Source organism: Iodobacter violaceini (assembly GCF_011601265.1).
In the GTDB taxonomy this organism is placed as follows: domain Bacteria; phylum Pseudomonadota; class Gammaproteobacteria; order Burkholderiales; family Chitinibacteraceae; genus Iodobacter; species Iodobacter violaceini.
Map to the genome: position 1 here is coordinate 1 of NZ_JAAOLX010000004.1, position 230,686 is coordinate 230,686.

The window sequence follows — 230,686 nt, forward strand, 5'->3', positions numbered from 1 at the left end:
ACCATGCAGCCGCAAGGCTTTGAGTTCTGCAGTAATATCACGCATGATGAGCTCCTTCATGTGTCACTGTGTCAGTGCTGGTTGAGGTTGACTCATCCGTCTCGCGCAGTTGGTCATAACGCTCGGTATTGGCTTGTGGTGCTTCGTGTAGCTGCAGCTGGGTTTGTGCCGATTCAGCGGTGGGCGGATCATTCAAGCGCGCGACGATATTCAGAATGTGTTCAATACTGAGCACGCCAGACTCCAACACCAGTTCAACTGCGACCAGCACCGCAACGGGGACTGTCGCTAGCACCTGTGCCATCACTCTGTCACCGCCATCGCGTTTGAGCAGGCCTCGCTTGAGTCGCAACAAGGGGGCGGGCATATCGGCAAAGGGCGCGCCGTTGCGTAATGCCCCAGGTTTACGCGCAATCAACGGAATGTAATGCTGCCAATCAAAGCTCACCTGCTGCTTGCTCGTTAGACGAGCGTGGCTGGCAACGATGTCATCGTTGGCCACAATCACAACCTGTGTTGGATACAGTCGCACACTGACACGATGGCGTGCCCATTCGCATGGCACCGAGTAACGGTTACGGGCAATCGAGACCAAGCAAGTACTGGAAACACGTGCCAGTTGCTCTACGTAGCCATCAAACGGAGTTGGCATCGGCATCATCTCCAACCGTTCTTGCTCCAGCATTTCTGCGATGCTGAGCCCCTTGAACTCTGGATGCGGCAGTTCCGCCCACAACGCTCGGCAACGTTCGCCAAGCCACGCATTCAATGCGTCAAAGGTGCTGAATTTAATGCTTTGGGCTTCAATCCAGATTCGCCGCCGACTGTCCTGAACATTCTTCTCGACGACGCCTTTTTCCCACCCTGAAGCCACATTGCAGAAATCGGGATCGAACAGATAGTGCGCGCACATCACCGCAAAGCGGGCATTGACGAGCCGGCCCTTGCCCTTCAATACCTTGTCGACTGCGGTTTTCATATTGTCGTAAATGCCGCGTCGCGGCACACCACCCAATGCAGCAAATGACCTGGCATGCGCATCGAACAACATTTCATGCCCTTGGCTGGGGTAGGCTACCAACCAGAAGGCACGACTAGCGCAGAGTTTAAGGTGAGCAACCTGAATCTTGCGATAGAGACCGCCAATCACCAGATTCTCTTCGCTCCAATCAAATTGAAACGCCTCACCCAAAGCAAATTGCAATGGCACAAACCCCTGTGGCGTTTTACCGGCTTTGCCTCGCCATTCGCGAATGAAATCCGTCACGCGACTATAGCTACCGGAATAGCCTTCGGCCTGAATCTGCTCGAACAAGGCTTTGCCAGTCCGACGATTGTGCTTGGCACGAAAGGAATCAGCTTTAAGGGCTTGTTCTAAAGTAGCGCAATACGGAGTGAGTTTACCGGGCTTGTGCTGCCGGATGTAACGAGGCTCTGCCTTTGAAGCTGGCTTGCGAACCCAGGTGCGGATGGTGTTGCGTGCCAGACCGGTACGCTTAGAAATTTCGTGCAGCGATAACTTATCGCGAAAATACATCCTGCGGATTTTGCCAATCATTTCCATGGTGATCACCTTTTATCCTCTGCCTAAGAATTAAGCAGAACAAGTAGAACACCTGGGTCAATTTTGGATCGGCACAACTAGCTAAAGTGGGTCAATTTTCGGTCGGCGACAACACATTTTTAATTGCTGTGTTTTTATCCTGGTCGCAAGTTAATTAAACGGACTTAGTTTTACTAACTGTGGTGGCAGTGAATGCCGTTTTTAGTTATTGTGTTGTGCGGTTTTATTTATTCTTTTAGCGGGCTTTCTGTTTTAGTTTTACCGCATATTGATATACGCCTTTTTTAGCCTTAGTGGTTAAGGCCTCTAACCCGTCAGTCAAGCGGGACTGGCCTATATATGGCAGTTGTTTTTGAATCATCACTGGGGGCCAGCCCCTTACTTTTACGTTAGAGGGCAAACCCAGTGGTCTCCACAAGTGACTTTGAGAATATCCAATGGCACGACAACGCCATTCATGGTTTCCGAATACTTGAAGGTGAATCCGGTGCCGAGCTTGTCCTCGATATCGACTTCATCACCGAGTGGCTACCGCCAACCAAAGGCGCATTTGGTTTCAAGGTTTCGCCGTCCGATCTTGTGTTTCACGACGTTTCAGATCTCGTCGTTTCGATCAACTATGCAGCCGCTAGCGCAGCCGTGCAGCCAATGACCATTCACGAAATTCATCGCGAGGTAGTCACTTATCCAAACGGTTACTCCTCGTTCGCATGGAGAATTGAGCTTAATTGGCCGCCTAATAGTTTCCTTACCTTTTGCTCCTGTGGCTTTACTCAATATCAGCGAATGGAACCCGTTACCACTGATGCCCAATATCTATCCCCTGCGGAGAGACATATTGCCCTCTAACCCGGCGCTCAACCGCGCTCCTTTCAGTCGCTGGACGCTGCGCGATAAAGCCGCGCAGCGCCGGTTAGCTCTACGTTAGGTGTAATCATGTGCTACATGACCATTATTAGTACTACGTCAGATCTCGATTTGACAAAATTCAATTCAAGCGACGTTATATTTGACAGTGAATTGCCGGGCGTTCCCGAAGAAAAATTATTAAAATATAGTCACAAATGGTACGTAGGCTCATATCAAGGTTGTAGTTGTGGGTTTAGGCATTTAATGGCCGTAAATTTCCCTGATTTAGGTTTTGCAGCTCCAGAAGAATGGTTTCAAGAGAATAAAGAAGACATAGATGCAACATTAAAACTAATTAAAATCTTTAAAGAAATTATTATTTCTGGTAAGAAGCTAGAGTGTATAGACGCTTGGGCACATAATCCATCTGCGGAGCCATATATTGAAGGAAATGTAGTTGTAAATTTGAATGAAATTCCTGAGCCTTCATTTAGGTTCATTGAAAATTATCACCACGAGTTTATTTGCAACACCTAACAAGTCGCTCAAGCATCGCCACTTCGTGGCTGGACAGTTTTTAAGTCGCAGCTTTGTGGTTTTGCTGCGCAAAAGTATTCCACAAAACTACAACTTTAAAACTGCCGCTTAGCTCGGCGTTAGAGGTAAAGCCTAGGCCTATCAGGTTTTTAGCTTTGGTGTTCTGAGTTGGTTTTTTAGCTGCTTGCTGTAGTTTGTTATTGCTTTTCTCTTTTTAATAGTTTTTTTATTACCGGCTTGGCATTTTTAATTGCTGTGTTTTTATTCAGGTCGCAAGTTAATTAAACGGGCTTGGTTTTACTAACTGCGGTGGCAGTGAATGCCGTTTTTAGTTATTGTGTTGTGCGGTTTTATTTATTTTTTAGCGGGCTTTCTGTTTTAGTTTTACCGCACATTGATATGCGCCCTTTTTAGCCTCAGTGGTTAAGGCCTCTAACCCGTCAGTCAAGCGCTGGCCTATATACGGCAGCTGTTTTTGAACCATCACAGGGGGCCAGCCCCTTACTTTTACGTTAGGGGTCCGATGCTGCCAACCGTCACTCAGCTAACCAGTCTCGATATATATCGAGATGGTGGCTCACTCAGTGTTTCATTCAAGGGTAAAGACCCCGGGATTGAATACACTTTGCTCTTTCCAATTGACCTCAGCCCGGCCTTTGATTCCAACTTGAAGAACCCCTCGTTCAAATCGCCCGTACTTGAGCTTTACAGGGCTGGCCAATATGTCAGCCCCGTAACAGGAATCAGCACTCCGAACACAACGAAAGAAACTACATCTACTGGTTGGGCAGAGGCATGCAAATTACTCGAAGCCATTAGGCCGCACCTATCTGCTTTCCACTCTGAGTATCTTTGGGTGTTTGAAGCAATGGTTTCGGCCTCCTCGTCAGAAGGGAACCTATGCTGACCCCTAACATTCCTGTCAAGGCCGCTCCCTCCGGTCGCTGGACGCTGCGCGATAAAGCGCCGCGCAGCGCCCCTTACCTATAATGTTAGGCCTTTCAGCACATGAAGAAATTCATCGCATCATTAATGGCAACCATAGGCATGTCGTCGGCCTCTCATGCAGCAGAGAAAATTGAAACTGTCGATATAAACAAGATTCGGTACACGATGCCGACAGTGGCGGCGGACGCAATTGACTATGTCATGCCAACAAAAGAGACTTTCGAAGGTGCTCCGCAATTCCATGAGGATGAATGGGCACAGCTAGAGTTCTTCTCCAAAAATAGACTTCCCGAAATTCAGAAAATACTCAAAGAGTACAAAGCCTTTGAGAAGGCCAATAGAACTCAACATGGTTGGCTAAAAATTTATGCTAGAAAAGTCGCTAGGACTCAGTCTGTCTTGGCAGGTATTTCACCAAAGAAACTCAGCTCAGACACTGCGTACAAGTTGCTTCCTGCTCCAATATTAGTCACATCATCAAGACCACTTGGCCAAGTGAAAAATGGCTTCGCTCTTCAACTTGGAGAAAATGCGGAAATCTATGGTCTTACCAGCGACGATGGGATTCCCGTACTAGGTGCACACTTGGCTGGTGCAGACGACATGCTGCTTTCGCGTGCATTTGCATTGCTCAATTCAAAATATGGTCTCATATTGGTAGATTGGCGGCAGCAGTTCGTTATTGTCTCTATCGCCCCTGATGGAAACTTCGATGTTTGGCACCCATGATCTGCCTAACCTTTCGGTCAACGTGACAGCCCAAAGCTGCGCTTTGGGTTCCCTCCGCTGCTTCGCAGCTCCGGCTGCACGTTACCTCCAACGTTAGGACTCCACATGCTCTTCCATCGAAATTCCAAGCCACGCGCCAAGGCGATCCCACTGAGTGAGTGGCAAGACCCAGTCGAAGATGTCGCCATTCTTCTGTCGGAGCGTCGCTGCACCGTCTACTTCACAGTTGGCGAGTCCGAGAAGATCGGAAGGTTGTCGTTTGAGGGAGTCTGGGCCACTCGTTCGGTGAGAACGGAGGTCGCGCCATACGACGACACAGCCTCGGGCTTCTCCTCCTACATCGTCGAAGTCTTCGATTCACCCTGGCCCAATGAAGTCGAGCAGGGCTTCTATACAGAGTCCGCTCGGGCGCGTCTTCACACTGAAAGTCGCCACTTCTTGGTAAAGGGCCACGATGTCTATCATGAGGTTCTCTGCCGAGCCTATGTCGAGGCCTATCTGAGTCCCGGTGAGCCGAGCTTCTCCTATGCAAAGCAATGCCTTGCCAGCGCTGAGCCCTCCGTCAAGGGGACGTCTTGCGGCAAGCCGCAAGCCGCCCCTTACGTCGAACGTTAGGCCTCGCAAAAGGAGCATCCGTGCCCGTACGCTTTCAAGTCGCATCCGATGTGGTCAGAGACGGTCTCGGTCTCGAACTGTTGGCTGAAGACAATCGAGTTCTCGCCGAGGTATTTCGCCACGATGCCAGCCACAGATTGACAGTGACCTGCTTCGAACCAGACATCGAATTTGCTTCGCTCGAGCTTCTGCTTCTGCGAGCGCGTGACGAACTCACCCCCTTCGAAGATGGAACAACCTTTGACCCGCCTAAGCTTGGAGGCCGAAAGCCTTGAACGTCGTACCTACAGCCACTGTCGCTGAGTCAGGAACCAACGCAAAAGTGAATTCCAGCCAGTTTCCGAAAAAGCAAAGCCGCAGTTTTGAAGCAGGCCACGCCATGCAATCTGGTGCCACTGCGAAGGGGCTAAACGCATGTACTGCGCAGCGAGCGAGGCCTAACCCCTCGCCCAAGCGGAGCGCCAACGGCAGGCCACTATGACCTTTTCAATTCGATTATTAGATGAGTCCGAATTGACCCCAACAGGAGAGATATTGGGGGAAATCAGGATTGGTGAGTTTTTAGAGAACTTCCTTGTCACGCCGATACATGGTGAAATCGCAGAGGTTGAAAGCTCTTGGAAAAAAGAGCTTGAGTCGTTGATTAACGGCACTTCTGTAATAGCGCTGCGCACTGACCCAAAAATTGCTTGGCTGGTTTATCGCCACGGTGAAACCTGTACTTTTCAGGAACAACTCCTTCTTCCCGAATTTGGTTATACATCGGCCGATGGCTCAATAATCAAATTGCCCGAATATAATAATCTTACTGAAAATGGAGACAAAATAAGTGAGTGGCATGCGCCTTTATCCGATGTGGTAAGCTTTATTGGCCTAACCCATCATTCAAGCGGGACGCCTAACGGCGCCCCTTAACTCAAACGTCAGGCTCAACGAGCAATGATCAATGTTCCAGAAGAAGTAGAAGCTAAATTCCGTGCGGCCGGCTGGAAGCCAGGAAGGCTCAATCCTGGCTATTTCAGTAATCAAGCGACTAGCAACTCCCATGCTAATGCCGTTCTACAGAAGTTCGGTGGCCTTAATGTCGGCACATGCGGCCCCGGCCATGAAATGGCGACGAGCAACATTCACTTCTTAGCCAGTCCAACTCCAGCCAAATCAATTGCTGTGTCTAAATGGCAAGACCAACTTGGTCCGCTCACTCCAGTAGCGGATGCCCATAATGATCACATGGTCGTTTATGTATCAGAGGCAGGTGAGTATTACTTCTTCACAGACCCAGATGAGAAGCTTTATTTCGCTGGGCTCAACTTCGGTGAGGCTACGTGTAGGCTACTGCTTGGCCGTAGCTTTGGCCCAGAGGTTGAGCCTAACAGATCGTTCAAGACCGACACGCTTTGCGTGCGAACTTAATTTCCACGTTAGGCTGCTTAAGTCGTCACTTTTTATCAATAGAAACGAGGAAGTCATGCGCACACGACTGGAAAAAGGTTTAGGTCTTCAGGTAACAGAAACTTCAGCCGGTATAAATGCACTGATGCGGCTGGCCTTGAAGGGAAAAATCGCCGGAGATACATACTATTTAAAAATGGACAAATTGGCTTTCGACCAGGCTATGAAAGGTGACGAAGGCGAAGATTATTACCAAATGTATGTACAGCAGCGCGCGCTCGGACTTGAAGCTTTTCAGAATGAAGTAATCACCGAACTTGGAGCTTGCTTAGGAACGGGTCTTCACCAAATCGTTCGGTGTCATAACTATGACAGTGGACAGTGGCTGCTCATGCAAGTTGTGAATCATCCAAAATGTGAATTCGCAACCGCGCTGACCATTTATTGGGCTAATCAGCCTAACTACCACTATTTGAAGTACGAAAATCTTGAGCAAGCAAGCCAAGACACCAAAAATCTTTCACGGGAAACCGCCCTGCTGCTCAACCAAATTGAGGTAAAGGCGAAGTTGGGTAAATTTATGCGCAGCATTACTGTTCCTGATCGAAACGATTTAAGTGATTTTCTCGATAGAAAAAATTTTGATTATGCAAATAAACCCTTTATCGAAATCCCAGTTGAGCTGCGAATCTAAAAGGCTATGTCGCCATGCAAGCGTCAACTTTCTGACATAAACTGTCAGCAACCTAGCCCGTCGATCAAGGGGGCTCGCCGCAAGCGGCGAGTCCCTCACCCCAAAGGTCAGGCAGCACACGAAGCTACCGTTTCATATCCACCAGCCAACTGCCCGTCATTCTGAGGTATTAAATCAGCCCCATTTATTGGGGCTGATTTGATTTACCCTGTCGTAACTGAATACGTCTTAAACCGGATCACCCCCCCCCAGCCAGTCGTTCAGTTCCTTCATCCGCTCCTGCAAGGGTTCAATCTCGTTATAGGCAAACACAGTCGCGGCCTTTTCTACATCGCCCAAGCCGCCGGTGCCCCCCCACCAAATAATCGTCGTTTCAAGTAGAATTTTCTCGTAATGAATTTGAGGAAGTTTTACATGAAATCATCTCGTTTTACCGATAGCCAAATCATTCCCATCCTTAAGCAAGCCGAAGGCGGCAGTCCTGTCGCTGAGCTCTGTCGCGAACATAGCTTTAGCTCGGCTACTTTTTACAAATGGCGCGCGAAATTTGGAGCGCTTGATCCGCACCAAGCCTGAGCTACTGGCCGTACCGGAGCATATCAACGAATGCTGGTCGATGGATTTTATGCATGGCCAGTTGGCGGATGGGCGCAGCTACCGTTTATTGAACGTCATCAACGACTTTAATCGTGAGGGTTTGGCAATGGAAATTGATCTGTCCCTACCTGCAGAGCGCGTGGTCCGTGAGTTAGAGCAAATCATTGAATGGCGAGGTAAATCGAAAGCCATTCGTAGCGATAATGCCCCGGAGTACATCAGCGCAACCTTGCTCAATTGGGCGGCCAGGCAAGAAATTCGGCTGGAGCACATCCAACCTGGCAACCCCCAACAGAATGCATATGTTGAACACTACAACCGGACTGTGCGATATGACTGGCTGAATCAATACTAATTTGATTCAATCGCCGAAGTGCAAGAGTTTGGTACGAGTTGGCTGTGGACTTACAACAATGAAAGACCGAATATGGCTTTGGGTGGCATGACGCCGAAACAAAAATTAGCACTTGCGGCAGAGATCTGCTTTTAACCCCGATTAAAAATGGGGGGTACCACTTCATATATATACAATACACTAGATAAAAAAACCTCACCTGAATTGGCGCCTTCTGCCCGTCATTACCTTTAGCATTTCAATTCACGAATGCATTTTTATAAAAAATAAATACCCCATAAATTCCATAAGCACAAAGTGCGTGTCGATGACTTTTTTACAACATATCATTTAAGTATTAGCACGATATTTAAATAACAGTTATTATAAATAATTGTCTTTATAGCTTAATAATTTCACATTCATCTTCACGCATTCTCATTTTATTTTTTCACTCAATATGATTTTTCACGACGTAAAAACCTCTATTCTTACAAACAACAGGAATAAATAATCATGAAAAAATTTGAAGATAAAAATTTAGCCCCCAAGGCTATTCAGGCTAAAGAAAAACCTACAGAATCTAAATACAATGTTGAGAATCAAGCAGGTGTATATTATTTTACTGGGAGCGATTTTAGTGGCTTACAAGAATCCTGGATATCTAACGATACAAGCACTGATCACCTGGATGGCAGGTATAGCGGAGGAAACTCTGATTTTAACCATACCATCTCTTCAATGGTAGTAATGAAAGGAGAATGTCAAACCACTACTGATGCCGGAGGTACAATGACGGGACCTGAAGAGTCTATGTGCTATTACCAAGCAAATAAAGGAGAAAATAATCAAGGCGTATACCCTTCTTTGGGAAATTATAATAACAAATTTACTGCTTTGAGAGTGCAACACCCAGAGATATTACGTCAAACATCTGTACCTTACCTAATTCTTAGAGACGCTACCGGTATGAGTAGTGCTAATGCCAAGATTCTGACTGATAACACGCCGGGCATGGCTCCATTTAAATTACGATTTGCTTTGGTAGTAGGTTCTTCAAGCGGATATTGGGATCTTTTTGAATATGAAAATTATGTAGGCCGCTATATTCGAGTATATGTCAACGGTGGCTCATATAGCCTGGGGGATTACGGCTTTAAAGATGATCAGTTTGATATTCTTTCTGCCAGATATGCTGATATGTTACCACCAGAGGCATGGGTACAATTTAATCCGAAAGATACAGCAACCTACTTTATTGAAAATCAATTAGGCGTAGACACCGACATACAAATAACGACAGAACATGGCACGAGCCATGTGAACATAAAAAACGGTGGCTTACAGGATTTCTCTATAAACAATGACATGCCTGGACAAGGGGCATTTCTTTCATGGGGTGGCTATAAGGTTTCAAAGATTAGCTTGAGCAATGGTGGCAATGGGAACGTAATAAAAATAAATTCAAGCATCAATACGCTGGAATATATATCTTTTGACAATACCCATACCAACATTATAGATTTTGAAAAAAGTGTATTTCTAAATGGCCTCTATGATAAAAATGGTTTAAGTAATCATACGGAAATAGGCGATATTAATCTGGCGCAAGTATTATCCAGCAAATACAACCTCAAGTTGGTCATAAAACCGGCAGAGTAGGAAGCTGAGGCAGGTTGCTGAATATGGGCACCAAAGCCTGAAACAAAACGCATCAAAAAATATTTAAAAATCTACGGAACTTGCCATCCGGCACCAGCGGCGGGGCCAGTACAATCAGGCCCGCGCTGTCCCCGGATAAAGCCGGGTCGTAGCCAAGTCATACAGGCCGGAGGCCAAATGGGCGCGGGGCGATGGCTTTGAAGTCGTCCCATTTCTCCCAGCTATCGACCATGCACTTTTGTAATTCAGATAAGGGAAAGATGCTGGCGCTAGTGCAGCGTTGTGCAATTCGGCAAGACGATTGGATCGCCTTTAACTCTAAATCAACGGCGTCTTTAGCTGAGCGCCCCCTTGCGGCAACTCCCCACTACGCCACTCATCGCGGCTTGTGTAGCATGAGCAACTCCTAAAGCCGGAGTTGATTCAATGAATAAACCATTCATCGCTACACTCATCGTCTTAATGATTGCACCTGCGTGGGCCAGGCAGCCCGTTGCCACGGGTTATGGTGGCGCAGTGGCGACGATTTCCGACCCTGCCAGCCAGGCCGCGATGCGCATCTTAAATGCAGGCGGCAATGCCATTGACGCCGCCGTTGCAGCCGCGGCCACGCTGGGTGTGACCGATCCATTCAGCTGCGGCATTGGCGGCGGTGGCTTTATGCTGATTTATTCTGCCAAAGATAAAAAAATCATCAGCATTGATTCCCGCGAAACGGCACCCGCCTACTTCAATCCACGGGTGTACCAAAAAAATGGCAAAGAAATGGAATGGGATGATGTGGTGCCCACTGGCATTTCTGTGGGTGTACCCGGCACGGTGCGCGGCTGGCATGAGGCGCTGGCGCGTTATGGCACGCTGGATATGGCGAGGGTCTTACAACCCGCCATTCAGGTGGCTGAAACCGGCTTTAAAATCAGCCCTAATTTCTATCGCATTAATCAAATCAATGAAGCCAAATTTGCCCGCTTTAGCTCAACATCGGCACTGTATTTAAAAGACGGTAAAGCCCTGCCTGTCGGCACAAGCTTTCGCAACCCAGATTTAGCCGCCACTTATCGCGCAATCAGCAAAGGCGGCGTAAAAGCTTTTTACGAGGGGCCACTGGCCAGACAAATTGTGCAAGCCGCGAATACGCCGCCCGTGAATTCAGGCGTTTCTGTGATGACGGGGCAAATGACGCTGGCTGATTTAAAAGACTATGAAGTACGGCTGCGCCAACCCATTCATTCCACCTACCGGGGGCTGGATTTATACGGCATGGCCATGCCTTCATCCGGCGGCATAGCTATTGCCGAAGCGCTGAATATCTTAGAAGGCTTTGATCTTAAAACCATACCCAAGGCGCAAGTTGAGCATCTGTATATGGAGGCCGCTAAGCTCGCCTTTGCTGATCGCAACGCCTATGTGGCCGACGGGGAATATACCGATGTGCCTAAGACCGGTCTGCTATCCAAAGCCTATGCGGCAGAACGCGCTAAACTGATCGATCTGAAACAAAGTCACGGCAAAGCCAGTGCAGGCGATCCGTTTTTATTCCAGGACGATCAATCCCGCCCGCTGCGCCCTAAAGCCAGCCTCAGCACCGAGCCAGCCCACACTACACACCTGACAGTCAGCGATAAGGAAGGCAATATCGTTGCCTATACCTTTACCATCGAAGACTGGGGTGGCAGCGGCATTGTGGTGCCAGGCAAAGGATTCTTGCTGAACAATGAAATGACCGACTTTGAGTTCAGCGGCCCGCATCCTAATGTGCCCGAAGCAGGCAAACGCCCGCGCTCCAGCATGTCGCCTACCCTTGCCTTTAAAAATGGCAAGCCAGTATTTAGCATAGGCTCGCCAGGCGGCTCCACCATTATCACCACCGTTTTGCAAACCATCGTCAATCATATCGACCTTGGCATGCCACTGGGTGATGCGCTGGCCGCACCCCGCCTCAGCCAAAGAAATGGCGATAAAACCGAAGTAGAAACGCTGTTGAAATTTACAAGCAGCCCACAAGCCAAGGCGCTGGAGCAATATGGACATCAATGGAGTGAAACCGATGAAATTGGTGCCGCCAACGGCCTGCAGTTTAATAACGACGGCAGCACTACGGCAGTAAGCGAGCCATTGCGTCATGGCGGCGGCAGCGCCATGGTGCAAAAGCCGCAGTGATTTAAATAAACACTTCAGCGTAAAACTAAGGGGGCAAAATCCCGAACCCTTAATCCCCCAAAGAGCACAGAGTTTCACAGAGGAAACAAGAGATTTGCTGCTTTTCTCTGTGATCTCTGTGCTCTCGTTTTACTCTGTGGTTCAGGGGGTCGCTCTCTGGCAAGGCAGATTTTAAGGATGGGCAGAGCCGTTAGGTGATACCCGTCCTGCTGGCCTATAAAAGCTTTACCCTCTTACAGGGGCTGAATATTTAACTTAGCAAATAAATTACGATCACGGCTTACATCAGGATTACCTGTGGTCAGCAATTTATCTCCGTAAAAAATCGAATTAGCCCCGGCCATAAAACACAAAGCCTGCATGGCTTCCGGCATTTGCTGACGGCCTGCTGAAAGGCGCACAAAGGATTTGGGCATGGTAATACGTGCCACGGCGATCATACGCACGAACTCTGTCCAATCAATCGCCTCGCCTTCTTCCAGCGGCGTGCCTTCGATCTTCACCAAATTATTAATCGGCACCGAATCAGGCTGTGGCTCCAGATTAGCCAGCTGAGCGATCAGGCCAACGCGATCCAGCCTTGTTTCACCCAAACCGACAATCCCGCCACTACAGACATTCAAGCCTGCTTTACGCACCTTACCCAGGGTATCCAGGCGATCCTGATAGCTATGGCTGGTCACGATATTGGCGTAATTTTCTGGTGAGGTATCCAGATTGTGGTTGTAATAATCCAAGCCTGAATCACGTAACTCTTCGGCCTGGCCATCTTTCAGCATGCCAAATGTTGCACAGGTTTCTAAGCCCAGTGCTTTCACACCTGCAATCATTTTTTTGACTTCAACTAAATCTTTGGTCTTTGGGCCGCGCCATGCTGCGCCCATACAGAAGCGCGATGCGCCGTTTTCTTTTGCAACCCGCGCCACATCGATCACTTCATCGGCGTTCATCAGCACTTCTTTTTCCAGACCCGTATCGTATCTGGCCGATTGCGAGCAATAACCACAGTCTTCTGAGCAACCACCGGTTTTTACTGAAAGCAAGGTAGAAAGCTGTACCTTATTGGCATCAAAGTGCTGACGATGCACTGTCTGCGCCTGAAAAACCAGATCATTAAAGGGCAAGTCAAAAAGCGCGGCAACCGCCTCTAAAGAGTAAGCACCACTTTCCGGATGCGGCGTTAAGCGTTTAAATTCAATGGGGCGGGCTTGATTTTCTTGAGGCATCGTCATGGGCATAGACATCCAAATGTGGCCCTGGATCCGCACAGGAAGCTGGCAATTTCCAAGGTAAAACGCATAATCAAGCTGTGATTGTCTGAATCGGGCGCCAAGTTGTCAAATTTTATCTTTAATTTTTTGAACAACTGCGCGCCACCCTGCCGCTGCGTGCTTTGTGCGGCCAGCTGTAAAAACAACGCACTTTGCCCTGACTGTCTGCGCCACTTACCCTATTTAACTCAGGCGCTATGCCCTCAGTGTGCCCTGCCTGCCCATGATGGCGGCCTGTGCGCAGCTTGCTTAAATCATCCGCCTGCATTTGATTTTAGCTTTGCAGCTTTTACCTACACAGCCCCGATCACCCAGCTGATTATTGCCGCAAAGTTTTCCGGCCATTGGTCGCTTCTGCCTGCGCTGGGGCAACTGCTGCTGGACCAAGTCTCTGCCGCACCGCGCCCCCATTTTATAATTCCACTCCCTTTGCACCCAAAGCGGCTGTCAGAGCGGGGCTATAACCAGGCATTTGAGCTGGCAAAGCCCATTGCCCGGCAATTACAGCTGGATCTGCGGCCTGAGCTGCTGGAGCGCCGTATCAATACGGAGCATCAGGCCCGTTTGTCACAAGCAGAACGCCATAAAAACATGCAAAAAGCGTTTTATACCCGTCACAATCTGGAGGGAAAACATGTGGTGCTTATTGATGATGTGATGACCTCGGGCTCCAGCCTGCATGCGGCTGCGGCATGTTTAAAAAAGGCAGGCGCTGCCCGCGTGGATAATTGGGTCTTAGCCAGAGCCATCTAAACACCGCCCTGACGCTGATAGCTGCGAATAATTTGGCTCATTTCACCCAAGGCAGAAAGTGTTGCTATGCCTTTATTTATATCCTTGATTAATTTCCGTCCATCATGGTGTGCCTTACTGGCGGCAAAATACAGCAAGTATTTTTCTGTACCTGGCAAAGGCTTAATTTGGTAATCACTCTTTTTTAAATCAAACAAAACCAAATTGGCCAGCCCCTGGAAAACTTCCTGCATATCCACCACCACATCGCAGTGTTTTCTGTCTATTTTCTCCCGATAAATTCTATTCTCTGGCAAATGAATATAAAGTATTGCACCACCATGGATCGCACATGTTTGTAAATGAGCCAGGTCAGCGAATCTATTTACCTGCGGTGTTTTATAACGGCTGCGGGCATACAAACATAAAGGTGTCAGGCGGTGATAATTTTTTGAAAAAATGAATTTTTCCTCACGCTCCGCCGTTTTAAAACCGACATCACCATATCAAAGCGATGATGTGATTTAACCTCATACAATACAACGCGCCCACAGAATCAAAGCAATGGCAGGTGGATTCATCATATTGAAAAATATGATGAATTACGGCGGCAGGAATCCCCCCCCACCTCGGCATGGCTATTTAGCGGATAAGACATGGATGGCCAGTGGCTGCCCCGCCACAAGCCTGAACAGGCATTGCGGCTGCAGAAAAAGAAAAGCCTAAGAAATGTAAAAGCACTAAGAACTTCATACGTCACCACCCATATCAATGAAGCACAGCCTCGCCAGGGCTATTTGCGCATTACTTTACAAAAACAGAGCTGATCTGACACTAATAATAATTGCTTTATATTTAATCCAGCGCATTAAAAACCACCAAAAAAAATTTCAATAAGCAAGACTACTTACGCCACCTGAATTAAGCCGGTTATTAAAATATAAATAATTTTCATTTCAGCATTTTATTCAAAATGAACACTTACTTAGCTATTGCTCTTTAAATAGACAACAATAAGTTCCCTTGCATTTGCGTAAATTGTTACGGGCTTAATCGTGTAATAGTGACATGTTCATTATGGATTTGATCGTTAAAATGACGTCAACATTCAGATGACATGAGGCTGCAGGTGCGCCCTGCCAGCACATGCGCCACAAAGAGGAAAAACTATGCAAAACCAGATCATTAATCCACGTGAAGTTCGTCAGCAGCTCGGCATGAACCAGCAAGAGTTCTGGAGCAAAATCGGCGTAACGCAAAGTGGCGGCTCACGCTACGAAAGCGGCCGCAATATGCCACGTCCGGTTCGTGAGCTGCTGCGCGTTGTTCATGTTGAGCAAATCGATTTAGAACGAATCAACCGCGAAGACTATCAAATCATTCAACACCTGCGCGAAGAACGCGTAGAGCTGTACAACACACTGCGTGCGGCTGCACAAGCTCACAACGAAGAAAAGCCCCGTCAGCACTCTGCCTCAAGCCACCTACAGGCTTAATTTCACTTCCAGCCCAAGCCCAGTGATCCGCTGGGCTAATTCCTGCATCCATACTGCAGGTGCTGCGGCCAGGCGGCCTGCTTCTGCCTGCATTGAAGGCCGCGCCAATCCATAGAGCAACACACCTTCTATTTTTACGCCTGCCGCGATGCTTTCCTGCAAGAAATCCAGATAGCCTTGTAATTGCGCCTCATCCGGCAGAGCGCCATCCATTTCAAACATACAGGTTTGAATCCATGTCGGGCAATGCCTGGCTGCCAGCATTAAACGCCGCGCAACTTGCGTGCGCTTATGCGAAATCTGGTTTACCACCGAAAACCCGTCTTCCGGTGCACGATCCAGCTTAAACCACACCTCCCCACCCGACGCACTCATCAGGCTCAGCGCTTCCTGCACTTGCTTGCGGTCCAGCTGGCTGCCATTGGTAATCAGTACCAGCTTAATTTTGCCGGTCAGATCAAAATCACGAAGAATCGCCATCACCCGCTCTGCGCAGGCTAAAAATTGCAAGCTGCTCGTGGGCTCGCCATTTCCTGAAAACGCCACATCATTCAAGCGCCTGGCCTCAGGCGGGACACGGGTTTGCATAAAATCACCCCGCACAATATCGTGCAGCAGATGGCGCAGCTCGGTCTCCATTAATTCCAAATCCAGCTCAGGCGCGCCACCCCGCTTTAAATCCGGCACCTGGCAGTACACGCAGCGCCAGTTGCAGGCGTTATTCGGGTTGAGATTAATCCCAACAGAAACGCCGCCTGCACGCCGTGAAACCACGGGATACACATAAACACAGCCGGCGCTGTCCCGGCTGTGGTCAATCACTTGTAAAACGGTCTTACTTGTCATTCGCCTTCGCTCTCACTAATAACACAGGCACAGGTGTGGCATGCACAACACCTTCGGCCACGCTGCCCATTAATAAATGAGTCAGCCCGCCATAACCATGTGTACCCATCACAATTAAATCTGCCGGCCAGCTGCTTGCTTCATTCACAATCGCCAGCGCCAAATTGCCGCCCCATGATTCCAGCAGGCTGGTTTCCACATCCAGACCATCCGCCCTTAAGCCTTCAGCCAGCTCGGCCAGTAATTTCTCGCCCGATTGACGCAGGGCATTTTGCAATTGCGGCACATCCAGAAATTCATTTGCACTCCATGCAAATTGAGCCAAATCAACAACATGGATCAATTTGACTTTTGCTCTCTGGTCCCCTGCAAAACGCCGCCCTTCAACAATCGCTGCCGCACTGGTATCACTATTATCGACGGGCACTAAAATACGTTGGTACATGATCAGTCTCCTTATTTAAAAGATACAGATATACATGATTAGTTTAACAGCAAGCCACGGTTGCCTTGCATAAAGCTTCAGCATACACTCGTCCGCATATGTTTAACCGCCCATTTAATAATGCCCAGACTTAAACTCACTTTGCCAGAAGGCACAGATTTTGAAACTCAACTGAATGTACGGGTGACAGATCTTAATTATGGCAATCATCTTGCAAATCAGGCATTACTTGGTATGCTTCACGAAGCAAGGGTTCGTTTTCTCGCATATTTAAACTATACAGAATTAGGCAATGCAACAACGCCTGGTATTATATTGGCGGATGTTGAAATTCAATTTCGGCATGAGGCCTTTTTAGCTGATCAGCTCAATATTGCACTTCGGGTGGATCAACTCAACCGTGTTGGTTTTGATTTGTATTACCGGGTCAGCAATGTGGCTGATCAGACTGAAATTGCGCTTGCCAAAACATCGATTGTTTTTTTTGACTATCACACAACACATAAACGAGCATCCATGCCTGCATCATTTGAACAGGCAATCAATGCAATAAGGGAAAAACATGAAAAAATACGCAAACAACAGCCCTGAAGCAATGGCTCGGGTTTTAGTAATGCAAATGGTCTGTGATGGTAATTTCAATCCGGAAGAGCTGGAAGAATTAGAGCACTTACATGTTTATGAAGCCATTGGCATCAGCCGCAAAGGTTTTATTCAGGTTTTACAAGATTACTGTAATGACATATCCGATGAAGCAGATGAAGATGGCCGAATCAGCCTGATTAATCGTGAGCGAATTGATCTTATTTTAGATAATGTGAGCGATCCCAAAAAACGTTTACATGTTGCAGCTATGGCGCTTGATTTATCTAAATCGGATCAGATTATCAATGATGCTGAGCTTGCTGTATTTGGCCATATGCTCAATCACTGGCACCTTACACTTGATGCATTGCAATCTGCCTTTGAATCATAGGCTGCAAGGTTAGCAATATAATCAACCCCTATTAAGTACAGGCCTGAAAGAAGCCCTTTTCTTTCAGGCATATTTTGCTTTTTATGCATTAAATATTTTTTTGTGAACACAGAGTAATTTCAGCCCGTACGCCGGGATGACAAAAGAATAATAAAAACAAGAAAATGCCCTTTGTTTCTGATGAAACATGGAGAAAAAAAGATGGAATGGATCAATCAAATCCACATATCGCTGGAAAAAGCATTACTTCCTACGCTGGCCAGAAAATTTGCCTTTATTCTGCTCTTTCTCGCCTTCCCCCTCATCATCCTGATCGCCAGCTACTCGGCCGAAGACAGCCTGCGCCAGCTGAGCCAGACGCTACACCTTGCTGCAGCAGACAGCGAAAAGCTGCTCAGCATTATTATCAAGATTCAATTCTGGTGCTGGTTCAGCCTGCTTGCAGCCACCATACTGGCCCTTGTCCAAATCACCTATCTGAAATACTGGATTACACGGCCAATTAATTTAATTGCCAGTGTATTTCGTGATGCCGCCAGTGGAGAAGGCGATTTATCCAAAGATATTCCAGCCATTACTCATGATGAAGTCAGCCAATTGGCACGAAGCTGCAATTTATTTCTGGCTAAACAACGTGACATCATCGCTAATGTACAGGCCATGACCGTAGGCATTGCGCTGGAAGCGGCAAAGTCTATGAAAAACATTAAAGAGTCATCCGTTGCAACCCAACAACAAGACCAGTTGGCTCAAATGGTTTGCGAAGCAAGTAATTCAACCACCACCGGCATTAACCAAATCACCGACCGAACCCAGCATATATCAAAAACCACCTCTGATAATTTGCAATCCGCACGCTTATCCTTTGCTGAATTACAAGACGTCAGCGAAAAAATCAGTACCATTACCCAACGTCTGGCGCTTTTCAGCCAGACTGTCGATAATTTAAATCAGCGCTCTGCCAGTATTAAATCAATTGTTGGCCTGATCAAAGAAATTGCAAACCAGACTAATTTACTGGCACTGAATGCCGCGATTGAAGCTGCCAGAGCAGGCGAACAAGGGCGTGGATTTGCAGTAGTTGCGGATGAAGTGCGTAAACTCTCAGAAAAAGTACGCATTGCCACTGAAGATATTTCGCACAATATCGACAATATGCTGGATCAGGTAGCTGAAACACTGAATGAAACAGAAATGATTAATCAGGACGCAAACAGCACTAAAGACGTCGTGATCAATGCATCTTTGCAATTCTCAAATATGATGGCGGATTTCGAACAAACTTCAGTCACACTCGTTGATATTGCAAGCACACTGGAGCTGTTTACCTCAGCAAATGAGCTGGTCAATTCAAATGTAACCGAAATTCATAAGCTATCCCTTTCTGTGAATGAGCGTATGGGCCATTCTGCCAGCTCATCACAAGATCTGGCGCAGGCAGCAGAGCGTGTTCAATCATTAATTGGCAGCTTTACGGTTGGCAAAGGTGAGCTGGATGCCACAATTCAGCGCGCGGCTCAATTCAGAGATCAAATAGCAAAACATATTGCAGCATTAAAAGAGCGCGGCATAGATGTTTTTGATCAGCGATATCAGGCAATACCCAACACCAACCCTGCTAAATTTAAAACCAGTTATAGCGCATTGTTTAATAATGAGATTCAGGCGCTCTATGATCAGCTGGTCAAAAGCACGCCTGGCGGAAAATTTTCAGTGGCTGTAGATCAAAATGGCTATGCACCTGCGCATAACAGCTGGTGCTCTAAAGCAATGAGTGGTGATTTAGAAACCGACTTAATCAACAGCCGTGATCAGCGAATATTTAACGATGCAGTGAGTTTGCGTGCCGCACGAAACTTGCAGCGCTTCTTTTTACAGACCTATGTGCGTGACACGGGTGAAATTTTAACGGAATTAGATCTACCCATTCATATTAATGGCCAGCACTGGGGCGGACTGCGTCTTGGCTTTGATGCCAGCACAATGCCCAAGGGCTAAAATCACATAAAAAAGCACTGCTGGTTTGTCTTCCCGCCTGGCAAACCAGCCCCTGAAAACGCTTTTCTGCTGATTGAAGACCACTGGATTAACCGGCCATATACAGCAATATGCGCTTACCCGGCCTTGGAAGGCCTCCCTGTTTTAAGCTTTTCCAGCGAATCAAATTGCTTTACCAGGTACTCATCAGGCATCGACACCAAGGCCTGCAAACCCGCCCGCAGCAGCTCACTTTTTTTAACTGCAAGACCTGCATCAAGGCAACGCTGCTTCAGCACCGCCAGCTGAATATATTCAGCCTCTGGAATCGTAAAACTATCACGCACTAACTTAGGTTTTTTCACCTTAGTAAGCTTTGTTTTTTTATGTTCCTGCGACACAGGCTCTGCAGGCAACGCTTCCACAAGCACCACTTGCGCCAGCTCTGGCAAAACTTGTTTTGTTCTTCTGCGGCTTGCCGGTGTATTTCTTACTGCAAGCTTCTCTTGCCCTGCAATAACTTCTTCAGTTATTTCTTTAACTTTACTTGAAGCCATAGTGCGCACTCCCATACAAGGTAAAATCAGTATAAACTATATAAACAATATAAACCGTTGAATTCACACTCAGGTCATTATGCGCAGCATACTTATTGCAAATCCCAAAGGTGGCAGCGGCAAATCCACCCTCTCAACTCATTTGGCAGCATGGTTTGCATGGCAGGAAGAAACAGTCATGCTGGGTGACATTGACAGCCAGCAATCCAGCCGCCACTGGCTGTCGCTGCGACCTCTTGAGTCTCCGCAGATTCTGGGCTGGGATTTGGATGAAGACCAAAAAGCAAGACCGCCCAAAGGCACGGGTATTGCAGTACTGGATTCTCCGGCGGGCTTACACGGCAAGCGTCTGAAACAGGCGCTGATGCGGGTAGATCATGTGGTGATCCCTGTTTTACCTTCTGCTTTTGATCTGTGGGCCAGCGCTGCCTTTTTTGAAGTGCTTGCAGAAATAAAAGCCATACGCCGCGAAGAAATCTCTGTTGCAGTGGTGGGAATGAGAGTGAACCCGCGAACCCAATCTGCCCGGCAGCTTACCGATTTTTTAAAACAATATGATCTGCCCCTGCTCACTTGCATCCGGGAAACACAGCTCTATGTGCAAAGCATTCAGCGCGGGCTGACTCTTTTTGATCTTCCCGCATCCCGCACAAAACAAGACCGCATGCAATGGCAGCCCCTGCTTGATTGGCTGGTCAGCAATAAGCGTCAGCAGCGGCATGCTATCTGATGATCCGCTCTTTCCAGGCAAAAAAATGCCGGCCTTTTCAGGCCGGCATTTTTATCTGCTAAAACTCAGCAATTATTCCGCTGCGGTTTCAACCGGTGCAACAGCAGCTTCAGCAGCCACTGGTGTTTCTTCGTTTGTTACTGCTTTAATCGACAAGCGGATACGGCCACGCTCGTCTTGCTCGATCACTTTAACGCGCACAACCTGGCCTTCTTTCAGGTAGTCGCCCACGTTTTTGATGCGCTCATTGGCGATCTGGCTAATGTGTACCAAGCCATCTTTACCCGGCATGATCGACACAATCGCGCCTACGTTGTTGTCCAGAATCTTAACAACCGGACCTTCGTAGATCTTGCCGATTTCAACTTCAGCAGTGATATCAGCAATACGGCGTTTGGCTTCATCCGCGCCTTCAGCAGAGATAGAGGCGATGGTGATGGTGCCATCTTCCTGGATATCAATCTGAGTGCCGGTTTCTTCTGTCAGCGCACGAATCACCGAACCACCCTTACCGATCACATCACGGATTTTTTCCGGATTGATTTTCATGGTGTAAAGGCGTGGAGCATGCTCACTTACTTCTGTGCGCGCGCCTTCCATTGTGCCTTTCATAATACCAAGGATATGCACACGGCCTTCTTGCGCCTGATCCAGAGCCACTTTCATGATCTCTTTAGTGATACCGTTGATCTTGATGTCCATTTGCAGCGCAGTGATACCGTTTTCAGTACCTGCCACTTTAAAGTCCATATCGCCAAGATGATCTTCATCACCCAGGATATCGGACAATACAGCAAAGCGATTGCCTTCCTTGATCAGACCCATGGCGATACCAGCCACGTGATTTTTCATCGGAACGCCCGCATCCATCAGCGCCAGGCAACCACCACAAACAGAAGCCATTGAGCTTGAGCCGTTTGATTCGGTGATTTCCGAAACAACACGCATCGAGTAGCCAAAGTCTTCAACAGATGGCAGCATCGCAGCCAGTGCACGCTTAGCCAGACGACCGTGACCAATTTCACGGCGCTTTGGTGTACCTACACGACCTGTTTCACCAGTCGAGTACGGTGGGAAGTTGTAATGCAGCATAAAGCGATCCGTGTAAGCACCGGCCAATGCATCAATTTTTTGCTCGTCCAGCTTAGTACCCAGCGTAGCTACTGCAATCGCTTGTGTTTCACCACGGGTAAACAGCACCGAGCCGTGTGTACGTGGTAATACGCCAGTACGAATCGTAATAGGGCGAACTGTACGTGTATCACGGCCATCAATACGTGGGTAGCCATCCAGAATCTGACCGCGAACGATTTCAGCTTCCAGACCCTTGAAAATGCCTTTGATTTCATTTGCAGCCAAAGTACCGGTTTCTTCGGTAATCAGTGCCGCTTTAACCAATGCCCATGTTTCATTGATTTTGATAGTACGCAATTGCTTCTGACGCAATTTGAATGCTTCTGACAGGCCCGCAGCTGCAACAGCGCGAACTTGTGCAATCAGTGCTTCATTGGCAACAGGCTCATCCCATACAAACAATTCCGGATTCGCTTCATCTGCCAGCTCATTAATGGCATTGATCGCCACTTGCATTTGCTCGTGACCAAATACTACCGCGCCCAGCATGATGGATTCAGACAATTCATCAGCTTCAGATTCAACCATCAGCACAGCTTGTGAAGTACCTGCAACCACCAGATCCATCTGGCTGGTTTTCAGCTCAGATAAGGTTGGGCAAAGTACGTATTCACCGTTGATATAAGCCACGCGTGCAGCGCCGATCGGGCCATCAAATGGCACACCAGAGACCGACAAGGCAGCAGAAGCACCCAGCATCGCAACGATGTCTGGATCAACTTCAGGATTAACCGACATCACAGTCGCAATGATCTGGATGTCGTTATAAAAACCTTCAGGGAACAGGGGACGAATCGGACGGTCAATCAGACGACAAGTTAAAATTTCTTTTTCGGAAGGACGGCCTTCGCGTTTAAAGAAACCACCTGGGATGCGACCAGCAGCGTAAGTACGCTCCTGATAATCAACGGTCAGCGGAAAGAAATCCTGACCCGGCTTAACGTCACGTGCGGCTACAACCGTCACGAGAACAACGGTATCGTCCATATTAATCAGAACGGCACCACTAGCCTGACGGGCAATTTCACCGATTTCCATGGTGACATTATGCTTACCGTACTGGAATGATTTCACAATTTTATTGAACACTGACTTTCCTTTTTTCACACTAACGCCTCCAGTCCAAGGCGTGATCGGTTTCCGCTGCAGCTTGACTGACTTGCTGCCGGCTTCGGCACAACCAATAGGCTCAGTAAAAAACACTGGGACTTCTTCAACCCGCCGCCGAAACCGCTGTTTGACAGGTTTGAAGGTTCTTATTTAAAAAAGTGCCACGGTTTCTTGCGTAATAATGACAAGGAAAGTCCGTGGCGCTTCTCTAAAGAATACAAAAACAAAAAAGTCGCAGTCTTGCGACTACGACTTTCTTTATTACTTACGCAGACCGAGTTCAGCGATCAGAGCACGGTAACCTTCAGAGTTAACGCGCTTGAAGTAATCCAGCAGGCGACGACGTGTGCTAACCATCTTGAGCAAACCACGACGTGAGTGGTGATCTTTCTTGTTGGCTTTAAAGTGAGGTGTCAAGTCATTGATACGTGCTGTCAACAATGCAACCTGAACTTCAGGACTACCAGTATCGCCTTCAGTGCGTTGAAACTTCTTAACGATATCTGCTTTTTGAGTAACTGTTACGGACATGCTTACTGCTCCAGTGAGATAAGGCTTCTTTACACATTATAAAGAGCCGTCGAGGAAAACCGAGCCAAAACCCAATCATCCTCCCTTTAATCTGCCTGGTTTTTACAAACCGGACAGAAGTCGTTTAGGCCGCAGCCATGCATGCGGATTCTCAGCCGCAGCGGCCACTTCGCCCAAACCGATGAACCGTGCATTATCCCTGCTTTCGCCTTCGGCGTAAAGACGATACTCACCGGGCAGCAAACCACCCCGCTCTACCGTCATGCCGTGACGAATTTTTTCAAACTCTGCTGCATCGAAAAACAAAGCTGGCAAATCAAGCAGCAGGCAATCGGCAGGCAATAAATATCCATCACGCGCCTCAACCGGCACATGATTATAATCGTCCAGATTAACTGAATTTTCCAATAAAAAACCTGCAGTTCTGGTACGGCGCAAGCCGGTTAAGTAAGCTCCGCACCCCAAAGCCTTACCAATATCTTCCGCCAGAACACGAATATACGTACCCTTGGAGCAGCTCACATCAATCACCAGCACATCACCTTCAATCGAAATAATATCGATGTTGTAAATGGTGATTTGCCGTGATTGCCGCTCAATTTCCACACCATCCCGCGCGTATTCATAGAGGGCCTTGCCCTGGAATTTAAGCGCAGAATACATAGGGGGGGTTTGAGTAACCGGCCCGATAAATGCGTTTACCACCGCACGAATTAAGGCTTCATCGTCTGGTGCATCACCACTTTTGGTGATCTCACCCTCGCCATCCAGCGTGGTTGAAACTTCACCCAGCTTAATCGTGGCGCGGTAACCTTTATCTGCGTCCAGCATACGCTGGGCAAATTTAGTGGCCTCACCAAAACACAAAGGCAATAAACCCGTTGCAAAGGGATCCAGCACGCCGGTGTGGCCGCCTTTTTCTGCCTGCAGCAGCCAGCGTGCTTTTTGTAAGGCGTTATTACTGGAAATCCCAAACGGTTTATCCAGCAATAAAACGCCATCAATCTTTCGTTTAGCCATTATTCCTTGCCAGCAGTTTTTTCATTATCCGCATCAAAGCCATCTTCTTCAGGTGCTTTTGGCAAACTTGAAGCCTGATCGATCAAACGGGATAAATTCATGCCATGCTCAACCGAGTGATCATACTCAAAATGCAGCTCAGGCATTTTGTATAAAGAGATGCCACGGGCCAGCTGGCTGCGCAAAAAGCCTTTTGCGCGCTCAATCAAAGATGCAATGTCTTTACCCTGCTCTTCTGTTCCAAGAAAAGTATAAAAAACATTGGCATGCGAGTAATCACGTGTGACTTCCACATCCGTAATCGTAATTAAGGATGCCTGCGGATGATCCAGCTCCGCGCGGATAATAGTGGCTAAATCACGTTGAATTTGTTGTGCCACGCGATCGGCACGAGTAAATTGTTTGGCCATACATGCCTCAGCAAAGAGTCCAGCCAAAGCTTTGCGCGGGGCTTCAATGGCGCAAACACTTATAGCTACTTAAAAATGGCGAAAGGCGGTTGCCCGCCTTTGCCGTATTCAACCCGTTTTCTATTTATACCGCCACTTCTTCCAATCAGAAAAAGTGGCGTGTATTTTTAGAGTGAGCGGGCGACTTCGATAATTTCGAAGATTTCCAGCTGGTCACCCAGTTGCAGATCATTGTAGTTTTTCAGACTTAAACCACATTCAAAGCCGGCCTTCACTTCCTTAGCATCGTCTTTGTAGCGTTTCAGGCTATCGAGCGTACCCTGATGAACAACCACGTTATTACGCAGCAAGCGAACACCCGCATGGCTGCGGATCAGACCTTCCATCACCAGACAACCCGCAATCGTGCCCACCTTGGAAACAGTAAAGACCTGACGGATCTCAACCATACCAATGATTTGTTCACGTTTTTCCGGAGCCAACATACCTGACAGAGCCAGTTTCACGTCATCAACCACATCGTAAATGATGTTGTAGTAACGGATATCCACGCCTTCTGCTTCGGCAAGCTTACGCGCCGCTGCGTCTGCACGGGAATTGAAACCAACCACCACCGCTTTAGAAGCCAGTGCCAGGTTAATGTCAGATTCACTGATACCACCCACAGCACTGTGCAGAATCTGTACGCGCACTTCGTCTGTAGACAGTTTTTGCAAGCTTTGTGACAACGCTTCGGCAGAACCTTGTACGTCGGCCTTGATGATGACAGGCAGATTGCGAACTTCGCCTTCTGTCATTTGCGCCATCATGTTTTCCAGCTTGGATGCCTGCTGACGAGCCAGCTTCACATCGCGGAACTTACCCTGACGGAACAGCGCAATTTCACGCGCTTTCTTCTCATCAGTCAGCACCATCGCGTCTTCACCTGCTGCTGGCACATCCGACAGACCCAGAATTTCAACCGGAATCGAAGGACCCGCTTCAGTAATAGACTTACCATGCTCATCGATAATCGCACGAACGCGACCTGATACCTGACCAGCAAGAATCACATCACCCTTACGCAAGGTACCAGATTGGATCAGCATAGACGCAACCGGACCACGCCCCTTATCCAGACGCGCTTCGATGATAATCCCTTTCGCAGGAGCATCTTCGGCAGCAGTCAGCTCCAGCACCTCAGCCTGCAGCAAGATAGAGGAAAGCAACTCATCAATGCCCAGACCTTTTTTGGCCGAAACATCAACAAACATTGCATCACCACCCCAGTCTTCCGGCACAACTTCGTGCGTCACCAGCTCCTGGCGGATACGTTCCGGATTAGCTTCAGGCTTATCAATCTTGTTCACTGCAACCACAATCGGCACACCGGCGGCTTTCGCGTGAGCGATCGCTTCAATGGTCTGTGGCATCACGCCATCATCAGCAGCAACGACCAGCACAACGATATCCGTCAGCTTGGCACCACGTGCACGCATCGCGGTAAACGCTTCGTGACCCGGGGTATCAAGGAAGGTGATCATGCCTTTCTCGGTTTGTACATGGTACGCGCCGATATGCTGGGTAATACCACCGGCCTCACCCGACGCCACTTTGGCGGTTCGGATGTAATCCAGCAAGGATGTTTTACCGTGGTCAACGTGACCCATTACTGTTACAACCGGAGCGCGTGGCAAGAGCACGTGCTCTACAACAGCGCCATCACCCAGATAAATTTCCGGGTCATCCAGCTTGGCGGCCATTGGCGTGTGACCCATGTCCTCGACGATAATCATCGCGGTTTCCTGGTCCAGCACCTGGTTAATGGTCACCATCATGCCCATCTTCATCAGGGCCTTAACCACTTCAACCCCCTTCACAGCCATTTTGTGCGCCAGATCGGTCACGGAAATCGTTTCCGGAACCATCACTTCATGCACTACTTTGTCAGTCGGGGCCTGGAAGCCGTGGGCATTATCCGGATTAGCGGCAACCTGACGGCCTTTGCCACCCTTCTTGCTCTTCCAGTCATTACCTGTATCGCCACCACGGCTGCGAATACCTTTCTTACCACGGCCATCACTCCATGGCTCTTTCTTGCCTGGCGCAGCAGCAGGCTTTTTATCGCCTGGTTTTGCTGCAGGAGAAGCACTGCTTGGGCTTGCGGCCGGTTTTGCTTTCGCTGCCGGAGCAGGTGCTGGCGCGGCAACCGGTGCCGGAGCAGGTACTGGGGCAGGAGCCGGTGCAACTGGCTCTGGCGCCTTCATTGGCTCATTGCGCGGCTTACGCAGCTCAACACGCATACCCACACGCGGACGATCCGGATGGCTGGCTTGTGAAGCGCCCGGCGAAGGACGTGTCACTGCTGGCGCAGGTGCAGCAGGCTTAGCAGCGACCGGAGCCGGAGCAGGTTTTGGCGCTGGAGCAGGTGCAGGCTGGGCAGGCTTAGCAGCCGGAGCCGGAGCAGGCTTCGCGACCGGAGCTGGCGCCGGAGCAGGTGCTGCAACAGGAGCCGGAGCCGCAACCGGCGTTTCAGCAGGCGCTTTTCCACCTTGCTTGGCGCGCATTTCTGCAGCCTGGCGGGCAAACAACTCATTCTGACGACGGGCCTGTGCTTCGCGGGATGAGCGCTCAGCATCATCGATCACTTGCCCTGCAGCAGCAGGAGCCGCAACCGGCTCAGCAGCCCGCGGCGCGGCAGCAATCACATCAGCAGCAGCCGATGCTTCAACAACACGCTTTTTACGCACTTCAACAGGAATCGACTTTGCTTTGCCTGTTGAGTCAGTTTTACGAATTTCAGTATTTTGCTTACGGATTACAGTGATTTTTTTATCACCATCACCGCCATGCTTCTTTTTCAGGTGATCGAGCAGACACGCTTTGTCGCTTGCAGTAACCACATCTACTTCACTCGATTTATTCACACCTGCTGCACGGAATTGCTCCAGCAGCTCTTGCGGTGCCATTTTAAGCTCTACCGCAAATTGGTTGACATTGAGTTCACTCATGCATTTCTCTCCCGAGCGTTAGGCGAACCAGTGCTCGCGCGCCTTCATGATCAGTTGCTTAGCAGCTTCTTCATCAATTCCGGTCATTTCTATCAGCTCGTCGACGGCTAGTTCGGCGAGTTCGTCTCGGGTATGAACCTCTTTATCAGCCAGTAAGGCAGCAAGTTCTGGTGTCATTCCCTGAAGGCTTTTAAGGTCTTCTGCCTGATGCTCAAGCTTTTCTTCGCGGGCAATGGCTTGCGTCAGCAAGGCATCACGGGCACGAGTACGCAGCTCATTGACGGCGTCTTCATCGAAGGCCTCAATTTCCAGCATTTCAGCAATCGGCACATAAGCCACTTCTTCTAACGTGGTGAAACCTTCTTCTACAAGAACGTCCGCCACTTCTTCGTCAACACCCAGCACATCAATAAAGAGCTGACGCACATTGGCGAACTCTTCCTGATGTTTTTGCTGTGCCTGGTCAACGGTCATGATATTGATTTTCCAGCCAGTCAGCTCGGCTGCCAATTTCACGTTCTGGCCACCGCGGCCAATGGCCATGGCCAGGTTATCTTCATCCACCACCACATCCATGCTGTGTGTTTCTTCATCAAGCATGATGGAGTTCACTTCAGCCGGAGACAGGGCGTTAATTACAAATTGCGCCGGATCCTGCGACCACAACACAATATCGACGCGCTCACCTGCCAGCTCATTCGTTACTGCATTGACGCGCGTACCACGCACACCAATACAAGTACCCTGAGGATCAACACGTGCATCGTTCGATTTTACCGCTACCTTGGCACGCGCACCCGGATCCCGCGCTACCGCCTTGATTTCAATCAGCTGATTTTCAATCTCAGGCACTTCCATTTCGAAGAGCTTGGTCATGAATTCGCTGGAAATACGCGACAACACCAGTTGCGGGCCACGACCCAGACGATCCACACGCAGCAGGAACGCTTTAACACGATCGCCTACGCGTAAGTTTTCCTTAGGAATCATCTGGTCACGCGGCAACACCGCTTCGAGCTTACCCAGCTCAAGAATGGCACTGCCACGCTCAATCCGTTTGATATTGCCTGAAACAATGAATTCGCTGCGCTGCAGAAAATCATTCAGATTTTGTTCGCGCTCTGCATCACGGATTTTTTGCAAAATCACTTGCTTGGCGGTTTGCGCACCGATGCGACCAAATTCAATCGCCTCAAGCTCTACCATCCATGTTTCGCCCACTTTCAGCTCCGGATCATATTCCGGAACATCAGTAATCGCGATCTGACGGGAAGGCTCTTCGTGATCATTGTCTTCAACCACTGTCCAGCAGCGGAAGCTACGATAATCACCGCTATCACGATCGATATCCACTTGGATATCCACGTCTTCCTCGTAGCGTTTTTTGGTCGCCGAAGCCAGTGCCATTTCCAGGGCACCAAACACGACATCTTTTTCTACGTTCTTTTCACGCGCCAGCGCGTCGACCAGCAACAGAATTTCCCGGCTCATCTCACTACCCCTCCGGCAAACAACCCGAACATTCTAGGCTGATTAGTTCTTAAAACTGCGGCTCCAGCCGCACCTTGTCGATTTGTGATTGCGGCAGGGATAGCTCTTGTCCATCGACTTCTACGCGCACCACATCATTTTCCAGCCCAAGCAAAACACCAACGAGCTTTTTACGTTTATCCGGTAACGGCAAACGCAGCTTCACTTTCACGACCTGCCCGGCAAAGCGAACAAAATCAGCTGCTTTTACAATTGGACGGTCCAGCCCGGGGGACGAAACCTCCAGCCGCTCGTAATTCACGCCTTCAACAATAAAAAGCCGCTCAAGGTGGTGGCTGACTGTAACGCAGTCAGTCACATTGATACCGCCTTCCTTATCTATAAAGACCCGAACCAACCCGTTTCGCGCAAGCTCCAGATCTACGAGTTCGTACCCGAGACCTGGCAGGGTGGTTTCCAGCACGTCCTGCATATTTGCTGCCATACATTCCTTTGCCACTTATCTGGCTAATTCAAAGGCAATATCCGCTTCATCCAGCCAAACATCGCTGTATATCCAATTGCATTTTCGCTGCAAATATCCACAATGACTTAGCCAGCGAATGCCGCCGCATTTTTCTGCAAAGCAGCACCCGGAACACGATACAGGATCGCCACAAACAAAAAATGGGCTGCAAAACTGCGCCCATTTCCTTACCACTTCTCCGGCCTTTTAACCGAAGAAGGCGGGATTGTAACAGAAACAATCATTTAACGAAACAGGGAACATAGATACTTGTTAGCTTGACGCTTGCACACTAGAGTAGTGAAATTTACGTGTAATACAAACCGAGGAAAGATAGATGGATCAAGCATGGTGGGCAAGCTATCAACCGGGTGTCCCCCGGGAAATTGACATGACTGAATTTGCCGCAATTCCCGCGGTGCTTGCTCGCTCAGTTGAGCGGTTTGGAGATCGCCCTGCATTTTTAAACATGGGCAAATCAATCACTTACACTGAGCTGGATCAACAATCCTCGGCATTTGCTGCCTATTTGCAGCACGATTTAAAACTCCCGCGCGGCTCCCGCGTAGCGGTTATGCTGCCTAATCTGCTGCAGTATCCTATCGCGATTTTCGGCATTTTGCGCGCAGGTATGGTGGTGGTGAATGTCAACCCGCTCTATACACCGCGAGAGCTTCAGCATCAGCTGAAAGACTCCGGCGCTGCCGCTATCGTGATCCTGGCTAATTTTGCCCACACGCTGGAAGAAATCCTTGGCAGCACCGATGTAAAACATGTATTGCTGACTGAAATTGGCGACAGGCTCAGCCTGCCCAAACGCCTGCTGGTGAATGCAGTCGTTAAACATATCAAAAAAATGGTACCGGCCTTCAACCTGCCGGGCCACACGCGTTTTAACGATGCAATCAGCGCAGGCAGCAAGAAAAAAGTACAGCCAGTTGATCTGAACCATAGTGACATTGCCTTCTTACAATACACGGGTGGTACAACAGGGGTCGCCAAAGGCGCCATCCTCACCCACGGCAATATTGTCGCAAACATGCAACAAGCCCACGCGTGGATTGCACCTTTAGTGAACGAAGGCACAGAAATGATCGTGACTGCGCTGCCGCTCTATCACATCTTTTCACTCACCGCCAACTGTATGGTGTTCTCTAAAATTGGCGCTACCAACCTGCTGATCACCAATCCCCGTGACATTCCTGGCTTCGTCAAGGAAATCGGCAAATACCCGGTCACCTGCATGACCGGTGTAAATACACTGTTCAATGCACTGCTTAACCACGCCGATTTTGCCAAACTGGATTTTAGCAAATGGAAACTGGCACTCGGCGGCGGCATGGCTGTACAACATGCGGTAGCAGATCGCTGGGTAAAAACCACAGGCGTTCGCCTGATTGAAGCTTATGGCCTGACCGAAACATCCCCCGCAGCCATGATGAATCCGATGAATCTGCCCGAATTTAACGGCATGATCGGCCTGCCGATTCCATCAACCATTGGCGAAGTGCGTAATGAAGAAGGCAAAGCATTACCCCCTGGCGAAGCGGGCGAATTATTTATTCACGGCCCGCAGGTGATGGCCGGCTACTGGCAGCGTCCCGACGAAACAGCCAAAGTGTTAGGCAAAGACGGCTTTGTCAGTACAGGCGATGTGGCCATCATGTCTTCAACCGGTTTTTTCCGCCTGGTTGACCGCAAAAAAGACATGATCCTGGTGTCTGGCTTTAATGTTTACCCCAATGAAATTGAAGATGTGGTTGCCAGCCATCCGGGCGTATTAGAAGTAGCCTGCATCGGCGTGGACGATGAGCGCTCTGGTGAGGCCGTAAAAATCTTTGTAGTAAAGAAAGACCCTAATCTCAGCAAAGACGACATTATTGCCCACTGCAGAAAGAACCTCACCAACTATAAAATACCGCGACAAGTGGAGTTTCGGGACAGCCTGCCCAAGTCAAATGTGGGTAAAATACTGAGACGCGAATTGCGCCCAACTTAAATGAGCTTTTCATGAATCTTTTGCCGTTTTTTAAACTGATGGCGGAGCGTAATGCTTCAGACCTTTTTCTTGCTGCTCAGTCGCCGATTGTGATCAAAATTGATGGCCAGTGTTACCCGGTCAACAATCAGGTTTTAGCCCCTGAGCATGTAAAGCAATTAGCCTATCAGTTAATGACGCCAGAGCGGATTGCCGAGTTTGAAAACACGCTGGAAATGAACTTTGCCTACCCTGTTGCCGGGGTAGGCAGTTTTCGGATTAACATCTTCAGAGCGCGCGGCTCAGTTTCCATGGTGGCGCGTTTTATTCGCAGCAACATCCCCTCTTTTGAAGAATTGCGTGTTCCTCCCATTCTGAAAGATCTGATCATGGAGAAGCACGGCATTATTTTGGTGGTTGGGGCAACCGGCTCGGGCAAGTCATCCACCATGGCCGCCATGCTGAATCATCGCAATGAAAACCATGCAGGCCATATTTTAACGATGGAAGACCCCATCGAGTTTCTGCATAAACACAAAAAATCGCTGGTGAATCAGCGCGAAATTGGGATCGACACCAAGAGTTATCATGAGGCACTGAAAAACGCGATGCGCGAAGCCCCCAATGTGCTGATGATTGGTGAAATCCGTGACCAGGAAACCATGACGCATGCAATGCAATACGCGCAAGCAGGCCATTTGTGCATTTCCACTTTGCACGCTAATAACAGCTACCACTCACTTTCCCGCATCGTCAATTTTTACCCGCAAGAATCACGCGAAGCCCTGCTCTATGATTTATCGTCTTCGCTCAAAGCCATTGTTTCGCAGCGGCTGGTAAAAAACAAAGAAGGCAAGCTGGTTGCTGCGGTTGAGGTGTTGCTCAACACCCCGCGTATTGCAGAACTCATCCGCGCCGGTGAGCTGAGCGATATCAAACAGGCTATGGAACAAAGCCTTTCGGAAGGCTCGCAAACCTTTGAACAAGCCCTTTATAAGCTCTATCGTAATGGCGAAGTTGAGCTGGATGAAGCACTGAAAAGTGCCGATTCGGCCACCAATCTCTCCTGGCTGGTGAACAACGCTCAGCCACTTACCGAGCACCAGAACAGCAAGCCAGACGACAAACCCGATGCCGCACCGGATATGTCTTTTGATATTTCACTGCATTAATCCGAGCCTGCCGCCGGGCATCTGATCCGCGCTGCCGGCACGATCCCTTCCGCTGTATTTCATCCTGCGGGCGATATCACATCGCCCGCACCGCCCCATTGTTGTAAAATCCCCCATCCCATAAGGAAGACAGCAGCAATGAAGCTCTATGGCATCCCCAATTGCGACACCGTTAAAAAAGCAAAAACATGGCTCAGCGGGCAGGGCTATGATTTTGAATGGCATGACTATAAAAAATCAGGCATCAGCGCCCCGCTTTTGGAAACATGGATTGCGCAAGTGGGCTGGGAAACCCTGCTCAACCGCCAGGGTGCCACATGGCGCAAATTAGACGACGCCACCAAGGCTTCAATCGACAATAAAGAGGCCGCAATCGCCTTAATGATAATGCAAACCTCAATCATTAAGCGCCCGGTACTCGACAACAATGGTACGATCACGGTCGGCTTCAAACCCGAAGTCTACGCATCACTTTTTAGAGACTGAACCACAGCAATGAACGACCCCACTCTTGCACTGACCCAACAATTATTACGCCAGGCATCTGTCACTCCAGACGATGCTAACTGCCAGAATATGCTGGCCGCCCGCCTCTCGGCCATCGGCTTTCGTATTGAGCATATGCGTTTTGAAGATGTAGATAATCTGTGGGCGCGCTTTGGCGACAGCGGCCCTGTGCTGGTCTTTGCAGGCCATACCGACGTTGTGCCTACCGGCCCGCTGGAGCGCTGGCACTCCGATCCATTCGCCCCCACCATCCGGGATGGCCATCTGTTTGGCCGTGGCTCAGCCGATATGAAAGCATCGCTTGCTGCTTTTGTAACAGCAAGCGAGCAATTTCTGGCAAAAAACCCCAATCCCAAAGGCTCGATCGCCTTTTTGATTACTTCCGATGAAGAAGGCCCTGCGCATCACGGCACGGTTAAAGTCATCGAGGCGCTGAAAGCACGCGGCGAGAAAATTGATTACTGCATCGTAGGCGAGCCCACGTCTGCCGAAGAATTTGGCGACACCATCAAAAATGGCCGCCGTGGCTCACTCTCCGGCCACCTGATTGTGCACGGCGTACAAGGCCATATTGCCTATCCGCATCTGGCAAAAAACCCAATCCATCTGCTCGCTCCGGCTTTAGCAGAGCTGGCCAGCACGGTTTGGGATACAGGCAATGAATACTTCCCGCCCACCACATGGCAGGTATCCAATATTCATAGTGGCACCGGTGCGACCAATATCATCCCCGGCACTATTGATGCTTTGTTTAACTTCAGATTCAGCACCGCCAGCACGGCCGACTCGCTCAAAGCCACAGTGCATGCCATTTTGGATAAACATCAGCTTGAATATGAAATTGACTGGGCACTCTCCGGCGAGCCATTCCTGACCGACCACGGCCAGCTGATCGACGCCATGCGCGATGCAGTAAGCGAAGTCTGCGGTAAAACCCCCGCCCTTAACACCGTAGGCGGCACATCAGACGGGCGCTTTATTGCTAAATACTGCCCGGAAGTGGTTGAATTTGGGCCGATCAACAAAACCATTCATAAACTGAATGAATGCGTGGCGATTGAAGATTTACCCAAGCTTTCCGCGATTTATGAGAAAGCGTTAGAAAAATTAATTGCTTAATTAAATACGCAATAAGGGCAAGCCCAAAGGCTTGCCCTATTTTCACATCATTGATTTTCAAACAAGGCATCAGCCTTTCAGCTTAATAAAATAGGCCATCACCCGCCAGCTATCATTCTTTTCCCGAAATGGCACAACCGTTTCAATGGCTTTTATTTTATTCTCAAACTGACTTTCATATTGCAAAACAAGGTAATCACCTTCGGGCAAACTGGGCACAGTGCGGGTGAATTCTGCAGACTTAAACCGGCGCGAAACCACCTTACCCAAACGGGCACGCACCGATACAGCCCCCTCCTCCCATTTACGTTTACTCATTGTTTCATGCAAATGATCAGAAAGCTGCTCCCAGCTGCGCGCGTAATCACCTTCATCCTGCAACCCCAGCCAGGACTTAGCCGCCTCATGCGCCTTTGCCACGCTCTCCGCCCGTACGCTGCCTGCAAAACCCAAAGAAATGCCGAACACCAATAAGATTGAAAAAATATACCGCACTGCTCACCTCCACTTCACATCTTTATTTAATATCCGGCCAAGATCAGCGGCTCACCCGCCGCAACATGCCTTCTAATGGCCCCTGCGAAAAAGACTTACGCCAGTAACTTGCAAACACCACTGCCAGCATACAAAACAACAGAGCACTCGATACTGAAAATGCTAAAGATTGATTTTCCAGCATACCCAGAGACTCCAGCAGCCCCATTCCCAAAATGACATGCGCCAGATAAAAAGTCAGCCCCAGCTGGCCCGTATATACAAAGGGCATCAGCCACGATTTTTGCCCAAACTTTTCCCCCATGGCCACGCAAAGCGTAATGATCACAATGGCACTGCCCGATGCACCGATAAAATACACCGGCAAAGGAGGCATAGGCACCGTACTGAAAAAAACCTCATAAGCCGAAGGCATACCCATCAGCAAGGCATAAGGCAGAAACAATACAATCAACTCAGCCAGCACTGCAGCAAATAAACCTAATAAAAACAAACGCTCACGCACAGCAACATGGCCTAAATTTTGCCGGCCGATCACCATACCCAACAATAAAAACCCCAGCCATGGCAAAACAGGATGAAAACCATTAAAAAGCAAATGGCGAATAAAACCGGGGACAGTCCACAAATCAGCATACGACAAGGTTTTCCAATCCCACGCCGTGCTGTAATTCAGCATAACAAACAATGTTGTCGAAATAATTAACAGCAAAACAATCAAAGCCAGGATAGAGCGGCTGGACAGCACCAGGCATAAAGTCCCCGCCAGGATATACATGCCATAATAATGCAAGATATCAGCAGGCCAGATTTCTATATATAAAAGCCCGAGCACAAATAAAAACCCTGCGCGCTTTAACAGCACTTTACGTATACCCGCCAATGCTACTGAATCACCCAAAAACTGCCGGGCAAGCAAAGACAAGCCCACCCCGGCCAAAATAACAAACAAGGCAGAAGCCCGGCCATCAATTACGTTGACGATATTAAGCCAGGCCGCGTTTTCACTGGCATGGGCATGCATGACTATTTTAAAATTAACAATCACCATCCCAAAAATAGCTAAAGCACGGGCCAAATCGAAACCCAGAATTCGTTGTTTCATTTCAACACTCCCGCATCAAAACCATTTGACTCAGAATGAATAACCCACAGCAAGAGAAGCAGAAGGATTCGTTTTTGATTCTGTCAAAGGGCTATTCTCAGCATTCTTCAATAAACGTTTCACACCCACTGATGAAGAAATTCCCCAATTTTTATCGAATTGATGGTTCCATGTCAGAGTTAAGCTGCCTGTATCAAAACCAGCCTCAGGCGAATACATTTTGTAACCAGAGGCCAGGCTTTGCGCTGCGGTTACGCCATAATAGGTTTGCGCATATTTAGCGTCGGCATAATGAGCAAAGGTGCTTATTGAAACTTGATTTGCTTCGGTCGTATAAACAGGCACAGCCAGCGTCACATGATAAGCGTTGCCATTTTCTCTGTGATTAAGCTTTAATTCTGCCCCCAGCGATAAATGCGCCACATCCCATAAATTAACACCCCCCTCTAAATTTAATAGCGCCGAGTTTTTAATATCGCCCATCCCCTTAAATTTACTTTTTGTATCGGAGATATTAGTAATATCATCCCCACGGCTGCCGCCATAAGCCAATGCAATACTGCCATCGAAAATGCCTTTTTCAGCCTGAAAGCCAATACCGCGCATGCCCGCAAAAAAACCATTTGCGGCCTGATAATCCGCATATAAGAGAGGGAATACCTTATTATTTTCTCCCCCCACAAACTCCGGCCCGTATGCCACCCCCACCGCAAGCGTAATTTTGGATTCATCTTTTGGCTGATCTGCCGCATAGAGGGGCGCAACCATGAACAGAGAAACTAAGGTAATAATATGACGCATCATGCCTTCCCGCTTTTTGAAAGTAAGCCATATTAAAGCCTGACTCTGTAAAGTTCCCCTATTAGCTGTCTATAAATTGTCGGTAAATTGTAAATAAGCAAAAGATAAATAAAGATGTATAGAAAGTGTAGATCTTTGCAATGAAGTGTCTTTCCCCAAGCCATCACTGGCAAGCGCTTGTACAATACCGTTGCATAACAAACCAAGGGTAAATAATGTTCAGGTTAATGCTGGTAGAAGATGATACTAAGCTGGCGGCGCTCATTCAGGAGTACCTCAGCAGCTATGAATTTTGTGTAGAGATCATTGGCCGAGGGGATACTGCCCTCGCACACTTCAAAGCAACAGAGCCCGATATTATTGTGCTCGATCTGATGCTGCCAGGCTTAGATGGCATGGTGGTATGCCGACAGATTCGTGAAATCAGCAGCGTGCCTATCTTAATACTGACCGCACGCGAAGACATGTTTGATGAAGTCTCTGGCCTTGAGCAAGGTGCAGATGATTATGTAAACAAGCCGATCCAGCCCCGCATTCTTTTGGCCCGCTTACGCGCACTATTGAGACGCGGCACAGGAAAGCAAAGCAGCTCCAATACCCCGCTCAGCTTTGGTGATCTGGAAATATCCAAGACCGACCGCAGCGTACGCTGGAAAAATGAAAACGCTACTTTAAGTAATTCTGAATTCAAACTATTGCTCTTACTGGCCGAATCCGCTGGCCGTGTTTTATCACGCGATGATATTTTAAAATCCATGCGCGGCATTGAATTTGATGGCATGGACAGAAGTATCGACAATAGTATTTCGCGTTTACGCCGCAAGTTTAATGATCACGATTCAGAAAAAATCAAAACGGTCTGGGGCGAAGGCTATTTATTCAGTCCTTCAGCCTGGGAGTAAGCCTCAATGTGGAGAATTTATTTACGCATCTTTGTATTGATTGCCGTCGTGACCATTTCATTAACGCAAGTGCTCAGCTATTTAACCAATCAGTTTTATGCAGAGCAGCTTGAGCAATATGCGCTTAAAGATGCGGTTGCACAGATTTTTTTGGTTGAGCAATATTTGGACAACAGCCAGGGGCCCCTCTGGTTTACGCGTTTTAAAACGCTGCAGGAAAAAACCAATAATAGCTATGCTCTTCTCCCTCTTGAACGCGCATTGGCCATCATTGCCCCCCACAACAGACAAAGGTTGCTGGAAAAAAAAGTGGTGGTTGACTTTCAAAGTGAAGCTTATTTTCGCCGGGTAGATACAGATAATTCAAAATTTCCTGGCAGCGCCAATCAGGTTATTTACGCCTCAGAAACAAAAGATCAAGACCCGTTAATTGCCAAAATCAAACGATTTCAATACACACTTATTTTTCTTTTATTACTCATCCCTTGTGGAATTTGGTCTTATTTTCACTGGAGAGAATTGCAATCGCTTTCTAAAACGGCTGATGATTTTGGCTCTGGCCTCTTATCCAGCCGCGCAAAGGTCAGAAAAAGCGCCAGCGTTTATCCGCTTGCCCAATGCATGAATTTAATGGCAGAAAGAATTCAGCGCCTGATTGATTCACAGCGTGAATTACTCCACTCCGTTTCCCATGAATTACGAACCCCAATTGCACGGCTGGAGTTTGGCCTTGAGCTGCTTAAAAACGATGCCAATAGCAAGCAGCTGGAGCCACGCTTTGCCTCAATGGAAAATGATTTGCATGAATTAAATGATTTAGTCAGTGAATTATTAAGCCTGGCAAAGATTGAGCAGCAACAGGCCTTGCCCATGCAAAGTGTAAATACAGCGGAAGCCCTGCATCAGGTCATCAATTCATTGAGCCATCTGTTGCAAGAAAAGGAAATGAGCCATTCACTGCATTCAGAAACCAGCACCATATCCGGCGACCCCAAATTGCTGATGCGTGCACTGAGCAATCTGTTACGTAACGCGGCTAAATATGCCCATCAGAAAATCAGAATATCCACGCTCAGCAATGCCAGCGGCGGGGTTGATATTACGATTGAAGACGATGGGCCTGGCGTACCGGAAAATGAGCGCGAACATATATTCGAGCCATTTTATCGTCTGGACAGAAGCCGTGACCGGGCAAGCGGAGGCTTTGGACTGGGATTAGCCATTGCAAAAAAAGCAGTGACTTTACATAAAGGAAGGATTTGGGTTGATCAATCTGATCTGGGCGGCGCACGCTTTACGATCAGCCTGACCAGCCCGGCTTAAACCAAGGCTTAAGCAGCGGCCAGCTGAGGCACCCAGCGGATGGCCTGAGGCACAGGCTGGGTACTGAGTGCATCGGCCATCACCTGTTTGGCGCAGCTGGTGCACTTGCCACAGCAGGTAGCCACCGCAGTTTGTGCCTGTAATTGGGCAAATGTGCGTACACCACCAGCCACTGCTTTGTGGATGGCTTTGTCAGTAACACTATTACAGATGCAGACGTACATGGCAGCTCTCAGACTGATAACTGTTCTCATTATAATTGAAAACCAGCCCTTGCCAAGTGTTAAATAACACCCATTCTCAAAAAAACCGTGCCGTATTCCAGCCCATTGCAAACAACTCACCAGGCAAAGATCTGTGAAAGCAAAACAGCATCTTTACCTTTATATTTCTTTCCTCAATTTTCCTGGTAATAATCCCAAAAAATGTAAGCAAAGAATGCTCACGGAGTATGATTCCGTTCTAACTTATACGCAGCATGTCCGATCACGATGCCAACGCTTGCTTCTTCCCCATTTGCAGCCCATCAAGACGCTTTAAATTTTCCACCCCCTTCCCCGGAACACTCGGCCCGGCGCCTGCATGAAACCCTGTTTACACTTCGCCAGGAAAACGATCCAAACCGGCTAAGCCCAGTGCTGCTGCAATGCTTTGAAGCAGCCCTGCTGCTTTTGCCCAAGCTGGAAAAGCCTGCCTATTCTGATCCGCAAACCCACGCAGCATTACAACTTAGCCAATGCCTGCTGCAGGAGCTGATGCAGGGGTTTATCCGCACGGCCTTACTCAGAAGCAATGAAACCGGCCTTTTCACCAGCAGCCGCCCCAGGCTGGAAGCCTTTGGTCATGCTTTAGACAGTGCATGGCAACTGGCCTGCCTGTACTCGCGCAGCAGAACGCCTTTACCGCCAGGATTTTGGCAAAGATGCCATCAGCTTTTTAGCGATATTCATGCACTGGGCTGGGCAAAACGCAGCCTGAAAAATGGCAGCACGCCGGGCACGCTCTACCGCAAAATCATGCTGCTGGGCATCAGCGCAAGCAATCGTCTGGAGCCCCAAAAAATGGCGATTCTGTTTAAAATTATTGAAGAAGAAGCGCGCTTTCTTGACCTGGTGCAGCGGGATCAGGCCCTCACAGAACAAGGCGCGTTTATTTATCAGACAGACCGTGATGAAGCCCCCCACTTCGCCCAACCCCTGGCAGGCGAAGAACAGCAAGTTTGGTGGACCATCGAAACCCAGGGCATTTTGAAGCAGCTGAGCAGCAGATTGCAGCGGCTGCTGAATCTGAACGAAGACCGCCACCATGAAATCCAGCTGATTGGCCGTTTATTGCAAGAATGGACCGCGCCGCCAAGGCGGCAGCACTTTCGTATCCGCAGGCAAAATGGCGAACAAATTCAGCTGATCAGCCTTTGGGACCGTTGCTGGAATCTTGCCGCAGGCCATATTGATGAAACCGCCCCTGAGCCTGCCCGGCTGAATATTTGCAATATCAGCGCAACAGGCTTGTTGCTGCAGGGCGAATCCACGGATCACCCCTTGCAGGCGGGCGAAATACTGATGCTGCGCCGTGGCGGCCAGCACTGGCAAATTGGGCTGGTGCGCTGGTTAAGCCTGCGTGGCGACGGCTTATCCAGCGAATGCGGTATTGAATTGATTGGCCGATCACCTGAAGCCGTGCAGATTGCCCCCGTCACCAGCCTTGGCACAGATATCCTGACACCGGCGCTCAGCCTTGCCGCAGACCGCCGCCGCGGCCACAGCGGCATGCTGATCCTGGCAGGCAAGCAATACCAGGCCATGCGCATGTTTACCGTGCACGATTCTCGCGGCATATGCAAAGTACGCGCCACCCGCCTTGTGATGCAAACGGCTTATTACCAGTTTATTGAAACCCGGCTGGAGGAAATCAGCCAGAAAGCCGGGCTGGACTGATGAACCGCTTTTAGCCCTAGATGCACCATCGTGCTTTTAAACTTAAAATTGGCTTTGTTACTGTACTTACAGATCAGTAGTAAACCATCAACACTGAATAAATTCACTCGGCCATACGGCACCTGTTGAGAACAACAGCGATAAGAGCAGCAAAACGCCGGTACATCATTGTCTTGTACCGGCTTTTGAGCCAGGCACTCTGAGGTATATCAAGCTCTGCCCTTCATCAAAATGAAATAAAATACAATCACACTCTTACAAAAAACTTTCCCACATTCTTGGTTTGTATTATTATTTCTTACCCATAAATGTTATTCCAATGGGTTTGTTGCCATTTTATGCTTACGACCTCAAGATAAAACGCTGTTTAACTTATCAACTGTATTGTTGATTAAGGCTCCAGAGCGGAAAACTTTGCCATGTGTAATGGTTTTGAAGATCATTTAAAGATCTCATTAGCAATGACTTGCCTTGGTAAATAAAAAAAACATTCCAGCATGCCCGATAAGATTTTCCTGCTTGAATTCTATTCAACAAAAAAACCAATGCGCAGCCACAAACCACATAAATCTATACCCAAGTTGTTAACAATATAATTAAAAAATAACTTAGCCTTCACCAGTTTTGCTGCGGGATTAAAACAACTTAAAGCGTGGCATTTATTTAATTTGGCTGGATAGATATAAGCAGCCTTAACAATCTTTAAAAACACGGGATCAGTATGAAAATAAGTAATTCTTGGTTTTTGGCCCTGCTCAGTGGCATGGTTTTAAGCGCATGTGGCGATGGAGGGAGCGAGCAAGTACCCTCGGCGGCTTCATTGCAGAAATTAGAGATTTCAGGTCAGGCCATAGACCAGCCTCTAGCCAATGCACAAATTATGGCGGAAGTGGGTGGTAATACATTTAAAACACTGGCCGATAACAACGGTAACTTTACTTTGGCAATTCAAACGAGCAATCCACAAGATATGATTGTACTGAGTGCGCAAGGTGTAGGGGCGCAGGCACAAGTAAAATTGGATTCTCTCGTAGGCAGTTTTGCCGATGCGCAAAAAAATGCGGGCAGTGACGGCAAGCTGGAAATCAAGGAGGCCGAGCATGTTCGTATCAGCCATATCAGTACAGCAAAAAATGCTTTGCTACGCCAGCTATTCGCTGGGAAATTACCTGAAACACAAGAAAAATTAAATGAAGGGCTGGCACAATTAGATCCCGAAGCCATTATTCAACAGGCAAGCGCTATTAAACTAATCGCTGATTATGGTGTAAAACTGCCAGAGGGCATTAGTAATACCTTCGAATTACTTAAGAATCCTGAGGCTCTCCTTTCTCTAAAAATGAGTACTAAATGGGAGGAAGCTCAGAAAAATGTAAATGCGGAACAAAACCAATGGCAGACCTTAAATAAAAGCGCTCCCCCCAGCCATCTGCGCCTGGCAAAAGGGAGCCCAACCAATTTGCTCGTATCCGAATTATGGGACTTTAATTTTGAAACAAATGGCAAAGCGCTGGTGCGTGGATTTTATGGTGAGTTTTCCGGAAAATGGTCTCAGCAGGACAATGGTTTAATCAAAATCACCTTTGATCAAGGCTTTGTCGAAGAGAAATCCTTCACTGACTATAAAGATGAAAGCCTTGATATTGAGTGCCGTGCTTTAACAATGACCCTTGCCCTGCCAGCGACTAATTCAAGCTGGGGCAAAATAGAGCGCAAGGGGGATTGCATTTATACATCCAACCCTCATCAATCGAATGAAAAGCTAATTGGCACCGTGGTGAGTGATCATCCAGCGCTGAGCGCGTATTCCGTGGTGCGCCGCTTGCCCGCACAAAGCATTGCCGTGTCTATGGCTGATTTTAAAATTGGCCAGCGCATTGCGGGCATTCCTACGGAATACCCTAATTCACCCCTTAATAGTCTGACGGGTATGGCAACAATCACTTCAGCGCAAAGCCTGAATTTAGATGGCAAGCAACGTGGCATACAGTGGCAGACCGATGGTTCCTGGCTATTAGATACAGAAGATGACAAGCTAAAGCTTAGCTTGCTGGAGCAAGACACAACATTAGGCTGGCAGCGGTGGGCTGTAGAACAGGTAGGCAACAAGGGGCAATTTGTATTAACCACAGTGAAGGCAGATGAGCGTTTTAGCTTCAAAGGAATGGATTTAGCACGCAATTGGGTCTGGCAATTTAATGCAAGCGACTCAACAAACGATAAAATCTATTATCAAATGGCCGCGGATGGCAGCGCGGATTTATATTTAAGAAAGATACTGGATGATGGTAAATCGGGTGATTATCAATTCTGGAACGAAAAGGCCAAATGGAATTATTCAGCAGAGCAAGATCTGATTAGCTGGCAATACAATGATTTTAATTCGTCTTTAAGCGCCAAGCAGCGTACTTTTGCGCCTGTAGCCAAATGGGGAGATTCGATCATCGTATTTTATCGCTTAAATTACCAATTTAAAGGGGATAATATGTATTCCACAATGATAGGCCGATTAATTCGCATGCAAGATACAGGCCCTGCTATTGCTAAGAAAAAACCGGCAGGCGCGCCTTAATCGTTTTACTAAGCAAAGGGGCAGCTCAGGCAATGAGCTGCCCCTTTGCTTTTATAAGGAAGCGAGCAACAGCCTGGTGATGATAGCGCTATGCCTGCCTCACGGGCTTTTTGCACAGGCTGAAAAATTAATCACTTTATGCAAGTCACATCAAAAAAACAACGGGAACGGTCACTTATATGACAACAAAAACGGGCTAACTTACCTGTATAGCTGAACCCTGCAATACTTAACTACAAGGCAAGTTGTCAGACTTGGGCCTACTTCAACAGCACGGACACGGTGGAAATCCCCGCTCAATCGGGTGTAGTATTTTGGCATAAAATAATTCAGGCTGTGCCCGGCAAGGGTTTTACAAGGGGTTCAGCGTTTTTACACACCCAAGGTGGTGGTTTTCCTGCCATTTTAGGGTGTCTTCATCTTGTTAGGCATAAAACATGACTGCTCAGCGCAGAACGGTAGGCGCAGTACACGTGATTCCTCTCGAAGATGGGACCACGGTCCATGCTATTGCTTTACCAGAGGCAGACTTCGCGTTTTTCGACACGCGTGCTGAGCAGCTTGAGAACATTAAGAAAATCTTTGAGTGCCCAATTCTTTTTCGGGTTGCTGTGCATAAGTCAGCATGGTCTCAAGGCCGCTGGCTCAAGGTCGGAAAAGTAGAGGTTCCAGCACAGCTCATGGAACCTGTAGCAACATTCATTCAAGACCCAATCAAACCTGAGAACTTTCAAATCTACCTCAGTGGAAATTTTCGTCCAGCAACAAAGACTGAATGCGTAGGGTTGTCTCGGTGTGCAGTTTGGGAACCCAGCCATGTTGAAGACCGTCTGCGCGATCACTACCAAGGGAGGCCGAACATATGGATCGAACAAATGAGGTTGAAGTAATGCCTAACCTTTCGGTCAAGCGGGACTGCGGAATCGGTGTGGCTGCTTTCCTCAATCGCCTGCGCGCAGCAGCCCCTTACCTCCAACGTTATGTTCCATATTGAGGCCAGCACATGCCCACAGTAACAACAAAAAAATGAAATCGAAGAAAATTTAAAATTATTTGAAGATTACATGTGCGAGGGTACGGATAATGAGCAATTATTCTGCTCGGAACCAATACGAAAGGGAAGTTGCTTTATTGCATATAAAATTGGCGAGGAACTGCGCTTCGCTCCTAGCCGTTATATTGGCTATTCCAAAAACACAATGCAGCTACATAAGCAATGTGAGAAAGATGGAAAAGAAACCAATCCTGCAATTACCAAATTGTTTGGCAAGCTAGCTAAAAACGAAAATCTAGATACAATATATATTGATTACTGCAACAGTTTAGGAACCACACCACACAACAAAAAAAGAAAGTTCTGGCTCTTATCTATTGAAGGCTTTGATTTCAAAAACAACGAGAGAACTGATGAAGGCTTTCCCAAGGGAAAGATAGTCGAAAGAAAACACACCGTCAGGGAGCGCAACTCTGCACTAATTGCACAAGCAAAAGAACAATTTAAAACCAAGAACAGTCGCCTTTTTTGTGAGGCTTGCAATTTTGATTTTGAGAAGACTTATCGTGCTAGAGGGCTTAACTTTATCGAGGCTCACCATATATCCCTGTTAGCGAGATGCTGCCATCTCAAAAAACTAAAATCCCAGATATAGCATATGGTGTGCTCCAACTGCCACAAAACACTACATCGCTCAAGGCCATGGCTCACTATTTCTCAGCTCAAAAAACTCATCAGCAATGAAACATAACAAGTCGCTCAAATCGCTCACTTCGTTCGCTGGGACGGGCTAAAGCCCGCCCCTTAGCTTAATCGTTAAACTCTAAAATCATACAAGGAAATACATATGTTAATTCGTTTAGGAATGATGTTTTTAATTAGCAAGTTGTTACCGATAGGGTCAATGGTTGCATTGATTTTTAGCTCTTTCTTTACTAGCCATTCATATAATTCTGCAAGCGGAAAATATATAGGAACACTAACTCCAATACTTTCTTATCTTCCTGCCTTCCTTATTGCTCATTTCTTTATAAAGCATTTGAAAGCTAACGACAGAATAACAAATGAAATTTCGGGCAATAAATTTATAACAACTGGTCTTGCTATATTATTATTTTTTTATGTGGTGTATTTTTTAGCAACAACAATTCCTGGCGGTGGTCCGGCATTTGCGGTCATACAATTGGGTGGTTTTTTGGTTTATATCTCTCAAGTGTTAATAGTAATTGGTGTTGTTGCCTTTTTATTAGCAGTAGAACCAAAAAAAGTTTAACAAGTCGCTCAAGCATCAGTCGCTACGCTACTTGGACAGTTTTTAAGTCGCAGCTTTGTGGTTTTGCTGCGCAAAAGTATTCCACAAAGCTACAACTTAAAAACTGCCGCTTAGCTCGGCGTTAGGCGCTTACCCAATTTGCCACCGCGCGCGAGAAACAAAAATATGAAATTCAAAAATCGAAACCTTCGTGCAATTGCGGACATGGTTATTGGCGATGCAAAGCACTTTCCTTATCGGTCTAGCTCCTACATCACACAATTCTTCGAAGAGTGCGACTTGGACTTTGCCCATGATGGATCAACCCGCTGGGCATGGACTTCGGACCGTTTGGCTGAACTACGTGACGAGCCACTAGCTGCGCCGAACACCTTGCCTGATCGGTTCATGAACCTCCTGCGTGTGCTCATGCAAAAGTCTGATGCTGAAGACGACGATCCAGGCAGAAAACTCGCGCTTGAATCGCTAAACAAACCTCTCGAAAGAGAAGGGTTTGAAGCGTTTTATGGCGAAGACAACCATCTATATGTAAGACACATCGGCACCAAAACGATTTCAATTGCTAGCAACCCTCATCGGCCCTACACGCCAAATGAGATCAAGCGCAAAGATCAACTAATTGCTTATCTAGATTTGTGTTCGGAAGATGAGCTGATCGAGGAAATTCTGCTCCCACTGTTTAGGCAACTTGGCTATCACCGAATCACGTCAGCTGGACATAAAGATAAGGCACTGGAGTATGGCAAGGATGTCTGGATGCGTTACATTCTTCCGACTCAGCATATTTTGTATTTCGGCCTTCAAGTCAAAAAGGGAAAACTTGACTCTTCGGGAGTGAGCAAAGGATCGAATGCAAACGTAGCAGAAATCCACAATCAAGCGCTAATGATGCTGGGTCACGAGATTTTCGATCCGGAGACAAGCAGAAAAGTCTTGGTTGATCATGCGTTCATCATTGCAGGCGGTGAAATCACAAAGCAAGCAAGAAATTGGCTGGGCGGCAAGCTGGACGCATCTAAGCGTAGCCAAATTCTTTTTATGGATCGCGAGGACATCCTAAACCTGTACGTGGTTAGCAGTCTCCCGCTTCCCAACGGTGCAACGCCAAATGAAGTTAGCTCAAAATTCGATGATGAAGTGCCTTTCTAAAGTGCTCTCATTTTACCAAAGCGCGCCTAACTGGTCGTTCAACACGGGCGCCAACATGGGCCATGCCTTCAGCATTTTCATGGCCCATGTCGGTACCCTTCGCACTTCGTGCTCCGGCGCCGGTTAACTTTGACGTTCGACCTTTACTCCCTCTGGTACGCCAATGACTCCTGAAGAATTTGTCCGGAATTTCAAAGTCGAGAAAGATAGGCTCCTCAACAGCTACATGAGCACCCCACCAACGACCGCCGTCGGTGTGCATATTCAATCCCTGACACTAAGTTCTGAGCACACAAACGTCATGAGGTCACTGCTGGACCAAGCATTGACAGATGCTTTTTACACCATCTTGCTTGGTCTAGATGGCTGCTGTGGAATTGGCGAAGCTATGCAACAAACCTATCAAATTCAATCCGAAGACGGTTCGTCTATTTCCTGTAGTGGAGGTGAAATTGAATCTATGGCTTATGAGTATTTCCAAAAATCGGTCTAACCCGGTAGTCAACCGGGCCGCGTATAAAGCGTGCGCAAGGCCCGGTACTTTTACGTTAGGGATTAGCTAATGAAATCCAAGTGAAGGAACCATGGTGGAAAGTTTGCCAAAAATTGATCGCTCAAAGTGGCATAAACCAACATACCCTGGCCACTATGACGAAAACGCAACTCACTACGAAGGGATTCGGTGCCGTTGCAAAAAATGTGGTATATCGTTTGTATTTTCAGCCGAGTCGCAGAAAAACACCTTTGAGGCCAAGCAGCGATACCCAGGCTGGCTGCCAACACTTTGCCAAACCTGTGGTGAGCAATGGGGATTTCTAAAACAGAACATTCTTACATTTGAGTGCCAGTGGGATTCGCACCGTGCTGATCTGGCATCCGATCAAGAATTTCTAAACAACTGGCTGGCTTCACTTAAAGAAGCACAGGGATACGGAAAAAATGATTTCAATTCCAGAATTCGTATGCTTATCAAGCCATTGTAAATACCTGACTATTCCTTCACCACTGCGGCGGCCCCTCACAGGCCCAGAGCTTGATTTTAACGTTAGCCATATAGATTTACTTTTTCAACCAAGAAAATAAAAATGAAAAAAACACTTTTCGCTCTAATGCTTTGCTTTTCTGGCGCTGTATTTGCAAACTCAGCATGTGATGCGCCAAAAAATGATTTTGATGGCTTATATTGCCTTAACAAGGTTTACCAAGAAGCGGATAAAGAGCTGAACGAAAACTACAAAAAATTGAGTGCCAAACTTGATAGCGCGGGAAAAAAGACACTTAAAACAGGTCAACTTTCTTGGATTGAGGAACGAAACAGCAAATGCTCTAAGAGGGAAGCAACAGGTTTTTTTGTAAACTTAGATTGTGCAACAAGCACAACGATCAGCAGGTCCCAGTTTCTCCAGGACAGAATAAGAGAGTGTTCCAGCTCCGGCTGCCAAAACAGTAAGCTTTAATGAAAATCAGGTTGTACTTTAAATCGTAGACCTAAGCCAGCGCTCGGTCCCATGGCCGGAATGTGCAGCCTTTTTCCAATAGCAGCGCAAGCCAGCTGCTGCGTATACTGTCAGGCATTTAAACTATGACTATTCACCCGTTCCGCACTCCTGCAGATACAGACATTGCGGAGGCAGAACAAAAGCTAAAATTCAAGTTTCCTTCTGCATACATTGAGTTTCTCAAAGGTGGCAGCAACGTTGCGAACGCGAGCTTCGAGCCCGCCGTAATCCTGCCGGGATGCAGTTATCTGGATATATTCGAGATCGCCGAAACTGCCTGGGGACAAATGGGGGTGGCTAAAAAATGGCTACCCTTCATTGAAGATAACAGTGACTATTTCCTTATTTCTCAAACCGGCGAAGTGAAATATTGGTCGCACAACGGAAGCACAAACGAGAAGTGGCCAAATTTCGCCGAGTGGTTTCAACAAGTTTGCGTCGAGCGCCGGTAATACAAACACCCAATCTGGCGCCCCCCAAACTTTATTTGAAACACCAAACGCCTGCCACATCCCCTTTTTCACCAGGCTTACATAAGAGCAAGCACATGAATCTCATTGTTGAGCGTACAGATTCGGCTCCCTGGTTTACCAATATGAACTCTATATTCCGGGCACTGGGATTTGCTGCATCCAACTATGATTGGTTTATCAGTGATATCGAAACCAACTATTACGGCACCGAGTTTACAAGCGAAGACCAGTGGATTTCAGGGGATACGCTGGAATGTTTCATCACCGAAAATAATGTTCAATTCATCTGGGCCGTCTTCAGCGCATTCCCCAAAGAAACGCGGTTTCCTGTTGAAAACCCGCCAAATGCTCTAGACCCAGGCTACTGGAGCGGCACAGAAGTAACGCCGCAGCTTAAAAACGCATTGTTTGAAATTGTTGCATGGGATAGTTCTGCTACGATTTTGATTGGTCTGCCTGACGCGGCAATTGAGAAATTCAGGGCCGCGTTCCCTGATACAAAATCGCTTATTTCTGCAGCAAACCAGGAAAACAGCTAGCGTAGAGACAATGCAGCAGAATTAATCAATATCCCCGCTTATTATTATCTTTAAACCAGACATTTAGTTTGCCCTATGCCCCACCCTTCAGGCGGCGCCCCTTAAGCAGACCTCAGGACTAATTTTAATTATCATGATCAAAGCCATTGCCATTCTCGTTGCCCTCCTCATCTCGCCCTTTTGTGCCGCAGGCAAGCCGGTTGCAGGGCAAGCAACACCCAAGCTTGCGGCAGAGTGGTGGCAGTGGGCAATGTCCACGCCCCGCGACGAAAGCCCGGTTGCAGATCTAAGCGGTGCGAACTGCTCAAAAAATCAAAGTGGAAGCACCTGGTTTCTGGCGGGTGGATTTGGCTCATCAAAGATTCGCAGAACCTGCACCATCCCTGCAGGCAAGACCTTGTTCTTTCCCCTGATCAATATGGTGTACATGCCAGCAAGAGGAGTTAAATCGATTACATGCGAAGATACAAAGGCAGCGGCCGCGCTGAATAATGACACAGCGCTTGATCTGTTTGCTGAACTCGACGGCAAGCCCATCAGCAACCCCAGGCAGTATCGTATCTCATCCCAAACCTGCTTTGATGCATTCGCCCGGCAACCTGCCTCAATGCAGCCCTATAAGGCATTTCCATCGGCGACGGATGGATTCTGGCTATTGTTAAAGCCCTTACCCCCCGGCACACATACTCTGAAATTTGGCGGCAAGTACAACCGCGAATCCGCAGGCTATGGGCGTATGGTGCAAGACATCGAATACGTTCTGCTTGTGCAGTAACTAAACCTTTACCACATCGCCAGCCAGTGACGCCTCTTATCGTCTGCGCCAGGAAAAATAATGAATATCGACTCACTTCCGCTACACGATGCAGTGCTATCTGGCATCAACATCAGCTGGGAAACGGATAAATGCGACTTCCTGGTTTCGCCGGTTGGCGGCGAGGCACACTTGCTTGTTTTTGAGCGTTTTACCAACCTGACGCTCCCCAATAAAAAACACTGGGGCAGATCATGCTCAATCAACACTATTCTAGAAACCAAGCCGGGGACATTCGAGATCGAACTGCAGTCTGGTGACGTGTTGCATATAAAAGCCCGCCACTGGTCATATCGGGCGGAGGCAGGGACGTGATGCCCTGCCCCATCAGCAAAAGCTCGATTTACGGCTTACATAAACTCATAAGTAAGTGAATACATGAACCTGGTCCGAACCAGAAACCTAATTCATAAAGGAATTAACCGTGATGCCCCAATGGAAAGCCTTATTCATGTTCTAGAGTCTGCTATTGAGTTAATTTCCATCCCTGATAATGACTTTCTCTGGTCATCCTGGAGTAATGAACATGAGGCAAAGCAAGACATAATTGATTTAATCTCCATTATTAAAAATGGCGCTTTGCCTGAAAGAGTAAAAATTGCAGTTCTATTTGCCCCAACCGGGCCACTTCAGGAGGTCAGTCTCTGCAGCGGCTGGTCAGAGGCCTTTCTGAATGTTGCGGATAAATATGATGAAGTTGAAGCATTACTCTGGCGAGACTGTTAACAATACAATCCGTATTTGTATACATGCAATAAGAAATACTGAAATAAAATTAAGTTTAATAAGAAAATAAAACATTACACGAGTTTATTTGGTAATAAAAAAGCCCCGGCCAACTTTCTGCCGGGGCTTTATTTAAACGATCATCTGGCTGATTAATCAGCCAAAGCTTCTTCTAATACCTCAATAAAGCGGGCATTTTCTGCTGGCAGGCCAATCGAAACACGCAGGGTGTTGGTCAGGCCGTATGGGGCTAATGGGCGGATGATTACACCGCGTTGGAGCATAAATAAATTAAGCGCTGCGGCATCGCCACAGTGAAAGGCAATAAAATTGGCCTGGCTTGGAATATAGCTAATGCCCAAACGCACAAAGGCTGCCGTTAATTGCGCCATGCCTTCGCTATTTACGCGCAGTGTTTCTTTTAGGAATTCTTCATCATCCAGCGCTGCCGTTGCTGCAGCTTGTGCGAGGCTGTTTACATTAAAAGGCTGGCGCACGCGGTTGATGATGTCTGCAACTTCCGGCGAAGTGAGTGCCATACCCACGCGCAAACCGGCCAAACCAAAGGCTTTAGAGAAAGTACGCACCACGATCAGATTCGGGAAGTCTTTCAGCCAGGCGATTGAATCCGGGCGTTTCTCCGGGGTAAAGAATTCGGTGTAGGCCTCATCCAATACCACCAGCACATTCTTCGGGCAGTTTTGTAAAAACTCAAGCAAATCGCCTGGCCTTGCCATGGTGCCGGTTGGATTATTTGGGTTGGCAATCCAGACCACCTTGGTGCCTGGCTCAATTGCGGCCAGCATGGCGTTTAAATCGTGACCATAATCCAGCGCATTCACCTGAATGCCTTTAGCCCCAACAGCTTGCGTAGCCAGCGGGTAAACAGCAAACGCATATTGCGAATAAACCGCTGAATCGCCCGACGCTAAAAAAGCATGGGCAATCAGTTCCAACACATCATTCGAGCCATTACCTAAAACAATTTGCTCTGCTTTTACATTGTATTTTTTTGCGACTTTACTTTTTAAATCAAAGCCATTGCCATCAGGATAACGGGCTAATTCTGCCAATTCTTTTTCAATTGCGGCCCTGGCCTTGCTGCCCATTCCCAGTGGATTTTCATTGGAGGCCAATTTCACGATATGGTCAGGATTTAATCCCATTTCACGCGCCAATTCAGACACAGGCTTACCTGGCTGATAAGGTGCAATTGAGCGAACATATTCAGGGGCCAGATCTTGCAAACTCATTTGAACATCCTTTTTCAATCCGATTGATCGGGTATAGAGAAAACATCCTGCAAGGCCACTATAAGCGCTTGCAGAGTCATAAAGTGAAGGCAGCCGTCAGGGCGACCACAAGATACTTTCAAAAAATGTAATATGCTAAGCTTTCCACCACTGACCTTCTATTGCCCCTGGTGAATTCATCAGAATATCCAATAAATTGCGTGGATCGGCTGCACATTGCAATTTACTGTATTCTGCCTCTGCTAAAAAGCCCGCTGCCACCGTTTCTTCAAGGAATTTTGTGAGTGAATTGTAATAATTACCGGTATTAAGCAAACCAACAGGCTTGCCATGCAGGCCAATTTGCGACCATGTAAGGATTTCAAACAGCTCATCCAGCGTGCCAAAGCCCCCCGGCATGGCAATAAAGCCTGCCGCCAGCCCGGCCATTTTGGCCTTACGGCTGTGCATGGAATCCACAATATGCAGCTCAGTGCACGACTCCAAAGCCAGCTCGCGCACCGCCATAAACTCCGGAATAACCCCAATCACCTTACCGCCTGCACCCAAACACGCTGTGGCAACCTCGCCCATCAGGCCAACATGCCCCCCACCGTAGACCAGCGTGACCTCGCGCTCGGCCAATACTACGCCCAGCTCCCGTGCCGCAGCCGTAAACTCAGGCTGAATACCGTGCTTTGCACCACAAAAAACGGCAACTGATTTCATTTTTTATCCTTTCAATATTCAACTTCACCACAAAAACAAACCCCATAGAAAAATAAGGAACGCAGTACAACTTTGGATTTTCTCTGTGAAACTCTGGGGCCGAAGTGCTTCTCTGTGGCTCAAGATTTGTGTTTTATCCGTAAAACATGTCTGTGCCAGACAAAACAATGCCGCTCCCCAGAGAGCGGCATTTCGTTTGGCGATAAGCGTTTTAAATCACCGCCACCGGGTAAGACCCCAGCACCTTCACAAAAGCGGCCACATCGGCCAGCTCATTCAGGGCGGCTTGCAGTGGTGCGCCGCTGACATGCCCTTCTACATCCACAAAAAACACATACTCCCAAAGGCCTGCACGGCTTGGGCGGGATTCGAATTTATCCATGGATACGCCGTTTCTGGCTAAAGGCTCAACCAGGGTATGCAATGCGCCGGGACGATTAGGCGCAGAGATCACCAGGGAGGTTTTATCCCGCCCACTTGGTCCCACTTCCTGCATACCCAGCACCAGGAATCGCGTGGTGTTGTTTGGCTCGTCTTCGATATTTTGCGCAAGGCTCAGCAGTGCGTAGTTTTCTGCAGCGGCATCCCCTGCAATGGCCGCTGACGATTCATCCAGGCTGGCTAGACGTGCGGCTTCTGCATTGCTGGATACAGACACCCGCTGCACTTCGGCCGGCAGGTTTTTATTCAGCCATTCATGGCATTGCGACAAGCTTTGCGCGTGGGAGTAGACGCGTTGCAGGCCAGCCTTGCCTTCCACCTTGCGCAGCAAATGGTGGTGAATACGCAGCACTACTTCGCCACAAATTTTTAATGGAGTATTGACCATTAAATCCAGCGTACGGCCCACGGCGCCTTCGGTGGAATTTTCCACCGGAGCAACCACATAATCTGCCGTTTTAGCCTCTACCACGCGGAACGCTTCATCAATCGAGCAGCAAGCCATGGTGTGTGCGGCATGCCCAAACTGCTTGATGGCCGCCGCCTGGCTGAATGTACCCTCAGGCCCCAGGTAGGCAATGGTCAGCGGGCGCTCCAGCGCAAGGCAAGCCGACATAATTTCACGAAACAGCTTGGCCATGGTTTCGCCGCTTAAAGGCCCGCGATTTAAAGCTTTTACCCGCGATAAAACCTGCGCTTCACGCTCGGGGCGATAGACAATCCCGCTGCCTTTAATCTCACCAATGGTGCGGGCATGGCTGGCACGCTGATTTAATAACTGAATAATCTGTTCATCGATGGCATCAATGGCATCACGATGTTGGCTTAGTTGTTCTTCACTCATTGACTTCTCGAATTTGGATAGGTGGTGGGCTGCTTTGCACTCGATACGCTTAAGCACAAACACGGCCACCAAACAGACACTTGATGCGGACAGATCAGGCCATCGCAAAACGGGGTGTTCAACCCGCCCTGCGAAGGCCGTTCTTTCAGGCTATCTAGCCGTGGCTTTTTGCAAAGGTGCGCATGTATTCACACAGCACGCGCACGCCTTCGATCGGCATGGCGTTGTAAATAGAGGCGCGCATGCCGCCTACAGAGCGGTGGCCTTTTAATTGCAACAGGCCAGCGGCCTTAGCACCTGCCAGGAAATCATCGTCTAATTTTTCATTCTTTAAATTAAACGGCACATTCATGCGCGAGCGAAATGGTTTATCAACCGGGCAGTGATAAAAACCATTTGAAGCTTCGATGGTTTCATACAGCAAAGAGGCTTTTTCGATGTTTTTTTGCTCAATCGCAGCAAGGCCGCCCTGATTAAGCAGCCATTTAAACACCAGACCTGCCACGTAAATACCAAATGTAGGCGGCGTGTTGTACATCGATTCGGCATCGGCATGCACGCTGTAATCCATCATAGTGGGGGTATTGCTGCGCGATTTACCCAGCAAATCTTCACGCACAATGGCAATACAGAGGCCGGATGGGCCAATGTTTTTTTGGGCACCTGCGTAAATCAAACCAAATTTAGACACATCAACCGGGCGGGATAAAATATTGGACGACATATCGCAAATCAGCGGCACTTCGCTTTTTGGAATATCGGCAAATTCAACGCCACCGATGGTTTCATTGGCGCAGTAGTGCAAAAGAGATGCTTCTTTGGAACGCTGCCATGTGGATTCGGCAGGCACATAGCTGAAATTGCGATCTTCACTGCTGGCAATCACATTCACTTTGGCAAAGCGCTTCATTTCTTTAATGGCAATTTTGGACCAGTGGCCGGTATTCACCACATCGATCGTGCCATTTTCAGAGAGTAAATTCAGCGGAATCATCGAAAAATGAACATGTGCGCCGCCTTGCAAAAACAGCACTTTATAATTTTTCGGGATATCTAAGAGCTTACGCAGATCTGCCTCTGCCTCATGAATAATCTGCGTAAATTCTTTACCGCGATGGCTCATTTCCATTACACACATGCCCGAGCCGTGCCAGTCGGTCAGCTCTTGCTGTACGGTCAGCAATACTTCACGCGGCAACACCGCGGGGCCGGCAGAAAAATTATAAATCTGAGTCATGGCTAACTTATCCCTTAGGCAAGTAGAAAATGGGCGCGGGCAACCGCCACCGGCTTACTGCGATCTTCCTGCCAGGCTGTCATCAGCACATTAGCAACGCGCTTGCCCTGGCGGATAATTTCACACTGAGCGTATAGCTCTGCCGGACGGCCAGTGCGTAAGTAATCAATCGAAAAATCAACAATCTTAGGCACGCTTTGCGCCTCCGATGCCCACATCACATGCAAAATGGCGGCGGTTTCTAAAAAGCCACCGATCACGCCACCGTGCAGAGCGGGCAAAATGGTATTGCCGATGTTGTGCGTCTGAAATGGCAGAAAGAACAAAGGCTGGCCGTTATCTTCACGGCTTTGAATCCCTAATAATTTGGCATAGGGCACTGCATCAACAGCCATAGCAAGCGAATCAAAACTGGTAATAGGCGGGCTCATACTGCCACCTCGCGCGCGGAATTACGCATAAATGTACCTACGCTATAGGCAATAGGATCGTTGATATCTTCCTGATACGCCGTGGCACGGGTAAAGGCAATCTGCTTAGTGAGTTTATAGCATTCTGCAGTGCAATAAATGGGGAAATCCGGCTTGGCAGGGCGAAGATAATCAAGACGTAAATCTAAGGTGGCGATGGCTTCCAGCTCGGTCAGCATGGTGTAGATAGCGCCAGCGCTGGTGGAATCCACCAGTGAGGTCACCACGCCGCCATGAATGACCCGCGTAGCAGGATTACCAATCAGCTCGTCTTTAAAGGGCAGGCAAACGGTCATGCTGCCGTAATGCGCTTCGCCAAATTTAAAACCCAGCACCTGGCAGTGCGGCAGGGTCATAAACCATTCTGAAATTTGATTAAATAATGCAGGTGATGCAACAGGCGCTTCGCTCATAGACCATCCCTTATTTGAGCAGGGCGGGTGTTTAAAACAAGCACCCGCCCATGCAAACTCCACACACAACACTGGCCTGTCTTGCAGGCCAGTGTTGTTATTGCGATGAGAAAAGCTTACTCAGCCGCTGGCTCGCCGCCTTCTGCAGCACCACCCTCTGCGGCGGGCGCATCGCCCTCAGCAGGAGTTGTATCTGCTGCAGCAACTTCACCTTCAGCAAGTAACTCATCATCTTCCAGCAAATCATCATCTGAATCAGTTTCACACACTTTTTCCAGACCTGACAAATGCTCGCCTTCATCCAGATTAATCAGGCGCACACCCTGAGCCGCGCGGCCTGTTTCACGAATTTCAGCTACTTTGGTACGAATCAGCACGCCACCAGTGGTAATCAGCATCACGTCATCGCTATCTTCAACCAGGGTCGCCGCAACAAGCTTACCGTTACGATCGCCAGTATCAATTGCAATCACGCCCTGTGTACCACGGCTGGTGAGGCGGTAATCGCCGACCGGTGTGCGCTTGCCATAACCGTTTTCGGTTGCAGCCAGCACCTGCTGATCGTCGCGCTCGGCCACCAGCAGGGAGATCACTTTCTGACCTTCCTGCAGCATCATGCCGCGCACGCCGGTAGCTGTACGGCCCATGGCGCGTACGTCACCTTCGTGGAAGCGAACTGATTTACCTGCGTCAGAGAACATCATGATCTGATCGCCACCATGCGTCAGCTCTACGCCAACCAGGTAGTCATCCATATCCAGACCACAAGCAATAATGCCCTTCTTCATCGGACGCGAGAAATGAACCAGTGAAGTCTTTTTCACCGTACCCATCGCTGTGGCCATAAAGACAAACTGATCTTCGGTAAATTCTTTAACCGGCAGAATCGCGCTGATTTTCTCGCCTTCCTGCAGTGGCAAGAGATTTACAATCGGCTTACCACGGCTATTACGGCCACCCTGTGGCACGTTGTAAACTTTCAGCCAGTACACACGGCCATGCGATGAGAAGCACAAGACGTAATCATGGGTGTTAGCCACAAACAGCTTGTCGATGAAATCGTCTTCTTTGGTCGCAGCGGCCTGTTTACCACGGCCACCACGGCGTTGTGAGCGGTATTCATCGGCAGGTGTGGCTTTCATATAACCACTGTGCGTCAGTGTGACCACCATATCTTGCGGCGTGATCAGGTCTTCCAAGCTGAGATCTTCACCGTAAGCAATGATTTCAGACTTACGCACGTCGCCAAATACAGTTTTAACTTCGTTCAGCTCAGTCACGATGATTTCGGAAACGCGCTCTTCACGCGCCAGAATATCGAGTAAATCGAGAATCTTTTCCATTACATCGCGGTATTCGGCAACGATTTTGTCCTGCTCAAGGCCCGTCAGGCGCTGCAGACGCAGCTCCAGAATCGCCTGAGTTTGTACTTCAGACAAGCGATAGCCATTTTGCGGATCAAAGCCAAATTCAGCAGCCAGACCATCCGGGCGCGATGCGCTGACATCGGTGCGGCTGAGCATATCTTCCACCAGCGCTGAGCGCCATGTGCGGCTCATCAGGCTGATTTTGGCTTCTGCAGGCGTTGGCGCGGCTTTAATCAGGGCGATGATTTCATCGACATTGGATAAAGCAACGGCCAGGCCTTCAAGAATATGCCCGCGTTCGCGTGCTTTACGCAGCTCAAACACGGTACGGCGGGTCACCACTTCACGGCGGTGGCGCAGGAAGCATTCCAGCACCTGCTTGATATTCAACAGGCGCGGCTGGCCATCGACCAGTGCCACCATATTGATACCAAAGCTGTCCTGCAGCTGAGTGTGCTTATAGAGATTATTAAGAATAACCTCGGCCACTTCGCTGCGTTTGAGCTCAATCACCACGCGCATACCGGATTTATCCGATTCATCACGGATTTCGGTAATGCCTTCAATGGTTTTTTCCCGCACCAGCTCGGCAATGCGCTCCAGAAGGCGCGCTTTATTAACCTGGTAAGGCAGCTCATCGACGATGATGGCCTGCTTATCGCGGCTGACATCTTCGAAGTGCGTGCGCGCCCGCATAATCACCCGGCCACGGCCGGTACGATAGCCTTCACGCACGCCGTGAATACCATAAATGATACCGGCGGTAGGGAAATCGGGCGCGGGAATGATGTCGATAATCTCGTCAATCGTCAGCTCTGAATTGGCCAGCAAGGCCAGACAGGCATCGATCACTTCGGTGAGATTATGCGGCGGAATATTCGTCGCCATCCCGACGGCAATCCCCGACGAGCCATTAATCAAAAGATTTGGCACGCGGGTAGGCAGAACAGTGGGTTCGAGTTCTTTTTCGTCGTAGTTAGGCGTGAAATCGACGGTTTCTTTATCGATATCAGCCAGCAGCTCGGATGAAATTTTTTCTAAACGACATTCTGTATAACGATAGGCAGCAGCAGAATCCCCATCGATAGAACCAAAGTTACCTTGGCCATCAATGAGTGGGTATCTGAGGGAGAAATCCTGCGCCATCCGCACCAGGGCCTCGTAGGCAGCGGTGTCGCCGTGCGGATGATACTTACCGAGCACGTCACCAATCACGCGGGCACACTTCACATAGGAGCGATTCCAGACGTTATTGCTTTCATGCATTGCAAACAGAATGCGGCGGTGTACCGGCTTTAAGCCATCACGAACATCGGGCAAAGCGCGCCCTACAATTACACTCATCGCGTAATCGAGGTAGGAGCGTCGCATTTCCTCTTCGAGACTTACCGGGATTGTTTCTTTGGCAAAGTTTTCGAGCATCTTAGATAGGGGCCGGGGCGTCATATAATACGCACCACGCGTAAACACTTACGGTGGTGCCGTTGCAATGCCACAACACTTTTGTTGCAGCACGCGCGTTCGATCACTAAGTGTACCACGGGGGCGGAGATGCTCCAATTGAGCTACCCTTAACAGGGCCTCTCCACAACAGAATCAGCCCTTGCGGCAAAAATTACAGCCTTACTATTTGCCGCAAGCATTGTGAAACCATTAGAATGCAGCACGTGTATGGAAAAAAAGCCTTGACGGGTTATCGGGCAGGGCTTATCCAGAACCTACAAGCAATATAAATATCAGCTTGCTAAATGATTCTCTAGGAGATTAAAACTATGCTGTCGATCAAGCAATCCCTGACACGCCTTGCCGTTGTAACTGCTTTAGGTGCCATGAGCACTGCAGCTTTTGCTGGCGTTGAAGCTTACACACAAAATGCAAATACCAATGGTGGCGTTGTTAAAAATGGTATCGGCGAATGCTGGCGCACAGGCACCTGGTCTAAAGAAGCCGCAACTGTTGAAGGTTGTGATGGCTACGTTAAACCAGTTGCTAAAGTAGCTCCAGTTGTTGTTGCTCCAGCAGTTGTGGCTCCTGTAGTTGCTGCTCCAGTGATCAACACTAAGCACTTCACACTGAAATCAGACGTTCTGTTTGACTTCAACAAAGCATCTCTGAAGCCAGCTGGTAAAGACGCTTTGGACAAGCTGTACGAAGAAGTTAAAATGATGGACCCTAAAGACGGTGAAGCACACGTTATTGGTTACACTGACCGTATCGGTTCAGACAAATACAACCAGCCTCTGTCAGAAAAACGTGCTAAATCTGTAGCGGATTACCTTGTATCTAAAGGCGCTCCAGAAGGCAAAGTTAAGTTTGAAGGCCGTGGTAAGGCTGAGCCAGTTACAGGCGACACTTGCGGTAAAATCAAAAAACGCGCTAAGTTGATCGAATGCCTGTCACCTGATCGTCGCGTTGAAATCGACATCAAAGGCACAAAAGAAGTTGTAACTCCAGCTAAGTAATCACTTAGACGGCACAAAAAGCCCCGCCAGTGCGGGGCTTTTTTACTATTTACCTGAGAAAACCAATGCGCAAACTTGCTCTCATTATTTTAGTTGCAGTGACAAGCCAGACTGCCTGGGCTGATGCGGCAGGTGATTTAAAAAACTACCTGAGCAATACCCAGTCCTTACAAGCCAGCTTTAAGCAAACAGTCACCAGCCAGCAGGGCAAAGTGCAGCAAAGCAGCGGAATACTGGCGATTCAAAGGCCGGGTTTATTTCGCTGGGTTTATCAAAAACCCTTTGAACAACTGATTATTGCCGATGGCAAACAGGTCTGGCTGTACGATCCTGACTTAAAACAAGCCACCGTAAAAGACATTGGCAAAGCCTTAGAAAGCAGTCCCGCCGCCCTGCTTGCAGGCAACAATCAATTTGAGCGCAATTATAAATTGCGTACTCTGGCCAGCAGCGAAGGCGTTGATTGGCTGGAAGCCATCCCCAAACAGCCCGATCAATCCTTTGACACCGTAAAACTAGGCTTTACCCAGGGCCAGCTGACACAAATGGAGTTACACGATCACTTTGGGCAAACCACACGTATTTACTTTAGCGCACTTAAAATCAACCCCAAGATTGATGCCGGGCAGTTCCGCTTTAGCCCCCCAAAAGATGCAGATGTAATACGTGAATAAGCACTAAAAACCCCAAGCACCCCAAACCCGCAACACGGACATTCTCTTTTGAGTGATTTATTTGCAAAGCCCGGCCATATTCCGCTTGCCGAGCAATTACGCCCCAAAAATATAGCCGAAGTGGTTGGCCAGAGGCATCTGCTCGCCCCAGGCAAGCCACTCGCTGCGGCCATCTCGGGTGGCAAGCTGCATTCCATGATCTTATGGGGCCCGCCCGGCGTGGGTAAAACCACCCTAGCCCGCCTGCTTTCCAGCGCTTTTGACGTAGAATTCATTGCGCTTTCTGCGGTATTTTCCGGTGTAAAAGACATCCGTGCCGCAATGGAAGAAGCGGAAAACCACCGCAGCATGGGGCGACACACCTTACTGTTCGTCGACGAAGTACACCGCTTTAACAAGGCACAGCAGGACGCTTTCTTACCCTTTGTTGAATCAGGGCTTGTGACTTTTATCGGCGCAACCACTGAAAACCCTTCTTTTGAAGTGAATTCAGCCTTGCTTTCCCGCGCCCAGGTGTACGTTTTAAATGCACTGTCAGAAACCGAGCTGACAGAATTACTGCAACGCGCCTGCCATGAGTGTCTGCCCGAGCTGACATTTGAGCCTTCTGCCATTGACACACTCACTGGCCTTGCCGATGGCGATGCCAGACGCCTGCTTAATCTGACCGAGCAAACAGCCACCGCAGCTCTCGCAGCCAAACGCACGCACATTGACAGTGCATTTTTAAGTGAAACGCTGACACTGAACGCCCGCCGCTTTGATAAGGGCGGCGATTCATTTTATGACCAGATTTCTGCCTTACATAAATCAGTACGCGGATCCAACCCCGATGGCGCGCTTTACTGGCTGACCCGCATGCTCGATGGTGGCGCAGATGCGCGCTATTTATCACGGCGCATTGTGCGCATGGCATGGGAAGACATCGGCCTTGCTGACCCGCGCGCCATGCAAATTTGTAATGATGCAGCAAGCACTTTTGAGCGTTTAGGCAGCCCGGAAGGCGAGCTGGCACTGGCCCAGGCGGTGATTTACCTCGCCATTGCACCTAAATCCAATGCGGGTTATATGGCTTATAAAACGGCCAAAGCCTTTATTGCCAGCGACAAAAGCCGTGAAGTCCCCATACATCTGCGTAACGCCCCCACTAAGCTCATGAAAGAGCTGGGCTATGGCAAACGCTACCGTTACGCTCACGATGAGCCTGAAGCCTATGCAGCTGGCGAAAGCTATTTACCAGAGGGGCTGGAAGATTTGCACTTTTACGAGCCGACCCCACGCGGACTGGAAGGGAAAATTACCGAAAAATTACGCCACCTTGCCGAGCTGGATGCAGCATGGCTAAAGCAAAATCAGTAAACCAAGGTCAAAAAGATCCTGGATCACGGAGAGCACAGAGAAAAATCAAGGCAAGAACACCGGAAAAACCTGGAGAAACGTTTAGTAAGCACTGGAAAAACGGAGTTTCCTGCTTAAACTCACGCTTGATATGCGCGTCTTTCTCCGCAAAATCTATAAAAAATACTGATTCAAGCGTCATCTCCGAATGTTTTTATCGGGGATCCGGCCGCGCAGCCGGATTCCCGCCAAAGGCTTGCGGGAATGACTGCGTTCATAGCAAGAAATCAAGTAAAATTAAACTCTTAAATCGAATAGATTTACACCAGCCTTCGCTCTCTTCTTTCCTCGTTTTTGCCTTTCTCCGAGCTCTCCGTGTCTGCATACCTTAGGTTTGCTCAAGGTTTGCAGATTTTAGGTTTTTAAGAGCTTGCCAGCCGTGTAAACTATCAACCATTCACCTGAAACAAAAAGACGACGATTATGCTCGATATCAACTTACTCCGTACCGACTTAGAAAACGTGGCAGCACGCCTTGCCAGCCGCAAGTTTATTCTTGATGTAAACGCTTTTTCTGCACTGGAAAACGAGCGCAAATCGCTGCAAACCCGCACTCAGGACTTACAAGCCAAGCGTAATGCCAGCTCCAAACTGATTGGCCAGGCCAAAGCAAAAGGCGAAGACGTTTCTGCCATCATGGCCGATGTTGCGCTGCTGGGTGACGAGCTGAAAGCGGCCGAAGCCGCGCTGGCTGTGCTGCAAGACAAAATCAATGACATGCTGCTGTCCATGCCTAATCTGCCGCACGAATCCGTGCCGGTTGGTAAAGACGAAACCGAAAACGAAGAAGTACTGCGCTGGGGCACGCCGCGCGTATTTGATTTTGAAATCAAAGATCACGTCGATCTGGGCGGCCCGCTGGGCCTTGATTTTGAAACCGGCGCAAAATTATCCGGCGCGCGCTTTACCGCTCTAAAAGGTGGCATCGCCCGCCTGCACCGCGCTCTGGCTCAATTTATGCTCAACACCCATACACTGGAGCATGGTTACGAAGAGGTTTACACCCCCTACCTGGTAAACGCCGCCAGCATGATGGGCACTGGGCAATTGCCTAAGTTTGAAGAAGATTTATTCAAAGTAAACCGCCCCGATGCCGAGCCGCTGTACCTGATCCCTACTGCCGAAGTACCGGTCACCAATTTTGTTCGTGACAGCATTGTGAAGCTTGAAGACTTACCAATGAAATTCACCGCTCACACACCCTGCTTTCGCTCCGAAGCCGGTGCCTATGGCCGTGATGTGCGTGGTTTAATTCGCCAGCATCAGTTTGAAAAAGTAGAGCTGGTACAAATTGTTCACCCGGATGAATCGCTCAAAACTCTGGAGATTCTGACTGGCCATGCAGAAGCCATCCTGCAAAAGCTTGAATTACCTTACCGCAAAGTAAACCTCTGTACCGGCGATATGGGCTTTGGCTCGCAAAAAACCTACGACCTGGAAGTATGGCTGCCCGCGCAAAACACTTACCGCGAAATTTCCAGCTGCTCCAGCATGGGCGCCTTCCAGGCCCGCCGTATGCAAGCCCGCTTTAAGAATGAACAAGGCAAAAACGAACTGGTTCACACCTTAAACGGCTCTGGCCTTGCCGTAGGCCGCACACTGGTTGCAGTGCTGGAAAACTACCAGAATGCAGATGGCAGCATCACCATCCCTGCCGTATTACGCCCTTATATGGGTGGACTGGAAGTATTAAAGTAAGCTGTTGCTGTTGTAAATTAAAAAACCTGCCCCTTACAAGGCAGGTTTTTTTATGCACAATGACTTGAAATCCGCTATAGCACGCTCCAGAGCCCCGATATCATTAGCGGTCAAAAGTGGCTTTATTCTTTCAAAATCTGCTTCAGCTAATTCATATATTTTTAAAGCAAGTAAGCGCTGAATAGTATCATCACTAAATCGCTTTTTAATTTCGCATGCAGGATTGCCACCCACAATCGTATAGGGTGCAACATCACGGGTAACGATACTGCCTGCAGCAATAATTGCGCCTTCACCAATTGTTAATCCGGGCATAATCATGGCTCTCATCCCTACCCAGCAACCGTCTTTTAAATGGGTATCTCCCTTACCCTGATAAGACTCAGCAATCGTTTCTATAAAAGGATAAAGACTGAACCAATCCGCACGATGGGTATGATTCCCCCCATTAGAATCACCGCTTCGGCACCAATGCAAACATAATCACCAATAAACAGGCGATCAATTTTCCATAATGGTGTCCATTGCTGGCTAATTTCATCGCCATATAAATAACGCACCACCGACATCTCAAAACTTTTATCCCAGCAATCACTGTAATAGCTGTGCTGTCCTTTAATCAAAATATTAGGATTACTTACACTTTCATGCAGCAGCTCCACTTTTGACCAATGCTTCATTGACTACCTTCTCATTTCATCCTAAGAAAACCGGACACAATAGCCATTCCCAATGTACAGATCAGGGCGAAATAGCAATACCGACCCCTAAGACATTTTGCCGCCTATTGTAATCAAGCAGATTATCGCCATAGCCACTAAAAACTTGCAGATATGCTTTTAAATTACCAGTCAGCGGATATGTCCAGTCCAGCTGTACTGCGCCTTTTCCCGAACGGAAATTCTGGCGCATCAGTGCGCTTAATTCCTGGCCTGAAGCAAATCGATAACGTGCAGTGATATCCCCGTAGCCCATGAAATCCAGCAGATCAGGGTTATCATCGGTTTCTTCCTTCTCTTTAAACCGATACCAAGGGCGAACTTCCAGCGAGAAATTGTCTTTTTCAAAACCAAAGTCAGCGTATGCCCGATTCCAGCTGCGCGATAATGGATTACTGCGGCCATTTGACTGATGTGCCAGCCCCAGATTCAAAAAGCGCCACTTCATTATTCCCAGATCCAGATCTGTGCGAACAGATAAAATACCTTCTGGCTCATAATTTGTTTCACGAAATGGTGCAGAATAATCACTGTTATAAACTTGCCAGTAGCTTTTTTGCGTATATGCAAGCCAGAAATCTGCCCGGTCAGAAAAAATATTTTCCAATGCTTTTACTTTAAAACTTAACTGAAATTTAGCTTCGGCATCATTAACTGCATCCACTCCCGGCGCTAATGGAATTTGCTGCCCGGTTGATGCGGATGAGCTGGGATGCTGATTACGGTTGTCGCTATAACTTATCGGCAGGAAATAATTTGTTCTATATGTACGCAAGGCAAAAGTGCCTTTTTTCTGATCCAATTCCCATTGATCTCCTAAAGCAGAAGACGCTGATTGATTAATATCCGCGAGAGGTAAAAGGCGCGGCTCCGTATTTAATTTTTCAATCGTTTCAGCCCTTTCCCCGGGCGGCTTTGCCGATACACCTGTCTGATCAAGGTTATCGTAACAAGCCAGCCTGGCTTTGGCATCCGCTATAAATTTGCACTGCTGCAACAGGCCAACATCTGCCGTTGCATGAGCCGCCACAACAGCACCAAGAAGCAATATTTTTGAGTACTGCATAAAATGACTTTCCCATGCCAAAAATTCAATCTGTTACATTAAAAAAACAGCTAATTAAAAAAGATAAACGCTGAACAGGATCGATCAGTATTGAAAATGCATAATGCTGCCATTACAGCAGCATTTGCAAAACAATCAAAAAGGGAAATTAATCTTTACCTGAGTGATTTACCGTCAATGCACGTGCTAATAAACCGGCACTTTCACGGCACCATTTATCCATCAGCTTTTCTATTGTTTTAAGCTGCATCGGTTCATCTTTATGTACTGTTTTCGTGCTTTTTCGCAAGTTCACACTACCAGCAAGCAGACTGCCGCTTTGTGAATCTTCTAATTGAGCAATATTGCCAATTTTCATTAGATATGGCTCTTTGCCTGCCGCCAGCCGGGCAAGATTAATCACTGCTTTAGCGGGCAAAACATCAACAACGTCAATGCCGGGGCGCTCCTGAGCCAGGCCTGTTACGGCCACCCGCATTTTAGCCACACCCGGGCCAGCCTCACTGGCCACAGTAATACCAGCCTTACGGAGTTCTTCGGTCATTTTTTTATGAAAATATTCAGCTATTTTATTTTCTTCACTCCCCTGCAACAGCTGCCAGTTACCATCTTCAGAATGCCTCATGAAATACAAAGGCTCAATCAAAACAGCATTGTAATCGGTGAGACTGATCCCAGGCTGCACATACAAACGGCGGGAGGCATCTTTATCTGAGGGTTTAAAAGCAGAAAGCGGAACAGTGAACAGATTATCAGGCTGAATTTCTTCAACAGCAAAAGCAGGCATTGTCAGTGTCACCGCCAATACCAGAGTACTGATTAAATGGTTTTTCATTCATCATCCTTTTTTTTTACAAACATGGCATTACGTATTATGCACAATATTTTCTAAAAAAATAGATAGGATTTACACATTTCATTCGTATATAACTTTCAGCCTGTGATCCGGCACTGAATATCTGATCGTCATCCTCCTTTTCTATGCCTCATTGCAACATCTTTCTGATTTGGCCCATTAAAACAGCAGCCGGCAATTTAAACTATTCTGATAATAATGACCGTCTGAGTTACTCTGTTCAGTCGTAAGATTTTAAGCCAGCCTGAATTAAAAGCTCAAATTCTTCAGGGGGTACAGGTTTAGAGAATAAATAGCCCTGTGCAAAATCACAGCCTGCCCCGATAAGCAGATCACGCTGCTCAATGGTTTCCACCCCTTCTGCAATCACTTTTAATCCCAGCTTATGCGCCATCACAATAATCGCCTCTGTTAATGCCATATCACTTGAGCCGGGAGCTAAATTGCGAATAAAAGACTGATCAATTTTCAAATAATCAATACTGAATTTTTTAAGATACGATAAAGAAGAATAACCCGTACCAAAATCATCAATAGCAATCTGCACCCCCTGACCCCGGAATTTAAGCAGGCTTGCTTTTACCTCTGCATCAGAATCCAGAAGCAGGCTTTCTGTAATTTCAATCACTATCGCCTCACCAGGCAAGCCCTGATCATGTAAATAAGCCAGCCATTGATCGTTGCTATTATTTTTTGCAAATTGAACGGGCGATTGATTAACACTGACTTGAAGGTGGGCCATAAAATGGGTTCGCCAGCGCTTGACCCAAGCTGCTGACTCATTAAATACCCAATCGCCTATTTCGATAATCAGACGGGTTTCTTCTGCAAGCGGAATAAACTCCGCAGGGCTGACCATGCCACGCAGCGGGTGCAACCAGCGAAGCAGCGCTTCTGCTTTGTAAATCTGGCCATTGCTAAGATCAACAATCGCCTGAAAATAAACACGCATTTGCCCGCCAGCTAATGCGCCGCGTAAATCATTAATCAGCCTGATACGCTTTTGCACCTGCTCCTGCAAAGCAGGGGTGAAATAGCTGAAGCGGTTTCGCCCCTCATTTTTAGCCACATACATGGCCTGATCCGCATTTCTGAGCAGCTCATCCACATCCTGAGCATCCCTTGGGTAGAACGTAATGCCAATGCTGCCTGAAATCAGCACCACCTCATTACTCAGGCAAAATGGTTTTGCCAGCTGGCTGAGAATATCCTGCACAATCCGCTCAATGCAGTTGATATCATTCAGCCCGGAAATCAGCACAGTAAACTCATCCCCTCCCAAACGGGCCACTGTATCCACTTCGCGCACACAGCCTGCGATGCGGGCTGCGGCCTCAGTCAGCAGTAAATCGCCGGCGGCATGGCCAAAGGCATCATTCACTTCTTTAAAGTGATCCAGATCGATAAACAGCAGCACTAAGTGATTTCCGCCGCGATTTACTTTTTTTATTTCTTGCAGCAAACGATCATGAAACATACGGCGATTGGGTAAATCGGTAAGCGGATCAAAATTTGCTTGTCGCCAGATCAGTGCTTCTGCCTGTTTACTCTGGGTAATATCAGTCCCCACACCTCGATACCCGGTGAATTGCCCTGACTCATCAAATACCGGCTCCCCACTTACAATCACCGTGCGTACTTCACCGTCTATCCCTAAACGGCGCAGCTCCAGCCCACGGTAAGGCTCATGCCGCTCAAGCATTTGGCGGTGGGTTTCCCAAAAATCTTCTGCCGGCCCCCAGTAGCCCATTTCCCACCTGGTTTTACCAATGGGGTCAGATGGAGAAAAGTACTCAAAATAACGCCCGCCGCCTGTTTGATTGGTAAATCGAAATTCAGCATCCTGCTCCCAATACCAATCAGCCCCCATCTGAGTCAGGCTGCGAAAACGTGATTCACTGTCACGCAAATCAGCATCAGCCTTTTTACGCTCGGTAACGTCCCGCGCCACAACGGCCACCAACACTAAACCATCGGCCATTTGCTGGCTCAGTGAGCCTTCAAGAATTAATCGCTGACCATCTTTGTGCCTGAAAGCAACCTCTGCATCCTGCCCCAGCGTATTCAGATTTGCGAAGCCCAGATTCTTGGCCTGCGTATATTCAGACCACAACATATCGAGCGTCATAGACAGCAGCTCTTCCCGGGTATAAGCCAGCGCCCTGCATGCCCCACCGTTGGCATCTACAATCCGGCCATCATCCTTACGGGCAATCAGAATCAGCTCTTCACAACAATCGAGTAATTCTCTGAAGCGCTCCAGCTCGTAAACATGATCACGCAGCAGGGCATAGTGGTTTTTGCGCAGCGACAGCTTACCCAGACCAATGACCTGATCGCGCATTTTGTCCCAGTCTGGCTCGGTATCAGAGTGCCTGCTCATAGATTACTTCCAGATCACGCACGACAGGTTGTCGCGGATTGGTAACAATACAGGGGTCAGCAAAGGCCTTGCGGGCCAGCTCGCCCAGATCAGACAAGCGCACTTGTTTTTCAGAAAGCGTATGTAAAATGCCCGCAGCAGCCTTAAAGCGCCTTACCTCATCCAGCAAGGCCTGTTTGCGGTTTTTTTCCACCATACCCCGCAGATCCAGCCCCATTACATCACTGACTTTTAAGAAGCGATTGCTCGCCTGCGGGTAGTTATACTCAATCACATGATCCAGCAGCATGGCATTGCACTCACCATGCGCCAGATCAAGAAATCCCCCCATGCTATGCGCCATGGCATGCACCGCCCCAAGGCTGGCATTAGAAAACGCCAGCCCGGCATGCATACTGCCCAGCATCATATTCGAGCGTTTTGCCATATCGGCCGGATCACTTAATACGCCCAGTAAATTGCCGTGAATTAATCGTATCGCTTCAAGCGCGTGCAGATCAGAAACAGGGCCATGCGCCTGTGAAACAAAGGCTTCAACCGCATGCACCAAAGCATCAATTCCGGTACAGGCGGTGAGATATAAATCCATCGTTACCACCGTTTCGGGATCAATCAGAGACACATCAGGTACAGCAGCCTTACTGATAATGGCGATTTTCACTCTTTCTTCTGCATTGGTGATAATCGCAAATTGGGAAACATCCGCCGACGTGCCCGATGTTGTAGGAATACAGATAAGCGGGGGCGGAGGTAAGGCAATCTGATCGATGCCTTCAAACTCCAGAATATGCCGGCGATTCGCCACCACAATGCCAATGCCTTTTGCACAATCGATCACGCTGCCACCGCCCACGCATACAATCACATCACAGCGGTTTTCTATATACACCGCAGCGCCATGCATCACCTCTGCGGCCTTAGGGTTGGGTGTCAGTGCAGAAAAATGCGTAATATGCAAACCGCTTTCCAGCAAAGACTGCTCAACTTCCCCCGCCCAGCCCGCTGCAATCACGCCAGGGTCTGACACCAGCAGCACGTGCCTTGCACCCAGGTTTTGCGCATAGCTGCCTGCCAGCTTGCGGCTGCCCATGCCAAAGACAAATTCTGGCGAGACAAACTTTCTTAAAGATGCAAAGACCCCGGCCATTTTCCCACCCTCCAGACATCCTTGCTTTGCACGGAGACTAACAACAAATCGTCGCAAACCCATGCCGCTGAGGTATGGATGCAGTCTAGCAACACCCACCCTGCTTTGCACTTGTAAGCCGACCGCTTACATTAGCCCAAGACTCGGCTGGCTGGTCAACGAGGCAAATAACAAGGGATATTTCAATGCAGAGACAGATCAAATGCAGGAGAGTTAGGAAGAAATCTGCTTGCTGCTTATGCTGCAGATTTTTATTGCACCAGCCATTAGAAACAGACAATAAATTACTACAGCCTTGCAGTTTATAACACAAAACATGCCATATGTTTTAAAGTACTGCCCATTCTAATAAACACGAGCTGTAAAATGATGATGATTAAGTACGCCACACCCATCCTTGCTCTATTACTCACTGCATGCGGAGGAGATGAAGGCAATACTGATGCAGTGGTGGCAACACCCTCAACAAGTTCGTCCATTGCACAAGTTCTCCTTAATCAATATTCCAGTAATGAGGTAAATTTAAATACCGTATTACAAAGTGAAACACTATACAGCGATTCAGTTCAAATAAGCAGCAATGCAAATGGCAAACAAGAAGCCAGCATTGACCGCTATAACACTATTTCTATTAAAGATAAAACAGTCCAAGAAGAGCAGTTTTATTTCGATTCAAAAACCCAACAATGGTTAAACGCCCCCGTAAAATATAGTGAAGCACTTTACTTAACTGATGGCAAATGGGAAAAACCAGGGAAAGCAAAGGCTATCGCTAAAGGCAATGACATTATTCTTGATTATGGGAACGATATTCAATTTCTAATTAGCGGCACCAGCAAAGATATTAGTAATATTGCAGTTATGGATGTTAATTTGAACAAGAGCAATACTCAAACCGGCTCTGATTATTCATTATTCAAAACACCGGCACCCGCGTTTCCTGCAGGGTCAAAAGCTTACTATGTTGGCTACAGCCCGCTCAAAACGACATATCGCAGCCAATATAGTAATGCCGTCAGCTTTAAATCTATTGATGAATGGGCAGCTTTTTATTCAACAACAAGCAAAAATACACTGGACAGCAATAGCTTGTGCTCTTTCCAGTTTGATCTTACCCGAAAAACTGTAATTTTCAGCAATAATCCTAATGCATCTCAAAAATGCACAGCCAAAGAACAGCCGTATGAAATTCGCACAATCAAGCAACAGCAGCTATTAGTCATGACGCCCGCTCAGACAGACAACAGCAGTCTTCTTCGTAAAGAATTCTATGCCATTTCTAATGGCAATTTATTAGAAGGCGAGGTACTAGAGCCTTTTGAACCAGCAAATGGGACTGTATCCGCCTCTGGCGATTTTAGCCTTGAAGTTAGATTTAATAAAACAGCGATTAACCACCTATTAAAGTATGGTGGTCTTTCTGCCCCGGCACAATTAAAATAAATATTGCATGCTCGGCATGATTTAAAATCATGCTTTGTTTTAGCCCCCCCATCTGCCCGCCATAAAACAGCATTAAGTGTAAGGCAGATGGGGCTCACACTGATTTAAGAAATCAACACAAAAAAACTTCATTACGAATGAAGGTGCAACTCTAGTAACACGTCCTGTTTATCCTGCCAGCCTCAAGGCAGCACCCCCAGCAATGACCAGAGCCTTCTTGCTTCTGCATCGCTGGAGATCAGCTCGGCCAGTAAATCTCTGAGGGGTTTATTGCCCCATTCCACGCTGCGGTAAATCAGATAGGGCACGGGGCTGTGGGGCTCGGTGCGGGCGAGGTAATCGGCGATCAGCTGCAATTGCCGGTAGGCTTCTTCGCGGCTGTTGGGTTGCAAAAAGGGCAGCGGGTCGGGTTTTCTTTCGGCGGCAGGTGCGGGCAAAACCAGATCAGGCGTTGCGGGCAAAGGTTGTGGGTGCATGGTCAGCCACTCTTTCAAAATCATTTCATGCTCTTGCATCAGCAAAAACAAGGGCTGAAAAGTAGGCGCGTCGTGGCCCATTTTTTGATCGCATTCCTGCACCAGCCCGGTGATTTGCGTTAGCCCGTGCAGCACAAAGCCGTGTGCGCTGCGCAGCAGGTTCACATCGGCGGCACGAATAGTGTCGTTGATTTTTTGCTCCAGCTTTTTAGCCGCTTCCACAAGGGGCACAGCTGTTTTGCTGGTGTTTTTCCCCTGATCGAGGCCCAGATGTTTTTGCCATGTGCGCCAGTCGGCCAGGGTAAAGCTGTCTAAATCGCTGCGCTGATCCAGCACAGGCAGCGGCATACGCGATAAGAGCAGGGTGCTGTAAGCATGCACACCCCATGCCAGCGGGCCGGTGCGGTAGCTCATATCGCCATCCTGGGGCAATGGATGCACCGTATCCCAATAGCGCTGACACAGGCCCAGTAATAAACTCAGAGCGGCGCTCAGGCCCTCAATACCCCGCCGGTGTATCCAGGCTTCGCCCAGCCAGACAGCCACGGTCAGGTCTTTGCTGCGGCTTTGCAAAATCTGCCTGCCCAGTTTTTCAACCGTAGCCCAGTCGCCCCGCTTTACTTCTGCCTGCCAGATCCCGGTTGGCAGACTGGTATCGTCTTCCCTTTTGGCTTCGCGCAGTAAATCGTATTCGGCTTCATAGCGAATCGACATACCACAGGGCGCATCCTTCGAAATAGGCTGGAGCAGCGATTCCAGGCTACCCTGCAAACCGCCAGGTTTGATTTCTACACTCATGGTGCCACCAATGATTTATCTGAATCCGGCAGGGTAATTTGTCTGAAAGGCGAAGCCGGTGCTTTAAGGGGCAAGGCCTGAATCAGCTGTGTTGGCAGCAATGACTTGGCCCCCACTGCGCTGATCCCAAAACGTGCAAACATTTGTGCCCGTGGCTTAGCCGGGCCACCCAGCGGCAGGCTGAAAAGCATTGCGGGATAGCTGAACTCTTCCTGCAAAACCATGCCGGAAGGGGCCTGATGGTGGCGCAGAAAATGCAGCAAAGACCATGCGCCGGTATAGCGCCACTCGGCACTTTGATTAAGCACTACTAAAGATGGCTGAGTGTTTTCTTCGATAGGCAATTGCGGGGAATCGGCCGCCCAGCGCAGTGAAAACACGATGGGCTGGCCAAGCAGCCAGCGCTGTTTGGCCCTTTCCCCCAGCGGGAAACGCATGCGCTGCGTACCTACAGTGAGGCCCCATTCGATCACCTGATCGGCGCCCTGCTCTTTATCTTTATCACTGCGCCATTGCACATCAATATCCAAGCCCAGTGGCTGAGGCTGCTCGGCGCTGCCCCGTAATAAAACAGGGCCAAGCAGATCGCGGCTGTGTTGCAGCCCAAGTAAAAATAATCGGGCCGCATCCCGGTTGGGCGATTCATTATCTTCAAGCCCGGCCTGGGCGGCAGGCAGATACAGATCAATTAAACGCAGCAGCGTGCCAACCCGCTCGACATCTGCATCCGGCGCATTGCCATTGGCAGCAAAGGGGAAACGCCCCGCAAGATATTGATTAAAAAACCCTGATAACTGTTGCCAGGCATAGGCGCTGTTTTGTGCCCTTAACCCCATGCAACGCTCATTAGCCATATTGACCAGCTTTTGCGCCCGCTCAAAAAAGTAACCAGGGCCTGCGGGCAGCTCGACCTGACGCAGCACGCCGTAGCAGGTGCTGGCATCCATTTCATTTAAATCTTTGCTGATCAGCTGCGCCAGTAAAGCCGGGCCGCTGTCTGGCGCTTTTTCTTTCATTTTTTTCAGATCAGCCGCCAGCCCTTTCCAGCGCAAAAGAGTCTGCATATCTTTTACGGGCAGGCCCTTTGGATGCGCCGCCAGCCAGTCCAGCACTACGCCCTGATTAATGGCAACGGTGGCCAGCTGCTCCAGCTGCCGGTTGAGATACTGCTGTAATTCCAGTGGGTTATTTGCTTTAAAACCTTTGAAACTGGCATTTTTCTTGCCATCCCACCATGAAAAAGTGGCTTGCTTAGGCTGATAAAGCGCTAACTCCGCCAGCATGCCATCGGCCTGGCGCAAAGAAGTCAGCGCACGCTCGTTCATTTCTTTAATCAATTCAGCCGATAAATCAGCACGGCCCAAATCCAGCAGTGCCGCATTGACTTCAGGGGCGATCCGGATCAGCCCTTCCATGCTGTCCGCCACATTTCTTTGCCCCTGATCATCTGCCCCCCGCCCGCCCATGGTATGCCACATGGCATGGGCCGCACTGCTGCTGGCCAAACCGCCAAGGCCGGCACGATAAGCATCAGGCACTTTGCTCAGGTTTTGGGTCTGGTAATGCTGGCGCTCCTGATAAATCTGTAAAGCCGCAGCCAGCCTTGCCTCGCTCATTTCCCGCAGGCCACCACTCACTAGCAAATGCCCCGCCGTATGCCCCTCCATCACAAAGTTTTGCTGCAGCAAATAGCTGATGGCCGATTGCAATTGCAGTACATCTTCTTTTAAACCCACTTCCCCGCGTGAAGTCAGCGAGGAATCACGATTTGACCAGCGCTCTTTAAATGCTTTTCTCAGCTTAGCCGCGTGCTCTTCAATGGCAGAAACAGCGTCTTTACCAATAAAAGCACTCCCCTTTGCATGATTCAGCATTGCCGAATAGCCCGGCACCAAATCCTGCCCTGATGCACTGCTCCATGCACTGTTTGTGGCGGCAATCAGCTGCTTAAGCAGGGTAATTTGCTGGTTTAACTTGCTTAAATCGGCATAGCTATTGTGCTGGGCACTTTGCAGCTCGGTGAGCTGGGTTTGCACACTGTCGGCAGTTTCAATAAAAGTGGCATCTGCATACAGGCGATTCAGCCAGTGCTGCATTAAGGCATCAAAATTTTGCTTTGTATCTTTCGCCGCAGCTTGCAGCTGTACCGGCTTACCCATCCATTGGGCGTAATGGGCAAGAATGACTTCTGCTTTATGGCGCAGCGGCAGGCGTTCAGGGCGAAAATCGCCGTCCCACAAGCGGTTAGACAGCTCACTCAGCTGGCTGAGCGCATCTGGCCCGCCACGCAGGGCGCGGTTATACGAAATTACATTTTGTTCCACCAGCCTGGCCTGCTGGACTAAATGCTGCGCCGCCACATAGCGGGGCCATGTTTCCGGGCTGGCAGTATCGTCGCCCATTTTTTTGCTATCTGCACCCTCAACTTGTAAAGCCTGTAAATCCGCATGAATTCGCCGCTGTGCAGCAAAAAACCATTCAGTCTGCAATAAGCTGGCCATTTTTTCAGCCAAGGCATGGTCAAAGTTTGAAAACAAAGAGCCTGGAAAAACAATGCTTTCATAATCAAGACGCGGCGCAGCGAGGAGTGCCCGCCATAAAGTCAGTGCTGACTGGCTGTTTGGATCGGATTCGGTTTGCGCCGATCCACTGCTCATTGAGCTTAAAGCCCGGCTCAAGGCCATGGCATCCTGCCGTTCTGACTGCCATACCCAAGCCATCGCCAAAAACCACAGCACACAAAAAGCCAGAGTGGCCAGCCTGGCAAAACGGTGCCAGCGCTGACGCAGCGACATAATCCGCACAATGGGCTGCGCCAAACCGCGCTCAGCGGCCATCCGCTGCCGCAGCAGGCCGGAGCTGAATACGGGGATATCCGGCACTGCGGGCTCAGGCGCAAAAACATCGGCGTCTTCCTGCTGAACTGAATAGCTTGCCGCGCAATACAGCCCGCGCAAAACAGGGGCATCGCCCATGGCATTGCTCTGAAAAGCAGCGTCGGCCAGCGCATGTAAAGCAGCGCGCAGCGCATCAAATTGCCTTGGCAACAAATAGAGCGCATCACTTACGCCACCATTTAAGGTGGCGATCTCACAGATACAATCCCTCAGCTGCCTTTGCACTTGCGTCAGCGCAGCATCTAAATGCTCGCGCTGATAGGCCGCCGTCAGTGGTAATACGGAAGACCAGCCCAAAATGCTGTCTTGCGCCTCATCAGGCAAAGATTCGATCAGCTCGCTCATCCCCGCCACATCCTGCAAGCCGGTAATCAGCCAGTACACGGGCAGTGTTTGCCCCAGCTTTTGCTGTGCATCCTGAAATTGCTTACAGAGCGTCACATCCAGCGGGGTGTCTTTATTCATCAGTTGTTTGGCCGATACGGCCCAAATCACCGCATCCAGCGGCCTTTGCCCGCGCACCCTGAGCAGGGCGCCCAGTAAACGCCGCCATGCAGATAAAGCCGCCAGCGCACCATCGGCCTGCTGATAAATATCGTGCGGCGGCAATAAAACCACCGCATCGCTACTGGAATAAATGCGCCCGAACCAGGCTGATTTCTCAGCACTTTTCAGCTGCCATGCACGGCAAAGCTGCTCGCTGCTGGCCTGATCATCCCCCAGCAGCAGCAGCCACGGCACCTGATAGCGCCCCTCAATGCCTGCCTCTTTTTCCATCAGCCGCACGGCATCAATAAAACCGCGCCCAAGGCGATCGGCCTTATTCCGCCACAGCCACCACAGCAGCAAAACAGCTGCAATAATCAGCAAAATAATCAGCAACTTCACGGCTTGGCCTCGCTGAGCGGCGGGTGTGTTACATCAATTTGCGAATAAATATCCCGCCAAAATAAATGGCTCACCCCAAACATCAGCAGCAATAAAAAAGCCAGCATCAGCGCCAGGCGATAGCCGTCGGGCAGCATTTTTCGCTCGGTCAGCTGCAAAGGCTGCGTCACACTATGCCCGCTTAAAACCTTGCCCAGCAGCGCCACATCGGGCTCTCTCTGGTAAATCTGTGCAAACAGCGAAGTACACCAAGCCTCAAACAGCGCTGGCTCCCGCCGCAAGCGCCCGCGAAACCCCAGCACCAGCGTCATCAGATACACCGCAGCCAGATCACGCTCGCTTGAATCCTGGCGCTCAATTAAATGTTCAATTTCATCGGGCAAGGTTTCACCCGAAGTACGGGTATTAAACAGACGAAACTCTAAAGGAGTGGTTTGCCATGCGGCCTGGCCACTCCATTCGGTAAACAACAGCACTTCGTCGATCAGGGCAACAAAAGCATATTGCACCGCCTGAGCATGCATTTTGTTGGCCGCCCCCGCCTGCGTCATCACCATGCGATAAACCCGCCGCGCTAATACGCTGGTTTCCTCCGCCACACGCAGCAAGAGTTTGTCCACGGGCTCGGCGCTGCTCAATAAGCCGGGGGACAAAAGCAACCATTCCTCCCAAACCTGGCAAAAAGCCTGCTTCAAAGGTAAAGCGGCCTGCTGGCGTGCAAAATCAGTCATGATCCGCCTCATTCAGCACCGGAATATCGTCGCTTGCTTCAGGGACAAACAAGACAATACTTAAAGGCTCAGCTGCCGCATTTTGCGCTGGCACAGCAATGCAAAGCGGCTCGTCAGGATTAAACCACTCGCCAAATTCATACAGGCGGAACAAGCGGGTATCGTCCCCCACGCTGTAGCTCACCTGCTCCTGCCTGTCGAGCGGGCGATAAAGCACGCCGCGCATTCTTTGCCTTTGTAAGGTCTCCAGCTGCGACAAGGATGCAATCACTGCCCTGTCCAGCCATAACCTTGCCGCATCATCGCCTGCGCCACCCGGCATTTGCACGCCAATCACCCACTGGCCGCCCTGGCGTAAAACCGCTGGCGGCCGGATCACAAAGCCTTCTTTTTCTAAGGTAAATTCGCTGCGGCGGTAGCCTGCTTTAATCCGCGTCACCGATTTCATAATGAAACCAATCACATCATCAAAACAGGCCAGCAATTCTTCGTAATTAAAGGCCCGGAAAGCCGGAACACCCGCCTGCGGGTTCAGCGCACAGACTGATCCGGCCACGCCATTTAATATCAGATAGAGAGAAAGCGGATGCGCCACGCGGCTATCGAGGGCGCTTTGCAGCTCGGGCAATCTGGCCCAGAGCGCGGCCAGCTGCCGGTCAATTCTGGCACTGTCGCCCTCGTTATTATCCTGCAGTGCCTGCCTGAGCCTGCCCGCCAAAAAAGCGCACTTACCGCGAATCTCGGTACACAGCGCGGCAATACGTTTACCCAGCAAGGATTCAGGCAAGATCCTGGGCTGGGGTGCAAAATACTCCTTACGGGCAAAGCCGCCCGCGCCTTCTTCTACCCTGAGCAGTGGCAGGCACACGCCATCGGCACGATGCTGCTCATCTAAAATTGCCAGATCGGGCCGCCAGAAAGTCAGCACGGCCGGGGACTCTTTGCTGACTAAATCGGGGATATCCTTGCCATCTTGTGACACATAGCGCCGCCCGCTGGCATCTAGTTCGCCCGCGCGATAAAGCGGTGGCACCACCAGATAAAGTGTGAGCTGATGCTGAGGTGAGGCGGTGACAAGGTCTTGAAAATTGAGCTCCAGCGGCGGATGCACGCCGGGCCGGATACAAAGCCACAGCCCGTCCGGCAGGATGGCTTCCAGCGCCAGCACGCGTAAAGTGCCGCTGATTAAAGCCGCTTCGTCGATCTCCACATTCAACACACCCCAGTAATAAGGCTGCGCCGCGGCAACAAGCTGAGCCGCCAGTATTTCGGCCCGCAAAGACTGCTGTTGAAAATGCTGTGGCAAAAGCTGCATGCCCTCAGACCAGCAAATGGCTTCCGGAATTTGCCCCACGTTATCCCCTGAATGGTGATTTGTTTTTTTCTGGCTAAAACGTCTTCTTACTCAGCTTTGTCGGGCGGATACCCCCCCGCTTCTGGCCACAATCGAAAGATAAATCTGGTTTTACTTAGGGTGCGCAAGTTGTTTTTCTTGCGTAATTCACTTCGAAGTAGTTGTATTTCCTCTCAGCAAACCAGTAAGAAACGTCGTAACAATACTCTTGGCACAGGGCTTAAATATCCCCTTGAAGCACGCCAAAGCGAGGAACAAGCGGGCGGGGTTTCTTTGATGCCTGTTTGAGCGAAGCGAGTTCCGCAGCCGCCGCTCGATTGTCCGCAGATGAGGGGCCTTCGTGCTGATGGGGTCGCCTTCTTTGCTTACTTTCTTGGCGAAGCAAGAAAGTGAGTCCCCGCGGGGATTCCGCACCAAAACACAACGTGCCAAAGGCACTAAAAAGATCTTTTTGTCTTTGCTCAGCACTCAAGGGAGCTCTCCCGCACTTCATCATTTCACTCGAATTTTCTTAAACTTAGTGCCAATTTTTCAGAAATTAGACCTCACTCCCCGCTCACCCAACGCACATCCTGGCTGTCTAAATACAAAATTACATTTTTCTGCTGATCCAGCCTCAGCCGGTGCATGCCGGGGGAGCTGTAGCCTGCATACACCAGCACCACCGATCCGCGCTGGCCTTTTACCGGTGCGTCGCTCACATCCAGCCTCTGGCCTGGCACCAGCTCTTTACTCCACACATACAACGCCAGCGGAAAATCACGCTGTAGCTGGGCGCGCTGCTCAAACCATTGCGCGGCAGGCAGGGCGAGCAATTTTTTAAGCAGCTCTTCGTCATCCACCACCACCAGATCAACCGGGATGGGCGTGTCGTCATTAGCCTGCGAAGCCACAGAAAATGACACGCTGCTCAATTTGATCGTGGGCTTAAACATAGAAAACACAGAGCAAGCCGGCAGGCAAAGACAAAGAAGCAGTCCAAGCACTATACGAAAGAGTGTCAGTAAACTCCGCACAAACACCTCTATGTAACTTACCTAAAATAATTTTTCACGAATGTTTATTATAGAAATAACTTTCTCAAAACTTCCAACTAAATATTTGCAATTACAAGTTTCGTCTTCTAGATTCAACAAACCAACCCATACATTGAGCAGCGCATCTGGCTTAAGCACGCCTCACGGGGAATGCGGGTAAGCCGCCTTCAAAGTGTATAAGTCAAAGCGCCAACCATGAGGTCATCATGTCAGAAAGCACCCAACACAAACTGGATCGCGTTCGCCCTCCACGCGTACAGATTACTTACGACGTTGAAATTGGTAACGCAATTGAGAAAAAAGAACTTCCGCTGGTGGTCGGCATTCTGTCTGACCTCTCCGGTCACCCCAAAGAGGCGCTGCCCAAGCTGAGCGAGCGGCGCTTTATCAATATCGACAGAGATAACTTTATTGAGGTGCTCGAATCCATCAGCCCAAGGCTGGCTATTCAGGTGGACAACACCATTGCCGGGGACGGCAGCAAGCTCAATATCGAGCTGAATTTTTATGAGCCTAAAAGCCTGGACGATAAAAATGCAGCAGTAAAATCGACCGACTTCAATCATTTCGACCCGATCAGCATCGTGAATAAAGTAGCACCGCTGAAAAAGTTGTATGAAGCACGCCAGCGCCTGCGTGATTTATTAGGCAAGCTCGATGGCAATGATGATCTGGATAAATTATTGCAAGACGTGGTTGCCAACACCGAGGGGCTGAAAGAAATTCAATCTGCCCTGCCTGCTACCCCAGAGCCTGCCCCGGCAGCCGCTTGATTGACGGAGAATGACCATGCCAGAAACACAGCCAGCAGCAGCGGCAGGCGGAGCAACTGCCACTTTAGGTTTACTCGATAAAATCATTCAGGATGGCCGGATGGCGCTGGATGAAAGCCAGAAAAGCCATGCCACCGATTTGCTGGGCGAATTTGCCACGCAAGTACTCGATGGTGTGATGAAAATCGATAAAGATACGGTGGCCATGATTAACCAGCGTATCAAAGACATCGACCAGCTGATCAGCACCCAGCTCAACCAGATCATGCATCACGAAGAAGTACAAAAGCTGGAAGCCTCCTGGCGCGGCCTGCACTACCTTGTGATGAACACCGAAACCGGCACACGTCTTAAGCTGCGCCTGATGAATGTATCGCGCAAAGACTTGCAAACCGATTTAGAAAAAGCGGTGGAATTTGATCAAAGCGCCCTGTTTAAACAGATTTACGAAGAAGAATACGGCACCTTTGGCGGCCACCCCTTCAGCGTACTGGTAGGCGACTATAAATTTGGCCGTCATCCGCAGGATATTGCGCTTTTAGAAAAACTATCCAATGTAGCAGCTGCAGCGCATGCCCCCTTTATTGCCGCTGCCGACCCCAAGCTATTTGATATGAGCAGCTTTGCCGATCTGGGCCTGCCACGTGATCTGGCTAAATTATTTGAAAGCAGCGAGCTGATCAAATGGCAAAGCTTCCGGGCCAGCGAAGATTCACGCTATGTATCGCTGGTGCTGCCGCACTTCCTGCTGCGTCTGCCCTACGGCCCCGACACATTGCCCACTGAAGGCATGAATTATGTGGAAGACGTAGACGGCACCAATGCCAAAAAATACCTCTGGGGCAATGCCTCATGGGCGCTGGCACAACGCATTACCAACGCATTTTCGCTGTATGGCTGGTGTGCCGCGATTCGCGGTGTAGAAGGCGGCGGCGCAGTAGCTGGCCTGCCATCGCATACTTTTGCCACGGCATCAGGTGATAAAACACTGAAATGCCCGACCGAAGTGCCGATTACAGACCGGCGCGAAAAAGAGCTGAATGATCTGGGCTTTATTGCGCTCTGCCATAAAAAGAACACTGATCTGGCGGTATTTTTTGGCGGGCAGACCACCAACAAACCCAAGACCTACAACACCCCGCAGGCCAACGCCAATGCCAGCATTTCCGGCATGTTGCCCTATGTGCTGGCCGCATCCCGCTTTGCTCACTACATCAAAGTGATCATGCGGGACAAAATCGGCAGCTTTATGACGCGTGACAATGTTCAAAGCTATCTGAACAACTGGATCGCCGATTACGTGCTGATCAACGACAACGCCCCGCAGGAAATCAAAGCGCAATACCCGCTGCGGGAAGCCCGTGTAGACGTCACTGAAGTCGCAGGCAAACCCGGCTCCTACCGTGCCACTGTCTTTTTGCGCCCGCACTTTCAGCTGGAAGAACTCACCGCATCGATCCGCCTGGTAGCAGAGCTGCCACCGCCTGCGGCTTAAGGTGTTCAGCACCCGGAGCGGGCATATGCCCCTCTGGGAATGGCCTCTCATTTGCAGCTGTTCTGATACTCGCAGGGTGGGCGAAGCCCGCCGGATTCCGGGATAAAAAGCGAGGAACCCGGCAGGGTTCACCCGCCTTGCGATGATTCAACACTTGCAAACGTGTGGCCACATCATGGCAGACACCACATTTAATACGCATAGGCCACTGTGCCCGCGGCAAGCTAAACCACGGCTTGTTCCACCCAAGCCGTCAATCAACACCATCATCACAGGGAGCTTTAAACAATGGATGCCATTATTCTCGACTTGGGTGCTGACATTAAGGGCGAATGTATGCTCGAGGGCTATGTCGACAAAATTGAAGTGATGTCGTACAGCCACAATGTAGCCATGCAAGTCACCAATGACGTCAGCAACTCTGAACGCACCTCTGGCAAACCGCATATCGGCGAGTTTACCGCCACCAAATTTGTCGATGCCTCCACCCCGCTGCTCAATCAATACTGCTGCGCCGGTAAAGACATCCCCGAAGTCAAAATCACCATTGGCCGCAATGCCTCAGATGACAGCGGCAAAATTGTGGCCTTTATTGTTTACACCCTGACCAATGCACTGATTTCCAATGTCAGCGTCAGCGGTGGATCTGGTGGTAAGCCGGTTGAAACGCTTTCTTTGAATTTCACCAAAATCAAGTGGGAGCTCACCACACAAAAAGACAGCGGCGACAAAGAAGGCACTGCTGCCAGCACATGGGACTTAACCTCTAATAAGCTGATTAAGGGTTAATCATTGACTTCCCGCCAGGAAATATCGTCATTGCCGCGTGTATTTGGCGGGAATCCAGCAGCATAGCTGGATCCCCGATAAAAACGCCCGGGGATGACGATTTACCATCCCGGAGAATTATTTCTTTAAGCGCGATTGCACGCTGCATTTGCGCTTAAAGCGATCAAGACCGTTGGCCAGCCATGCAAACCGAAAAATTCAGAGTGCCCTTATTTGAGCGCCTGCAGGATGACGCGCCGCAAAGCGCGGAAATCTCCCCGCACCGCCAGTATGGTAAAGCCGCGGTGATCGCATCGGTGTGCCATGAGCTTTCCCGGATACTCAATACCCGTCGCGAAAGCATGCCAAGGTTGGACGGGCACAGCATTATCGACTACGGCATTGCCGACTGGAGTGGCTTTAAAACGGGCTTTGATGCAGACCGCCGCCAGTTTATCCGCGATATCAAACAAGCCATCGGCGTGTTTGAACCGCGGCTGAAAAACATACAGATCGAGCTATTCAGCACAGATGGCAGAAATACCGCCCTGAGCATCTGCGCCGAATTACGCGGCACACAAAATGAGCGGGCAGTGCTGTGTATAAAGCAAACTGAAGATGGGATCAGTGTTGAGGAAGTAGATGTTTAAACAACTCCGATGCATACAAAAACCCAAATCTTGAACCACAGAGAACACGGAGGACACAGAGTTTCACGGAGAAAAACAACTTCAGAGTTAAATCGTTTGCTTTGAATTCAAACCCTTTGCAAACCCATACATCTGCATTGTTATCTCAACACATAGCACTGGGCTTAAATCTCCCCTTGAAGCACGCCGAAGTGAGGAACAAGCGGGGCGGGGTTTCGGCAAGGGAGCGAGGAACGAGCCAATCCCGCCCGCCGCCGACTCGATTGTCCGCAGCTGAGGGGACTTCGTGCTTCGTGGGGTCGCCTTCTTTGGCTTCGTTTCTTGGCGAAGCAAGAAAGGAAGGCCCCGCGGTGGCTACCGCTCCAAAACGCTGTGCCGAAGGCACTAAAAAAGATCTTTTGTATTTGGTGGTTAAATCGACGGCATACCAACAAGGCCACAATGAGCGATTCAATAGACGATGTTTTGCTTGATTACTACCAGCGTGAGCTGACCTGGCTGCGCCACGCCGGGGCGGATTTTGCTGAGCGGTTTCCTAAGATTGCCCATCGCCTGGAGCTATCCGAATACGAATGCCCGGATCCGCATATTGAGCGCCTGCTCGAAGGATTCGCTTTTTTAAATGCCCGCTTGCAACGCCAGCTGGATGATGATTTTTCCCAGTTAAGCAGTGCATTACTGGAAGAGCTCTACCCCTACGCCATCCGTCCCATGCCGTCCTGCGCCATCGCCTGTTTTCAGGCCGATGCCAGCAAAGGCAATGCGAATGCAGGTTTAGAAGTTAAACGCGGCACTTCGCTGTTTGTAAACCACCAGCGAAGCGAGCAGGAAACCGACAGTATTTACTTCAGAACCACAGCCCCGCTCACCGTTTGGCCTTTGCAAATAGATGACGCGCTGTTGCTGGATGCCGAAGAAGCACAAAAACTCACCGGCCTTGCCAGGGCGCAATCGGCGCTGAAGATCCGTATTCATTGCAATGCTGCGGAAGGCTGGCCAGCGCTCACACTCAGCACGCTAAAAGTGCATTTGGCCGGATCGCCCCTGACGGCTGCTGCGCTTTACGATTTACTCGGCGCACACAGCATCGCCATGTTCAGCTTACTTAAAAATAGAATCGCCCCCATCAAAGGCTTACCTGAAGCCTGTGGTTTTACTGATGATGAGGCACTTTTGCCCAGCGAAAGCGGCGCACTTGCCAGCCACCGCATGCTGCTTGAATATTTTAGTTGCCCAGCCAAGTTTGCTTTTTTTGAGCTGCCGGTCAGCGTACCTGCCGCCACCGGGCAAGATTTAGAAATCATCATCGCCTTTAACACCGCCCCCGCCAGCCGCCTTAGCCTGCAAGCCAGTGATTTGGCCTTGGGCTGCGTGCCAGTGATTAATCTCTTCCCCCGCACCTCTGAGCCTTTACGCCCCAGCGGCAAAACGCGTGAATATCGCATCGTGGCCGACAGCCACCGGGAACACGCCACCGAGATCTATGCCATCGGCCAGGTGCGTGCCAGCAAAGCCTATGGCGCGCAAATTGTGCCGCGCTATTTTGGCCTGAACCATGGCGACGCAAACGGCTGCTTCTGGCACGCCAGACGAGTAGACGGCATAGGCCAGCGGCGCGGCAGCGATATGCTGCTCACTTGGGTGAACGCCCATTTTCTCGCTACTGATCCGCCCGCCCCCACGCTGAGCGCCGAGCTGCTTTGCACGAATCGTTTCCTCGCTGAATCACTGGCAGCAGGCACAGTGCTGGCTTTTGAGCACCCCGGCCCGGTTGCAAAAGTGCGCCTCATGGCCTCGCCCACGCCGCAGCTGCCCCACAGTAGCGCGGCGCAATGGCGTTTGGTTTCACAGCTTTCCTTAAATCATTTGTCACTTATCGAAGGCCCGCAAGCCCTTGCCGCGCTGCGCGAAATATTAAACCTCTACAGCCACAGCGCCGCCACCCGGCAACAAATTGCCGGAATTCGCAACATCCATACCCAGCGCACGGTAGACCGGGTCGGCAAAGAAGCATGGCGCGGCTGGCGCAACGGATTAGAAGTCAGGCTGGAGCTGGACGCCAGCCAGTTTGCCGGCAGCAGCCGGGTCTTATTCTCCGGCGTACTCGCCCAATTCTTCGCCCAATACGCCAGCGTAAACCGCTTTATCCGCACCGTATTAGTAGAAAAAGACCGGGAAATAAAAACATGGCAACCGCTGGTGGGTGATCCCTTAGTTCTGTGAATTTATATGGAAACCCAAATCTTGAACCACGGATTTTCAAGGCAAAACCCAAGTCTTGAACCACAGAGGACACAGAGAACACGGAGTTTCATAGAGAAAAACAAGGAGTTTGAAGCAAACCTTGTTTAAACCTTGTTTCAGTTTGAATGTACACAACGCAATCAAAAAAAAAACGCAAAAACCACGCTCTCAGCACGGGGCTTTTACCCTCCCCCTTGAAGCACGCCGAAGCGAGGAACAAGCGGGGCGGGGTAGTCGTCAATTCGTGTTTGAGCGAAGCGAGTTGAATTGACGCCGCCTCGATTGTCCACAGCGAGGGGATTTCGTGCTTCGTGGGGTCGCCTTCTTTGCGTACTATGATTTCTGGCGAAGCAAGAAAGTGAGTCCCCGCGGGGATGCCGCACCTAAATCAACGTGCCGAAGGCACTAACAACTGAGTTATGTAGCATGCAAAGCAGAAACCAACATGCCCGCTGACACCCTCATCAACGAGCTTTTCGCCGCACCCTATCGCTTTGAGTTTGCTCAGGCGCTGGCGCTGCTGGAAAAATGCTACCCGCGCAAAACGCCGCTGGGTAAGGGGCTGGATCCTCGTCAGGAAACGGTGCGTTTAAGCGGGCCGCTCTACCCGCTGTTTTACCCCAGCGCACTGGCGTCGCTCAGCAAAACAAGCCCTCGCCTTTACTTCAGGGCCAGCACTAAAACTTTCAAACTCAGCCTCAGAAGCAAGCCGGTAAAGCGGCGCTCACACGCCAGCCAGCTGGAATTGCAAGCCTGCCACTTTGGCTTGGGCGGCCCCGATGGCCCGCTGCCTTATGTGTATCAGGAATGGCTGCAAGGGCGGCGCTTACAAAAAGATCATGCACCGGCGGCGTTTTTAGATTTATTTCATCAGCGCATCCTTGGCCAGCTGTATCGGGTGCAGGGCAAGCACCATATTGCCGCGCCTTTTACCGCGCCGGATCGTAGTGCCGTGCAGCCGCTGCTGCGCGCACTGGCAGGCATTCTGCCCAAGCCCTTACATCATCGCCAGGAAATCAGCGATCAGGCCTTACTGGCCCGCGCCCCCATTCTTGCTAATCGCCGCCGCTCGGTAGAGGGCTTTAAAGCGCTGATCGCCAGCTACTGGGGCGACACGCTGACAATCAGGCAATTTGACGGTGCATGGAGCAATCTGCCCGCATCGCACCTTAGCCTGCTGGGGGCAAAGAACAATACGCTGGGGCAAAACGCCGTGGCGGGTAAGCGGATTTGGGACGAGCATGCAGGCATTACGCTCACCCTTGGCCCGCTGTCTTTAGACAAATATCTGGCCTATCTGCCCACCGGCACGCTCTATGGCAAGCTAATGGCACTGGCTGCGTTTTATTTTGGGCCAGAGATGCGTTGCAGGCTGGTATTAAAGCTATCCCCCGATGCCAAAACAGCCAGCGATGGCAGCAAAGAATCCCCCGCCCGCCCGCTGTCCAAAACCGCCACGCCCTTTTTACTCGGCCAGACCACATGGCTGGGCGGCGCAAACAATATCCCCCGGCAATGCCAAATTGCCCCTAAAACGGCAGCCACACTATGAGCCTGGATCTAAGCGCGCTGATTGCCCTGCTGAACACGCCCTGCCGCGAAGCACTGGAGCGCGCCGCTCAGCGCTGCCTGGTGCAAACGCATTTTTATATCGAGATAGAACACTTGCTGCTGGAGCTGATCGACATCGAAGCGGGCGATCTGGCCGCCATCCTGCCGCGCTGCGGCATCAGCCGCGATGCGCTCAGCACCGAGATCAACACTGCGCTGGAGCGCTTTAAACGCGGCAATACCCGCACCCCGGCCTTTGCCACGCATACCGTCAAGCTATTAGAAAGCGCCGTGGTCTACGCCACCGTCAGCCACAATCAGCGGGTGCGATCCGGCATGCTGCTGCTGGCTATTTTAGAAAACGAAGAACTGCGCAGCCTGCTGCTTAATGGCGTTTCATCCTTACTCAGCATTAACCGCGATACCCTGAAGAGCGAGCTGAGCAACTGGAGCGCCACCTCCTGCGAAGCGCCGCCTGCACCCGTCAAAGAAGCCGGGCAGCAACCCGCCACTGCCAACCCGGGCATCAGCCCCAATGCGCCAGAAAACAGTGTGCTCAGCCAGTACACGCAAGATCTGTGCGCCGATGCACGCGCTGGCAAGATTGATCCAATTGTGGGGCGCGATGGTGAAATCCGCCAGGCCATCGATATCCTGCTGCGGCGCAGGCAAAACAACCCCATTTTGGTGGGCGCACCAGGCGTGGGCAAAACCGCCGTGGTAGAAGGCCTGGCGCTCAGAATCGCCGCAGGTGAAGTGCCACCCGCACTAAAAAACGTGGCGCTGCGTGTATTAGATTTAGGCCTGCTGCAAGCCGGGGCCAGCCTGAAAGGCGAATTTGAGCAGCGCTTAAAAAGTGTGATTGAAGCGGTTAAAAATTCTGACATTCCAATCATTTTATTTATTGATGAAGCCCATACGCTGGTCGGGGCAGGCGCAGCCGAAGGGCAAAACGACGCTGCCAATCTGCTCAAACCCGCACTGGCCCGTGGCGAGCTGCGCACCATCGCCGCCACCACATGGCTGGAATACAAAAAATACTTTGAAAAAGACCCCGCACTGGCAAGGCGCTTTCAGCTGGTGCAAGTTGAGGAGCCAGACGAGGCCACCGCCATCGAAATGCTGCGCGGCGTGGCGGCCGAGCTGGAGCAGCACCACGGCGTGTATGTGCTGGACGCCGCCATTTGCGATGCCGTCAAACTATCGCACCGCTATATCACCGGCCGTCAGTTGCCCGACAAAGCCATCAGCGTGCTCGACACCGCCTGCGCCCGCGTGGCGCTGGCCCAGCACGATGTGCCACCGCAGCTGGAAAGCGCCCGCCACCGGCAAAATGCCATTAATGACGAATTGAGCCGCTTGGAGCGAGAGCAACTCACCGGCGCGCCGCACCAAACACGTATCGCCGATTTACAAGCAGAGCATGGGCAGCTCAAAGCGCAGATTCAGGAATTAGAAAACCGCTGGCAGGAAGAAAAAGCCGCCGTGGTAGAGCTGCTCAGCGCCCATGCCGCCTTAATCAAATTATCCAAACAGCAGCCGCGCAGCAGTGATGAAGAAGAGCTATTTGCCGACCTGCCCGCCACCATCAAACGCCTTGAAAGCGGGCTGGACACCATACGCCAGGACGACACTATGGTGCCCGCCCATGTCGATTCGCGCACCGTCGCCGCCGTGATAGCAGGCTGGACCGGCATTCCGGTTGGCAAAATGCTGGCCGACGAAGCTTACGCCATCCGCACCCTGGCCAAGCGTATGGGGCAAAGAATTATCGGCCAGCAAAGTGCGCTCGATACCATCGCCAGCCGCATACAGGCTTACCGCGCGGGCCTGACCGAGCCGAATAAACCGGTAGGCGTATTTCTGCTGCCCGGCCCCACTGGTGTGGGCAAAACCGAAACCGCCTACGCGCTGGCCGATGCGCTTTACGGCGGCGAGCGCAATCTGGTCACCATTAATTTGTCGGAATACCAGGAAGCGCACACCGTCAGCCAGCTAAAAGGCGCACCGCCCGGCTATGTGGGCTATGGCAGCGGCGGCGTGCTCACCGAAGCGGTGCGGCGCAAACCTTACTGCGTGGTCTTGCTGGACGAAATCGAAAAAGCCCACCCCGACGTGCTGGAAGCGTTTTACAACGTATTTGACAAAGGCATGATGGAAGACGGCAGCGGGCTGGTCGTCGATTTCAAAAACACCGTCATCCTGGCCACCAGCAATGTCGGTGCCGAGCTGATTATCGACACCCCCCCGCAAACCTTTGCCACCACCCAATTCGCCGACGATCTGCGCCACACCCTGCTGCAATCTTTCCGCCCCGCCTTTTTAGCCCGCATGACCGTCGTGCCCTACCGCGCACTGGATGACGCAATTCTGGCCCAGATTATAAAAACCAAATTAGAAAAATTAAAACAGCGCTATACGGATGCGACGGGGAAAACATTTGAATTTGAAAGCGGGATTGTGGCGGCGGTATTGGCCAGGTGCAGAGGGGCTGGGGCTAGGGATGTTGATAATGTATTGATGGGGGAAGTGGTAGGTAAATTGGCGGAGTGGGTGCTGGAATAAATTAAAATTGAACAGCACCACCTATTAAAACCTCAATAAAATATAAATGACGACTGTAAGAAGGAAATAAAATGTGCAATGAAAAAGGATGGTCTGTTTCATCAATCCATACAAACATAAAACGTTATGTTTGGTTTACCCCTGATTTATGGGGAAGCTACAAGCAAGGCTTTATGAACCCAAATATCATTACCATACAAGGCTTAAAACATTTAAATTCGGAATTTTTTCCAGGGTTTAGAAATATGTTTTATGCAGGGGTAGGCTATGCTACCCATGGAAAATCCTCGCTAGTACAACAGGGCTGGGGAAATTATTTATCTAAAGTACCATTAATTGGAAGCACCGCAGTAAACAGAATGGGTAATGAGGCAAATAGTCAGGTTTTTTACACTCTAGGGGGAATGTCATCTGCAATCGCTACAAAATTCATTGCCATGAATTTTTTAGGGACCCTGACACGAATTACACTTCAAAGCCGCTCGCCACAGGCTTGTGCAATAATATTACCAACACTAAAAATAATTAATTATTTAAACACAGCAGGTGGCATTGTCGACATGACCCATCAATACTCTGCAATTCGTGAACAAAGAATGGTAAAAAATTTAATTAAAAGCTGCGAAGGTGTAGGAAAAGAAGAACTAGAAAAAATGCTAATAAACGCTGCAAATGGGCTGACAAAACAAGGCCCTGACGAATAAGATATAAACAATAGCACAATTCAATTTAAAGCAACACTCCCTGCGAACGAATAACGATATTTAATAAATTATAGATCTATATACAGGCCCATCTTGTTAATTTAAAAAAATGAGGACAATATGCCATTCTGGGATAATTTACCTTTTTTCTACGGCCCTGCAACACATACCAGCGTAGTACTGGCAGGCGATCTTTTACAACAAAACAATGTGGGGACGTCATATATTGGCCCAAAATATATCTGCGATTACACCAATGGCCATTCCTTTTTTTTAGACAGCAATTTATTTCCCGGATGGCCCGTTGCTCTTGTCTATTGGTTGCCCTGGCAAAATAACACAATTACCGCAGTTAGCTGGTTACAACTGAATACATCAGGATGTAATGCTTTTTTAACTTCAGAATTCTCTGGTTGCCGTTTTGTGATCAATGACTTCGGTTTATCTCATATCGCTCACTGGCAGGCAATAGGCCCATTTGTAGATAATTCAAGTGCAGCAAGAGATTACAAAGAAGCCACCTTACTCGGTCCACCATCAACTCTGCGTCGAAAATTATCATTCACGGGCAGCACTGCACCTGTGGGAGCCACAATGTCTGTATCAAACACCTATGGATGGCATGGACCAAATAGCCGGGCAATTGTTTGTGGATACAAACACTTATTTACAGGAATATGGCACTTCAAAGTACTACGTTACCAAGCGGGAAACCCTGCAGGCGGATTTTGGTCAGATTTATAACAAATTCTCCCATAAAAGGATTGCCATGCCAAAATTAAAACACTACCAAATACAACAGATAATAAATAAAAAATCACAAAGCGATAAAATAGCAGAAACTAAAAACAGGCTAAGGAGCAAACTAGAAACCACACGATTTCCTCGCGCCAATTGCTATGGCTATGCCTTGCATTTAGATTATGTGCTCACCCCCGGGGCAGTCAATAATAATGAAATTGACTGGGATAATATGCATGTTATTGATGCTACTCGTATAAAAGAACTAATGGATGCATGTATTGCGGATGGACTCAGCTCATTAAACATAGGCACATACAAAATAGCCGTATTCATCAATCAATACCAAGCAGGGGGGCTTGATTACCATTTTTATCGTCAAGATCCCGATAGCAGCTGGAGCCATAAACTGGGCAACACAGGCAAAATAATGATGCAATTACCCTGCCCTAAAATCACCAATGCTTGCCTTGTTGGTGTAACGGATCATCTTGGCCACACCATTACTCAGCAAGCATTTTGTGGGTATTTATATATGAACCCAGCAATCAATGCAGAGACATTTGATCTTTAAATCAAAAACCATAGCGACGTGGCACCCCACAAACGACAATTGCAGCCTAATTTAAATAAAACAAATAAAAACGCTTTAAAGACACAAAAAAAATCACACCTCCCTTGATGAGGCTTTACTCATGACCCGCCCCACCGACACCGCCGCTTCCATCTCCCTCTCTGCCTCGGCCCTGGCGGATCTTTACCCCGATGGCGTGTCAGGGGATGAGGGTTTGAATCAGTTAGGGGCCATCACGCTGGCGGGCTATAGCGGCACCACGCTGACGATGGATGCGGCGATTGCTACGCATCTGACGGTTACCCTCAGGCACGATACTAAAACGCGGCCGCTGGATTTATTGTGTGCGGAGATTCGCCAGTTGCCGGGGGACGCAACGGTGGATAAATACAGCCTGACGCTGCGCCCCTGGTTGTGGTGGCTGACGCTGGCGAGTAATAACCGCGTGTTTCAGGCCAAAAGCGTGCCGGATATTGTGAAGGCGGTGTTTGCTGTACATGGCTTTAGTGATTATTCGCTCAAACTCGATGCCACTTATGATCCGCGCGAATACTGCGTGCAATACGGCGAGAGCGATTTTGATTTTGTTTCCCGCCTGATGGAAGACGAAGGGATTTTCTGGTTTTTTACCCATGCAGACGGCAAGCACACGCTGGTGCTGGCCGACAGCAACGACGCCTTCCCCGCCTGCCCCAATGCCAGCACCATTGCCTGGCTGGGGCAGGATATGGGTGGGCGGGAGCTGCACGGCATCCGCAGTGGCGAGCTGTGCCAGCAGGCGGTTTCCACCGCTTACAACACCAGTGATTACGAATTCACCACCGCCAGCACCTCGCTCTATTCGCAAACCAAGGCGGTGGATGGCGCACGCTCGGTGTACGAGCATCCGGGCGGCTATACCGCCAAGGCGAGGGGCGACGCGCTGGGCAAAATTCGCGTGGCCGGTTTACGCAGCCAGGAGACGCGTTTTATTGGCGAGAGCGATTGCCGCTGGCTGATTCCCGGCCACACTTTTACCCTGAGCGGCCACGATAACGCCGCCGCCAATATTGAATGGGTGGTCACCGCCGTTACGCACGAAGCCAATCACCAGCATTATCGCAACCGCTTTAGCGCCATCCCCAAGGCGACCCCATACCATCCGCCAAGGCTCACCCCCAAGCCACGCATGCATACGCAAACCGCGCTGGTGGTGGGCAAATCAGGGGAAGAAATCTGGACCGACGAATATGGCCGCATCAAAATCCAGTTTCCCTGGGATCAGGACGGCAAAAAAGACGAAACCAGCTCCTGCTGGGTGCGGGTGATGCAGGCGTGGAGCGGCAAGGCCTTTGGCGCGCAATTTATTCCGCGCATAGGCCAGGAAGTGGTGGTGACTTTTATTGATGGCGATCCGGACAAGCCGCTGGTCACCGGCTGCGTCTATAACGGCGATAACAGCCTGCCCTACACCCTGCCCGCCAATCAGACGCAATCGGGCATCAAAACCAATTCATCCAAGGGCGGCGGCGGCTTTAACGAGCTGCGTTTTGAAGATAAAAAAGACGCCGAAGAAGTGTTTTTGCAAGCGCAAAAAGACCTTAAAACCAATATTCTGAACGACGCCACCCACACCATCGGCCACGATGAAATCCGCACAGTAAAAAACGACCGAACCCGCACCGTAGAGGAAGGCAACGACAGCACCACCATCAGCAAAGGCAACCGTACGCTCACCGTGAGCAAAGGCGACGAAACCACAGATATCAAAGGCAAACGCAGTGTAAAAGCAGGCGGCGATGAAGCGCGGGAAGTGGGCGGGGATCTCACGCAAAAAGTCACAGGCAATTATTCCATCACTGTAGATGGCAATCTCAGCATCAAAGTCAGCGGCACCATCAGCATAGAAAGCAGCGGCGCCTACACCGCCAAAAGCGACGCGGCCCTCACTAATCAGGCAGGAACCAGCCTCACCAATAAAGCGGGCACAGCACTGACCAATCAGGCAGGCACATCGCTGGATAACAAAGCCGGCACCACCCTGACCAACGACGGCGGCGTCAGCCTGATGAACAAAGGCGGTGCAGAGCAAACGGTGGACGGCGGCGGCATGCTGACGATTAAGGGCGGGCTGGTGAAGATTAATTGATGCTTACTGTGCAACCCTATACGTAACAACCAAGTCGAAAAGATCTTTTTAGTGCCTTCGGCTCGTTAATTTTGGTGCGGCATCCCCGCGGGGGACTCACTTTCTTGGACGGCCAGAAATCCTGGTACGCAAAGAATGCCGCCCCGGCCAGCACGAAAGCCCCACAGCTGCGGACAGTCGGCGGCAGGCGGGATTGGCTCGTGCCTCGCTCCCAAGCGATCCCCCGCCCCGCTTGTTCCTCGCTTCGGCGCGCTTCAAGGGGTCTTTTAAGCCCTATGCCAAGACCGTGCTTATTCCGTTTTTTCGTTGTTTGTTGATGCAAAATCAAATTGTTAGCGCACATGGGAACACCCCGCCGCTTTTAACATTTCACTACACTCAAACCGAGGCCATCATGAGTCAGCCTTTTGAACTGGAACGCGGCAGCAGCACGCTGAGCGGCACGATAAATGAAGGCGCGCTGGACGGGCCTTTTAAGGTGCTGGATGCCAAAAAACCCCTCGCCAGTATGCAATACAAAAATGGCGATCTGCACGGACCGATGCTGATGATGCATCCCAATGGCAAGCCATCTGCACAGCTTCATTATCAAGCAGGCCTCTTACACGGCCCGGCCAAATTCTTCTCGCCGCAAGGCGCATTGCAGCGGGAATGCATCTACCAGCAGGGGCAATTACAGGGTGTGGCTAAGAATTATTTTAATAACGGCAAAGTGGCCCAGCTGGAGCACTACCAGGCAGGGCTGCAACATGGCGAACAGCTGCGTTATCACCCCAATGGGCAAGTAGCCGAGCGCCAGCATTTTAAAAATGGGCTAAGCGATGAAGACGTTCAGCAGTTTGCAAGCGATGGCAAATTACTTGGAGAAGATGGCAAGCCCATCTCTAAAATAAAAACGTGGCTAAAAACATAAGCCTCTTTTATTTAAACAGAGGCCCGGCTAAAACAGCTTTTTAAGCAGCCGGTAATAGCCCACAGGCGCGGCCGATTGGCGGCCTGTGCTGCGCGTTGCGCTGCATTGAATCAGCCACTGGCTTTTTGCGGCAGTCAGTTGCTGATTAATGCCATCAATCACCGCACTGGGATTGGTGACTTTGGCCTTGCTGATCAGCTCAACACTGGTGCACTGGCGCTGCTTTTGCAGCAGCGCACATACGCGTTGCTCGTCTGGGTTGAGATTAAGCAGGCTGAATGGGTTGCTTGTAGACATGGATAAACTGCAGTTTTATAAGCCCGCTATTGTGGCATGGCCGTGCATACTAGGCGATTAAATCCTGCATCTGCCCAGGCATCACAATCTTAATCACCCCGCCCCAGTTACACATCAGCATGCCGCCCGAGTTAAGCGCAGGCATGCTGCCAATCAGCACCGTAGGCGCGCCGCCAGGTATCCACGGCGCGGCAGTCATTGGAATACACGGCATAGGGGTAAGCACCCCCAGCGCGGCCGCTGTTGCCGCTGCCACCATAGGATTGGCCGGGCTCATGCACGTGCCAAATGGCGCAACATTCACAATGGGAATGTAATCCATAATATTGGCAGCAGGCATGCCACCGGCCATGCAGCGGTTCAGCGGCAAAACATTTAAAGTGCCGGGCGCAGCACCAAAGCTGCATTGCAAAGAGGCACCACTGCAAACCTGTGGGCTTCCCATGGTTTCTCCTTATAAGCCAATATCTGCGATGTCCCCGGCAAGGTACTCATCCTGCATAACCTTATTATCGACAAATGAAAGCACAAAGTCAGCTTAAAATATAAAACCCGCCACAAGCAATCGCGTATGGCGGGTTTTATGGGCGCAAAGAGATATAGCTTAATCTGCGCTTAATACACCACGGCGAACCTGATCGTCTTCGATCGATTCAAACAGGGCCTTAAAGTTGCCTTCGCCAAAACCTTCATTACCTTTACGCTGAATAATTTCAAAGAAAATCGGCCCGATCACGGTTTCGGTAAAGATTTGCAGCAGGATACCGCCGCCTTCGGTTGGTGCGCCATCAATCAGGATACGATTTTTACGCAGGCGCTCTAAATCTTCACCATGGCCTGGCAGGCGCGCATCAGTGCGGTCGTAGTAGCTGTCCGGGGTATCAAGGAAACGTGTACCACTGGCTTTTAATGATTCTACTGTGGCAAAAATATCATTGGTGGCAAGCGCAATATGCTGAATGCCTTCGCCCTGATATTGGCGCAAAAATTCTTCAATCTGGCTTTTATCATCAGATGATTCATTAATTGGAATACGAATCTTGCCGCAAGGGCTGGTCATGGCGCGGGAAACCAGGCCAGTCAGTTTGCCTTCAATATCGAAATAACGAATTTCACGGAAATTAGCGATGTTTTCATAAAAGCCTGACCAAACATCCATATTGCCGCGCATCACATTATGGGTAAGGTGATCCACTTCGTATAAACCGACCCCCACCGGATGCTGATCCACACCTTCAAGCGGCACGAAATCAACGTCATAGATATTCTGATCCTGGCCATAGCGATCCACAAAATAAAGAGCCGAACCGCCAATCCCTTCCACCGCCGGGATATTAAGCTCCATAAAACCAATTGGGCGGTTATAAGGTTTAGCACCGTGCTCAATCGCATATTTATAAGCGCGATCAGCATCGGCCACGCGCCAGGCCATAGCACAAGCGGACGGGCCGTGAATGGCGGCAAACTGGCTGGCTGGCTGTGTAGGCTCGCCGTTAACAATGAAATTAATTTCACCCTGGCGGAACAAGCTGGCATTTTTGCTTCTGTGCCGTGCGATTTCCACAAAACCCAGTGAAATAAACAGGGCTTTCAGGTTATCTAACGCTTCCTGAGTATTACCTGTGTATTCCACAAACTCAAAACCATTGGTTTCAAGTGGGTTAATGCTTGGTTTTTCCATTTTCATCTATCTCTCCAGTAGGTGAAACCCAGACATAAAAATGCCGTGATTCAATTTATTAAAAATATCACCACGGCATTGCCATATCGGGTTAATTTAGACCGTGCTTAGCGGTCCATTTTGAAAAATCGTCTTCCAATGCATCAAAGCTTTTAATCACAAACAAATCTTCCTGCATATGCCATATGTCATATGCCGTTTCTGCCACTTTTTCGATATCAAATTCGTGTTTACGGGTTTGATCAGACAAACTGAACATCACTTCTTTGGGAGAGGACGCAATACCCGCACCAAAAATACGCAGCCCGTCTGCTTCTTCGATCAGGCCAAACTCTACGGTGTACCAGTAAAGACGCGGCAACCACATTTTAGCGGGGTGATCCAGCTCAAAAGCACGCACTCCCGCACGGCCAAAGGCTTCAAAAAATGCAGCAAAACGGGGATGAGTCAGCAGCGGCGCGTGCCCCAATAAATCATGGAACATATCCGGTGCAGGGGTATAGCCAATTTCATCCGGCTTACGAATAAAATCGGTAGAAGGAAAAATGCGCTGAGCTAATAACTTAAAAAAATCTTCATCCGGCACAATCCCGGACACACGAGTCAGCTTCCAGCCAGAGAGGGCTTCAATCTTGTCGCTGATTTCCACCAGACTTGGAATACGATCACAGGGAAAGCCAACTTGTTCGATACCATCCAGAAAAGCGTGGCAAAGACGGCCCGGCAATACCGCTTTTTGGTTGGCAATCAGCGTGGCCCAGGTCTGATGCTCAACATCGGTGTATTGCGGTACTGGATAAGAACGAATATCAAGTACAGCGTCTGGCACAGACATTTGCATATCAGATCTGAGGGTTGCTGCTTCATCGGTATACACAAGACTTCTCCTAAATGGTATTTTTCACAGCAACTGTTCTACACTAGCTTTTCATTTTACAAAAAGTGTCGAGCAATTTTGCTTCTAAAATGCCAATAAAATAAATATTTATGCAATTTATCACTAATTAAACATAAAACAAGGGGAGAAAACACCATGGAACTAGATAGGACTGATATTAAAATTCTGAATGAGCTTCAGTTGCATGGCCGTTTAAGCAATGTAGAGCTGGCAGAAATCATCGCTTTGTCTCCTTCACCATGCTTGCGCAGGCTCAAACAACTCGAAGATAGTGGTGTTATTCGCAAATATGTTGCACTTTTGGATCCGCTTTTAATCGGGCTGGGATTGCAGGCATTTATCCGTGTTTCTTTAGAAAAACGCGGGCACAGTCATCTGCAGGAATTCGTGACCGCCATCCAAGAATGGCCGGAAGTGGTGAACTGCTATGCCATGACCGGGGAAATGGATTATCTGCTGCAGGTGTATTTTGAAGACATGACCCACTTTTCAAAATTTGTTATGGGGCAACTGCTGCAGCACCCGGGCATTGCCGATATCAAATCAAGCTTTGTATTAAAAGAATTTAAAAACACCACACACCTGCCTTTAAGTCATCTCAATCCATAAAGGCCAGGGGTGAGGCCACTGCTGCCTCACCCCTTACTCCCCTTCTTTACCCAAATCACTTTAATCACAATGACTGCCGAACTTTCGCTGGCAGAGCCACTCCTAACAAAGCCCCCCCCGAAAATCGCACCTGCCTACACAGGTCTTACAGAAAAAACAAAAATATCCATATTCTAAAACTTACATACTGTCTATTTTCCATCAACAAGCTGATGGAAGTCTTCCTTACCGCTTGCCAGAGCCTGGGTATTTCAGCTATACCAAAGCAGATATTCATATCAAAAGACACAGCGTAATGAGTTCAACAACTCTCTGGCTCATCATGGCAGCGATTCTTGCCGGATTAGAAATGCTGACAGGCACCTTTTACTTACTGGCAGTAGCCACAGGGCTGATCAGCGCGGCCTTAGCCGCATGGCTGGGTTTTGGTTTTGCGGCGCAGGCCAGCAGTGCCGCCCTGATTGGTCTTTTGGCTGTGGCCACACTCAGGCAATGGCACAGCACACGCAAAGCCAGCCCGGAGCAAATCAGCAGTGATATCGGCCAGCTGGTCGAGATTGTGGAATGGCAGGGCGAACGGCGCGCGCGGGTGCGTTACCGCGGCACATTATGGGATGCGGAGCTGGCAGCAGATGCAGACACAGGCTTAAACAATTACACGATTATTGCCACACAGGGCAGCTCTCTTATTCTTAACCACTTACCACTAAGGCACTCCTGATGGAATTCGGATTTCCCTTTTTCTTTTTAATTATTGCAGTCATTTTCATCGCAAAAACATTTAAGGTTGTGCCTCAGCAGCACGCCCTTATTATTGAACGCCTTGGTAAATTTCATTCCGTATTACAACCGGGTTTAAGCTTTATCGTGCCCTTTATCGACAGGGTGGCTTACAACCTTTCCCTGAAAGAAATCCCGCTGGATGTACCCTCCCAGATTTGCATTACACGGGACAATACCCAGCTGCAAGTAGATGGCCTTTTGTATTATCAGGTTACCGACCCCAAGCTGGCTTCCTACGGCACATCAGATTACGTGATGGCCATTATGCAGCTGGCACAAACCACGTTGCGCTCGGTGATCGGCAAGCTGGAGCTGGACAAAACATTTGAAGAGCGGGACGACATCAATGCGGCCGTAGTCAATGCGCTGGATGAGGCCGCACGCAGCTGGGGCGTTAAGGTCTTACGCTATGAGATCAAAGACTTAACACCGCCCAAAGAAATCTTGCACTCCATGCAGCAGCAAATTACCGCCGAGCGCGAAAAGCGCGGCCGGATTGCGCAATCCGAAGGGGTAAAGCAAGAACAAATTAACTTAGCCACCGGCCAGCGCGAGGCATCCATCCAGCGCTCAGAAGGTGAGCGGCAAGCCGCCATTAATGCGTCCGAAGGCGAAAAACAAGCCGCAATCAACAAAGCCGAAGGCGAGGCAGAAGCCTTACGCCTTGTTGCGCGCGCCACAGCCGAAGCAATTCATATGGTGGCTCAAACCATTAAGCAACCGGGCGGACTGGAAGCGGTGAATTTAAAAGTAGCCGAGCAATATGTCGCAGCCTTTGCCAATATTGCAAAAGAAGGCAATACCATGCTGCTGCCCGCCAACGCCAGCGATGTGGCGGGCATGGTGGCCACTGCAATGTCTGTGATTAAACCCCCACAGTCTTAATCCACGTAAGGAAATAGCGCCATGTCAGAACCCAAATACCGCCTCGTTACCCGCAGTGATTTCGATGGTTTAGTCTGCGCGGTGCTATTAACTGAGCTGGATATGATCGACGATATTTTGTTTGTCCACCCCAAAGATATGCAGGACGGCAAGATCGCCATTACCGCCAATGACATCACCACCAATCTGCCCTATGTGGCGGGTGCATATTTATCCTTTGATCACCACCTTTCCGAAACCATTCGTACTGTCGGTGAAAAAAGTAATCATATTATTGATCCCAAAGCCCCCTCTGCCGCCCGTGTGGTTTATGACTATTACGGCGGCAAAGCCGCTTTTCCTAAAATCAGCGACGATATGATGATTGCAGTGGATAAAGCAGATTCAGCCGAATTTACCCGCGAAGAAATCCTGAGTCCCAGAGATTGGGTACTGCTTAATTACCTGATGGATGCGCGCACCGGGCTGGGGCGCTTTAAGAATTTCAGAATATCCAATTATCAGCTGATGATGGATTTAATTAAATACTGCGGCAGCCACGGTATCGAAGATATTCTGGCCCTGCCTGATGTGCAGGAACGCATTGAAGTCTATTTTGAGCACGCACCGCAAGCCAAAGAACAACTCATTAATTGCAGCCGTATTTACGATAATTTAGTGGTGCTTGATTTGCGCAATGAAGAAACAATTTACGCCACCAATCGTTTTATGATTTATGCGCTTTATCCGCAATGCAATATTTCAATTCATATGCTGTGGGGCCTTCACCAGCAAAATACAGTTTATGCCACGGGCAAATCCATTATTAACCGCAGCTCACAAACCAATATTGGCGAGCTGATGCTGGAATACGGTGGTGGCGGACATGAAAATGCCGGCACCTGCCAGGTGGCCAATGAAGATGCCAATAAAGTATTACGTGAATTAGTACTCAAAATTACGGCAGATGGTTGATTGCAGGTAAAATCCATGCCTGCCGGCATGGCAATGACGCTTGAACTTTAAAGATCATTGACGGCTAAGCGCTGCTCAATAGCCCCGCCTAAGGAGCGATACCACTGCCTGCACCTTTTTTTTCAGGCCTTTTGATTGCTGACTAAGCGAAGGTGGTTTTTCACCTTAAACAGAACAAACGCTTCCAGCCAGACCCTTGGAGTAAGTGTGGACATTCCCGGCTACAGTCTGAAAAACACACTGTATCAAGATGTGACAGGAAGCATGGTTCGCGCCGTCCGCGCTGACGGCACGGCCTGCATCCTGCGTATTGCATCACTCCCCAGGGCCAGCATCACCTTAAACAGCGAACGGGAAATACTCGACCAGCTCCAGACCAAACATACGCCGCAGGTGCTTGATTTATTCAAGCATGGTGCATCAATGGTGCTGGTTTTAAGCGATTGCCCGGGCCGCACCCTAGAAGACCTGATCAGCGAATCAGGGCACAGCGCCAGCACCACCCTCCAGCTGGCCATCACCTTAGCCAGAAAACTTCAGCGCACCACCGCCATTGCCCAGGCGCTGGCCGTTTTACACGCCAGCGGCAAACCACACGGCAGGCTCTGGCCGGATCACATCATTATCGCCCCGGATCACAGCATTCGCTTTGTGGGCATGGCCGATGGCGGTGAGACAGACCCGCAAAAACACCGTGCTGCGTATTTTTCTCCTGAGCAAACCGGCCGCCTGCGCTCGGATGTGAATCCGCGCAGCGATTTATACACGCTGGGGGTGATTTGCTACCGGATGTTTACGGGGCAACTGCCGTTTAACAGCAATGACACGCTGTCTTTAATTCACGCTCATCTGGCCAAAATACCCACCGCGCCGAGCGAGATCTCTGATACACCGCAAGCGCTTTCCGCCATCATCATGAAGCTGCTGGAAAAAATCCCCGAAAAGCGCTACCACACCGCTGCGGGCCTTGCGCATGATTTACAGCGCTGTACAGACCGGCTGTCTAACGGGCTGACCGCTGCGTTCCCTCTGGGCGAAGACGATGAGCCAGGCGTACTTCATTCATCCAACACGCTTTATGGCCGGGATTACCAAAGGCTGGGTCTGCTTGATGCCTTTGCCCGCAGCCAGAGCCAGGCCGCTGAAGTGGTACTCATTTCCGGCTATTCCGGCATTGGCAAAAGCTCGCTGGTGCAATCGCTCAGGCCCGACATCATTATGGCGGGCGGCTTTTTTATTGAAGGAAAGTTCGACCAGTATCAGCGCAGCATTCCCTACGCCGCACTATCAAGTGCGTTTGACAAGCTGATCCGCCAGTGGCTGGCCGAGCCCAATACAGATCACTGGAAAAAACGTGTTCTTGCCGCTGTAGGCAGTAACGCACAAATTTTAATTGATGCCATTCCTGCCCTGCAGTGGCTGATCGGGCCACAGCCGCCTGTTGCCGAGCTGGGTCCGGCAGAGCTGCGCCACCGCTACAACAAAACGCTGATCGATTTTATTCAGGGGATATGCCACCGCCAATCACCCCTGGTGTTGTTTTTAGACGATTTACAATGGGCAGACCCGGCCAGTCTGGATTTAATGGGCCAGCTGCTCACCAATATCCACAATAAACACCTGCTGCTGATCGGTGCTTATCGCAATACCGATGTGGTTTCCGGCCACCCTCTGTTGCTGGCGCAGGCCGAGTGGCAAACACAAAATGTACGCAGCACCCTGCTTGAGCTGGCCCCGCTCACGCCAGCACAGGTGAACGATTTTTTAATTGATATCCTGCACACCACCGAGCCTACTTTCTCGCTTGCCAACCTGATCCATAAAAAAACCGGCGGCAATCCTTTTTTTATGGGTAAGCTGCTGCGCACACTGGTTGATGAAGCGTTTATCTACTGGGACAGAGAAACACGGATGTGGGTATGGGATATCAGCCGCCTTGCCACCCACAATGTCGCCGAAAACGTAGTCGATCTTGTGATTGAGCAGCTGCACCGGCTGCCTCACCATGTGCAGGCACTGGCCAGCGCGGCCGCCTGCTTTGGTAATTTATGCAGCCTCAGTGATCTGGCCGCCATTACCGGGCTGACTCAGGCCAAAGCCAATGAAAGCCTGCATGTATTACGCCAGGCCGAGCTGATGACAGAAATCCCGACCGATTCGGGCAAGCCCAGGCAAATCCGTTTTATGCACGACAGAGTGCAACAAGCCGCCTATTCGTTACTCAGCGATACAGAGCAGCAGGAAACCCATTTACGCATTGCCCGCCACCTGGCCAGCAACCGTGTTGGCACACAGTTTCAGGAACAGCTTTTTATTATTGCCCAGCAATTCAGCGCAGGATTAGATCTCTTTTTACAAGCAGGCGATCCGGAGCAAAACCGCTATTTAGCTGATTTATTTTTACAAACGGCCACCAAAGCCATTACTTCTGCCGCCTACGCCAGCGCCAGGCAGTTTACAAATAATGCACAGCGCCTGTTGAATGAAGACGAACATGCAGACTGCGACTACCCGCTGCGGCTGCGCATGCACTACACACAGGCACAAGCGACATTTCTTTCCGGGGATTTAGCTGGCTCAGAAGCCATTATTCTGAAAACCATGCCGCAGCTTCATACAGCCAGAGAAAAAGCAGAGTTTCAGAATCTGTTAATCATCGGCAAAACACTCAGTGCCGATTACCAGGGCGCCATTGAAGCGGGCAAAGAGGCACTGGAATTACTGGGCTTAGTCTGGCCCAATGACCCTGAAGCTGCCTTTCAGGAAATCCTCGCCCAAATCGAAGAAAAAATGAAAGACCGCAGCCCGGCCGATCTGCTGCAATTACCGGTACTCAGTGACCCGACCCAACAGCTTATCCAAAAAACGCTGCTTAATCTGGATACCTCCACCTCTTTTGGCCATCCGCGCTACTACCCCTTTATTATTTCCCGCATGGTGCTTACCGCGCTGGAATATGGCAACTCGATAGAGATTTGCAAGGGCTATGGCACATTTGGTGTATTACTGGGCAGCTTATTTGGCCAGCATCAGCGCGGCTTTGAGTTTGCCAGCCTGGGTTATCAACTGATTAACCCGCTGGATGCGCAGGCGCTTAAATGCAAAACAGGCTGGCCCTATGCCGTAGGCTGCTTACCCTGGGTAAAACCACTACATGATTCACTGCCGCTGATTCAGGACAGCATTAATGCAGGCCTGATGACAGGGGATCAGCAGTTCACCGGTTATCTTTACTGCGCCGATGTGCTGCATCGCTATATCAGCGGTTTGCCTTTGTCTAAATTAAGCGAGCGTATCGGGCAAACATTGCAATCTTCGATCGCCAGTAAAAACCAGTGGGCAATCGACACCCTCAATGCCTTACATTTTTCTGTACTGGCTTTCACTGCCGATACATGGGATGGCAACACACCCAACGAGGCTATTTTTGTACAAGAATGCGAACAAAGAGACAGCCGCTCTTCGCTGTGCTTTTATCATATCTACCGCGCCCAGCGCATGCTGTTTGCCGGGCGTTACGAAGAAGTCATTCAGCATGCCCGCCAGGGGCTGATGCTCAGCCGTTACATCATGGGCTTTATTGCCAATTTTGATGTGCTCTGGTGTCTGGCGATGGGGCTTGCCAATCGCTCGCCCTCTGAAAAAGAGCGGGAAGAAATAGAATTCTGCCGCGAACAGCTGGCGGCATGGAGCCATGATTGCCCTGCCAATTTCTCGCACAAACTGCTTTTGCTTAATGCTCAGATTGCCCAGCTCAATGGCCAGCATGAAGTCGCCCTTGCCTGCTGCCATCAATCGGTGACTGCCGCGCGCAGCCAGGGGTTTACTCAGGATATGGCGCTGGCGGAAATACATGCCTGTAAACTATGGGTTGAGCACGGCTACCCCATTTATGCCACCCACCACCTTAAAAACGCAATTTCCAGCTTGCAGCACTGGGGTGCGCAGGGGCTGGCCAAATCTTTAAGCCACGAATACAGCGCAGTCTGGCAATTTATCCCACCCGAAGAAGACGTATTTCATGGCCGGGCGCTCTCTTCTGCCGGTGTATTAAAAGCATCGCAGGCCATTGCCAGCGAGCTGGCGCTCGACCCGCTGCTGGTGCGCTTAACCGAGCTGATGATCGAAAGCGCCGGTGCCACCATGGGCGCGCTGATTCTGGCAGAAGACGGCCAGCCCCGGCTTAAGACGGTTGGAATTATCGAAAACAACACCATCACCGTACGCCCCAGAAACAGCCACAGTCTGCCGGTTGCGGCCTCTATCCTGCAGTATGTCTGGCGCACCTTAGAAACCGTCGCACTGGATGATGCCGGCCTTGACGAGCGCTTTCAGCGTGATTCCTATGTACATAACACCCGCGTTAAGTCTGTTTTGTGCGGGCCGATTATCAAGCAAGGCGTGCTGCTTGGCGTTTACTACCTTGAAAACCCTCTGGCGGCAGGGACTTTCACCCTGGCGAGGCAGGAAGTCATTCATGCCCTGTCAACGCAAGCCGCTATTTCAATGGAAAATGCGCGCTTGTACGATGAGCTGGAAAGCCGTGTTGAAATTCGCACCCAGGAACTCAGCGCCGTTAACCAGCACTTAGAAAATGAACTAGCAGAAAGAAACCGCATCGAAAAAGCACTCAGAGAGAGCGAATCACGCTTTCGTGCCATTGTTGAAAGCATGCTGACGGGGTATATGAAAACCGAGCTGGCCAGCGGCAAAATTCTCGCCATTAACTCCGCCATGCTGGATATCCTGGGGGTTGGCAGCGCAGAAGCCCTGCTTGGGCAAAGTGCGCTTTGCTTTTTTGAAAACCCTCAGGAACAAAAACAATTACAAGAAATGATACTGAAGCACGAAAGAGTCAGCCGCTACGCCATTAAGATTCGCAATAGCAACGGCCATGTGCTGGATGTGCTGACAACGAGCCGCCTTCTGTACAACACCGAAGGCGAGCCCAGCCATATTGAAGCCACCATGATGGATATCACCGAGCTTAATCACGCCAAAGAAGCGGCCGAAGCGGCCACCAAGGCTAAAAGCGCTTTCCTCGCTAATATGAGCCATGAAATCCGCACGCCGCTCAATGCGATTCATGGCATTGCCCACTTGATGAAGCATACGGATCTGGATGAAAAACAAAGCGATTACCTGACTAAACTGACGCAATCGACCAACACCTTAATTGCGCTCATTGACGATATTCTGGATTTTTCAAAAATAGAGGCAGAGCGCCTTAATTTAGAAAACGAAACTTTTTCCTGCCGCAATATTGTGACTCAGGTCATTTCGCTACTGCGCTTTAGGGCCGAAGAAAAAGGCCTCACTTTACAGCTGATTTTGCCCGGGCAATTTGCCGAGTGGCGCAAGGGCGACGCCTTACGCTTAACCCAAATCCTGATTAATTTACTGGGCAATGCCATTAAATTCACCCAGCAAGGACGCGTACAACTGGAGCTGAGCAGCCTGAGCGAAACACGGCTGCTGTTTACTATCAGCGACCAGGGAATCGGAATGACTGCAGAGCAGATCAGCCGCCTTTTTCAGCCCTTTATTCAGGCAGACAACTCAACAACCCGGCAATTTGGCGGCACGGGGCTGGGATTATCCATCAGCAAAAAATTAGCCAATTTAATGGGCGGGGACATCACGGTAAGCAGCCAGCCTGGCGTTGGCAGCCAGTTCAGCTTTAGCCTGGATCTGGCTGTTGCTGCTGAAACGCCAGAAGCACAAGCCCCGGAAACGCCGGAAAAAGCCTTAAGCTTTGAAGGCAAACATATTCTGGTGGTAGACGATGTGGCCATTAACCGGCTGGTGGCAAGAGAGCTGCTGTCGCTGTTAAAAATCAGCTGCGACGAAGCAAACAACGGGGCAGAGGCGCTGAGTAAACTCAGCAGCCATCACTATGACTTGGTGTTTATGGATTTACAAATGCCTATCATGGACGGGCTGGAAGCCACACGGCAAATGCGTGCAAGGGGCGATTTAACCCCTGTTATTGCACTCACCGCAGATGCACTGGAATCGCATAAAAAAACCTGCGCCGAAGTCGGCATGAACGATCATCTTGCCAAGCCTATCATTCCACTGCAGCTGAACATCCTGCTCAAAAAATGGCTGAGCAATAAGTCCTAGTTTATTAAAAATCACAGCGCACACAAAGTACCCCTTGAGTACTTTAGGTTTTCTATGTGTGCTTTGTGTCTGCAGGCTTAATAGGTAAAGAGACGAACTTAGTGCGCGCAACGCTCCGGCAGGCTGCGGATAGCATCGGCATTCGATGGCGAAAACACCATTTCGGCGGCTTGCGACCAATTCACCCATTTAAAGCGGCGATGTTCGCCTTCAGCCAGCGTCACCGCCATCACAGCAGGTACTTCCAGGCTAAACACATGCTCAGTATTGTGTGTGATACCGGGTGCATAACGGTGACGCCAGATTTCAAAAATCTCGAAATCGTGACTTTGCTGCCAATTACGTAATTTGTATAAAGCCGTATCGATGCCGGTTTCTTCAAAGACTTCACGGCGCGCCGTTTGCTCAAGCGATTCATCCCCCTCGCGGCTGCCTGTAACCGACTGCCATGCCTCATTAAAATCAGTCCGCTCCATAAGCAGCACCTGCAAATCAGGCGTGTGAATCACAATCAGCGCAGACACTGCCTGCTTGTAAGGCCTTACTGAAGTTGGAGTTGTCATAAAAAAATAAAGAGGCCATCAAAGAACAAAGCTTAAACCATGCGGCCGCCCGCTCACAACTTCATTGCATAAAAAACGCAGGCCGCACAGCAAATCGTAAAGACCTGCGGCAGCACCCTTTACTCCTTATTTATTCTTAACTCCCTGCTCATCATCTTTTAAGATATTTTATTTGGAGTTTTCAAAATACCCGGCACAGCATGCAAACCGCATTTGCAGGTATGCCCCAGCATTCTTTCCCATGAGAAAAAACCCTAGTCGCGCTACAATCGCGGCCTGTACAGATTGTTGAGCCACTATGTTTGATGCCCACGCCCTTCGCGCCCAGTTTCCTTTACTGATGCGCGCTCCTGGCTTAATTTACCTCGACAACGCCGCCACCACGCAAAAGCCTCTGGCGGTGCTGGATGCTGAGCGTCATTTTTACGAAACAGCCAATGCGAATGTGCATCGTGGCTCGCACCGCCTCGCCGTAGCCGCCACCGATGCATTTGAAGGCGCACGAGCCAGCGTGGCTCGTTTTATTCATGCGGCTTCCAGCGATGAAATTGTCTTTACCCGCGGTACAACCGAAGCCATCAATTTAGTGGCGCAAAGCTGGGGTGCGGCCAATTTGCACGCTGGTGACGAAATCATCCTTACCACGCTGGAGCACCACGCCAATATTGTGCCATGGCAGATGCTGGCTGCACGGTGTGGTGCCATCATCAGACCCGTGCGTTTACTCAGTGATGGCAGCCTGGATATTGAACACTTTCATACACTGCTTTCAGATAAAACCAGGCTGGTTGGCCTTACTCATATCTCCAACGCCATCGGCAGCGAGCTGCCCGTCGCAGATTTAATTGCCGCAGCGCACCGTTTTGGCGCCAGAGTATTAATCGACGGCGCTCAGGCCGTGGCGCACAAAACCATCGACGTACAAGCACTTGATGCCGATTTTTATGTGTTTTCCAGCCATAAAGTGTACGGCCCCACCGGCATAGGCGCGCTATGGGCCAGAGCCGAAATTTTGGCAGCCATGCCACCATGGCAGGGAGGGGGCGAAATGATAGAGCGCGTTTCTTTTGAAACCACCAGCTATGCCCCGGCCCCCGCCCGTTTTGAAGCCGGCACCCCCGCCATCGCCCAGACCGTTGGCTTTGCCGCCGCGCTGGACTGGCTGCAAGCCCAGGACCGCCCGGCGATCGCCCGGCATGAAGATGCTTTACGCCAGCAGCTGGAGCAAGGACTCGGGCAGATCGGTGGCCTGCGTGTAATTGGCACAGCCACACACAAAGGCCCGGTTGTTTCTGTCGCTTTCAGCGAAGCTCATCCCTATGATGTTGCCCAGTTTCTGGATGCCAGAGAGATTGCGGTACGCGTTGGCAATCACTGCGCCCAGCCCTTACTCAGCAGCCTTGGGCTGCAGGGAACCCTGCGAGCCTCTTTTGCCGCCTATAACACCGCAGACGATGTGACCTCTCTGCTGACAGGCTTAAGCGAAACACTGGCCTTACTGGCTTAAAACAGGACTTTCATGAATAAAGCAGAAATAGAAAGTAAGCTGGCCAGCGCCCATGGCTGGGAAGGAAAAAACCGCCTGCTGGTGCAGCTGGCCCGTGATTTGGCCCCGCTGCCCGCCACAGAATTAAATGATGAAAACCGCATTGTGGGTTGCGAGAGCACCGCATGGCTCAAAATCAGCTGGCAAGGTGAATATATCCAATTGGCAGCAGACAGTGAATCCCGCATTGTAAAAGGCTTACTTGTCTTACTCATGGCGGCTTATCAGGGCAAAACACGTCAGGAAATCAGCGATTTTGACTGTGAAGCCTGGCTGATTGCGCTGGGATTAACCCGTTTTCTCTCTGCATCCCGTGGCAATGGGGTAAAAGCCATAATTGGTAAAATTCACAATGCAATTATTACTGGCCCGCATTGACGCCATTTGTCAGCAAAGTATCCTGTTATCCCTCGTACACAAGGAAGATTTAATGAAAAACTTACGTCAGTTAGTTGCAGCTTTAATCGCCAGCAGTGTAATGGTTATGCCCGCTGTTGCCGCCGAACGTGTACTGACCGTTGGCTCCGATGCTACTTTTGCCCCATTCGAAACCCTGAATAAAAAGCAAGAAGTAGAAGGGTTCGATGCCGATCTGATTCAGGCAGTGGCCAGCAAAGCAGGTGTGCAGATCAAACTGATCAACACCCCATGGGAAGGCTTGTTTGCAGGCCTGAATAATGGCGAACGCGATATCGTGATTGCGGCCGTGACCATTACCCCAGAGCGCCAGAGATCAATGGATTTCACTGCGCCTTACTTTGAAGCCAAGCAACTGATCGTGGTTTCTGCCAAAAGCCCGATTGCAAAATTAGCTGACCTGAAAACCAAGAAAATGGCCGTACAAAACGGCACCACAGGCGATATCGTGGCACAAAAGCATTTTGGTAAAGGCAACACCAATATCCGCCGCTATGAATCCATTGTGCTGGCCTTGCAAGAATTAAAATCCGGCGGTGTAGACGCAGTGATTGGTGATAACAGCGTGGTTAAAAACTACCTGATCAACAACCCTAACTCTGGCTTCAAGCTGATTGACGACGCCAGCTTTGACAAAGAGTTTTACGGCATCGCAGTTAAAAAAGGCAATGCAGCCCTGCTGGCCAAGCTCAATAAAGGCCTGGCAGATGTAAAAGCTGATGGCTCTTACCAAAAGATTTACGCCAAGTATTTCGGCAAGTAATCTGCCTTGCTGCCCATAAAAAAATCGCCTCACGGGGCGATTTTTTTATGGCTGGATGAACACAGATATCACAGAGCAAGCGCCATTTTATAAAAAAATAGCAATGACGCCACAACCATTAAATTTCTTCTTTACCCGATATCCAAATCGACAGCACCAGCCAGATTGTATTTAATACGGCCAGCACAAAGCCGATAAAACCCAATAAAGGTAATCCAAAGATCGTTGGCCCCGCCTGCACCGTCATAACAATCGAAGAGCCAATAATCAAAGCTCCCGTCACAATTCCCATCGTCAGGCGATTGGCGCTGCGGGTAATTTGCTGGCCAAACTGATCCAGCCGCTTTAAATCCAGATCAATACGTAAATTACCCCGCCTTGCCTGCTTAATCAGCTTACCAATATCCCGGGGCAGGCCGCTTAATAATTGCACCGCTTCAAATACGCCCTCTTTACTGCGTTTCATTAGTGATCGCGGGCTGTAGCGCGCCAGAATCACTTCTTTTACAAACGGTGTTAAGTGAGTAACCATTTGAAAATTCGGATCAAGCTGCCTGCCCAACCCTTCAAGGGTAATCAGGGCTTTAAATAAAAGGGTTAAATCTGAAGGCAGGGTAATCTGATGCTCGCGCATCATTTGCACCACATCATTTAATAAATTACCAAAGCGAATATCTTTTAAAGCCAGATTTTCATAATCAAACATAAAGCCGGCAATATCAGCGATGAGTTTTTCTTCATCCACCACCGTATCGCCTGTCCACTCCAGCAGCACATTTAAAATGCCATTCTCATCACGCTGCGCTAATGCCGCCAGTAAATCTACAATCTGATCCCGGCGCGGATGGGGAAGACGCCCCACCATGCCAAAATCTAAAAAGGCGATTTGATTATCCGGCAAATACTTTACATTGCCCGGATGCGGATCCGCATGAAAATAGCCATCAATCAGCACCATTTTAAGCACCGCATCAGCCCCGCGGGATGCCAGAATGCAGCGATCCAGCCCGGCTGCATCCACGCCGGATAAATCATTACCGGCCACGCCACCGATATAACTCTGCACATTCAGGCTTTCTGATGTCCATTCCCAATACACTTTAGGAATGACAATATCCAAATGGGTTTTAAAATTTTGTGCAAAGCGTTCAGAGTTTCTGGCCTCAGTTGAAAAATTTAATTCGCGGCGTAAAGATTTAGAAAACTCTTCAGCAATTTTAACCGGCTGATAGCGGCGCGATTCAGGAAATTCAAATTCCATTAATGAGGCGATATGCCGCAATATGCGTAAATCTGCCTCAATTTTAGGAATAATGCCGGGGCGGCGAATCTTTAACACTACCTCGGTGCCATCAAATAATTTTGCCCTGTGCACTTGCGCAATAGAAGCCGCGCCTGCCGGGAGCGGATCAAGCTCCAGGAAAATACCGGCCGGATCCTGGCCCAGCAAAGTGGTTAATTCAGGCAGAATCAGCGCAAAATCAACCGGCGGCACATTGCTTTGCAATTTTTCAAATTCAGCAATCCATTCCGGCGGAAACATATCCACCCGCGTGGCCAGCACCTGGCCCAGCTTGACAAAAGCAGGCCCAAGCTCTTCAAGCGCACGGCGCACCCGCACAGGAGATTCAAGCAGCTCGGCCTCATGATTACCCGGCAAATGCAGTAAATCGCTGGCACGCTCAAGGCCTTTGGATAAGCCCAGCCTTTGCACCAGATTGCCCAAACCATGCCGCACCAGAACAGCCACAATTTCACGCACCCGAGGCAAATCGCGCATCACGGTAAAGGTTTCTTTCAGCATTTATTTATCCGTAAAAATCATAAAAACAGCCGGGGGCCAAGGAGAGAAACAGCGGAGTATTTCTATCATAAATGCGCATTCAAGTGGGCTTATCTTGCAAATAATATAAGCCAATTAAATACAAACAGAAGAATAATGACAGCCAGGTTAATCTGCATTGCGCATCTAAAACAGAGCCTGGCTAAATTCGCACACAAGTATTCCAATTTTCCTGCCTGAATGAACATGTTAATATTGGCAACTGCTTACAGTTCCTTAAAATTTAATGCTCCAATATGCAATCAGGCAGGGTATTTACCCCTTTGAAATGCCCTCATACGGCACCTGATCCATTGAGCTTAAATAGCGGACTCCCCAACAACCCAAAGCAGGCTAGCCCCTGCACAATCAGAGCCATCATTCCCACATGAAATGGATTAGATTAATCAGCACATTATTCGTGGGCATTTGTGCACTTCCGGCCTATGCCGATGAACTGCCCACCATCGAGGTCGATCCCGCCGTTGAGCAAGCTGCTCCGGCAACGACCACCCCTAACACCCCCCGCTCCCGCAAAGCTAAGTCTGATGTAAAACCCGATTACGCCCCTGCGCAAGACATGCTCTTGCAAGCCATGAGCTTAATTGGCGTGAAATACAAATGGGGAGGCGCCACACCCGAAGCGGGCCTCGATTGCAGTGGCTTTGTGCGCTATGTGTTTCAAAACTCGATGAATATTGCCCTGCCCCACAATGCACTTGGAATGGCGCAATCCGGCTCAAACATCGATAAGGAAGAGCTGAAACCCGGCGATCTCGTGTTTTTTAACACACTGGGCCGCACGTTTTCGCATGTGGGCATTTATATGGGTGACAACCGTTTTATCCACTCACCACGAGCGGGTAAAAGCGTTGAAATCACCAATCTGAATCAAAGCTACTGGAGCTCACGCTTTACCGGAGCCCGCCGCTATGATGGCACAGGCGGCACGCCGGTTAATATGGCGGCGCTGTTAGCCAGTGTCCCTAAAAATACCGGCTCGTCCAAAGTAAGCGCTGCAGCCAGCAGCAAACCGGTATGTAAAACCATTAAGCGCAAAGGCAAAAAACACCAGGTTTGCGAAGCCCCTAAAACAGCCAGGGAAAGCGCAAGCAGCCGCAGCAAAACCAGCAAAGCGGCCACTTATAAAAAGACCAGCAAAACAGTATCTAAGGTCAGCAAAGCAAGCAGAAACACGGCGGCTAAATCAGGCAAAGCTGCACCTAAAGCAAAACACAGCAGCACCAGCAAGAAAAAGCACAAGTAAACCACCCCCTCCCAGCCACACCGCCTGCCGCGGTGTGGCTTTTTGCGCCTGTAGCTGGCTGAACCCAAGCAAGCCTCCCTCTCTTTGCCTTAACGCCACCGCTCTTCTACACTGAATGCTGTCTGCAATTGACAGCATTCACCATGACCACTTCAAAACAAATCCATTGTTTTTTTGACTATTGCACAGGAAACAGCAATGTACTTGCAAGATAAGCAGTCCTATACAGGCTACCCTGCGGCCGAAGTACGCCTGAGCATCAGCACGCCAGCCAGCATGAGATGGACAATTAAACTCCATGTATCCGGCCAGCTCGCTGAAAATCAAAACATTCCGCTCATGATGTTCCACAGAAAAGTCACCCCTCGTGCCCCGCTCCCGAAAATTGAATATACGTCTTCTTATTCATTTCCAAACAATCCCAAAGAAACAGGATCCAGAACATACGAGCTCCCCCACGGGTTTTGGTGTGTAGAAAACAATAGCGGGGTTCCTGTACATATTGAATACAAGCCCCTGTCTGGCACAACTTTTATTGAAGCTTAATCGTCCTGCTCTGGCACCACGACTTACTGAAAATTAAAAACAATGCGAATTTCATTTATTTTGCTGATGGCGCTCACGCTGATCTCCTGCAATAAGAGCCCGGCCCCTTTTGCCAAACCCCATATCAGCAGCCAGAGCACGCCTGCTGCATCGCCCGCCACCGGCAAGAAAACAAAAAAAATCATCCGCCGCGCCGAAGATTGCCTGCATTTTTCAGGCGAATTTGGAGGTAATCAGTCTGAGCGGGATAAAGAGGTAAGCCAGGAAATGGATAAACTCAGATGCGACACAATTGCTGCCGACTTAAATAAACTGAATCAGCGCTTACCCAAAGACTCCCCGCTTGCCCCCAAAGTGAAAGCTCTATTGCGGGAATATCAAAACTAAACAGTTCAATTCAAAAACCCGCTACGGCAGATAAAGTAATTCGCCCATGCAATCCGAATGCATCATGACTAAACTACCTATAAAACAGCACACAACCTTACAAAAAAACAACACAAACAAAAAGGTAAGACCGGATCGATTCGCAGCTTAAGCGGTAAACCGGCAAAACCCTTAGTCTGCTGATGGTGATTTACTCAGAGGTGAACAAAATGAATACGCAATTTTCCACGCCCTTCAGCCCGTCCAGTTGCAAAGACTGCAGAGACGCCAAAAATCTGAGCTTTAAATTCACCATGGCTTTTCAGCCGATTATTGATATACAAACTGGCGCATCTTACGCCTGCGAAACCTTAGTCAGAGGAATCGAAGGCCAGAGTGCTCCATTTATCCTTGAGCAGGTAAACGCAGAAAACATGCCGCTCTTCTTTTAAGAAACTGATTGCTTATGTTGGAAGAAACCATGCCTGAAGCCGCTCGCCGTATTTTTCTTAAAACCAGTTTAGCCGCAGGCTTTGCCCTGGCAGTCAGGCCGGTCGCCGCATCCACTATTCAAACAGACAGCCAGGGTTTACTGGCAGGGCCAGTAAATATCGGGGAGATGCCTGCCTATCGCGCACAGCCAGAGCAGGCCACTCAGGCGCTGCCCACCGTGATTGTGATCCAGGAAATCTTTGGCGTACACGAGCATATTCAGGATCTTTGCAGGCGTTTAGCCAGGCTGGGTTATTTAGCCATTGCACCTGAGCTGTATTACCGCCAGGGCGACCCGCGCCAGTTTACGGATACACAATTACTGGTCAAAGAATTAGTCAGCAAAGTGCCGGATGAGCAGGTATTGGCGGATTTAGACCGCACAGCGGCATGGGCAGTCACGCATGGCGGAGACCCACAACGCCTTGCCGTCACAGGCTTTTGCTGGGGAGGCCGTATTACCTGGCTGTATGCTGCGCACAATCCAAAAATCAAAGCCAGCGTAGCCTGGTATGGGCGGCTGACAGGGCAAACCAGCAGCAGTAATCCGCAGCACCCCATCGATATTGCACAAAAAATAAAGTCCCCGGTTTTAGGCTTATACGCGGGCAAAGATCAGGGCATTTCGCTTGAATCGGTAGAGCAAATGCGCAAGGCGCTGCGCCCGCAGGCCCAGCCTTTTAATATCGTGGTTTACGACAATGCCAGCCATGGCTTTAACGCAGATTACCGCCCCAGCTACCACCCTGCCGCAGCTCAGGATGGCTGGAAAATGATGCTGGATTGGTTTAAACGCTTTGGCGTTTGATGTTTTATCAAAGCCTGCCATTTAAGGGAAGGCGCCCTGCTGCGGCGTGGATTCTTACGTCTGCTTGTCACCCCCTTAAGCCTCATCCCGACTGGATTCATTACCATCCTGTCATTTATTTGTAACACACTGCACGCATATTCTTCTCCATACTCACCACAAATACCTGCAACTACTGAAAGCCAATACGGCTTCAGCTTTAATTTACGGCGGCGTACCGCTCGTCAACAACCGCTGACGGCCTGTCAGGCTTAAGCCATGCACAGTACATCAATTTGCTAAAGGAGCAGTCTTGCGCAAGATTATTGGCCCCCTGTTGGCTGGCATTCTGGGAATAGCCGTTTTACTCGGGCTGTTTTTTTCTGCTCACGATAAGCAAAAAACAGATGGCGCAGCGGCGCAGGCTGGCAAGCTAAGCCTGGCCCGTGGCTTAATTGGCTCTGAAAAAGAGCCGTTCTACCGCGATCCACGGGTGATCCAGGCCTTTGCCCGCTTGGGTTTACAAGTAGAAGTGCAAAAAGCCGGCTCGCGCGAGATGGCCGTGCACCCTGATTTAAAAAGCTTTGATTTTGGCCACCCCGCGGGCAGTCCTGCAGCATTACGCTTAAAGCAAGTGATGAAGGCGCAAAAACTCTACACGCCTTTTTTCACCCCCATGGCCGTAGCCTCATGGCAAAAACTGATTCCCATGCTGGAAAGCAACGGCCTTGTCCAGCGCCGGGATGGGGCTTACTACATTAGTGATATGAAGCGCTTACTGGAGTTTATCAGCGAGGGTAAACGCTGGCGCGAGCTAAAAAACAACACCGCTTACGATAGTGGCCGCTCAATTTTAATTTCTTGCACCGATGTACGTAAGTCTAACTCTGGAGCGATGTATCTGGCGCTGGCAAGCTACTTACTCAATGATAATAATGTGGTGCAATCCGATGCAGAAGTGCAAAAAGTTTTACCCTTAGTCAGCCCGCTGTTTCTTAAGCAAGGGTTTCAGGAATCCAGCTCCGCAGGGCCATTTGATGATTACACCAGTATGGGCATCGGCAAAGCGCCGCTGGTGATGGTGTATGAATCGCAGTTTTTAGAATTCCAATCTAAGCTCCCCCAAGCCAACCCGGACATGCTGCTGCTCTACCCGCAACCCACCGCATTTACCAAGCATGTGCTGGTGCCGTTTACCGAAGCGGGCAATCGGGTGGGTGAGGCGCTGGAGCACGATCCTGAGCTGCAAAAGCTCGCTGCGGAGTATGGCTATCGGGGCAGCGCAATTGCGCATTTTTCCGAGTTTTTAAAGCAGAAAAAGCTCTCCGCACCAACCACGCTTGTCGACGTGATCGACCCGCCCAGCTTTGGAATGCTGGAGCGCATGATTGAAGGCATTGCTCAGCAGTTGAAGTAATCCCAAGCCCAAACACCCAACAGGAGTAAACCATGAGCGATACCCTGCAGCCCCCGGAAGCCCTCGTTCTAACCCCACCAGAAGTAGTGATTGCGGTGCCTGCAGAGCGTGCGCCAGAAATGGCCCCGCTCAGCAGCGAGCTAAAAAGCAAGGTCGAAGAACAAGTCAGCCGCTTTGTCAGTGCACTGGTGGCTGAAGACGTCAGCAGCGATAGCTTTAAGCAAAAGCTCGATGCTGCGTTTCATCTGGGCAGGGAAGAAATATCACAAGCAGCGGGCCTGATGACGGGCCGGTTTATGGATCGCAATCTGGCTGGGGTGGAAGATAGCGCGGCCTTTAAAGCCATTGGTGCATTACGCAGCCAACTGGATGAGCTAAACCCGGGCAAGCAAGGCGATTTATTATCCGAAAATAAAATCCTCGGACTGATCCCCTTTGGTAACAAGCTCAAAGCTTATTTTCGCAAGTTTCAATCCGCAGGCACACAGCTCAATACGGCATTACAGCAGGTGCACGCCGCCCGCGACGATATGCTGAAAGACGCCACAGAGATTGAAACCATCAAGCAAAAGCTGTGGGATGCGATGCAAAAACTAGGCGCAGCGATTCACTTTGCCCGCGAGCTGGATCAACGTCTTGCTGGTGAAGTGGAAAGGCTAAAAACCAGCGATGCCGAGCGCGCCCGTGCGCTTGAGCAAGAAGTGCTGTTTTATGCAAGGCAAAATGTCAGCGATATGCAAACGCAGATGGCCGTTACCGTTAACGGCTATATGGCAATGGAAATCTTAAAAAAGACCGGCCGCGAAATGGCCAATGGCTGCAGCCGCGTGGCCACCACCGGGATGTCGGCACTGGCAGTTGCCACCACGGTGGCCCGCGCGACGGGTAATCAAATTGAAGTGATGAATATGCTGCAAGGCGTATCCGGCACCATTGGCGATTTGATCGAGCAAAGCGGCAAGGCACTCAACACCCATGTGCAAAAAACCGGTGAATTTGCCAGCTCGCCGCTAATAGGCATTGAGCGGATTCAATCTATGTTTGATCAATCCTTTGCCGCGATGGATGCAATGGATAAATTCCGCTCCGAAGCCATCGGCGTGATGGGCAAAAATAATGAGTTAATCCGCCAGCAAATCGAGCGCGCCCAAACCTATGTAGACCGGGCACAGGGTGAAAGCGTGCGCCCATCGCTAAGCAGCAGCACCAGCGATGGGCCGGTAAAGCTTTAACCCATTTGATCGCCAGCTAATGAGCCCCACTATGCGCAAAACATTTGCCCTGCTGCTTGCCTCGCTACTTTTGCTGACTGCTTGCGAAAAAACACCGCAAATGGCCGCCCTTCTCAACGACGATGCACTCACCGTGTTGGCGGGTTCTGAGCTTAAAGATATCGAGCCGCTTTTACCGCAAATTACGGCAGCAACCGGCATCAAACTTAAGTTGAAATACGCGGGTACTTTAGATGCTGTAGAGCAAATCCAATCGGGGGCGGAGTACGATTTTGCCTGGCTGGCCAGCAATAAATATGCATTGCTCACCCCAGCCGCCAAAGCCAGAATTAAGGCCAGCGAGCGCACCATGATTTCGCCGGTGGTGCTTGGACTAAAAACCTATAAAGCCAAAGCGCTTGGCTGGGCCGATCCAGACAAAGCGCCAAGCTGGCGTGATATTGCCGATGCGGCCGGCGCTGGCAAGCTGCATTTTGCGATGAGCAGCCCCGCCAGCTCAAACACCGGTTTTGCTGCTATTTTAGGCTTAGCCTCGGCCGTGGCAGGCAAAGGCGACGCACTAGAGCTAAAAGACATCGATTTTAAAACACTCACCGCCTTTGCTAAGGCACAATCCCTTACCGCCGGATCGTCAGGCTGGCTAGCCGAAGTATATGAAAAAGAAGCTGCCAATCTGGATGGCATCGTAAATTACGCATCGGTATTGCATGGCATGAATAGCCGCTTAAAAGAGCCGCTGACGCTGATTTACCCTAAGGATGGCGTGATCACTGCTGACTATCCTTTTATGCTACTTAAAGAATCACAGCGCGCTGCTTACGATAAACTCGTGGCCTACCTGAAAGGCGCAGAATTTCAGCAGGCCATGAATAAAGCCAGCTATCGTCAGCCGGTGAATGCATCCGTCAAACCTATTATCGCCAGCCAGGATTATTTTGAGCTGGCCTTCCCTGCCAAACTGGAAGTAGTGGATGGCCTGCTCGATGCCTACCTCAACACCCTGCGCCGCCCCGCCGATTCCACCTTTGTGGTGGATGTCAGCGGATCAATGCAAGGCCAGCGAATTGAGCAACTTCGCTACTCGCTGACGGGTTTGGCTGGCAGCGACAGCAGCCTGTCTGGCCGCTATACCAAGCTGCGTGACAGAGAACGCATCGCGCTGCTGCGCTTTTCAGATCATGTAGAAGACCAGCAGCTTTGGTCATTAAGCAGCGATAAAGCCAGCAATGCCAAGCTGCTGCAAGCCTTTAGTGATTACGCCAGCCAGCTGCAAACCACCGGTGGCACCGCTATTTATACCGCTGCTAAAGCCGCGTATGAGGCCGCACTGCTACGCCAGAGCAAAGACCCGGACCGCGTTTATTCCTTACTATTAATGACCGATGGCATCAATAATGACGGCATGACGCTGGAAGAATTCAAACAATGGTTCAGCACGCTGCAGCCCCGGCAACAGCATATTCGCATTTTTGCCGTGCTCTTTGGCGAGGCAAAAAGTGAGGAGCTGGAAGTGCTGACCCAAGCCAGCGGCGGCCGCGTTTTTGACGCCAACAAAGCTGGCCTGCAAGCCGCGTTTAAAGATATTCGGGGCTACCAGTAATGCCGACCCGCCTGATGCTCTTTATTTACAGCAATCGCAATATCACTGGCAGCGTCTGCGCACTCCTGGTGCTGGCGCTGTTTTTTGGCGGGATTATCCACGCGTGGTGGCTGCCGCTCACAATCGGTGCCTATCTGTTTGGCTGGCTGATTCTGCCCCCAAGCCGCCCGCCCATTTTAGAACAGCTTCCCCAAATGCCGGTTGATCAGGCCATAGACGCCATCTGTGCCGATTTTGGCCCACGCCTGCCCGCCGGGCCACGCGACCGCCTTGGCCAGATTCAAGCACTGATACATGAACTGGCACCGCGCTTTGCCAACCCTGCTTTTCCTGCCACCGCCCGTATTGAGCTGGCCAATACCGTGAGCCGTGATTTGCCCGCCACCATCGGCAATTATCTGGCGCTGCCCGCCAGCTTTGCCAAAATGCATACCCTGCGCGATGGCAAAACCGCCCAAACTCTGCTCACCGAGCAATTGGTGTTGCTGCACAATGAGCTGACAGAAATGGCCGCCGATCTATACAGCGAAGACGCCGATAAACTCATCAGCCACGGCGAATACCTGAAACAAAAATTTCTGCCCTATCAGTTTATTGATCACTAAAGCAATATTTCATTTATATTTCTGTAAAATTACAATTTTATGAACTTATCTCTTTAAGCCCTACCGCTTCTTATGATGAAATAAAGGCACAACAACCGCACACGGCCTTTTTCAGGACAACATCATGAGCAAGAAACCAAAATCATCCGCACCCAATGACCCAAGCCGCCGCCGCTTATTGGGCGGGCTGGCCGCAATGGGTGCTGCATATACCCTGCCTGCGATGAGCGATGCCAAATCGCCTCCCGCTCAAAAAACCAGCCTGGCAGGCAAGCAACATTTAAAAGATAAAGTAAAAAATATCGTAGTGATTTATTTAGAAAACCGCAGTTTTAATAATCTTTACGGTAATTTCCCCGGCGTGGCCGCACCTTTAGCCAGCGCACAATACGCGCCCCAGCTGGACAGGGATGGCAAGCCGTTAACGACCCTGCCTAAAATTTGGGGTGGGCTGGTGCAACGCGGGCAGATGGTGGCAGGCAAGCGTTATTTTATAGATGAGCAGCAAATCAGCGGCCTGCCTAATGCACCATTTGCACTCAAAGACGAGGCCGGTGCACTGCTGCCGGAATCGGTGATTACCCGCGATCTGTGCCATTTGTTTTATCACAACCAGATGCAAATCAACGGAGGCAAGAATGATCAGTTTGTCGCTTGGGGCGATTCAGGGGCGCTGGTCATGGGGCATTACAGCGAAGGGGCCAAAAACCTGAATCTATGGCAAATCGCCCGTCAATACACACTATGCGATAACTTTTTTATGGCGGCATTTGGTGGCTCCTACCTGAACCATCAGTTTTTGATTTCTGGCCGCACCCCGGAATTCTTCAATGCAGCACAGAGCCCAGCCAAAGAAAAAATTGCCGTATTAAGCGATGGGCCACAGGGCTTTCAACTGGCGATCAGCCCCAAATCCCCCGCATCTGCCATGGATGGCAAGCCCAAATTTATCAATAGCGGCGCTATTACACCTGATGGCTACGCCGTAAATACCATGGCCCCGCCTTATCAGCCCAGCTATGTGCCCCCTGCGCCTGGCGGTGATCCGCTTCTGGCCGATCCGGCAGACCCAGGCACACTGCCACCGCAAGATTACAACACCATCGGCGATTTACTTTCAGCTAAAAAAGTTAGCTGGGCATGGTATGGCGGCGCATGGCAGGCAACGCTGGATGGTAAAGGCGGCGCAGATGCACCTAATTTCCAATATCACCATCAGCCGTTTAATTACTTCAAGCAATTTGCACCAGGCACCCAAGCACGCAAAACGCATTTATTAGATGCAGGCATGGGCGACAGCCCGATTTCCAACCACTTTATCGCCGCAGCCGTGGCAGGCACACTGCCGCAAGTGGCTTTTTATAAGCCACAGGGTAATTTAAATATGCATGCGGGCTATTCCGATGTGCAATCGGGCGATCAGCACACGGCCAATGTGCTGCAACACTTAATGAGCGGGCCACAGTGGAAAAACATGGTGGTGATCATTACCCATGATGAAAACGGCGGCTGGTGGGATCACGTTGCTCCGCCTGAAGGCGATCGCTGGGGGCCAGGCTCCCGCATCCCCGCCATCATTGTTTCGCCTTTTGCCAAAAAAGGCACGGTGGATCACACCCTCTATGACACCACTTCCATCATCCGCTTTATCAGTAAAGTGCATAATTTGCCCGAATTAGAAGGCATTCAATTGCGTAACGCCGCTTTTAAGGCTCGCGGCGCGCAGCCTCCGGGCGATTTAACCTCCGCACTGGATTTATAAATACCGCAAAATAAAAGAGGCTCCACCCGGAGCCTCTTTTTATGCACTGCTTATCAAAATCAAACGATAGCCACACTGACCAGATTACAAAGCATTTTCTGCCTGCAGCTTCGCAAAAGTGCTGATATTTCCTGTTTTAAATTCCTGAAGTGCAGCATCAATTTCTTTACGCTTTTTTGCTTCCATATCAAGCTTATCTTTGTCTGAAGCATGAGTAGGCTTTAATTTTTTTTGCCACTCCTGAATTCGCGGGTCAGTATTTTGTGCCACTCCAAGTGCAACTCGCCCATAAAGTACGCCAGGGAATAGATTTGCTTTAATAAAATAGTGTTTACCCGCTATTAAATTACCCGATACATAAGACCAGTTTTCTGAATTTGCTAAAAATAAATGCTCGCCAGGCTCAACTTCATGCTGAATTAACTTTCCAGCACCAAGAGACCCGACAAAATGTTCTCCATCCCACACATCAATATCAAGCCCGTCACCAAAAAACACAGCGGGGCGGACAAAAGTAACCAGCGCAAAATCAGGCTTTACCGTATTAACTAACTTTGTATTTTGCATTTTCACCGAAGCACAGCCAGACATCAGAACAATCGCCAGCAGTGCGAGTAAGTAATTCATTTTTCTCATGAAGCATCCAAGGATCAAAATAGTTTTAAAAGACCATACATTAATCTATTTTGCCTGTATTTTATTTTAATGACCACAGCATTTCACAATCATGTATTCGGAAAACCCATCAAAACACAATATTAAATTTATTAAATTAAACGCCCGTAAAAATAAAAATGCCCCACCCGTTTATTCCGGGTGGGGCATTAGCCAATTAAATTGCATTTAATTGCAAATACTTCAAACACTTAGCAGCAAAGCAATCAAACCTTATACTGCAGATGCCGCTGAAGCATGTTTTTTCGCAGGGGCTTTTTGTACTGCAGATGCAGCTGATGCTGCATGCTTCTTAGCCTGTGCTTTTTGCACTGCGGATGCGGCTGATGCTGCATGCTTCTTAGCCTGGGCTTTTTGCACTGCGGATGCGGCTGATGCTGCGTGCTTCTTAGCCTGGGCTTTTTGCACTGCGGATGCAGCTGATGCTGCGTGCTTCTTAGCCTGAGCTTTTTGCACTGCGGATGCAGCTGAAGCTGCAGTGTGCTTTTTAGCGGGTGTTTTTTTGGTTACATGCTTGCTTGCAGGAGCACTCGCCTTAGCGGAGTGGGTTTCTGCCTTTACAGGGGCAGAGGCTGTTTCTGCTGCCATACCCAAAGCGGTAGTCGCAACAAATACAGTAGCAGCAAGCGTTGTCAGCAGTTTGTTCATGATATAGCTTCCTAAAATCGCCCGGTAGTGAGCGTGTAAATCCAGTATCTACCCCTTATGTTGATAATTCGATGTGGGTTTGGTAGCGATCTGTAACGAACTGTCCATAAAATGCCGAAAGCATAAACCAAGGTCATAAACAGACTTCCCCTCAGCTTACTGACCATTTCCCATATCAAAACACCATCACCACGAAGGCATAATGTAAGATGCAAATCAGATCACAGATAAAAAGGACAGGTTATGCAGCCACTGCAATGTGCATGTCTGGTTGATGTGCAAGACCAGAAGCTGCTGCTGGTTAAAGTTCGCCAGAATCAGCACTGGTATCTGCCAGGGGGCAAGATTGAGCAGGGAGAATCCCCCGATCAGGCCCTTGGCCGGGAATTAGCTGAGGAATTAGGCATTGCCATACAGGATGCCCGCTATCTGTATACCGTGATTGCGCCAGCCTACGGGCAGGCAGGCGATGTTGAGCTGATTTGCTATCGTGCAAAATGGCAAGGCCAGCCACGCGCCATGAGCGAGATCAGCGAAGTGGCATGGCTGCCTTTGCAAAACCTCAACCAGTTTGCCCCCGCGGTACAGGTACTTTGCCGTGATTTTATCGGCGGCGTACCTGCGTAGTCACACCCACCGTAAACCGCCATGCAACTTGAGCTGATGCAAAGGCCGCAAACGATGACACAAGCCCATCTGCCAGAACGATTCTATTCGCTTGATGCCCTCAGGGGCATCGCCGCACTCTGCGTGGTGTTCTGGCACTGGCAGCATTTTTTTTACACAGGCACCACAGCAGGTCAGTTTAATCCGGATCGGCTGCCTTTTTCTGATGGCTTATCGCTTCTATATACCAAGGGATGGCTGGCCGTAGATTTGTTTTTTTGTCTTTCCGGCTTTATTTTTTACTGGCTGTATTCCAAAAAAATTGCCTGCCGGAGCATCACATCTGGCCAGTTTGCCCTGTTGAGATTTTCCAGACTTTATCCGCTGCATTTTGCCAGCTTGCTGATTGTGGCAATTGGCCAGCTGTGGGTCAGCCACACACGGGGGAATTACTTTGTTTATCCCTGTAATGATGCCAAACATTTTTTGCTTAATCTTTTGTTTACATCTTCATGGGGATTTGAGCAGGGCTACTCATTTAATGCCCCGATATGGTCTGTTTCTGTAGAAGTTCTTTTGTATATTGTATTCTTCAGCTGCTGCCGCCTCTTGCCTGTCCGGGCCGTTATTTTAGCGGCAATATCCATTACCGGCTTTCAGCTGATCCAGGATTATTATTTGCCCACAGGCCGGGGTATTGGCTCGTTTTTTCTGGGCGGCCTTGTGTTTATCGCTTACCAGGCCGTGCTTAAATCAAAACACGCTGCAGCACTGAGGCAATTCGTACTGGTGATCACGTTTTGTGCATGGCTCCTTTGCATCGCCGCCCTGCATCAAAAAACCGATTTTAATTCGCTCACTATTTTTAATTACCCCTTAGCACACAGAATGCTGGAGCTGATCTGGTCATGGCCGGTTGTGGTACTTTTTCCGCTCAGTATTTTATCGCTGGCACTGATTGAAACGCGGCATGGCCCATTCGCCAGACGTATCGCTTTTTTAGGTGATATTTCGTATTCATCTTATTTGCTGCATTTTCCGCTGCAAATTTTATTTTCAATCCTGCTGGCTTATTTCTCATTCGATCAGGCTATTTATTACTCCCCATGGCTGATGCTGTTATTCTTTGCTCTGCTGCTGCTGATTAGTTTTATTAGCTTCCGATATTTTGAAATGCCTGCCCAAAAGCGATTACGACAAATCAATCTGTTGGGGCAAAAAACGGTACAAAGCACCATATAGCTCTGGATTAAACCACTTAGCCCCAAAAAAACCACCAGCAAAATATTGAAAGCCCCCTTTTAAGGCGGGTTCAATCATTTTTCACCAACTTATTACTTTGATTTAGCTGCGCTTAGCCCGCAGGATTCATCCCTTATATAAACAAACGCCCCACATCCGGCCACCATGCTGCGCTACTTTTCCTTTCGTACCCTCCTGATTATTGGCTTTGCTTTAGTGGCACTCACTCCTTCGGCAGCGCTGGTGCAGCTTCGCTATGGCCTGGCGGGGCTGACCATTAAGGCGCAACAACAGCAGGATCAGGCCAGTGACTGGTCTAATGCTTCGCAACAATCTCAGGAGCAAGCGCTGCATCTGGAGCGGGCCAGCAGGCAATTATTAATTTTGCCTGAAGCCACTTTTCTAAACGCCGCCCTCAGTGCCAAAGCCCGTCTGGAAGCCGCTCAACAAACATTTAGTACCCACCCGCTTCTTCGCCACAGCAGCCAGAGTGTTTTACAACTGCTGCAGAAGGCAGATCCTAAGCGGCGACTTAAGAAAGCACAGGTGAATGCCTTATTCAGCCTGTTGAATGAGCAGCTTAAAAATCAGGATCAGCTCATTGAGCAACAGCTGGCCCAGCAACGCCAGCAATGGCTGGCAGAAGTCAGCCAGAAACAAAAGCAGGTGGATCAGCTGGCCATTCTGTCGCCCGTTGCAGCCCTGAGCCTGGCTATTTTAATGGCGGTGATGTTCAGCTGGCCGATAGGGCAACTCAAACGCAAGATTACCCGGCTGGCTCAGGGGCAGCGCGGGCAAAGCTGGCGCCTTGCCGGCCCTGCCGATTTGCAGGGTTTAGCCAAGTCGCTGGCCGAGCTTGATTTACGGCTGGTGGCACTGGAAGCCCAGAAAGCACAGTTTTTTCGCCATGTTTCTCACGAGCTAAAAACCCCGCTGGCCGTGATTCACGAGGCGTCATCCCTGTTGCAAGAAGAAGTGCTGGGCAATTTAAACCAGCAGCAAAAAGAAATCAGCGCCATGGTACAAAGCAATGTGCATACCTTAAGGCAGCGTGTGGACGCGCTTTTGGCGCATGATGCAGGGCGCTGGCTGTCTGCCGGGCTGGAAATCACGCCCCTGGTGATTGAACAATTTTTAGCTCAGCGCCTGCAGCAATGGCGCATTTTACTGACCAAAAAATCCCTGCGTATCCGGCAATCCGGCGCGGCCATTCAGACAAGCGCAGATCATGCCAAGCTGGGGATTATCCTGGATAATTTGCTGCTGAATGCTATTCGCTTTAGCCCTCCTGAGGGCGAAATTGCCATCTCTTACGGACAAACCGGCCAGCAAAGCTGGGTAGAAATCCAGGACCAGGGCCCCGGCGTTGCAAGCGAAGAGACAGAATCCATTTTTGAACCATTTCACTGCGGCCCCGCCCCCGAGGGCGAATCTGCAGGCTCCGGCATTGGGCTGACCATGGCCAGAAGTTTTGCCCAGCTCATGCACGGTGATGTAGAACTCATCCCCAGCCAGCAAGGCGCATGTTTTCGCCTTCACTGGCAGCTACAAGGTCAACCATGAAAGACGCAATTCCTTTATGTATTCCCATCAGCATTTTTTTGGGCTGCATGGCGCTTGGCGCCTGCACCACCACCGGCCCTGTCAGCGCGCCGCCTGTGACTGCATCCGCTGTTGCGTGCAAGCCTGAAATTGCATCTGCACCGGCCAGCGCCATGCCCGCCGATAAACTGCAGGCACTGGCTCAGCAGCTTATGAGTAATCATGCTGATCTGAACCGCATCCAAACTCAGCTGGATGCCATTCAGATCACAGATCCTGTGAGCCAGAGCTTTGCCCAGCTGATGGCCAGCCAGCTGGCCGAGCGCAAAAGACTGAGCAGCCTGCTTGATAAGCAAACAGCGGCCACCAAAGAGCAGCAAAAACGTGCGAATGATCTGGCGGCCAAGCTGGATGCCTTAAAAGAAATGGAAAAAGACATGCTGGAAAGGAATAAAAAACCATGAGCAATAAAATTTTGCTGGTTGATGATGATCCCGATCTCTTACGTCTGGTTTCCATACGCCTGATTGCCGCAGGCTATGAAGTAGAAGCCGCCGCCAGCGCCGAAGCGGCGCTTAATGCACTTGCCGTGCAGCGGGCAGATCTGCTGCTCTGCGACTGGAAGCTGCCCGGCATGGATGGCATGGCGCTGTTTGAAGAAGTGCGCCGCCGCTACCCCGCCCTGCCCGTGATTATGCTGACCGCCCATGGCACCGTGCCGGATGCGATCGATGCGATCAGCCACGGCATGTTTGCCTACTTAATTAAACCCTTTGATGGTAAAGCACTGCTGGATAAAGTCAGCCAGGCCCTGGTATTAGCCAGCCCGCCCAGCCAGGACCATGCAGAGGCCGACGCGTGGCGGGCCGGTTTTATCAGCTGCAGCCCGGTGATGGACGAGCTGCTGGCCGAAGCACGGCTGGTGGCGGTGACTGATGCCAGCGTGCTGATCCGGGGTGAAAGCGGCACAGGCAAAGAAGTACTGGCCCAGGCCATCCATCGCGCCAGCCTGCGCGCCAGGCGCCCTTTTATTGCCGTGAATTGCGGTGCAATCCCGGAAAACCTGCTGGAAAGCGAGCTATTTGGCCATGAAAAAGGCGCTTTCACCGGCGCAAGCCAAAAACAAAATGGCTTGTTTTTAGAAGCCGATGGCGGAACGATTTTTCTGGATGAAATTGGCGATATGCCGCAGCCGCTGCAAGTAAAATTACTGCGTGTTCTGCAGGAGCGTGAAGTGCGCCCGGTTGGCGCGGGCCGTGCCGTGCCGGTGAATGTGCGCGTTTTATCCGCCACCCACCGGGATTTACAATCGCTGCTGCTGGATGGCACTTTTCGGGAAGATTTGTTTTACCGCCTGAATGTGGTGTCTTTGGCGCTGCCATCACTGACCGGGCGGCGGGAAGATATCCCCCTGCTGGCAAGGCATTTTTTAGAACAAGTGGTGGTGCGCTATGCCAAAACCGACTGCCACTTTGCCGCCGACGCGCTCAGCTTTTTAAGCACGGCCAGCTGGCCGGGCAATATCCGGCAGCTTTCTAATTTAGTTGAGCAATGCTGCGTGCTGGCCACCGGCCCGATTATCACCCTGGCCCAGGTACAAAAAGCCATGGCCAGCGAATCAGCCGATATCCTGCCGCTGGCCGAAGCCAAACGCATTTTCGAACGGGATTACCTCGAGCGCCTGCTGCGCCTTACCGGCGGCAATGTCAGCGACGCGGCCCGCCTTGCCGATCGCAACCGCACAGAGTTTTACCGCCTGCTTCAAAAACACGATTTAGCCCCTGCGGCTTTTAAAGCAGATATCAGCTCATAAGCACGGCCATCTGCAGCAGCACTCAGGGCCATAAATATTTGCACAAGCTGATATGCCCTCCCACTTTAAAAAGCGGGAGGTGTACCACTGAATGAATTGCAAAAAGTTGTACAGATGCTTATTGGCTCACAGCAAGCATGATGCCTGCCCCGCCTGAATCTTCGCAAAACCCCGCCCAAGGCCTATTTCACCCGACGCTGAAGCATCGCTGTCTGTGCGTCGGGCTTTAGCAACAACAATTTCCCATACAAATCAATCACTTAAGAAAACAACTCTTTATGCTGTCGTGAAATGGCGACATACATACCCCCCCTCAGTCTTTGGCGAAAAAACATAACTAATTGAATATAAAGAGATTTTTTATATGGCATGGTGTTTGCTATATGTAGTACATCGGACGAGTAATCGTTCCTCCATTTACCACACAAGGAAACACCCATGAAAAAGAATCTACTGATCGCTACCCTGTTTGCCGCTTGCGCCGCTACTGCAGCATGGGCAAGCTCTACAGATGCTTCTGCTCCTGCCGGCCTGCGTGCAGATGCAAATGATGCATCCGATGCTTCCACGCCAGCAAGCCTGCGTGCAGATGCTAACGATGCTTCCGTATCAACCAGCATTATTGCTGATGCAGCAGACGCATCCACCCCAGCAAGCCTGCGCGCCGATGCTAATGATGCTTCAGTGCCGGCCAGCATTATTGCTGAAGCAAGCGATGCCTCAACCCCTGCAAGCCTGCGCGCCGATGCCAATGATGCTTCAGTGCCGGCCAGCATTGTTGCCGATGCAACAGACGCTTCTGCCCCGGCCAGCGTACGCATTTCTTAAGCACAACAGTTTGTGCAATAAAAAAACCACGACCGGCTCGTGGTTTTTTCGTTTTTAATTCAACACCTTAAATGGCCGGCTTAGTCAGAGTACCCAGCGTAAACAGTAATCCGCTCATTGCCCGCTTAAAGGGCACCTCGCTATTTTCGGCTCTGGCCACTACATACGCGCCTTGCAGTACTGAAACGATCATTGCCGCAAGATCTGCGGTTTCAAATACATACAAAAACTCATGATTAGCCTGCCCACTGTCCAGCACATCGATAAGACGCTGCTGCAAGCCGGAAAAGATCTCATCCACTGGCTGGCGCAGCTCTTCAAGTGCAATAATCTCCGGGTCCTGGGCCAGCCGCCCCATTCTGCATCCCCGTAATACATCCCGCTCTCTTTGCAAAAAAGCCGTGATCTGGGCCAGTGCTGTGCCTTGAAAATTCAGCTCTGCATCAATCTGAGCCTGCATTTCAGCCGCGCTGCGCTGAATCGCCGCCAATGCCAGCGCCGCTTTGCCGCTGAAATGGTGGTACATACTGCCCTGGCCCGCGCCTGCCCTTTGCTGAATCGCTTTGGGGCTCATGCCCACATAGCCCCGCTCCCAAAGCAGCGCCTGGGCACTTGTAATTAAGTTTTCTTTTGCATCCATGGCTTGATTGTACAAATCAGTAGGTACAAAAGCAAATAACCCATTTTTAACACACCACAAACATCGCTTGTTTCTGTACCTACTAGTATGTAAACTATTTTTGCACATCGATCAGGAGCAAACAATGAACCACCATTTTGCAAACAAACCCGCATTGGGGCCCAATCATCGCTGGCTGGTACTCGCCACAGGAGCAGGCGCTCAAGCCAGCTTTGCCGCCACCTTTGCCGGTATTCCGGTGCTGGGGATTTTAATCAGGGCTGAATACGGCTTTTCTACTATTGAGCTTGGCTTTGTTTTGTCCTGCATGGCACTGGGTGTGGGGCTTTCTGAAATCTTATGGGGTTTACTCACCGACAAACTGGGTGACCGGCTGATTTTATTAAGCGGGTTGCTTTCGATGGGGCTGATGCTTGCACTGATGTCGCTTACGCTGACCCCGGATCACCCCATCCCGGCACAAGCTCTGGGCTTAAGCCTGATTCTGCTTGGCGCTCTGGGAGCCAGCGTGAATGCATCATCCGGCAGAGCGGTCATGACATGGTTCAGCGACGGCAAAAGAGGCTTTGCCATGAGCCTGCGTCAGACCGCTGTTCCCGCAGGCGGAGCACTGGGCGCGGCACTGCTTCCCTGGCTGGCCAATCAGTCCGGCTTTAGTGCCGTATTTCAGACCCTTGCACTCTTTTGTTTTATCAGCGCTTTTGCCACATGGCGTTACCTGCATGAAGCGCCGGCCAGCACGCACCCCACCTTGCAAAAATCAAGCCATAAATCCCCTCTGCTCCGCTTTGATATCTGGCGTCTGGCCCTTGCAAGCGGCCTGCTCACGGTGCCCCAAATGGCCGTACTGACCTTTGCCGGTGTTTTTTTGCACGATGAAAAACAACTGAGCCTGAGCAGTATTTCTGTCTTATTAGTCAGCATTCAGCTGTGTGGCGCAGCAATGCGGGTATGGAGTGGCCACTATACCGATCAGCACCGAAATCGGAACAAACTGATTCGTGTCATTGGCCTGCTTACAGGAATAAGCGCCCTGCTGCTTGCCCTGCTCAGCCACGCTCCTGCGCTCTGGGCCATGATTCTGCTTTGTATCAGCGGTGTACTTGCTCATGCCTGGCACGGCGTTGCCTACACAGAAATTGCCACCATGGCAGGCGCCTCTCATTCGGGTACGGCCCTGGGCATAACAGGTACAACCATTTTTACCTCTGCATTTCTCACGCCTTTTCTGATTCCCTACCTGCTCACCGCCAGCTCATGGGGCGGCGTATGGCTGATGGCGGGTCTGTCTGCCCTGGCTGCGGCACTTCTTCTGCCCTCAGAGCCGCGCATTCTGCCAAAACCCGTTTTAAATCAGCCCTGATCTTTCCTATGCAAACAGCCCTGCATCACTGCAGGGCTGTGGTGGCATTTTTCACATCCGTTATCGCTTACACACAGCGATACCCGGATCAGGCAAATTTAAAAAAAGCCACCGATCTTTGCAGCGATTCGGCCAGCCCCTTAAGCTGCTGAGCCGCTCTGGAGGTTTCCGCAATGGCACGGTTATTTTCTTCTGACATCAGCGCTATTTTTTCTACATTTCCCGCCACATTATTGCTGGCAACAGATTGTTCCTGCAAAGAGGACGAAATATCGCTCACCATATCCACAACCCGCACAGATGAATTACGAATTTGCACAATCGCCTCCCCTGCCTGATTAGCCGTATTTACGCCATTTTCAACCTTATCCACACTTTGCTGCATCGTGCCCAATGTCTCCTGACTGCCAATCTGAATATGACTGATCATCTCAGAAATTTCTCTTGTGGACTGGCTGGTGCGCTCAGCCAATTTACGCACTTCATCCGCCACCACGGCAAAACCACGGCCCTGCTCCCCTGCGCGGGCCGCTTCAATGGCTGCATTCAGCGCTAATAAATTAGTCTGATCAGCAATCTCTTTAATCACATTAACAATGGATGAAATTTTATCCGCATGGCCACCCAGCTCGTTCATCCGTGCTGCAGCAAGACGAACTGTTTCAGCAATACCAATAATATCGGCCACCGTGCTGCGAATAACATCGCTGCCATGATCAGATAAAGAACCCGATTCACGCGTAAGCACCTGAGCATCTCTGGCATGATCTGAAACATGATTAATGCTGACCGTCAGCTCTTCAATAATCGCCGCCATCGACGTTGCAGCATGGCTTTGCTCACTGGAAGCATGGGCCAGCTGGCCCGAGCTGGCCGCAATCTGCTCTGCAGAGGCAGCCACATCCTGCGAGTTATTCTGAATACAGCGGATAATCTCAACCAATTTGGCCTGCATACCCGCCAAAGCACGCATCAGGGCGCTGATTTCATCGCTTCCTGAAGTTTCTATTTTTTGATGTAAATCACCACCTGCCACCGCATTTGCGCTGCTTACCGCATGATGCAGACGATGAGCAATGCCCCGCCCAATCGCCACGGATGAAATCACCGAAATCACCACAGCAATCAGCGTACCCAGCCATAAAGACAAGATTGTATTTTTACGTATCGATTCATTTGCCAACTGATTAGCATCATTGGCTACCGTTGCATCTTTGGTGATTTCATCGAGCAAGTCGGCAAAAGGGGCAATTTTCGCTTTATTACCCAAGGTCATTGCAAGCGCCGCCAAATCATCCATGCTCGCTTTTTTATTATTAATTTCAGTGCGCTTTTTAATAAAGGGGTCTGCATAATCCTGTAACCACGCATTAATCATCAATTGCACTTTATCGAGGCGGGCCAGTTGTGCAGCTTCCCCTTCTGCTTCCTTACGGATTCTGGGCAACGATTTCTCATACAGGCTTTTTATTGAAGCGCGATAGGTGCTAAGGACTTTGGCCTCGCCAGTGTAGCCATACTGACGCACGGCTCCGGCGGCGCGGGCCACATCACCATAGACATTGTTACTTTCAGCAATCAGCCGCTGGCTCTTCAGGCGCGCCTCGCTGGATTCATTCAGCCGATTCAAATTAAATGCGGTCATCAGCGTTAAAACCAGCATCACCCCCACAATCAAACCAAAGCCAATGTAAAGCTTTTGAACCATGCTAAGGGCATTCATTCTGCAATCCTCGGTTAACAGGTGGTCTGATCTTTATAGCGGATCCATATGCCAAACCTGTCAACAAAAGAAATATTCTCGACGAACTGCATTAAATATCTGTAAACAACCAGCGCATTACACGAAAGCGTTTTGCATAAAAACACATCTGCTGCCCCGCTGATTAAGCAGCAGATGTAAAAGGCGCACCCTATTGTTCAGCGGATATCAAGCTCTCAAGATCAGACACTGAGCTTTGCACTGTTTTTTACATAAACAGAAAAAACCCATCCGCAAAATAAAATACGCCGATCAGACCCATTGGCCATGCCGCATACCAAATTCCCTTACGCTTAAAAAGACCTGCTACAGAGCTTAATAAAATGGCAATTTGCAAAAAAATCACTGCCAGACCAAATGGCTTGGAATGGCGCTGCGCCTGGTTGCGCTCTTCTTCTAAGGCCTTGGCTTTTTGCTGAATTTGCGCCTTTTCTTGTTCGTACTTCGTTACTTTTTCAGTGTAATCAGCCAGTACATGCTCATAGCGCTGCCTTACTTCTGGCGCAGCCTGCTCAGGCAGAGCCAGCAAATCCAGCGCCAGCTTTTCTTTTTGCAACTGATATAAATTGGCCTTCACACTTTTAGCCTGAAAAAATGCCCATTGATCAGATGCCTGAGTCTGGCTAATAATGCTGCGGGTTGAAAAACCACCGCCTTTAAAAGTAGATAAGGTTGCACATACCGCCAGAATAACGGTACTCAGCGCCAGGTAATTGAGCCAAGGGTCTTTTTTTTCTTCTGACATAGTTTACTCACATATTTTCATGGCATAGCTGCCAAACGGGGCGTCATTGAACTTGAAACAGACCCGTTTTTCAAGCCCTGCCAGACATAATCTAATCTGCAGTAAACGCCCCGCAAGTTAATTCATCTTTATTGCGACATATAGATACTGGATTCGCCGCATAGTTAGCACAGCTACTTTCTATTCACCCCTTTTTATAAAGGCGATCATATTGAAGCGCTCTGTTTATTACCTGATTGCACTGCTGATTTTTTTGCTGGAAATCGTCATTGCCCGTGGTGTTTTTGGCTATGGATTTATACGCGGCAGCCTTGGGGATATTCTGGTAATTGCACTGCTCTATGCCGTTTTTCGCGCATGGCGCAATCCGCCATTACGCAGCGCAATCATGGCCATTGCCGCTGGCTTTATCGTTGAAGGGCTGCAATATATACATCTGGTTGATTTATTAGGGCTAAAAAAAGGCAGCGTACTTTATATTGTGATTGGCAATACCTTCAGCCCTTATGATTTATTTATGTATTTAATTGGCGGCGGATTGGCATGGCTGGCGGATCAGTTTTTTTTACGGCGTACCGCCGCCCGGCATTCATCGTAAACAAGGCCATCAGGCCAGCGCCAGTTGCTGCACATGGCTGGCTGGCTCTGGCTGCCCGCCATGGCTTAAATCACAGGCAAGGCAAATTTCAATCAGATTAGGCGCAATGGCGCGGGAATACACTTTTTGCCCTTCGCTGCATTGTGGAAAATCGATGCGCTTATAACGCAAATCAGGATCACTTCTGTCCATACGCTGATCGGTACGGGCGCGGGGGGAATGGGTATAGGCCAGATTAAATACTCCATCCATAGGCCGCCCCACCTCGTGCCACTGGCCATAGGCACCGTGCGCTGGCAAGCATGGGTCAAACTCGCCATTCAGCAACTTGCCTACCGAAAATAAAAACGGTGCATCGTCTTTCAGCCGCGAGCGGTGAATCACTTTCAGTGTTTCCCCCGGGCAAAGCCGCAGCAGCCCAAGCGCCACGCCGGTTTTGGCCGTAGGCCGCCATGGGTTACCGGGATCGGCCAAGAGCGGCGGATGCACCGAGATTTCCAGCTGCTCAAACGCCATAATCGCGCCAATAGGCGAGCCATGTAAGCCAAACAGCTCCATCACCCACGGGGATCTGCAAGCATTGCCCGCCAGCAGCACATCCACCGTCTGCGGCATACCGCCGTGGCTGTTAAACGCTGCCTGCATGGCAGCAAAAAAAGCGATGGCCCCGCGCTCTATCCGTGCCCGCAGATAATCGCGCAGCTCGTTTTGCGGAATCTGAAACGCCACTTCCACCTTTTGCCCGTCACGGTTTAACAGCGGCATTTTACAAATATCGCCCTCAATCAGCCCTTCCAAATTGCCGGTTTCGCAAAAAGAGCGCAAACGCCCCATCATCACAATGCTATTGGTTTGTGCCGGCCGGGTTTTCTCCAGAAACATATCCGATCCGGCAAAATCTTCTGCGTCTTGTGGCAGGATAAACGCAATTTTATGCAAACGGCATTGTGGCAGATTGTGGCGAAAGGTAATGTAAGCCAAGTTTTCAAGCAATTGCTCGCCGCCCAGCATTCTGTCGCCTGATGCACCAAAGTGCTCGATCACCTCTTCCCAGCCCGCCTCTGCCTCGGCCGCATCGGGCAGGCGGTAATAGCCAAAATCAAAATCAGTGGTGCCGCCACCAAAATCAAATACCGCGAATGCCCGCCCTTCACCGGCAGCGCCGGGGGAAAGCTGCAGGGCTTTAAGCGCGCATGCGGCATAGGCGGCAGGCTCTGAGCCACGTTCTTCAACCCTGAATTGTGCAATATGCGGGCCATAAACAAGGCTTTCGGGCAGGCTGCGCTGCAAGCCATGATGAAAAGCACTGAGGATTTTTTCCTTGATATCGTGCGGAAAGCTCACGGGAAAAGTCATGTAATAACGCAGGAAAATGCCGCGCTGGCGCCAGTTTATAAACATCCCCAAAAACCAGGCGTAAAGCTCAATCGGGTTGAAATCGGCATAAACATCTTCCACTTGCTTGGATGGATACTGCTTAAATGGCGGCAAAATGCGCTCTTCCTGATGGATCTGATCGCTGATGCGCGTTGGAAACTCATCCTGCGTCCATTGCTTCATGCGGCTGAAAATACTGGAGATACGCTTAGGATCGGTATGGTTATCGCGCAAATGATCGCGCGCCTCGTGGGCACAATGGATATCACGCCAATCCACCAGCGGGCGGTACACCTCAGAGGTCCACGCCGCCATCAGCGCCTGCCAGTCCATCACTTCCAGCACGGTGGGGTTTTCATAATCGCTGGCCTGCGGCTGCTCCCATAAATTACTTTCGCCGATGCGCAGCAGGCGGTCGTGCGCGCCTTCTCTAAACGCCACCACCGTGCTGCTGGTGCCAAAATCAATCGCCACATTGGCGTCACGAATATCCAGCTCAGGGTTGCGTGCCCGCATCTGCCCGTCATGGCTTAAAGCAATTCTTCTGGCGCGCTTGGCATCTGCCACCGGCCACAATTCCCAAAGGCCTTTGGCCGCGTCAGAAAAAGTACTGCTGTCGATGTCCGGCAGGCGGGTGCTGATGTAATCCAGCTTACGTAATAAAGCAGGCCAGTCTGTGGCATTGCTGTTCACAGCATGAAAACCATCGTTTTCTGACGACGCTAAAGAGCGCCATTTTTTCCACGCCGTCAGCGCCGCATCAAACTTGCTGGATTTTGGAAAACGCGCATTGCTCGTCCACGCGCCCAACCATGTCCAGCCCAGCTCAAACAAGCCCTGCGGATAACTGCCAGGCCAGTCTGCGCAAAGGGTATCGTCTACCGCAATCATACTGGCCGCACCATCCGGCCCCATAAATTCATCGGGCTGATCAAGATACACGCAGCCTTTGTCGTAAAGCCACAGCGGGCAATCAAACCAGTTATATGCTTCGCAAAGCGGGAAACCCGGCGCATAGGCAATATCAATCAGCTCGGCTCGCGTGGGTAAGCGCCAGTTGGCCAGCCCTGCCCATTCAAGCTGCCGCACTTTGGCCTGAGCACGGGGTAAATCCAGCTGCGGCCCGGCCTCGGTCATTTCTTGCCAGATCAAACCCGTTTGCGGATTAAGAATCACCCCTTCCCCATCACGCCGGTACATAAACCAGTTAATCCCCGACTGGCTGAATGCATGCCAGGCCTCGCGGCGGGTTTGCAAATGGTGCAGGTATAAAAGCTGACAAGCTTTAGCGTGAGAAAAATAAAGCGGATCCATGCAGTTCATCCCAATCAGGCCACAGCATCCGGCCTGGGCAGTAATAAAACGGTATGAAGAGAAATTGACACTGCATAAATGCAGTACTCATTTAAGCAAATCCAGGCCGCCAATTTAAATATCTGCTGGCTATAAATTCACCCTGATTTGTAAGCTTTAACAATCACACTTTTAATCCGGGCACGCCGGATTTTATTTTTAGCATCCTGTTTAATTAAATATAAATATGCCAATTAAATCAAGCACTCAGCATCTGCTGATTTTTTTATAAAACTAAATTAATTACCTGACAGACACCCCAGCCATATACTTTTATAACAATACACTCCTGCGTTTTCCTTTATTTAATTGAAATACCTCCTGGAGTTACTCGTATGGCATTCACTCCGATTCAATTTAATAGATTCAAAGACCACCCCAATCTGGAATGGCTTCGCCGGCATGCCGCATCCAGCCGTGCAATTCATCAGAACACCATCAGGGTAAAAATCGAAGAAGCGATTCGCTCTGCTTATCCGGATCGCGCTACCGAAGACAATATCCGCTGGGTAGCACAAAAAACAGATACACCATGGGGCAGCCCTTATCGCCCGGCTGAGCAGTCATTGGGCCTGGTACATCAGCAGGCCGCAGCCGAAATTGAAGGAAACGACGCACAAATGGCACAGGCAGTGCGTATGGTTTTCAATAAAACCGCGGATGGACGCTCTGCCCCCGGCACAAGCGGGATTAACCATATTCATGTGGGCGGCAATGCACAGCTCAATTTGCTTTTTGATTTAGCCAGCGCCACCATTCTTGGCGTAGTTAACGGCCATATGGATGGCCAGATGAAGCCTGCAATTCGCACAGAAAGCGCTAAAGTCGCCAGCCGTAAAGGCGGGCCTGCCATACAGATGAAAGTATCGGGCAATACTGTCAGCCGGGCCTGAGCACAGAGGGGTGAAACTGCGGTTTTTCACCCCCTTCTTCTTCCCTGCATTTTCCTGAACACCACTTCAGCAATACGCAAGCAATCTACAGATCAATCCAGGCACAAACTTACCTTAATCATCTTTGATATGGCGCTTATCCCCCTTTAAACAGAAGGAGCCGTCAACTACACTTAAGATGTTGTTATTGCAGGATGATTTTAATGAAAGCCCTTTTTATTCCTGTGGTTCGCTTTGTGTCTGTATTGCGCTTTGCACAAAAATTTGTCCTGATCGCTTTTGTGTTAGCGATCCCCACCATTTATATGCTCAGCCTGATTTTATTAGGTTTTAGCAAAGACCTGACCACCACCCGGAACGAGCATCTTGGTTTGCAATACGCCACCCAGCTGCGGGATGTGATGACCCTGACACAAAGCCATCGCGGCTTAAGCTCATCTTATTTGCAAGGCAAAACCGATTTTGGCCCGGATATCGTGGCCAATGAGCAAAAGCTGAAAACCGCCATTCAAAACACGGATGCCCTGATTAATCAAAATCACTTCCCCAGCTTAAACTCAGGCTGGGCGCTGCTGAAATCCCAATTAGAATCATTAACTGCCAGCTGGAAGCAAAACCAGCCCGCAGAAAACTTCAGCGCTCACACCGGGCTGATTGATCAGACGATTAAGATTACCGGCGATCTGGCGCATCTCTCCGGGCTGACGCTTGATCCGGAAACAGACAGCTACTACCTGCAGGACGTGTATTTCTCCCAGCTGATTCCGGCAGCTGAAGCACTTGCCAAAACCAGGGGCCTTGGTGCGCGCCTTGCCACTGCAAAAACTGCCAAACCAGATGAAATCGCGCAAATGAATACCCTTGGCGCCATCATCGCCTTATCTGCAGACCCCATGAAAGAAAAACTGGCCCGCACCAGCGCAACTCAGCTTCTCAGCGAAGCAAAATCTCTGGCAGAGCTGATGCATGCCGATCATGCCTATCTGCTTAAAGCCTTTGCAGATACCGAAATCAGCGTCGATCCTAAAGCCCACTTCGCCCGCATTACCGCATCCATTGAACAGGTCAGCGCACTGACCGGGCATATTTTTGAATCAATCAATGCCTCATTAAGCCTCAGAGAGCAAAGCATTGAGCAAAGCAGACAAATGATGATGGCATTAACAACATCCATGCTGCTGCTGGGGGGCTATTTGTTTATTGGCACCTATCTCTCTATCCATGGCGCAGTCAGAACACTGCGCCGTGAGGCAGAAGCCTTTGCCAGCGGCGATTTATCCCGCTTTGTGCAGCTGGATGTAAAAGATGAACTGGCCGAAGTGGGCGATAGTTTTAATACCATGGCCCAAAGCCTGCGGCAAATTATTCAGCATATTCACCACAACACGCAGGCTGTTGCCCGTGCCGCACAGCAGCTCAATCTCAATGCCGCATCCATGCAGAAAGCGTCTTTATCTCAGGCCAATGCATCGGGCGAAATGGCTGCAGCTATAGAAGAAATGTCGGTCAGCATTTCTACCGTGTCTGAACACGCGGCTTCATCTGAAGATCAGGCACACAGCGCGCAGGACGAAGTCGATCAGGGCCAGCAACTGATGCAAGATGTATTAACTGAAATTATTGAACTGTCAGCCAACCTGGAAACGCTGGGCGGCAATGTAGACAGCATGAAAATACACTCTGGCGAAATAGGTAAAATTGTGCAGGTCATTAAAGAAATTGCCGATCAAACCAATCTGCTGGCGCTGAATGCCGCCATCGAAGCCGCACGCGCGGGGGAGCAAGGCCGGGGATTTGCGGTGGTGGCCGATGAAGTTAGAAAACTGGCCGAAAGAACCGCGTTATCAACAGGCGAAATCACCTCACTGGTAGAAACCATACGTCACGATACCGATGCCGCTGCAAAAGGCATGGAAGTGGCGCGTCAGGAAATGGAGCGGGGCAGCCAGCGGGTAGAAAAAGCCACATATGCCTTTGCCCATATTAAAGACAGCAGCAAAGCCGAGCTGGATGCAGCGGCCGAAATCAACACCGCCATGGCCGAGCAAAAAACAGCCAGCCAGACTGTCGCCCAAAGTGTTGAACAAATTGCCCGCATGGCTGAAGACAACAGCGCACGCGCCGACCAGAATTCTGCCCTCTCCACCGATTTACAGCGCAGCGCAATAGAGCTGGACAGGCTTGTTTCACAATTTAAGCTGGAATAAACCGGTTTTTTAATACTGGATTCACATCGCGCACACCCAGCTAAGGCCTGCTGACGAGATAACGCTGCTGAATCTGCTTTAAAGTACCGTCTTTGATCAAATCTTCAAGCGCCTGCTGAAACGCCTGAAAAACCTGCTGGCTGACACTGACACGGCTGAAGGCAAAATAAGCCTCCTGTGTCGGCCATTCCTGAGCGAGCGGCGCCAGCTCACCGGCCAGCTTTAAATCGTAAATGGCCGCCTGAGTGGCAAATAAATCGCCCAGCAGCAGATCGACCCGCCCATGCTGAAGCTTAATTAAATTGATCGCCATCGTGGGCGCAACGTCCACAGTTACGCCCGCTGGCGGCGTTTTCAGCCACTGATCCAGCGCCACGCCGTAACTATCTCCACGGGAAACTCCCAGCGCCACAGGCCCAAGCTTACTTAATCCGGCCAAGGTATTAAAAGACCAGCGCCCATCTTTTTTACGCACAAAAAAATGCACACTGCTTGGGCGATAGGCCAGAGAAAACAGCATCGTGCGTTCGCGCTCCGGCGTTTTCAGCACCTCCATCGCTACATCCGCCTTACCCTGCGCCAGCTCATTTAAAGTGCGCTTCCATGGCATTTTTGCAAACTGCAAAGGACAATCCACCCGTCTGGCCAACGCCTGCAGCACCTCCACAGCCAGCCCCTGCATCCGGCCCTTTTCATCCTGAAAATGATAAGGCGGCCATGTATCCCAACCCACAATCAAAGGCCGCGGGCAGGGGCTGGCCGCAAAGAGGCTGCTGCTGAACACCAGCGCGCACAGTATGGCGGACACCTTGCATCGGTAAACCATCATCCAACCTGCTTACAAAATGGGAAAGTGATGACATCAAAGACATAAACATCCATCAACAGCCACTTTAGAGCACACACTGCTGGCAAAGCAATGGACCAAAAAAATGAGCCACCCAATAACTTGGGTGGCTCATAAGAAACACGCAGCTCAGCGGTATACACCCCTGACATAAAAACGAAGCCCTGACACAATTCAGCCCTTCACCCCGCCCGAAGTCAGGCCGGAAACCATCCAGCGCTGGGCGAACAGGAACAGCAGGCTGATCGGCAGACCAGACAGAATGGCGGCGGCGGCGAAATCACCCCACAGGTAATTCTGGGTGTAGAGATAAAGCTTGGAGCCTACCGCCAGCGTCATTTTATCCTGCTCGTGCAGCAGCACCGATGCAACCGGGTACTCGATGATGCCGCTGATAAAGGCCAGCAAAAACACCACAAATAAAATCGGCACGGCCATAGGCAAAAGCACGTAGCGGAAAGATTGAAACGCGGAGGCACCATCGACTCTGGCGGCTTCTTCGATCTCGACAGGGATGGTGTCAAAATAGCCTTTAATCGTCCAAATATGCAGGGCAATACCACCGGCGTAAGCCAGCACTAAGCTACCGTGAGTATCGATGCCCAGCCACGGCACATAGTTGCCGATTTCATCAAAAATGGCATAAATGGCAACCAGCGACAGCACAGCCGGGAACATTTGTAAAAGCAGCAGCGCATTCATGCCAAACACACGGCCACGGAATTTAAGCCGGGCAAAAGCATAAGCGCAGCTGGTAGACAACAGTAAGATCACCCCCGCGCTGATAAAGGCCACTTTCACCGAGTTAAACAGCCAAAGCAACACCGGAAACTGCGGCTTAATCAGCACACCATCGCCATCCACATAGCTAAAACCCAGAGCCAGCTTCCAGTGTTCCAGGCTAATGGTGTCAGGAATCAGGCTGCCAGCCGCAAAATTACCCGGCCGCAGCGAGATGGAAATAATCATAAAAAACGGAAATAAAATCAGCAGCAAAAAAGCGATCAGCGCAAGGTGAGCGCCCAGCACCCGCCATTTATGTGAACGATCCAGCACCATGGCCATTATCGTTTCTCCTCTTGATTAACACGGGTCAGTTTTAAGTTAATCAACGACAGCACCGCTACCAGCGCAAAAATCACCGTAGAAATCGCCGCAGCCAAGCCAAAATTTTGCCCCGAATCCTGAAATGCCAGGCGATAAGTGTATGAAACCAGAATATCGGTGGTGCCTGCTGGTACTTTGCTGTCAATAAAATCTGGCCTGCCATCGGTAAGCAAGCTAATCAGTACAAAGTTATTAAAGTTAAACGCGAATGAAGCAATCAAAAGCGGCATCATGGGCTTCAGAATCAATGGCAGCGTAATTTTAAATAAATTAGTCAGCGGGCCTGCGCCATTAATGGCCGATGCTTCGTATAAATCGCTGGGGATGGATTTAATCAAGCCGGAGCACAGCAGCATAATGTAAGGATAACCCAGCCAGGTGTTTACAATTAAGATCATTGCCTTGGCATTGAACGGGTCTGAAAACCAGGCGGGCCGCAAGCCAAACATGCCATTAAGCACCATATTGATTTCACCAAAGCTTTCATTAAATAAGCCCCGGAATACTAAAATTGAAATAAAACCCGGCACAGCGTAAGGCAAAAACAGCAGGGTGCGATACACCCCGCGAAAACGCAGTGCTTCCCAATTCAGCACCACCGCCAGCACCATACCCACTACAAAGGTAAACACCACGGTCAGAAAGGCGAATAAGACCGTCCAGCCAAAGATTTTAAACATCGGCCCCTGGAAGTCGTCACTGGCAAAAATCCGTGTGAAATTACTAAAACCCACATTCACTTTAAAACCCGGAATCAGGTTTTCACCTGCGGCCGTTTCATAAAAGCCAGTTTTAAAATTGGGCTTAATCAAAGAACCATCCTGGGTATTACGCAGGCTGCCATCGGCATTCTTTTGATATAAAAGCTGGGTGGGCGAAAACTGGCTGAGGCTGCTTAAACGCCATGGCTGGGTTTGATTGGGCAAAGTGACGCGCAGCGCTTTTAAGGCTGATTGTTTGGCAATCACCGTTTTGATTGATTCTTTTTCGGGCAGGTTTTCAGTGCCCAGTGCTTGCAATTGCAGCTGTTGTGGTTTGTTATCTTGTAATTTAATCAGCGGGGAAACCCAGCTCTGCCCTGCTTCATCGCTTAATTTAAGCCGGTATTGCCCGCCAGCCTGATGCAAAGAAAACGCCATGCCTGCGCCATCTGCCGTGGTGGTTTCGCTCAGCATATAGGCCGTTACGCGATCAAAACTCAGCAGATTGCTTGAGCTGTAATTTGTAAAACCAATGCCAGTGGTATACACAGCAGGAAAAACAATAAACACCAGCACCGCCACCACGCCCGGATAGAGATAACGGTAAGCGTAAGCCTTGGGCGATAAAAACACCCAGGCGCTCGCGGCCATCACCACCAAACCACCCACGGCGCTCAGCGTATGGCCTGCCTGATAAACGCCCAGCAGCAGCCACAATCCCGCCATGAGCAACACCACACCCAGCGAAGCCAGCAGCCAGCGCATATTCAATCCGCCCATTCTATTTTCCTTCGGCGCAAAAACCAGCTGCGCCCTTGCTATTAAATAAGTACGCAAATCTGCAAATCATAAAAAAATACAAAATGTAGGGTAAGCCCGTTGTTATGCCCACCCTGCAAATTTTTTCCCGCGCCCTGCTCCATCTCAACGCGGTAAATCACGCCTTACTTGCTAATAATCCGTGCCGCCGCAGCATCCAAGCCCTGCTTAGGGGTTTGGCGGCCTTGCGTTACGTTTTGCAGCGCTGATTTCAATGAAGCCCAGAAGCGGCCCATTTCCGGGATATTAGGCATAGGCTGGCCCGCTTTGGCCGATTCCATCGAGGCTTTGATTGCCGGATCAGATTTCAGCTCGTTAAAGAAAGCTTTATTGGCGGGCACGCCCAAAGGCACATCGGTATTGATGGTTTTAAGGCCTTGCACGGTGAGCATATGGTTTTCTAAAAACTCTACCGCCAGCTCTTTATTTTTGGATGAGCGATTCAGCATGGCACCCAATACACCCACAAACGGTGCGCCCGGTTTGCCATTAACCGATGGAATCGGCGCTACGCCCCAGTTAATTTTGCTCTTTTTCAGATTATCCCAAGCCCATGGACCGTTGATCATCATGGCGATTTTGCCCTGATTCACACCCGCTTCCATATCAGCGTAAGTGGCGCTTTTTGGCATGACGCCAGTTTTAATCATTTTATTAATGGTTTCTAAGCCCGCAATTGCACCGGCATTGTTAACGCCCGCATCTTTCGCATCGTAAGACCCATCGCCCTTAGGCTTAAAGGCATACGCGCCGCCTGCTGCCAGCAATGGCCAGCTAAAATAGGGCTCGCCGTAATCCCACAGAATGGCTTTTTTGCCCTGAGCGGCCAGTTTTTTATCCAGCGCCATCACATCATCAAAGCTCTTAGGCGGCACAGGCACGAGGTCTTTGTTGTAAATCAGCGCCAGCGCTTCAATGGCAATCGGGTAACCCCATTGTTTACCATTCACAGTAAAGGCTTTCCAGGCCAGCGGATCGATCTCGGCCTGCACTTTTTTGGATGGCGTAATCGGGCTAAGCAAGCCTGCCGTCATCCACTCGCCAAGGCGATCATGCGGCCAGATCCAGATATCCGGGCCTTTGCCCGCAGCGGCCGCCTGCTGAAATTTAGAAGGCGCATCTTCGGGATGCTCCACCACCACCTCTACCCCAGTGGCCTTAGTGAACGCTGCACCCACCTGCTCGATGCCCTTATAGCCCTTATCGCCATTCACCCAAATCACCAGCTTATCTGCAGCAAAAGCAGGCCCGGCAAAAGAAATCGCGACTGCAGCTGCGATGGCAGAAACTGCAAACTTGCCAAACTGGCGGCGTGTTGTATTCATAAACCCTCCAAAAAACCAAGCAAAGCCCTTGCCAGAAAAATACCCGGCGCAGGCAAAATAAAGCTGCAATTTTTAAAAAGCCAAATGATTATTCGGCCAGTGGGTGAAGACGGCGCATTGCGCTGCCATCGGCTTTAAACAAAAACCCGTGCTCCGGCTTAAAGTACAGCACGCTGCGCTCGCCCGGTTTCGAGCTATACAGCGCAGGCATACGGGCCACAAAGGTATCCCGCATACCGGGTACTTCTAAATACAACATGGATGCCTCACCCAGCTGCTCCAGCGCCAGCGTGATACCACTCAGCGCATTACTGCCCGCAGCTGCTGCAATGTTTAAATGTTCGGGGCGCACGCCTAGTGTGACTTCGTCACCAATTTTTGCACCTGACGCATCCACTGTTACCGCATGCTGGCTGCCATCCGCTAAAGCAACCTTTACGCTGCCATCATCAATCGCGGTAATTCTGGCGCTTAAAGTATTCATTTTTGGCGAGCCAATAAAACCCGCTACAAACAAATTATCTGGCTGGTAATACAACTCAACCGGCGTGCCAACCTGCTCTACCTGCCCGGCACGCAACACCACAATCCGGTCGGCCAGCGTCATGGCTTCGGTCTGATCGTGGGTCACATAAATCATGGTACTGCCCAGCTCGCGGTGTAAACGGGCGATTTCGATACGCATTTGTACCCGCAGCGAGGCATCCAGATTAGACAGCGGCTCATCAAACAAAAACACCTTAGGCTTTTGCACAATGGCGCGGCCAATCGCCACCCGCTGCCGCTGCCCGCCCGACATATCGCGGGGTTTGCGATGCAATAAAGGCTCAATTTGCAACACCTTAGCCACCCGCTCTACCAGTGGCGTGTACTCAGCTTTCTTCATACCTGCCAGCTTCAGGCCAAAGGCAAGGTTTTCAAACACATCCATATGCGGGTACAGCGCGTAGCTCTGAAACACCATGGAAATGCCGCGTTTAACCGGCGGCAGCTCGTTCACGCGCTGGCCATCGATGCACATTTCACCATCGGTAATGTCTTCCAAGCCCGCAATCGTGCGCAGCAGTGTCGATTTACCGCAGCCTGATGGGCCGACAAACACGATAAATTCGCCATCTTTGATTTCTAAATCGATGCCATGAAGGGTATACACCGAAGAAAACGCTTTTTTAATGCCTTTTAATGAAACAGTAGCCATACCTTACGCCTCAGCGCGGGCAATCAGCGCGCCCCAATGATCAAACTCAATCACGCCTGACTTAATACTTGCGCCACTCAGGCCCGCATCGGCCAGCAGCGTGAGCTTGTCTTTACACGGCAGCGATTGACGACTTTCAGATAAATTAAATACGCACAGCCAGCGCTCACCATTGAGGCTGCGGCTAAAGGCCAGCAGCGGCTCAGGTGCATCCACAAACTGAATATCGCCCTGCCAAAGCACGGCTTGCGTCTTACGCCAGCAAATAAAATGGCGATAAAAGTTTAAGGTGGATTCTGAATCACCCTCTTGCACACTGACGGCCAGCTGCTGGTGTGATTCAGGCACCGGCAACCAGGGAGCGCCGGTACTAAAGCCCGCAGCGGCAGCATCATGCTGCCAGGGCATCGGTGTGCGGCAGCCATCGCGGCCTTTAAATTCCGGCCACATGGCAATACCGTAAGGATCTTGCAATAGCTCAAAGGGAATATCGGCCTCGGTCAAGCCCAGCTCGTCCCCCTGCCACAAGCAGGCCGAGCCTCTGAAACACAGCAGCATCGCCAGCATACTGCGCGAAAATCGTGGGTTCTGGCTGTTATTGCCCCAGCGGCTGAGCACGCGCATCACATCATGATTGCCGATCGACCAGCAGCCCCAGCCATCGCCAATGCGCTTTTCAAGGTCTTCAATTTGCTTGCGGATATATGCAGCCGTAAAGTCTTTGGTCAGCAAATTAAAGCTATATGCCATATTCAGCTTATCGCCGCCTGTGGTGTATTCGGCCATCACTTTCAGGCTGTCGTCATCACCCACTTCACCCACGCTCATTGCGCCGTATTCATCCAGCAAAAGACGCACGCGTTTTAAGAAAGCGATGTTTTCTGGCTGAGATTTATCATGCACATGCGATTGAAAGCCGTAAGGATTATCCGGGCTAACTGTCTTGGTATCTTTACTTTTAGCGGGCGGATTATTACGCAGCTTGCGGTCATGAAAATGGAAATTACACGCATCAAAACGAAAACCATCCACACCACGCGCCAGCCAGAAACGAATCGCTTCTAAAATGGCGTCCTGCACGGCAGGGCAATGGAAGTTTAAATCGGGCTGGCTGCTTAAGAAATTATGCAAATAATACTGGCAACGGCGGGTATCCCAAGTCCATGCCGGGCCACCAAACACAGAGAGCCAGTTATTTGGCGCAGAGCCATCGGCCCTGGCATCGGCCCACACATACCAATCGGCCTTGTCACCTGTGCGGCTTTGCCGGCTGTCTGTAAACCAAGCGTTTTGATCTGAGGTATGCGAGAGCACCTGATCGATCATTACTTTTAAGCCCAGCTCATGTGCCTTGGCCAGCACCGCATCAAAATCGGCCAGCGTGCCAAACAGCGGATCAACCTGACAATAATCGCTGACATCGTAGCCAAAATCTTTCATCGGCGATTTAAAAAACGGACTAATCCAGACCGCATCCACCCCCAGCGCGGCGATATAGGGCAATTTGCCGAGCAAGCCCTGCAAATCGCCCACGCCATCGGCATTGGCATCTGCAAAGCTGCGTGGATAAACCTGATAGATGACAGCACCACGCCACCATTCACGATCTGTCTTGAGCATGACTCAATCCATTTTAAAATTCCAGGCAAAGCCCGGAGGGGTTCAACACGCTAAGCCAGCCTGAACACACTGTTCGGGCTGACTTAGCACTTAAATCTTATTTAAGACTGCACCAGCCCAACTTACCACCACACTTCGGCCTGAGCGCCAAAGGTGAAGCCGCTGAGGTCATTACCAAACGGGCCATTGGCCGACAGCGGATTGTTCACCGCTTTCAGGCCAGCCGCTTCCTGTGCGGCTTTATCCCACTTGGCGTAAGTTGCAAAAAAGCGCAGTTGCGGACGGCTGAAAAAGCCCTTTTCCGGCTGCACCAAAAACGCTGCCGTGGTTTTTAAGAGATTACGGGCATCGCCCTCTTCTGGCTTAACGCGGTCGTAACCTACCTCAATCGCCGCGCCCAGGTTATCGGTAAACATATAGGCCGGGCGCACACCAAACGACATCCATGTCTGGCCTTTGCCTGTTGCAGCCGGGTCCGTTTTTTGCCATATAGCCGCCATCATGCCGAAGTAGCGGCTGTTTTCTGGCTGCCACATCAGTTGCTCAACCACGCGATACGCTTTATCGCCCGAATCGGCGTTTACATTTGGGTAGCCACCCGCAAAGCTGGAAATATTGCCCTTGGCGTATTGCAGGGCAATCTTGTTAAAGCCACCAAACACAGCACTTTGCGTGTGCATCAGATTCAAGCCAAAGCCATCGGTGGCCTTGCCCTGATCTTTGTCGGCCTTATTAGCAAAGCGCAAATCAACGCCCACCGTCAGCTCACCATTGGTGTTCACTTTAATGCCAGAAAGGCGGAAATCGTGGCCGGATACGCCAATTTTCCGATCCAGATTTTCAATACTGGTATCGGATGTGGTCACGGTATTCTGACGCCATGCGTAGGCAAATTTGGCGAAACCCACGTCTACATTTTCAATACCAGCGCCAGGGCCGGAGTTATCCCAGAAGTAAAAGTCATTGATATGCACATCCTGGCGGTCATAAAAACGCTTGCCCGCCCACAGTTTGCTCTCACCCAGGCCTACGCCTTCGGCCGTGACATACATTTCACGGAAAGCAAACTCGGCAGACTTACCAGAATCGCTTTCCCAATCCTGAAACTGTCTGGCAGAAATCGCCAGACGCGATTCAACCCTGAAACGCGTGCCGGTTTCTTTTTTCTCAAATACATTGCCGCCTAAAGCCAGCTCTGCATAGGTTTCACACTCATTCCCCAAGCGATACTTTGATCCAGCACCATCAAGCTGAAAACAGGATTGCGATCCGCCACCTGTGGCATTAGAGCCAATACCGCTGCGCGCATAGCCATGAAAATCGACTGGCATTGCCAGTGCACTGCCTGCCAGCCCGAGGCCGCAAACGGCCAGCGCTAACTTTGCCGGTGCAAAAATCTGATTTACTGATTTGAACTTCATCTCATCTTTCCCCTGTATAGGTACGGCCATGCAGCTAAAACGAATAAGCCACCTTGTAGTAAATCAACAAACTGCTACAAAACAGCAAATCACATTGGCAAGGCAGATCAAAAGCGCTTTTAAGCCATCGTTTTATTTATTTTAAACGGTTTAAAAGCGATAAAAACAAAGCCATCCACGTTTTCCAAAGCGGTTTGGATTTGATTTTTCGTAAGTTAATCCAGGGCACTACACACTGTAAACTACATTAATAACCCTATTTACAATATTCATACATCATTAAAACGGCCATTTATTTGCGCCGCAGCCCAAGCTACGGGCAATAAAAATGCCCGCCTCCTTACAAAAGAGACGGGCAATCAATAAAACGGGTTCTACATTACAAATCGGGCAGAAACAGGGCGCAATTCCCCAAAAAACCACATGGTTTCAGCCATTCAAAAAACATTTGTTGAATAGCTAAAACCCGTACGTCACCACAAGCGATACAGAAAAATACGCAGGTTTCACCCTGTAAGCGTTAAAAATCACCGCTAACATCAATCCTTTGCTCCCTCAGTATTCTGCCTTTAAACACGATGCGCTCTGCACCCGCAGATCTCAGGTATTCCCATCATTTTAAAATTTGGGCTAACGACAGCGTTAAACCAAGCAAGCCTGATCACTCGTACCCGGCTGCAATAGCGTTGGCCAGAGCACTTGTAAGGATGCGGAGTCTTCCCCTCTCAGCCTTGCCAGCATCAGCGAGGCCAGGGTAATGCCCGCTTCGCGCGGGTCGGGCTGGCGGATGGCGGTGATGTTTTGCCCCATAGCCAGCTCTGGCGCTACACCACCAAATACAATCAGCGAAATATCCGTACCCGCCCTCAGCCCGGCCTGCCTGAGTGCGGCCAGCACGCCCATGGCGGCCAAATTGTTATCAACAATCACCGCCGTAGGTCGCTGGCTGAGTTTTAGCAGGCGGTGCATTAAAGCCTCGCCCATTTGCGCTGTCAGCGCGCCTTCTTGCAATAAACTGGATTCCACCGTTACCCCTGCTGCCTGCATCGCCGCCACAAAACCTTGTTTACGCTGCATGGCAAAATTAAGCGCCAGGGGGGCAGAAATCAGGGCAATTCGCTTATGTCCCAAGGCCAACAGGCGCTCTGCTGCTGCCCCTGTACCGGCTTCATTATCGTAATCAAACCAGGGATAAGGCGCATCCATTTGCGAGCGACCGTGCGCTACAAAAGGAAACTGACACGATTGCAAATAGCGTAATCGCTCGTCAAACACACAGGTACGCGCCACAATCAGCCCGTCTACCCGGTGCCCGGCGGTAATACGCTGATAGGTTTGCAGCTCATTGTGATTGTCTGCCGAAATCAGCATCAGATCGATGCCCGCATCATTAAACTGATCGGTCATCCCGCCGACGATGGCATGAAAAACGGGATCGTTTAAATCATTGGGCTGCAACGGATAAATCATGCCCACGCAATCGGTGCGGCCCAGCGCCAGTTTGCGGGCAGTGCTGTTAGGCCGATAGCCATGGCGCTCGGCTGCTGCGGCTACTTTTAGCCGCGTTTTTTCGCTGACATCAGAAAAGCCATTTAAGGCACGGCTTACCGTCGTTGGCGATAAATTCAACAGCTGAGCCAATTCCCGCAAATTCATTATGTTTTCTGTAAGATTTTGATCATTTAGCTTATACCACGCTGCCCGCCGGTTACGCCAGAATTCAGAGCGCAAACAAAATCATATTGCCGCATCATTGCAAATGGTAAGCATCCGTCTTACAAAACCCAAAGCAGGGTAATGTTCAGATAAAAGCCCTATTGGCTAAGCTTTCTCAGGCAAGTAAACCACTATTCAGGCGGTCAGCCATTTTTTAAGCATGGCTTGCAGGGCATCGATATGAATGGGTTTGGCAAGAAAATCATCCATACCCGCATCAAGGCATTGCTGGCGATCCTGCTCAAATACGCCTGCGCTTAAAGCAATAATGGGGATGCGGGGGCGATGCGCTGTGATTTCTATCTGCCTGATCTGCCGGGTTGCTTCAAAGCCATCAATATCGGGCATCTGGCAATCCATAAAAATCAGGGCGGGCTTTATGCCATCGCTAAATTTCCGGATCGCTTCGCGGCCATCCTGAGCCAGCTCCAGAGCGAAGCCCAGCTTGGATAAAATTGTTTTTATCACGGTCAGATTGAGCGGATTATCATCCACCACCATCACAGGCAGGGTGCATTTTGCTGCAGGGTTTTCGTATACCACACTGGAGGGCAAAGCGGCCGGCTCTGAAAAATCCAGTGCTACCCGCACACAAAACCAAAAGCAGGAGCCCTTGCCCGGCTTGCTCTCAACGCCTACATCGCCCTCCATCAGACGGGCCAGTTCACGCACAATAGATAGCCCCAGGCCGCTGCCGCCGTATTTGCGGGTATTGCTATTATCAACCTGAGAGAAAGGCAGAAATAACGCCAGTTGCTGCTCCGGACTAATACCAATACCCGAATCGGTCACTCTGAACATCAGCATGGCATGATCGCCATCACGCTGGCTTTCATATGCTTCCACCATCACCGTGCCGGATTCTGTAAATTTCACGGCATTACCCAGCAAATTAGCCAGCATCTGCCGCAAACGTAATGCATCGCCCAGATAGCGAGGCCTGTCTGCAGCCTGAAGCCAGTTACGGCGTACGCTGATGTTTTTTTGCATCAGGCTATAAGCAAACAATGAAAGCGCATCATCTAAGAGTTTTTCCGGCTCAAACACAGCGCTGTTCAGCTCAAATTTACCCGCCTCTACTTTAGATAAATCCAGAATATCGTTAAGCAGCGTTAATAAGCTTTGGCCTGATTTCAAGATAATTTGCGCGTAACTCAGCCGCTCTTCTTTTTCCAGATCATCCAGTAAAAGCAGCTGCGCCATGCCCAATATCCCATTGAGCGGCGTACGAATTTCATGGCTCATGGTGGCCAGAAACTGGCTTTTGGCATGATTTGCCGCATCGGCCTCTGCTTTGGCCCGCCGCAAAGCATCTTCCTGGCTGGCTTTTTCGGCAGCAATGGTATTCGACATTTGCATCGCGGCCGAGCGCAGCAGGCTGACATGATCAGCCACCAGCAGCCGGCTTAATTGAGCCATACGCACAAACAGCCCTTTGCTCGTCAGTTGCACATCGCCTTCAGCTGAAAACACCGCATTGGAATAATAAAACGGGCCTGCATCACAGGATAAAACAGCAGCCTGGCACTCTGTCAGAATCGCATCGATGCGCATGCCCGGCTGCAATTTTGCCGCGGCAAATTCTTCAGCAAAAACAGCATTCCAATCCTGCAAAGTGCCGGCCTGATCAAACAAAGAGTAGCTATGCAAAATCACGATGGGCTCAGGCGTAGCCTAGCTGCCGGGCTGCAAGCGCGGTGCCCTCAATGCGGGCTGCAATTTTGGCAAAAGCAGTTTCGCGGCTGGTGCTGGTGTCATCGCAAAAAGGTGAAAAGCCACAATCATCGGTGGTGGCCAGATAGGGATGAGGGATATAACGCGCGGCTTGCAATACCCTTTCGCAAACAGTTTCGGCCGTTTCAATCTGCGGATTAATCACGTCGATCACCCCCACAAAAATCACCTGATCAGGCTTACGGTATTGCTGAATAATTTTCAACACCCTTTCCGGGTCTTTCTCGCAGGCCAGGGCAATATAAAAACAACCTGCCCTTATTTCAAACAGGCCGGGTAGTAATTCGGCGTAATCCACATCGGCACTATGGGTGGAATCATGATCGCTGCCGGCGCAGGTATGGATGCCAATTTTTTGCCGCTCCTCCGGGCTAAACCGATCCAGCAGCATATTATTAATATCAATAAAGCTGCGCAAAATCTGCCCGCTTGGATCAAGCTTGATCGAAAGACGCCCCTCAGTAAAATCAAGCTGTACTTTACTCGCCCCCTGGGCAAAACAACCGCGAATTTCTTTTTCCTGCTCGTTCAGTAAATCAGCCACAAATTCATCGCGCGGATAATCGGCAATACCCAGCGCGGGATAAAGCAAGCTTAAAGCTGAGGCCGAAATAATGGCCTGCTTAAAGGGCTTTTGCGTATACCGGCGCGCGAGGCCAATTGTTTCGTGAGCAAAGCGTGCAAACCGGAATGGCCCGCGGGTTAAGCGTGGCAGCTGACGGATATGCCCGTCATGAAAAGGGATACACAGCCCATCGGCAGCCATATTGCTATTGCCCTCAACCCCGTAGGTTGCAAAACCGTGAGTTTTACGCTGCTCGCCATCCCCTATCATGGGCGAGCCAACAGCCTCCAGATGCATGATCGTATCTTTGACCGCCTCATCATAAATAGCCTCCATATCGGCAGCGCTTAATTCACCCTGTTCATGCAGAGACAATGCACGCTGTAATTTTGCTGACCGCGGAATACTGCCAATAGATTCAGTATTGATACTCATAAATGGACACCCCTGATTGAGCTATCTTCAGTTTAAGTGAGATACAACTACTTGCATAATTCTTTCCTAATAATTTCACAATATCAAATTAATTAACATGAAACACCAGAAAAAAACATTCAATTACGCAATACAAACCCGAAAAACGGTCAGATTAAAGACAGTAAAATCACATGCGCTTCATTCACTTTGCAGCGCCAGGCAAGCTTTTGTTACCAGCCATTAAACCCACATGCAAGCGGTAACATGCACTTTGCCCGCCTGCACCACATCTGCCAGACTGCCCCTTCCTGTCATTGGGGAGTAGCTATCCTTCGCGCAAAGCGAAGGAGGTGGCGTCAACAAACTTGCGGCCTCTTGCTGCATGGCGTCATTGATCATCAGCAGGTACGGCGGATGATTCAGCGAGACCTTTGGCCTCGGTCCGTTTGCCTGCCGGGCAAGCCGTATCGATGCGCCATTGGTTTAATTGCTTGCCCGGCATTGTGATTTTGCATGTTGCTCACCTTATTGCTGTTTTTCTGCTCGGCCATTGCCATCTGTTTAGCCTGTGACTATTTCGTCAACGCCATTGAATGGTGTGGCCGGTATATGAAGCTGGGCGCCACTGCGGCGGGCTCGGTGCTGGCTGCTTTTGGCACGGCGCTCCCCGAAAGCGCGGTCACATTTACGGCGGTGGTCTTTGGCGCAACGCCCGCGCAAAAAGACATTGGCGTGGGCGCGGCCATGGGCGGCCCTTTGGTCCTGGCAACGATAGCCTATGCCGTGGTGGGCTTAGCGCTCTGGCGCAATCGCCAGCGGTTAAATCGCAGTGATGATTTAGTTAAAGCAGATCAGTCACGGCTGAGCCAGGATCAGCTGGCATTTTTAGTTATTTTTATATTCAAAGTAGCGCTCGGCTTAGTCGCATTTGCGTTTAAACCCTGTCTGGGCCTGCTGTTTTTGCTGGCTTATGCTGTGTATGTCTGGCGGGAAATCAACACGGCGGAAACAGCCGCCGGAGAAGAAGAGCTGGAGCCATTAAAGCTGCACCCACTCAGCGATAACTGGCGCTGGGCGGCTTTGCAAGTGGGCTTAGCCCTCGCGGTGATCGCCCTTGCCTCGCATATTTTTGTATCCCAGCTCGAAAACTTAGCCGCGATGCTGGGCCTCGCTCCGCACATGGTGGCACTCTTACTCAGCCCCGTAGCCACTGAATTACCAGAAATCATGAACACCCTGATTTGGGTGCGGCAAGGCAAAGAGCGTTTGGCGCTGGCCAATATATCAGGCGCGATGATGATTCAGGCCACCATCCCCAGTGCGCTGGGCATTTTCTTTACGCCCTTGCTGTTTGACGGCCCGCTGCTCGCCTCCGGCATCATTACCACCGTGGCCATTATTGTGCTGTATTTGATGTTCAGGCGCGGCAAAGTCACAGGCAAGCAATTAAGCTGCATTGGCTTTCTTTACGCAGGATTTGCGCTCTGTTTAAGCTGGGCAATCTGAAACAAAACAATGCCCACCGGCGCAAATAAATTCACCGATGGGCAGCGTTTTTAAAGCGAGATATGTAAATCGAAGCGCGCGCCGTTAGAGAAAGTACAAGTACCTGCACCCAGCTCTGCGCTGCTCATGCTGTAATCGCACTTGGCGTAGCCGCCTTTATTGCCCACCGCATTTGCATTGCCTTTGGACGAACCAGGGGCACGGGTAGCTTCACCTGAATAAGCTTCTTTCCCTGCATTAAAAGCAAATTCGCCGTGGCCTTTTTCAGGATTACTGATTGTGCCGTTGATCCGGCCAATCAGCGCTGCCGCCTCATTGGTAGGATATAGCCTTGCGGTATACACAGGGCGTGGAGCGACCACTTCTGCCATTGCAACAGGCACGGGCTGACGGGGCGACGAGCCTGTACCAGCTGTTGCAGGCTGAATAGGCACGATATAACACGCAGACAACATCGCGGCTACAGAGGCGGCAATCAGCAAGCCTTTTACTTTTTTCATGATGAACTCCTTTCTGTGTTTACCAGGCAGTCTTACTGCATTCGCCAGCAGTGTTTCAGCATGATTTAGCACTGTCAAGATAGGTCTAACCATTGGATTAAGAAAAAATCCTGCACAAACAAGCCCGCCAAAAACTTACAACCCATCAAAAATCAAATACCTGCCAGAAGCTGTTCAGCCAAACAGAGCCTGCCCATCCAAGCTTTTATGCCATATTCAAGTACAGCGTTTTGTCCGGCGGTGGCCGGACACTTCCTTACTAAAGCCTTTCTCGCACGGCCTGCCGCTTTTTTAAGGCGCACCGCTATAGTGAAATTTCGTCATAAATTGGCAATATTACCCGCGCCTTTCTGATGTAAAAGCACGCCAGTTTTAAGCAAGCGCATAAAGAGCAAGGCACTAAAACTAAAATCCCTTTATCATCTGCCCTTCGGCGCTGTTGTAGCGCCGAAGGCATTTATTAATGGGCCGCTTAACAGCGATAAGTTTCTATGCAAAAAAAGCGCGGGCAAGGCCGCCACTCCACCATGAATTGGTGCAGTGATGTTTGAATGCGGCATGCCGCCTTGCAGAAAGTTGCCGTTTGTAATGAGGCCCTAATCAGGATTACCCAATGAATCAAACCCATATCACCGAATTTTTTGACCTGATCGCCGATGGCGGCCTTGAGCAAAACGACATCATGGCCATGAGCGCAGAAGTGCTTAAAGCCGAAAAAGATGCAGATGCCTATCTGGCAAACGATAAAGAAAGCGCTTACCAGGCTCATTTTGCGATTCCGCTTTGGGAATGGGTCATGATCGAGCAGCTGGAAGACGGCCTGATTTTCCGCGGCAAACAAGCCGATGCGCTCTACGCACAAATTGAAGATGCTTTTGGTGAGGGTGAGCTGGATTTAGCGGCCGCCGCACTGAAAGACCTGAGCAATGCCGACGCCCTTGCCCTGATCCAGAAAGAGCTGGCTCCGGCCTACACGCTGGTGAACTTCAGCAAGCCGCTGAATGATGAGCTGCAAATCGTGCTGATTCGCAGCAATAAGCTGGAGCGCTTTTTAGCGCTGTGCAACACACTTGAACTGAGTGCTGCGCCAAGCTGCTTGTAAGCAGATAAGGAGCATGGCCTGCCATGCTCCAGCGCCTAAAAGAGGCTGTACTCTGCCTGAGCCGCCTCTTCTGGCGCGAATCCCTCGTATCTGGCCGACTCCCATGCGTGAATTGCATGTTTACGTGCCTCCCCCCAGTGATACCCCCCCAGCTTACCGCCCTGCTGAATCACCCGATGACAGGGAATCAAAAGTGCAACCGGATTTGCGCCTACCGCCGAACCTACAGCTCTTACCGCATTGGGGCGGCCAACGGCTTTGGCAATCTGGGAATAGCTCACTACCGCAGCGGGTGGAATATGCAGCAATGCCCTCCAGACGCTGACCTGAAAATTAGTCCCCTTTACATGCAGGGATACAGGCCGATCTGGCCGCCCAGCCATACCAAACATGGCGTCAATGATGGCCTGCGTAGCCTGCCGCTCTTCATAAAACACGGCTTGTGGCCATTTACAGCTTAAATCGGCCAGATGTACGGCCAGTGTACGATCCTGCATAAAAGAAAACTGACACACCCCCCGGCTGGTACTGGCAATAAACGCGGGGCCAAATGGCGTGTCGTGTACGGCATAAGCAATCGACAAACCGGCTCCGCCTATTTTGTATTCCCCCGGCGTAACGGCCTCCAGCTGCACAAAATGATCATACAAACGTGAGCCACTGCTTAAACCCAGTGAATCAGACACCTCCAGCAAAGATTTTGAGTCACGCAATAATTGCTTGGCCCGCTCTAAGGTCAGCACCTGCAAAAAACGTTTGGGCGTTACCCCTGCCCAGCGGCAAAACATGCGCTGAAAATGAAAAGGGCTTAAATGTAAGTGAGCGGCAATCTCATCCAGCCCTGGCTGGCTGTGCAAATGGGCAGAAATAAAATAAATCGCTTTTTCAATACGCTCGTAGTCCGTCATTTCAATCCCATCCCAATGCATTACGGCCTGCGCAGCCCTGATTTACACACCCTGCGTCACAGGCATTCAGCAGCCCCGCTGCGGCAATAAACGCTGCTTTATATAAGGCATAAACAGAGTATGGGGATTAAAACCCACTGCCGCGACCCGAATCTTGCTATGTTCAAAGAGCCCGCAGCAACAAACCGCACTACAATGCAGCCAATTTGGCCAAACGATTAAAAGAAGCCCGCATATGCAAACTCTAAAACTCGCCCTTATCGCCCTGCTGCTGAGCGCCTGCACAACAGCCACGCCCCCCGCCAGTAAAGCGCCGCCATCAAAGGCCCAAAGCTGTGCAATGGAAGGCGGAGAAATCAAACAAGGCGGCATCATGGGGCACAGCTACTGCGTAAAACCTTACCCCGACGCCGGAAAAACATGCCGCGACAGCACAGATTGCCAGGGAAAATGCCTGGCAGAGCTGGGCACGCCCCTAGCAGAAGACGGCAAGCAAACAGGCCATTGCCAGGCGAATACCCTGCCCTTTGGCTGCTATGCAGAAGTCAAAAATGGCAATATCGGGCCTGGGCTGTGTGTGGATTAGCCTGAGCAGTGGCAATAAACCTGCCTTGTTCAATCATTCCGGGCAGAAGTCCAATTTTTGCCCCCTTCCCCTGATATACGCCCCCGCGGGGAAGGGCATTTTATTCAGCGCCAGCCCCAAAGCATTTAGTGCGCGTGATGCGCCACCGCTGATGCATCCGCCTGCTGTCCATGTGGCTGATGGCCGTGCGCAGCATCCATTCTGACCACGCCCACAAAAGACGAAAGCAATGAAACATCCGCACTGGATAAGCCTTTTTCAGCCGTAATCTGCTGATCAAGCAACTGCTTCGCTACTGCCGCTGGTACACCGGCCTGCTGCAGCAGAGTGGCGCTCACCTCCCCTGCACACAGCTGCGTTTGCCAGCCATGAGGATTCTTTTTAAGTAAAGCCCGGCCGCCTTTATCACCTTGCAGCCAGCCGGCAATCGCAAAACCATCCGCCACAATGACAGGCTTTACCGTCAGCGGCGCATCAGGCTTATCCCAAACGGCCTTCATACTGCTGACAATGTCGCTTTGATCATCCGCCCATGCAAAAGCCGTTAAATAAATCAAAAGCAGCCCGGCTATTATCTTTTCCATCCCCATCCCCTTTTATAAAATTTAGCCAATACTGGCGAATAAAAGCATACAACACAGTTCATCTGTTTAATAACAAACACTGGGTTTATATCTTGCAACTTGCGTCTGACAGGTATACAAAGACCTGCCCGCCAAATTTCCAATATCAAACAAAAACCTTATGCGCGAATACAACGGCATTGAATATCAATACAGCAGCAATCACCCGGAAAAAGCCATCGGGGTGATTACGAATATTTTAGGTTTTACGCCATTAGCTTCTGATCTGAATTACAGCCTGAATTTCTATTCATCCGGCTCAGGTATTGATGATTGCCTGGCGATTTATTGCCGGTATGGCACTGCAGATTGGCCAGCCATCGCCCAAGCACTGCGCCTGAAACACGTCAGCGAGGTGCCGGGTGATACTGATTGGCATGAAGCATGGCTGGGGCTGCTTGATGCGGAAGGCATGGCCGGGGTGCCAGTGCAGCCCTTATTTCAGTTTATCAATCAGCACAGGCACGCATTTCAGCCCCCTGCTGATGCATGCTGGGAGGTCTTTTTCTCAAATGAAAGCGATGTTAATTCCTGGTGCGTGGTGTGGCGCAACGACAGCCATTTAAATTATCTGTACTTTGATCAGGGCTAATCTGATCCACACTCTGGCACTGCGCCTTTTTTCATCTTCAGCTTAATAAACCTATAAAATGCGCATTCATCATCCTGTCCCTTTTTCCTGCTTTGGCATTGGCGCAAACAACGCTTTCTGGCCGCTACAAATACAGAACCGATGCTGAAAGCCTGGAAATACTAAGAAATTGGGCCTGTTTTTACCCCAACACCCATTCCATCAAACTGCTGCTGCGCCCGCAAACAAACCAAAATGCCATTGGTTTTTTAACACCCCCGATGGCATTAAGCACAGCGGCTACGAAGCTTCTGGCACTACAACGGTTATAGTAAGCGGGTACAAAGCTTATCCAGGCGAAAGGGGCTGCTTTGATACAGGCACATTGCCATCCGTAAAAAGCCACACCAATAAAAAGTCATTGCATGAAAACAACATCGATTATTTAATAAAATTGCTTTTCAATTTTCACTTATTAGCCATGTATATTTCAATATCCAATTGGCAACTCATTTCTTAGCTTAAGCCGCCCTGCTCAATTGATTTATTTAGCGTCAATACCTTAATCATTTGCATGGCAGCCCAATCAAACCAGCGAGATAAAAATGCAAAAATTTGCAGAAATCCAAGCCCGCGCCATCGCACGCAAAGGGAGCGAGCAGGCCTTGCAGGATTTATTACCACGGGTGGCAAGCGAGGCGCAGTTTCTGGCGCTGCCCGATCACCGCATCGTCGCCATGATGTGCAAAGCCATTAATCAGGCGGGCTTTAACTGGACAGTGATCAGCAATAAATGGCCGCAATTTGAAGAGGCTTTTTTCGGCTTTGATACAGACAAGCTGGCCATGCTCTCCGCCGAACAATGGGAAGCCTATTGCAGCGACGTGCGCGTGGTGCGACACTGGCCCAAAATTCAGGCACTAATGGAAAACGTGGGCTTTGTGCGGGAATACAGCCAGCAACACGGCAGCTTTGCACGGTTTTTAAATACCTACCCCGCAGCGCGGCAAGTAGAATTAATGGCCTTCCTGAAGACCCACGGCAGCCGCCTGGGCGGGCAAACCGGGCAATGGTTTTTGCGCTACATCGGCAAAGACGCCTTTGTATTAACGCAAGACGTGGTACTGGCCCTGCAACAAGCTGGCCTCGACATACCCGACCAGCCCACCGCCAAACGTGATTTAAATAAAATCCAGCAGCTGTTTAATGACTGGCACCAGGAAACCGCCCTGCCCTACACCCACCTGGGCAAAATCGCCGCCTATTCGGTGGGGGTGAATTATGAAAGCCAGTTGATTCAGCAGGAAAGCAGCAAGTTTAAGGCGGTGATTGGGTAAGGGTGGCCATCAGAAATCCAAAGACACCCTTATTTGATAAACGCTAAGCCACAGAAGTTAAAAATGAGCACCTTCAAGCACCATAAATACTTTAAAAACATTAAAGCAGTACAAACATTCCGTTTCCCCTTTGTATGCTTTTCTTGCCGGAAATCATTCAAGTACCCAGAAAGTGAAACTGGGCGCATTTGCCCGCAGTGCAAAAACCCACTTGAAAAGCTTGGCCGCAAATTCTCTGCCCCGCCATCTGGCAACAAAGAGCAGTGGGATAAGGTTGAGTTTTTGGTTAAAAATGGTTTTCGTTTTTATACCGTTTATGAACAGATAAAACCGGGTGTACTGATGGCAGTTAAATACCCCGCAACACTGCAAGAAGCACGGAGCTTTGTTGAAAAACATAAACCCCAAACCCCGCCACCACTTACTTAAAACCCGAATAGTAATTCAATAAAAAAGGGAAGCTATAGGGTCAGGCCATAAAAAAACCATACTGTCATATCTTACATTTTACATAAGATAAAATTTACAGAGGTTTACAAAGCAGGATAAATTCATTTATTCATGTCAAATGTATGATCTGACCCCATTTTTTTTGGTTAATCTCATGTAATATAAAAAAATAATTCAGAATTAACCTAATAAGACATTTAACCTTACTCTGCCTTTTAATTCCCTAAGCGGGTTAGTTTTCTGTTTCTTTAAAGTACCTACTCCTTACAAAGACTTCATTTAATGAAATTTCTATCTACTCTCATAGTTACTCTATTCTTTAGCTCACCAACATTTTCCCAAAATATTAGTGATCGTGAAAAAGAATGTCGAGCACAAGGATTCATAGTTTTATACAGTTGGTACAAACTTGATGCTTGCCTTAAATACCAGACAATTAATATAGAGACAATTAAGGAAGCCAAAAATAATATTTTTAAGGCTTACCCCAAGCTACAAGAAACTGTAGATGCAAACAGTGAATTCTCTCAGAACGCAAAAGAAGCAGCGACAACTTGGAGCCCTTATACCGTTGAGGACAACCAGAATCCTGAAATATTGAAAATCATGTGTAAAACAAATTTGGATTTCTTGAATATAGTAACCACTCGAGAAGATTGGAAATTAGCTCTCTCGTGTATGCGCTAAAAACAAACTTCAAAGAACTTTACTGAATCCGGGGGCAGATACCGTCTTACAATCCAACAAATAGTTTAACTAAATTGCTGTATTGCAAGCCCTGACCCTCGCTTTTTTAAAAGCCAACGATCCAACCCGCAGCGCCATCAAGCAATTTTTAGAAGCGCCGGATAATGAACTGGACAGTATTATTCGTAGCATTCGGCAGAATGGGAATACGCTGTCTAATCAGCTTTGTAAGCGGTATCCGATTCTTGCCGAGAATGTAGGAATGGGAGAAAGGGTTATTGATGCGGTAAAGTTGGCGTTTGCTGATTGAACGGTAAAAAACTAGTTATGATGTTGCTTGCAAAAATTCATGATCGCTAAGAAACCTCAGTCTGCTTGATTTTATTTCCACGATGGGACTTTATGACTGTATCTACACTTGAGAACGTAAGAGCAGAAGTTGTACTTGGCTCTACATTTTGGCGACAGCGCTTACTTACCCCTGAAGAACTTGCCAAATTGGCTAAGAATCTTGGGTTAGGCTCGTTTACTGCTACTGATATCACCGGACTTTGGAAAATTGGTTTACTTCGTGCAGATCTAGTGATGAGCGACGAGCCAATAGATTTTTCAGGGCTAAGCTGCCAAGAAAGTATCAATGAAGACTTTAAATATATCTATTGTGACTTTCGTCGCCCTGAAAACCGTCCGGAGGGCTATGGGTCGTTACTCCAAGATCATAAAGATAGTGCTCTGGAAGGCTCTCTGGCCTTCCATCCTTTTCGAGTTTATGTACTTCACCATATCAAGCGAACGCTAAAAATTAGCATCTCAAACATGCAATATCTGCGGTATCAGCAAGGAATAACCAATGTCATTCAGTGTTTGCAAGAACACGCTCAACATTGGACATCATCTGTCGAGTTTGCTGATCGTTTTGATTACTGGAATCAAATTGTAGAAACAGCTGCGGTTACTGAGCAAATAACCTACCGCGTTGTGTTCAGGGATGCTGAGCCAACCCCCATTGGAACACCAGCAGCTGATAACTTCGAACACTCTTTACATGCCATGCTTCTGACCATAGGCAAATCAGCTCTTCAGGAAATGCGATCAGATTTAGCTTTCGCCGCTGAAAATCTTGACGAAAACCGGTCGGTACATGTGTTATTGCGTCTGATGAAATGGCAGGAACGTGAAAGGCTTAAAGGCCAACTTGGCTGCTCAATGTTGTTTCTCGCTATGGCCGAAAGCATCCGACGATCCTCTGAGCAAGCATTTGCTGAGGCTTGGCCAGAAGAAGATGAAATTGGCCCAGGAACGTGGATTCCAAACGCCCGTAAAATGCTGTACGGAAGTGAACGTGTTTTCGATGCACCAAAGCGTGTTTTGCGGGATTATATGGCACAGTTAGGCCTTGATTTTGGTATAAAAGTCCGCTGCTATGTTGAAGGAAATACGGAATTTGGAGCACTATCGCATGCCGTAGGTAGCTTCGATCATATCCAGTTAATCAATTTAAGCGGCCATGTCGCCGAGAAGCGTGGCAAGGGACTTGCTTTCGTAGAATCCCTAGAAGCCGACAAGAATTTGGGCATTTTCAGCGTTGTACTTCTTGATGGGGATCTTCAAGACTATCTACGCATTTTGCGCAAGGCTGCCGATGATGAAAGATTTCATGGGCGCTTCTTTATTTCTGACCCTGATATTGAATGCGGGAATTTTTCAGCTAATGAACTGATCGAAACGGGTATAAGGGAATATCAGAAAAATAGCCCAAACGGAATTAATATGGCTTTGGATAGCACAAAGCTATTCGCTGAAGCAGATACCATCAAAAGCAACAATGATCTGTCGGCTTTGTTTGCAAAACATGGAATCGGGAATCTTCAAAAAAGCGAATCTTGGGGAAAAGCTTTGATGGATTTAGCCATCATGCGGCCCGAGTTTCCTGCCGAGGATAATCGAGTTGGTCAGAAGCGTTCTATCGTGGAGGCAGCTGAACTTTTGATTCGAATGCGGGATATCAAATTTTCTTTATCTACATCCTTAGAGAGGATAGATTCACACAGTGGTCGAGTAGTTTCCCTTGCCCCAAAGGATAATTAAATTTTTGCGATTGATTTTCTTGACGCATTTCACTGGACTAAAGATAAGCCAGTAAATATTAAGTAAATACCATGAAATAAGCCCGCAATTTTGCGGGCTTATTCAATTACATCCCATAGCAGCTAAGCAACGAGCCTCATTCCCACTCAGTCATTTATAAGCAGAATATATTCTTATGCAACAACATGTTGAAAATTAGCGGCTATCCAATGCCATGAAAAATACCATGACAAGAAGAAGCTCGCGAGAGCAAGAGTAGCATCTTAACGGACCGTCGACCGCCCTATGGACATCAGTCTCACAATTTCACCAACGACGTGAACTCGCATCAAGGCCCGAATGCACGGACCTGACTGACAGCAGTCGTACTTTGGCAGAGCGGCGAGTAGAGGATTCGTCCCAAAACAGTCTTGACTATCGATAATTCAGGAAATGCGGAAAATTTGCCTTAATTGGATGGTTGAGCGGTGGACTATTCATCATTATTCGACTCTGCTTTCTCAAGCTCATCAAGCCAGTTAAACAGTAATTGCCTACTTGCCTCAATCTCCGCGTCCTCTTCGAAGGAAGCTACTGATATAGTAGGTAAAGACTCCAAATGTTTAAACTGCAGGCCACAAAGCTCAATGCGTTTTGACGGCTGCTTGCTTTGCTCGGGGGGTGTCTTGTCGTTGCCGAATTCGGCATTCAGTGCGGCCTCTGTGTAGTAGTAAAAATGCATTCATTCTTGGCAATCGATAGATCGTAGTAATCGCCCTTGTTCCTGTTGCAATTGAGGTCGTAGTTCACATATCTTTGTGCTTTCGTTCCGCCAATGTAGTCAGTGATGACAGCTGCTGCATCTTTGGGTTTGACAGAGAACCACTCGGAGCTGCCGCCATCCCATCTTGTCAGGCGTCTGGAGTTTTTAACCCGATCAAAGTTGGCGCGCTGAGATTCCGGGAGTTTTTGAAAGAAATCTCTGATCAATAGGGCCTGCTCACTCTTATCCTTCTTTGTTTTGCTTATGGTTTTGCAGGAAGGATTATCAAAGAACTGGTGCCAAGTTCCCTCTTCAAGTGCAATTGACGATGCGTACCAAGCAGGAAGTTGATATGCGAGATAGAAGTAGAGTTTGGTGTTTCCCGTTGCCATCTCTTTGAACCGGCTTAACGGGTTCTCCTTGGTGGTCAGACCGATCTTTGTTTTACATGGCCTACCCTTTTCTCCAAGGAGATAGATCCAGCTATAGCCCATGTTTTCACGGTCATTGGGGTAGATTTGCTTATTGAACTCATCACCATCCAATGTAGTATCTATTTTCTTGATATTTTTTATCAATTACTTATGTGCTCCATTTTCCAGGGCCGCTCACTATAATATTCATGAATGCAAATTTTAGGAACGCCCAAACAGAAGTTAGCATTAGCAGCTTAAACCTCTACTTCTAACCTCGTTTAAATACGGGGGATTACCCCCTTACCTATCCTTGCCCTTGCTTGAATTCAAAATCCACGTAAACAAAATTCTCCACCCTCTGTGCAAATTATTCCAAGAGAGGAAAAAAGTCACGTATATCCCCAGTAGCGTCTAGCCCCGATAATTTTTGATATGCCACTAAAAGAGGGCCAGCGTCGAGAGTTGGGATTCCCGTAAATCGGAAATCATTCGATCGATGTAAATCCCAATTTTCATCACCACAGAGTAGTGAATCTATGTCGAGATTCACATAGTTCCTGCACATAAATGGCCGATTTTCATAAATAGAACACAAGCCATCAATTAAAAACACGCAAGGAGTATGCATCCCATAACTATCAATAGACGGGAGTCGATACCTAGCATCGAGTTTTCTAGCAGGACGATGTATTTTTTGCCCAATAACATCGGCTTCGATTTGCGACAGCATTACACGCTGAAAACAACAGGAGTTACATCCTCTCGCACAGGCCGCATGTTTTTCTGAAATCTCCCTTACCTGTGAAATTAAAGGGTGAAGCTTCATTAATTTGCTGCGCCGAGAACCATTTTCTAATAAGACCTTTTGCAATTTTCCTTCAATAGCGGGTTGTATGTGAGTGAAATCATCTTCGATCTCTCGCATAACTTTAGGGATTCGCTCTGCAAGAGTATGTTTACGCTCATGGATGCGAGTATAAATATCATTCATCGGAACCCACTCCTTTTACAAACCGGGGACTGAACTATCAAAATTATTTGATCGATTTTTTTGCGTCAGAGTGAGTTCCTGATACAGTTCAGGAGCCGCGAGGCGGTAGTATTCCGACAAAGAAATTGAAGAGACGCCTCTCGTTGACACACCTACAGCTGAAGCAACGGATTCTGGACCAACTGTGCCACTGCTACGCTGGTCGGTTTTTTTTAGAGCTAAAAGAGCATAGAGATATGACTTAAACGCAGAAGGGCCCAATCCATGATTAAGTATGTCTAATACATCCATGGCCTTTTTTTGCGAAAAATAATTACGTGCATGAAGACATAGTTCATTATTTTTGCTGCAAGATCCATACACAAGAAAGTGATGATTATCTTTCCCGCTTAACGCCTCTACAGCATCCTCATAGTTAGTGTATTTGTTGTGTTCTGAGGCTAACTCATTTTTAGACCGCTTAAATTCGATTAGAACTATTTTTGAATCGTATCCAAAAACACCGTCGCCAGCATTTTCTTGAACTCCACTTAATGGTGCAGCAAAATCAAGTCTTGAATTGCGCTCAACTTCAAGGATAAATTTATATTCAACTGTTTTTTCCCACCAAATTGGTTTGCTTTCCAAGAAGCACCTCCAGCAAATAGGATTAAAATTAACAAATATTCCGCTCGGTATATGTATGAAATTCTGTTTTTATGTTCAAATCAGGTTAATACTTCTCTGCCTTTTTTATTTCAGTTCAAGTTAATAGATTTACGCAAAAAAACACGTTATAATTTTATTTTTCAAAATAAGTCTACTAGGAGACATCAGCTTTCCAATAAATCTCCTCTTTTACGCCTACGTGGTTTTCGACCTATCGCTCTCACGCGATTTCAAATCACTTCAAGCTTGACTTCTCCAACTTAGCTATTAGCGATGGAACAAATCTTTCACTAACACCCGCAAGCAAACATAGAGCCAGCAAAAAAGAAAGCGGATTTCCTGAAAAACTTACTCCCCCCATAATGATTCCACCTTTAATTCCAAGTGCCACAAAAAAAGCCCCAATTAATCCTGCAACTATCCGAGAAACACCTTCCATTTCATGAAGTCTTTTGCCCGCATTTGCATCAAGAGTTAATTTATTTCCACGTGAAGTAACCGACAACAGGGCACCAATTGCGCCACAAAATACGCCAAGTATTATCTCAAAAGCATAGCGACCAGCAATCGATATTATTGCTTCACGACTAAGCCAAAATCCAACAAACAGCACAACACAAATTAAAGTAATCCAATAAGCGGTATTAAAATACCATCTCCACGATGTCTCTTTATTTCTGGCCTTTATTTCCTTCTCCACCTCTTGAAAAATGTTCATTGAGTAGTCTTTCTTCTGACCATCTAAACATCTAGCAAGCCCTTCTGCTATTTGCCGTCGAATGCTGTGTAGAATTTCAGAGTTATCAACAAACCTAGAGCGGGCTTCAAGAAGTGAAACTAAATTTAATACTTCACCAAAATGTTCACACGCCTTATGGCTATCTGTTGTTTTCCATTGTATATATTTATCATCATCAAGATAAACAATAAAATTTTCAGTACAAAGTATAACTTCTGCTATTCTTTTATTTAACTCTAGATCAATATCCCCTTCTTTTAAAGAATAATGAGAGCTAAGCTCTGGTTGCACAGGTTCAGTAGTTGTCATGGTTTTATAGAAAAAATTAGTTCTTGTTGGGATAAGCATTTTGCAAGCACTGCCGTTGGTGTTTGTGCATCCTTATAACTTCGAGTAGCAGCAATGGTGCTAAGTCGTGCTTCATTGTGTACAGCACTTACTGTCTTATACTCTCCATCAATTTGACTTGCCGAATTTAATAAATTTCCAAGATAAATTGCACCGTTTTCAGTATCATATGATGACTCACCTATAGAGCAAGAGTACAGTCTGACCTCCTGAGGATTTGCTTGCATGATACGTCTTTCATACCTGAGTCGTACATTATCAGTCGAAGCCTTAACTATATAGCGCTCTTCTAGTGCCGGTATACCTGATAAGACGCCTCTGCAACAATCAAATATATTAAGCTGCCTACTGCTAATACCATGCAAATTATCTTCAGTTATACACTCCTCTTTTTCGTTGATTTCAAGAATTGTGTTACGCTCAAAAGCACCATGCCCACTAAACATGCAGAAAAAATAATCAAGATTATTTTCCCTAAGCTCCTCCGTTTTTCTCAACAGAACATTTCTGCTAGGGTTATTTAGCACCACTATTTCATTATCATTCCAAGAGCCGCCAACATCACTCTTCAAAAAATTTAATGTTTTAAAGATATCTATCTTAACTCCGGATAGGCCGCGAGAATTTCCAATTAAAAGTGCCTTTTTATGCATTTTATTCTCCAAGGTATTCTTTATGCTGCAAATATAAATAACGTATATAAAAATACTGTCAGAATGAAAATTAAACAGCAAAAATCATGCGCAATTTCATAACAGTAAGACAACAACGATAAAATTATAGGAAGTTGTCATGCATATATTTTTGGCTAAGTAGGTTGGTTTTTTTAAGTAGACCCTGCCTTCCTAGATTATTGCCAGGATGACTCAACAAACTTGCTTAATGAGATAACTCATCGGTGAAAGCCCAAGGGACTGACGCGGCATCAACGCCAGTAGGCGTAAGCAAATTCAGCAGGCTACTTACCAGAACCATCGTACAAACAAGATCTTTAATTTCATCAAACAGGCACAATATATCAAAAATACACCTTAAGGAGATACGTTCTGTGGCTACATATAACCTATTTATCAGTCACTCTTGGGCCTACGGAGATGCGTACGAAAAAGTATTATGAATCGCCCCGGGTTTCCTAGACACCTAAAGAGCCTCAAAATGAGGTTATTAGGAGGTCTTATGAGTAAATCCAATCGCTACACCGAAGAATTCAAAATCGAAGCCGTCAAGCAAGTGACAGAACGCAACTATCCTGTCGCAGAAGTCGCTGAACGACTTGGGGTTTCTGGGCATAGTATCTACTGCTGGATTAAGCGCTACACCGCGCCTTTGTCAGAACAAGCGCAAACCACTGCTCAGCAGGATGAAATTCGGCAACTTAAAGCTGAACTACGGCGGGTGACTGAGGAGCGCGACATCCTAAAAAAGGCCGCCGCGTACTTTGCCAAGCTATCCGGGTAAGGTACGCCTTCATTCGTGACCATCAAGCACTATATTCGGTTCGACGGCTCTGCCAGATGATGCAAGTCCATCCGAGCGGCTACTATGCATGGCTGCAGCAACCTCACTCATTGCGCACGATTGATGATCAGCGCTTGACTGGCATTATCACTGAAGCTTGGCAAGAAAGCGGTGGCGTCTATGGCTATCGCAAGATTAACGATGACTTGCGTGATAGGGGCGAACAATGTGGTAAGCATCGCGTTGCGCGCTTAATGCGCCTGGCAGGCCTTCGTTCACAAACAGGCTATCGTCGTCGACGTGGTTTTTATGGTGGCAAGCCCACAGTGACCGCACCGAACCATTTGGCCCGGCAATTTAATGTCGATACTCCCAATCAGGTTTGGGTAACGGACATTACCTATAGTACGCCCAGCCAACGTCGCCCGCATTGATTGGGGCGATGCTGCTTGAGCATGTTTGGAATGCAGTATCCCAGTAAGTCGTTGATGTTGAGCTGGGGAATGCCCTTCTTCTGCTACAAGGGGAAGTGAGCCGAAGCGGCGGTGACCTGCTGACACTGGCAGGGTGACGAAGTCCGTGGGAAACGGGGTTTGCGGCGAAACGGTTACGTCAAGATGAACCTCTAGGCTGAGCATGGGACGGTTGAGGAACACAAACCTATTAAACCGCATCTGAGGGTTGAAATGTCACCACGGCCTACACCGTTTAATAGGCCGGATTTGGATTGGTATCAGTGACACGTATGCACTGAAGCTGCAATTGCAGCCAGAAATGTAAGCTGGTCTGCATGGCGTCATGGGGAGTGTGTAGCTAGACCATGGCATCTAAATCGACTTGCGGAAAGCAAGGATAAAGACTGCGATAGGCAACCTCGCCCATGCGTTGAGTCCAGCATGTGAACTGGGGAAGGCTTGCACAAATGGCAAGGGAGTGTGCCCCGATGATGTGCAAGTTGGCGGAGCCTCCGTAGTAGTCCGAGACTGGGAAAACCAGTCACATGGCGAAGGGAGGCAGTTTAAGTGGTTTGCTGGGTCGATTAACTGGCCACAATAAGGTGAAGACCTTTGATAATCAGTGAAATGCAAAGCAAGCTGGCAATATGGTCTTCAAAGGATAAAGAGCGCAAGTTCGATCGTCTGCTGAGGCTCATTGCCGAACCGGTCTGGCTGCGTGAAGGCGCCCGCATCACGCTGGCGTCAAGCGGAGCAAAGACGCCGGGAATTGATGGTGTCACTCGGGTTTATATGGAAAATCATCTCCAGCATGAACTTGAAACCTTACGCGTCGAGCTGCTTGCTGGTACGTTTCAACCACAAGCCGCTCGTCGTGTTTACATCCCAAAAAGTAATGGCAAGATGAGGCCTTTGGGCATCCCTTGCTTGCGTGATCGGATTGTACAGCGTGCCATTTTGATGGTGATGGAGCCGATATGGGAAAGTGATTTCCATACCGCCTCATATGGATTCAGAAAAGCGCGTAGCGTACATCACGCCATTCGCACGGTGAAATTACAGCTGCAGGACGGAGGAGAACAAAGCACGGCTGGACGCTGGATTATTGAAGGCGATCTGGCCAGTTACTTCGATACCGTTCACCATCGATTACTGCTCAAAGCAATACGAAAACGTATCGCAGACCCGCGTTTACTGGCTTTGTTATGGAAATTCATCAAAGCGGGATGTGTTGATCGCGGTCTATTTCGTGCGGCTAGCGAAGGCGTACCGCAAGGCGGGGTTATTTCACCTTTGTTATCAAACATCATGCTGCATGAATTTGATGCTTGGATGGAGGCTAAATACCTCAATAAGAAAGTACGTAAAGATCGTTGGGCTTGGAACTTTGGCATACAAAATCAGCGCCCCATTGCAATTCGGGAGCAGCGGCAGTGGAAACCAGCCATATCTTACTGCCGATATGCTGATGATTTTGTTGTGATTGTTAAAGGCAGCAAAGCACAAGCTGAGACTGTGCGTGCAGACTGCCGAGCATTTCTTGAAGAACAGCTTAAATTGACGCTGAACCTTGAGAAAACCCACATTACGCATGTTAACGATGGCTTTGTGTTTCTGGGGCATCGAATTATCCGTAAACGTGGCTCGCGTGGTCAAATGCGGGTGGTGAGTACAATTCCGTGGGATAAATATCGGCGCTTTGCCGAGAAATTGGTCAAGCAACTGTCGAGTAATTACAGCAAGAATCGAATGGATATGCTGGCAAGCCTGAATCGGCAACTCACGGGGTGGGCAAACTTCTACCAATACACCGACTTTACTGCCACTTTATTTAGCAAGTTAGATCGCGCCATCTTCTGGAAGTTTGGCTATTGGCTGGCGCGTAAATACCGACGCGGCTTTAGATCTCTCATGCGAGATCATGTTAAATCGCCAGCGAACGGCGTCGCTAAAACTTGGTTGATTGAAGGGCAAAACAGTCATGGCTGGTATGGTGTCCTTACACTCCGACGGTTGATTACAAGCCGGAAGAGTCGGTTTAAATGGCGAACCCTAACGGAAAATCCATTCATCTTGCACGATGAGCCGATCAGCACCATTGAATCTAGGTATGGTGAGATTGCCTTTGCTATGAGCAGCACTTAGATGGAGAGCCGGATGCATTGAGAGGTGCAAGTCCGGTTCGGAGAGGAGAGACGGGGAAATAGTACGACTACGCCCCGTCTCTTACTCTACTTCGCACGCATGAAGGTTGGCTTTATCTGGCCGCAGTATTGGATTTGTTCTCAAGACAAGTTATAGGCTGGTCGATGGGTGCACGGATGGACCGTGAATTGGCGATTAAAGCATTATTGAATGGCAGTTTGGCGGCGTCAACCCAAGCAAGAGGTCTTAGTGCATTCGGACCAAGGCAGCCAATTTAGTAGCTATGATTGGCAAGACTTACTGCGTGCGCACAATCTAAAGCCGAGCATGAGTCGGCGTGGCAATTGCCATGACAATGCGGTCGCTGAAAGTTTCTTTCAGTTATTGAAGCGGGAACGAATCAAACGACAAACCTACTGTAACCGAGAAGATGCGCGTCGAGATGTGTTCAATTATATCGAAATGTTTTACAACCCCAGGCGACGCCATAGTTTCAATAATGGATTATCACCAGTAGAGTATGAAAAGCAGTATTTCGAACGGCTCGGAAGTGTCTAGAAAACCCGGGGCGATTCAGTCATACCTAGACGGCAAGATGTAGTCTGAGCCACCCGCGAATGTTTTCAGGGCAATGAAAATATCCAATGCCTGCCGGGGCAGAAACACCAGATGCGGATTGCGCCGTTTCATTCGCTCCTTGGGTATCGTCCAAAGCGCCTCGCTGAAATTAACCTCGCTCCACGTTGCATTCGTCAGTTCGCTTTTGCGTGCCATAGTTAGCAACAGCAGCTTGGCCGCAGCTCTGATTGATGGCGTAGTGCCGATGCGCTCGATGTATTGATACATCAAGCCGATTTCGTCGGGTGATAATGCCCGGTCGCGTGGCTCAAATGTCGCAATTGCACTTGGCCGCACCAAATCAGCCGGATTTTCTACCTTCTGGCCGCGCTCAATCGCCCATCGAAAAACTTGCATGACGACCTCACGCACATGTACAGCCGTGGCTGGTGCGCCACGCTCAACAATAGAATCAGTCAGCGCCCGCAAATCCTCATGCGTAATTTCTGCCAGTTTCTGATTGCCAAACTTCGGCTTTAGCTCACGCTCATACACTGCCCGGCGCATATCGCGGGTGGAATCGGCCATCTGGTAGCCGCGCAACCATTTTTCTGCCCATGCACCGAATGTCTCGGCGTCTTTAACGCGGGCTTTGCTCCGTGCTTTTTCTTTGGCTGGTGACTTCCCGGCAGCAACCAGTTTCTTCGCCTCGCCCAACTGCTCGCGGGCTTCTGCCAATTTGATGCCGCCCACGCCATAGCGCCCGAAGGTGATGGTTTCTTGCCTGCCGTTAATTGAATAGTTGTAGCGGAACGAAATCGATCCAGCTGGGGTAACGGCCACATACAGGCCGTCACGGTCGTTGACCTTGTAGATTTTGTCTTGTGGCTTGAGGCTGCGAATCTTGGTATCAGTGAGCATGGTTTCATTCAATTTAAGGTTGAAAATACCATGATCAAAAAGCCTGCTTTTTATGCGCTGAATGCCTTGTAAAAAAAGGGTTTCAGCGTTTTTGATACCATGTGCGACAAAAAAACATTGCATGGTACTGGCAGCGGATCATGGCCTTGAAAAAAAGAATACCATTAGCCGTGCCATGAAAAACTAATGCTTGGTGATGCTAAATATTGCCAGTCAATGCCAAGCCAAAACGTAAAAAAGCCCGCTGGAATGCGGGCTTGAGAGGTGTTTGCTGCTACTTAGTGCCGGACGTTACCAGACGTAGGATCATTCCCACTCAATCGTAGCAGGTGGTTTTCCGCTCACATCATAAACAACGCGATTAATGCCTTTCACTTCGTTGATGATGCGGTTGGATACTTTGCCCAGCAAATCGTAAGGCAATTCAGCCCATTTGGCGGTCATGAAGTCGGAGGTGACTACGGCGCGCAGCGCTACCACGTAGTCGTAGGTGCGGCCGTCGCCCATTACGCCGACGGATTTCACTGGCAGGAAGACCACAAAAGCCTGGCTGGTAAGTTCGTACCAGTTTTTGCCGGTTTTGGCGTCTACCGCAGCGCGCAGTTCTTCAATAAAGATAGCATCGGCAAAGCGCAGCAGGTCTGCGTATTCTTGTTTTACTTCGCCAAGGATACGCACGCCAAGGCCTGGGCCTGGGAATGGGTGGCGGTAGACCAGCTCCGGGGCCAGGCCAAGCGCTACACCTAGTTCGCGCACTTCGTCTTTAAATAATTCACGCAGCGGCTCCAGCAAGGAGAGCTTCATGGTTTCTGGCAGGCCGCCCACATTGTGGTGGCTCTTAATGGTGTGCGCTTTGCCGGTTTTTGCGCCAGCAGATTCGATCACATCCGGGTAGATGGTGCCCTGGGCCAGCCATTTTGCGCTTGGCAGTTTGGCAGATTCGGCCTGGAATACTTCTACGAATTCGCGGCCAATGATTTTGCGCTTGGCTTCAGGGTCGGTTACGCCAGCCAGGTGGCCCATAAACTGAGCGGAGGCATCCACGTGGATCACTTTTACGCCAAGGTGCTCGGCAAAAGTAGCCATCACTTGTTTGCCTTCGTTCAGGCGCAACAAGCCGTTGTCTACAAACACACAAGTCAGTTGGCTGCCAATGGCGCGGTGGATCAGGGCAGCGGCTACGGATGAATCCACGCCGCCGGATAGGCCCAGAATCACTTCGTCTGTGCCAACCTGTTCGCGGATTTTTGCCACGGCTACGTCGATGTAGTTAGGCATGGTCCAGCTTGGCTTTGCGCCGCAAATATCGAGCACAAAGCGGTTGATCATTTCACGCCCTTTCAGGGTGTGCGTGACTTCAGGGTGGAATTGCACGGCGTAGAAGCCACGTGCTTCATCACTGATGGCAGCAATCGGGCAGGCTTCGTTGCTGGCAATCACGGAGAAGCCGGCTGGCAGCGCGGTGACTTTGTCACCGTGGCTCATCCAGACTTCCAGCACGCTTTCGCCAGCACTGTTTTTACGATCTTCAAGGCCACCGAATAATTTGCTGTTTTCTTGCGAGCGGATTTCAGCAAAGCCAAATTCACGAACGGTGCCTGCTTCTACCTTGCCGCCCAGCGATTCGGCCATCCATTGCATGCCGTAGCAGATACCCAATACAGGGATGCCCAGCTCAAATAGTTTTGGATCAGCCTGGTAATCGCTCTCGTAAACTGAATTAGGGCCGCCGGAAAGGATAATACCGGTCGGATTAAATTCACGAATAAAATCGATCGATACATCAAAAGAATGCAGCTCAGAATACACATGCGCTTCGCGAACACGGCGGGCAATCAGCTGAGTTACTTGCGAGCCAAAGTCCAAAATCAGAATTTTATCCATGCTGTCAAAATCTTTGATGTTTAAATAATCGCCGAATTTTACCTTGCTATGCCCCTTCGGGCCAGCACGTATTCAGCAAACAGCGGCCATACGTGCAGATTTGCCTTATCTCAGCGCTTGCAGCCGCTGTTCTTTCTAACAAAGCAAGCACACAAAATGACAAAAGGATAAAATTGTAAGCACTACGCCAAGGAGTGTCATCATGCCCATCAGCGATTACCATATCAGCACCGATCAGCAGCGTTTTGATCTGGATGCTGTTCATGCATTTTTAAGCCAGTCTTACTGGTCCCCAGGTATTTCACTCGCTACGGTCGCCAAAGCCACACAAAACTCACTGGCCTTTGGGGTATTTTTGGGCGACAGCCAGGTAGGATTTGCACGAGTGATTACCGACAAGGCCAGCTTTGCCTATTTGGCCGATGTGTATATTCTGGACGCGCACCGCGGCCAGGGCTTAGCCAAGTATTTAATTGCCACTATTCTGGCCCACCCTGATTTACAGAGCTTGCGGCGCTTTATGCTGGCCACCAAAGATGCCCACACGCTTTACACCCAGTTTGGCTTTTCTGAGCTGGCCAACACCTCGCGCTTTATGGAAATCCATAGCCCGGCGGTGTATCAGGCTTAGTATGGTTGCGTAAACAGGCGATTGGCTCAGGCGATAAAGCTTGCTAACTCAGGCTAAAAATTATCTTTTAATCAGAGCCGGGCCTTCCCCTGCCCACAAATAAAACGCCGCCCTTGATAAATAAGAAGCGGCGTTTTTACGCTAAATTAGTTTTTTGCCTGCCCCAAACGATTAAGCATGGCTTTCACGGCAGACATTTGTGGTGAAGTTTTGCTGTAAAAATTAGGCGCTAAAGGATTAAACGGGTCTGAATAGCCCCAGAAATCCCAGCAGCCCTTAGGGTTATAGGGGGTAAAAAAGCCATAACTGGGCTTGGCCTGCGGGTAAAGCACGATGATTTTATTGGCGTCCGCCAGCTCGTTATAGCCCGTGGTGCCATAAAACAGATTGCCGATGGTATCCGCCCCCTGCTCGCAGCCATGAAAAGCCACATGCACTTTGCAGGTTTCCGCCTCACATGCCTTCGGCACATAAAGATATGCATCGTCACTCATGCTGGTGTAGCCGGATTTAATAAATTCACTTTGATCAAACTGAATAATCTTGCCGCTGAGCTTGGTTACCGCTGGCTGCAAATCGCCATAAATATGCTTCAGAATGTCTTGCGACTGAATAAAATCGCAATCGTTGATATAGGGCGATCTGGTATCGGCGCAGACCACGTCTTGCTGATTATTGGTAATGATGGCGTGGCCTGCGTTGACGCTCTGAATATATTTAATATTTTCTGCAGGCATCCCCGCCAGCTGGTAAAACGCATCAGTTTGATCAACAACCGCCGTGGCCACGGTTTTATCGGCCTTACCGCTAAACAGGTAGACTTTCTGATTCTTTAGAAAATCAAGCGCATCAATCGCCCCTGCAGACGCAAAACCTTTTGCCAGGCTGAGCAGCAGTTTTGGATCGGGCGGGCCATAGGGGCTTAGCGATGGATTCATGCAGGCCGTTTGCGCCACGGTTGCCGATGGTGGGGCAGGATAGGCCGAACCTGAACAATAAAACGGCCCGCCAGCCACAATCCCCGCCCCCACCAGCGTGCTTGAAAAAGCAGCATGAAACTGCGCTGCCATAAATGCGCCAGAAGACAAGCCGGAAACCGATGTCTGGCTTAAATCCACCTTATAAGCAGGCAGTTTGGCGGCTGTATCTGCATAGGCGGCATCGGCCAGCAAGCCCAGCAACAGTAAGACCCCTACTGCGCGAAAGCGCGATTTTTCAAACAAAGCTTTCATGGAGTTCTCCGGTTAATAATGATAGTTTTCACATTAACTTTCATTATTAGAAATATTCCCGGGAAATCCCACATCACAACTTGAATCTTTTATGAAGCTTTAGCTGCGGGCGTTTTAAAAAAATGCCTGAAAATGAACACGCTTAGCAACCGTCATCTCCCAAGATTTATCCAGGCCCCGGCAACGCAGGGGCCCCGCCAAAAAATCAGCAGAATAAGATGTTAACAAGTCATAGCGCAGTAAGCATGCTCAAACTCACTGCTTAGCCACCCTGCGGTGCACAAAGCGCAAGATTTCATCCAGCACCGGCAAGCCTGCCGTTGCCTGCGGATGGTTAATCATCGCCACCACTACTGATGTCTGCCCGTTGGTATCGCGCACATAGCCCGCAGCGGCGCGCACATCCCGCAAAGTGCCGGTTTTGATATGCGCTTCGCCCGCCATACTGCCCAGGCGTTTTTTCATCGTGCCATCAAGCGCTACCAGCGGCAAAGAGGAGATAAATTCTGCGGCATAGGGGTTTTGCCAGGCATCAACCAACAACTCGGCCAGATGCCGCGCACTAATTTGCTCTTGCCTGGATAAGCCCGAGCCGTTTTCCATTTTTAGCTCATCAAAATTTTTGCCCCGGCCGTTCAGCCAGCGCTGCACAGCTGCAAAAGATTTTGCTGGCGAATCTTTGCCCACCTCAGCTGAGCCAAGGCTAAGGTACAGCTGGCGCGCCATGGTGTTATTACTGAATTTATTAATATCGCGAATCACATTCGCCAGATCAGGCGAGCGGGCCGTCAGCAAAACCTGCGCCTCAGCAGGCACCACACCCGCGCGATTCACCCCTGTAATCACCCCGCCCAGCTCAGCCCACAGGCTGCGAAACAAGCTGGCGGTGTAGCTGGGATGATCCAGCAGCGCCAGATAACGCTCGCTCGTGCAGCCCGCTGGCATACTGCCACTCAGCACGATTCTGGCGCTGCTGCCCTGATTATTAACAGCCAGCTGGAGCTTATTTTTAACCGCATCGCAAGACGCAGCGGGGCTGCTGCTCAGGCGATTATCAATCAGCACAGTGGCTAAATTGGGCTCCAGCGATGTCACCACGCCGCCCGCCTCGGCCCTGAGTGTTAAACGCAGGCTTTTAAAATTGCTCAGCAGGCTGTCCGGGGAAACCAAAAAAGGCCGGTAAGGCTCATCGCCATCGTCGTCATAGGAGGTGTTTTCGTCGCTTACGCTGAAGAAACTGCGATCAAGCACTAAATCGCCCCGAATCTCTTTAACGCCTGCCGCTTTTAAATCGCGCAGCATCAGCCAGAATCGCTCCAGATTCAGTTTTGGATCCCCATAGCCCTTAATGTAAAGATCACCATTTAAAATGCCATTCACGGGTTTAACCGTGGACGAGATTTCAGTCGTCCACTGATAAGCCGGGCCTAAAAGCGACAGACCGGCGTAGGTGGTCACCAGCTTCATGGTGGATGCTGGGCTGCTGGGCTTGTCTTCCTGAAAATAGAGTGCAGGCAAAGACGATTGCAGCGGTACAATCGCCAGGCTCAGTGAATCACCGGGTAGTTTTACGGCCTTTAAAGCGCTTAAAATTTCAGCGGGCAGCCCGGCAGCGTGAGCGTTGCCCCATGCAAGGGCACAAACTAATAACAATTTTTTCAAAATTTCACTCTTTGTGAGCAGCCTGACGCGCCTGCCAGGCGGCATAATCCGCAAGGTACTGAGCGCGTAAAACATAATAAATATCAAAGACACAGCTATCACCACAGCCGCTTCCGCAGCAGGATTCAAACTCTGGCTCTATCGGAGCGGTTGGCGCGGGATCATCTTCGGGAAAGGTAAGCTGATTATCAAGTGGCAGCATCATGGTAGAATTCATCTATGGCTTATCAAGTACTGGCACGCAAATGGCGGCCCAAATCATTCGCCCAACTCGTTGGGCAAGAACATGTGATCAAAGCGCTGGCAAATGCCTTCGCAAATGATCGTTTACACCACGCCTATCTGCTGACCGGCACACGCGGTGTGGGTAAAACCACCATCGCGCGGATTATGGCAAAAGCGCTGAACTGCGAAACCGGCGTCACCGCCACACCATGTGGCGTGTGCCCGGCGTGTACGCAGATTGACGCGGGGCGCTTTGTTGATCTTTTAGAGATCGACGCGGCATCCAACACCGGCATCGATAATATTCGCGAAGTGCTGGATAACGCGCAGTATTCGCCCACCGCCGGCCGGTTCAAAGTGTACATCATCGACGAAGTACACATGCTGTCAAAAAGTGCGTTTAACGCCATGCTTAAAACGCTGGAAGAGCCACCTGCCCACGTTAAATTTATTTTAGCCACTACCGATCCGCAGAAAGTGCCAATTACGGTGCTCAGCCGCTGCCTGCAGTTTTCTTTACGCCAAATGACGCCGCAGCAAGTCTCCGGCCATTTAACGCAGGTATTGCAAGCCGAAGAAATCAATTTTGAGCAAAGCGCACTCAATATCCTTGGCCATGCAGCCAATGGCTCGATGCGCGACGCGCTCAGCCTGTTGGATCAGGCCATTGCTTATGGCGGCGGCGATGTGGGCGAGCTGGCCGTACGCGCCATGCTGGGCGCGGTGGATCAAAGCTATTTATTTGATATTCTGCAGGCGCTGATTGCAGGCGATGGCAACGCCGTATTAGCCACAGCGGATGCCATTGCGGGCCGTGGTTTATCTTACGAATCGGCCCTGCACGAGCTGGCGCACTTACTGCACCAGGTAGCAGTGGCACAAGCCGTACCGAAAGCCCTGGCCGACGATTTGCCGCAGCGGGAGCAAATTGCCGGGCTGGCGCAGGCCATGAGCCCGGAAGATACCCAGCTTTATTATCAAATTGCCCTGCACGGCCGCCGCGATTTACCGCTGGCTCCAGATGAATACGCAGGCTTTAGCATGACGCTGCTGCGCATGCTGGCCTTTTCTCCTGCAGAAGCAAGCCAAATTAATCTGCCATCACAAGCGGCTAGTCCAGTCGCAACGGCAGCTCCGGCAATTCAAGCCGTACCTCATACCCCTGCGCCCACTCCGCCGGTACAGCAACAAGCCGCACCGCGCCCGCCAATCAGCGATGAGCCCGCTCATTACGATGCGCCGCCATGGCACGAGGAAGAGCGTGCTGCACCGCCAGCACAGGCCCACGCCTCTATTGCAGCGCCCGTCACAAAAGGCCCGTTTAACGGCGACTGGCGCGCGCTGATTCTGCAGCTCAAGCTGGGCGCTGCAGGCATGCTGGCGCAAAACGCAGAATTACTGGGCTATACCGCGAACTCGATCGAGCTGTTAGTAGGCGAAGAACACACTGCTGTCGCCAGCCGCGCCTATCAGGAAAAGCTGCGCGAAGCACTCAGCAACCACTTTGGCCATGATATTTCGCTGACCATCACCCTTGGCTCGGCCAGCGGCGATACACCCGCAGCCATCGCCTTAAGAGAAAAACTGGCCCGCCTTGCCGATGCAACGCAATCGATTCAAAACGATCCTTTTGTACAATCCGTGGTGCGTGATTTTGGTGCCACGGTAATCCCTGATTCAATCAAACCACTCAGTTAACCAAGGAGCAAGACAATGTTTGGTAAAGCCGGCATGGGCAATCTGATGAAACAAGCCCAACAAATGCAAGAAAACATGAAAAAAGCACAAGACGAACTGGCTACTGTAGAAGTAGAAGGCCAGGCGGGTGCAGGCATGGTCAAAGTCACCATGACATGTGCCAATGTAGTAAAACGCGTCGCCATCGATGACAGCCTGATGACCGACGATAAAGACATGCTGGAAGACCTGATCGCAGCTGCATTTAACGATGCAGTACGTAAAGCGGCATCCACATCCGAAGCAAAAATGGCAGGCTTTACCGCGGGCATGCAATTGCCACCGGGTTTTAAAATGCCGTTTTAATTAAGTTTGGTTTCGTATGGCGGAGCACCCCTCCCCTGCGCAGCTATCCAAAAGGGGCAATCTGCCCCTTTTTTACGCCAGAGCGCCCCATGTCTACACCACCATCCCTGCACGCACTGATCGCCGCACTGAAAACCCTGCCCGGCATCGGCCCAAAATCAGCGCAAAGAATGGCCTTTCATTTAATGCAGCGCGATCAGAAAGGCGCGGCCGATTTAGCCACCGCGCTCAATAATGCGCTGGGTAAGCTCAAGCATTGCAGCCTGTGCAATACCTTTGCCGAAGTGGATTTATGCGATGTATGCAGTGATGAAAAACGCCAGCACAATCTGCTTTGCGTAGTAGAAATGCCCACCGATTTAATGATGCTTGAGCAAACACTGGCTTTTCACGGCCTGTACTTTGTGCTGATGGGCAGGCTCAGCCCGCTTGATGGCATTGGCCCCAACGATATTGCCCTGCAAAGACTGCTGGAGCGTGCCAGTGATGGCACGGTAGAAGAAGTCATTCTGGCCACCAACTTCACCACAGAAGGCGAAGCTACCGCCCACTATCTGGCCGAAATGCTGCGGGCACGCGGCCTGAAAGTCAGCCGGATAGCCCGTGGTATGCCGGTAGGCGGCGAGCTGGAGCACGTTGACGCAGGCACACTGGCACAAGCCATGCTTGAGCGGCGCAGCGTTTAACAGGCTTGCCAGACACACGAATATTCAGGCAGGAGAAGAAGACACTGAGGGCTAAAAAAACAAAGCGAGAAACTTGAACCACAGGGTAAAACGCAGGCAGAGCAAAACCATCAGATCATTTGTTTCCTAAGTAAAGTGCAGTGCTTCCGGGCTTAAGATTCAACGGGCCAGGCACTTGAAACCGTAAAGCATTACCTGCATGCAGGCATGCCTAATGCGCCGACATCTTAGAAAAAAGCTGCAATACCACCACCCCGCTTACAATCAGGCTCAGGCCAATGATGGCTGGCCAGTCTGGCTTTTGCCCGTAAAGCAGCATGGCGACCACCGTCACCAGCACAATCCCCATTCCCGACCAAATCGCATAAGCCATGCCAACAGGTACACTTTTCAACACCAAAGACAGCATCCAGAACGCCACGCCATAGCCAGCAACCACAACCATACTGGGCAGCAGCCGGCTGAATCCCTCAGTCGCTTTTAATGCAGAAGTTGCAACTACTTCCGCCACAATGGCAACCGCCAATAAAATATACGCATTCATCAATCAGTAACCTGCATAAACAAGCCCGCCATCTTACGATATGCGGGCCGATGGACACGGATAAATAATGACAAGTCCGGCAAAAAAATCACTCAATTCTTAAAGTGCTTTCCGGATCAAACATCACTGCCTTAGTCATATCGAGGGATAGGCGCAACGTTTCCCCCGGCCCTTTCACCGCCCTTGGGTGAACCCGCGCCACAACGGGGGTATGGTTTATTTCCGTGAAAATCATGGTATCCGGGCCTGTAGGCTCTGTGAGCAGCACAAGACAGCCCAAACCACCGGTTTCAGAATCCGCGACATCCAGCTGCTCTGGCCGGATACCCAGTAAAACTTTCTGCCCCAGCCGCTGGGTAAGTTGCGTACTTTGTTTCACAGCTAAAAACTGGATATCCCCTTCTGATTGCAAGCTCACCCCAACGCTGCCATTTTGCTCAGCCAAATGGCAGGGAATAAAATTCATTGAAGGCGAGCCAATAAAGCCCGCCACAAATAAATTAGCAGGTTTTTCATAAATATCCTGCGGGCTGCCAAACTGCTGAATAATCCCGTCTTTCATTACGGCTATTTTGTCCCCCAGCGTCATCGCCTCAATTTGATCGTGGGTCACATAAACAATGGTGGTTTTTAAGCGCTGATGCAGCTGCTTTATTTCAGTACGCATTTCCACGCGCAATTTGGCATCTAAATTAGACAGCGGCTCATCAAATAAAAATAAAGTAGGGTTTCTGGCTAAAGCCCGCCCCATGGCCACCCGCTGCCGCTGCCCGCCGGATAATTCAGCAGGCTTTCGATTTAAGAGTGGCGTAATTTGCAGCATTTTAGAAACGCGCTCAATAATATCTTCCTGCTCTTTTTTTGGTACGCCACGCGTTTCCAAACCAAAAGCAATATTTTGCCGCACGCTCATGGTGGGATAAAGCGCATAGCTTTGAAACACCATGGCAATATCCCGGTCTTTAGGCGGCACATCATTCACCTTGCGCCCGCCGATATAAATCTCACCGCTGCTTGGTGCATCAAGACCAGCAATAATATTCATTAAAGTGGATTTACCACAGCCTGATGGCCCCACCAGAATCAGAAACTCACCAGATTCAATTGCAATATCAATGCCTTTCAGAATATCTGTATCGCCAAAACTTTTGATGATATTTTTAATGGCCAGCGCACCCATTGTTTATTCCTTGTATAAAGCCAGTATGAATTTATGCAGGATTTATTTAACCTTTCACCGCGCCTGCTGTTAAACCACGCACAAAATATTTACCCGCAAAAACATAGACCAGAATAGTAGGCAAGGCGGCAATGATGGCGGCGGCCATATCAACGTTGTATTCTTTAACGGATGTGGAAGTATTGGCCAGGTTATTTAAACCCACGGTAATGGGCTGGCTGTCCCCGGCAGAAAACACCACGCCAAATAAGAAATCATTCCAGATATTGGTAAATTGCCAGATGAGCGTCACCATAATAATGGGGGTAGACATGGGCAAAATAATCTTTAAAAAGATACGCCAGAATCCTGCACCATCCAGCCTTGCCGCTTTAATCAGCTCATCCGGAATACCCACGTAATAATTCCTAAAAAATAAAGTGGTGGATGCTAAGCCGCAAACGACGTGAACAAACACAAGGCCAGTGGTTGAGCTGGCAATCCCCAGCCAGCCCAAGGTTTGCGCCATGGGCAAGAGCAATACTTGGAATGGCATAAAAACGCCAAATAAAATCATGGCAAAAACAATTTCAGAGCCTTTAAAGCGCCATTTAGCTAATACATAGCCATTAATCGCGCCGAGCGTGGTAGAGATTAATACACCCGGAATCACCATACGAACCGAATTAAAAAAATAGGCAGATAAGCCATGGCATTCCACGCCTGTACAGGCCGATGACCATGCTTTAGCCCACGCGACAAATGAAATTGAGCCGGGAAAGGAAAGTAAATTACCACTTCTGATTTCATCCAGGCCTTTAACAGAAGTAATAAACATCACATACAGCGGCAATAAATAATAAACAGCAGCAAGACACAGCAGGGTATAAAGCAAACCCCGGCCCATTTTATTCGCCATTTTTTTTGCCCCTTAATTCTGAATAAAGATAAGGCACAACCAGCGCCGCAACAGTTGCCAGCATCATCATTGAGCTGGCCGCCCCCACGCCCATTTGCCCGCGAGTAAACGCCATTGCATACATAAAGGTGGCTGGCACATCGGAAGAGAAGCCCGGCCCGCCGCCTGTTAAGGCCATCACCAGATCAAAGCTTTTAATGGCAATATGCGACAAAATCATCAGGGTAGAAAAAAACACCGGCCTTAAAGCAGGCAGAATAATTTTCCAATAGATACGGGGTAAAGAAGCACCATCAATTTGCGCGGCTTTTAATATGGAATCATCCACACCACGCAAACCAGCCAGAAACAAGGCCATTACAAACCCTGATGACTGCCATACCCCTGCAATCACCACGGTATAAATCGACATATCAGAATTAACCAGCCAGTCAAACGTAAACTGAGTAAAACCCCAGTCATGCATCAGCTTTTCTAAGCCTAATCCCGGGTTTAACATCCATTTCCAGGCTGTGCCTGTCACTACAAAAGAGAGAGCCATCGGATAGAGATAAATCGTGCGTAATACGCCCTCGCCTCGAATTTTTTGATCTAAAAAAATAGCCAGCCCAATACCTATGGCCATTCCGCTGCCAATAAATAAGCCTGCAAATATAAATAAATTTTTTACCGCAACCCACCAGCGCTCATTCTCAAACAGCACCTGATACTGAGCCAAACCAGCCCATTCTAAATTGGGCATTAATCTTGAAACAGTAAATGACAAATAGCCATTCCAAAGAATAAAACCATAAAGAAAAATCAAAGTTAAAAGAAAAGAAGGAGCAAGTACGAGGCGCGGCAGCCAGCGCTCCGCGAAACCATAGTGTGCTTCCTGAGCGGATACAGACATTGTTTTCTCCAGAACTGGCTATCCGGCACGCGGGAAAGACAAATTTGTAAGTAAGATAAGGGCAAAACAGGGGGCAGCCCTGCGGCTGCCAGCCCCGTTTATCACAGCATTTATTTCACTTTTGCTGCCGCAGCCAATTTAACGCTCGCTTGCTGAGCCGTCATGGCGTCATCATTCCAAAATTGCGAAATCACATCGGCTACTGCGCCTTGAGTCGCTGAATGCATGGCCATGCCATGAGCCCAGGAAGGCAGTAACGATCCTTTGGCAGAGGTGGCTTTAAAATCTTCGGCGGATTTTTTGCCACAATCATCAAACTTACTCATATCCAGGCCCTGCCGGACAGGAATTGAGCCTTTATTCAGATTAAAGATTTCCTGAAACTCCGGGCTCATTAAAGTAACGGCTAAATCTTTCTGCCCTTTTTCAGCGTCTTTATTGGGCAGTTTAAACATGGCAAAGCTATCGATATTAAAGGTGTAAGCCGCCGCAGTACCTGGCGCTGCCACACAGAGAAAATCTTTACCCGGCACTTTGCCCGCAGCGAGAAATTCACCCTTGGCCCAATCCCCCATAATTTGCATGGCGGCTTTGCCATTAATGACCATAGACGTGGCTAAATTCCACTCCCGCCCCGGGGCATTTTTATCGGTATAAGGTTTTAGTTTTTTATAGGTAGTCAGCGCGTTAATCATACTGGCGCTTTTTAAAGTGGCAGGGTCGAGCTGAATAAACGCTTTTTTGTAAAAATCACTGCCGCCAACACCTAAGGCGACCGCTTCAAATACCGTAGCATCCTGCCAGGGCTGGCCGCCATAGGCAAGCGGCTGAATACCGGCTTTTTGCAAGGCATCCGCAGTTTTAAAAAACTCATCCCAGGTTGTTGGCACTCTGGCATTTGCTTTTTTAAGTAACTCCGGATTAACCCACAGCCAATTAACACGATGCACATTAACCGGGGCGGCTACATAACTGCCTTTGTATTTCATTGCGCTGGCCACCACAGGCGGCAGTAATTTATCCCAGCCTTCTTTTTTTGCCACATCGTCTAAAGAGGCTAAAACACCTTCATTTCCCCATTCCTGAATGGATGGCCCTTTAATTTGGGCTGCTGCTGGCGGCTGGCCTGATACGACGCGTGTTTTAAGCGCAGTCATTGCGTTATCGCCAGCCCCGCCTGCCACGGCAAAATCTTTCCATTTATGGCCTTTGGCTTCCAGCATTTTTTTAAGTTCTACAGCCGCTTTTGCCTCACCACCGGAAGTCCACCAGTGCAATACTTCAACATCCGCGGCATGCACGGAAAACGCAATTGAAAAGCTCGCCGCCAACAAACTCACCTTCAGTTTCTGCATTATCGTATTCCTTATGTTGGGTACGCACATTGCTGACTATGTGTGCTCCAATTACTGTAGATGGGCAATATAGTCATTTAAATGAGGCGAAACACGATTGGGCGATAACCTTAAGGCAAATGCCTTATTAAACCCAAACCAACACAGGAATAGCGTTTTATTATAAATACAGAAATTAAATCTCTGAAATTTGCACCCCTTTCAGCGAAGCAGCAAGCCCCCCCGCAGAACGCACTTTTAATTTGGTGTAAATACGTGCGCGGTGTACTTCTACCGTTTTAATACTGATATCTAATTCATCAGCAATTTGCTTATTTAAACGCCCGGTGAGTAATTCACGCAGCACTTCGCGCTCACGCGGTGTCAGGCTTTCAAGACGCTCATCCAAAGACTGACGGGCATTCCAGGCGCTGCGCGCTTCTTCATCACGGGAAAGGCAGGCTTCAATTCTGGACACCAGCAGGCCGTAATCGCATGGTTTTTCCAGGAAATCCATAACGCCATCTTTCACTGCGGCAACAGCCATTGGTACATCAGCATGGCCTGTTAAGAAAATAACCGGCGGCAAATAGAACGCATTTTTTAATTCGGCATACAGCTCTAAACCACTCATGCCCGTCATGCGGACATCAATAATCAGGCAGCTGTATTCCGATGCATCTGATTCATTTAAAAAATGCTCTGCCGATTCAAAACCAAAAACAGGCCACTGATGCGCTTCGAATAAAATTTGCAGCGCATCACGAACAGCGGAGTCATCATCAATTACAGCGATTGGTCGCATAACAATTACCTTTCAAGATAGTAATACTGAAGAGGGCCAGGAAATCCACTTTGGCTGATTCCCGGCCAAACGCCGGGAATAAACATTAAATCAGTGGCACATCACTGCCCCGGCTCTCATTTAAGATAAAACAACAGGAAGACGGAAAATAAAACAACTGCCGCCATCAGGATTTGCCTGAATTTTTAAATGCCCCTGATGTTGTTCAATCACAGAGCGGCAAATATTCAGACCAATCCCCATTCCCTCGGGCTTACTGGTATAAAAAGACTGGAACAATAACGCCGGGTTTTCAATTCCAGACCCCCGGTCGGCCACACACACTTCAAGCCAGTCTTTACCTGCATAAGCGCTGACCCGGATTTCTCTTTGTGCCACAGGCGTTTCCAGCATGGCCTCCATACCATTCTTAATTAAATTAAATAGCACTTGTTCCAGCATCACGCCATCACCCATTACCTTAGGCAGGGCGGGGCTTAAATCCAGAACAATACGGCTTTGATATTTTCGGGCCATTGGCTCGAGCAATTGCATAACCACACCCAGCAACTCGGCAAAATCACAGAGTTCGCTGCGCGAAGCACGCCGGGAAGAGAAATTACGAATCCCGCTGATAATTTGCCCTGCACGCCGGGCCTGCTCACCCATTTTGGCCAGAATATGCCTGACCGAATTTTTTTCATCACGGGATAAGATTTCTTCCCCGGCTGCAGCATAGCCCGCAATTGCCGCCAAAGGCTGATTAAGCTCATGTGCAAGGCTTGATGCCAGCTCGCCCATACTGACTAATCTGGCCGTATGCTGGAGTTTTTCTTCCCTTGCCCGCTCTTCTTCAGCAATTTGCCGTCTTTCAGTAATATCGGCGGCGATTTCCAGCCAGGCCACCAGCCCGTCCACCCACTGAATCCGCCGGCGCTGCACCAGAAACCAGCGGCCACTGATCGGATCCTGCCGCTCTGCGGAGGCCTCTCCAATCGGTAAGAGCGGCCACATACAGCACTCCCCGTCTGCCTGCAGTGGGAAGGTATGGCTATGGTGCCGGTTACGGTAGCGCACGATGCCACTATCCACATCAAACACCGATACAGCCGCATCCAGGCCTTCCAGTACAGTAAGCAGCTGCTTGCGTGATTCAGCCAGCGCCTCACGCTCACTTTGCAGCTCGGTCACATCATATAAAGAAGCCATCCAGCCACGGTGCTCTCCCCGCCCGTCCACGAGGCGTGAAGAATAAAGACGCACATCAAAACGCTCGCCATCCCGGCGCATAAAACGCAGTGCAAAGCCGCTGACAGGGCACTCCCCCGACAAGAGGGAATTCCAGGCCGCAGCACAGGCCGCGAGTTCTTCCGGCGCCCAATAAGGCATAGGGGACGATTTACCCAGCAGCTCGGCTTGCGATCTGCCCACCATGCTGCAAAACGCCAGGTTTGCGTAAATCAAATGCCCGGAAGTATTAATGGCCAGCAAGCCGGTGGTGAGTGAATCCTCCATCGCTGCACGAAAACGCATCTCATCCCGTAAGGCGCCTTCTGCCTGCTGGCGCTGCTGCATCCGTTTTTTCAGCAGGCTAAGCGCCCACAACAAAGCCACCAGCAATACAAACACCACGCACAGCAACCAGAGCTGGGTCACTGATGTTTTTTCATGCCGCACACTGGCCCGTAATTTCAGACCATGGCCCAGTGGCTCAAAACCCACAGACCGGCTTATCCCTGTCAGGCTTGTCCGTGCATCATGGGGAGCCAGCACATTCCCTTTTCCATCCAGCAAGGATAAATCGTAGCGCTGCACCATCCACCATGGCACCCGCTGCTGCAAAATAGCAGGCAGAGCATATGCAGCCAGCACAGAGCCCAGATACACGGTGCCTTTAAAAATGGGTACAACCAGCACGATCTGAGCCACTTTAGGATCGCCAGCCATAATCACATTGGAATATAAAACATAGCCCAGCGTGGCCGCGCCATCGAGCACCTCCAGCAGCAGGGGATCATCCAGAGGCACCAGGCTTTGCGGGCGCGAGCTGTACGCCGGTAAGCCCCAAACACGATTCCCTCCGGAATTAACATAATCAACCGAGAGCATTTCGGGCGACGCACGCAACAAGCTGTCGGCTCTGGCGCGAAAGTCCTCCTCGCGCAAAGCATTCGCCGAAATACCATAAGCCAGGTTTTCAATCGCATTCTGATTAGTTTGCAAGTGCAGGCGCAGGCCCTGCTCCTGCCAAAGCAAATCCTGAGACAAGACTGTATCCTGTGCGTTTCTGGCCTGGCGAAAATCAAGCCAGACGAAGCTTGTCAGCGCCAGCAGCACCAGGCTGATCGAGATATAGGCGAGCCACCACAGCCAATGCTGACCAGCCCGGCGCATCAGGGAAGAATTCATAGTTGGCCAGCTTGGGGCATAAAGGAAAAAAACATCTTGGCCAGTTCAGTGCTTCAGAAATAACATTATTTTTATGACATTGACGTGATCAGTACACGCAAACATGTGAGGAGGATAGGGTGCATTGTAACGAGTCCCCATATGGTAAAACCCTAAGGCAAAAAAAACGCCGGAGCAAATTGCCCCGGCGTTTCTCATCAATCAAGCTGTAAATCAAGAGCAAAAAACATTATTCACCTGCAGAAACAAAGACTTACAAAGAAAACAGAAAATAGTTTTCAGCCTTTATTTCTGAATTAATCGCGGCTGTTACCTGTGAAAGCCATGATTAAATTCAACAAACTGGTAAATAAATTATAAACATTTAAATAAAGACTCAGCGTAGCGCTCACATAATTGGTTTCGCCACCATTTACGATCCGGCTTACGTCATACAAAATAAAGCCAGAAAAAATCATCACGGCTACGGCAGAAATAGTCAAAGACAGCGCAGGGATCTGGAAGAAAATATTAGCCAATGCAGCCAGAATAATCACCACCAGGCCAATCATTAAGAATTTCCCCATAAAGGAGAAGTCTTTCTTCGTGACCGTTGCTATCGTCGCCAGCGTAAAGAAAATAGCCCCTGTACCGATAGCAGCCATGGCAATCATTTCTGCACCGTTGCTGAAGCGTAAAGCCATTTGCAACATTTGTGACAGCCACAAACCCATAAATCCGGTATAGGCCAGCAAAATAAACACGCCGGCAGCGCTTTCTTTGGTTTTTTCAATGGCGTAGAAAGAACCAAAGCTAATGGCCATAAAGACAATAAAGCCCATCATGGGTGACATGCGGAACTGCATGGCAATACCCAGGAAAGCGCCAATGGCTGTTGGTACCATGGTCAGTGCCAACATAAAATAAGTATTGCGTAATACGCGATTACGCTCGGCCGACAGCGCGGAGCTGCCATAAGCGGTAGTATTTAATTGCATTATCGTGTCTCTCCATTCGCACGGACTGGCCGTGTATGTCAGATAGATTGGTGTGATATAAAAAAGTTTCAAGGAGATTGAAAGAAAGATTCAATATCTGCAACTTTTACCATGGTAAGTGCTTTTGGTGACCATTGCGGCTGATCATCCCTGTCGATAAGTTTAGCACGCACCCCTTCATGAAAATCACCGTGCCGCAAACAATTTCTTGCACCTATCCACTCCATTTCCACCACTTCATCGTAAGAAAGCGCTTGTGCCCGCTGCGCCATTTCCCACGTCAGATAAATAGAAGTGGGTGATCCTGCTGCCTGCAGTGCCGCAGCCTGGCGCAAAGCGAGTGCATCACCCTGATAATTTTGAATCCGCCCACAAATAGCCAGCAAATCATCCCCCTCACAGATAGCGGCCACTTCGTCTGCCAGAGGCAGCCATACCGGCTCAGGCAAGGGGCAGGGCCAGGCCGCTGACAGCGCCGCAAGCGCACCGGAAGCCAGCTCTGCATCACGCTCACCCACGCCATTCCAGGGCAAGGCTTGTAAAGTAGCGATCAAGTCAGCAAAAGAGCACGATGGCAAAGCAAACTCTGCCGCGCCAAAAGCCAACGCATCTGCCGCATTCAGGCGGCTTCCTGTCAGCGCCAATAAGCGCCCCATCCGGCCTTCTAACTGTTGCAGCCAAAAACTGGCACCCACATCAGGAAACAAACCAATACTGATTTCCGGCATGGCTAACACGCTGGATTCCGTGACGATGCGATGGCTGGACGCTGCAAAAATCCCCCAGCCGCCGCCCATGACAATGCCGTTCCCCCAGGCGATCACGGGCTTAGGATAACGGTGTAATTCCCGGCAGAGATCATATTCATGGCGGAAAAAATCATCGCCTTCATGTAAAAATTCAGGCTGACTCATGGCGTGGTAAAGCGCACGAATATCGCCGCCCGCACAAAAAGCCCGCTCACCCTCACCGCGCACCAGTACCGCCACCAGCGACGGATCATGCCGCCATGCCTCAATCTGCTCACGGATCTTCAAAACCATAGGCAAGCTTTGCGCATTCAGCCTGCTGGAAGCCAATAGAATTTCACCCAAAAACAAACCATTACTCAGCGCAATCTGCTGAAAATGCACCATCTTTATATCTCTCTTTAAAACAAGGGGAGTGCTGCCCGACATAAAACCCAAGCCTTAAACCACGGAGGAAAGGGATAACACGGCGGGCCACGGAGAAAAACACAGAGAAACAAAGTTTTCTCCATGAAACGCCGTGCCCTCTGTGTTTCAAGATTTGGGTTTTAACCAGAAGCTAATTATCGCTGCGGTGTACTGATCTTAAAAAATATATCAGCCCCCCGTGCCGCCCACAGTCAGGCCACCATCAATACGTAAGGTAGGCTGTCCTACGCCAACCGGCACGCTCTGGCCTTCTTTGCCACAGGTGCCCACACCCGGGTCGAGCGCCATATCGTTACCAATCATCGATACACGGGTCAGCACATCGGGGCCATTGCCGATCAGGGTTGCGCCTTTTACCGGATACATCAGTTTGCCATCCTCTACCCACCATGCTTCGGCGGCAGAGAATACGAATTTGCCGCTGGTGATATCCACCTGACCACCACCAAAGTTAGCCGCGTACAGGCCGCGCTTGATCGAGCCGATGATTTCTTCAGGCTCCGCACTGCCACCCAGCATCAGGGTATTGGTCATGCGCGGCATAGGCAGATGGGCAAAGCTTTCGCGACGGCCATTGCCGGTCAGCGGCATATTCATCAGGCGGGCATTCAGGCTGTCTTGCAGATAACCTTTTAAAATGCCGTCTTCGATCAGTACAGTGCGCTGAGTTGGGTTGCCTTCGTCGTCAATATTGAGCGAGCCACGACGATCGGCAATCGTGCCGTCATCCACCACAGTGACGCCCTTAGCCGCAACCTGCTGGCCAATCTTGCCGCTAAATGCGGAAGAACCCTTGCGGTTAAAATCGCCTTCCAGGCCATGACCAATCGCTTCGTGCAGCAAGATACCCGGCCAGCCGGAACCCAGCACAACAGTCATTTCACCGGCAGGCGCCGGACGGGCGTGTAAATTCAACACAGCCTGATCAACCGCTTTTTTCGCGTAATCCAGCACCACGGCATCATCAAAATAGCCGTAAGCAAAGCGGCCACCACCACCTGCACTGCCCTGCTCACGCAGACCGTTTTCTTCCACAATCACCTGGATAGACAAGCGGCAGAGCGGGCGTACATCGGCAGCACGATGGCCATCGTGGCGCGCCACGTAAATCACTTCAAACTCAGAAGCGAGGCTGGCCATCACTTGCACCACGCGCTTATCTAAGCTGCGGGCAGTGCGCTCCAGTTTTTCCAGTAAGGCTACTTTAGCCAGCTCATCCAGGCTGGCCAGCGGATCAACGGGCTGATAAAGCGAGTGGCCCACAATATCCCGGCCTAATGCCACGGTGTTTTGCCCGCCCTGACGGCCAATCGCCCGCGTAGCAGCAGCGGCCTGGGTCAGCGCATTCAGGCTGATGTCATCAGAATAAGCAAATGCGGTTTTTTCACCCGATACGGCTCTCACACCCACGCCGGTATCAATATTAAAGCTGCCTGACTTCACAATACCTTCATCCAGACTCCATGCTTCGCTGCGGCTGTATTGAAAATACAAATCAGCGTAATCAATATCGTGCGTCAGCATCTGCCCAAACACCTGATCGAGCTTGGCATCGTCCAGATTAAAAGGCGTCAGCAACGTTTGGCGGGCAGTTTCTATGTGAGTCATTGTTTTGTCGCTTGAGTGAATCAGATTATTGAAAGGTATTACACACTATCTTTAAGGGGCAGGGAAGGCGAGAAATCCCCCTGAAGCCCAAAGGTCTGCAGAACCCATTAGCCATTTTAGAGCGGGCAACCGGTTTTAAACCTTGCACCACGGTGAACACAGCGAAAAGTAATGATTGGGTGGGTTTCTCTGTGGCACGCTGTGTCCTCGTTTTACTCTGTGGTTCAAGGTTTAGAAAAAACGTCAAAGTAAGCGATGCGTTAAGGCGGGCAGGATGCGCCTTACTCTGTCCATCTGGCTGGCTTTTAATTCGGCCATCACCACGCCTTCGCCGCTGGCCTGGCAGGCCAGAACCTTGCCCCAAGGATCAATCAGCATGCTGTGGCCAAAGGTATGGCGGCCGGTCATATGCTCACCACCTTGCCCTGATGCAATCACATAGCATTGGTTTTCGATGGCACGGGCACGCAGCAATACTTCCCAATGTGCCTCGCCCGTGGTTTGGGTAAACGCTGCAGGCAGGATGATAAAATCAACCGGCAACATGGCACGGAAAAACTCAGGGAAACGCAAATCGTAGCAAACCGATAAGCCGATCCGGCCAAAGGGCGTATCAAAAGCCACCGGCTGCTGCCCTGCTAAAATCGTATCGGCCTCGCGAAAGCACTCCGTGCCGTTATCAAAACCAAATAAATGCATTTTGTCGTAGCGCGCCACGCACTCGCCTGCCGGTGAATACACCAGGCAGCTGTTATTAACACGGCTTACATCAGCACAAGTCAGGGGCACGGTGCCACCCACCAGCCACACGCCATATTCTTTGGCGGCAGCGGCTAAAAAACTTTGAATGGGCCCGTTTCCAAATGCTTCTTTAACCGCCACTTTGTCCGTATCTTTATTGCCCATAATCGCAAAATATTCGGGCAGAACGATCAGCTGAGCACCGGCATTTGCAGCATTTTTAATCAAGCGCGCTGCACTGGCTAAGTTAGCCGCCACGTCGGGCCCTGATACCATTTGAATGGCTGCGGCAAGTAAAGTATTCATTTTTCCTCGCTCAATTTCTATTTTCTATTAAAGGGCATGCGTGACATGGGGCTGCTTACACTTTTAATTTGCGGGTCCAGCATACTGCCTGTGATGTCGTATTCGTAAGCCACCAGCTGACCAAGCGGATCTTTTAATACACGCTGCAATAAAAAGGTAGCCACACCAATCACGGGATTAATAATCGTGGTGGCCACCGCCACACTGTCGCCAATCACCGGCACAATCCGTACACGTAAATTTTGTGTGGCAGCCATAAAGTTAGCGTCGCCCCTGAATAAAACCTGCGCGGCAGGGCCGGCAATCACCAGGTTATCGGTGCGTGCCACGCCCCGGTCGATCACGCTGTCCCCACGGATAGAATCAAATTCAAAGCCTTCAGAAAATACATCTCTGAAATCAAGCTGCACGCGGCGGGCCAGTGATTGCAGGCTGAGAATCGATAATAAGCGTCCTACGCCCGGATCAACCTTAGCAAACTGCCCTGCCTCCACATCCACGCGCAATTTACCTTGCAAAGTTGACAGATCAGGCGGGAACAGCTCGCCATCCCATGCCACATCGCCACTGAGCTTTGCGGGAGCACGGCGCATCGTATCCGGTACACCAAGACGGGTCAGCAATTTACCGAGGTTTTCAGTTTCAATCGCAAAATTGCCGCTGATTCTGCCCGGTGATTTATCCCAAACGCCACTCATATTCAGCTTGCCATCGGGGTTGCTGATATTCACGCCGCTTAAACGCCAGTTTTCCCCCTGCTGCACCGCATCGACTTCCAGCTTGCCCAGCTGTAAATTTTTATAGCGAAAATCATTCACTTGCAAATCAAGCGCAGGCAACTGTTGCAATGGCGATGCCAGCTGCACCGCACCGTAAGTTTGAAAAGGCAGCCACAGCTTGCTCAAGCGGCTGCTGAGCTTGCCTTTTTCGTGGCCATTCCAGTCAAAAGTACCAGCCAGCTCCTGGCTCTCAATACTGCCCTTCCAGAGCAATTCATTTTGCTCCTGAGCCTTAATCCGCACATCGATCAGGCGCCTGCCCCAGCTCAATACACGGCCAAAACGTAAATCCACACTCAAAGGCCCCGGGCGGCTGCCCGTCTGATCGCCGATCAGCTCATCAGTCAGAGCCAGCCAGCTTTGCACATTTAATTCTGGCAGGCCGCCGCTGATATGGATGCCTGCTTTAGGCATGGCGGGTAATACCCCCGAGCCCAGCATAATTTGCCCCTGCAGCTTATTGCCTAAGGATAATTGCCCTTGCAAGCTTCTGTCGTAAGCAAACTCGAGCAAACCAGGGTCATGAGCATTGCCGCTTAAACGCAGGCGCAGCGGCCGGCTATCCCCGCCGTTTTTAGCCAGTGGCGCAGGCAAATCCACACTTAAACCCTGCAATGGCGATTGAATGCTGAGTGTGTACTGAGCCTGCCCTGTGCTTAAGCTGGCCTGATAAGGCACTTTTCCGTGCAGACGTTGTTTAAACGGCACACCATAGCGATCGGCCACGTCATGAATATCAGCCTGCCCGGCCATATTCAGCAGCAATGCGCCCTGGGCATTGCTTGCACCGGAAAGCTTCACCCCTCCCCCCAGGGCCTGGGCTTTTGCGTCTTTAATGGTCAGCGACTGCTCAGTAAAGCCAATCTTTCCATCGGCTTTAGTCAGGAGCGGAACCGCCCCGCCAAAATCGAGTTTATTTCCCGAAAAGCGGTACTCACCCAGAATCTTGCTGGCATCGGTGTTTTCCAATGGCAGGGCTAATTGCAAGCTCAGCTCGCCATCCCCTTCCGCTTTCAAATCATCAATAAAGCCTTCGGTACTCTGCTTAACCGGGCTTTGGTGTACAAAACGTAAAAACTCCTGAGTTGCCCCCTGCGCCTTGCCTTTGACATTCAGCATAGGAGACAGCGTATCCATCTCAGGAATTGATACCGCCACATCATGCAAATTTACGGCAAAGATTTTGCCCTTACTGGCCCTGATATCCATCGCCGCGCCATGAAAATCAAGAAACGCATCGATATGCTCAATCGCAGGCCAGTCATCGGCATAAGACAAGGCCACATCTTTCGCATCTGCCGTGATTCTGAACACGCCGTCTTTAGGGTTACGGAAAGGAAAGTTTTCTAAATTGCCACGTAATTCGGCCCGTCCATTTACGGCTTTACCGCTAAGCAAGGATGTTTTCAGCCATGCCAGCGTTTCATCCCCTGCGGCGCGGGGCAAATACAAGTAAGCACGCTTGGCTTGCAGCTCGCGAATATCGCCTTTTAAATTCAGATTTCCCAGCCCCTTACCCGGCCAGATATATTGCGCACTGGCGCGTAAATTTGTATCTGCATTGGCCAGCTCAGCCTGTGGCACATCCAGCTTCCACCCTCCTGCTTCCCGCTGCCATGCCAGAGTAAAACTTGAGCGGTCAAAATGCAGCGGCTCAACAAATTGCGAGGGCATAGTCAGTGATAAATCACGGCTGCCAATCGTGGCTTTGCCGGTGTCCTGATCCAGCCTGGCTTTCAAATCAAAGCGCCCTAAGAATGGCAGCCCCTGTTGCGGCAGAGCCAGCTCCAGCGCTTTGGCCTCTATTTCAGCACCATATATTTTTGCTTTTTGCCACGGCCCTTGCCAGTTAAGTGTCAGCTGATCAATCCGGCCCTTCATTCCCGCATCCTGATACGCTGCCGGCAGCCATGCAGAAAGGGCACCCAGGCCGTTCAAACTTAAAGACTGCAGCGCAAGGCTCTGCTTGGCTGAACGATCGCGCTGGTAATCGAGGCGGCAGTTTTGGCAAAGATCACCACTGGCCGTGGCTATATGGGCCGCTTTGAAACGTAAAGACTGCTGCTCCTGATCATCCTGCCAGACAAAACCCCCTTCAAAAGCAGGCAAAAACAAAGCCTGCGGGGCATCAGGCCAGGCCAGCACTAAATTGTTTATTTTTAATTTGGCATCAATTTTTTCAAACTTGCCCCTGGCAAAATGCACGCTGCCCCTCAGCCCGCCATCCCCTTCTGCCTGAGTGAACCATTGCGCCTCTCGGGGCAATCTTTGCGCCAGTTGTTGCAAATCCACACGAGGCATATCCATTGTCAGCAGCCCGGACCAGTTCCGCAGCTCGCCCACATCCTGACCACGCCAGTTTCCTGATAAGGAAAAAGCATCGGATACCACTTTAGGCGGCAAGACAGTAAGCTCAAAACGATGGCTGCCAAAACGCTGTTTGATATCCAGATCAAAATTAGAAAAAACCTGCTCGCCTGTGTGGCTTTGCTCATCCAGGTAGTTTAATTTGCCATCGCTGATTTTGAGCTCGCCCTGCGCCAGCAGCCAGTTCATAAACCGGTTCTCGTTTTTACCCGCACCCGCTTTCAGCGGAAAACCCGCCACAAACCACTGCCCGGCCTGATCACGGCGCAGATTTAAATGAGGGGAAACGGTAGCTAAGCGGCTAAACAACAGCTCGCCGCGCAGCAGCGTCCACCACGACAAATCAGCATCAGCCGACGTGAGCTGCAGGCCGGCCTGCCCGGCTCCGGACACTTTAAAATGATCAACGCGGATATAAGGATGAATGCCCCGCCAGCCGCCGGACAAACGCCCCATTTCAATCTGGCTGCCGGTGGCATCAACCAGCTTTTGCACCAGCCATGGCCGGTATTCATCAAGACGGGGCAGCACATAAAACTGCCAGGCCAGCACCACGGAGCAAAAAATCAGGCCGACACCCGCCAGCACCCGCAGTAAAGCGCGGCAATGCCAGCGAAAAAATAAAGAAAAACGTTGCAGTAGCTTAGAAAAAACAGGCATTCAGTGTGGCTCGGGCATGCCAAAATCAGGCAGTGCTGTGTTAGGCTTTGCTGACACTTGAGCAAAGCCAATCGCTGGAGAAGCATCACGATCGGCTGCAGCTGAGTGTCAAACAGCGCCCTAGGTTAGGGGATACTTGATTTTAACCGTTTTTGAGCCTCCACCGATGACTGATCTGACGCAAAGTTCTAAATCCTTACTTGCCCCGGCCTTGGCGCACAGCCGATACCTGCAGCAACTGCTGCTCCGCCACCCCCATCTGGCCGAAGAAACAGCCGTGCAACTTGCCCAGCCTTACACCCGGCAGATGATGGAAGAGCAGCTCAGCCAGCTGTCCGGCATGGATGATCAGGCTTTAAAACAACGCTTACGCCGCTTACGCCAGACCGTCATGGCCAGGCTGATCAGCAGAGAGCTGGCCGGGCTGTCCGATCTGACCGAAGTGATGCACACCATCAGTGATTTAGCCGAAGTCACACTGGCTACCGCTTTGGCATGGGTATCGCAGCCCGACGCACGTTATGGCCAGCCGACAGGCGAGGAATCCGGGCAGGTTCAGGAGCTCATCATTGTGGGCATGGGCAAATTAGGCGGGCGCGAGCTGAATGTCTCATCGGATATTGATCTGATCTTTATTTTTCCCGAAGACGGCCAGACCACCGGGCCGCGCAAAATCAGTAACTCTGAATACTTTGCCCTGATTGGCAAACGCCTGATTAATCTGATCGGCGAAATCACCGAAGATGGCTTTGTATTCAGAGTGGATATGCGGCTGCGCCCTTTTGGTGACGTGGGCCCGCTGGCCTGCAGTTTTGCTGCATTAGAAAGCTATTTACTCACCCAGGGCCGCGAGTGGGAGCGCTATGCATGGATCAAAGCCCGCGCACTCTCAGGCGATGAAGCCGGGCTGATGCAGATGGTGACGCCTTTTGTTTACCGCAAATATCTGGATTATGGCGCGTATCACTCCATGCGTGAGCTGCACAGCCAGATCCGCCGTGAAGTAGCCCGCAAAGACAAAGTCGACAATATTAAGCTGGGGCCGGGCGGGATTCGTGAGATCGAATTCATCGGCCAGGTTTTTCAGCTGATCCGGGGCGGGCGCAATAAAATTTTACAGCTGCGCCCAACGCAAGCCATTCTGGATGAGCTGGCTCAGCAAGGCATACTCACCCACGCCGCCGTAGCGGAGCTGCAGGAAGCTTACCGCTTCTTACGTAATACCGAACACCGCTTAATGTATCTGGACGATGCACAAACCCAGATGCTGCCTTTAAATACCGAAGATCAGGCGCGCATCGCGTACAGTATGGGGTTTGCACAGTGGGAGCAATTCAGAGAGCAGCTCACCCTTTACCGCAGCCGCGTCAACCAGCATTTCGAGCATGTATTTGTTTTGCCCCCGGACGAGGGCGAAGCCCATCCGCAAGCCGCCATCTGGCTTAGCGCACAGGATGGCGACAGCACCGATCTGGCCTCACTGGGCTTTGAAAACCCGGATGAAATCAACCGCCGGCTTGCCGCCATGCAAAGCAGCAGCCGCTATCAGCAAATGCCTGACCGCTGCCGGAAACGCATCGACAGCATTCTGCCGCCTTTAATTGAAGTAGCCGCCAGTTTTCATAATCCTGACGCTACGTTCACACGGATTCTCGATTTACTCGAAGCCATCAGCCGCCGCGAATCTTATCTCGCCCTGCTGGCCGAGCACCCGCGCACACTCAAGCGGCTTGCCAGCCTTTATAGTGCCAGCCCATGGGTTTCACAGTATCTGACCCGCCATCCTATTTTGCTGGATGAGCTGCTCGATTTCCGCTTGCTTGAAGAGCAACCGGACTGGCCAAAGCTGGGCAAAATCTTACGCCAGGAGTTAAAAGATTTAGACGATGACACCGAAGCCAAAATGGATTGCCTGCGCCATTTTCAGCATGCGCAGGTATTCAGACTGGTGTGTCAGGATTTAGACGGTTTACTGGTTTTAGAAACGGTATCGGATCATTTATCTGATCTGGCCGATTTAATGCTCACCGTAACGCTTGAGCAAGTCTGGCAAGAGCTGCCGAACAAGCACCGCAGTCATCCGCAGTTTGCGGTTATTGGCTATGGCAAGCTGGGCGGCAAAGAGCTGGGTTTTGCCTCGGATCTGGACATCGTTTACCTCTTTGATGACGATCACCCCAACGCGCCCGAAGTCTATGCCAAATACGCCAAACGCGTGGTGAACTGGCTGACCGCGCTGACCCCCGCCGGGCATCTTTACGATATTGATTTGCGCCTGCGCCCCAATGGCACATCGGGCCTGCTGGTTTCCAGCATTGGCGCATTTGCACAGTATCAGCGCGAATCGGCCTGGGTGTGGGAACACCAGGCGCTGACCCGCGCCCGTTATTGCGCCGGTGATCGCATCGTGGGCAATGCTTTTGAGGCCATACGTGAAGATATTTTGCGCACACCCCGTGATTTAACCAAGCTGCGCAGTGAAGTAAAAACCATGCGGGAGCGCATGCTGGAAACGCATCCGGCGCATGCGGAAGATGTAAAACATGTGCGCGGCGGGATTGTTGATATCGAATTTATTATGCAATACCTGATTCTTGCCCACGCCAGTGCGCATCAGGAGTTTTGCCTGAACAGCGGCAATATCGCACTGCTGACCACTGCGGCCCGGCAGGGATTAATTCCACTGGAAGCCGCTCAGCTTGCCGCAGATGGCTATCGGGAATTACGCCGCCTGCAGCACAGCAGCCGCCTGAATGGTACCCAGCTTACAAGCAAAATGCTGGCCCCTATTCAGCCTCAGCTGGCCGCAGTGCGCCTGCTCTGGAAAACATTATTCGGGGAGGATTAAAACAGGAAGACAAAAGACGGGCAAAGCAGCTGCTCGTCTTATTACTTTTCAAACATAAACCGCGCTATATTTGATGCTCATTGGCACTTGCATCCGGGAAAGCAGCAAAGCTGACCGCTGCAGCGCCATTGGGCAGGTAATCCGCCAGCAAATACGCCTCTTCGCGTATCCGCCCCATCAGAGCCACAACGTGATCCGGCTGTAAACCCACTTCAAACCAGAATTCTTTGCGCCAGACAGGATTAAGCCCCACATCCCCTCCCGGCTCCAGCTCGCTCACGGATGCCTGACGAAATGCAAAACCCAAGGCCGCTAAAAAGTCAGCAAACTCAGGCCCGCTATCGCTCACCTCAAGCACAAACGCAGCCATCCCTGGTGCCACTTGCTGTAAGTTTACATAGATATGAGTATGGAAAGGCCGCTGCACCGTTTGCATACACTGAGTGCAAAAAAAACCGGAACGTGGTGCATATTCGCTTTCATCTGCATAAGTATCAGCAATTGGTAAGACGGGATGCCCACAACTATGATACGAATCCACACTAAACCTTTCATTAGAAAGCAATAAATATAATGATACGCTTTCATACCCGCGCTGGGGCAAAAAAAAAAGCACCTGCATGTGCAGGTGCTTTTTTGGCAAAGCGATGAAGATCAGCTTGCTGCGACTTCTGCCTTCTGACGCAGGCGGATATGCAATTCACGCAGTTGTTTTTCATCCACGCTATTTGGCGCATCGGTCAGTAAACACTGAGCACGTTGTGTTTTAGGGAAGGCGATCACATCACGGATAGATTCCGCACCCACCATTAAAGTCACCAAACGATCCAGACCAAAGGCTAAACCACCGTGCGGAGGCGCACCAAACTGCAGGTTTTCTAACAAGAAGCCAAACTTGTTTTGTGCTTCTTCAGCATCAATTTTCAGCGCGCGGAATACTTTAGATTGCATTTCTTCGCGGTAAATACGGATAGAGCCGCCACCGATTTCAGAGCCGTTCAGCACCATATCGTAGGCTTTAGCGATACATGCGCCCGGATTGGTATCGAGCATATCTTCGTGGCCGTCTTGCGGTGCAGTAAACGGATGGTGACATGCAGTCCAGCGATCGGCTTCTTCGTCGTGCTCGAACATTGGGAAATCAATCACCCACATTGGCTTCCAGCCCTGAGCGAAGTAACCACCTGCCTCGCCCTTCTCGTGGCCAATCTTAATCCGCAATGCACCAATCGCCTCGTTCACCACCTTGGCTTTATCCGCGCCAAAGAAAATCAGATCGCCATCAGTTGCACCCGTGCGGGCGATAATTTCTTTCAGAGCGGCTTCAGACAGGTTTTTAACAATCGGAGATTGCAGACCAGAGTGCTCGTCATTGGTCAGCTTGGTTACATCATTTACTTTGATGTAAGCCAGACCCTTGGCACCGTAAATCGCCACAAACTTGGTGTATTCGTCGATTTCCTTACGGCTGAGTGCAGCACCACCCGGTACACGTAAACCCACCACGCGGCCGTTGGCCATTTCTGCAGCAGAGCGGAATACTTTGAATTCTTCCGTCTTCATCAGATCGGTCAGCTCAACAAACTTCAAAGTCACACGCAGATCAGGCTTATCCGAGCCGTAGTAATACATGGCATCGGCGTAAGTCATACGCGGGAAATCGGTCAGCTCAACGCCGATCCCTTCTTTAAATACGTGCTTGGCCATCGATTCGGTGATGTCCATGATTTCGTGTTCATTCAGGAACGATGTTTCGATATCGATCTGGGTGAATTCCGGCTGACGGTCTGCGCGCAAATCTTCATCACGGAAGCATTTTACAATTTGGTAGTAGCGATCAAAACCCGCCACCATCAGCAATTGTTTAAAGAGCTGTGGAGATTGCGGCAAAGCAAAAAACTGACCGTCGTGCACACGGCTAGGCACCAGATAATCGCGTGCGCCTTCTGGCGTGGAACGGGTCAGCATCGGGGTTTCGATATCAATAAAGCCACGGCTGTCCAAGTAATTACGGATCAGCATGGCGATGCGATAGCGCAGGCGCAGATTTTTTTGCATCACCGGACGACGCAGGTCGATTACACGGTTTTGCAGGCGCACGTTTTCAGAGAGATTTTCATCATCGATCTGGAACGGTGGCGTTACCGCTGTATTCAGAATTTTGATTTCAGTGGCAACAATTTCAATTTCGCCAGAAATCAGGTTTTTATTAGCTGCGCCTTCCGGGCGGGCACGTACCAGACCGGTGATTTCCAGAACGTATTCATTACGTGAGGAATCCGCAGTGGTAAAAGCTTCCGGGGTATCCGGGTTGATCACAACCTGTACCAAACCTTCACGATCACGCAGGTCGATAAAAATCACACCACCATGATCACGACGACGATGCGCCCAACCTTTAATGGTGACGGTTTGCCCGAGGTAGCGGGCATCAATTAGACCACAGTAATCTGTACGCATTTAGTTTTCTCTTTGATTTAATCAGTGTTAATCATGCTGGCAAGTGATTGAAAAAGCCAAGGATAAGAAAAAAAAGCCCTGAGCGAATAAGGCAATCGCTGCAAGCCATTTTTAACGCCATCTTTGGCCCTGTACCGGACTAAACCGTCTTGCCGGGTGTAACCACACCCATCGAAATAACATACTTTAAAGCTTCATCGACGCTCATATCCAGCTCGATCACGTCGGACTTTTTAACCATAATAAAATAGCCGGAGGTGGGGTTAGGTGTTGTAGGCACATAAACACTCACATATTCACCATCCAGTACGGCGGCTACTTCCCCTCCCGGCATTCCGGTCATAAAAGCAATCGTCCACGCATCCCCATGAGGAAAACGCACAAGCAGCGCCTGACGAAACGCCTGGCCGGAATCAGAAAACAAAGTATCTGAAACCTGCTTCACGCTGCTATAAATTGAACGCACGATCGGAATACGGTTAAGAACTTTTTCCCCGACCTGCAATAAACGCAGCCCCAGCACATTGGTCGCAAACACACCAGTCAGCAGTAATACAACGACGGTCAGAATCACGCCAAAACCAGGAATATGATGCGAGCCCACTAAAAAGGGAAACGATCCCTCTAAAGCCTGCAGCAGCCATGAATCCGGGCGCATTGAAGTAGGTAATAAAGCACCGATCTGATCCATCGTGCCAATAATCAGCTGCAAGACCCACAGCGTGATGGCCAAAGGCACCCACACTAATAAACCTGTCAGTAAGTATTTTTTGAAATGCGTCATCAGCATGGATTTATTAAGCATCCGCGGGCGATTTAGACGAAGGTCCACCTTTAAAATCGGTCACATACCAACCATTGCCTTTCAATTGAAAGCCAGCCGCAGTCAGCTGCTTTTCATAAGAGGATGCATGGCAGGCAGGGCACACGGTAAGCGTGTCATCCGACATCTTCTGAATATGCTCGTCAGAATGACCGCAAGCAGCACAGCGATAAGCATAAATAGGCATTACGTGTAAGCTCACACAAAAAACACGGATTATACCGCGTATAGGCACACTGATCGAACCCACAGAGGCGGAGAAAGCATAAAAATTTTCACCACAGGCGCTCTTAAGGCTACAGATCAGCCCAGCGGCGTAATAAATTGTGATAGGTGCCTGTCAGCTGAGTGGCAATATCGTGCGATCCGCCCTGCTGACGCAACTGGCGGATTGAGGTATCCAGATCAAACAATACCGCCCGCTCGCCTACATCCCTCACCATGCTTTGAATCCACATAAATGAAGCCAGCCGCGCACCACGGGTAACAGGCTCCACCCGGTGCAGACTGGTGGACGGATATAAAATCATATCGCCCGCAGCCAGCTTTACCTCATGCACACCGTAAGTATCTTCGATCACCAGCTCGCCGCCGTCGTAATCCTCTGGCTCAGCAAAAAACAGCGTGGCCGATAAATCCGCACGGATACGCTCTTGCGTGCCAAAAATCCCCTGCACGGCATTATCAATATGATTGCCTAAATCCATGCTGTTTTCGTAACGGTTAAATTGTGGCGGCATCACGTAGCCGGGCAGTGCGGCTGAAAAAAACATCTCATTGGCATTGAGCGCCTTCAAAATAATCGCCCCCAGCTCTTTTGCCACCGGGCTGTCTTTTGCCAGCTGCTCATTGCGTTTCACCGACACAGACAGCGAGCCCGAAGTCATTTTGCCATCCTGCCACTGAGCAGCTTCCAGCCGCTCCCGGCAATAAGCCACAGTCTGCGCATCCAGCACCTGGGGTATATGCAACAACATAATCAAATCCTTTCAATCACAAATAAAACGCAAAAACCGCCACGGATTCACCGTGGCGGTTGTGAGTAGCGCAGATTAAAGCTCAACCTGAGCGGACAGCCTGACTATTAAAAACGATAGCTTGCCGATACGCGTGCTGTGCGGCCCGTACCTGGCACTGCAAAGCCAGCATACAAGCTTTCAAAGTGATCGGTATCAAACAGATTATTTACATTCAGTTGTACACTGTAATCACGCAGACGCCATTCCGCCATCGCATCCCAGCGGATATATGCAGGCAGGTTTACCGTGTTGGTATTACTGGTATAACGCTTATCCATCGCATTGAAACCACCACCCACTTTCCAATTACTATTGAGCTGGTAAGTGGACCACAGATTACCTGTATAACGCGGCGCATTTTCTGCATAATTGCCTTCAACTGATTTAGGCTTAGTCACCTCATCAATGCGCGGATTCATCAATGCAATACCAGCAAAAACTTGCCAATCTGCGGTGATACGCCCAGCACCTTCAAGCTCAATACCATCAGTATGGCGACGGCCAGATAATACATTTGGCTTATTCACGCCAACTTCGATATCAGTCTGACGCTCATTGGTTTTTTCGGTACGGAAAATCGCTGTGCGCAGGCTTAAATCACCATCCAGCAACGTCCATTTCGCACCGATTTCCATATTGCGGTTTTTTTCTGGGTCAAGGTTTTCATTCTTTGGATCTGTTGAATAGGCTTCAGCAGATGGATTAAATGAAGTGCCATAAGAAGCATAATAAGACTGATTCGCTGTTGGCTGATAAATCACACCTGTACGCCAGCTCCAGATATTGTCGGTTCGGCCAGCATCAGGAGATGGGGCGGCTGCGGTGAATGATTTATTCTCTGTCTGGGCTTTAAAGTGATCAAAGCGAGCTCCCGCAAGCACCTTCCATTGCGGCGTCAGCTCAATCAAATCTTGCGCATAAAATGCCATCGTATCCGCTGTCGAATCAGCTGTTGCAAATTTTACAGGAGCGAGACAAGCCTCATGACTACCAGAAGTTGGATTGCCAACAGTGGTAGACGGTAAACAATTACCCCCCTTTGCATCAAGCTGAGTTCGCCCTGTGCTCAGCAAATTTTCACGAGTGAACTCTACTCCGGCTAAAACATTGTGACGCACAGTACCGGTTTCAAAATCCCACAACAGGTCAGTCACATTGGAATAAATCGCCTGCTCACGCATCCGCAATTTACGCCCACGAGTGATCACCGTATTTTCGTTCAGCACTTCGTTTTCAGCAAAAGCAAGCCCCGGCGCACTTGCACGCAGATCCAGCTCATACAAGCCTATACGCGTTGAATTTTTCAGCAGCATATTGGCATTTAAACGATGCTGAAGATTAAAGCTGAACACATCCGTTTCAGTGACTTCCGAATCAAAATCTTTTAAACCGTAAAACTTATCCGCATACGGGATAGGCTGATCAGAACCACTAATACTATCGCGATAATAACCCTTCATCCCTTTGATTTCTTCTTGCTTGCCATTAGCGGCAGCACGGTAATAGGGCACACCATAATCCGGCACATTGTCTTCCTGGTAATGCATATAAGACAAGGTCACTTCTGTTTGCTCACCCAGGCCAAATGCCACGGACGGCGCAAAGCCCCAGCGGTTCATTTCCGCACCTTCACGGGTACTGCCGGACTTTTGGCCCATCACGTTCACACGAAACGCTGCATTATCTTCAAGGCTGCGGTTTAAATCGGCTTCAGCACGGTAGTAATTTGCGGTACCTGCGGAAGCTGTAAATTGATTCAAATCGCCACGAAATGGCGTTTTGCTGACTTGATTGATAATACCGCCCGTTGAACCACGGCCATAAATCATCGAAGCCGGGCCACGCAGCACTTCTACCGTGTCGGTATTAAAAGTATCGCGGTTGTATTGCGCTGCATCACGGAAGTTATCTAAATACAAATCGTTAGACGCACCAAAACCACGCACGCGAACGCCATCGCCACTGCTACCGCCTTCTGATGCATTAAACGTAATACCCACAGCATTACGCAACGCTTCTTTCAGAGAGTTACTATCCTGATCAGCCATCAACAGCTTGGTAATGCTGGTCGTGGACTGCGGAATATCGCGCGCAGCCTGAGGCGTGCGGCCTACACGGGTTACGGGCGCGTTGTAGGTTTTATCGGTGTCTTTTGTGTTTTTAACATCGGCCTTTACTTCAACCGGTGCGAGCTTCACTTCGTCAATCGGTGCGGCATTTGCGCTCATCGCGCCAAATAATGCTGCGACCGCCGGCAGTTTAGCCAGGTGGCGAATGGCCGATTTAGGCTTGTGTATCTCTCTCATGGGTAGGTCTTCTATTTTTTTGAGTCAAAAAAAACGAAGGTCATCTGACCTTCGTCCGGTAAAACGATCAGTCTTATGCTTTATCAGTTACCGTCTGTCAGCAGGCCAATTTTTGTTAAACCTGCCTGCCTTGCTGCCGACATGGTTTGTGCAATCAGCTCGTAGCGCACGCTTTTGTCCGCCAGCAAATGCAGCTCGGTCTGTGCATCTTTCGCCACGGCGGTTGCAAATCGAAGCGGTAATTCATCGGCGCGAACAGGTGTTTTTTCCCATTCAATCTGCCCGCTTGCCGTCAGCGTAACCCTCAGCACCGCAGGCGGTGTCTGGGTGACTTCTGCCTTAGCCTTAGGTAAATCAACCCGAATGGAATGCGTCATCACTGGCGCGGTGACAATAAACACCACCAGAAGCACCAACATCACATCAACAAGCGGTGTTGTATTGATTTCAGACATCGGCGCGTTATCGCTTTGATCAAAGCCTCCAAAAGCCATGCTTATTTACCTTCTTTTTCTACTGCGGCAGCCGTTAAAAGCTGAGCATGCAAATCATGCGCAAAGCCATCCAGGCCCTGAGCAATTACCCGGTTAGCCCGCACAAAGGCGTTGTAAGCCACCACCGCAGGAATCGCCACGGCTAAACCTGCCGCGGTTGCCACCAGGGCTTCGCCGATAGGCCCTGCCACCGTTGCCAGCGATGCATCGCCCTTTGTTGCAATGGCCACCAGCGCGTGATAAATCCCCCACACCGTGCCAAACAAACCCACAAACGGAGACACCGAGCCCACCGTTGCCAGCCATGACAAGCCCAGCTCCAGACGTGCGTTTTCTTGGCTTAAGCGGGTACGTAATGTGCGGACCAGATAATCATCTAAAGACACAGCCAAACCCAAGCCCTTGCCTGCATTGCTGCGGTAATGTGCCAAACCTTCCCAGCCGGCACGGGCCAGCTTGGCCTCAGGCGCAATCGCATGGGCAGTCAGGCTGGTGGCCTCATTCCAATCTGATGCTTTCCAGAAACTGGCTAAAAAACGGGTTTGCCCGCGTTTAATGCGTAAAAGCAGGCTGCTGCGCAATAAAATAAGGCACCAGCTCACCACCGACATAGTCAGCAGCAGTACAAAAACCGACACCAGAACAGGGTCACCCGAATGCCAAATTAACGCTAAATCCATTACAAACCTCTTTTAAATTACAAAATCCACAGGAACCATGGCACTCATTACAACCGGATTATCACCACGGCGGCCCGGCACAAACTTCCAGCGCTCAACCGCTTTTTTAGCGGCATCATCCAGGCGGCGATAACCGCTGCTGCGCGCTAATTCAACCTCAATAGGCAGGCCAGACTCACTAACCTTCACCCTGAGCATCACCCGCCCCTTTTCACCCAGGGCCATCGATTGAGCCGGGTAGGAAGGACGAGGGTTTGCGAGATAGCTGGTATTAAACAATGGGGGTGTTTCAACAGGTACTTCATCCGAAACCTGCTTGCTGTTTTTACTGCCCGCCATGGCCGGCGCAGGCACAGCCTCTGCGGGCGCTGCCGTTTGCGCAGCGGCAGCCATCTGCCCGGCTGCTGGCTGCTCAGGTGCTTTTATCATTTCGGGGGTTTTACTCACCGCCTTAGCAAGCACTGGCTTTGCTGTTTGTGGCTTGATTACAGGGCGGGGTTTGGCCTGGGGTTTACTTTCAGGCTGCTTAACAACGTCCTCCCCCATAGGAATGGGCGCAGGCGCAAGCAGCATGAGCACCTGCTTCGGCTTTGCAGGCTGCACTGACATCGTCGTTAAGCCATAAAGCAGAGCAGAGTGGCCAAGTAAAGCCACCGCAACAATGAGAGTTCTATTGATAATCATTCTCACACTTTAAACGAGAACAATTCTTCTTTCAAGTAATATTTACATTTCCGCACCGCACAAAAAGCCTGTCTGGCAGCGCACTTTGCACTGTTTTCAAGCCCCGGAGCTTTAGTGACTGTTGCCATATTCAGCAGCAATACTTCAGACGATAGCCATGAATGAAACATCAGCAGACTCAAGGCATTTGCAGACGAATACCTTAATACCTTACATTGTGGGTGACCCAGCGATTTATCAGCCCTTTCAGAAAAGACCCACCGATGACAATCTCAACTGTATTTAATGGCGCAGCCCTGTCTGCCAGCCTGATCATGGCCATTGGCGCACAAAACACCTTTGTATTAAGGCAGGGCTTAACCAGGCAACACATCTTTCTGACCGCACTGATTTGCTCTCTTTGCGATTTAGTTCTGATGTCGATTGGTGTGGCGGGCATGGGGCATGCGCTCAACACCATGCCTGATTTGCAGCGCTGGATGGCGATTTTTGGCACTGTTTTTGTACTTTGGTACGGCTTCAATGCTTTTAAGAAAGCGCTGCACCCCGACGTTCTGGGAGACGATCATCGTGAACGCGCTTTTGTCACACCGGGCAAAGTAATCCTGGCGGGACTGGCTTTTTCTCTGCTCAACCCTCACGCCCTGCTCGACACGGTGGTTCTGGTCGGCTCGATTGGCGCACAACAAGCCCCAGCCGAACGCCCGCTCTTTGTACTGGGGGCGGTTGGATTTTCATTTGTCTGGTTTTTTTCGCTCGCTTATGGCTCCAGCAAGCTCAGCCACCTGTTTAATAAGCCATTGGCGTGGCGGATTCTGGATATTCTGATTGGCTTTATGATGCTGGCGATTGCCGTTTCCCTGATCAAAATGGCAGGCTTTTTTTAGTTACAGAAAAGGGCTGCTTAAAAAATAAGCAGCCCGCCTCTGTCCTTAGCAGATCAATGTCTTAGATGACTTATCCACAATTCACACACGCCGCTATCCCCTTATTCTGTGAGCCGATTTGCCCCCGCCAGAAAATAACGGTTTCGCCCCTGATGCTTGGCCTGGTAAAGGGCCTGATCGGCAGCCTGCACAAGGCAATAAGGATCAACCCCCTGCAGTGGCAGAACCACAGCAATTCCGGCACTTAAAGTCACCACCTTCGCCACATCCGATGTCTGATGCACAATAGCCAGATTACGCACCTGATTTAAAACCGCCTCGACCACCTGTACCGCACCATCCTGATCTGTACCTGGTAACACCAGAACAAACTCCTCCCCGCCGTAGCGCGCAGCAAAATCGCCCGGACGATGCAAAGCCGAGGCAATCGCCACGGCCACCCGCTTCAGGCATTCATCGCCTGCCTGATGGCCGAAATGATCGTTATAACGCTTAAAGTAATCCACATCAAGCATCGCCAGCGCCAGACACTCACCCGCCCTTGCCGCGCGCGCCCACTCCTGCACCAGTGTCTGATCAAATAAGCGCCGGTTAGCAATCCCTGTCAGGCCATCCAGATGCGCCAGTCTGGATAACTCCTGATTTGCCTGAGACAATTGCTCGTGGCTGCCACTTAAACTGGACTGCACCGCCTCCAGCTCTTCGATGGTTTCCTGCATTTTTTGTTCATCTAATTTGTGCTGGGTTAAATCATGCAGCGTGGTGATAAAAACATGCGCACCATCCACCTCCACTTCGGCCAGCGCCATATCCATTAAAACTTCCACGCCCTCTTTATTAATGGCGACCACCTCGCGCATACCCTGTGTATCAACCCCCAGCCGCGTAAAAATCTCCTGCGCCAAATTTTGCTGCAGATTCATTTCTCCCAGATGAGGGAATAATAAACTCAGGGACTTTCCTCTTAAATCATCGTAAGCAAATACTTTTAATGCTGCAGGATTGGCATCCATAATCAAACCATTCATGCCCACAGAAAGCACACAATCGTGCAGACTATCCAAAATGGCCGAGGTGCGTGATTCATTTTGCTGCAATTTCATTTCGGCCATTTTGCGAACACTGATATCATTCGCAATCCCCATATAGCCGGTAATTTCACCCTGCTGATTACGAACCACATTCATAGTTAATTCAACCGGAAAAGCATGGCCATCACGGTGCTGATAAATCCAGTCGCGCTGGGTATAACGCAGGGCCTGAATTGAAAAGATATCGGATCCATCCGGCAATGGCTCACCCAGCTCTTTTTCAAATTCAGCAATAAACAAGCGGGCAGATTCTGCCTGATGAAAAACAGCGGGAGTTTCTTTTCCGATCAGCTCGCCCGCCTGATAACCCAGCATTTTCTCTGCGGCCTGATTAAACAAGCGGATTGTATTTGATAAATCAGTGACAATAATTGCCGATCCAGCCGAATCAAGAATGGCCTGCTGCAAACTGCTAAAGGTAGCCAGAGCCAGCTCAGATTGTTTTCGCTCGCTGATATCGCTGACCGTCAGCACAGCACCATTCGATAAGGCAACGACATTAAACAATAACCAGCGGCTGCTTCCTTCGGGAGTAAAGCATTTTTTTTCCTGCTGATATTTTGTTTTAGTGAAATACACATCACTGCACACATCAAATAAATAACCATAAGCAATACGGTTCACTGCTTTTTCAAAAGACATCTTTGACGTATCATCTGAATGCAACTGCAAAAAATCAAATCCATTCTGATTAACCTCAGAAAAATCAAAATCAACCAGCATCCAGCTCTCATCTTTTATGGCTTCCAGCACATAAATTGCATCCACACTGGATTGAGTGGCCGCTTTAAACAGCTCTTCACTCTTTTGTAATGCACGCTCCGTTTGTGCAGACAGCGTCACATCATGCAAAACATTAATTGCACCAATTTGCTCGCCTGCAGAATTAAACTGAGGGCTGAAAGACAAATCAAAAACCCGGGTTATTTTATCCTCGCCATGCAAAGCACGGCGAATCACAAAAGATTCCCCCTGTAACACACGCCCCCAAAAGGTAATTAAATTTGACCTGTCTTCTTCTGATTTCAATTCATATTGCAGCAGGCAATCCCGCCGGGCAACTTTTACGCCATACAATAAAAAAAAGAGATTTGCATAGCTTTGATTAAAAACACTGAATCTGAATTCCATATCCACAGCAACAATCGGATCATTAGAGCTGTTTAAGATACTTTCTAATTCTTCTTTCATTTCTTTTTGTTCAGCAAGCAAAGCAGAACGCTCCGCCTCTTGTCGTTCAGACTCGGTTAAATCAAAGATCAGCGTCTGGAAAGCCACATTGGCACAACCCGGCACAGGCAAAAGCGACGAGGAAACCCAGACCACACGCCCCTCACCCGGCTGAAAACGATACTCCGCAGCAGAAAGCTGCCCTTGCCCGGCTGCAGCATACATCGCCAGTACACCCGGACGGTCTTCAGGATGAATCGCGGCCAGCCAGCCATCTCCAAGGGCTTGCTGCAAAGACAAACCGGACAATAAGCTCCATTTTTCATTAACATAACAGCATCGCCCTTTATGATCACTCAGCAGCACCGCCAAGGCAGAGGCATCATAAATGGCGGTATCGCACTGCGCTTTAGACGCCCTTAATGCGATAAAAAGCCCGCAGAGCAAAAGATAGGCGGGCCATTGCAGAATATGAAAGGCAAGCAGCAGGGTTAGCGCAATCAATGCCGCTATATCCCGCCACCCAGGCCTTCTATACCCTAACAGGCACTCAGCAACTTGCACTGTCCCTCCTTACCCTTCCAAGCTCGCATATTGACAAGCCCATCCGCCATCACCACCCTGCCTGTAATGCAGATACAGCATCATAAATAATGATTAACGACAGTATAGATAAGTAAATTCAAATCGCTTCTTATGTGCAACAGCGATCATTTTTTAAGCTTTTGCGTAAGATTTTCACCTTACAAAACACCTTCCGCATAAAAAACAAAGCAGAATTACTGGCATTTTGTGTAAAAAAATCGGCGGTTTTATAGCACAAAAAAAAATTAAAACAACAGCTAAGCCTTGAATATTAAGGAAGCAGAGGCTCCCTGCCCTGCAAAGATTCAAAAAATCGCAGCACCAAGCCCTGGAAAAGCACCCTATGACAGGTTTCCTGCGGCTTCATCGTTCAGTTAGAATAGGAGTTTGTGTTAATGACTGGATTACAGGCTCATGTTGACAGGTAGTCTGGTGGCGATTGTCACCCCCATGTTCGAGGACGGAAGCCTCGATTTCGCGAGCCTTAGAAAACTCGTCGACTGGCATATCGAACAAGGTACCGACGGCATTGTTGCCGTAGGGACCACGGGAGAGTCGCCGACGGTTGATGTAGACGAGCATATTGAAATTGTTCGCGTGGTTGTTGAGCAGGCGGCAGGCCGCGTGCCGGTTATTGCAGGCACAGGTGCCAACTCTACCCGCGAAGCCATTAATCTTTCGCTGCGGGCAAAAGCCGTTGGCGCAAATTATGGTCTTTCTGTTGTGCCCTACTACAACCGCCCTACTCAGGAAGGGATGTATCAGCACTTCAAAGCCATTACCGAGCAAAGCGAATTGCCGACCATTTTATATAATGTGCCGGGCCGCACCGTAGCTGATTTATCTAATGACACCGCCTTACGCCTGGCCGGGTTACCCTTTATCGTCGGCATTAAAGACGCCACAGGCAATTTGGAAAGAGCTGCAGATCTGGTTAAGCGCGCCCCCAAAGGCTTTGCACTTTATACCGGGGATGATGCATCAGCCATGGCGTTTATGCTGATTGGCGGGCACGGTGTCATTACCGTAACAGGCAATATCGCCCCTCAGCAAATGCATGTAATGTGCAAAAAAGCCATTGCTGGCGATGCAGCAGGTGCCCGTGAATTAAACGATCCGCTGCAAGACTTGCACAAACATTTATTTATTGAAGCAAATCCTATTCCTGTGAAGTGGGCTGTAGAGCAGCTTGGTTTTATTAAAGCTGGCATTCGTCTGCCCCTTACCCCCCTTTCACAAGGCGCACAAGCCGTGGTGGCTCATGCCATGGCCGCAGCCGGACTGACCCACTGAGAAGATGCCAATAATGCTTCAGATGAAAAAATCCTCACAACTCCTCGTCATGAGCCTGTGCATTGCCATGGCAGGCTGCACTACGGATCAGCTTTTGCTGCAAAAGAAAGTGGATTACCGCAGCGGGAGTGACAACATTGGTAAAAACAATCTTGAACTGCCGCCAGAATTAACCGCACCGGCAAGCAACAATCACTTTAATGTGCAGCAAAGCACCGTATTAAGCAGTGTGGCACCTGCAGCGGCTAATCCGGCACAGGCTGTTTTAGAAGCAGGCAGCCGTGCCAGAATCGTTCAGGCAGGTAATCAGCGCTGGTTAGTCGTGAAGGGCGATCCTGAAAAGCTCTGGCCCGAAATCCACGAATTCTGGCTGGATAACGGCTTTTTGCTGACACTGGATAACCCGGCCATCGGCATTATGGAAACAGACTGGCTGGAAAACCGTGCCAAGCTGCCTAAAGACCTGGTATCACGGATGCTTTCCAAAATCTCCGACCGGATTTTGTCTACGGGCGAGCTGGATCGCTACCGCACCCGCGTAGAGCGCGGCAGTGAGCCTGGCACCAGCGAAATCTACATCTCTCACCGCGGGATGGTGGAGGTGTACAGCAAAGATGGCAGCAGTGATGCCGCTGCCACACTCAGCAAAAACAGCGACAACACAAAAACCATCTGGACGCCTAAAAAACCTGATCCCGAGATGGAAGTTGAAATGCTGTCCCTCTTGCTGCAGCGCTTTGGTCTTGATCAGGAAACCGCAAAAGCCGTGGTTGCCAAGCCTTATCAGGCACCTGCAGCGGCCAGCCTGATTGAAAACGGCAAGGCCTTGTCGATTGCGGATAACTTTGACCGTGCATGGCGGCGTGTTGGCCTGGCGCTGGATCGCTCAGGCTATGTGGTTTACGACCGCGACCGCAGCAAGGGCGTTTATATGATCCGCCGTGCGGACACCGATATCGCCGGTGAAGACAATAGCAACATCTTCAGCAAACTGGCCTTCTGGAAGAAAGACGCTACTCCGGAACAAAAACAAGCCAGCGAGTATGAAATCCACTTAACAGAAGGCCTGAAGCAAACTAAGCTGACTGTGTCTTCTAAAAACAAGAGCGATGATAACGGCAAGATTCTTTCTGCTTTACTGAATGAATTGAAGTAAGCCCCGCAGCACCGCTCAACCAATGCCCGCTGCTTGCGGGCATTTTTCTTTACCTTAAGGCAACACCCGCCATGCTTAATTCAAGACCCGTTCCAAAAATCACCACAGCCGAGGGCGATCCTCAAGCTTGCCCCAAGTGCGGCTCCAAGCCTGAAGTCACCAAAGCCGGATCAAACCGCTGCTGGGTGCAATGCTCTAAATTCGGCAAAAACGGTAATTGCAGCGCCATCTCCCAGCAAGGCACAACCAAAAAAGAAGCCATTGCTTTATGGAATAAGCTGAAATAAACCAGATTGTGTCTGGCGGGTGGGACCCACCGTTTTCGTTATTTAGATGGCAAAATCGGCGAGTACCACCTCATAGGCACGAAGCAAAGCCACAAAGATCTTTATAGTACCTTCGGTACGGTGATTTTGGAGCGGTTAGCCACCGCAGGGCCTTCCTTTCTTGCTTCGCCAAGAAAGGAAGCGAAAGAAGGCGGCCCCACGAAACACGAAGGCCCCTCATCTGCGGACAATCGAGTGGCGGCTGCGGAACTCGCTTCGCTCAAACAACCCCGCCCCGCTTGTTCCTCACTTCGGCGTGTTTCAAGGGGACTCTAAATGCCCTGTGCAAAGAGCGTTGTCTATACATTTTTCACTATTTGCTAATAAACTCGACACTTACAATTCATAACAAACACCTCGCAATACAATAAACAACACCCCTCATAAACGGCCTGAATACCCCTAGCCCCGGCTTTAGCCGTACAATCTCCACATGAATACTATCCCTCCATTTGCCAATCTCACGCCCGATTGCGTCATGAACGCCATCGACAGCCTTGGCCTGCCTTGCGACGGCAGACTGCTTGCGCTTAACAGCTATGAAAACCGTGTTTATCAGGTTGGCCAGGATGATGGCCCGCCGCTGGTGGCTAAGTTTTACCGGCCAGAGCGCTGGAGCCGCGAAGCCATCCTCGAAGAGCACGCTTTTACACTTGAGCTGTTCGAGCGCGAGCTGCCGGTTGGGCCGCCGATTATTCATCAGGGCAGCAGCCTGCATCATTTTGAAGGCTTTCAATTTGCCATTTTTAATAAACACGGCGGCCGCGCACCCGAGCTGGAATCGGCGTCAACTTTAGAATGGATGGGACGCTTTATTGGTCGGATTCATGCCGTTGGCGCACTCACTCCCTTTGTGCACCGCCCTGCGCTCAATATTGAAACCTTTGGCACCGGCCCGCGTGATTTTCTGCTTAGCCACGACTTTATCCCCGCCTCGCTCAAACCCGCATGGGAAAGCGCCGTTGCCCTTGCGCTCGATGGTGTGCGCCGCAGTTTTGATCGGGCAGGCGATGTAGCCAATATCCGGGCGCATGGCGATTGCCATATTGGCAATGTGCTGTGGACCGACGCTGGCCCGCACTTTGTAGACTTTGACGACAGCCGCAGCGCGCCTGCCGTACAAGATTTATGGATGCTGCTGTCAGGCGACAGGCAAGAAATGAGCCGCCAATTGGTGGATGTACTGATCGGCTACGAAGACTTTTGCGATTTCGACCCGAGAGAGCTGCACTTAATTGAAGCGCTTCGCACCCTGCGCCTTATTCACTACTCAGGCTGGCTGGCCCGCCGCTGGCATGATCCGGCTTTTCCTGCTGCTTTTCCCTGGTTTAATACCGAGCATTACTGGCAAGACCGCATCTTAGAATTACGCGAACAAATCGCCTTGATGGATGAGCCACCGCTGGTGGTTTAAAAATCTGGCAGGGTGGGTGCAACCCACATCTTTTTCAGCATTACTCGCAAGTTGCACCCCAAATGCTAAGCCGCCTTTTGATTAGCAAACAACGAAAAACACAATAACCACACTCTCTGCATTGGGCTTTTTAACGTCCCCTTGAAACACGCCGGAGCGAGGAACAAGCGGGGCGGGGTTTCGGCAAGGGAGCGAGGCAGCAAGCCAATCCCGCCCGCCGCCGACTGTCCGCAGCGCAGGGGCCTTCGTGTTTTTGATATTGCGGCTTTGGTTCTTTTCTTGGCCGTTCAAGAAAAGAACGCCCCCGCGGTGGCTATCGCTCCTAAATCAACGTGCCGAAGGCACAATCTTTTTGACCTTGCTTAGCGCGTATGGGGTGCTCCCCGGCAGATCCTTGCATAAATGCTACGGAAAACGGCGGGTTGCACCCGCCCTACAAAATATTCCTAACTTGATGCGCATAGGGCTAATATTTATATCCACGCATCACGGCAGCAAAACAGCCCATTAAAATTGGCACAAATACCTCACTGCCCCTGGCAAGCAACCCTCACCCCCTTCACCCAAGTCTCCACCACGTCCAGCTCGGGTGTAATCACCGTAAAGCTCGCTTTTTTGCCGATGCCAATGCTGCCCAAATCACTTAAACCTAATGATCTGGCCGGATTGCGGCTGGCGAGTGCCCATGCCCGCTCCAGAGGCAGGCCCAGCCATTCTTTTGCGTGGCGAACCGCATCAATCAGATGCAGCGTGCTGCCCGCCAAACCACCCGCTTCGGTACGCACCACGCCGTTTTGCATGGTCACTGGCATCTCGCCCAGCTGGTAAGGACCATCGGCCATGCCGGTTGCGCGCATGGCGTCGGTAATCAGCACTAAACGCTCTTCACCGCAGCAAGACAACGCAATTTGCACGGCGGCAGGATGAACATGGTGGCCGTCGGCAATCATTTCGATATCACATACCGAGGTCAGACCAGCCCCCACCACGCCCGGATCGCGGTGATGCAGGCCGCGCATGCCGTTATAGCAATGCACAATCCCCTGAGCACCCGCATGCAAGGCTTGCCGTGTTTGATCGTAGCTGGCATCGCTATGGCCGATCAGCACGCGGATGCCCTTACGGCGCAGCCAGGCGATGGCCTCATCTGAGCCAGCCAATTCAGGCGCAAGCGCTAAGGTATGCAATGAATCACCGGCAATATCCAGCCAGTGCTGCAACTCGGCAATATCTAAATGGCGCATCCACTGCACCGGATGTGCACCGCAGCATTTGGCCGTGAAATACGGGCCTTCCAGATAGCTGCCAATCAACTCGGCCCCCGGCAAACCGCGCTCGCGGCTGGCTTTTACCTCACGCAGCGCTGCTTCAATCGCAGGCAGCGGCGCGGTTACGGTGGTGGCTAAAAAAGCCCCTACACCAAAGCGGGCAAAATGCATTGAGATCTGATCCAGCGCCTCGCTGCTGGCATCCATGGTGTCGAAACCTGCCGCGCCATGCACATGGCTGTCGATCAGGGCGGGCATCAGCCAAGCAGAGCCCAGATCAAGATCAAATTCACCCTGAGGCACGATGGCGGCGATCAGGCCTGCGGCGTCGATCTCGACCACCGCACGCTCCAGCCAGCCCTGCTCCGCCAGCACCCGTGCAGCGCGCAGACGCAGCGGTTTACAAGGCATCGGCTGGCTCCGCCCGTTTGCGCGCAAGGCGCTCAGCTAGGCTGACCACCCCGCTTTTACCTGCTGCGACCAGCCGCTGACGGAACTCGGCCACATCGCTGATCACATCGCGCTCAAACAGCATCTCGGCAAACATTTGCAAATTAAGCCCGGCCACTACTTCAATATCGCTGCGCTCCTGGGCAATGGTCGCGGCCATCCTGAAAGGCGAGCCACCCAATAAATCACAGACAAACACCACACCCGCCCCCTGATCCACAGCGGCAAGCGCCTGCCTTAAAGAAGCATCAAGTACCGCTGTGCTGTTGCCTTCAGGGAAATCCACAGCAATCAGCTGTGCCTGCTCACCAAACACCTGCACAACCGCTTCATAAGTACCGCTGGCAATGCGGCCATGACCTGTCAGAATTAAGGCAATCATTTTCTAATCCTTTAAAGCTGCAGCGCCTGCCTGAACACACGCTGCAGCGTGTGATTACAAGAAACCCAATAATTTTCCAGCCAGACCAAACAACACCGTTACGCCAATCAGCTTCACGGGTGAATAACCTTTTTTCATCAAAGCAAACATCAAAAAGGTGAATGCCAGCGGCAAGAGATTAGGCATCAGCTTATCGAGCACATCGGCCTGCAGCGCAATTTTGGCCTTACCTGCATGAATTTCCAGCGGCGTAGACAGCCTGACATAAGACGCCACCAGCGCACCAATCACCGTCATCCCCACAATCGATGCGGCATGCGATATTTTCCTGGTATTGGCTTTTAAAGCGCTGATCGCCCCCAGCCCCGCCCTGTAGCCATAATGCGCCAGACCAAAACGCAGACCAAAGTGCAATGCATTAAACAGCAGCAGAAACACGACCGGCCCGAATAAACTGCCTTCCAGCGCCAGCGCAGCACCAATCCCCGCACAAATCGGCAGCCAGGTCAGCCAAAACATCGCGTCGCCAATCCCGCCCAAAGGCCCCATCAGCGCCACTTTTACGGCACGTATAGTGGAGATTTTTTCCTTGCTCTGCTCCATTGCCAGCACAAGGCCGGATAGAAAAGTCACATCAAAGGGGTGGACATTAATAAATTCCATATGCATCTGTGCGGAATTTTTTAAGTCTTCCGGGTTTTTATGGATTTTGCGCAGTGCCGGCAAAATCGTATACAACCAGCCACCTGCCTGCATCCGCTCATAATTAAACGAGGCTTGCAGGGCTAAAGAGCGCCAGGCCATGCGATTAATGTCTTTTTTAGTAAGCGGCCCGGCGGGCGTGGTATCGATATAGTCATCGCGCTCAACATGGCTGGTAGCAAGGGCCTGCTGCATGCGCAGCTCAGCTTTGGCCGCATTTGCGGCTTCAGTATCATTAAATCCCATCATCCACCTCCACATTGCGAGCAGCCTGAGGCTGTGCGCGGTTTTGATTAAAGTAATCGGCCATTGCAATCGCTAAAGCGCCCAGAGCCACCGCCAGAACCGGCAGTTTCAGATACGTCACCGCCACAAAACCCATAATAAAATAAGCGATGTAATTGGTTTTGAGCATGATTTTCATCAGCAGCGCAAAACCAATCGCCGGCATCATGCCACCCGCTACGCTCAGGCCATCCAGCACCCATTTCGGTGCTTTTTGCACCACGGCCCCCGCCGCTTCTGCCCCAAAATAAATCGGCAAAAAAGCCACCACAAAGTAAAAGACAAAGAGCGTGATCATGCCAAGATAATTAACCCACTCGATGCCGCGCCAGTTGCCCCGCTTCACCATCTCATCGCATTTGTGCATCATCGGCGAAAACGTAGTGAAGAGCACGGTAATACAACCCTGCACCGCAATCGAAAATGGCACCGCCACGCCAATTGCTACCGTGGGCTCGGCCTTGGTCAAAATGGCAAAAGCCGTGCCAATAATCCCGCCAATCACCACATTGGGCGGCTGCGCCCCGGCCAGTGGCACCATGCCCATCCAAACCAGCTCTAAAGTGCCGCCCACCAGCAAGCCGGTTTGCACATCACCTAAAATCAGCCCAACCAAAGGGCCAATCACCACGGGCCGGTGCATATGGGTCAGGCCGTCAAATAAATCGACCCCCGCCACACCTGCCAACAGCGCAATCAATAAGGCTTCAAATAGCATGATTTCAATCCTTACAGCAGTTTAGAAACAAGATCGCCCGATTCATCAGGCACCCGGCGTATTTCGCAAACCACCTTCAGGGCAGCCAGCTCGCGAAAAACTTGCACATCAGCATCGTCCACCGACACTGTTTTATGAATTTGGCGCTTTCCTTCGGCAAAATGCATATTGCCCACATTCACGTCATGAATAGGCACGCCGCCTTTCACCAGCGTCAGCACATCCTGCGGGGTTTTGCACACCAGCAAAATCTTTTGATGCGCCGCCGCTTTATGAATCACATCGATGGTTTTTTGCAGGGTGAAATAGCGCGTTTGCACGCCCTCACTCACCACCATATCCATTAAGTTTTGCTGTACCGGATCGGCAGCAGCGGCGTCATTGGCCACCAGCAGCAGATTCGCCCCAAGGCTGCCTGTCCAGGTCACACCCACCTGACCATGCACAAGCCGGTTATCAATACGGGTAAGTAAAATATTTGGCCCAGCCATGACGTGCTCCTTGTCTTTTTAATTATTTAAGTGCCTTCGGCACATTGATTTAGGTGCGGCATCCCCGCGGGGACTCACTTTCTTGCTTCGCCAAGAAAGTAAGCAAAGAAGGCGACCCCGGCCAGTACGAAGGCCCCTCACTGCGGATCATCGAGGCGGCGTGCTTCAAGGGGAGATTTAAGCCCCATGCCACGTGGAAATAAGCGAGAGGCCACCAGGCTTAAAAATTCAAAAACTCAATAACAACTTAATTTAAACCTTGGTTTCCTCCGTGAAACTCCGTGTCCTCTGTAGCTCAAGATTTAGGTTTTCGCGGCATACCATCAGTGAGTTAAGCCGGATAGGGATAAATTTTTACGCCTTGCACCACACGGTTTACTTCGCCGCTTGGGCAGGGGTTATCGGGTGCAAGGCCCAGTGATAATGAACATTCAAAAGCAAAGAGCTGGGCAAACAACAGATAAGGCAGTGATAAATACAGCTCATCCAGGCATGGAATGGTGACTTCAGTCAGGGGCAGCCTGGCGGCGCTTTTCGGGCCTAAAGCGACAAGCTGCTGAGCAATGCCATTAGCGATTACTTCTGCCTGAAAATCATCGTCGTAGCGGCGGGTATAAGAATCCGCCGCAGCCATAAACATCACCACACAGCTTTGGCTGTCGATCATAAATTTGGGGCCATGGCGCACACCCAAGGTGGAATCAAAACGCGTGGCGATTTTCCCCGCGCTCAGCTCCAGCATTTTTAAAGCGGCTTCTTCTGCCAGCCCCGCCATTTCGCCACTGCCCAGATAAATCACACGTTTAAAGCCCTTGCCTGCCAGAGCTTTGGCTTGCGAAGCCCAGCCAGCCAGCTGCGATTCGCAAAAAGCCGCCACGGTTTCGATCTGCTCTTTGGCACGGCTTAATAAAATACCCGGCGTCAGCATCATGGCCGCCGCCACAAACATGCAGCTGAAGCTGGAGGTCATGGCAAAGCTTTGATCGTCTGAACCTGCAGGCATCAGCACACAATAGGCATGGGAATTACCCTGGCTGTATTTCGCCAGCTCGCCTTCAGGATTACACGTCAGCACTAAATGGCGGCAATAAGGCAAAAGCTGATTGGCCAGATTGACCGCAGCCACGCTTTCCGGGCTATTGCCTGAGCGGGCAAAAGACACCATCAGGGTAGGGCGCGATGGGTCCAGATAAGCAAGCGGCTGGCTGACAATATCGGTAGTCGAAATCGCCTCGGCGGCAAGGCCAAAAGAGGCCCGCAGCCATGGCTCCAAAGTGCGGCCTGCAAAAGCAGAGGTGCCCGCGCCGCAGAGGATAATCCGTAAATTAGGCGTGGACAGCACATCCAGCATCCATGCCTTCCACGCTAATTTGTCCTGAATCAGCCCCGTCATCAGCTCGCGCCAAAGCCTGGGCTGCTGGCTGATTTCACGGGCGGTGTGCACAGCACCACGGTCGGCAAGCACGCTTTGCTCATAGTTGAGGTAGTTCATGATTGTGCCTCCATGCCGCAAGCGCGGGCGTAGAGCCGTGTGACTTCCATGATCTTATCCACCACCCATGCTTCTGGCTCGGCAGGCAATAAACCCGCACTGATTTTTTTAGCCTGCTCAGGCAGGTATTGGCTGATTAAGGTAGGCAGCGGCGGCTGGCGGCGTAAATTATCAAAGAGTTTTGCCGCTGCCGCGCTCACTTCAGGATGCGGCCAGTAATAGCGAATCCGGTCAGACAAGCTGTAATTGCGATCCAGGTACTGCTGATGCCCGGCCTGATCGTAATAAGCCAGCCAGTAATCCGGCTCTTCTTTCATCACTTGAGTGAGTGTGTCTTTTAAATGCGAGGCGGCAAATTCACCGATGGCTTCGCGCTCAATCGCATCCAGCGCAAACATCGCCTCACGCAGGGCAAATGTTAAGCCCGGGCCTACTTTTAAAATGGCAAAGTGATCCTGCACCAGCTCCCTAAGCGAGGCCCCGGTTTGGTAATCGGTAGAGTGCGCCTCAAATACCAGCGCTTCTTTGGCAATAAAGGCACTGAGCGCGGTGGCCTTTTCACGCTGATAACGCACCACCTTATGATGATCAAACTCAACGCCCGGCTGAACGACCATCGCGATCACCCGTGGCCAGGCTGCCGCGCAGCCTGCTTCGGCAAAGACCTGCTGATGTACGGCCAGCGTTTGCGCGGCGGCCTCCGGCGAGGTAACTTCCACAGCATCAAGTGATTCTTGCGCGCCGCCCGGCACCGGCACTTCGGTACCAATCACATACACGGGCGCTTCCCCCCCGGCTGTTTGCCAGGCGCCTTCGGCTACCTGACACAAAGCTGCGGCGCGTTTGGCCACCGTGGCATCGCTCAGCGGCACCGGATCGCCCGCGCATGACATCGAGCAATCCAAATGAATTTTGCGAAAGCCTGCCAATACATAAGCGCTGACCATTTCGGCAGCCTTGGCCATGGCCTGAGCGGCTGGCTCTTTTTGCCATGCATTCGGGCCTAAATGATCACCGCCTAAAATAATGCGCGCCTTTGCAAATCCCACTTTATCGGCAATTGCAAATACATAGTCTTTAAAATTGGCCGGCTTCATGCCGGTATAGCCACCAAACTGATTCACCTGATTAGAAGTGGCCTCAATTAAAATATAACTATCATCTTGCAGGCCCTGCTGCAATGCCGCTTCTAAAACCAGCGGATGGGCAGAGCAAATTGAATAAATACCATTAGCCGGCCCTGCTTTATGCTGCCTGATCATTTCTATTAAATAAGACATAAAGGCTTACTCCTTTAAAAAACTTTATTCCGCCACAATCACGGTTACGCCCATTTGCGTTAATGCCTGCCGGTATTCATCGCTAATCCCGCTGTCTGTAACCAGAATATCAACCTGTGGCATTTTGCAAATCACACAAAAACTGCGTTTGCCAAACTTACTGGAATCAGACAATAAAATAATCTGATCACAAGCAGCCAGCATGGCGCGATTAAGCTGCGCATCCTGCGCATTGGTGGTGCTCACGCCAGCCAATAAATCAATTCCATCTGCGCCAATAAATAGTTTGTTAAAATGATGTAACCGAACTGCCTGCTCCGCCTCTGGCCCGCACAAGGAATAAGAATCAGCGCGTAAAGTGCCGCCTGTCATCATCACGGTAAAGCGCGGATCGGCGACTAACTCGCTGGCTAAATTAAGCGCATTGGTCATTAAAGTTATTTTTTTATTGCTTGCAATATAGCGGGCCAACAAAGCAACGGTAGAGCCTGAATCCACAATAATTGAATCACCGTTTTCAACTAAATCTGCCGCTCTGCGGGCAATTAATTGTTTTGATTCTGAGCGGATATTTTCTTTTTCTCTGAATTCCAATTCAAAAGAAAAATTCTGCGAAAGCGTGGCGCGGCCATAAGAGCGGCGAATACAGCCACTTTGCTCTAATTCATCTAAATCGTGCCGGATAGTGACGGTAGAAACACCTAATTCCTGAGCCAAAACACTGACATTACAACTTTCATGCTGGCGTAATAGATCAACAATTTTTTCATGCCGTTTTTGCATGCTTTTTATATGGTTACTAGGCATGGCAACCTCTGCTTTAATTCATTCACTGCTTGTAAAAAAACCTGAAGACAACAAGGAGGTGACTCGAATTTATTCCTACAAAGCAAAGTGTGTCAACGCATTAATTTTCGACTTAAAATCACTAAATTTTCGACTTAAGCGGTAGTCGATAGTGATAAAAAAGGGGAATATGTAGTATTAATACATAACAATTCAACAAAAACTCGGCTATATATCCCGAAAAAATGAATGCTTATCGTAAGAATGAAACAATACTACGCAGAAAACAAAAAACCAGCCCCAATCAGCCATGCCTTCACAATGAAAGTAAATCGAAAGCACTACATTTTAATTTCTTTCGTTTTAGCCTGTTAAAATGCTGTTTTTTTGCGAAAATAAATCAAAAAAAAACGCGGCCAGGCCGCGTTTAAATTGATTTATTTCCAAAGCTTAAAAATCGTGAAGCACTGAATTTTACTTTACAGGGATTTTCACATCACCTGCCGGCACCGCCGTCACACTATTTTGCGGGCTGCCATCGATTAATTTATCGGAGTAGGTCAGGTAAATCAGTGTATTGCGTTTCACATCCACCATACGTACCACCTGCACCGATTTAAAAAAGATAGAAGCCGATTCAGAAAATACCTCTTCTTGCTTCGCCAAGGGATTTTTAAACACTAATTTTGCCGTCTGACGACAAGCAATCGAAAACTCTGCTTTATCTTCCGCCAAACCGAGAGAGCCCTTCACTCCCCCCGTTTTAGCCCGTGATATATAGCAAGTGACCCCTGCTACTTTAGGATCATCAAATGCATCGACCTGCACACGGTGATTACGGCCTATCAGCTTAAAAGCCGTTGTCACCGACCCCACTTCTTCGGCCAGGCTGATACCGCTGATCATGAAGCCTAAAAAACACAGCGCCCATTTACCCATTAAAGCTCTCCATTTCCACCCATGCACCCGTTTCAGCGCTATGTTGAGCCGCTTCCAGCAGCTGCATGATCATCACCCCCTCAAAAGGCGTGACCGGATTTTTGCCAACGCCCAGCGCCGCATCACGCACTCCGGCGTAATAAGCCATATATTGCCCCAGCGGCATGACAATCTCTTCACTTTGGGTTTGATCATTCACGCTATGGTGCAATAAACCTGGCACGGGATCCAGGCCAAAGCCTGCAGCATCCGGCAACAGCCCTGCTTTCAGCTGAGACTCTTGTACATCTAAGCCCTGCTTGCTGAAGCTTGCCAAACTGCCATGCAATACATAGCGCGGCGCGCCACCGCTGACTAAACAGCTGGCAGACAGCTTTACCCGCATCGTTGGATAACGCAGCAACACATGAAAATCGTCCACAGCCTGAGCACCAGCACGGCGCATTTGCAAATCGGCAAATACCGCCTGCGGCAAGCCAAACAACTGCAGAGTCTGGTCAATTAAATGCGGGCCCAAATCAAACCACAGACCGCTGCCCGGCTCAGCACTTTCGCGCCAGCGATCTCTGGTTTGCGGACGATAGCGATCAAACTGGCTTTCAAACTGCGCAACCTCACCAAGGCGGCCACTGGCCAATAGTGCTTTTAAGCCCAGGAAATCAGCATCCCAGCGGCGATTATGAAAAACAGATAATACTTTGCCAGATACCTGTGCCCGCAGCGCCAGCTCTTTAGCCTGCGCCAGCGTTAAAGTAAACGGCTTATCCACCACCACATGCTTACCTGCATCTAATGCCTCGCAGGCCAGCGGGTAATGGCTGGCATTGGGCGTTGCCAGCACCACCAGATCAACCAGAGGATCATTTATCAGCGCCATAGGATTGGGCAGTACAGCGGCTTTCGGGTATCGGTCTGTCACTGACTGAGGCTGGCTTGACGCCACAAAACGTAAATCCAAACCTGCCGTGGCGGCAATCAAAGGCGCATGAAATGTTTGCCCTGCATAACCAAAGCCGACCAGGCCGACTGCTAAATTCTTTTGCATTATTTTCACCTCTGAACCGATCGCTTAGCTTACCCTGGGAATGCAAAATAAAAACGCAATCTTTCACTACCAGCCGGCAATATACATATTGTTTTATATGACGATGACGCTTGTTCAATCGAATTAGTCAATATTGCAGGATAGGTGAAATCCACATTATTTAATTCATGCCACACTTGGGTAAACACCAGCCCGGTAAATTCAAAAAACAACTGCTGCAAGCAAGAGACACAAGCAGCCAACTTCCAGTATAAGGGGTAGTTAGCCATCAACCATACCCGGCACGCAACCCGCCTAATGGAAACGCATGATCAGCCTTCACTCGCATATTGATGACATTGCCGCCGCAGATTGGGATGCGCTGGCAGGCACTCAGCCTTTTATACGCCACGCCTATCTTGCTGCGCTTGAAAATACCGGCGCAGTGAGTGAGCACAGCGGCTGGACACCCTGCCATATAGCGATCAGAAATGCGGATCAGCAGTTAACCGGCGCTATGCCGCTGTACAGAAAGACGCATTCCTACGGTGAGTATGTGTTTGACTGGGCATGGGCAGAGGCTTACCAGCGCCATGGCCTGGATTACTATCCCAAGTTAATCAGCGCGATTCCCTTTACACCGGTTACCGGGCCAAGATTACTGGCTAAAACTGACGCCACCCGAAAACATTTACTGGCCGCTGCCGTAGCAATTGCACAAGAATCAGGCGATTCATCGTTTCATCTTTTATTCCCGCAGGAGGCTGAGCTTTCCATTGCACAAAGTGCCCGCCTGCTTGGCCGTCATGATGTGCAGTTTCACTGGCTGCGTGGTGATTGGCGTGATTACACCGATTTTAGCGACGCGCTCACCCGGGATAAGCGCAAAAAATTACGGCAGGAACGGCGTAAGGTGAGTGACGCGGGGGTGAGCATTATTCGCAAGCGCGGCAGCGGGATCAGCGAAGCCGATTGGGTGTTTTTCTACCGCTGCTATAGCAATACCTATCTGGAGCACCGCTCCACGCCCTATTTAAGCCTGGCGTTTTTTTTGCAAATCGCCAGCGCCATGCCGCAATCCTGCCTGCTTGTGCTGGCTTATCAGGGAGGCCAGCCCATTGCCGCAGCGCTCAATATCATCGGCCCGGATCGCCTGTACGGCCGATATTGGGGCGCGGCTTGGGGGCCTGCAGGCTATGTGCCCAATCTGCATTTTGAACTGTGTTTTTATCAGGGAATTGAGTTTGCATTAGAAGAAGGATTGGATGCTTTTGAAGGCGGAGCACAGGGCGCGCATAAACTGGCAAGAGGCTTTGTGCCCGTCGCTACCCAATCCGCCCACTGGCTGGCCCATCCCGGCTTTAGCGATGCCATTGATCAGCATTTAAACAGGGAACGAGAAGCCGTAGCCAACTGGAAAAGCGAGCTGGAACAACACAAACCATTTAAACCAAGCACAAGTCAGTAGTACAGTTTACTTAGGCAGTTTTGCTTGAGCCCCCCCTTTTCTAAGGGGGGAGCAAAATCAACACCTTAAGTGAACGTCATTAGCCCAAGCCAGGGTGTTTTGCTTAGCCCGGTCTGAACTGCTGATGGCAGCGAATGCAGGCGTCTTCTACTGCCTTGTAAGACGCACGAATACGATCTTCCTGCCCGGCTTGCGCCGCCGCTTTTAAAGCACTGCTCTGCTGCTGCATATTGTCTGCTGCGGCATGAAAATCAGCAGAGTCAGATTTTTGCTTAGCATCAGACTGATTGTTTACTGCGAATTCAGCAAAATAAACCCAAGGTTTTGTTGATTTTTCTTGCAGCTTAATTGCTTCTTGCAACACGCTATCGGCTTTATAAGGCTTCGCCCCTGTCAGCATGGCATTAATCGCCTCGCGCGATTTAAGCATTTCTTTAAAAGTGGCTTTTCTAAGGGAAACTGGGGAATTAGGATCGCTGCGCTGGCAAGCGGTTAAAGCCAGCAATGTGAGTAAAACAAGTGTAAATCGTTGCATAGCAGCCAAATCATCAAGAGCAAAAGGGGAGCATGATACTCCCCTTTTCCCTGCTCAAAATACGCATTACTGATTGAAGATGGCTTCAAAGCAGGTGATTACCCA

General features: G+C 49.9%; 208 protein-coding genes, 3 pseudogenes and 1 riboswitch. Of the genes and pseudogenes, 106 read left to right on the forward strand and 105 right to left on the reverse strand.

All coding sequences use genetic code 11. From position 1 onward, the window contains the following. Positions 1-37 precede the first annotated feature (37 nt). On the reverse strand, positions 38-1,564 hold the full coding sequence (gene istA / locus HA050_RS08360; protein WP_166824554.1) for an IS21 family transposase: 1,527 nt from the start codon (positions 1,562-1,564) through the stop codon (positions 38-40). Between the two features lie 405 nt (positions 1,565-1,969). On the opposite strand from istA, the gene HA050_RS08365 reads away from it, so the two are divergent. From HA050_RS08365 to ggt, 12 genes and pseudogenes are all read left to right on the forward strand, one after another. Continuing rightward, entirely contained in the window at positions 1,970-2,413 is a 444-nt protein-coding gene (locus tag HA050_RS08365) for a hypothetical protein (protein WP_166824557.1), read from the forward strand. 96 nt (positions 2,414-2,509) lie between these two features. Then, the gene (locus tag HA050_RS08370) at positions 2,510-2,950 is read left to right on the forward strand and encodes a hypothetical protein (RefSeq protein ID WP_166824559.1); all 441 of its coding nucleotides are present in this window, start codon (positions 2,510-2,512) and stop codon (positions 2,948-2,950) included. 1,008 nt (positions 2,951-3,958) lie between these two features. Further along, positions 3,959-4,627 carry an OmpH/Skp family outer membrane protein gene (locus HA050_RS08375; protein ID WP_166824562.1) on the forward strand — a complete coding sequence of 223 codons (669 nt, stop codon included), beginning with the start codon at positions 3,959-3,961 and terminating at the stop codon, positions 4,625-4,627. 105 nt (positions 4,628-4,732) lie between these two features. Next, entirely contained in the window at positions 4,733-5,242 is a 510-nt protein-coding gene (locus HA050_RS08380; RefSeq protein WP_166824565.1) for a hypothetical protein, read from the forward strand. A 20-nt stretch (positions 5,243-5,262) separates the two neighbouring features. Next, positions 5,263-5,517, forward strand: coding sequence for a hypothetical protein (locus tag HA050_RS08385; RefSeq protein ID WP_166824568.1), 255 nt, complete (start codon positions 5,263-5,265; stop codon positions 5,515-5,517). Positions 5,518-5,719: 202 nt separating this feature from the next. After that, positions 5,720-6,157 carry a hypothetical protein gene (locus tag HA050_RS08390; RefSeq protein ID WP_166824571.1) on the forward strand — a complete coding sequence of 146 codons (438 nt, stop codon included), beginning with the start codon at positions 5,720-5,722 and terminating at the stop codon, positions 6,155-6,157. Positions 6,158-6,181: 24 nt separating this feature from the next. After that, a complete protein-coding gene (locus HA050_RS08395; protein WP_166824574.1) occupies positions 6,182-6,655 on the forward strand; it encodes an SUKH-3 domain-containing protein in 474 nt (157 codons plus the stop codon). Positions 6,656-6,710: 55 nt separating this feature from the next. Continuing rightward, positions 6,711-7,328 (forward strand): DUF4274 domain-containing protein, encoded by a 618-nt coding sequence (locus HA050_RS08400; RefSeq protein ID WP_166824577.1) that lies wholly within the window; start codon positions 6,711-6,713, stop codon positions 7,326-7,328. 414 nt (positions 7,329-7,742) lie between these two features. Beyond that, the gene (locus tag HA050_RS22655) at positions 7,743-7,904 is read left to right on the forward strand and encodes a transposase (protein WP_439898217.1); all 162 of its coding nucleotides are present in this window, start codon (positions 7,743-7,745) and stop codon (positions 7,902-7,904) included. Next, positions 7,879-8,415: pseudogene (locus HA050_RS08405) on the forward strand (transposase); the annotation flags it as partial. The gene HA050_RS22655 and the pseudogene HA050_RS08405, both read left to right, overlap by 26 nt. Positions 8,416-8,775: 360 nt before the next feature. Then, positions 8,776-9,921 carry a hypothetical protein gene (locus HA050_RS08410; protein ID WP_166824580.1) on the forward strand — a complete coding sequence of 382 codons (1,146 nt, stop codon included), beginning with the start codon at positions 8,776-8,778 and terminating at the stop codon, positions 9,919-9,921. 426 nt (positions 9,922-10,347) lie between these two features. Further along, a complete protein-coding gene (gene ggt, locus HA050_RS08420) occupies positions 10,348-12,081 on the forward strand; it encodes a gamma-glutamyltransferase (protein WP_166824583.1) in 1,734 nt (577 codons plus the stop codon). Positions 12,082-12,314: 233 nt separating this feature from the next. On the opposite strand, the gene bioB is transcribed toward ggt, so the two are convergent. After that, the gene (bioB, locus tag HA050_RS08425) at positions 12,315-13,307 is read right to left on the reverse strand and encodes a biotin synthase BioB (RefSeq protein WP_166825459.1); all 993 of its coding nucleotides are present in this window, start codon (positions 13,305-13,307) and stop codon (positions 12,315-12,317) included. A gap of 108 nt (positions 13,308-13,415) precedes the next feature. On the opposite strand from bioB, the gene HA050_RS08430 reads away from it, so the two are divergent. Then, the gene (locus HA050_RS08430) at positions 13,416-14,105 is read left to right on the forward strand and encodes a ComFC family protein (protein ID WP_166824586.1); all 690 of its coding nucleotides are present in this window, start codon (positions 13,416-13,418) and stop codon (positions 14,103-14,105) included. On the opposite strand, the gene HA050_RS08435 is transcribed toward HA050_RS08430, so the two are convergent. Then, the gene (locus HA050_RS08435; RefSeq protein WP_332841470.1) at positions 14,102-14,401 is read right to left on the reverse strand and encodes a hypothetical protein; all 300 of its coding nucleotides are present in this window, start codon (positions 14,399-14,401) and stop codon (positions 14,102-14,104) included. The two genes, HA050_RS08430 and HA050_RS08435, sit on opposite strands and share 4 nt — an antisense overlap. Positions 14,402-15,253: 852 nt before the next feature. On the opposite strand from HA050_RS08435, the gene HA050_RS08440 reads away from it, so the two are divergent. Continuing rightward, the gene (locus tag HA050_RS08440) at positions 15,254-15,580 is read left to right on the forward strand and encodes a helix-turn-helix domain-containing protein (protein WP_166824589.1); all 327 of its coding nucleotides are present in this window, start codon (positions 15,254-15,256) and stop codon (positions 15,578-15,580) included. Here the strand turns inward: HA050_RS08440 and HA050_RS08445 are convergent. Both HA050_RS08445 and HA050_RS08450 read right to left on the reverse strand, forming a co-directional pair. After that, complete coding sequence (locus HA050_RS08445; RefSeq protein WP_166824592.1) at positions 15,569-16,426, reverse strand: radical SAM protein; 858 nt, start codon at positions 16,424-16,426, stop codon at positions 15,569-15,571. The genes HA050_RS08440 and HA050_RS08445 overlap by 12 nt on opposite strands. Beyond that, complete coding sequence (locus HA050_RS08450) at positions 16,416-16,871, reverse strand: universal stress protein (RefSeq protein WP_166824595.1); 456 nt, start codon at positions 16,869-16,871, stop codon at positions 16,416-16,418. Before HA050_RS08450 ends, HA050_RS08445 begins: the two co-directional genes overlap by 11 nt. Positions 16,872-16,991: 120 nt before the next feature. Here HA050_RS08450 and HA050_RS08455 point away from each other — a divergent pair, with 120 nt between their 5' ends. The 3 genes from HA050_RS08455 (at position 16,992) to HA050_RS08465 (ending at position 19,845) form a co-directional block, all read left to right on the forward strand. Then, entirely contained in the window at positions 16,992-17,462 is a 471-nt protein-coding gene (locus tag HA050_RS08455; protein WP_166824598.1) for an acyl-CoA thioesterase, read from the forward strand. Beyond that, entirely contained in the window at positions 17,434-17,847 is a 414-nt protein-coding gene (locus HA050_RS08460) for a hypothetical protein (RefSeq protein ID WP_166824601.1), read from the forward strand. Before HA050_RS08455 ends, HA050_RS08460 begins: the two co-directional genes overlap by 29 nt. Before the next feature lie 201 nt (positions 17,848-18,048). Next, positions 18,049-19,845, forward strand: coding sequence for a methyl-accepting chemotaxis protein (locus HA050_RS08465; protein ID WP_166824604.1), 1,797 nt, complete (start codon positions 18,049-18,051; stop codon positions 19,843-19,845). Between the two features lie 116 nt (positions 19,846-19,961). Here HA050_RS08465 and HA050_RS08470 read toward each other — a convergent pair whose 3' ends face one another. After that, positions 19,962-20,381 carry a hypothetical protein gene (locus tag HA050_RS08470; RefSeq protein WP_166824607.1) on the reverse strand — a complete coding sequence of 140 codons (420 nt, stop codon included), beginning with the start codon at positions 20,379-20,381 and terminating at the stop codon, positions 19,962-19,964. 79 nt (positions 20,382-20,460) lie between these two features. Here HA050_RS08470 and HA050_RS08475 point away from each other — a divergent pair, with 79 nt between their 5' ends. After that, a complete protein-coding gene (locus HA050_RS08475; RefSeq protein WP_166824609.1) occupies positions 20,461-21,111 on the forward strand; it encodes a nucleotide-binding protein in 651 nt (216 codons plus the stop codon). Positions 21,112-21,183: 72 nt separating this feature from the next. Here the strand turns inward: HA050_RS08475 and pnp are convergent, their stop codons facing one another. From pnp to rimP, 7 genes are all read right to left on the reverse strand, one after another. Next, entirely contained in the window at positions 21,184-23,334 is a 2,151-nt protein-coding gene (pnp, locus tag HA050_RS08480) for a polyribonucleotide nucleotidyltransferase (RefSeq protein ID WP_166824611.1), read from the reverse strand. Between the two features lie 282 nt (positions 23,335-23,616). Next, a complete protein-coding gene (rpsO, locus tag HA050_RS08485) occupies positions 23,617-23,886 on the reverse strand; it encodes a 30S ribosomal protein S15 (RefSeq protein ID WP_099399238.1) in 270 nt (89 codons plus the stop codon). 102 nt (positions 23,887-23,988) lie between these two features. Next, positions 23,989-24,906 carry a tRNA pseudouridine(55) synthase TruB gene (gene truB, locus HA050_RS08490; protein ID WP_166824613.1) on the reverse strand — a complete coding sequence of 306 codons (918 nt, stop codon included), beginning with the start codon at positions 24,904-24,906 and terminating at the stop codon, positions 23,989-23,991. Next, entirely contained in the window at positions 24,906-25,316 is a 411-nt protein-coding gene (gene rbfA / locus HA050_RS08495; RefSeq protein ID WP_166824615.1) for a 30S ribosome-binding factor RbfA, read from the reverse strand. The genes truB and rbfA overlap by 1 nt, the downstream gene beginning before the upstream one ends. A 167-nt stretch (positions 25,317-25,483) precedes the next feature. Then, positions 25,484-28,306 (reverse strand): translation initiation factor IF-2, encoded by a 2,823-nt coding sequence (infB, locus tag HA050_RS08500; protein ID WP_166824617.1) that lies wholly within the window; start codon positions 28,304-28,306, stop codon positions 25,484-25,486. A gap of 18 nt (positions 28,307-28,324) precedes the next feature. After that, positions 28,325-29,797 carry a transcription termination factor NusA gene (gene nusA / locus HA050_RS08505; RefSeq protein ID WP_099399234.1) on the reverse strand — a complete coding sequence of 491 codons (1,473 nt, stop codon included), beginning with the start codon at positions 29,795-29,797 and terminating at the stop codon, positions 28,325-28,327. A 49-nt stretch (positions 29,798-29,846) separates the two neighbouring features. Then, complete coding sequence (gene rimP, locus HA050_RS08510; protein WP_099399233.1) at positions 29,847-30,281, reverse strand: ribosome maturation factor RimP; 435 nt, start codon at positions 30,279-30,281, stop codon at positions 29,847-29,849. Positions 30,282-30,639: 358 nt separating this feature from the next. On the opposite strand from rimP, the gene HA050_RS08515 reads away from it, so the two are divergent. From HA050_RS08515 to dapE, 4 genes are all read left to right on the forward strand, one after another. Further along, a complete protein-coding gene (locus HA050_RS08515; protein WP_166824619.1) occupies positions 30,640-32,301 on the forward strand; it encodes an AMP-binding protein in 1,662 nt (553 codons plus the stop codon). Positions 32,302-32,312: 11 nt separating this feature from the next. Beyond that, positions 32,313-33,452, forward strand: a complete 1,140-nt coding sequence (locus tag HA050_RS08520) for a PilT/PilU family type 4a pilus ATPase (RefSeq protein WP_166824621.1) — start codon at positions 32,313-32,315, stop codon at positions 33,450-33,452. 138 nt (positions 33,453-33,590) lie between these two features. Continuing rightward, on the forward strand, positions 33,591-33,938 hold the full coding sequence (locus tag HA050_RS08525; RefSeq protein ID WP_166824623.1) for an ArsC family reductase: 348 nt from the start codon (positions 33,591-33,593) through the stop codon (positions 33,936-33,938). 9 nt (positions 33,939-33,947) lie between these two features. Then, the gene (gene dapE, locus HA050_RS08530; protein ID WP_166824625.1) at positions 33,948-35,078 is read left to right on the forward strand and encodes a succinyl-diaminopimelate desuccinylase; all 1,131 of its coding nucleotides are present in this window, start codon (positions 33,948-33,950) and stop codon (positions 35,076-35,078) included. A gap of 69 nt (positions 35,079-35,147) precedes the next feature. Here the strand turns inward: dapE and HA050_RS08535 are convergent, their stop codons facing one another. The 3 genes from HA050_RS08535 to HA050_RS08545 are packed head-to-tail and all read right to left on the reverse strand — an operon-like array spanning position 35,148 to position 37,482. Further along, positions 35,148-35,573 carry a DUF4019 domain-containing protein gene (locus HA050_RS08535; RefSeq protein WP_166824628.1) on the reverse strand — a complete coding sequence of 142 codons (426 nt, stop codon included), beginning with the start codon at positions 35,571-35,573 and terminating at the stop codon, positions 35,148-35,150. Between the two features lie 43 nt (positions 35,574-35,616). Beyond that, a complete protein-coding gene (locus tag HA050_RS08540; protein ID WP_166824631.1) occupies positions 35,617-36,678 on the reverse strand; it encodes a DUF418 domain-containing protein in 1,062 nt (353 codons plus the stop codon). 30 nt (positions 36,679-36,708) lie between these two features. Beyond that, positions 36,709-37,482 (reverse strand): MipA/OmpV family protein, encoded by a 774-nt coding sequence (locus HA050_RS08545; protein ID WP_166824634.1) that lies wholly within the window; start codon positions 37,480-37,482, stop codon positions 36,709-36,711. Positions 37,483-37,694: 212 nt separating this feature from the next. On the opposite strand from HA050_RS08545, the gene HA050_RS08550 reads away from it, so the two are divergent. After that, positions 37,695-38,381, forward strand: coding sequence for a response regulator (locus HA050_RS08550; protein WP_205836361.1), 687 nt, complete (start codon positions 37,695-37,697; stop codon positions 38,379-38,381). Between the two features lie 6 nt (positions 38,382-38,387). Next, positions 38,388-39,704, forward strand: coding sequence for an ATP-binding protein (locus HA050_RS08555; protein ID WP_166824637.1), 1,317 nt, complete (start codon positions 38,388-38,390; stop codon positions 39,702-39,704). Positions 39,705-39,712: 8 nt separating this feature from the next. Here HA050_RS08555 and HA050_RS08560 read toward each other — a convergent pair whose 3' ends face one another. Next, entirely contained in the window at positions 39,713-39,928 is a 216-nt protein-coding gene (locus HA050_RS08560) for a (2Fe-2S)-binding protein (protein WP_099400200.1), read from the reverse strand. 267 nt (positions 39,929-40,195) lie between these two features. Here HA050_RS08560 and HA050_RS08565 point away from each other — a divergent pair, with 267 nt between their 5' ends. The 14 genes from HA050_RS08565 to HA050_RS08630 all read left to right on the forward strand — a co-directional run bounded on the left by HA050_RS08565 (position 40,196) and on the right by HA050_RS08630 (position 51,680). After that, positions 40,196-41,641 carry a cyclic-di-GMP receptor FimW-related protein gene (locus tag HA050_RS08565; protein ID WP_166824640.1) on the forward strand — a complete coding sequence of 482 codons (1,446 nt, stop codon included), beginning with the start codon at positions 40,196-40,198 and terminating at the stop codon, positions 41,639-41,641. 721 nt (positions 41,642-42,362) lie between these two features. Then, positions 42,363-44,213, forward strand: a complete 1,851-nt coding sequence (locus HA050_RS08570; protein ID WP_166824643.1) for a peptidase associated/transthyretin-like domain-containing protein — start codon at positions 42,363-42,365, stop codon at positions 44,211-44,213. 473 nt (positions 44,214-44,686) lie between these two features. Continuing rightward, entirely contained in the window at positions 44,687-45,103 is a 417-nt protein-coding gene (locus tag HA050_RS08575; protein WP_166824646.1) for an Imm26 family immunity protein, read from the forward strand. Positions 45,104-45,277: 174 nt separating this feature from the next. After that, positions 45,278-45,862 (forward strand): HNH endonuclease, encoded by a 585-nt coding sequence (locus HA050_RS08580; protein ID WP_205836362.1) that lies wholly within the window; start codon positions 45,278-45,280, stop codon positions 45,860-45,862. Positions 45,863-46,054: 192 nt separating this feature from the next. Continuing rightward, a complete protein-coding gene (locus tag HA050_RS08585; RefSeq protein ID WP_166824649.1) occupies positions 46,055-46,480 on the forward strand; it encodes a hypothetical protein in 426 nt (141 codons plus the stop codon). Between the two features lie 165 nt (positions 46,481-46,645). Continuing rightward, on the forward strand, positions 46,646-47,629 hold the full coding sequence (locus HA050_RS08590; protein ID WP_166824652.1) for a PDDEXK family nuclease: 984 nt from the start codon (positions 46,646-46,648) through the stop codon (positions 47,627-47,629). A gap of 163 nt (positions 47,630-47,792) precedes the next feature. Next, positions 47,793-48,122: a hypothetical protein gene (locus tag HA050_RS08595; protein WP_166824655.1), complete on the forward strand. Its 330-nt coding sequence runs from the start codon at positions 47,793-47,795 to the stop codon at positions 48,120-48,122. 91 nt (positions 48,123-48,213) lie between these two features. Next, positions 48,214-48,612, forward strand: a complete 399-nt coding sequence (locus HA050_RS08600) for a hypothetical protein (protein ID WP_166824658.1) — start codon at positions 48,214-48,216, stop codon at positions 48,610-48,612. A gap of 102 nt (positions 48,613-48,714) precedes the next feature. Next, positions 48,715-49,086, forward strand: coding sequence for a lysozyme inhibitor LprI family protein (locus tag HA050_RS08605; RefSeq protein ID WP_166824661.1), 372 nt, complete (start codon positions 48,715-48,717; stop codon positions 49,084-49,086). A 125-nt stretch (positions 49,087-49,211) separates the two neighbouring features. Then, on the forward strand, positions 49,212-49,580 hold the full coding sequence (locus HA050_RS08610) for an SMI1/KNR4 family protein (RefSeq protein WP_166824664.1): 369 nt from the start codon (positions 49,212-49,214) through the stop codon (positions 49,578-49,580). A 95-nt stretch (positions 49,581-49,675) separates the two neighbouring features. Then, complete coding sequence (locus HA050_RS08615) at positions 49,676-50,140, forward strand: hypothetical protein (protein WP_166824667.1); 465 nt, start codon at positions 49,676-49,678, stop codon at positions 50,138-50,140. Between the two features lie 133 nt (positions 50,141-50,273). Then, positions 50,274-50,915, forward strand: coding sequence for a hypothetical protein (locus tag HA050_RS08620; protein WP_166824670.1), 642 nt, complete (start codon positions 50,274-50,276; stop codon positions 50,913-50,915). 60 nt (positions 50,916-50,975) lie between these two features. Continuing rightward, positions 50,976-51,269 carry a hypothetical protein gene (locus HA050_RS08625; protein WP_166824673.1) on the forward strand — a complete coding sequence of 98 codons (294 nt, stop codon included), beginning with the start codon at positions 50,976-50,978 and terminating at the stop codon, positions 51,267-51,269. A gap of 120 nt (positions 51,270-51,389) precedes the next feature. Continuing rightward, positions 51,390-51,680 (forward strand): hypothetical protein, encoded by a 291-nt coding sequence (locus HA050_RS08630; RefSeq protein WP_205836363.1) that lies wholly within the window; start codon positions 51,390-51,392, stop codon positions 51,678-51,680. Between the two features lie 152 nt (positions 51,681-51,832). On the opposite strand, the gene hisC is transcribed toward HA050_RS08630, so the two are convergent. From hisC to gyrA, 7 genes are all read right to left on the reverse strand, one after another. Continuing rightward, entirely contained in the window at positions 51,833-52,933 is a 1,101-nt protein-coding gene (gene hisC, locus HA050_RS08635) for a histidinol-phosphate transaminase (RefSeq protein WP_166824679.1), read from the reverse strand. 135 nt (positions 52,934-53,068) lie between these two features. Continuing rightward, positions 53,069-53,641 (reverse strand): LOG family protein, encoded by a 573-nt coding sequence (locus HA050_RS08640; RefSeq protein WP_166824682.1) that lies wholly within the window; start codon positions 53,639-53,641, stop codon positions 53,069-53,071. Between the two features lie 211 nt (positions 53,642-53,852). Further along, a complete protein-coding gene (pheA, locus tag HA050_RS08645) occupies positions 53,853-54,926 on the reverse strand; it encodes a prephenate dehydratase (protein WP_166824685.1) in 1,074 nt (357 codons plus the stop codon). Between the two features lie 154 nt (positions 54,927-55,080). Further along, positions 55,081-56,163, reverse strand: a complete 1,083-nt coding sequence (gene serC / locus HA050_RS08650) for a 3-phosphoserine/phosphohydroxythreonine transaminase (RefSeq protein ID WP_166824688.1) — start codon at positions 56,161-56,163, stop codon at positions 55,081-55,083. 14 nt (positions 56,164-56,177) lie between these two features. Continuing rightward, the gene (locus tag HA050_RS08655; protein ID WP_166824690.1) at positions 56,178-56,594 is read right to left on the reverse strand and encodes a PaaI family thioesterase; all 417 of its coding nucleotides are present in this window, start codon (positions 56,592-56,594) and stop codon (positions 56,178-56,180) included. Continuing rightward, positions 56,591-57,046: a PaaI family thioesterase gene (locus tag HA050_RS08660; protein WP_166824693.1), complete on the reverse strand. Its 456-nt coding sequence runs from the start codon at positions 57,044-57,046 to the stop codon at positions 56,591-56,593. The genes HA050_RS08655 and HA050_RS08660 overlap by 4 nt, the downstream gene beginning before the upstream one ends. 116 nt (positions 57,047-57,162) lie before the next feature. Further along, positions 57,163-59,835 carry a DNA gyrase subunit A gene (gyrA, locus tag HA050_RS08665; protein ID WP_166825468.1) on the reverse strand — a complete coding sequence of 891 codons (2,673 nt, stop codon included), beginning with the start codon at positions 59,833-59,835 and terminating at the stop codon, positions 57,163-57,165. A 350-nt stretch (positions 59,836-60,185) separates the two neighbouring features. On the opposite strand from gyrA, the gene HA050_RS08670 reads away from it, so the two are divergent. From HA050_RS08670 to serS, 4 genes are all read left to right on the forward strand, one after another. Next, entirely contained in the window at positions 60,186-60,875 is a 690-nt protein-coding gene (locus HA050_RS08670; RefSeq protein ID WP_115227043.1) for an OmpA family protein, read from the forward strand. Between the two features lie 65 nt (positions 60,876-60,940). Further along, entirely contained in the window at positions 60,941-61,549 is a 609-nt protein-coding gene (gene lolA, locus HA050_RS08675; protein WP_166824696.1) for an outer membrane lipoprotein periplasmic chaperone LolA, read from the forward strand. A 48-nt stretch (positions 61,550-61,597) separates the two neighbouring features. After that, positions 61,598-62,908 carry a replication-associated recombination protein A gene (locus HA050_RS08680; RefSeq protein WP_166824699.1) on the forward strand — a complete coding sequence of 437 codons (1,311 nt, stop codon included), beginning with the start codon at positions 61,598-61,600 and terminating at the stop codon, positions 62,906-62,908. Between the two features lie 462 nt (positions 62,909-63,370). Further along, the gene (gene serS / locus HA050_RS08685) at positions 63,371-64,645 is read left to right on the forward strand and encodes a serine--tRNA ligase (protein ID WP_166824702.1); all 1,275 of its coding nucleotides are present in this window, start codon (positions 63,371-63,373) and stop codon (positions 64,643-64,645) included. A 33-nt stretch (positions 64,646-64,678) separates the two neighbouring features. Here serS and HA050_RS22330 read toward each other — a convergent pair whose 3' ends face one another. From HA050_RS22330 to ercA, 6 genes are all read right to left on the reverse strand, one after another. Further along, positions 64,679-65,122 (reverse strand): CatB-related O-acetyltransferase, encoded by a 444-nt coding sequence (locus HA050_RS22330; RefSeq protein WP_277344384.1) that lies wholly within the window; start codon positions 65,120-65,122, stop codon positions 64,679-64,681. Beyond that, positions 65,041-65,325 (reverse strand): LbetaH domain-containing protein, encoded by a 285-nt coding sequence (locus tag HA050_RS21940; RefSeq protein WP_205836365.1) that lies wholly within the window; start codon positions 65,323-65,325, stop codon positions 65,041-65,043. The genes HA050_RS22330 and HA050_RS21940 overlap by 82 nt, the downstream gene beginning before the upstream one ends. Before the next feature lie 61 nt (positions 65,326-65,386). Further along, positions 65,387-66,430 (reverse strand): phospholipase A, encoded by a 1,044-nt coding sequence (locus tag HA050_RS08695; RefSeq protein ID WP_166824705.1) that lies wholly within the window; start codon positions 66,428-66,430, stop codon positions 65,387-65,389. Positions 66,431-66,578: 148 nt separating this feature from the next. After that, a complete protein-coding gene (locus tag HA050_RS08700; RefSeq protein ID WP_166824708.1) occupies positions 66,579-67,265 on the reverse strand; it encodes a DUF3313 domain-containing protein in 687 nt (228 codons plus the stop codon). 241 nt (positions 67,266-67,506) lie between these two features. Next, entirely contained in the window at positions 67,507-69,669 is a 2,163-nt protein-coding gene (locus HA050_RS08705) for a sensor domain-containing protein (RefSeq protein ID WP_166824711.1), read from the reverse strand. Continuing rightward, positions 69,653-70,816: an alcohol dehydrogenase-like regulatory protein ErcA gene (gene ercA, locus HA050_RS08710; protein ID WP_166824714.1), complete on the reverse strand. Its 1,164-nt coding sequence runs from the start codon at positions 70,814-70,816 to the stop codon at positions 69,653-69,655. Before ercA ends, HA050_RS08705 begins: the two co-directional genes overlap by 17 nt. A gap of 366 nt (positions 70,817-71,182) precedes the next feature. On the opposite strand from ercA, the gene HA050_RS08715 reads away from it, so the two are divergent. After that, positions 71,183-72,259, forward strand: coding sequence for a hypothetical protein (locus HA050_RS08715; protein ID WP_166824717.1), 1,077 nt, complete (start codon positions 71,183-71,185; stop codon positions 72,257-72,259). A gap of 182 nt (positions 72,260-72,441) precedes the next feature. Here the strand turns inward: HA050_RS08715 and tssA are convergent, their stop codons facing one another. The 5 genes from tssA to HA050_RS08740 form a co-directional block, all read right to left on the reverse strand. Then, the gene (gene tssA / locus HA050_RS08720) at positions 72,442-73,533 is read right to left on the reverse strand and encodes a type VI secretion system protein TssA (RefSeq protein ID WP_166824720.1); all 1,092 of its coding nucleotides are present in this window, start codon (positions 73,531-73,533) and stop codon (positions 72,442-72,444) included. Next, the gene (locus tag HA050_RS08725) at positions 73,530-77,318 is read right to left on the reverse strand and encodes a type VI secretion protein IcmF/TssM N-terminal domain-containing protein (protein ID WP_166824723.1); all 3,789 of its coding nucleotides are present in this window, start codon (positions 77,316-77,318) and stop codon (positions 73,530-73,532) included. The genes tssA and HA050_RS08725 overlap by 4 nt, the downstream gene beginning before the upstream one ends. Then, entirely contained in the window at positions 77,315-78,049 is a 735-nt protein-coding gene (locus HA050_RS08730; protein WP_166824725.1) for a DotU/TssL family secretion system protein, read from the reverse strand. Before HA050_RS08730 ends, HA050_RS08725 begins: the two co-directional genes overlap by 4 nt. Then, complete coding sequence (tssK, locus tag HA050_RS08735; protein ID WP_166824728.1) at positions 78,042-79,403, reverse strand: type VI secretion system baseplate subunit TssK; 1,362 nt, start codon at positions 79,401-79,403, stop codon at positions 78,042-78,044. Before tssK ends, HA050_RS08730 begins: the two co-directional genes overlap by 8 nt. Positions 79,404-79,948: 545 nt before the next feature. Continuing rightward, complete coding sequence (locus HA050_RS08740) at positions 79,949-80,338, reverse strand: type VI secretion protein (protein WP_166824731.1); 390 nt, start codon at positions 80,336-80,338, stop codon at positions 79,949-79,951. A 308-nt stretch (positions 80,339-80,646) separates the two neighbouring features. Between HA050_RS08740 and tssB the strand changes: the two genes are divergently transcribed. From tssB to HA050_RS08800, 12 genes are all read left to right on the forward strand, one after another. Continuing rightward, positions 80,647-81,213: a type VI secretion system contractile sheath small subunit gene (gene tssB / locus HA050_RS08745; RefSeq protein ID WP_166824734.1), complete on the forward strand. Its 567-nt coding sequence runs from the start codon at positions 80,647-80,649 to the stop codon at positions 81,211-81,213. A gap of 16 nt (positions 81,214-81,229) precedes the next feature. After that, entirely contained in the window at positions 81,230-82,708 is a 1,479-nt protein-coding gene (gene tssC / locus HA050_RS08750) for a type VI secretion system contractile sheath large subunit (protein ID WP_166824737.1), read from the forward strand. A gap of 288 nt (positions 82,709-82,996) precedes the next feature. Beyond that, on the forward strand, positions 82,997-83,497 hold the full coding sequence (locus HA050_RS08755) for an Hcp family type VI secretion system effector (RefSeq protein ID WP_166824740.1): 501 nt from the start codon (positions 82,997-82,999) through the stop codon (positions 83,495-83,497). 182 nt (positions 83,498-83,679) lie between these two features. Continuing rightward, a complete protein-coding gene (gene tssE / locus HA050_RS08760; protein WP_166824743.1) occupies positions 83,680-84,126 on the forward strand; it encodes a type VI secretion system baseplate subunit TssE in 447 nt (148 codons plus the stop codon). Positions 84,127-84,567: 441 nt separating this feature from the next. Next, the gene (gene tssF / locus HA050_RS08765) at positions 84,568-86,349 is read left to right on the forward strand and encodes a type VI secretion system baseplate subunit TssF (protein WP_166824746.1); all 1,782 of its coding nucleotides are present in this window, start codon (positions 84,568-84,570) and stop codon (positions 86,347-86,349) included. Positions 86,350-86,815: 466 nt separating this feature from the next. Beyond that, positions 86,816-87,922 (forward strand): type VI secretion system baseplate subunit TssG, encoded by a 1,107-nt coding sequence (tssG, locus tag HA050_RS08770; RefSeq protein WP_166824749.1) that lies wholly within the window; start codon positions 86,816-86,818, stop codon positions 87,920-87,922. Next, a complete protein-coding gene (gene tssH, locus HA050_RS08775; protein WP_205836366.1) occupies positions 87,919-90,486 on the forward strand; it encodes a type VI secretion system ATPase TssH in 2,568 nt (855 codons plus the stop codon). The genes tssG and tssH overlap by 4 nt, the downstream gene beginning before the upstream one ends. 71 nt (positions 90,487-90,557) lie before the next feature. Further along, positions 90,558-91,190 carry a hypothetical protein gene (locus tag HA050_RS08780; protein WP_166824751.1) on the forward strand — a complete coding sequence of 211 codons (633 nt, stop codon included), beginning with the start codon at positions 90,558-90,560 and terminating at the stop codon, positions 91,188-91,190. Positions 91,191-91,310: 120 nt separating this feature from the next. Next, a complete protein-coding gene (locus tag HA050_RS08785) occupies positions 91,311-91,934 on the forward strand; it encodes a hypothetical protein (RefSeq protein ID WP_166824754.1) in 624 nt (207 codons plus the stop codon). A gap of 25 nt (positions 91,935-91,959) precedes the next feature. Next, on the forward strand, positions 91,960-92,505 hold the full coding sequence (locus tag HA050_RS08790) for a hypothetical protein (protein WP_166824757.1): 546 nt from the start codon (positions 91,960-91,962) through the stop codon (positions 92,503-92,505). Positions 92,506-92,626: 121 nt separating this feature from the next. Continuing rightward, entirely contained in the window at positions 92,627-94,633 is a 2,007-nt protein-coding gene (locus tag HA050_RS08795) for a type VI secretion system Vgr family protein (RefSeq protein WP_166824760.1), read from the forward strand. 394 nt (positions 94,634-95,027) lie between these two features. After that, the gene (locus HA050_RS08800; protein WP_166824763.1) at positions 95,028-95,546 is read left to right on the forward strand and encodes a toxin-antitoxin system YwqK family antitoxin; all 519 of its coding nucleotides are present in this window, start codon (positions 95,028-95,030) and stop codon (positions 95,544-95,546) included. A 27-nt stretch (positions 95,547-95,573) separates the two neighbouring features. Here the strand turns inward: HA050_RS08800 and HA050_RS08805 are convergent, their stop codons facing one another. The 4 genes from HA050_RS08805 to HA050_RS08820 all read right to left on the reverse strand — a co-directional run bounded on the left by HA050_RS08805 (position 95,574) and on the right by HA050_RS08820 (position 98,401). After that, entirely contained in the window at positions 95,574-95,843 is a 270-nt protein-coding gene (locus tag HA050_RS08805) for a hypothetical protein (protein WP_166824766.1), read from the reverse strand. 49 nt (positions 95,844-95,892) lie between these two features. After that, the gene (locus tag HA050_RS08810; RefSeq protein WP_099398095.1) at positions 95,893-96,288 is read right to left on the reverse strand and encodes a DUF4280 domain-containing protein; all 396 of its coding nucleotides are present in this window, start codon (positions 96,286-96,288) and stop codon (positions 95,893-95,895) included. 159 nt (positions 96,289-96,447) lie between these two features. Continuing rightward, a complete protein-coding gene (gene hppD, locus HA050_RS08815; RefSeq protein ID WP_166824769.1) occupies positions 96,448-97,530 on the reverse strand; it encodes a 4-hydroxyphenylpyruvate dioxygenase in 1,083 nt (360 codons plus the stop codon). A gap of 85 nt (positions 97,531-97,615) precedes the next feature. Continuing rightward, positions 97,616-98,401, reverse strand: a complete 786-nt coding sequence (locus tag HA050_RS08820) for a phenylalanine 4-monooxygenase (protein WP_115227018.1) — start codon at positions 98,399-98,401, stop codon at positions 97,616-97,618. A gap of 156 nt (positions 98,402-98,557) precedes the next feature. Here HA050_RS08820 and HA050_RS08825 point away from each other — a divergent pair, with 156 nt between their 5' ends. The 5 genes from HA050_RS08825 (at position 98,558) to HA050_RS08845 (ending at position 107,779) form a co-directional block, all read left to right on the forward strand. After that, positions 98,558-99,031, forward strand: a complete 474-nt coding sequence (locus HA050_RS08825) for an Lrp/AsnC family transcriptional regulator (protein WP_099398092.1) — start codon at positions 98,558-98,560, stop codon at positions 99,029-99,031. A 295-nt stretch (positions 99,032-99,326) separates the two neighbouring features. Then, on the forward strand, positions 99,327-99,752 hold the full coding sequence (locus HA050_RS08830) for an NfeD family protein (protein WP_166824772.1): 426 nt from the start codon (positions 99,327-99,329) through the stop codon (positions 99,750-99,752). Then, positions 99,752-100,699: an SPFH domain-containing protein gene (locus tag HA050_RS08835; protein WP_099398090.1), complete on the forward strand. Its 948-nt coding sequence runs from the start codon at positions 99,752-99,754 to the stop codon at positions 100,697-100,699. The genes HA050_RS08830 and HA050_RS08835 overlap by 1 nt, the downstream gene beginning before the upstream one ends. A 21-nt stretch (positions 100,700-100,720) precedes the next feature. Continuing rightward, entirely contained in the window at positions 100,721-101,653 is a 933-nt protein-coding gene (locus HA050_RS08840; protein WP_166824775.1) for a DHH family phosphoesterase, read from the forward strand. Between the two features lie 264 nt (positions 101,654-101,917). Next, positions 101,918-107,779 (forward strand): AAA family ATPase, encoded by a 5,862-nt coding sequence (locus tag HA050_RS08845; RefSeq protein ID WP_205836367.1) that lies wholly within the window; start codon positions 101,918-101,920, stop codon positions 107,777-107,779. A 98-nt stretch (positions 107,780-107,877) separates the two neighbouring features. Here the strand turns inward: HA050_RS08845 and nudB are convergent, their stop codons facing one another. Beyond that, entirely contained in the window at positions 107,878-108,342 is a 465-nt protein-coding gene (nudB, locus tag HA050_RS08850) for a dihydroneopterin triphosphate diphosphatase (RefSeq protein WP_166824780.1), read from the reverse strand. A gap of 298 nt (positions 108,343-108,640) precedes the next feature. On the opposite strand from nudB, the gene HA050_RS08855 reads away from it, so the two are divergent. Genes HA050_RS08855 through HA050_RS08865 form a run of 3 tightly spaced genes read left to right on the forward strand, consistent with a single transcriptional unit; the run spans position 108,641 to position 111,068 of the window. After that, entirely contained in the window at positions 108,641-109,849 is a 1,209-nt protein-coding gene (locus HA050_RS08855) for an aminotransferase class V-fold PLP-dependent enzyme (RefSeq protein ID WP_166824783.1), read from the forward strand. Positions 109,850-109,861: 12 nt separating this feature from the next. After that, positions 109,862-110,266, forward strand: coding sequence for a SufE family protein (locus tag HA050_RS08860; RefSeq protein ID WP_166824786.1), 405 nt, complete (start codon positions 109,862-109,864; stop codon positions 110,264-110,266). 52 nt (positions 110,267-110,318) lie between these two features. Next, on the forward strand, positions 110,319-111,068 hold the full coding sequence (locus HA050_RS08865; RefSeq protein WP_166824788.1) for a basic amino acid ABC transporter substrate-binding protein: 750 nt from the start codon (positions 110,319-110,321) through the stop codon (positions 111,066-111,068). A 118-nt stretch (positions 111,069-111,186) separates the two neighbouring features. Here HA050_RS08865 and HA050_RS08870 read toward each other — a convergent pair whose 3' ends face one another. Beyond that, positions 111,187-112,872: an ABC1 kinase family protein gene (locus HA050_RS08870; protein WP_166824791.1), complete on the reverse strand. Its 1,686-nt coding sequence runs from the start codon at positions 112,870-112,872 to the stop codon at positions 111,187-111,189. Between the two features lie 406 nt (positions 112,873-113,278). Between HA050_RS08870 and HA050_RS08875 the strand changes: the two genes are divergently transcribed. The 10 genes from HA050_RS08875 (at position 113,279) to HA050_RS08920 (ending at position 122,964) form a co-directional block, all read left to right on the forward strand. After that, positions 113,279-114,157, forward strand: coding sequence for a C40 family peptidase (locus HA050_RS08875; RefSeq protein ID WP_166824794.1), 879 nt, complete (start codon positions 113,279-113,281; stop codon positions 114,155-114,157). Positions 114,158-114,355: 198 nt separating this feature from the next. Beyond that, the gene (locus HA050_RS08880; RefSeq protein ID WP_166824797.1) at positions 114,356-114,703 is read left to right on the forward strand and encodes a hypothetical protein; all 348 of its coding nucleotides are present in this window, start codon (positions 114,356-114,358) and stop codon (positions 114,701-114,703) included. Between the two features lie 42 nt (positions 114,704-114,745). Next, positions 114,746-115,090: a hypothetical protein gene (locus HA050_RS08885; protein ID WP_166824799.1), complete on the forward strand. Its 345-nt coding sequence runs from the start codon at positions 114,746-114,748 to the stop codon at positions 115,088-115,090. 209 nt (positions 115,091-115,299) lie between these two features. Then, on the forward strand, positions 115,300-115,521 hold the full coding sequence (locus HA050_RS08890; protein ID WP_166824802.1) for a hypothetical protein: 222 nt from the start codon (positions 115,300-115,302) through the stop codon (positions 115,519-115,521). Positions 115,522-115,550: 29 nt separating this feature from the next. Next, the gene (locus tag HA050_RS08895; RefSeq protein ID WP_240929023.1) at positions 115,551-116,369 is read left to right on the forward strand and encodes a dienelactone hydrolase family protein; all 819 of its coding nucleotides are present in this window, start codon (positions 115,551-115,553) and stop codon (positions 116,367-116,369) included. Positions 116,370-116,661: 292 nt separating this feature from the next. Next, positions 116,662-117,765 (forward strand): hypothetical protein, encoded by a 1,104-nt coding sequence (locus HA050_RS08900; protein ID WP_166824808.1) that lies wholly within the window; start codon positions 116,662-116,664, stop codon positions 117,763-117,765. Between the two features lie 32 nt (positions 117,766-117,797). Beyond that, positions 117,798-118,997 carry a toxic anion resistance protein gene (locus HA050_RS08905; protein ID WP_166824811.1) on the forward strand — a complete coding sequence of 400 codons (1,200 nt, stop codon included), beginning with the start codon at positions 117,798-117,800 and terminating at the stop codon, positions 118,995-118,997. 31 nt (positions 118,998-119,028) lie between these two features. Continuing rightward, positions 119,029-120,597, forward strand: coding sequence for a substrate-binding and VWA domain-containing protein (locus tag HA050_RS08910; RefSeq protein WP_166824814.1), 1,569 nt, complete (start codon positions 119,029-119,031; stop codon positions 120,595-120,597). Beyond that, on the forward strand, positions 120,597-121,202 hold the full coding sequence (locus tag HA050_RS08915; RefSeq protein ID WP_166824817.1) for a hypothetical protein: 606 nt from the start codon (positions 120,597-120,599) through the stop codon (positions 121,200-121,202). The genes HA050_RS08910 and HA050_RS08915 overlap by 1 nt, the downstream gene beginning before the upstream one ends. A gap of 124 nt (positions 121,203-121,326) precedes the next feature. Beyond that, positions 121,327-122,964, forward strand: a complete 1,638-nt coding sequence (locus HA050_RS08920; RefSeq protein WP_166824820.1) for an acid phosphatase — start codon at positions 121,327-121,329, stop codon at positions 122,962-122,964. Between the two features lie 84 nt (positions 122,965-123,048). Here HA050_RS08920 and HA050_RS08925 read toward each other — a convergent pair whose 3' ends face one another. Then, on the reverse strand, positions 123,049-123,537 hold the full coding sequence (locus HA050_RS08925; RefSeq protein WP_166824823.1) for a hypothetical protein: 489 nt from the start codon (positions 123,535-123,537) through the stop codon (positions 123,049-123,051). A gap of 315 nt (positions 123,538-123,852) precedes the next feature. Further along, a complete protein-coding gene (locus HA050_RS08930; RefSeq protein ID WP_205836368.1) occupies positions 123,853-124,287 on the reverse strand; it encodes a hypothetical protein in 435 nt (144 codons plus the stop codon). A 243-nt stretch (positions 124,288-124,530) separates the two neighbouring features. Here HA050_RS08930 and HA050_RS08935 point away from each other — a divergent pair, with 243 nt between their 5' ends. From HA050_RS08935 to HA050_RS08960, 6 genes are all read left to right on the forward strand, one after another. Then, on the forward strand, positions 124,531-124,914 hold the full coding sequence (locus tag HA050_RS08935) for an NUDIX hydrolase (RefSeq protein ID WP_166824826.1): 384 nt from the start codon (positions 124,531-124,533) through the stop codon (positions 124,912-124,914). 54 nt (positions 124,915-124,968) lie between these two features. Next, positions 124,969-126,135, forward strand: coding sequence for an acyltransferase family protein (locus HA050_RS08940; RefSeq protein ID WP_166824829.1), 1,167 nt, complete (start codon positions 124,969-124,971; stop codon positions 126,133-126,135). A gap of 165 nt (positions 126,136-126,300) precedes the next feature. Continuing rightward, positions 126,301-127,698 carry a sensor histidine kinase gene (locus tag HA050_RS08945; protein WP_166824832.1) on the forward strand — a complete coding sequence of 466 codons (1,398 nt, stop codon included), beginning with the start codon at positions 126,301-126,303 and terminating at the stop codon, positions 127,696-127,698. After that, positions 127,695-128,141 (forward strand): hypothetical protein, encoded by a 447-nt coding sequence (locus tag HA050_RS08950; protein WP_166824835.1) that lies wholly within the window; start codon positions 127,695-127,697, stop codon positions 128,139-128,141. The genes HA050_RS08945 and HA050_RS08950 overlap by 4 nt, the downstream gene beginning before the upstream one ends. Further along, complete coding sequence (locus tag HA050_RS08955; RefSeq protein ID WP_166824838.1) at positions 128,138-129,490, forward strand: sigma 54-interacting transcriptional regulator; 1,353 nt, start codon at positions 128,138-128,140, stop codon at positions 129,488-129,490. Before HA050_RS08950 ends, HA050_RS08955 begins: the two co-directional genes overlap by 4 nt. Before the next feature lie 438 nt (positions 129,491-129,928). Continuing rightward, a complete protein-coding gene (locus HA050_RS08960) occupies positions 129,929-130,318 on the forward strand; it encodes a hypothetical protein (RefSeq protein WP_166824841.1) in 390 nt (129 codons plus the stop codon). 67 nt (positions 130,319-130,385) lie between these two features. On the opposite strand, the gene HA050_RS08965 is transcribed toward HA050_RS08960, so the two are convergent. Beyond that, positions 130,386-130,958 carry a TetR/AcrR family transcriptional regulator gene (locus HA050_RS08965; protein WP_166824843.1) on the reverse strand — a complete coding sequence of 191 codons (573 nt, stop codon included), beginning with the start codon at positions 130,956-130,958 and terminating at the stop codon, positions 130,386-130,388. A 124-nt stretch (positions 130,959-131,082) separates the two neighbouring features. Between HA050_RS08965 and HA050_RS08970 the strand changes: the two genes are divergently transcribed. Next, complete coding sequence (locus HA050_RS08970; RefSeq protein WP_166824846.1) at positions 131,083-132,321, forward strand: MFS transporter; 1,239 nt, start codon at positions 131,083-131,085, stop codon at positions 132,319-132,321. Between the two features lie 88 nt (positions 132,322-132,409). On the opposite strand, the gene HA050_RS08975 is transcribed toward HA050_RS08970, so the two are convergent. Together HA050_RS08975 and HA050_RS08980 are read right to left on the reverse strand one after the other, a co-directional pair. Beyond that, on the reverse strand, positions 132,410-134,044 hold the full coding sequence (locus HA050_RS08975) for a methyl-accepting chemotaxis protein (RefSeq protein ID WP_166824849.1): 1,635 nt from the start codon (positions 134,042-134,044) through the stop codon (positions 132,410-132,412). Between the two features lie 247 nt (positions 134,045-134,291). Further along, on the reverse strand, positions 134,292-134,828 hold the full coding sequence (locus HA050_RS08980) for a DUF4337 domain-containing protein (protein ID WP_166824852.1): 537 nt from the start codon (positions 134,826-134,828) through the stop codon (positions 134,292-134,294). 211 nt (positions 134,829-135,039) lie between these two features. Between HA050_RS08980 and HA050_RS08985 the strand changes: the two genes are divergently transcribed. Further along, positions 135,040-135,426 carry a ribosomal maturation YjgA family protein gene (locus tag HA050_RS08985; RefSeq protein ID WP_205836369.1) on the forward strand — a complete coding sequence of 129 codons (387 nt, stop codon included), beginning with the start codon at positions 135,040-135,042 and terminating at the stop codon, positions 135,424-135,426. A 9-nt stretch (positions 135,427-135,435) separates the two neighbouring features. Here HA050_RS08985 and HA050_RS08990 read toward each other — a convergent pair whose 3' ends face one another. Then, positions 135,436-138,117, reverse strand: coding sequence for a hypothetical protein (locus tag HA050_RS08990; RefSeq protein WP_166824855.1), 2,682 nt, complete (start codon positions 138,115-138,117; stop codon positions 135,436-135,438). A 374-nt stretch (positions 138,118-138,491) separates the two neighbouring features. On the opposite strand from HA050_RS08990, the gene HA050_RS08995 reads away from it, so the two are divergent. Further along, positions 138,492-139,049: a hypothetical protein gene (locus HA050_RS08995; RefSeq protein ID WP_166824858.1), complete on the forward strand. Its 558-nt coding sequence runs from the start codon at positions 138,492-138,494 to the stop codon at positions 139,047-139,049. Positions 139,050-139,252: 203 nt separating this feature from the next. Next, positions 139,253-141,256, forward strand: a complete 2,004-nt coding sequence (locus tag HA050_RS09000) for a methyl-accepting chemotaxis protein (RefSeq protein ID WP_166824861.1) — start codon at positions 139,253-139,255, stop codon at positions 141,254-141,256. A gap of 40 nt (positions 141,257-141,296) precedes the next feature. Here the strand turns inward: HA050_RS09000 and HA050_RS09005 are convergent, their stop codons facing one another. The 10 genes from HA050_RS09005 to HA050_RS09050 all read right to left on the reverse strand — a co-directional run bounded on the left by HA050_RS09005 (position 141,297) and on the right by HA050_RS09050 (position 154,744). After that, complete coding sequence (locus tag HA050_RS09005) at positions 141,297-142,085, reverse strand: substrate-binding periplasmic protein (RefSeq protein WP_166824863.1); 789 nt, start codon at positions 142,083-142,085, stop codon at positions 141,297-141,299. 192 nt (positions 142,086-142,277) lie between these two features. Next, positions 142,278-143,168: a maltose ABC transporter permease MalG gene (gene malG / locus HA050_RS09010; protein WP_166824866.1), complete on the reverse strand. Its 891-nt coding sequence runs from the start codon at positions 143,166-143,168 to the stop codon at positions 142,278-142,280. Next, on the reverse strand, positions 143,168-144,691 hold the full coding sequence (gene malF, locus HA050_RS09015; protein WP_205836370.1) for a maltose ABC transporter permease MalF: 1,524 nt from the start codon (positions 144,689-144,691) through the stop codon (positions 143,168-143,170). Before malF ends, malG begins: the two co-directional genes overlap by 1 nt. 164 nt (positions 144,692-144,855) lie before the next feature. Beyond that, complete coding sequence (gene malE / locus HA050_RS09020) at positions 144,856-146,055, reverse strand: maltose/maltodextrin ABC transporter substrate-binding protein MalE (protein WP_166824869.1); 1,200 nt, start codon at positions 146,053-146,055, stop codon at positions 144,856-144,858. A gap of 88 nt (positions 146,056-146,143) precedes the next feature. After that, positions 146,144-147,253: an ABC transporter ATP-binding protein gene (locus HA050_RS09025; protein ID WP_166824872.1), complete on the reverse strand. Its 1,110-nt coding sequence runs from the start codon at positions 147,251-147,253 to the stop codon at positions 146,144-146,146. 3 nt (positions 147,254-147,256) lie between these two features. Continuing rightward, on the reverse strand, positions 147,257-148,873 hold the full coding sequence (locus HA050_RS09030) for an alpha-glucosidase (RefSeq protein ID WP_166824875.1): 1,617 nt from the start codon (positions 148,871-148,873) through the stop codon (positions 147,257-147,259). Positions 148,874-148,995: 122 nt separating this feature from the next. Then, positions 148,996-150,294 carry a maltoporin gene (locus tag HA050_RS09035; RefSeq protein ID WP_166824878.1) on the reverse strand — a complete coding sequence of 433 codons (1,299 nt, stop codon included), beginning with the start codon at positions 150,292-150,294 and terminating at the stop codon, positions 148,996-148,998. 642 nt (positions 150,295-150,936) lie between these two features. Further along, the gene (locus tag HA050_RS09040; protein WP_166824881.1) at positions 150,937-151,950 is read right to left on the reverse strand and encodes a substrate-binding domain-containing protein; all 1,014 of its coding nucleotides are present in this window, start codon (positions 151,948-151,950) and stop codon (positions 150,937-150,939) included. A 195-nt stretch (positions 151,951-152,145) separates the two neighbouring features. Next, positions 152,146-153,666 (reverse strand): ATP-binding protein, encoded by a 1,521-nt coding sequence (locus tag HA050_RS09045; RefSeq protein ID WP_166824884.1) that lies wholly within the window; start codon positions 153,664-153,666, stop codon positions 152,146-152,148. Positions 153,667-153,673: 7 nt separating this feature from the next. Then, positions 153,674-154,744: a uroporphyrinogen decarboxylase/cobalamine-independent methonine synthase family protein gene (locus tag HA050_RS09050; protein ID WP_166824887.1), complete on the reverse strand. Its 1,071-nt coding sequence runs from the start codon at positions 154,742-154,744 to the stop codon at positions 153,674-153,676. A gap of 286 nt (positions 154,745-155,030) precedes the next feature. After that, positions 155,031-155,147: riboswitch (yybP-ykoY riboswitch) on the forward strand. Between the two features lie 92 nt (positions 155,148-155,239). Here HA050_RS09050 and HA050_RS09055 point away from each other — a divergent pair. Then, complete coding sequence (locus HA050_RS09055) at positions 155,240-156,232, forward strand: sodium:calcium antiporter (RefSeq protein ID WP_166824890.1); 993 nt, start codon at positions 155,240-155,242, stop codon at positions 156,230-156,232. Between the two features lie 50 nt (positions 156,233-156,282). Here the strand turns inward: HA050_RS09055 and HA050_RS09060 are convergent, their stop codons facing one another. Further along, the gene (locus HA050_RS09060; protein ID WP_166824893.1) at positions 156,283-156,732 is read right to left on the reverse strand and encodes a hypothetical protein; all 450 of its coding nucleotides are present in this window, start codon (positions 156,730-156,732) and stop codon (positions 156,283-156,285) included. 613 nt (positions 156,733-157,345) lie between these two features. Between HA050_RS09060 and HA050_RS09065 the strand changes: the two genes are divergently transcribed. After that, complete coding sequence (locus tag HA050_RS09065) at positions 157,346-157,834, forward strand: hypothetical protein (RefSeq protein WP_099398850.1); 489 nt, start codon at positions 157,346-157,348, stop codon at positions 157,832-157,834. Between the two features lie 35 nt (positions 157,835-157,869). On the opposite strand, the gene HA050_RS09070 is transcribed toward HA050_RS09065, so the two are convergent. Beyond that, positions 157,870-158,742, reverse strand: coding sequence for a methylated-DNA--[protein]-cysteine S-methyltransferase (locus HA050_RS09070; RefSeq protein WP_166824896.1), 873 nt, complete (start codon positions 158,740-158,742; stop codon positions 157,870-157,872). A 235-nt stretch (positions 158,743-158,977) separates the two neighbouring features. Here HA050_RS09070 and HA050_RS09075 point away from each other — a divergent pair, with 235 nt between their 5' ends. Further along, positions 158,978-159,328, forward strand: coding sequence for a hypothetical protein (locus HA050_RS09075; RefSeq protein WP_205836372.1), 351 nt, complete (start codon positions 158,978-158,980; stop codon positions 159,326-159,328). Between the two features lie 125 nt (positions 159,329-159,453). Here the strand turns inward: HA050_RS09075 and HA050_RS09080 are convergent, their stop codons facing one another. Next, entirely contained in the window at positions 159,454-159,912 is a 459-nt protein-coding gene (locus HA050_RS09080) for a copper uptake system-associated protein (protein WP_166824899.1), read from the reverse strand. 160 nt (positions 159,913-160,072) lie between these two features. On the opposite strand from HA050_RS09080, the gene HA050_RS09085 reads away from it, so the two are divergent. The 6 genes from HA050_RS09085 to HA050_RS09110 all read left to right on the forward strand — a co-directional run bounded on the left by HA050_RS09085 (position 160,073) and on the right by HA050_RS09110 (position 165,084). After that, entirely contained in the window at positions 160,073-160,543 is a 471-nt protein-coding gene (locus HA050_RS09085) for a hypothetical protein (RefSeq protein ID WP_166824901.1), read from the forward strand. 584 nt (positions 160,544-161,127) lie between these two features. Further along, positions 161,128-161,859 (forward strand): DNA-3-methyladenine glycosylase I, encoded by a 732-nt coding sequence (locus HA050_RS09090; RefSeq protein WP_166824904.1) that lies wholly within the window; start codon positions 161,128-161,130, stop codon positions 161,857-161,859. A gap of 63 nt (positions 161,860-161,922) precedes the next feature. Further along, the gene (locus HA050_RS09095) at positions 161,923-162,288 is read left to right on the forward strand and encodes a PIN domain-containing protein (RefSeq protein WP_166824907.1); all 366 of its coding nucleotides are present in this window, start codon (positions 161,923-161,925) and stop codon (positions 162,286-162,288) included. Between the two features lie 303 nt (positions 162,289-162,591). Next, complete coding sequence (locus HA050_RS09100; RefSeq protein WP_166824910.1) at positions 162,592-162,996, forward strand: hypothetical protein; 405 nt, start codon at positions 162,592-162,594, stop codon at positions 162,994-162,996. An 82-nt stretch (positions 162,997-163,078) separates the two neighbouring features. Next, positions 163,079-163,306, forward strand: coding sequence for a hypothetical protein (locus HA050_RS09105; RefSeq protein WP_166824913.1), 228 nt, complete (start codon positions 163,079-163,081; stop codon positions 163,304-163,306). A gap of 92 nt (positions 163,307-163,398) precedes the next feature. Continuing rightward, positions 163,399-165,084: a hypothetical protein gene (locus tag HA050_RS09110; protein WP_166824916.1), complete on the forward strand. Its 1,686-nt coding sequence runs from the start codon at positions 163,399-163,401 to the stop codon at positions 165,082-165,084. 472 nt (positions 165,085-165,556) lie between these two features. Here HA050_RS09110 and HA050_RS21945 read toward each other — a convergent pair whose 3' ends face one another. From HA050_RS21945 to HA050_RS09135, 6 genes are all read right to left on the reverse strand, one after another. After that, on the reverse strand, positions 165,557-165,805 hold the full coding sequence (locus HA050_RS21945) for a hypothetical protein (RefSeq protein WP_205836373.1): 249 nt from the start codon (positions 165,803-165,805) through the stop codon (positions 165,557-165,559). After that, complete coding sequence (locus tag HA050_RS09115) at positions 165,772-166,404, reverse strand: hypothetical protein (RefSeq protein WP_166824918.1); 633 nt, start codon at positions 166,402-166,404, stop codon at positions 165,772-165,774. The genes HA050_RS21945 and HA050_RS09115 overlap by 34 nt, the downstream gene beginning before the upstream one ends. Before the next feature lie 205 nt (positions 166,405-166,609). Then, positions 166,610-167,233: a YkgJ family cysteine cluster protein gene (locus HA050_RS09120; RefSeq protein WP_166824920.1), complete on the reverse strand. Its 624-nt coding sequence runs from the start codon at positions 167,231-167,233 to the stop codon at positions 166,610-166,612. A 15-nt stretch (positions 167,234-167,248) separates the two neighbouring features. Then, a complete protein-coding gene (locus HA050_RS09125; RefSeq protein ID WP_166824922.1) occupies positions 167,249-167,860 on the reverse strand; it encodes a hypothetical protein in 612 nt (203 codons plus the stop codon). A gap of 256 nt (positions 167,861-168,116) precedes the next feature. Then, on the reverse strand, positions 168,117-168,968 hold the full coding sequence (locus HA050_RS09130; protein WP_166824924.1) for a hypothetical protein: 852 nt from the start codon (positions 168,966-168,968) through the stop codon (positions 168,117-168,119). Beyond that, positions 168,926-169,621, reverse strand: a complete 696-nt coding sequence (locus tag HA050_RS09135; protein WP_166824925.1) for a caspase family protein — start codon at positions 169,619-169,621, stop codon at positions 168,926-168,928. The genes HA050_RS09130 and HA050_RS09135 overlap by 43 nt, the downstream gene beginning before the upstream one ends. A gap of 523 nt (positions 169,622-170,144) precedes the next feature. Between HA050_RS09135 and HA050_RS09140 the strand changes: the two are divergent. The 3 genes and pseudogenes from HA050_RS09140 to HA050_RS09150 all read left to right on the forward strand — a co-directional run. Further along, positions 170,145-170,830 (forward strand): annotated as a pseudogene (locus tag HA050_RS09140) (IS3 family transposase); the annotation flags it as partial. A 663-nt stretch (positions 170,831-171,493) separates the two neighbouring features. Then, on the forward strand, positions 171,494-173,026 hold the full coding sequence (gene ltrA / locus HA050_RS09145; RefSeq protein ID WP_205836374.1) for a group II intron reverse transcriptase/maturase: 1,533 nt from the start codon (positions 171,494-171,496) through the stop codon (positions 173,024-173,026). Positions 173,027-173,094: 68 nt separating this feature from the next. Beyond that, a pseudogene (locus HA050_RS09150) lies at positions 173,095-173,584 on the forward strand (IS3 family transposase); the annotation flags it as partial. A gap of 15 nt (positions 173,585-173,599) precedes the next feature. Here the strand turns inward: HA050_RS09150 and HA050_RS09155 are convergent. Both HA050_RS09155 and guaA read right to left on the reverse strand, forming a co-directional pair. Continuing rightward, positions 173,600-174,505 (reverse strand): tyrosine-type recombinase/integrase, encoded by a 906-nt coding sequence (locus tag HA050_RS09155; protein WP_439898218.1) that lies wholly within the window; start codon positions 174,503-174,505, stop codon positions 173,600-173,602. Between the two features lie 306 nt (positions 174,506-174,811). Next, positions 174,812-176,389: a glutamine-hydrolyzing GMP synthase gene (gene guaA, locus HA050_RS09160; RefSeq protein WP_166824927.1), complete on the reverse strand. Its 1,578-nt coding sequence runs from the start codon at positions 176,387-176,389 to the stop codon at positions 174,812-174,814. 202 nt (positions 176,390-176,591) lie between these two features. On the opposite strand from guaA, the gene HA050_RS09165 reads away from it, so the two are divergent. After that, positions 176,592-177,020 (forward strand): GNAT family N-acetyltransferase, encoded by a 429-nt coding sequence (locus HA050_RS09165; protein ID WP_166824929.1) that lies wholly within the window; start codon positions 176,592-176,594, stop codon positions 177,018-177,020. 146 nt (positions 177,021-177,166) lie between these two features. Here HA050_RS09165 and HA050_RS09170 read toward each other — a convergent pair whose 3' ends face one another. The 3 genes from HA050_RS09170 to HA050_RS09180 form a co-directional block, all read right to left on the reverse strand. Next, positions 177,167-178,252, reverse strand: a complete 1,086-nt coding sequence (locus HA050_RS09170) for an extracellular catalytic domain type 2 short-chain-length polyhydroxyalkanoate depolymerase (protein ID WP_166824931.1) — start codon at positions 178,250-178,252, stop codon at positions 177,167-177,169. Between the two features lie 255 nt (positions 178,253-178,507). Then, positions 178,508-179,914: a D-alanyl-D-alanine carboxypeptidase/D-alanyl-D-alanine endopeptidase gene (gene dacB, locus HA050_RS09175; protein ID WP_166824932.1), complete on the reverse strand. Its 1,407-nt coding sequence runs from the start codon at positions 179,912-179,914 to the stop codon at positions 178,508-178,510. A gap of 4 nt (positions 179,915-179,918) precedes the next feature. Further along, the gene (locus tag HA050_RS09180) at positions 179,919-180,119 is read right to left on the reverse strand and encodes an oxidoreductase-like domain-containing protein (RefSeq protein ID WP_233702893.1); all 201 of its coding nucleotides are present in this window, start codon (positions 180,117-180,119) and stop codon (positions 179,919-179,921) included. A gap of 14 nt (positions 180,120-180,133) precedes the next feature. Between HA050_RS09180 and dnaX the strand changes: the two genes are divergently transcribed. The 3 genes from dnaX (at position 180,134) to recR (ending at position 182,868) form a co-directional block, all read left to right on the forward strand. Further along, on the forward strand, positions 180,134-181,837 hold the full coding sequence (dnaX, locus tag HA050_RS09185) for a DNA polymerase III subunit gamma/tau (protein WP_166824935.1): 1,704 nt from the start codon (positions 180,134-180,136) through the stop codon (positions 181,835-181,837). Positions 181,838-181,852: 15 nt separating this feature from the next. Continuing rightward, positions 181,853-182,182 carry a YbaB/EbfC family nucleoid-associated protein gene (locus tag HA050_RS09190; protein ID WP_099397227.1) on the forward strand — a complete coding sequence of 110 codons (330 nt, stop codon included), beginning with the start codon at positions 181,853-181,855 and terminating at the stop codon, positions 182,180-182,182. A gap of 89 nt (positions 182,183-182,271) precedes the next feature. After that, positions 182,272-182,868, forward strand: coding sequence for a recombination mediator RecR (gene recR / locus HA050_RS09195; RefSeq protein ID WP_099397226.1), 597 nt, complete (start codon positions 182,272-182,274; stop codon positions 182,866-182,868). A gap of 211 nt (positions 182,869-183,079) precedes the next feature. Here the strand turns inward: recR and HA050_RS09200 are convergent, their stop codons facing one another. From HA050_RS09200 to HA050_RS09255, 12 genes are all read right to left on the reverse strand, one after another. After that, the gene (locus HA050_RS09200; RefSeq protein WP_166824938.1) at positions 183,080-183,412 is read right to left on the reverse strand and encodes a DMT family transporter; all 333 of its coding nucleotides are present in this window, start codon (positions 183,410-183,412) and stop codon (positions 183,080-183,082) included. A gap of 88 nt (positions 183,413-183,500) precedes the next feature. After that, a complete protein-coding gene (locus HA050_RS09205; RefSeq protein ID WP_166824941.1) occupies positions 183,501-184,592 on the reverse strand; it encodes an ABC transporter ATP-binding protein in 1,092 nt (363 codons plus the stop codon). A 46-nt stretch (positions 184,593-184,638) separates the two neighbouring features. Then, complete coding sequence (locus tag HA050_RS09210) at positions 184,639-185,490, reverse strand: carbohydrate ABC transporter permease (protein ID WP_166824944.1); 852 nt, start codon at positions 185,488-185,490, stop codon at positions 184,639-184,641. Then, positions 185,480-186,382, reverse strand: coding sequence for a carbohydrate ABC transporter permease (locus HA050_RS09215; RefSeq protein ID WP_166824947.1), 903 nt, complete (start codon positions 186,380-186,382; stop codon positions 185,480-185,482). Before HA050_RS09215 ends, HA050_RS09210 begins: the two co-directional genes overlap by 11 nt. Positions 186,383-186,492: 110 nt before the next feature. Beyond that, positions 186,493-187,737, reverse strand: coding sequence for an ABC transporter substrate-binding protein (locus HA050_RS09220; protein WP_166824950.1), 1,245 nt, complete (start codon positions 187,735-187,737; stop codon positions 186,493-186,495). A gap of 175 nt (positions 187,738-187,912) precedes the next feature. Next, positions 187,913-188,521 carry a response regulator transcription factor gene (locus HA050_RS09225; protein WP_099397220.1) on the reverse strand — a complete coding sequence of 203 codons (609 nt, stop codon included), beginning with the start codon at positions 188,519-188,521 and terminating at the stop codon, positions 187,913-187,915. A gap of 120 nt (positions 188,522-188,641) precedes the next feature. After that, a complete protein-coding gene (locus tag HA050_RS09230) occupies positions 188,642-190,909 on the reverse strand; it encodes a PAS domain-containing sensor histidine kinase (RefSeq protein ID WP_166824953.1) in 2,268 nt (755 codons plus the stop codon). A 296-nt stretch (positions 190,910-191,205) separates the two neighbouring features. Further along, positions 191,206-191,886: a Bax inhibitor-1/YccA family protein gene (locus HA050_RS09235; RefSeq protein WP_166824956.1), complete on the reverse strand. Its 681-nt coding sequence runs from the start codon at positions 191,884-191,886 to the stop codon at positions 191,206-191,208. Between the two features lie 68 nt (positions 191,887-191,954). Beyond that, positions 191,955-193,022, reverse strand: coding sequence for an enoyl-CoA hydratase/isomerase family protein (locus HA050_RS09240; RefSeq protein ID WP_166824959.1), 1,068 nt, complete (start codon positions 193,020-193,022; stop codon positions 191,955-191,957). A 210-nt stretch (positions 193,023-193,232) separates the two neighbouring features. Then, positions 193,233-194,672, reverse strand: coding sequence for a metalloprotease TldD (gene tldD / locus HA050_RS09245; protein ID WP_166824962.1), 1,440 nt, complete (start codon positions 194,670-194,672; stop codon positions 193,233-193,235). Positions 194,673-194,915: 243 nt separating this feature from the next. Next, positions 194,916-195,719: a carbon-nitrogen hydrolase family protein gene (locus HA050_RS09250; RefSeq protein WP_166824965.1), complete on the reverse strand. Its 804-nt coding sequence runs from the start codon at positions 195,717-195,719 to the stop codon at positions 194,916-194,918. 17 nt (positions 195,720-195,736) lie between these two features. Continuing rightward, on the reverse strand, positions 195,737-199,525 hold the full coding sequence (locus HA050_RS09255; protein WP_166824968.1) for a YhdP family protein: 3,789 nt from the start codon (positions 199,523-199,525) through the stop codon (positions 195,737-195,739). A 166-nt stretch (positions 199,526-199,691) separates the two neighbouring features. Between HA050_RS09255 and glnE the strand changes: the two genes are divergently transcribed. Beyond that, positions 199,692-202,373: a bifunctional [glutamate--ammonia ligase]-adenylyl-L-tyrosine phosphorylase/[glutamate--ammonia-ligase] adenylyltransferase gene (glnE, locus tag HA050_RS09260; RefSeq protein ID WP_166824971.1), complete on the forward strand. Its 2,682-nt coding sequence runs from the start codon at positions 199,692-199,694 to the stop codon at positions 202,371-202,373. Positions 202,374-202,437: 64 nt separating this feature from the next. On the opposite strand, the gene HA050_RS09265 is transcribed toward glnE, so the two are convergent. From HA050_RS09265 to HA050_RS09305, 9 genes are all read right to left on the reverse strand, one after another. Then, complete coding sequence (locus tag HA050_RS09265) at positions 202,438-202,743, reverse strand: hypothetical protein (RefSeq protein ID WP_166824975.1); 306 nt, start codon at positions 202,741-202,743, stop codon at positions 202,438-202,440. Between the two features lie 284 nt (positions 202,744-203,027). Then, positions 203,028-204,833: an aspartate--tRNA ligase gene (gene aspS / locus HA050_RS09270; RefSeq protein ID WP_166824978.1), complete on the reverse strand. Its 1,806-nt coding sequence runs from the start codon at positions 204,831-204,833 to the stop codon at positions 203,028-203,030. 139 nt (positions 204,834-204,972) lie between these two features. After that, the gene (locus tag HA050_RS09275; protein ID WP_166825485.1) at positions 204,973-205,617 is read right to left on the reverse strand and encodes a DUF502 domain-containing protein; all 645 of its coding nucleotides are present in this window, start codon (positions 205,615-205,617) and stop codon (positions 204,973-204,975) included. A gap of 13 nt (positions 205,618-205,630) precedes the next feature. After that, positions 205,631-205,843, reverse strand: a complete 213-nt coding sequence (locus HA050_RS09280) for an FmdB family zinc ribbon protein (RefSeq protein ID WP_166824980.1) — start codon at positions 205,841-205,843, stop codon at positions 205,631-205,633. A gap of 109 nt (positions 205,844-205,952) precedes the next feature. Then, positions 205,953-206,633, reverse strand: coding sequence for a Fe2+-dependent dioxygenase (locus HA050_RS09285; RefSeq protein ID WP_166824983.1), 681 nt, complete (start codon positions 206,631-206,633; stop codon positions 205,953-205,955). Positions 206,634-206,740: 107 nt separating this feature from the next. Then, a complete protein-coding gene (locus HA050_RS09290) occupies positions 206,741-208,981 on the reverse strand; it encodes a TonB-dependent receptor (RefSeq protein ID WP_166824986.1) in 2,241 nt (746 codons plus the stop codon). 83 nt (positions 208,982-209,064) lie between these two features. Then, on the reverse strand, positions 209,065-209,475 hold the full coding sequence (locus HA050_RS09295) for an ExbD/TolR family protein (protein ID WP_099397206.1): 411 nt from the start codon (positions 209,473-209,475) through the stop codon (positions 209,065-209,067). A 2-nt stretch (positions 209,476-209,477) separates the two neighbouring features. Further along, a complete protein-coding gene (locus HA050_RS09300; RefSeq protein WP_166824989.1) occupies positions 209,478-210,155 on the reverse strand; it encodes a MotA/TolQ/ExbB proton channel family protein in 678 nt (225 codons plus the stop codon). A 12-nt stretch (positions 210,156-210,167) separates the two neighbouring features. Next, a complete protein-coding gene (locus HA050_RS09305) occupies positions 210,168-210,839 on the reverse strand; it encodes an energy transducer TonB (RefSeq protein ID WP_166824992.1) in 672 nt (223 codons plus the stop codon). Between the two features lie 263 nt (positions 210,840-211,102). Between HA050_RS09305 and HA050_RS09310 the strand changes: the two genes are divergently transcribed. Beyond that, the gene (locus HA050_RS09310) at positions 211,103-211,726 is read left to right on the forward strand and encodes a LysE/ArgO family amino acid transporter (RefSeq protein ID WP_166824995.1); all 624 of its coding nucleotides are present in this window, start codon (positions 211,103-211,105) and stop codon (positions 211,724-211,726) included. A gap of 101 nt (positions 211,727-211,827) precedes the next feature. Here the strand turns inward: HA050_RS09310 and HA050_RS09315 are convergent, their stop codons facing one another. After that, positions 211,828-214,491, reverse strand: a complete 2,664-nt coding sequence (locus HA050_RS09315; RefSeq protein WP_166824998.1) for a PAS domain S-box protein — start codon at positions 214,489-214,491, stop codon at positions 211,828-211,830. Positions 214,492-214,986: 495 nt separating this feature from the next. Here HA050_RS09315 and dapA point away from each other — a divergent pair, with 495 nt between their 5' ends. The 4 genes from dapA (at position 214,987) to HA050_RS09335 (ending at position 218,761) form a co-directional block, all read left to right on the forward strand. Then, positions 214,987-215,865: a 4-hydroxy-tetrahydrodipicolinate synthase gene (dapA, locus tag HA050_RS09320; protein ID WP_166825001.1), complete on the forward strand. Its 879-nt coding sequence runs from the start codon at positions 214,987-214,989 to the stop codon at positions 215,863-215,865. A 22-nt stretch (positions 215,866-215,887) separates the two neighbouring features. Further along, positions 215,888-217,021, forward strand: coding sequence for an NlpB/DapX family lipoprotein (gene bamC, locus HA050_RS09325; RefSeq protein ID WP_166825004.1), 1,134 nt, complete (start codon positions 215,888-215,890; stop codon positions 217,019-217,021). A gap of 71 nt (positions 217,022-217,092) precedes the next feature. Next, positions 217,093-217,308, forward strand: a complete 216-nt coding sequence (locus tag HA050_RS09330; protein ID WP_046353191.1) for a Lar family restriction alleviation protein — start codon at positions 217,093-217,095, stop codon at positions 217,306-217,308. A gap of 472 nt (positions 217,309-217,780) precedes the next feature. After that, positions 217,781-218,761, forward strand: coding sequence for a serine/threonine protein kinase (locus tag HA050_RS09335; RefSeq protein ID WP_166825006.1), 981 nt, complete (start codon positions 217,781-217,783; stop codon positions 218,759-218,761). 527 nt (positions 218,762-219,288) lie between these two features. On the opposite strand, the gene nagA is transcribed toward HA050_RS09335, so the two are convergent. From nagA to HA050_RS09390, 11 genes are all read right to left on the reverse strand, one after another. Beyond that, entirely contained in the window at positions 219,289-220,440 is a 1,152-nt protein-coding gene (nagA, locus tag HA050_RS09340) for an N-acetylglucosamine-6-phosphate deacetylase (protein WP_166825008.1), read from the reverse strand. Further along, positions 220,430-220,861 carry a PTS galactosamine/N-acetylgalactosamine transporter subunit IIA gene (agaF, locus tag HA050_RS09345; protein WP_166825010.1) on the reverse strand — a complete coding sequence of 144 codons (432 nt, stop codon included), beginning with the start codon at positions 220,859-220,861 and terminating at the stop codon, positions 220,430-220,432. Before agaF ends, nagA begins: the two co-directional genes overlap by 11 nt. Positions 220,862-220,915: 54 nt before the next feature. Next, a complete protein-coding gene (locus HA050_RS09350) occupies positions 220,916-221,812 on the reverse strand; it encodes a PTS system mannose/fructose/sorbose family transporter subunit IID (RefSeq protein WP_240929024.1) in 897 nt (298 codons plus the stop codon). Continuing rightward, positions 221,799-222,566: a PTS N-acetylgalactosamine transporter subunit IIC gene (agaW, locus tag HA050_RS09355; protein WP_166825012.1), complete on the reverse strand. Its 768-nt coding sequence runs from the start codon at positions 222,564-222,566 to the stop codon at positions 221,799-221,801. The genes HA050_RS09350 and agaW overlap by 14 nt, the downstream gene beginning before the upstream one ends. 11 nt (positions 222,567-222,577) lie before the next feature. Beyond that, the gene (gene agaV, locus HA050_RS09360; RefSeq protein WP_166825014.1) at positions 222,578-223,057 is read right to left on the reverse strand and encodes a PTS N-acetylgalactosamine transporter subunit IIB; all 480 of its coding nucleotides are present in this window, start codon (positions 223,055-223,057) and stop codon (positions 222,578-222,580) included. 331 nt (positions 223,058-223,388) lie between these two features. Next, positions 223,389-224,549: an SIS domain-containing protein gene (locus tag HA050_RS09365; protein ID WP_166825016.1), complete on the reverse strand. Its 1,161-nt coding sequence runs from the start codon at positions 224,547-224,549 to the stop codon at positions 223,389-223,391. After that, entirely contained in the window at positions 224,546-225,829 is a 1,284-nt protein-coding gene (locus HA050_RS09370) for a D-tagatose-bisphosphate aldolase, class II, non-catalytic subunit (protein ID WP_166825018.1), read from the reverse strand. The genes HA050_RS09365 and HA050_RS09370 overlap by 4 nt, the downstream gene beginning before the upstream one ends. Positions 225,830-225,853: 24 nt before the next feature. Beyond that, positions 225,854-226,636, reverse strand: coding sequence for a transcriptional repressor AgaR (gene agaR, locus HA050_RS09375; protein WP_166825020.1), 783 nt, complete (start codon positions 226,634-226,636; stop codon positions 225,854-225,856). Between the two features lie 453 nt (positions 226,637-227,089). Continuing rightward, positions 227,090-227,554, reverse strand: coding sequence for a CreA family protein (locus HA050_RS09380; protein ID WP_166825021.1), 465 nt, complete (start codon positions 227,552-227,554; stop codon positions 227,090-227,092). Then, complete coding sequence (locus tag HA050_RS09385; RefSeq protein WP_166825023.1) at positions 227,547-228,599, reverse strand: oxidoreductase; 1,053 nt, start codon at positions 228,597-228,599, stop codon at positions 227,547-227,549. Before HA050_RS09385 ends, HA050_RS09380 begins: the two co-directional genes overlap by 8 nt. Positions 228,600-228,628: 29 nt before the next feature. Then, positions 228,629-228,868, reverse strand: a complete 240-nt coding sequence (locus HA050_RS09390; protein WP_166825025.1) for a hypothetical protein — start codon at positions 228,866-228,868, stop codon at positions 228,629-228,631. 38 nt (positions 228,869-228,906) lie between these two features. On the opposite strand from HA050_RS09390, the gene HA050_RS09395 reads away from it, so the two are divergent. Beyond that, positions 228,907-230,046 (forward strand): GNAT family N-acetyltransferase, encoded by a 1,140-nt coding sequence (locus HA050_RS09395; RefSeq protein WP_166825028.1) that lies wholly within the window; start codon positions 228,907-228,909, stop codon positions 230,044-230,046. A 103-nt stretch (positions 230,047-230,149) separates the two neighbouring features. Here the strand turns inward: HA050_RS09395 and HA050_RS09400 are convergent, their stop codons facing one another. Continuing rightward, the gene (locus tag HA050_RS09400; protein WP_166825031.1) at positions 230,150-230,581 is read right to left on the reverse strand and encodes a c-type cytochrome; all 432 of its coding nucleotides are present in this window, start codon (positions 230,579-230,581) and stop codon (positions 230,150-230,152) included. Between the last annotated feature and the right edge of the window lie 105 nt (positions 230,582-230,686).

Bases quoted from the DNA above. Each gene is read 5' to 3' on its own strand.
- HA050_RS08785 (WP_166824754.1), top strand. From the start codon at position 91,311: ATGCCATTCTGGGATAATTTACCTTTTTTCTACGGCCCTGCAACACAT.
- HA050_RS09370 (WP_166825018.1), bottom strand. From the start codon at position 225,829: ATGTCTTATTTAATAGAAATGATCAGGCAGCATAAAGCAGGGCCGGCT.
- rpsO (WP_099399238.1), bottom strand. From the start codon at position 23,886: ATGTCCGTAACAGTTACTCAAAAAGCAGATATCGTTAAGAAGTTTCAA.
- HA050_RS08590 (WP_166824652.1), top strand. From the start codon at position 46,646: ATGAAATTCAAAAATCGAAACCTTCGTGCAATTGCGGACATGGTTATT.
- HA050_RS08940 (WP_166824829.1), top strand. From the start codon at position 124,969: ATGACACAAGCCCATCTGCCAGAACGATTCTATTCGCTTGATGCCCTC.
- HA050_RS09265 (WP_166824975.1), bottom strand. From the start codon at position 202,743: ATGGCTGCGTTTGTGCTTGAGGTGAGCGATAGCGGGCCTGAGTTTGCT.
- HA050_RS08410 (WP_166824580.1), top strand. From the start codon at position 8,776: ATGAAAAAATTTGAAGATAAAAATTTAGCCCCCAAGGCTATTCAGGCT.
- HA050_RS09365 (WP_166825016.1), bottom strand. From the start codon at position 224,549: ATGAACTACCTCAACTATGAGCAAAGCGTGCTTGCCGACCGTGGTGCT.
- HA050_RS21945 (WP_205836373.1), bottom strand. From the start codon at position 165,805: ATGCATTTTTACTACTACACAGAGGCCGCACTGAATGCCGAATTCGGC.
- HA050_RS08585 (WP_166824649.1), top strand. From the start codon at position 46,055: ATGTTAATTCGTTTAGGAATGATGTTTTTAATTAGCAAGTTGTTACCG.
- HA050_RS09025 (WP_166824872.1), bottom strand. From the start codon at position 147,253: ATGGCTACTGTTTCATTAAAAGGCATTAAAAAAGCGTTTTCTTCGGTG.
- nusA (WP_099399234.1), bottom strand. From the start codon at position 29,797: ATGAGCCGGGAAATTCTGTTGCTGGTCGACGCGCTGGCGCGTGAAAAG.
- HA050_RS09395 (WP_166825028.1), top strand. From the start codon at position 228,907: ATGATCAGCCTTCACTCGCATATTGATGACATTGCCGCCGCAGATTGG.
- HA050_RS08905 (WP_166824811.1), top strand. From the start codon at position 117,798: ATGAGCGATACCCTGCAGCCCCCGGAAGCCCTCGTTCTAACCCCACCA.
- HA050_RS08800 (WP_166824763.1), top strand. From the start codon at position 95,028: ATGAGTCAGCCTTTTGAACTGGAACGCGGCAGCAGCACGCTGAGCGGC.
- serS (WP_166824702.1), top strand. From the start codon at position 63,371: ATGCTCGATATCAACTTACTCCGTACCGACTTAGAAAACGTGGCAGCA.
- HA050_RS08885 (WP_166824799.1), top strand. From the start codon at position 114,746: ATGCGAATTTCATTTATTTTGCTGATGGCGCTCACGCTGATCTCCTGC.
- HA050_RS08570 (WP_166824643.1), top strand. From the start codon at position 42,363: ATGAAAATAAGTAATTCTTGGTTTTTGGCCCTGCTCAGTGGCATGGTT.
- HA050_RS09070 (WP_166824896.1), bottom strand. From the start codon at position 158,742: ATGACGGACTACGAGCGTATTGAAAAAGCGATTTATTTTATTTCTGCC.
- HA050_RS09225 (WP_099397220.1), bottom strand. From the start codon at position 188,521: ATGCGACCAATCGCTGTAATTGATGATGACTCCGCTGTTCGTGATGCG.
- HA050_RS09380 (WP_166825021.1), bottom strand. From the start codon at position 227,554: ATGGGTAAATGGGCGCTGTGTTTTTTAGGCTTCATGATCAGCGGTATC.
- HA050_RS08380 (WP_166824565.1), top strand. From the start codon at position 4,733: ATGCTCTTCCATCGAAATTCCAAGCCACGCGCCAAGGCGATCCCACTG.
- dapA (WP_166825001.1), top strand. From the start codon at position 214,987: ATGTTGACAGGTAGTCTGGTGGCGATTGTCACCCCCATGTTCGAGGAC.
- HA050_RS09230 (WP_166824953.1), bottom strand. From the start codon at position 190,909: ATGAATTCTTCCCTGATGCGCCGGGCTGGTCAGCATTGGCTGTGGTGG.
- HA050_RS08825 (WP_099398092.1), top strand. From the start codon at position 98,558: ATGGAACTAGATAGGACTGATATTAAAATTCTGAATGAGCTTCAGTTG.
- HA050_RS08540 (WP_166824631.1), bottom strand. From the start codon at position 36,678: ATGAAACAACGAATTCTGGGTTTCGATTTGGCCCGTGCTTTAGCTATT.
- HA050_RS08795 (WP_166824760.1), top strand. From the start codon at position 92,627: ATGACCCGCCCCACCGACACCGCCGCTTCCATCTCCCTCTCTGCCTCG.
- HA050_RS08625 (WP_166824673.1), top strand. From the start codon at position 50,976: ATGAATATCGACTCACTTCCGCTACACGATGCAGTGCTATCTGGCATC.
- HA050_RS08545 (WP_166824634.1), bottom strand. From the start codon at position 37,482: ATGATGCGTCATATTATTACCTTAGTTTCTCTGTTCATGGTTGCGCCC.
- tssE (WP_166824743.1), top strand. From the start codon at position 83,680: ATGCAAACCGAAAAATTCAGAGTGCCCTTATTTGAGCGCCTGCAGGAT.
- HA050_RS09080 (WP_166824899.1), bottom strand. From the start codon at position 159,912: ATGGAAAAGATAATAGCCGGGCTGCTTTTGATTTATTTAACGGCTTTT.
- HA050_RS09235 (WP_166824956.1), bottom strand. From the start codon at position 191,886: ATGCAATTAAATACTACCGCTTATGGCAGCTCCGCGCTGTCGGCCGAG.
- HA050_RS09065 (WP_099398850.1), top strand. From the start codon at position 157,346: ATGAATCAAACCCATATCACCGAATTTTTTGACCTGATCGCCGATGGC.
- HA050_RS08870 (WP_166824791.1), bottom strand. From the start codon at position 112,872: ATGCTGAAAGAAACCTTTACCGTGATGCGCGATTTGCCTCGGGTGCGT.
- HA050_RS09295 (WP_099397206.1), bottom strand. From the start codon at position 209,475: ATGGCTTTTGGAGGCTTTGATCAAAGCGATAACGCGCCGATGTCTGAA.
- HA050_RS09170 (WP_166824931.1), bottom strand. From the start codon at position 178,252: ATGAAAGCTTTGTTTGAAAAATCGCGCTTTCGCGCAGTAGGGGTCTTA.
- HA050_RS08875 (WP_166824794.1), top strand. From the start codon at position 113,279: ATGAAATGGATTAGATTAATCAGCACATTATTCGTGGGCATTTGTGCA.
- bioB (WP_166825459.1), bottom strand. From the start codon at position 13,307: ATGCCTCAAGAAAATCAAGCCCGCCCCATTGAATTTAAACGCTTAACG.
- HA050_RS08565 (WP_166824640.1), top strand. From the start codon at position 40,196: ATGCCAACGCTTGCTTCTTCCCCATTTGCAGCCCATCAAGACGCTTTA.
- HA050_RS08895 (WP_240929023.1), top strand. From the start codon at position 115,551: ATGCCTGAAGCCGCTCGCCGTATTTTTCTTAAAACCAGTTTAGCCGCA.
- HA050_RS09155 (WP_439898218.1), bottom strand. From the start codon at position 174,505: ATGCTCACTGATACCAAGATTCGCAGCCTCAAGCCACAAGACAAAATC.
- dnaX (WP_166824935.1), top strand. From the start codon at position 180,134: ATGGCTTATCAAGTACTGGCACGCAAATGGCGGCCCAAATCATTCGCC.
- ercA (WP_166824714.1), bottom strand. From the start codon at position 70,816: ATGGCCGGGGTCTTTGCATCTTTAAGAAAGTTTGTCTCGCCAGAATTT.
- glnE (WP_166824971.1), top strand. From the start codon at position 199,692: ATGACTGATCTGACGCAAAGTTCTAAATCCTTACTTGCCCCGGCCTTG.
- HA050_RS09110 (WP_166824916.1), top strand. From the start codon at position 163,399: ATGACTGTATCTACACTTGAGAACGTAAGAGCAGAAGTTGTACTTGGC.
- HA050_RS08955 (WP_166824838.1), top strand. From the start codon at position 128,138: ATGAGCAATAAAATTTTGCTGGTTGATGATGATCCCGATCTCTTACGT.
- HA050_RS08580 (WP_205836362.1), top strand. From the start codon at position 45,278: ATGTGCGAGGGTACGGATAATGAGCAATTATTCTGCTCGGAACCAATA.
- HA050_RS08880 (WP_166824797.1), top strand. From the start codon at position 114,356: ATGTACTTGCAAGATAAGCAGTCCTATACAGGCTACCCTGCGGCCGAA.
- HA050_RS08660 (WP_166824693.1), bottom strand. From the start codon at position 57,046: ATGAGCGAAGCGCCTGTTGCATCACCTGCATTATTTAATCAAATTTCA.
- HA050_RS08440 (WP_166824589.1), top strand. From the start codon at position 15,254: ATGCAAAACCAGATCATTAATCCACGTGAAGTTCGTCAGCAGCTCGGC.
- HA050_RS08595 (WP_166824655.1), top strand. From the start codon at position 47,793: ATGACTCCTGAAGAATTTGTCCGGAATTTCAAAGTCGAGAAAGATAGG.
- HA050_RS08810 (WP_099398095.1), bottom strand. From the start codon at position 96,288: ATGGGAAGCCCACAGGTTTGCAGTGGTGCCTCTTTGCAATGCAGCTTT.
- HA050_RS09075 (WP_205836372.1), top strand. From the start codon at position 158,978: ATGCAAACTCTAAAACTCGCCCTTATCGCCCTGCTGCTGAGCGCCTGC.
- HA050_RS08470 (WP_166824607.1), bottom strand. From the start codon at position 20,381: ATGGCTTCAAGTAAAGTTAAAGAAATAACTGAAGAAGTTATTGCAGGG.
- HA050_RS09255 (WP_166824968.1), bottom strand. From the start codon at position 199,525: ATGCCTGTTTTTTCTAAGCTACTGCAACGTTTTTCTTTATTTTTTCGC.
- HA050_RS08370 (WP_166824559.1), top strand. From the start codon at position 2,510: ATGACCATTATTAGTACTACGTCAGATCTCGATTTGACAAAATTCAAT.
- HA050_RS09120 (WP_166824920.1), bottom strand. From the start codon at position 167,233: ATGAATGATATTTATACTCGCATCCATGAGCGTAAACATACTCTTGCA.
- HA050_RS08950 (WP_166824835.1), top strand. From the start codon at position 127,695: ATGAAAGACGCAATTCCTTTATGTATTCCCATCAGCATTTTTTTGGGC.
- HA050_RS08995 (WP_166824858.1), top strand. From the start codon at position 138,492: ATGGCATTCACTCCGATTCAATTTAATAGATTCAAAGACCACCCCAAT.
- HA050_RS09330 (WP_046353191.1), top strand. From the start codon at position 217,093: ATGCTTAATTCAAGACCCGTTCCAAAAATCACCACAGCCGAGGGCGAT.
- infB (WP_166824617.1), bottom strand. From the start codon at position 28,306: ATGAGTGAACTCAATGTCAACCAATTTGCGGTAGAGCTTAAAATGGCA.
- HA050_RS08620 (WP_166824670.1), top strand. From the start codon at position 50,274: ATGATCAAAGCCATTGCCATTCTCGTTGCCCTCCTCATCTCGCCCTTT.
- serC (WP_166824688.1), bottom strand. From the start codon at position 56,163: ATGACTCAGATTTATAATTTTTCTGCCGGCCCCGCGGTGTTGCCGCGT.
- HA050_RS08965 (WP_166824843.1), bottom strand. From the start codon at position 130,958: ATGGATGCAAAAGAAAACTTAATTACAAGTGCCCAGGCGCTGCTTTGG.
- HA050_RS08865 (WP_166824788.1), top strand. From the start codon at position 110,319: ATGAAAAACTTACGTCAGTTAGTTGCAGCTTTAATCGCCAGCAGTGTA.
- HA050_RS09200 (WP_166824938.1), bottom strand. From the start codon at position 183,412: ATGAATGCGTATATTTTATTGGCGGTTGCCATTGTGGCGGAAGTAGTT.
- HA050_RS09030 (WP_166824875.1), bottom strand. From the start codon at position 148,873: ATGCTCAAGACAGATCGTGAATGGTGGCGTGGTGCTGTCATCTATCAG.
- pheA (WP_166824685.1), bottom strand. From the start codon at position 54,926: ATGAGTGAAGAACAACTAAGCCAACATCGTGATGCCATTGATGCCATC.
- HA050_RS08715 (WP_166824717.1), top strand. From the start codon at position 71,183: ATGATGATGATTAAGTACGCCACACCCATCCTTGCTCTATTACTCACT.
- HA050_RS09310 (WP_166824995.1), top strand. From the start codon at position 211,103: ATGACAATCTCAACTGTATTTAATGGCGCAGCCCTGTCTGCCAGCCTG.
- recR (WP_099397226.1), top strand. From the start codon at position 182,272: ATGTCTACACCACCATCCCTGCACGCACTGATCGCCGCACTGAAAACC.
- agaR (WP_166825020.1), bottom strand. From the start codon at position 226,636: ATGCCTAGTAACCATATAAAAAGCATGCAAAAACGGCATGAAAAAATT.
- HA050_RS08560 (WP_099400200.1), bottom strand. From the start codon at position 39,928: ATGTACGTCTGCATCTGTAATAGTGTTACTGACAAAGCCATCCACAAA.
- HA050_RS08600 (WP_166824658.1), top strand. From the start codon at position 48,214: ATGGTGGAAAGTTTGCCAAAAATTGATCGCTCAAAGTGGCATAAACCA.
- HA050_RS09005 (WP_166824863.1), bottom strand. From the start codon at position 142,085: ATGATGGTTTACCGATGCAAGGTGTCCGCCATACTGTGCGCGCTGGTG.
- hisC (WP_166824679.1), bottom strand. From the start codon at position 52,933: ATGAGTTTGCAAGATCTGGCCCCTGAATATGTTCGCTCAATTGCACCT.
- HA050_RS08525 (WP_166824623.1), top strand. From the start codon at position 33,591: ATGAAGCTCTATGGCATCCCCAATTGCGACACCGTTAAAAAAGCAAAA.
- HA050_RS08375 (WP_166824562.1), top strand. From the start codon at position 3,959: ATGAAGAAATTCATCGCATCATTAATGGCAACCATAGGCATGTCGTCG.
- HA050_RS08845 (WP_205836367.1), top strand. From the start codon at position 101,918: ATGGTTCGCGCCGTCCGCGCTGACGGCACGGCCTGCATCCTGCGTATT.
- HA050_RS08475 (WP_166824609.1), top strand. From the start codon at position 20,461: ATGCGCAGCATACTTATTGCAAATCCCAAAGGTGGCAGCGGCAAATCC.
- HA050_RS08920 (WP_166824820.1), top strand. From the start codon at position 121,327: ATGAGCAAGAAACCAAAATCATCCGCACCCAATGACCCAAGCCGCCGC.
- HA050_RS09060 (WP_166824893.1), bottom strand. From the start codon at position 156,732: ATGAAAAAAGTAAAAGGCTTGCTGATTGCCGCCTCTGTAGCCGCGATG.
- agaV (WP_166825014.1), bottom strand. From the start codon at position 223,057: ATGGCTGGGCCAAATATTTTACTTACCCGTATTGATAACCGGCTTGTG.
- istA (WP_166824554.1), bottom strand. From the start codon at position 1,564: ATGGAAATGATTGGCAAAATCCGCAGGATGTATTTTCGCGATAAGTTA.
- gyrA (WP_166825468.1), bottom strand. From the start codon at position 59,835: ATGCTCGAAAACTTTGCCAAAGAAACAATCCCGGTAAGTCTCGAAGAG.
- HA050_RS08855 (WP_166824783.1), top strand. From the start codon at position 108,641: ATGTTTGATGCCCACGCCCTTCGCGCCCAGTTTCCTTTACTGATGCGC.
- HA050_RS09090 (WP_166824904.1), top strand. From the start codon at position 161,128: ATGCAAAAATTTGCAGAAATCCAAGCCCGCGCCATCGCACGCAAAGGG.
- HA050_RS09385 (WP_166825023.1), bottom strand. From the start codon at position 228,599: ATGCAAAAGAATTTAGCAGTCGGCCTGGTCGGCTTTGGTTATGCAGGG.
- ggt (WP_166824583.1), top strand. From the start codon at position 10,348: ATGAATAAACCATTCATCGCTACACTCATCGTCTTAATGATTGCACCT.
- HA050_RS09055 (WP_166824890.1), top strand. From the start codon at position 155,240: ATGTTGCTCACCTTATTGCTGTTTTTCTGCTCGGCCATTGCCATCTGT.
- rimP (WP_099399233.1), bottom strand. From the start codon at position 30,281: ATGGCAGCAAATATGCAGGACGTGCTGGAAACCACCCTGCCAGGTCTC.
- HA050_RS08860 (WP_166824786.1), top strand. From the start codon at position 109,862: ATGAATAAAGCAGAAATAGAAAGTAAGCTGGCCAGCGCCCATGGCTGG.
- HA050_RS08550 (WP_205836361.1), top strand. From the start codon at position 37,695: ATGTTCAGGTTAATGCTGGTAGAAGATGATACTAAGCTGGCGGCGCTC.
- HA050_RS08610 (WP_166824664.1), top strand. From the start codon at position 49,212: ATGACTATTCACCCGTTCCGCACTCCTGCAGATACAGACATTGCGGAG.
- HA050_RS08515 (WP_166824619.1), top strand. From the start codon at position 30,640: ATGGATCAAGCATGGTGGGCAAGCTATCAACCGGGTGTCCCCCGGGAA.
- HA050_RS08740 (WP_166824731.1), bottom strand. From the start codon at position 80,338: ATGTTTAAGCCCACGATCAAATTGAGCAGCGTGTCATTTTCTGTGGCT.
- HA050_RS08705 (WP_166824711.1), bottom strand. From the start codon at position 69,669: ATGAGCAGGCACTCTGATACCGAGCCAGACTGGGACAAAATGCGCGAT.
- HA050_RS09215 (WP_166824947.1), bottom strand. From the start codon at position 186,382: ATGTCTGTATCCGCTCAGGAAGCACACTATGGTTTCGCGGAGCGCTGG.
- HA050_RS08975 (WP_166824849.1), bottom strand. From the start codon at position 134,044: ATGAATGCCCTTAGCATGGTTCAAAAGCTTTACATTGGCTTTGGTTTG.
- HA050_RS09050 (WP_166824887.1), bottom strand. From the start codon at position 154,744: ATGAGTATCAATACTGAATCTATTGGCAGTATTCCGCGGTCAGCAAAA.
- HA050_RS08655 (WP_166824690.1), bottom strand. From the start codon at position 56,594: ATGAGCCCGCCTATTACCAGTTTTGATTCGCTTGCTATGGCTGTTGAT.
- HA050_RS09335 (WP_166825006.1), top strand. From the start codon at position 217,781: ATGAATACTATCCCTCCATTTGCCAATCTCACGCCCGATTGCGTCATG.
- HA050_RS08730 (WP_166824725.1), bottom strand. From the start codon at position 78,049: ATGACTGATTTTGCACGCCAGCAGGCCGCTTTACCTTTGAAGCAGGCT.
- HA050_RS08830 (WP_166824772.1), top strand. From the start codon at position 99,327: ATGAGTTCAACAACTCTCTGGCTCATCATGGCAGCGATTCTTGCCGGA.
- HA050_RS08930 (WP_205836368.1), bottom strand. From the start codon at position 124,287: ATGAACAAACTGCTGACAACGCTTGCTGCTACTGTATTTGTTGCGACT.
- HA050_RS09275 (WP_166825485.1), bottom strand. From the start codon at position 205,617: ATGACGCATTTCAAAAAATACTTACTGACAGGTTTATTAGTGTGGGTG.
- HA050_RS08755 (WP_166824740.1), top strand. From the start codon at position 82,997: ATGGATGCCATTATTCTCGACTTGGGTGCTGACATTAAGGGCGAATGT.
- aspS (WP_166824978.1), bottom strand. From the start codon at position 204,833: ATGCGTACAGATTACTGTGGTCTAATTGATGCCCGCTACCTCGGGCAA.
- HA050_RS08465 (WP_166824604.1), top strand. From the start codon at position 18,049: ATGGAATGGATCAATCAAATCCACATATCGCTGGAAAAAGCATTACTT.
- HA050_RS09035 (WP_166824878.1), bottom strand. From the start codon at position 150,294: ATGAAGTTCAAATCAGTAAATCAGATTTTTGCACCGGCAAAGTTAGCG.
- HA050_RS08840 (WP_166824775.1), top strand. From the start codon at position 100,721: ATGTCAGAACCCAAATACCGCCTCGTTACCCGCAGTGATTTCGATGGT.
- tssB (WP_166824734.1), top strand. From the start codon at position 80,647: ATGTCAGAAAGCACCCAACACAAACTGGATCGCGTTCGCCCTCCACGC.
- HA050_RS08555 (WP_166824637.1), top strand. From the start codon at position 38,388: ATGTGGAGAATTTATTTACGCATCTTTGTATTGATTGCCGTCGTGACC.
- HA050_RS08970 (WP_166824846.1), top strand. From the start codon at position 131,083: ATGAACCACCATTTTGCAAACAAACCCGCATTGGGGCCCAATCATCGC.
- HA050_RS08805 (WP_166824766.1), bottom strand. From the start codon at position 95,843: ATGTCTACAAGCAACCCATTCAGCCTGCTTAATCTCAACCCAGACGAG.
- HA050_RS08695 (WP_166824705.1), bottom strand. From the start codon at position 66,430: ATGCAGTACTCAAAAATATTGCTTCTTGGTGCTGTTGTGGCGGCTCAT.
- HA050_RS09135 (WP_166824925.1), bottom strand. From the start codon at position 169,621: ATGCATAAAAAGGCACTTTTAATTGGAAATTCTCGCGGCCTATCCGGA.
- tldD (WP_166824962.1), bottom strand. From the start codon at position 194,672: ATGACTCACATAGAAACTGCCCGCCAAACGTTGCTGACGCCTTTTAAT.
- HA050_RS09210 (WP_166824944.1), bottom strand. From the start codon at position 185,490: ATGGCGAATAAAATGGGCCGGGGTTTGCTTTATACCCTGCTGTGTCTT.
- bamC (WP_166825004.1), top strand. From the start codon at position 215,888: ATGAAAAAATCCTCACAACTCCTCGTCATGAGCCTGTGCATTGCCATG.
- HA050_RS09040 (WP_166824881.1), bottom strand. From the start codon at position 151,950: ATGAATTTGCGGGAATTGGCTCAGCTGTTGAATTTATCGCCAACGACG.
- nagA (WP_166825008.1), bottom strand. From the start codon at position 220,440: ATGCCTTGTAAACCGCTGCGTCTGCGCGCTGCACGGGTGCTGGCGGAG.
- HA050_RS09305 (WP_166824992.1), bottom strand. From the start codon at position 210,839: ATGATTATCAATAGAACTCTCATTGTTGCGGTGGCTTTACTTGGCCAC.
- HA050_RS09390 (WP_166825025.1), bottom strand. From the start codon at position 228,868: ATGGCTAACTACCCCTTATACTGGAAGTTGGCTGCTTGTGTCTCTTGC.
- lolA (WP_166824696.1), top strand. From the start codon at position 60,941: ATGCGCAAACTTGCTCTCATTATTTTAGTTGCAGTGACAAGCCAGACT.
- HA050_RS08460 (WP_166824601.1), top strand. From the start codon at position 17,434: ATGAAAAAATACGCAAACAACAGCCCTGAAGCAATGGCTCGGGTTTTA.
- HA050_RS09290 (WP_166824986.1), bottom strand. From the start codon at position 208,981: ATGAGAGAGATACACAAGCCTAAATCGGCCATTCGCCACCTGGCTAAA.
- truB (WP_166824613.1), bottom strand. From the start codon at position 24,906: ATGGCTAAACGAAAGATTGATGGCGTTTTATTGCTGGATAAACCGTTT.
- HA050_RS08915 (WP_166824817.1), top strand. From the start codon at position 120,597: ATGCCGACCCGCCTGATGCTCTTTATTTACAGCAATCGCAATATCACT.
- HA050_RS08390 (WP_166824571.1), top strand. From the start codon at position 5,720: ATGACCTTTTCAATTCGATTATTAGATGAGTCCGAATTGACCCCAACA.
- HA050_RS09250 (WP_166824965.1), bottom strand. From the start codon at position 195,719: ATGAATACTTTACTTGCCGCAGCCATTCAAATGGTATCAGGGCCCGAC.
- nudB (WP_166824780.1), bottom strand. From the start codon at position 108,342: ATGACAACTCCAACTTCAGTAAGGCCTTACAAGCAGGCAGTGTCTGCG.
- HA050_RS09240 (WP_166824959.1), bottom strand. From the start codon at position 193,022: ATGGTGCATTTTCAGCAGATTGCGCTGAGTAATGGTTTGTTTTTGGGT.
- HA050_RS08630 (WP_205836363.1), top strand. From the start codon at position 51,390: ATGGAAAGCCTTATTCATGTTCTAGAGTCTGCTATTGAGTTAATTTCC.
- HA050_RS09280 (WP_166824980.1), bottom strand. From the start codon at position 205,843: ATGCCTATTTATGCTTATCGCTGTGCTGCTTGCGGTCATTCTGACGAG.
- HA050_RS08935 (WP_166824826.1), top strand. From the start codon at position 124,531: ATGCAGCCACTGCAATGTGCATGTCTGGTTGATGTGCAAGACCAGAAG.
- HA050_RS21940 (WP_205836365.1), bottom strand. From the start codon at position 65,325: ATGAAGCATTGGTCAAAAGTGGAGCTGCTGCATGAAAGTGTAAGTAAT.
- hppD (WP_166824769.1), bottom strand. From the start codon at position 97,530: ATGAAAATGGAAAAACCAAGCATTAACCCACTTGAAACCAATGGTTTT.
- tssF (WP_166824746.1), top strand. From the start codon at position 84,568: ATGAGCGATTCAATAGACGATGTTTTGCTTGATTACTACCAGCGTGAG.
- HA050_RS09085 (WP_166824901.1), top strand. From the start codon at position 160,073: ATGCGCGAATACAACGGCATTGAATATCAATACAGCAGCAATCACCCG.
- HA050_RS08980 (WP_166824852.1), bottom strand. From the start codon at position 134,828: ATGTCAGAAGAAAAAAAAGACCCTTGGCTCAATTACCTGGCGCTGAGT.
- HA050_RS09165 (WP_166824929.1), top strand. From the start codon at position 176,592: ATGCCCATCAGCGATTACCATATCAGCACCGATCAGCAGCGTTTTGAT.
- guaA (WP_166824927.1), bottom strand. From the start codon at position 176,389: ATGGATAAAATTCTGATTTTGGACTTTGGCTCGCAAGTAACTCAGCTG.
- HA050_RS08960 (WP_166824841.1), top strand. From the start codon at position 129,929: ATGAAAAAGAATCTACTGATCGCTACCCTGTTTGCCGCTTGCGCCGCT.
- HA050_RS08605 (WP_166824661.1), top strand. From the start codon at position 48,715: ATGAAAAAAACACTTTTCGCTCTAATGCTTTGCTTTTCTGGCGCTGTA.
- HA050_RS08520 (WP_166824621.1), top strand. From the start codon at position 32,313: ATGAATCTTTTGCCGTTTTTTAAACTGATGGCGGAGCGTAATGCTTCA.
- HA050_RS08945 (WP_166824832.1), top strand. From the start codon at position 126,301: ATGCTGCGCTACTTTTCCTTTCGTACCCTCCTGATTATTGGCTTTGCT.
- HA050_RS09205 (WP_166824941.1), bottom strand. From the start codon at position 184,592: ATGGGTGCGCTGGCCATTAAAAATATCATCAAAAGTTTTGGCGATACA.
- HA050_RS08640 (WP_166824682.1), bottom strand. From the start codon at position 53,641: ATGAAATCAGTTGCCGTTTTTTGTGGTGCAAAGCACGGTATTCAGCCT.
- tssA (WP_166824720.1), bottom strand. From the start codon at position 73,533: ATGAGTGTAGAAATCAAACCTGGCGGTTTGCAGGGTAGCCTGGAATCG.
- dapE (WP_166824625.1), top strand. From the start codon at position 33,948: ATGAACGACCCCACTCTTGCACTGACCCAACAATTATTACGCCAGGCA.
- HA050_RS08990 (WP_166824855.1), bottom strand. From the start codon at position 138,117: ATGGATCCGCTTTATTTTTCTCACGCTAAAGCTTGTCAGCTTTTATAC.
- HA050_RS08700 (WP_166824708.1), bottom strand. From the start codon at position 67,265: ATGAAAAACCATTTAATCAGTACTCTGGTATTGGCGGTGACACTGACA.
- HA050_RS08780 (WP_166824751.1), top strand. From the start codon at position 90,558: ATGTGCAATGAAAAAGGATGGTCTGTTTCATCAATCCATACAAACATA.
- HA050_RS08835 (WP_099398090.1), top strand. From the start codon at position 99,752: ATGGAATTCGGATTTCCCTTTTTCTTTTTAATTATTGCAGTCATTTTC.
- HA050_RS09350 (WP_240929024.1), bottom strand. From the start codon at position 221,812: ATGATGGGATTTAATGATACTGAAGCCGCAAATGCGGCCAAAGCTGAG.
- HA050_RS09100 (WP_166824910.1), top strand. From the start codon at position 162,592: ATGAAATTTCTATCTACTCTCATAGTTACTCTATTCTTTAGCTCACCA.
- agaF (WP_166825010.1), bottom strand. From the start codon at position 220,861: ATGATTGCCTTAATTCTGACAGGTCATGGCCGCATTGCCAGCGGTACT.
- malE (WP_166824869.1), bottom strand. From the start codon at position 146,055: ATGAATACAACACGCCGCCAGTTTGGCAAGTTTGCAGTTTCTGCCATC.
- HA050_RS08445 (WP_166824592.1), bottom strand. From the start codon at position 16,426: ATGACAAGTAAGACCGTTTTACAAGTGATTGACCACAGCCGGGACAGC.
- malF (WP_205836370.1), bottom strand. From the start codon at position 144,691: ATGGGCGGATTGAATATGCGCTGGCTGCTGGCTTCGCTGGGTGTGGTG.
- HA050_RS08395 (WP_166824574.1), top strand. From the start codon at position 6,182: ATGATCAATGTTCCAGAAGAAGTAGAAGCTAAATTCCGTGCGGCCGGC.
- HA050_RS08790 (WP_166824757.1), top strand. From the start codon at position 91,960: ATGCCAAAATTAAAACACTACCAAATACAACAGATAATAAATAAAAAA.
- HA050_RS09095 (WP_166824907.1), top strand. From the start codon at position 161,923: ATGAGCACCTTCAAGCACCATAAATACTTTAAAAACATTAAAGCAGTA.
- HA050_RS08615 (WP_166824667.1), top strand. From the start codon at position 49,676: ATGAATCTCATTGTTGAGCGTACAGATTCGGCTCCCTGGTTTACCAAT.
- tssG (WP_166824749.1), top strand. From the start codon at position 86,816: ATGCCCGCTGACACCCTCATCAACGAGCTTTTCGCCGCACCCTATCGC.
- tssH (WP_205836366.1), top strand. From the start codon at position 87,919: ATGAGCCTGGATCTAAGCGCGCTGATTGCCCTGCTGAACACGCCCTGC.
- HA050_RS09190 (WP_099397227.1), top strand. From the start codon at position 181,853: ATGTTTGGTAAAGCCGGCATGGGCAATCTGATGAAACAAGCCCAACAA.
- HA050_RS22655 (WP_439898217.1), top strand. From the start codon at position 7,743: ATGAAATCATCTCGTTTTACCGATAGCCAAATCATTCCCATCCTTAAG.
- HA050_RS09285 (WP_166824983.1), bottom strand. From the start codon at position 206,633: ATGTTGTTGCATATACCCCAGGTGCTGGATGCGCAGACTGTGGCTTAT.
- HA050_RS09000 (WP_166824861.1), top strand. From the start codon at position 139,253: ATGAAAGCCCTTTTTATTCCTGTGGTTCGCTTTGTGTCTGTATTGCGC.
- rbfA (WP_166824615.1), bottom strand. From the start codon at position 25,316: ATGGCCAAACAATTTACTCGTGCCGATCGCGTGGCACAACAAATTCAA.
- agaW (WP_166825012.1), bottom strand. From the start codon at position 222,566: ATGCTATTTGAAGCCTTATTGATTGCGCTGTTGGCAGGTGTGGCGGGG.
- HA050_RS08890 (WP_166824802.1), top strand. From the start codon at position 115,300: ATGAATACGCAATTTTCCACGCCCTTCAGCCCGTCCAGTTGCAAAGAC.
- HA050_RS09180 (WP_233702893.1), bottom strand. From the start codon at position 180,119: ATGATGCTGCCACTTGATAATCAGCTTACCTTTCCCGAAGATGATCCC.
- HA050_RS08455 (WP_166824598.1), top strand. From the start codon at position 16,992: ATGCCCAGACTTAAACTCACTTTGCCAGAAGGCACAGATTTTGAAACT.
- HA050_RS09300 (WP_166824989.1), bottom strand. From the start codon at position 210,155: ATGGATTTAGCGTTAATTTGGCATTCGGGTGACCCTGTTCTGGTGTCG.
- HA050_RS09220 (WP_166824950.1), bottom strand. From the start codon at position 187,737: ATGCAGAAACTGAAGGTGAGTTTGTTGGCGGCGAGCTTTTCAATTGCG.
- tssC (WP_166824737.1), top strand. From the start codon at position 81,230: ATGCCAGAAACACAGCCAGCAGCAGCGGCAGGCGGAGCAACTGCCACT.
- malG (WP_166824866.1), bottom strand. From the start codon at position 143,168: ATGGCCATGGTGCTGGATCGTTCACATAAATGGCGGGTGCTGGGCGCT.
- HA050_RS09130 (WP_166824924.1), bottom strand. From the start codon at position 168,968: ATGCTTATCCCAACAAGAACTAATTTTTTCTATAAAACCATGACAACT.
- HA050_RS09400 (WP_166825031.1), bottom strand. From the start codon at position 230,581: ATGCAACGATTTACACTTGTTTTACTCACATTGCTGGCTTTAACCGCT.
- HA050_RS08400 (WP_166824577.1), top strand. From the start codon at position 6,711: ATGCGCACACGACTGGAAAAAGGTTTAGGTCTTCAGGTAACAGAAACT.
- HA050_RS08670 (WP_115227043.1), top strand. From the start codon at position 60,186: ATGCTGTCGATCAAGCAATCCCTGACACGCCTTGCCGTTGTAACTGCT.
- HA050_RS08450 (WP_166824595.1), bottom strand. From the start codon at position 16,871: ATGTACCAACGTATTTTAGTGCCCGTCGATAATAGTGATACCAGTGCG.
- HA050_RS08910 (WP_166824814.1), top strand. From the start codon at position 119,029: ATGCGCAAAACATTTGCCCTGCTGCTTGCCTCGCTACTTTTGCTGACT.